This window comes from Chryseobacterium sp. LAM-KRS1 (genome assembly GCF_013184525.1).
GTDB lineage: Bacteria > Bacteroidota > Bacteroidia > Flavobacteriales > Weeksellaceae > Chryseobacterium > Chryseobacterium proteolyticum.
Genome location: NZ_JAAOIZ010000004.1, coordinates 57,672 through 288,357, shown reverse-complemented (window position 1 = coordinate 288,357; position 230,686 = coordinate 57,672). Strand labels below are relative to the sequence as shown.

The window sequence follows — 230,686 nt, the reverse complement described above, 5'->3', positions numbered from 1 at the left end:
AGCTTTATAAAGTTTTAAAGGCGCGTATTGATGTTTTTGTGATCGAACAAAACTGCCCTTATCCTGATCTGGATAATTATGACCAGAAGGGTATTCATATCTGGGCGGAGGAAGACGGTGAGATCCTTGCCTACTGCAGGGTTTTTGATAAAGGCATTAAATATGATGAAACTTCATTCGGAAGGGTACTGACTACTGAGAAAGCAAGAGGAAAAAGCTTAGGAAAACAATTGATAAGATATGCGGTTGAAACCATTGAAAACAGGTTTCATACATCGGAGATCAAAATCTCTGCACAGGATTACCTGTTGCGTTTCTATTCTGAGTTTGGTTTTATTGATACCGGGAAAAAATACCTGGAGGACGATATTCCGCATACGGAAATGATCAGAAAATAAAAAAGCGAAGATAAGTCTTCGCTTTTTTTGTGGTTATATGTTGAGTGTTTTTTAGTTTTTATCCTTTAATAGCTTTTAAAATAATCGGTTCCAGATTAGAAGGAAGGTCTGCTGATTTAATCTGGTAATTTTTGACTTTCATTTCTTTGAACCAGTTTTCCCAGTATTCTTTGATGACTGCTTCTTCGAATGGATTGCCTTTTTCAGGGTTAATTCCCAAAACAATTACTTCCAGATTATTCAGATTATCATTGGCCTTTACAAAGCCCAAATGATTTTTCTCAATTTCTGCTTTATAATCTGTTGTGGTAAGATGAAATGATTTTATTAATTTTGATGTCAGATAAGAGGTCTTCTTTTCTTGTGAAAACTTGGAATCTTCATGATACATGTAGCCGTCAGTCAGAATAAAAAGAATATTTCTTCGATCATCTTTGATACAATAATCCTTTACTTTATTTCTAAAGAACTCCCAAATGTCAGAACCAACGTATTTATCATCTTTAATGGCTGATTGATAAATATTAGAAGGCAATTCAGAATATTTTTTTTCGACAGAACTAAAATAATCTTTGCTTGTATTTTTATCAAAAGATACCTTTAGTTCTTTGGTCAGTTCGTTCATTTTTGGATCGGAAGGTTCAGGATTAAAGAAGATCTGCATCTGATCATCATAAGTGATTATTCTTTTGGATTTAATATGGTTGAGAAATCCTTTTTCAATGGTTTTGATATATTCCACATCTCTCTGAGCATATTCCATTGATGGGTTTGGGTTGGTTTTGGGATCGATTCGGTCCGATAAATCAATTAAAATGCTAACATTTAAGTTATTCAGATCAGTTTGAATACTATTTTTTCTTTCATCGGAAGAACCACTTTCAGTTTTGCAACAAGAAACAAAAGAGATGATTATTAATAAGTATATTATTTTTTTCATGGCTTTCGATTTATAAAGAAGACAGGTATACTAAATTTTGATTATCAGAATTAGCTCCTACGGTTTCCAGATTGATATTATAGGTCTCAATACAGCTTTCGATCATCGTTTGTTTCTCTGTTTTGGAAACAGCTATCTTTTCTCCAATAAAAGTAATCCAACCCTGGACATACTCTGAGGCGTATAACTTGTAATCTTTGGTTGGAATGATGACTCCATCAATAATATTCTGAAGTTCTTCAATTCTCCCACGGGTTTTAATGATTAATTCTTTTGTGGTACCTATATTTCCCAGAATTTCTTCAATTTCTTTTTTCAGGACATTGATTTTTTCTAAAAGGAAAAGCACGTTTTTTTGTCTGATTTCTTGTTCATTTTTGATTTTATCTTTTTCTTTATGCTCCTTCATAACAAAATCAAATACCAACCCCCAGATAATGTAGACAATGAATCCTGCGAAAATAATTCCCCAAAACTGTATTTTAGTAAAAGCGATTTTAATCTTAAAATCAGGGGAATTAAATGTTTTATTTAATTCATACAGTTTTGATTCGATCTCATATGCTAAAATGGAGTCGAAAACAAATGTAACTACGAATAATAGTCCAAGTTTAATATAATTCGCTGTTGTTTTATTCTCGCTGAACATGTGAATGAGAAAGCCTAGTCCAAGAAATACAAATGGAATTAAAGTGACAAAAGCTCCTTCAATAGCTCCTGCGTTCCATGCTTTACTGAATGCTTGTGCGTCCAAAACACTTTGTATCACCGTACTTTTAGCATCAAAACTTTTAAAGAAAGCGGAGTAAGAAGTTGAAATATAGAATGTGATCAAGTAAAGGCTTATAGGAATGAGAAGGAATGCGCCAATCCAGAATTTAGTGGAAGCTCCTTTTGTTGCTTTTACATTGTGTTTTTCGGGGTTTCTAGGTAAATCCAGTATTTCAGCTTTTAGGGCCTCAATTGTGTTTTGATGATTTTCGACCTCCTTGTTTTTATTTTTTAGCTGTTCTTCTTTAGTTTCCTGGGAAACAGTCAGAGCTTTGATCTCAGTTTCTCTGTTTTTTTGCTCATTGATATAAGACTCCTTAAGCTTTTGCTGTTTTTCAACCATCTCTTTTTCCTCATTTTGAAACTTTGAGTATACGGCATCAAGGCAGATTGATAGTGTGGAATGATTTCCATTTGTTCTGGAGCTGTCCCTGTAACCGGCTTCGTGATAAGTTCTTTTTCTGCTTTCTTCAGGAGATTCTGTTTCTACTTTAGAGTCGGTGTCTTTGGGAGCTTCCTGTTTGGGTGTTTCAATTGGAACTGATTTCAGTTTGAATAAATTTTTTATGCTGATGGTGTCCATAGTGTTTTAGTTTTTTAATTCGTATAAAATGTCACTTTTATTCTTTCCGATTTTTACTGCTTCGATAAGGTAATCAACAATATCTGTTACATTCTCTTCCAGAAAACCGAACATAAGTACATACTTTTCCATAGCGGAATACTCGTTTGGAGAGACGACGCCGTCTGCCCATATCATCACAGTGAGATCATATAGGTAATCAACTTTCTCCTCAATGGTTTGTGGGACCAGAGATTTAAAATTGATAGGATTCAGCAGAATATCATCCAGATTTTTTGAAGATATTCCTCTTTCTTCAGCACATTTGTAAAGCATTTTCAGCTCAAGAGCACTGAAATCATCATCACAAATAGCCATTTGATAAAGCCTTAAGAAGTGAGCTTTGAGATTTTCAGTTATTTGATTGTTTTCCATTGGTTGGTTCTTCTTTGGTCTTTTTAGGATTAATAATGATATCTCGTGAAGGAGATCTTACTTGTCTATTATGTTCTGGAATTTCTTCGGTAGTTTCTTCTTCCTTTTTAAAATCCAGTTTTTCAGCAAACGTTATAAGGAGAAAAAGGATTCCTGTAATGGTATCAATAGGGATCCATATACTTTTTCTATATAAATAAATGGGAAAAACCGGATTAAAAATGATCAGTATTACTATGAATATTGCTCCCCAGTTGTATTGCTTATTGTTCAAAAAACTATAGATGATAATCAGTGCTCCAACAGAGACTAAAACCCGGAGAAAGGTGTAATATTCAATAGGGAGTCTAAAAACACCTACAAAACAACATATTGCACAGAAGGTGAGAAATGGTTTCATTTTTTTAGTTTTTAGAATCCTGTAGTAAGGTTGTACTTGTAATTGAAACTATTTTCAGACATGAAAATGAAAACGATGAAGTCAATAAAGGCAATGAGTGCCGGGATAAAAGTCCAGCAGAATAAAAGATAGAATATTCCTAATGTATTTTGACCTAAGTAAAATCTGTGAATGCCCAATCCCCCTAAAAAGAGAGCGAGCATGGCTGTGGTAAATTTTGATTTCATAATTTCTAAACTCTTGATAAGATTTCATTCTTTTTTTCTTCAAACTCTTCCTGGGAAATAATTCCGGTTTCTACTAAGCCTTTTAATTTTTGTAAAATGGCAAAGGGATCTTCATCTTCTATCAACAAAGGTTGATGTTGTTGTTGGAATTGATGTGGTTGGGCAATAATAGGTGTCGTGTTATTTACAGTTACTCCTCCTCCAGCAGAAGCTCTTCTTGTTTCTAAATCTTTTTCTCTTCTCACACTTCTCATTTGTTCTTCAATTTCCTGAGCGTATTGATAGAGTTTTCTTGCTTGTGCTTTTGGTAAATAGTCCATCATATTGATTAGGTTTCCTACAGTTTTCATAATGAAAGTAGCCCCAAGAATACCTTCTTTAATATGACAGTCTGCAACATCTACCCAACTGTAATCCTGAAAATCCATTGATAAACCGAAATTTTTGGGTCTACAAAAAATAACTCTCCTGTTGGTAAGAGCAATACAGTCAGGAGATAAATTAAAAGCCGGCTTTTTTTGAACGGCAATATATTCAACAAACTCTTGTGAAGTAAGAAGGCTATTAATTTTTTCAAGGAGCTTTTCAACAGCTTTAGGATCCTGTTCTTCGTTTAAAAATTGTTTTAAATTCATAGATATTTGGTTTTAGTTATTTCACATTTCTATAATATACATATCCTATTTTTCCTGATTTCTGTACTTTCACTTTATACCAAGAATCCTGTTTTGAAAGCTGAATCAGCTTTTCATTTTTAGGAACAGTTTCTATTATTTTGGATTGAATAGAAGGTTTTTCATATAGGTAGGTAATTGCAGTTCCTGCTATGTATCTGCCAGAATTGATATTGATTTCATTCACAAAAACTGAAGGAGCTTTGGTAGATTTACCTCTTTTTGAAGAATAAGAATCATTATTTCCTAGTCTTTTATGTTTATCTTTCTTTGAAGAAGATTTTTTTCCGGAGGATTCTCCTTTACAAACACCACAGCTTCCACCACCTCCTGCACAATGTCCGCAACCGGAACAATTTGAACAAGCTGTACAATAGGTAGACCCCGTACATCTTCCATCGTGCCCAATATTATCGTTTGCCTTAAAACAAGAATGTAAAAGAAAAATGATGATTGGGATTATAATAAGTAAAAACAGCTTTTTCATCAGTTATAATTTTCAAGTGTTTTGTGAAGTTCATTTCTGAAATTGTAGATTTCATCGAGAGTACCTAATAAAATCTTTTCTCCGGAATCTTTCCCGTTATGAAATAGCTCCAGGTATTTATTTGAGGTATTAAAATGTAGTCTGCAAAGAGGTTTCCTATTGTTGTCATCGAATAAAATTCCAAAATAGGATAGAGTATCCCGATAAGCAATTCTTGATGATTCGACTTTTTCTCGCAGGATAGCCTTTACAATTTGAAACCCTTCCAGTTCTTCTTCGGTTGTTACAATTTTAGAATCATTGTTTTCATCAATAGATTGTGGTGTTCTTACAACCTCATCCCTTTTTTCAATCTGTTCGTTAATACTCAATGCAGATTTGAGCCTGAAACTTATGGATTCATTGATTGATGTTGTCAAAGCTTTCTTTGTGTACTCTTTGAAGGAGATCATTCTGTTCGCGGTTAAAGGTTTTTCGAAAAAACGATTGACTAGCAGCCTAACCAACTCATCAGAGGGATTTTCGATTTCTTTCTCAAATTCTCTCCGGATTGCTTTGATATACTTTAATGCTTCAGCAGAATCTAAAATGCTTTCCAGATTGTAGTCTTTTTTGGTAAAGCTTTCGAGAATTTTAATCGAACTGTCTTTGAGATCTTCAATGTTGATGGTAAAAAAAGGCTTTTCATCCATAATATTAGGCTTCTCCAGATCGGTATAAAAATTATATACAATCCCATTGGTAAGCACTCCAAACCGGGTTTTTGAAACATGATAGTATCTGTGGAGCTGCGAATTGTGCGCATCTGCACTTTCTTTCCAATGCTTACATTCAATGATAAAAATAGGATTGTCGTTGTGTCTTATTACATAGTCTACTTTTTCTCCTTTTTTGGTTCCGATGTCACAAATATGCTCAGGAACCACTTCGGTAGGATTAAATATATCATAACCTAAAATCTGGATAAACGGCATAACAAAAGCATTTTTGGTAGCTTCTTCCGTATTGATCTGGTCTTTCAATCCTACTACTTTCTGATGCAGCTGCTCTAGTTTTATTTTAAGATCCATTGCTTTTAGTTTTTAAGGGTTTCATCAATAATTTCTGCGGTTGGAGCGTTGGATTTTACAGAGTGAATTCCATTTTCCATTGCTGTCTTTGAGCTGTAGAGCTGGCTTTTTCCAATGATCTCCCCATTTCTGGCTTTTAGCACGAAATAATCTTTACCATTTACAGCCTCTCTTCTGTCATATCTGGAATCCTCCTTTGAATTGATTCTTACAGACTCTATTCCTTTATGACAGGAGGCTTTCTGAACATAGCCTTCGCTGGTCAGGATAATTTCTCCGTTTCCAGCCTTAAGATTGAATTGATACTCATTGTTTATTCTCTGAGTAATTACAAATTTTCCCATGATTGTTTTTTATTTAACATTCCAAAAGTATAACCCTTTCAAAACCAATCCTTACGGGAATCCGTAAAACGGGCAAAAAACAAAAAAACCTTTCAAAAAAATGAAAGGCTATATTAAATCGGGATGGAAAATTTGTTTTTTAAATAATTCCGATGTCTTTGCAAAATGCAACCAGTTGTTCGTTGCTGGTTACCTCAAGATCTTCTTTTAAGCTGTTCAATTTTTTTTCAACACTGCTTAAACTGTTAGGCTTTATGTTTTTTTCCTGTAGGAGATCAGGAATGTTTTTTTGCAGAACCCCTTTTGAAAGAAGGGAAACGAGTGTAATTTCATACGCAGAAAACTCATAACTATTTAGTTTTTTTATTTCCTGCTTTAAATCAAGAGACAGATAATTTTCATTAATGTAAACAGATGCAATTGATTTTTTCAGCTCTTTGGAATCGTTTCTTGCTTTACGAACATATCCATTGATATGATAGTCTTTGAAAAGAGAATCGATGATTCCGGATTTGTGTTCGGCGGAAAAGACAATGACTTTAAGGGAAGGCTGAAGTGCCTTTATTTGTTGGATAAGATCTCTTCCGTCTTTAATGTTTTGCTGCCGGTGATCTTCTTCATAATACAAATCAGTGATCAACAGGTCGTAAGGTTCATTTTCCCGAATGGATTTATGAACCTTTGCCAATGCATCATCACAGTAATATACATAATCAACATTCGGAATGTTGAGGTCTTCCAGTGTTTTTTGTACCGAAAGATTAATACTTTCATGGTCTTCAGCGATTAAAATTTTTTTGAACATTCTTTTTAGTTTTTAGGAAACAGGAAATGAAATGTTGATCTTCAATCCTTTTTCGGTTTTGGTGTCAAAAATAATTTCTCCTTCGATTGTTTCTATACGGGAAACCGTAGACGACAGCCCATTTTTATATATAATATTTCCGGGAATGCCAATTCCATTATCGGTATAGTAAATTTTGATCAGTTCATTTTCCCTTTCAAATCTGAAAACCACCCGGTCTGCCCGGCTATGTTTTTTCATATTTACGAGTAATTCACGTACAATCTGGTATACTTCTGTCAGGGTTGATTCTTGTAATCCCTTCCATATGCTTGCATCGTTTCCGGCAAGATAGGTTTTTACAGTATCATTATTAAAGGAGCCTATAAGTTCCGATATTTTTTCATTAAAATTCTTCTCATTATTAGTAAGATCGGTCTTTTCATAGGAGATATCCCTTGATTTTTCATAAACAAATTCCAATTCATCAAGTGCCTCGTCTTTGCTAAAGCTTTCCTGGTTTTCAATCTTGGTCATCACCTGATAGATACCGTTTGCTACTACATCGTGTACTTTTTTGGAGAGTTTAAGTTGAGTGTTTTTTACTTCTAGCTCTTTTTCTTGTTCAAGTTGTTTTTGTCTCTTCTTATATAACAAGACAACTACAATAAATACCGCAACAAATGTTGCTAAAACTAGAGAAAGTGTTAATAGTTGATTTTCTTTTTCAGCTTTTTCGGCCTTTACTTTTGTGTTTTCATATTTTATAAAAGCAAATTTATTTGTGTAATCATTACGACTTGTTTGTATACTATCAGATAGTTTCTTATATATTTGAAAATGTCGGATTGTATTTACCGGCCTATCAACATAAATTATCTTTTCCATAGCTTCTAATCTATCTTCTGGGCTTTTATTTTTTTTAGCTATTTCTAGCATTTTATTTGCATAATAAAGGGATTTTTCTGGGTTGTTTTTTTTATTAATTTCAGCTAAATGTGAGTAGCTTGAATTAGCACCCCAAAAGTCATTATTTTCTAATTTAAGCTTAAGTATTTTCTCTATACTATTTTGAGCCTCTGCATTATTACTATTATTATCAAGCCATTTTATATATTCAATATTATCTTTGATTCTATTTTTTAAGTTTAAATTTGAAAGGCTTGATAAATCTATTTTTTGTAAAATATCTAATGCTTGTTTATATTTTCCTAATTTGTACTCCGCCACAGATTTATTATTCAATATACTTAATCTTTTTTCTTCTGATTCAATCATGACTGAAAGAGCTTTTTCATACCATTGAATTGCTTGAAAATACTGGTTTTGATTTAACTTTAAATTACCCATCGTATCATATAGTGCATAAAGGCTCTCATCGTCGTCCTTCATCATTTTTAGAGCTTCTACTAATGTAGATTCAGCACCTAAAAAATCACCTCTATTTTTTTGAGCGTTTGCTTGAACAATCAAACTTTTAGAAATATTAGAAAAATCATTTTCCTTGCTATAATAGCCTATTGCTTCCTGGAGTTTTAAATAAGATTTAACGTCATTTTTTTCAAGAAGGTTAACACCCTCTTCGTATAACTTATCAGCTTTTGCTGTGTTACTATTTGTTTCAAGTGTATCCCTGCATGAAGCAATGAGACATAAAGAAAAAAGGGAAAATAATAAATTTCGTATCATTTTACTAAAATAGAAAAAACCACTCTATAAAAGAGTGGTTATAATCTTATTTTTTGGGAGGAAGAGTTGTACCTGTTTCTCCTCCTGTATCACCTTCTGATCCTCCTGGATCTGTTCCTCCAATAGGATCCGTAGCTCCTCCTAGTGTTATAATTTGGTTTCCGTTATTGTTTGGACATGTTGTCGTGTTTGCATTATTATTTGAAAATGCTAATCCCAGTAGCATCAATATTAGTTGTAACATTGTTGTAAAAATTTTGAAGTTGAAATTGTTTTTCTTCCTCTCGCAGATGTATATATCACGAGCTGTACACAGTTAAAATTTCGAAGCGCTTCTTATTTTTTAAGGGAAGTAGAACCTTCAAAAACGGAAGAGAAACATCCGCTTCCCAACCCGGAGTTTTCTTCCGTTTTATCTGGTGATTTAGAAATCAGTTTTGTATTTTTGTTATTGTAATGTTTTGTTTGTCACTGATTTCTGGAGCAAATATCCAACAATGAAGAAAGTGAGTGTTAGAAAGTTTTTGGAAAGTTTCTGGAAAGTTTTAGTACGGAAAACCGTAAGGTTTTTAGTTGTAAACTGTTTAATTTTTCAAAAAATTGTTATATGGCAAAATTTTTATCGGAGAGAAAAAAACTGTTGGAAGATGTCTTCGAAAAAGCGTCAAAAGAAGCAGTAGAAACATCATTTAATGGAATCTTGCTACATCTTGAGCAAATTTTAAAGGATGAATTTGAGCCGCTGAGCTATAAGTCTTTTGAAAATTATTATAAAGCAATAGTTGAAAAAGAAGAAGAGTATAATATAAAAAGACCGGTTTTGGATAACCTAAGTAAATATCTTGGGTATGATACATTTAAAGATTATTGTTCCGAATGGAAAACAATTGAGTATTCTATTCAACATGCAATTTCAAAAATTGTAATTACAATTATTAATAAGCCAATTTTTACAATGCCAGATTTTATTAAGAAAAATGGACCTGGAATTGTAGAAATGGCATTCGTTATTTTTCTGGTTACAGGAGGGGTTATTTTTTCAAATAATAAGAAATATGATGATGAGCTGACAGGTTCTTTAGGGATTATATCTGAAGGAAAACTAGATATAGAAAAAAAATATATGTATTGGGACGGAGATAGATATATTGCCACAGATAGCAGTGATCTTGGTCCTCAAGTGAAAGTGGTTGCAATGAATCCACATGATTTTAGATATTTTAAGCGGATCAATAGACCTGATACACTTAATGTTGATAATAGCTTAGGTAAAGTATGGTATGATAAAAGTAAAAATCATGTAGAATTTTTTACAAGTTATGGGAAACATCCTAAAAATGAAAAAGCTTTAAAAGATGTTTCTGAAGGAATATTAGAGAATTATGCAGGTCAAAATGCTAAATTGGAAGAATGAATTTTTTTCACAATTATTTAAAATTCCCTTAAATCAATTCCAAAAATAATCTTCTAATTTTCGGGTTATTTTTACCATGTTAAAAAAAGGAATTTTCTCCATTTTACTTATTGCTTTTACTTGCTTATCTGCCCAACAAAATCCGGTGCAGATTGCTTTTCTTTCGGATGTGCATTTTCAGGATGTATATGGAAGTTTTTCGGATCATGATTTTAAAGGAATTGTTAATCCTAAAACGGGAAAAGCTACCATTTTGAGGACAATGGATGCTCAATTGCATTCCACACGAGTTTTTAATGAAAATTATTTTGCCTTCCTGAAAGCGGTGGATGATATTGCTGTGAAAGGAATTAAGATTGTTGCTATGCCCGGCGATTTTTCGGATGACGGGCAAGCGTACAATATACGTGGGTTGCAACGGATTCTGAGGACGTATCATGAAAAGTATGGGATTAATTTTTACATAACAACGGGAAATCATGATCCTGTCGGACCATTTTATCAGGATGGAGGGAAAGATGATTTTTTAGGAAGCGATGGAAATGCATTGGGGATTTACAGTAATAAAACCCTGTCAAAAAATAAAAGGAATATTATTACGAAGGACATTGCAGAATCGGGGTATCTCGAGATTTTGAATGAACTTAAAGATTTCGGTTTTTACCCGCAAAAAGGGAATCTGTATTGGAGTACTCCTTTTGCCAGCTATTCTTATTCCGGCTACTCCTATGATCATGCAATGAAATGTGCCAATTACCCTAACAGGATGTATGAAGTCTCCAAAGGATTTTCAGTCCCTGACTTAAGCTATGTGGTAGAACCGGTAAATGGTGTTTGGATGATGGCTATTGATGGCAACACTTATATTCCCAAGAATCTCAATAAAGGCTCGGATGATCCCGGAAATTATAACGGAGCAAGTATAGGATATAATAATGTTCTGACGCATAAAAAGCATTTGATCCAATGGGTAAAGAAAATTGCAGAAGAAGCTGAAAGAAATGGTAAAACTCTGATTGCCTTTACCCATTACCCGATGATCGATTTTAATGACGGGGCAACAGATGAGATCAAAAATCTTTTAGGAGAGAAAAAATGGCAGCTGGAAAGGGTTCCGGAAGAAGAAGTAGCCAAAGACTTTGCAGATGCCGGGTTGCAGATTCATTTTGCAGGACACATGCATATCAATGATACGGGGATACGGAAAATAGGGGATAAGATGCTGGTGAATATACAGGTTCCTTCTCTTGCAGCCTATTTACCAGGTTATAAAGTGCTTACCATTCATTCACAGGATGTAATGGAAGTAAGGACAGAAGTTTTACATGAAGTTCCTCGTTTTGATGAGTTGTTTCCTTTATACGAAAAGGAATACAAAGCATTGCAAAAAATTCCGGGGAAGCTCCTGTGGAATAAAGAAATCCTGAAAACAAAATCCTACCATGATTTCATGTTATTTCATCTTAAGGAATTGGTTCGCCTTCGGATGATCCCGGATGACTGGCCAAAGGATTTTATTGAAAAAGGGAAATCCTTATCAGGGAAAGAGTTGCTTTTGCTTTCTGAGGGTTCAAAATATACATTGCCTAAAAATATCAATATACATTCGTTCAAAAAATGGAATCTTGAGGATCTGTTGTTCGACCTGTATAAATTCCAGTCTGCTGATGAACTTGCACGAAAGGATATTTCGAAGGAAAGATGGATGCAATATCAGGTTCTGGTAAAATCTTTTGAGCAAAATCAGTCGAAGGATCCTTTTATATTAAAGCTAAAGTCTGTCTTCAGAATCTTATCCCTGCTTTCAAACGGAGATCCGGCTGATCATTTTGAAATTGATTTGAAAAAGCAATCAGTAAAAAAACTGTAGAGGAATCTTACGTTGAATGACTAAATCGTGCTTCTCAAACCTTCGTTATTAAAAGATCTTTTAAAATAAAAAGAAAGCAACCTTATGCTAAGACTGCTTTTCTTTGATATGAATGTGAACGTGTGTAATTATTGTCCGTTTACCGGATTTTTTCTTTCATAAGTATTGTTTTCAAAACTTACCTTATAATCTGATTTAAAAAGACTGCTGGGTAAGTAATAATCTGTTGAAATTATTTGTGCCCCGCTTGCTTTGGCTTTTTCAAACCTTGAATAATCCCCGGCTCTCGCTTCCATAGTATCTGCATCTGCCCTGGTGCGGATAATGTATCCTTTTAGTACGAGTTCCCGGATTTCAGGACCGGGATCATTCCTGAACAATACTGCAGCTTCCGGGGTTCCGGGTACTGAATTAGTGAATATCATTCTTCCCGATAAAGAAGCGTGTCCCTTGATATAGAGATCCCTGTTTTCTCCGTCGTTATCCAGCACAAAAAGAAACTTTCCTTTGGCATTTTTTACGGTCGGCCAGTTCTTGTGAAGGACTGCTTCGTTCAATGTGGTATAGGATCCGCGAATATCATCCGGGGTGATGATCTTGTTTTTACCGAGGTACTTTTTAAGCTCGTTATCAAGGTCATCGAATAATTGGCTTGTATAGTGCTCCGGTTCGGTTCCGAATGTGTTGGCTCTGCCATCTTTAGGTTCCAGGGTAATGAATATAGGGTCGTGATCAGGGTGTGCATCGGACCATTTTTTAAGATCCTTTAAACACTCTTCAAGTGTGTAATACCAGGTCTGATAATCAATATCCGTAATATGGATCATTTTGTATCCCGGCTTTTTCATTTTCCCTTCCGGATCAAAAGGTTGTTTTGTTTTGACAAGATCTAAAATTTTCGGGTGGGCATATTTTCCGCCTTTGCTGTCTGCATACACATCAAGTTCGAGGTTCCGTAATCCTAAATCCAGCTGTTCCGGGATCGCGATATGCTCGTATTGAATTTTAGGCAGGGAATGTAATGAATCTTTTTTTGCCAGAAAATCATAAACCTCAGGAAGGATTGCTTTCTTATAGCTGTTATGGGAGCCGATCACCTGGATTTCATTCATCTTTACATTATCCAGATTCTGTCTCTGTGCCCATAGCAAAAAATAGGGCGATAAGGATAACAGAAAAACGGCAGCCTTTTTCATAATAACTCAAATTTTGTCATGGCGAAATTAGCGACTCTTGTCCTTAGATAATTTATATATTATGTTAATAAATTTTTAAGATTATGTAAATACGGTAAAAGATACTGTTTGTAAGACTCTGAAAGTTAAAACGATATTATTTTCTCATTTTGGGATATTTATATTTTGTTGATCTTAAGATAATATTATGTTAAAATAGTTTTTGGGGAAATGAATTTACTTTGTATGCCGAAAATAAGCTGTGAAAAGAGTTAAAAAAAAACCACTGTTGCGGGAACAACAGCGGCTTTTTACTAAGCAAATGTTTATTACAATTTACTTAATGATATGTACCACAAAATTAATTTTTTTAAATTTAAAAAGCTAATTCCAATAGCGTTAATCTTTCTGGTGGCCAATCAGGCCAATGCAGAGGGGTTTACGACCATTAGCCCTGTTTACTCGCAGGTAAATGAGACGATTTCCGGAGTTGTTCTGGATCAGGAGGGATCACCGGTTGAGGGGGCAAAAATTATGGTTGTAGAAACGGGAGCCACAGCCATCTCAGATGCTTCAGGAAATTTTAGCATTTCTGCTTCTATCGGACAAACATTATCAGTCTCTTATGATGGTTATGAAGTTCAGAAGATAAAGATCGACGGAACTTCTGTTTCTGTACGGTTAAAATCCAAAAAAGCAGCAACTTCTATCGAAGAGGTAACTTTAGTAGGTTATGGATCCCAGAAAAAATCTGATTTAACAGGAGCTGTCAGCCAGTTGAAGGCTGAAAACTTCAAAGAAGGAATGAACATTTCTGTGGATAACCTGATGCAGGGAAAGATTGCCGGTGTTCGTATAGTTCAGTCAAGCGGTGAACCGGGGGCCGTAGTGAACGTGTCTATTCGTGGGATTGGTTCAATAAGGAGTGGTAGTACTCCTTTATTTGTTGTAGATGGTGTTCCTTTAAGTAATGATGCGGTGAGTGCAACAAGCCCGAATGTAGGTTTAGGAAATGCACAGGCAAAAAATCCGTTAAACTTTCTGAATACCAGTGATATCGAATCAATCACCGTCTTAAAAGATGCTTCGGCTGCTGCCATTTATGGAGCCCGGGGATCGAACGGAGTTGTTTTGGTCACCACGAAAAGAGGAAAGAGAGGAGAACCTATGTTTACCTATGATACCTATCTTGGTTTTTCTTCTGTTATTAAGAAGCTGGATCTGCTAACGGCAGATCAGTACAGAGCTGCCGGAGTTGATAAGCTTTATGATCACGGAGGAAATACGGATTGGCAGGATGAGATCTATAGAAACGCGGTGTCTCAGAATCACTCGGTATCATTTTCAAAAGCTACGGAAACAGGAAATTATTTTGCTTCCATTTCTCACATGGATCAGGACGGTATTGTTCTCAACAGTGGTTTTAAAAGAACAACTGCCCGTCTGAATGCAGAAGAGTCTTTTTTTGACAATAAAAGGCTAAAGGTTAAAGTAAACCTTACGGCAAGTGACATCAGGGAAACAGGAATCCCGAACGGAGGTAATGCAGGATCGGATGGTCAAGTCATTATTCATGCCCTGATGGCGAACCCAACCCGTTCTGTTTATGATCAAAACGGGAACTTCACTAATTTTAATATGAACGCTCATTATAATCCATTATATCTGTTAAGTGTTTATAATGACAAGACCAATACCTTCAGGGTTTTAGGAAATACAGAGGCAACTTTAAGGATCTTGCCGGGATTGAATTATAAATTCAATTTAGGGATCGATAAAACAATGTCGGAGAGAAACACCACTATGTATCCGAATATTACCGACAGAACTCCCAAAGGAATGTATGTTCAGGCCAATCTTGATTCTTATAATATTCTGTTGGAACATTACTTAACCTATGATCTTAGTTTAAATAAGCATAATTTCAGTTTGCTGGGAGGTTTTTCATATCAGAAATTCAAATCTACAGGAACTTATTTCGGAGTAAAGGATATTGCTGCTCAGGGAGCGGGAATTGCACCGGAAATTAATCCGGGATATTCAGGAACGGCATTTATTCCCGGAGCGGGATATGCGCAGGAAAATGAATTGCAGTCCTATTTCGGAAGGGTAAATTATAATTTTGATAAAAAGTATTTACTAACAGCTTCATTACGAGCAGACGGTTCCACTCGTTTTGGTAAAAATAATAAATACGGATATTTCCCTTCATTTGCGGTGGGGTGGACGGTTTCCAATGAAAATTTCTTAAAGGACTCTCAGATCATCAATGAATTAAAATTAAGAGGTAGCTGGGGACAAACCGGTAACCAGGAAGTTCCGAACAAAATTACACAAGCGAGTTCTTCATTAACACAAGCTGCGGGATATTATCTGTATGATAACTTAAATCTGATCAACGGAGTGGCCATCAACAGAACGGTAAATCCTGACCTGAAATGGGAAGTTGTGGAGCAGACCAATATTGGGACAGATTTCAGTTTATGGAAAAATAAATTGTACGGATCATTGGAATATTATCATAAGACGACGAAAGATCCTATTTTAAATATTCCTTCAAGACCTTTGAGCCCAACAAGCACTGTTTGGAAGAATGTTGATGCGCAGATTGTCAATAAAGGTTTTGAATTCAGCTTAGGTTCAGAGATCATCAAAAATGAAAATTTTACATGGAACCTTGATGTGAACGGGGCGACAGTGAACAATGTTGTAAAAAATCTTCCGGTATCAGCGATTTACTCCGGTGAAGTTTCGGGACCGGGGCTTTCCGGGGTAACGGCGAATATTTACAAAAACGGGTATGAGGCGGGTTCTTTCTATATGTTGAATTATCTCGGTGTTGATGCCAACGGAAAATATATCTATGAAGATATTAACGGGGACGGAAGAATCGATCAGAATGACAGAAAAATTTTCGAAGGAGCTATACCCAATTTTACCTTCGGGATCAATTCTTATATGAAATACAAGCGATTTGATTTTGCATTCTCTTTCATCGGACAAACCGGAGGCTATCTCGTTAATAATACGGCGCTTGACCTGAATATCAATAACCTAGCCTCAGACAGGAACGTTTTGAAAAATTTCTACGATTCGGGAGTAAGTTTCACCAATCAGCCCCAATTGTCCTCTTTGTATCTTGAAAAATCCGATTTCCTTCGTTTGAACAACGTAAGGCTAGGATATACTTTCGACATGGGACAACTGAAATTTTTAAAGAGCATTAATCTCTACGTAAGCGCACAAAATTTATTTACCATCACCAGTTATTCGGGATATGATCCTCTTGTTGATACGAACAAACAAGTAGGAGGGAACCAGTCTCTGGGAATCGACTATACAACATATCCGTCTGCCAAAACATTCATTTTGGGGGCAACTGTTAAATTTTAATTTGAGTTAAAGAAATCATGAGATCTAATTTTTTAAATATTAATAAAATAATTTTATCCATTGCTGCAATGGCCTTAATGGGATGTACAAATCTGGATGAAAAAGTAATCGATGAGGTCCTGGGTTCTGAAGTTGCAGATCCAGAGGCTGCTTTGGCTGCTGCTTACAGCCAGCTTGGTGAAGGAACTTTTGTAGACCATGGAAGTGTTTTTGCATTGCAGGAATATTCTACAGATGAGGCCATTCTTCCTACGAGAGGAAGTGACTGGGGAGACGGAGGAAAGTGGAGAGCTATGCACGAATTTACTTGGGATGCCAACAGTGACGTGGTTAAAACGACATGGAACCAGCTGAACTTCGGGATTACCAAATCTTTAACGGCAATATCGAGCGCTAACAAAAGTACAGGAGCCAATAAAGCATTATTTTTAGCAGAAGCAAAAGGATTATTGGCATATTATACTTATACAACCATCGATTTATTTGGACAAGCTCCTTATAGGGATCCGGATAATATCAATGCCCCGATTGTGATCAGAAAGGCAGATACTACAATTGATGCTTTAATCACTGAAGTAACAGGGCTTATTCCCAATTTAGCAGATATTAAAACTCAGAATACCCATGCAGGAAGGTTTACAAAGCAAGCAGCCTATGCACTTTTAGCAGATATGTACCTGAACAGGGCGGTTTTAAAAAACAAAACGGCAGGTACTTTCAATTTTACAGAGCAGGCTGTAAATGGGGGAGGAAATGATATGGATAAAGTGATTGAATATTGTAACTTGTTGATTAATAATCCCAACTTTAGCTTAGAGTCTAATTATTTTCACAATTTTGATATCAATAATGATACGAGCAAGGAGATGATCTTTACTATTGTTCAGAAAAAAATAGCCAGTTCAGACAAGGGTTCGGATAACGATTTAGCGTATATGTCAATGGAAAGGAGCCAGAAGCCTTCACCGGATAACAGAGGAACAAATGCATCATGTGTCACTCCTGAATTCTATTACTCATGGAACGGGAATCATGATGACCCCCGTTTTCAAAGAACCTATCAGTATGAAGACGGAACATGGTTCAGAAATGACGGAACTGATGTGAGCGTGCCTTCAACAAGTAAAGTGGAAGGAACAGGAAAACCATGGTTTCATTTTAACAGAGGACTGCAGGTGGGTCAGCAATATGGGCCTAAAATTCTTCAAAATGGAAATTTCGATATGACCGCAGATGGAAGAATTAAAGTATTTAAGTTGTTTACAGAAAAAAACACAACGCTTGCTGCAGATTTCACTCCTGAACTGAATTTTGATAACCCTTCTGAGGCTGTATTTACGCAGGCGCAGATCAACAGAGGAGTAAGAAATTTCAAATTTGAATTTGATCCGGGCTATGGAAACAACGGAACAAGCGGAATGGACGTCCCATTATACAGATTGGGAACAATCTATATGATGCGTGCAGAAGCCTATTTCAGAAATGGAAATATAGCAGCAGCGTTAGCCGATGTTAATAAATTAAGAACCAGCAGGACCCGCGAATCTTTATACAATAATGCTCCGGGTGTTGCGATTGCTTCTCTTGATGCAAATACTTTATTTAAAGAGTCCGGCTATGAACTGTATTGGGAGATGTACAGAAGGAAAGCGATGATAAGATTTGGGAAATTCGATCTTCCGGGAACGGCTAAGTCAGCGTCCCAACCTTACAGAAGAATTTTCCCGATTCCTCAGGCAACACTTGATGCATCAAATGATTTTACACAGAATCCGGGCTACTAGTTTTTCTCATATAAATGATTATTTTCTGCAAAGAAAAGCGAAGAGATTATTCTCTTCGCTTTATTTTTTTATTCAGCATTCAACATGTTCAGTTCTCCGAAATGTTTTTTGAATTTTTGAATTTTAGGGCCTACCACAGCACTGCAATAAGGTTGTGTAGGATTTTCATTGTAATACCCCTGGTGGTATTGCTCAGCAGGCCAGAACTTATCGAATTTCGTTAATTCGGTAACATATTCTCCGGACCATCTCCCTGATGCTTCAGATACCCTGATGGCTTCTTCTGCTTTTTGCTTTTCCGCATCATCTTTATAGTAAATAACAGAACGGTATTGTGTTCCGATGTCATTTCCCTGTCTGTTAAGCTGTGTAGGATCATGAAGGAAAAAGAATACATCCATCAATTGTTCGTATGAAATGATCTTAGGATCATAAGTGATCTGTACTACTTCTGCATGACCTGTATTTCCTGTACATACTTCTTCGTAGGTCGGATTCTCTTTATGTCCTCCTGAATAGCCTGAAATTGCAGATTTTACACCCTTTAGCATGTTGAAACAGCTTTCTACACACCAGAAGCATCCACCGCCGAAAGTAATCTGTTCTAAATTATTGTTATCCATTGTAGGTTGATTGTTTGAATTACCTGTTTCTTTATCTATCCTATACTATAAAGGATATCAAAAAGCTAATCAAAAATATGAAAAACTTTTTCATTTTTTACGGGAACTGTCATGAGAATTTGTACATATTGCTCGTGATTTGCAGCGAGCCGAAAATCAAATATTCCGGATAATATAAGACAAAATAAAAAGCACCCTTAAAGGATGCTTGATTATATCTTTAAATAGCGTCAGGTTATTTTTCCCAAACCAAGGCACTTGCCCCCAAAATAGCAGCATCCGCTTCATCAAGTTCGCTGAAAACCAATTTAACTTTATTTCTGAAAATCGAAAGAAGGTTTCTTTCCATATGAAGTTTTGCAGGTTTCAGGATAAAATCTCCGGCTTTAATAACTCCACCAAATAAAAGAATCGCCTCAGGAGATGAGAACATAACAAAATTAGCCAATGCCTCCCCTAATTTCTGTCCCGTGTATCTGAATACTTCGATAGCAATAGGATCTCCTTTTAGTGCACATTCATGAACCGTTTTAGAATTGATCGCCTCTTCAGGATACTGGTTCAACAGGGATTCAGGAAATTCAGCCCTCATTTTTTTAGCAGTGATTGCAATTCCTGTGGCGGAGGCATACGCCTCAAGACTTCCTTCAGAACCGGTACTCCAATGCTTTCTTCCTCCCGGTTTCACAATAGTATGTCCGAGTTCACCGGCAAAACCATCATGTCCGTAGATCAGCTTTCCACTGGCTACGATACCGCTTCCTACGCCTGTCCCTAAAGTGATCATGATAAAATCTTTCATTCCTCTTGCTGCTCCGAAAAGCATTTCACCATAAGCTGCAGCATTAGCATCATTGGTAATGGTACAAGGCAGATTGAATTTGGCTGTCATTAATTCAGCAAAAGGAACAACTCCCTTCCAGGGAAGATTGGGAGCCTGCTCTATGGTTCCGGTGTAATAGTTCCCGTTAGGAGCACCTACACCAATGCCATCGAAATTTTTTTCATTGCCGTACTTTTCAATCAGAGGGTGAACCTTTTCATGCAGGGCTTCGATAAAATCTTCAACCTTTTCATATTCATCCGTTCTCAGATGCCCTTTTTCAAGAACCTCTCCTCTGTGGTTTACCACTCCAAACTTTGTATTGGTACCACCAATATCAATTCCTATGGCAACATGTTTTGATAAATCTATTAATGACATTTTCTATTCTAATAATTCTAAAGGGTTAAAATTATAAAAAAGATTGTATTAATGGATTATTAACGAAGAATTTATTAAAAAAAGTTTTCAGGCCGTTTTGGGTGTTTTCTTTTTTCTTCTTCCCCACCATACGAGGAAGCCAGTCACTGGTAATGAGGCACATATGAGACTTACAACAAAGGCAATAATTTTTGTAGGAAACCCCAATATGGATCCGACGTGGATATCATAATTTGCTCCCACTACTTTTTCTCCGAAATTTTTGTCTTTAGGATCGTGAGTGTGAAGAAGTTCACCTGAGTTTTCATCAAAAATTAAGCTGCTGCTTTTATGATAAGAATAGGATAGGTGCTTTACGTATACTTCAAAATTAGGATGCTCGTGATCATCCATATGTTCGTGACCGAGATCTATAGAAAAACCAAAGGAATCCGGATATTTCTCTTTAACAGTATTGCTTATTTTATCGAGTGTGGTTTCTGTTCTCTGCTCTATCGGGGCCTTTGTCTTGATATGGGAAAAATCAGGATAAACAGTACTTCCTCCTGAAAAGATCACATAGATTGCTGCCTGAACAAAAAAGAAGGCATAAAATAAACCGGTAATAGAGAATATTAAAGCGAAAACGGAGGCGTAAAAACCTAATACATTGTGAAGATCATAGTTCTTTCTCTTCCAGCTTTTGATATTTTTCCATTTGAAAGAAAAACGTTGTTTCCTCGCCGCTTTATTTTTAGGCCACCACAGTACGATCCCCGTAATCAGCATGATGACGAATATAATAACGGGAATCCCAACAAGGTATTTTCCCCAGTCCTGTTTCAGTAAAAAGCTCCAGTGGATCATTTTTACGATCTGGAAGAATCCGTTTTTTTCGTCATACGTTCTTAAAACTTTTCCGGTGTAAGGATTTACGTAGGCCGCTTTATAGACAGGATATTCGTCAAAGTAATTCCAGGCATCGGTGTTGTGTTCGTACCAATAGAAAATGTATGACATCTTCTTATCAACAGGAATGTTAACCCAGTGAACCGGATATTTCTCTTTTACCTGTTCAGTAACTGATTTTTCCAGCACCCTGATCGGCAGGATCTGTTTTTGATCTATATTTTGCTCGTTATGATAGATAACATCTTTTCGGGTAACGTTTTCAATCTCATCCTTAAAAACATATAATGCTCCGGTGATGGAAATAATGAAAATTAAAAAACCGATTCCCAGCCCAAACCACAAATGCAGTTTAGCAGACCACTTTTTAAAAAATCCCGGCTTTTTTTTATGGTGATGTTTCTTCTTCATATCGTAACAGAAAGTCGTGCAAAGATAACACTTAACTTTTATTTAGATTAATTAAAATTTATATTCGATCATGAAAGTTCCTCTCATTCCTAAAGAATTGATGAAGTCACTATCTCTTGCAGACCACCATGCGATAGAAGGTTGGTAGAGTTTATTGAAAAGGTTTTCTATTCCTAAAGAAACTTTCCAGTTATTATTGACTTCATAGCTGGACTTAAAATTGAAAACAGTGTAATCCGGAACCCGACCTTCACCGTAAGCATATAATCCTGTTTTTGTATTAGGCTCGAACCTGTCCTGTTTAAAGGCGTGAAGCATATCAAGTCCTAAAGATAATGCCTTCACAGGCCTTACCTGAACATAAGCCAGGACCTTCGGAGCAGAAATTCTGCTGTTGTTGATTTTTGCAGAATAATCCCCGTCATTTTTTATAGAAGTAATGCCTTCCATCCAGCTGTAGCTTCCACCGAAATTAATCCATCGGGTAGGCGTGAAATGTAAAAATCCTTCTACTCCATATACCACTTCGGGAGACCTTTGAATGGTTAAAGCACGGTCCGGGCTCTGAACAAATGAAGCTCCTAATTTTGAGGTACTTACATAAGATGTAATTTCGTAATTGATCCATTTGGAAATCTGACCTGTGGCACCCAATTCATAATTGTTAACAATAATAGGTTTGGTTTCAAGGTTTTGTATAGTTCCTTCCGTAGATGTCCTGAGGATCCGGCCCAGTTCATTAATGGAATAGGCTTGTGAAAAGCTTCCGAATAAATTGATATAATCTTCAATATTATAACGCACCCCAATGTTCCCTACAAAGGCGTTGTACTTTAAGTCTCCCCCGGTAACAAAAATACTTTTTGTGAATGTGCCGTCATTTTTAATGGATGAGAGAGTATTGAAATCTCCTACCTTAACTTTTATATTCTCATAACGGACACCACCTTTAATGGTAAGCTTTTTTAAGAGATCTATTTTGATAAGCGCAAAAGGAGCAATATTGGTCATGTCCATGTCCGGAGTCCAGTAACGGCCATCTTCAAGCTTCTGTACGGTTTGATCATTAAGTATATCAACTCCGTAAATAACTTCTGCCTGGGAGTTTTTCGTATTCCACAATTGAGTATCAAGATTAATACGGGCACCTTTTTTCTTGGAAATAACGTTGGACTGCCCTCCGTTCAGGAATGTATCACTGTATCCGTACACTGTTCTGAAGTCCTGATAATAAAGGTTTACATTTAATGATGTCCCATCAAACAGGTTTTTATTATCGTAGCTTAATTTATAGTTATGGTTTCTTGGTGTCCCCTGTGGAGTAGTTTCAAGATTTTTCCCCCTTCCTTCACCGATTGTTGGAGTAACTCCGTATTTTCCGGTTTTTAATCCTAAATCCAGATCTGATTTCGAAGCATATCCTAAATATGAAGCCTCAATTCTTTGATTAGGGGTCAAGTTATATCCCAGTTTCAGCATTCCGTTGTAATTGTCCATTTTTGCCGTACTGTAGGTAGGGCTGAGGTTTACACCGTCAGCATCCTTCAGGTATCCCGTTCTTTCGTAAGCCAATGAGGCCACATAATCAAATTTGTCTGTGATCTTTCCGGATAAAAGCTGGCTTGCCCTGAATCCTAATGTCCCGCCATAAGGCTGACCTGTAATTCCGATCTGTGAAAGACCTGAAATCTTTTGATCCGCTCTGCTTCTTTTGGTAATATAATTAATGATACCTCCGTCCGCTCCGTTTCCATATATGGACGAAGCACCTTTAATAACCTCGATCCTTTCAATAACCGACGGATCAATAGATCTTATATCCCTTGCTCCGTTTCTAAGTGGAGTAGACTGAGGAACCCCGTCAATAAGTACCAATACCTGGCGGCCTCGGAGGGTTTGTCCTGAATTGGAAGTTTGTCCCGAACTTGGTCCCAAACTCGGAACAGTATATTGAAGGATACTGGTAATATCCGAATTAACCGTCAATTGAGATTGTACCTGCTTTTCCCCGACAATGGTAATAGAGCTAGGAACTTCCTTGATATTTTCTTTTTTTCTTGAAGCTGTAAGTACAACTTCTTCAACATTCCTGGTTTGTAGTGTATCTTTAACTTGTGCAAAAGCAGTCACTGTTCCCAGACATGCTACTGATAAAAAAGCTTTTTTCATTATATTTTTTTCCCTTGTTTCTTTCTTTTTCCCCACCATACCAGAAATCCGGTGACAGGTAATGATGTGCAGATAAGCCCTGCAATAAACCAAATGATCTTTCCCGCCAGGCCGAAATAAGAACCTGTATGGATGTCATAGTTGGCATTGGAATATTTCTCTGCAGCAGATAAATTCTGATGAGGTCGGTTTGCCAATAGTTTTCCGGAGTACTTATCGAATATCAGAACATTTCTTTCGCTGTACCTTCCGTCCTGCTGATAAATGGTTACCGGAATGTTCTTCAGTTCTTTTCCTTTTTTATTCTTTCCGTTCAGAGGAATTCTGAAACTTGAAGAAGACGCATATATTTTTCTCGTTTCATTGGCTGCCAGATCAAAAACTCTATTGTTTTTTGCCAGTAGCGAATCCGGAGACTTGGGTTGCTTTTCTTTTGGAAGTTCAAATGATCCGGATAAAGTGAAATTGAAGGCATTTTTAACGTAAGGGTAGGTAAAGTAAATACCGGTAATCGCCATAAGTAAAGCAATAAACGAGGAATAAAACCCCAGAACATTGTGGAGGTCATAGTTTTTCCGTTTCCAGGTTTTTACATTTTTCCAGTTAAACCAGAAGCGCCCTTTTCTTGCTTTTTTATTTTGAGGCCACCATAATACAATTCCTGTGATCAGCATTACAATAAAAAGAACCACCGGAATTCCCACCACATATTTTCCCCAATCCGATTTCAGAAGAAGACTCCAGTGAATATATTTTAAAATGGTAAAGACATCATATTTTTCATCATAAACAGCCAGGATTTCACCGGTATACTGGTTAACAAAAACCTGCTTATTGATCAATACTTCCTGAAAATAATTCCATCCCTTTTTCCCTTTTTTATAGTATAAAAATCCATAAGATTTTCCTTTATCCATTGGGATCTCAACAGAACTCAAAGGATATTTTTCATTAAGTTCCAATGTTACTTTTTCACGGAGAAGACCAATTGGTAAAGGTTGTTCCCGGATGGTTTCTCTTTTGAGTTCTATAGCATCTTTTCGGATTATATTCTGGATTTCATCCTTAAAAACATATAAAGTTCCGGAAAGGGAAACAATGAATACGATCAAACCCACAGATAAGCCGAACCACAAATGCAGCTGGGCAGACCACTTTTTTGTAGCGGATGGTTTCTTCTTATGATGATGTTTTTTACGCATAGAAAAAAGTTAACCGGAAAAAAACCGATTAACCTTTATTTATTTAAAATTTATACCCTATTGAAAGTCTGAAATTTCTCGGAGCTTCAGCTTGATAATAATAACCTCCTCGTTGAGTATTATCTACCATCGTAAAGTTAATGCTGCTTCCGCTATACAGATATCTGTTGAAAACATTAAATACATTCAAACCAACTCTGAATTTTGTATTTTCCCAAGACAATCCTGCATCAAATTTAAGATAGTCATTCATTTGTAATGGAGCGTTAGTACTTCCCCAATTCCATGTACTTCTTCCTCCCAGAAATGTTCCTCCGAAGCTTAGCCCAAAACCTTCTAAATCACCTTGTGTGAAAGTATAATTTAGCCAGCCATTTACAGTATGTTTTGCAAACCCAGGAACTTTATCACCCTTATTACTTAATGGTGTTGTTTCTGTAAATTTATTTTCTGTGAATGCATAATTAAATATTGCATTGAATCCTCTTACAATTTCCCCTTTAAGATCAAACTCTACTCCTTGTACTCTCGTTTTACCAAGAAAGATTGAGAAAATTCCTGTTGGATCAGTAGGATCACCTCCTATTGCATTATTTTTATTAATATTATATAAAGATAGAGTTGTATTCCATTTTCCGGCAAACCAGTCCCGTTTGAATCCAATCTCTGTACTGTTTCCAGTGATTGGTTTTGCTGTAGTTCCGTCTCTGAATAATCCTGACTGAGGTGAAAAAGCTTGGTCATATAGAGCATATGCTGAAGTATTTGCATCTATGGAATAACTCAAACCAATGCGAGGAGTAATCCTATTTGCTTCAGTTTTTGTTCCATAACTATTTTCTTTAACATTAGTATAGCGTGCTGCTAAAGTTAATCTCAAAGCATCATCTAAGAACCCCAATTCATCTTGTAAATAAACACCTGTATACTCCTGTTCAATTGTTCCATATGGTGTGGCTCTTTCTAATAGAGATTTTCCTTGGTTATCGAAATGAGGATACGAGGTAGGTGGTGTGTATGTAGAAGAATTAAGATCAAATGGTTTTTGTTCTGTATCTAATGCTCCACTTCTTGACCAATCAGCAAGATATTTTTTAGATCCCAAATCTAGTCCTGCTAAAATTTTATGAGATACAGGACCGGTTTTTACATAACCATTTAGAAACGCCTGTCCAAATTTCATTACATTACTTGCCTCCCAAAAATTGAGTGTTCTGATAAATTGAGTGTCAGATATAAATTTACCTGGCCAGATATCACTACCCATAGTATACTCATTTACATAAGTTAACTGTGTAGTTAATTTCCAGTTTTCGTTAAATTTATGTTGTAAATTTAAGTTTACAGTATTGTTAGTAATTTTAGTAGGATCTATTCCAGGGTCGGTTACTGTAAATTCCACTGGTTTTGTACCATATCCTTCAAAACTATATACATAAGCAGAACCAACTTCAGACATTTTAGCTCGTTGATAAATGTATTCTGCCGTTAAAGTTGTTTTATCAGTGAGGTTTACTTTTAATGAGGGATTGATAATGTACCTGTCATTAAATTCATAGTCTCTGAAGCTCTTTTTATTCTGAGCCATTAAATTCAATCGGAATGCTACTTTATCCGTAATTTTTGTATCAATATCAGTCTCTCCTCTGTACATATTAAAGCTTCCAAGCGTTACTCTGGCACTTCCGTTCAATGATTGCCCGGTAGGCTTTTTGGTAACGATATTATAAATACCGCTTGGTTCACCATTTGACATCAGGAAACCAGAAGGGCCTTTGATGAACTCAATATGATCTACAAAGCTCATGTCCTCACTCAGAGGTCCCCAGTTTGAAGTGACATTTACCCCATTCATAAAGGCAGCTGCTCTTGAACCTCTCATGTTAACTCTGGTATACATATCTCCCCAGTGTTCTAACCTTTGTGCTCCGGCAACATTTCGTAATACACCATCGCTTAATGTGGTTACTTGCTGATCTTCTAAAGCCCTGTTCGTAATAATAGAAATGTTTTGAGGAATTTTGATCAGTGCTTCATCTAAACGCATTGAAGAAGAACCTTCCTTTTCTACATATTTTTTATAGTACTTACCGCTTACTACAACCTCTTCAATATCGTTTGATTTAATCGTATCTTTTTTTTCCTGAGCAAATACCATCACAGTTGACAATAAAGCAGCTCCTATTATTACTCTTTTCATTGTTTATAAGATCCTTATGTGTGTTGAATTATTTTGTTAAAATTTATAAGTCAGACGATTGATGGTAACACCGTTGTTCTTTTTGAACATACCGGCTTGATATTTCAGCGCCTCGATTGATTATGATCTAACTGTAGATTATAATTTGTTAACTAAAAATTTTTGCAAATATATTGTTTTTAATTATTCTAAATAAATTAGAGTATTGATATTTATCATAAAAATGTTATTTAAAGAATAGTAAAAGCCATTTCATTTAGTATGAAATGGCTTTTATTGTAATGCTAATTATAATTTAAATAGAAGAATTTGCTTCTTTTGAGGTAAAAGTGATATTAAAATTTATAAGTAATACTTCCCAGGATATTTGCTAAAGGCTGGGCGTTTGCAGTCGTATATCCATTCCAGTAATGCTCATTTGTAAAATTGTCTACCTTAACTCCTATTCTGAATTTCTTGGTATCGTAAAATGCATTGGCATTTAATACCAGATATTTCGGAAGTATAAATGTTCCCATAGTAGTAGAGTTTACGATTTTATTATCACTCGCGTAATTACCTCCTACACCAAAGCCAAGTCCTTTTAAACCTCCATCTAAGAACTGATAGCTTGCATTAAAATTAACCAACCATGGAGATGATGCCGTTGACGGCCTTCTTCCTATAACCGTATTGTCTGCTTCAGTGTATTTCATATCATTGTAGCTTACTCCGGCGATTACAGAGAAACCTTTGATCAGGTAAGCATTGGCTTCTAATTCGACACCCTGACTTGTTAATGATCCGGCCTGGTTTTGTACAGCCTGCCCGGTTCCCGTCATTTCACCTGTATTAAGAAGGGTGTTCTTTACTTTGATATTATAATAACTTAAAGTAGTAGTAACTCTTCCTTTTATAAGATTCGTTTTGATTCCTCCTTCAAATTGATTGGCTCTTTCAGGAGTAGCTAGATTGATGTTTCCTGCTTTATCTGAGGTATAATAACCATTACTTGAAAAACTATTTTGATAGTTTCCAAAAACGGAGAACTTGTCCGGAAGTATCTGATAGACAACTCCGAATTTTGGAGACCATGCTCCCTGATTGTAGGAAGAAGCAATATTTGGTCCTATAATACCACCTTTATAAGCAACACTTTCATATCTTAATGAAGTTAAGATGTTTAACCCGGGCAATGGAGTAATTACATTAGAAATATAGCCGCTATAGATATCTTTTTTACCGGCACTTTTATAGGTATTGTTTTTTTCAAAATCTTGCGTACTTTGAAGGTTTGAATATATTTCGCTCAGTGTTTGACCATTCATGTTGGAATAATTTCCTCCAAATGGGACCCAATCAAAATTTGTGAACATAAAGAATTGGTTATCATTTATCCTCATATAATCAAAACCGGCTACGGTTCTGTTTCTTACGCTTCCGATTTTAAAATCAGCATTGAAATTCTGCTGAAGTTGGAAATATGTTCTTTTACTGTCTTTGGTAGACTGATCGGCTCTAGTAATTCCTATTTCTGAACCATTATTGGGGTTGGGAGCAAAGTAGAAATAAGGATTGAACCCGTCAGAATAAGAATAGGAAGTACTTACATTGGTAGAGGATTTGATAAAATCATTGATCTTATAATTTACCTGCCCGAAAAAATTTCTGGCTTTTGCTGTTGTTTTAAGATCATTCCCTGTGTATGTTTGCTTGTAATCATATCCTAGCTTTTCCATTTTATCCATGCTGTCAGCTCCCAGTTGTGAACTTGGAAAATAAAAAAAGAAAGCGGTTTCAGGATACGCATTAGTCTCAAACATTTCCAATTCTGCGTTGATCTCTAGTTTGTCTGTCGGGCGATAGGTAAGGGAAGGAGTAAATGCATAAAAGGAGTTTTTTGCATTTGGTCTTTGAAAAGTTCCCTGATTGGTATAAGCTGTATTTAATCTGAATAGCAGTTTTTTATCGTTGGTAAGTGGTGTATTTACATCGGCTTGTACCCGGTAGTAGTTATAACTTCCGCCAGCCAGAGAAACTGCTCCTGCAAATTCTTCAAAAGGCTTTTTTGTAATTCTGTTTACTACTCCCCCATATGAAGTTACATTACTCCCGAAGAGGGTAGCAGAAGGTCCTTTTAATACCTCTATTCTTTCTACATTAATAGCATCCATAGATGTGGTGATCGGAGCGACCATTCCATTTCTGATAGAGTTTCCGGCTACAAAACCCCTTAAGTTAAGATAGATTCCGCCATCACCGGCTCTGTTGGTAGCACTCCACATTTTTTGGGCACCTGCGACATTTCTGAATGCGTCATCCACGGTAAATAATAATTGATTTTCCAGAACACCTTTATCAATTGAAGAATATACCTGTGGATCTTCTATAGCTTTTAACGGCATTTTATTAGAATAGTCACTGTCTTTTTTGATATAAGTACTAATGATGACTTCATCAATACTTTTGGTTTTGGTATCTGCCGTGTCTTTTTTTTGTGCAAAAGTTAACATTGAGCCCAGCATTGAAACACCAATCAGTACATTTTTCATGAAAGCAATTTTTTTGCAAATATATTGTTTTTAATTATTCTAAATAAATCATAATATTGATATTTATCACGTAAATCTTATTGAGAGGATAATAAAAAAGCCTTTTTATAACTTTTTAGTTCGGATGGGACGATGTTTTTCTCAGATAAAAGCTTTTAATTGTATGGATTATTTATTTTGAGCAAAAAAAACCGCAACAAGTAAATTTGTTGCGGTTTCGTATGTATTAATTATTTCTTATGCTGGGATTTCTCCTTTGTACAAGAAAGAAATAATTTCTTTATTCATTTTGTCTACCATTTCACTGAACAGGTGGAAAGATTCTTGTTTATAAATTACAAGCGGATCTTTTTGTTCATAAACAGCTCCTTGTGAAGATCTTCTTAAGTCATCCATTTCACGTAAGTGAAGTTTCCAGTTTTCATCGATGATTGATAACGTAATATTTTTCTCGAAATCGTTGATCAGCGTATCGCACTGGCTTTCAAAGGCATCTTTAAGATCCGTAACAATTGTAAGCGTCTTATGTCCATCCGAGAAAGGAACCTGAATCATTTTGAACATTGAACCCTGATTTTGGTATACATTTTCAATGATAGGGAATGATTTCTCCTTCAACAGATTCAACTTCATCTGATAATCTTCCTGTGCTGCTTTGAAAAGGATATTCGTAAGATCCTGAACAGATTTGTTACCGAAATCACTTTCAGAAACAGGAGAACCCATTGTGAAATGTTTGATGACTTCAAATTCAAAATCTTTGAAACTGCCATTAGCTTTACCTTTGGCTGCAATAGAATTGGCAACGTCAAAGATCATATTGGTAATGTCATACTTCAGGTGATCTCCGAATAATGCGTTCTTTCTTCTTTTATAGATTACGTCACGCTGCTTATTCATTACATCATCATACTCAAGAAGTCTCTTTCTGATTCCGAAGTTATTTTCCTCTACTTTTTTCTGAGCTCTTTCAATAGACTTGCTGATCATAGAATGCTGAATCACTTCTCCTTCCTTATGACCCATTCTGTCCATCATCTTGGCAATTCTTTCAGATCCGAACAAACGCATCAGATTATCTTCAAGAGATACATAGAACTGGGAGCTACCAGGGTCACCCTGACGTCCTGCTCTACCTCTTAGCTGTCTGTCAACACGTCTTGAATCGTGTCTTTCGGTACCGATAATTGCTAAACCTCCTGCTTCTTTTACTTCTTTGGAAAGTTTAATATCCGTACCACGACCTGCCATGTTGGTTGCAATGGTTACCACTCCCGGCTGTCCTGCTCCAGCTACAATTTCCGCTTCCTTCTTGTGAAGTTTTGCGTTCAATACCTGGTGTGGGATTTTTCTTAGCTGAAGTGCCTTGGATAGTAATTGAGATATTTCAACAGAAGTTGTACCAACCAGAACAGGTCTTCCTGCTGCTGTTAGGCTTTCAACTTCTTCAATAACTGCGTTGTATTTTTCTCTGTTGGTTTTATATACCAGATCCTGTCTGTCATGTCTTAAGATAGGACGGTTGGTAGGGATAACCACAACATCTAATTTGTAGATTTCCCAAAGCTCACCCGCTTCCGTTTCTGCTGTACCGGTCATCCCCGCAAGCTTATTGTACATACGGAAATAGTTCTGTAGAGTTATCGTCGCAAAAGTTTGGGTTGCAGCCTCAATTTTTACATTTTCTTTCGCTTCGATTGCCTGGTGAAGACCATCTGAATAACGACGTCCTTCCATGATACGTCCTGTTTGCTCATCAACGATTTTAACTTCACCATCAATTACTACATATTCATCATCTTTTTCGAACAATGTATATGCTTTTAATAATTGGCTCATCGTGTGAACACGCTCGGATTTTTCAGCGAAATCAGAGAATAATTTTTCTTTAGCCTCAAATTCTTCTTCTTTAGATAAATTTTTAGCCTCCAGTTCTGCAATTTCAGTTCCGATATCAGGAAGAACAAAGAAGTTAGGATCTGAGTTTCCTTGTGACATATACTCTACCCCTTTATCTGTAAGATCTACCTGATTGTTTTTTTCTTCAATTACAAAATACAGATCTTTATCTACGATCGGCATATCACGGTTGTTATCCTGCATGTATTGCCCCTCAACTTTTTGAAGCAACGCCCGGTTACCGCTTTCCGATAAAAATTTAATCAATTGTCTGTTTTTCGGAAGACCTCTGTAGGCCTGAAGCAATTTGAAACCTCCTTCTTTCGTATTTCCTGCAGCAATTAATTTTTTTGCTTCATTGAAAATTGTTGAAACAGTTTTTTTCTGTACCTCTACAATTCTGTCGATAGAAGGTTTTAATACATCAAATTCCTGTCTGTCTCCCTGAGGTACGGGACCTGAAATAATCAAAGGTGTTCTTGCATCATCTACCAGTACAGAATCTACCTCATCCACGATGGCAAAGTTCAATTCTCTTTGTACCAGTTCTGAAGGTGAAGTCACCATGTTATCTCTCAGGTAATCAAAACCGAATTCGTTATTGGTTCCGTAAGTGATATCCGAGTTATAGGCTTTTCTTCTTCCGTCTGAATTCGGCTGGTGGTTATCGATACAGTCGATGGACATTCCATGGAACTGATAAAGAGGTCCCATCCATGCGGAGTCCCTTTTAGCAAGGTAGTCGTTTACGGTAACTACGTGAACTCCTCTTTCCGGAAGAGCATTTAAATAAATAGGTAATGTTCCTACCAGGGTTTTACCTTCACCGGTTGCCATCTCGGCAATTTTACCGCTGTGAAGAATAACCCCTCCGATAAACTGAACATCATAATGGACCATATCCCAAACTACAGGAGTTCCGGCTGCATCCCAAGAGTTTTTCCAAACGGCTGTATCTCCCTGAATTTCTACGAAATCTTTAGTTGCTGCAAGTTCTCTGTCTGTCGCAGTTGCTGTTACGCGGATCTCTCCGTTCTCTGCCCATCTTCTTGCTGTCTCTTTTATCAATGCAAAAGCTTCAGGAAGAATCTGGCTAAGAACTTTTTCTTCAATTTCGTATGATTCTTTTTTAAGAGATTCAATTTTTGAGAAAAGAGCTTCTTTTTCATCAACGTTCGTTGAGTTTTTTATCTGCTCTTTTATTTGTTCTATTTGCGCTGTAATGGTACTTGTTGCTGATTTGATCTTATCTTTAAACTCAGCAGTTTTTTCTCTTAAACCATCATCACTCAATTGCTGAATGGTAGGTTCAACAGCTTTGATTTTTGTTACAACTTTTTTTACTTCTTTTAGGTCCTGCGCTTTCTTGTCTCCCAAAAACCCCTTAAGAACTTTATTTAAAAAACTCATAAAATTTTGATTTAGGCTCAAAACTTAAGCCTTGAGCATTTTAATTATTACACCTTAGCGGGTGCTTATGATATATCTAAAAAAGCTTTAAACACAGAGCTTAAAGCCTTTTACAGTTTAATATTCGTCTTCATTCCAAAGGTAATCCTCATCAGTAGGATAATCACTCCAGATCTCATCAATGGCGTCATAAATTTCTCCTTCATCTTCAATAGCCTGAAGGTTTTCCACTACTTCCATTGGGGCACCAGTTCTGATTGCATAATCAATAAGCTCTGCTTTTGTCATTGGCCAAGGTGCGTCACTTAAATACGAAGCTAATTCTAATGTCCAGTACATAATTTTTCTATTTTTTTTGCAAAAGTATAAAAATAGGTTATATAATAAACTTTTTTATACCTGATTTTCAATTCTTTTTATTAACTTTTGTTCACTACAGGCGTTATTCCCTTAATATAAGGATGCCTGCAACTTACTTGTTGTCATTTTCTCAAAAACCATTCCATAAATTTTTTTATGCCATTTTGGAAGTCTGTGGCTGGTTTGTAGCCAATTAATGTCCGGGCTTTTGTGATATCTGCATTGGTTTTTATGACATCTCCGGGTTGCATCGGCAGCATTTTCTTTGACGCCGTTTTACCAAGTGCTTTTTCTATGGCGGAAAGCATATCCGATAAACAGATGACTTCACTTTCTCCCAGGTTGATGATCTCGTATACTTTGGTGTTTTTTTCCAGATAATCGATCGATTTAATAATGCCATCGATAATATCATCGATATAGGTATAGTCTCTCGCTGTATTTCCATCTCCATAATAGGGAATTTCCTGGTTTTCAGAAATTAATCGGGTAAACTTATGTATCGCCAAATCGGGTCTTTGTCTGGGACCATATACCGTAAAAAACCGAAGTTGTATCATATCGATATCATAAAGATGATGGTAAACATGTCCGAGGATCTCACAGCACTTTTTGGTAGCAGCATAAGGGGAAATAGGATTGTCTACGTTATCTGTTTCGGAAAAAGGAATCTTGGTGTTGTTTCCGTAAACGCTTGAAGAAGAGGCGCAAATGAACTTTTTAATGTTGAACTCATTACACAGCTCCCAAAGATTCATTGTTCCTTTTACATTCACTTCTTCATATTCAAGAGGTTTTTCGATAGAAGGACGCACGCCGGCAAGTGCAGCCAGGTGAATAACCATGTCAATCTCATGATTGCGGAATATTTCTTCAAGTTTATTTTTATGCCTGATATCCTGGAAATATAACGTGTAATTATCTGACTGAGTGGTGATAATTAAATTTTTAATATCATTTTCCTTATCTGAAAAATCAAAATCCAAAGTTTTACCTACAGATTCTAATGTATTTTTAATTTTTATCTGATAATTATAAAAATTATCAAAGTTGTCTACGTTTATGACAGAATGTCCATTTTTCAATAGGGATTCTATCAAATGAGAACCGATAAATCCACTTCCTCCAGTTATAAGATACCTCATTCGTGTTTTTTTATTAGCACAAAAATATAAAATTTACTACTTGAAAATATAATCATTAAATTTACTTAAAAAAGTAATATAAAGTTAATATGCAGTTTCAAGGGCAAATTTTAAAAATGACGAGCTATGATGATCAGCCGATTCAGTACTATCTTAATCTTTCCGGTGACCTCATTCACATGAATGAATTGTTCGGAAAAGAGCTGACCATAAGACATACAGGGTTTCAGTGTGTAAACTGTGGAGAAAATAAACCCATATACAGAATGGGTTTCTGCAAAAGCTGCTTTTTTGAAAGCCCATATGCAAGTGACACTATTATCCGTCCCGAACTTTCAACCGCTCATTTGGGAGTAGCAGAGCGTGACCTGGAAATAGAAAAAGAAATCCAGCTGCAACCGCATACCGTATATTTAGCCTATACAGGAGATGTGAAAGTAGGAGTGACACGAAATACCCAGATCCCAACAAGATGGATCGATCAGGGCGCAACTTTTGCTTTACCTATTGCCAGGACGGAAAACCGCTATGAAGCGGGAATGATAGAAGTTGCATTAAAAGATCATTTACCGGATAAAACCAACTGGAAGAAAATGCTTCAGGATGATTTTGAAGGAGAGCTGGATCTGGCGGATTTTCAGCAGAAAATAAAACAGTATTTTCCTGATGACTTTCAGAAATTTTACAGTGAAGGAGAAGAACTTTGGAAATTTGATTACCCTTTTGATAAGCCGGAAAAAGTCAGCTCATTTACGCTGGATAAAAAACCTGAATTTACGGGAAAGTTAACCGGGATAAAAGGACAGTACTTAGGATTCCAGGGAGGAGATTTTATAAATGTAAGAGGACATGAAGGGTATGTAATAGAGTTGAGTGTAAAAAATTAATGTTATATTTAGATATAATTACCTGAAATCGCTAATATGAAAAAATGGGTTAAAAAGCTATTGATTAGCCTGGGAGTATTAGCTGTCATTTTTTTGCTGGCTAACCTCGGATTAAATATCTGGCTTAAAACCCAGCTTCCTAAATATATCAAGAACAATACAGATTATAAGGTTTCCTACAAGAAGCTCGATGTGGATTTGGGAAGTGGAAATATCCTGGCCCAAGGAATAACAGTTAATAGTAAAAACCCACAAAATACGGATGTGATAGGTCTGCAAGGGACAATAGATACCTTGAAGATCAGTAGATTCGGGATTTATGATGCCTTATTTAATAAGAAGATCAGTTCAAAGGATCTTTCGTTGGTGAAACCCAATCTGAATATTACGCTTGCTAAGCCCATAGATAAAAAGACAGGAAAGAAGCGTAACCCGGTGTTGTTTGAGAATATACGGATCAACAACGGGAACATTAACGTATTCAGACACACAAAACAAAAGTTTGTAGGAGTTAAGGAGTTTAATTTATTTGTCGAAAACCTTCAGATGACTGAGGAGTCTGTAGAAGACAAATTACCCGTGGTGTTTGATCGGTATGATATCAAAGGAAAAGATTTTTTCTTTCGTCCTGATAATATTTATGCCATAAAAATCAATAAAATAACAACCACAAACGGGCAAATGCGGGTAGAAGATTTTAAGCTGTTGCCGTTATTGACCATCAATCAGTTCAAAAGATTTTATCCCCAGAAAAATAAATTATTCCAGTTCAACATTCAGAGAATGGAATTTAAGGATGTTGTTTTAAAGAAAAATAATATTTCTCTTGCTAATGCAAGCCTTCTTGATCCGATATTGCTAGTATATGATACCGGAGCTCCGGCCCAAAAAAAAGGTCAACCTTTGAATTTTGAAGTGAACCTCGAAGACGTTTTATTGAGAAACGGTGAAGTACGAATTATTAAACCCGATGGTAATAAGCTTTTGTCTGCTCAAAGTTTGAACCTTAATATCAATAAGTTTGTATTTAATAAAGAGTCTGCTGAGAATATTATTCCTGTAGGGTATAAAAATTTTAACTTTTCCGGCAGAAATATTTATTATGCGGGCAAGCAGAATATTAAGGTTAGCAGCATTGCACTAAACCCAAAGAGTGGAGAGATAAGAGATATTACTGCATTACCAACAGATTCAAAAACATCAATGGATCTTAAAGCGAACCATATTGCTTTTAATATCAACAAATGGGAATTTATCGATAAAAAACTAAATCTCGATGTTAAAGATGTCCTGGTGAATGGGGTGCACGGTACAATAAAAACCCGTGAAGTCGCTCAAAAGCAGAAATCTGAAATAAAGGGAATTCAGTTTCCTGTCATCATAAGAAAGGTAATTGTAAAAAACTCAAATATCATTTATGAGAAAGGAAATCAGCCGTTAAGTTTTAATGATCTGAATGCTACAATAAATGGAATAGAACTTAAGCCTAAGGCAAATAATGACGGTATTGGATTAACGGTAAAAGATTATGGGCTTACGACAAAAAACTTTGCGTACAGGACGAAGTTTTATAACATGAGTGTTGCTTCTTTGAATGTCAGTAAAAACAAAGTTCAGATCAGTAATTTTGTCATGAAGCCTCTTGTATCAAGAGCGCAATTTATTAAAATGATTCCTGTTGAAAGAGATTTGTATGATCTGAAGGCGGGTCAGATTACTGCGGAAGGGAATTGGGATTTATTTTCCGGCAATAAATTTATTAATGCTTCCCATGTTGTCATTCAATCTGCTGATGCCAATATTTTCAGGAGCAAGATTCCGGCAGACGATCCAAAAGAAAAACCTTTGTATTCAAGGATGCTTCGGTCTATAAAAATACCGATGTATATTAATAATCTGGACTTAAAAAATTCTGTTTTGGTGTATGAAGAAGATACGCCTGAAAGTTCAGGACCGGGGAAACTGACATTCAGTAACTTTAATATGAATGTCAAAAACCTTAATTCAGCAAAGTTGAAAGGAAAACCTACCCAGGTACATATTAAAATAGACTGCTCATTCATGAACCTGGCTCCTTTGGGAGTCAACTGGAATTTTGATGTCGCCAATCAGCATGACGATTTTACAATTTCAGGAAAGGCTGTTAATCTTCCTGCGCAGGGAATCAATCCTTTTATCCGGCCATATCTTCATATAACAGCTACAGGAACTATACAGGAGATGCTTTTCAATTTTAAAGGAAATCCTGCGGGACTTGGCGGAACTTTTAACCTGAAGCATAAAGATCTGAAAATTGCCATCTTAAATAAAGAGAATAAGGAAAAGAAAGGGTTTTTAACTGCGGTAGCGAATTTGTTTATCAAATCAAACTCTGGGCAGTTTCCGGAATCCGTAACAGTGGAAAAAGTAGAAAGGGATCCTACCAAATCCTTTTTTAATTTATTCTGGAAAGGGATTCAGGAAGGGCTGAAGAAAACGCTGATAGGGGTTAATACGGATAAAGCTAAAAAAGCAGTTAAAAAGACAGTTGCGGCAGTGAATGATGTTAAAACAAGTATTAAGGACATTAAACAAACCGTATCAAGTGATCATAAGGAAGAACTAAAAAAAGAAGATCCTCCTCAGGCTGAAGAAGAAAAGAAAAAAGGATTTCTGAAAAATGTTTTTAAGAAAAAGGAAAAGCCCGAAAAAGAATAATTTCGGGCTTGATCAATTTATTTTAGAAGTTGAATTCGTCACTTTCCTGAACCGGAATGTCTCTTAAGAATTCATCAAATTTTTCTCCGGGATAATTGCTGTCGGCACCATAAGAATCTATAATCATTCCGATATTTCCTGCTGTATCCTTAACTACATATAAAACTGCATTGTCATCAGGATCACTATCTCCTTCAAAACGGTAGGTTTTTAAGATGGTGAGATCAGACGGCTGGTATTTTTTTTCTGAATTTTCAAACTTCATCTCGCTCGATTCGTTCATTCTGAATTCCCTTTGTATACCTCTTTCTGACAAGGTCTTCATTACCTGGCTTAATGTGGTCATTCTGTCGATGTTTTCTGAATTATCCATAATTATACTTTTAAACATTAGTACAATAATTAAACCATTAATTCAATCATTTTGTAGCCTGGATAAAATATTCTTCGTCTGAAATGATTTTTTAATGTTAACAAAATTTATAATTGAATAAAATGGAAAAGGTACATTTTTTGTTGTAGTGAAAGTATTAAATCGAACAGAATATGAAAAAGGAAATTGGAGTTTTATTGGCAGGAGGTGTAGGACTTTTGGCAGTATTAAGTTTCTTAGGAATAAAAAAGATTTTAAATAAAAAAGATAAAAAATACAGTGATTATTATTCAGATTATCACAGACACTTTGATGGAAAGGATCATGAAGATGAATATCATGGTGTCGAATTTTATGCAATGAAGTAGTAAAACAATATATCTAATTATGTTAAAACCGGCGCCTGTAAAGGGGTCGGTTTTTTTGTGGAAAACTTTAGTGTTAAAACTCATTACTTTTTGATCAAAGCCATCTAATTTTACATCAGGATGCAGAACGAAAATATCATAAAAGGTCAGGGAGCTCAGCGAAATGTAATCAATCGTTTCGACAGGTATACCTTTGAGCCTGAGGATGAAGATTTCGAAACAATAAAAACATCTTTCACTGAAGTTTTTCCCAAAACAATTGTTAATCAGGTGAAAAGTGAAGATCTTCCAATGGAGTATTCAATGAATCCTTATCAGGGATGTGAGCATGGATGTGCGTATTGCTTTGCGCGGCCCACTCATGAATATTGGGGATATAGCGCAGGAATTGATTTTGAACGGAAGATCATGGTAAAGAAAAATGCTCCACAATTGCTGGAAAAATTTTTCCAAAAAAGAGGATATCAGGCAGCTCCGATTTTACTTTCGGGCAATACTGACTGTTATCAACCTGCTGAAAAACAATTTGAGATTACAAGACAACTTCTGAAAGTTTGTCTCGATTACAGACATCCTGTCAATGTTTTAACAAAAAATGCATTGGTGTTACGTGATCTCGATCTCTTGCAACCTATGGCAGATCAAAACCTGGTTTCTGTCTCTCTGAGTATTCCAACCATTAATGAAGAATTGCGGCGAAAGATGGAACCGAGGACCAGTTCCGCGAATAATAAATTAAAGGCAATAGAAGTTCTGTCGCAGCATAAGATCCCTGTCAATGTGATGGTGGCCCCAATTATTCCGGGACTCAATAGTGACGAACCATTACATATTTTAAAAACAATTTCTGAAGCAGGGGCGCAAAGCTTTGGTTATACCCTGGTAAGGCTGAATGATACGGTAGAGCCTGTTTTTGTAAGATGGATAGAAGCCAGTTTTCCTGACAGGGCACAAAAGGTCCTTAATCTTATACGTTCCATGAGGGGCGGAAAATTAGGAGATAAAAGGTATTTTGAAAGGCAAAAAGGAGAGGGAAATATCGCTGAGATGATCCATAATACTTTTAAAATTGGCAGGAAAAAGTATTTTGATGGAAAAGAATTTCCTAAACTATCTACAAAAAACTTCACCGGAACAAAAGAGCAGCAACTGAGGCTATTTGAATAGAAAAACAAAACCGCTCCGTAAATGGAGCGGTTTTTTATGACTTTTAATTTCAATTACATTGAATCAACAGGACACTTGAAATCATCACTGCAAGTTGCACAGATAACAACTCCGTTACAGTAATACATACAGAATTCTTCTACAGGTTTGATCCCGGCTCCTGAAATTGCTTTTAATTGGCTGTTGTTTAGTTTTTTTAAGTTTTTCATATTGTTTTAATTAAAAATTTGACACTAAAGTAAATATATAATTAAAATTTGAAATGAAAAAATTAAAAATATAGATTATTTTTTTATTAATCCGAGCTCAATCAGTCTTTCATGTAAGAATTCTCCGGCAGTCGTATCTTCGTACAATTTCGGATTGTTTTCATCTATACAATTTTCAAGACAATTCAGAGACATCCCACTTACCGGATGCATAAAGAAAGGAATCGAGTATCTTGAAGTCCCCCACAATTCCCTTGGTGGATTTACCACTCTGTGAATAGTAGATTTTAATTTGTTGTTTGTATGCCTTGAAAGCATATCTCCTACATTGATCATCAATTCATCCGGTTCCGCAATAGCGTCAATCCATTCGCCGTCGTGGTTTTGGACCTGAAGTCCCTTCCCCTGAGAACCCATCAGAAGGGTGATCAGGTTGATGTCACCATGAGCCGCAGCTCTTACAGCATCATCCGGTTCCTGGGTGATTGGTGGATAATGGATAGGTCGTAAAATAGAGTTTCCTTCTGCTATTTTATCATCAAAATAAAATTCATCCAGACCAAGATATAATGCCAGAGCTCTCAGAACATATTTTCCTGTTTTTTCAAGCATCTGGTATGTTTCTTTACCTACTTTGTTGAATTCCGGAAGTTCTTCAACGATAACATTGTCCGGATACTCCGTTTTGTATTTGGAATCATCAGACACATATTGCCCGAAATGCCAAAATTCTTTTAAGTCTCCTTTTTTGAAACCTTTCGCGGTTTCTTTACCAAATCCTACATAACCTCTTTGTCCTCCGATACCAGGAATTTCATACTTCTGTTTTGTTTCCGTAGGAAGATCAAAAAAGTTTTTTACCTCTCCATAAAGATTGCCTACCAACTGGTCATCAAGGAAGTGCCCTTTTAGAGCAACAAAACCAATTTCTTCGTAAGCTTTTCCGATTTCATTTACAAATTTCTGTTTGCGTTCCGGGTTGTCCGAAAGGAAATCACGCAGGTCTACACTAGGTATTTTATCCATTTTTAGAAATTTAACGTGGCGCTAAATTACGTCTTTTTTAAATTAAATGATTTTACAATTAAGTATTTATGAACTACATTTGTGATATGAAAAAATATTCTTCTAAGAGAAGCATTCAGATATTGGCAAATCTTCTCCAGCAGTACGGGATTTCAGATGTTGTTATTTCTCCCGGATCGAGAAATGCACCCCTTGCAATTCATTTTTCAGAGATTGATCATTTTAACTGTTTTAGCATTGTAGATGAAAGAAGTGCTGCCTTTGTTGCACTTGGGATGGCTAAAAGCGAAAAAAAGCCGGTGGCCATTACCTGTACCAGTGGTTCTGCAACAGTTAATTATTATCCTGCTGTAACGGAAGCGTTTTATCAGAATGTCCCCCTGTTGGTGTTAACTGCTGACAGACCAGTGGATTTTGTAGATATTTTTGATGGACAGACGATCCGTCAGAATAATATTTTTCATCAGCATTCCTATGGAGACTTCCAGCTTTTAGAGGATAAAGAAGAAAATGCAGAGGATATCAATTTTGAAATGATTAAAAAGGCGATTGAGCTTTGTTTTGAAAAACAAGGTCCTGTGCACATCAATATTCCTCTTGAAGAACCTTTATATGAATTGGTTTCTGAACTTCCTACTTTTCCAACCGTGGAAAAAACGATTAAAAAGAAAGAATATGAAATTCCTTCTAACCTTGTAGCAGATTGGAATACTTCACAACGTATCATGATCCTGGTAGGGACAAAGGATTATATTCCTGAGCTTGAAAATCAGCTGTCACAATTGGTTAAAAACCACACAGCGGTTGTTTTGAGTGAGGCGAATTCAAATGTATACCATGAAAAATTCTTTAGATTTATAGACCGATATATCTTTAATTTTACTGAAGAAGATTATAAAAAATATGCACCGGATTTATTGATCACGGTAGGGCAGAACGTAGTTTCCAAAAAAGTGAAACAATTTTTAAGAAAAGCCCGCCCAAAGCAGCATTGGCATCTTGATGAAGTCTGGCAGCCGGATACTTATTTTTCTTTAACAGAGAAAATAGAGGTAAAACCGGAAGTATTCTTTTCTAAGTTATTGAAGTTTATTAATCTTGAGCCAAGGCCATATTATAACCTTTGGGATGTTCTTAGAGATAAAAAAGATGCTAAACACGAGAAGTTCTTAAACCTTGTTGAGTTTTCGGATTTTTATTTCTTTAACAAGGCTTCACAAACCGTACCGGAGAACTATAATATCCACTTCAGCAACAGCTCGGGTATCAGATATGCTCAATTATTTGATTTTGGCAGAAGAAAGATGTATTGTAACAGAGGAACAAGCGGAATTGACGGTTCTACTTCGACTGCAATGGGGTTTGCCATTAAAAACTCCAATCCTACTTTATTAATTACAGGAGATTTGAGTTTCTTCTACGATATCAATGGTCTGTGGAATCAGTACATCCCGCCTTTTGTAAGGATTATCATCTTTAATAACGGAGAAGGAAATATTTTTAAAATTATTCCGGGACCTGGTAATGCCAATCCTAATACGCTCGATGAGTTTATAGCAACAAAACACCATAAAAATGCTGAACATCTTGCGAAGCATTTTGGGTTTTCTTACACCAAAGTGGAAGATGACAGAACGTTAGACCGGGTTTTAGACAATTTTTTCAAACCCGATACTTTGCCTAAGATTCTGGAAATCAATACCCATGGAGCCAACAGTGCAGATGTTCTTAAGGGGTATTTTGAATTTATGAAAGAAAGCTAAAGATCCAGATACTCTTCGTTGCCGGGTAAATTGTTAATCCTGGCAATGGGATAGATAAACATATCATCGAAGTCATTCAAAGCATTGATCAATTGGAAATGGGAAAACTCTTTAATGTTTTGTAAGGTGATTTCCGTTTCCTTTATTTTCTTTTTCTTTAACAGATGCTGTCTTTGAACACCGTTCAAAAGGTAAGTGGAAGGAGTAAACCACTCTTTACCCTTCATAAATAAAATATTGGAGAAAGAAGTATCGGTAATATGGTTGTTTTTGACGATGATAATTTCCTCGGCTTTAGATTTCATCTTCATTTTTTCAAGTTCCTTGCGGTCTTCAAATTTAAATGAATAGTCAAAAGTATTATTTTCTACCAATTGAAAGTCTAATATTTCCGGAATGGCATAAGGAATCATTTGTGTTCTGACTTTCTTGTCCAGATCATAAGCAATTCTTAATTTGAAAAGGCCGTCTTCATCATGGTTGAGGCTTTTGAACAATTTGGAAAGATCTATCGACCCTTCTTTCCCAAAGTGTGCAAAGGTTTCATTCACCCTTTTTTGGTGAAGATCTAACAAAAAAACTTCCTGATCTTCAACTTTAATACTTTCAATAAATTGGAACATAAATTTTGTTTTTCATTTCCTGATATTCATCTTCTAATTTGCTCATATGCGTTATTCCGCCACCACTTTTAAAATATAAAGTGTCGTTTTCCTTTTCAATAAAACGGATCATTACACAACTGTCTACATTTTTACCATCAAACCAGCCGCATACGCCTGTATAATATCCTCTTCCATAGCCTTCGGCATCTAGAATGATTTCCAGTGTCTTTGGTTTTGGAGCACCTAAGATAGAACCTGCAGGAAGCAGAGTTTTCATGATGCTTCCTATTTTGCCATCAAATTCAGGTTTTATATTTCCTACAATTTCAGAACTCATGGCATATAGGTTCTTTTGTTGCGTTTTAATCAGGTCAATATTCTGAAAATGAGTTACCTCTACTTCGTCTGATACCATGCTTAGATCATTTCTTAGCAAATCCACTACCGTATAATGTTCGGCTTTTTCTTTTTTATCATTCTTAAGGATTTCTTTTGCATTTTCAAGAGAGGCATCGATGGTTCCTTTCATTGGATATGTAAAAATTTTACCGTCAATGATCTTTACAAAAGTTTCCGGAGAAAAAAATACGAAAAAATCTTTATAAAAAACTTTATATTTCGCATCGGAGTGAAGAAATATCTCTTCTAAGGATAAATTTGTTTCAATTTGAGTTTTTCTTGTATAATTAACTAGATATGAATTTCCTAGACGAATATTTTTCTGGACTTTATCAAATCCTGCTTTAAAGCTCTCTAATGTTTCCGGATAGGACTTCCATTCAATTTTTTTGTTAAGGGTATTGCTCTTTTTTAGCGTTGAAAATGATTGAAAATCAATCTGTAAACCCGATTTATCAAGTTCGTTTTCTAAGTAGATTTCCACATTTTCACACAAGAAGTCGATGATGAAGAAATAAGGAGTCTTCCGGATAGAAAGCTCATCCATTTCCATAAATTTTTGATGATTCATTGAAAACATTCGACAAAAGTACTTATTGATGTTTACTTTTGCACAAAATATTTTTACATGCAGAACAAATATCCGCAGAAACCGGGAATTGATTTTATACTGAAGCAGGCATTTTTCTATTGGAATAAAACTCTGATTTTTCAACTGATGTTTTCCATTATTTACTTTGCTATATTTTTTACGGGAATGTTTTTCTTCGGTTCCCGGTTTGGAATATGGGAGCAGAGCCAGGAGTTGTCTGAAGCACTTCGTTTGGGTACCAAAGTCTATATGGAAAAAGCGGCCGCAATGAGTGCAACCGAGAACTATCAGAAATTCAGCTATGGAATACTGGGGATCATTGTTTTTCTTTATCCTCTGAACCTTGGATTTTTCCAGATTTTCAGAAAAATGGATCTTAATGAAAAAATAGTTTTGGGGGATCTGTTTGCGGGATATAACGGACTAAATTTCTTTAAATATATCAGTTACTTTTTATTCTGGTTTTTCATTTATCTTTTAACTGCACAAACTATTATCCTGGGTGTTGCGTGGGTATTTGTAACCATTTTTGTTGCTCCGCTTATGTTTTTTGCTGATAAAAGAATTTTTGAAGCAATTACATTGAACTTTAAAGCTTTGAAAATGTACTTTGTAGAAATTGCAGTATGTATTATCGTAGCATTTATTTTTAAATATGCCGGATTTGCTCTGTTTCTGGTGGGAGGACTTTTTACATTTCCTTTTTGGAATGCAATTATATATTCACTATACAAGACTGTTTTTTCAGAAAAAAATTAAATTTTAGCATTGCTTAATGCTTTTTTTATCAAAAAAAATTAAATTTGGTAAAACATTAAAAAAATTAAGCCATGTCTGGATTCGACGAATTTGATCAGCAAGGTTCTGTTCCCAACAGGGATACCGGATCAATTATTTCTCATGCCTTTGAAATGTATAAAGGGGTATTTCTTTATGCTATAGTTGCTATGATAGTATATCTTATCGGGGGATTTATTATTCAGTCTGTAACAGGCTTCAATTCTGCTTCCATGGTGGAAGAGATGAAAAATGCAGGGGATGATATTTCCGCTTTTAGTTATTGGAATGCACCCGGATTTCCTTTATATCTTACTTTATCAGGATTGCTGGGAATTCTTCTGGCTCCGTTATATGTGGGATTGATCTATATTGTAAATAAATACAACACAAAAAATGCAATAGAATTCTCGGATCTATTTATCGGATATCGCCAGAATTTCGTGAATATATTAATATACAGTCTTATATCAGGCGTTATATCCAGTATAGCGATTTCTATATGCTTTTTCCCGTTCTTCTTTGTTTATCCTTTACTGTTGCTAGGGTATCCTATTTTATTATTTGAAAATGCTTCAGCTACCGAGGCTCTGGGGAAATCATTCAATATCGCAAAAGAAAACTACGGAACTTTCCTTGGCACTACTATTGTAGGGTTTTTAATATCATTTGCAGGTATTGTACTTTGCTTTATAGGAGTTATTATTACCGCTCCGTTCATCATGGTGGTAATGTACTCGGCCTATTGTGCTTTCCTGGGGAAACCAAGGCAAATAATGTTCAAATAATATATGAATAAAGAAAAACAAATAAGCGGGGTTGCAATAAAACAGGTTTTCCTGTTGGCTATAATTTTGGTATTGACAGGGCTGATTTGTTTTAATCTTGCGCTATTTATTCCATCCGTGTTAGGAGCCATTACAATTTATGTCGTTTGCAGAAAATATAATTTTTACCTCCAGGAAGTAAAAAAGTGGAAGCCCTGGCTGGCTTCATTTGTACTGATGCTGGCAAGCCTCATTATTCTGATTTTACCCATTTATTTTATTGCAGATCTTTTAATAGATAAGCTTGGGAACGCACAGGCTTATATGGCGAAATTTAATGTGTTTCTTGAGAAAATACATACTTATATTGATAAGAAATTTGGATTTGATATCCTGAGCAAGGAGAATATGGATAAAGTAAAAGGCTCTGTTGGAAAGGTTTCTACCATTGCCTTAAGCGGAACATTTAATACGCTTACGGTAATTATGTCCATGTATTTTATTCTTTATTTCCTTCTGGAAAAGCCCAGATTATTTGAAAAGATACTTACTTCATCGGCTCCTTTAAAAAGAGCTAATGTCTCTTTAATAGGAGAGAAAATGAGAAAACTCATCATAGCTAATGCAATAGGAATTCCTGTTGTGGCTATAGGCCAGGGGGTGGTTGCATTGATTGGTTATTTCGTATTCGGAGCACCAAGCCCTGTTCTTCTTTTTGCATTAACTGCTGCGGGATCTATGATTCCTGTTGTAGGGGCTGCAATTGTGTATATTCCTGTTTGTATTTATATGATAGCCGTGGGGGATACAGGACCGGGCCTTGGATTGGCAGCGTACTGTCTTGTTGTGGTAGGCCTAACAGATAATTTACTTCGTTTTACTTTATTGAAAAAACTGGAAGATATCCATCCGCTGAACACCGTATTCGGAATTATTATGGGGATGAATCTTTTTGGCTTTATGGGTCTTATTTTTGGGCCTATCCTGATTTCTCTTACCCTTCTACTTATTCAGGTGTACAGGAATGAATTTTCAGATAACGAAACACATCCCGACCTGCAATTACCGGATAAAGATGATGATGTGGACAATGTGGACTTAATACTTTAATATTATAATTGTGGAAGGAATAAATTCGGAAATACTAAAGGAAATTTGTATTGTAAAAATGCCTTTTGGAAAATATGAAGGGACAATACTTGCAGATTTACCGGTAAGTTACCTGGAGTGGTTTAACAGGCAGGGGATGCCCAAAGGAAAATTAGGAATGCAGCTCTCAACCATTTATGAAATAAAACTGAATGGGCTGATGGATTTGCTCACTCCGATCAGGCAATTATACGGATCGCCTAAAAATAAGACCTATAAATTTTAAACTATACGTATGGATTCTAAAAAACTGGTGGAAACATTAAAGTTGGAGCCACATCCGGAAGGAGGATATTATAAAGAAACATATAGGAGTGAACAAACATTAGCCTTAAAAGAGGGGAGTGTAAGAAACGTAAGTACAGCTATTTATTACATGTTGGAAAATGAAAATAAGTCTTCATTTCACCGGATCAAGTCTGATGAGTTGTGGTTTTTCCACCAGGGTGAACCTTTGGAAATTGTTTTTATTAAAGATGGGAAATTGCATACCATACTATTGGGGAATTCTTTAGAAAATGGGGAAGTCCCACAAGTAAGAATAGAAGCAGGTTTGTGGTTTGCAGCAAAAATATCAAATGGTATAGGCTATTCATTAGTAAGCTGTACAGTTGCTCCGGGATTTGATTTTTTAGATTTTGAACTAGCAGAAAGAAGTGTGTTACTTCAACAATATCCTGATTTAAAAGAAGTCATTGAAGAGTTTACACATTAATGATCGTGTAGGCGAATTCTCATTAACTATTTAGTTGGTTTGATAAATTACAGGGATTAGAAAGAGAACACAACCAATAAAAAAAGCAAAAGTTAATAAATGAACCCTGTAATCATTTATTCTTAAGAAAAGAAACTGATTGACTATTCTTAGAGCCCAAAATCCTGAATTCACGAATAGAAAATATTTACCAAAGTTTGTTTCTAAGATATCTTTATTAAAATAAAGACATATTAACCCTGTGGTAAAGAAAACAAAAATCATCTGGATATTTAAGATTTGCATTATTCCTTTGTTAATCTGAGAAAGTTTTGACAAATCCTTTTTCCAATTAAAAAACGTCCAGAAAAATAAATGAAACCCACCAAGTAATAAAGAATAAATTCCACAAATAATGATGATTGTTTCCATTGTTGTTCTCGATTAGTTTTTCAAACCTGCAATCTCATCTCTTAGTTTAGCCGCTTTTATGAAATCAAGATTTTTTGCTGCAGCTTCCATTTCCTTCTGCTTTTGCTCAATTATTTTCTCAATATCTCCGCTTGCATAATTTGCTTTGGTTTCAGCAACTTTCTGTAAAATTTCCTTGTGGGTATATTTTTCATCCGGGAAGTCCTTGCTTCGTCCTACTAGATTTTCAGAGATTTTTTTATTTAAAGCAGTCGGAACCAGGCCATTTTCTTCGTTGTGCTTCATCTGCTTTGATCGGCGATATTCCGTTTCATCTAAAGTAGCCTGCATAGATTTCGTGATTTTATCGGCATACATAATTGCTTTACCATTGACATTCCTTGCAGCTCTTCCGACTGTCTGGATCATTGATCTTCTGCTTCTTAGCATTCCTTCTTTATCTGCATCCAATATGGCTACGAGTGAAACTTCAGGTAAATCCAGTCCTTCCCTTAAAAGGTTAACACCAATTAAAACATCGAAAACTCCCAATCGAAGGTCCTGCATAATCTGGATACGCTCCAATGTTTCAACGTCTGAGTGGATATATCGTGTTCTGATTCCAAATTTTGTAAAATACTTGGTCAGCTCTTCAGCCATTTTTTTGGTTAATGTAGTCACCAGTACTCTTTCGTCTGCTGCAGCGCGCTTATGAATTTCTTCCATCAGGTCATCGATCTGGTTAAGCGAAGGTCTCACTTCTATAACAGGATCTAAAAGCCCGGTAGGACGGATAATTTGTTCAATATAAGCTCCTCCCGTTTTTTCAAGTTCGTAATCTGCAGGCGTAGCAGACACATAGATCACCTGATTCTGCATGCTTTCAAATTCTTCGAATTTCAAGGGCCTGTTATCCATTGCTGCCGGCAGTCTGAAGCCATATTCTACCAGGGCTTCTTTTCTGCTTCTGTCTCCGCCATACATCGCGTGAACCTGAGGAACAGTAACGTGACTTTCATCAATGACCATCAGAAAATCCTTTGGAAAATAATCAATCAGGCAGAAAGGCCGGGAGCCGGGTAATCTACCATCCAGGTATCTTGAATAGTTTTCTATTCCTGAGCAGTAGCCAAGTTCCTTAATCATTTCAAGATCAAGTTCTGTTCTTTCCTGTAGCCTTTTTGCCTCCAGAGGTTTTTCAATTGAGTTGAAGAAGTCTACCTGTTTGACCATATCATCCTGAATGTTTCTTATCGCTCCGTTTAAGGTCTCTTTTGAAGTTACAAATAGGTTGGCCGGATAAATCTGAATTTGCTCGAAATTGGAAGTAACATTTCCGGTAACAGGATCAAAACTTTGGATTTTTTCAATCTCGTCTCCAAAAAACTGGATTCTTATCGCATCATCGGCATAAGCAGGAAAAACATCTATTACATCTCCTTTTACCCTAAAGGTCCCTCTTTGGAATTCGTTCAGGGTTCTTGCGTAAAGAGCACTTACCAAAGAATGAAGAAGAGCTGTTCGGGTCACTTTCTCACCGATTCCGATAGAGATCAGTGATTTATGAAATTCAGTTGGATTCCCGATACCGTAAATGCACGAAACTGAAGCTACAATGAGAACGTCTCTTCTTCCGGATAATAAGCTTGCCGTTGCGGAAAGACGTAGTTTTTCTACTTCCTCATTAATGCTGAGGTCCTTTTCTATATAAGTTCCGGTAGTGGCAATATAAGCTTCGGGCTGATAATAGTCGTAATAACTCACAAAATATTCTACCGCATTTTCAGGAAAAAACTCTTTAAATTCCATGAATAGCTGAGCTGCTAAAGTTTTATTATGAGCTAAAACTAAAGTTGGCCGCTGAACATTATTCACGACATTAGCAATGGTAAATGTTTTTCCGGATCCTGTAACCCCTAATAAGGTTTGATATTTCTCGCCGATTTCAATGCCTTCGGTAAGCTTTTCAATGGCCTGAGGCTGATCGCCGGTAGGTTTATATTCTGAATGAAGATTAAAATTCATACATCAAATTTATAAAAAAAAAGAGTCCTTTTCAGGACTCTCATAATTATTATCATTTTTTCTTATTTTCAAATATCATAGCTAATGGCAGCTTAAAAACCGTTGGTGCGGGTTTGCCATCTGCCAGTGCGGGTTTCCAGTTGATATTTTCTGTAGAGGCTTTAATGGCTCTTACGCTCTCGTCATTAAAAAGTTTGTTTTTTCCATCTGCCACTACTTTTTCTACTGTCCCTTCGGCATTTATTGAAATAAATACATTAGATTGGAGCCGGCCTTCATCTCCTTTAAATACACTACCGTTAAAATTTTTTGCCACCTTGTTTCGGAATTCATTAATTCCCTGAGGGAATTCTGCCTGGATAAAAGAAGTGCTCGCCGGAGGCGGAGGTGGTGGGATGTTCTGATCTCCACTCATGTTTGCTTTCTTAGATCCATTTTTTTCTACACGAGGAGGAGATGGAGGAGGAGGTGCGCTATTTTTATTGATTTTTGCCTTTTTTACATTCGCCTTTTTTGTGGGGCGAATGGTGTCCGTAATACTTTGGTGATCTTTCCTACTCTGCTTAGAAGATATTTCTTGTAAAGTACTGAAGGATTCTAATGCATATTCTTCCATGGGTGTACCGTTACCTGAAACGTAATTGCTGGCATAGGTCTTTTGGACAAATAAGGCAAAGGCTGTTATGAGTATAGGGATGGTAATGGCTTTTTTTAAGCCTGCGAATTTGGTTTTTTTAGTGTTCATCATAATAAATCGTTTTTTGGTGTTGTTGAAATTAAATGAGTGTGTGAAATCAAATTTTTGAGAATCAATTATTTCATCGAGTATCAGATTTTGATAATCTTTGATATTGAAATTGTTTTTCAATACGCGGTCATCAGCTAAGAATTCATGATTGGTGATCATTGCTCTTCTGTAGAAAAAGATGGCAGGATTAAACCATGTTATTACCTTTAAAAACTCGATCAGGAATAGATCCCAGCTATGCTTTTGATCCAGATGGCTTTTTTCATGTAAGAATATCCTTGGATCAATTTGGTCTTTAATAAGATAATTTTTCCCCAGATAAATAGTTTTTCCAAAGGTGAATGGGGAGAGGTTATTCTCAGAGATGATTATTTTATACCCTTCCTGATATCTTACTTTTCCTTTTATATTCCGGATTTTTAAAATTGAGAGCAATGCCTTTACTAAAAGCATTAAAGTAATAGCTCCATATATAATCCAAAGAATATTGGTCCATTCAAAAGCTTCTTCCTTAGCCGGAAGGCTTAATATCTGTTGAGTGGTTTCTTCAAAAATTAGTTGTGGACTTTCTGTTGTAACGGGACCTTTTGCTGTGATTGAGATAAAAGGAACCGTATAAGCAAACGCGAGGGAAAAAAGAAGAAAGAACCTGTTAAAATGGTGCATTTTTTCTTTTTCCAATAACAAATGGTACACTCCCATAAAAAGTGAAGAACACAAAACAATTTTAAAAAAAATGTAAAGCATCTTTATTCTTTTATTTTCTGATCAATTATTTCGCGCAGTTCAATCAATTGCTTCTGGGTTAGTTTTGTGTTGGATGTAAAAAATGAAGCAAACTGGGTCACGGAGCTGTTGAAAAAGCGGTCAATCATGGAAGTCATTTCTTCCCTGAAATATTCTCCTTTAGCTACTTTTGGGTAGTATTCACGGGAATTTCCATATAATGTGTATCCTATCAGATCTTTATTCTGCATTCTTTTAAGCAATGTAGCTACTGTAGTGGATGCAGGTTTGGGTTCCGGGTAAAGATCCAGAATATCTTTCATGAATACTTTCTGTTTATCCCAGATGATCTCCATGAGAACTTTTTCCGAATCTGTTAATTTTATTTCTTTCATATTCTACAATTTGAAATGTTGTTCTACAAATGTAGAATAAAATTTTAAATCAACAAATTTTATGGCACTATTTTTCCATTGTTTTTTTTAACCAATAATCACAATGCTATGAAATTCAATAAGTTTTATGTACCAATCATTAGTCTTTTTTTAGTTTTATCTTCATGTAAGAAAAATAACGTCAATGCTCAAAAGGTCAGCAGTGATGGAAGTGTGGAAACAGAAAAGCCTAATTCAGACTATAAACCTGCCTTTGCAGGACAAACCAGAATTAAGGCTGTAAAGACATCTACACCCTACAATGTTGAGGTTTTAAATAAAGATCTGGGCAGACCTTGGGGAATTATTAATTTACCAGACGGGAGATTTTTGATCACTGAAAAATCCGGGTTTATGAATGTTGTTTCTAAAGATGGGAAGCAGATTTCTAAGATATCAGGATTTCCTAAAGTCGATGCAAAAGGACAGGGAGGAATGCTGGATGTTGCACTGGATCCAGATTTTAAAAATAACAGTATTATTTACTTTAGTTTTTCTGAACCCTTTGGGAAGGGTAATCTGACCTCTGTAGCAAAAGTTAAACTTTCGGGAGATTTAAAAATGATATCAGATGTAAAAGTCATTTTCCGTGCTGAACCATCATATGACGGAGATAAACATTACGGAAGCCGATTGGCCTTTGATAAAGATGGGAATTTGTTTGTAAGTACTGGAGAAAGATCAGATAAAGAAACCAGGGTATATGCCCAGAAAACGGATAATTATTTAGGTAAAATCCTTAAAATAACAAAAGAAGGAAAACCAGCTCCGGGAAATCCATTCATCGGAAAGGCCGGATTTAAACCTGAGATTTATGCCTATGGTATAAGAAATCCGCAAGGCTTGGCAATAGATCCCAACGGGTCCTTATGGGATGTGGAAATGGGGCCAAGGGGAGGTGATGAAATCAACTTAATTCAAGCGGGTAAAAATTATGGATGGGGTGACGTAACCTATGGTATTGAATACTCCGGAGCGAAAGTGGGAGAGGGAATTACTCAGAGAGAGGGTACGGAGCAACCTGTTTATTACTGGGATCCGGTAATCTCTCCAAGTGGTGTTACTTTTTATACAGGAAATATAGATGAGTGGAAAGGTAATTTGTTTATTGGCTGCTTAAGTGGTGAACACATCAACCGGATTGTGATGAAAGATAATAAAGTGGTTGGAGAAGAACGTTTGCTTGCTGATCAGAAAGAAAGATTCAGGGATGTGTTGGATGGAATAGACGGAAACATCTATGCTGTTACCGACAGTGGGAAATTGTATAAAATTTCTAAGAAATAAAAAAAAGGCTCCGGATTTATCGGAGCCTTTTTTATTTAAAATCTGAAATTAAATCTTGCAAAAGCCTGTCTTCCGGAAAAGCCCATCTGAACAGGATCGAAAATACCACCGGATTCTGTATTTCCTGCAGAAACAGCCTCTCTTTGTAAAGTTGGATATCTGTTGAATAAATTCTTACTTCCAATAGTTAAACTAATATTTTTTGAAAAATCATACCCGAAAGATAGATCAGTGGTTACTTTAGCGTTGTAGGTCTGATAATCATCAGGGCCATTGTAGCCAATTAACGTGAGTTTATCAAATCTAACCAACTGTATATTAGCATTGAACTTGTTAATTTTATAGTTAACATTTAAATTAATTTTAGTCTTCGGAGCTGAGGCGAGGATAAAAGCACGTTCACGCGCACTTAAATATATATCTTCTTTTCCTTTTAATTTTTCTGAAACGTTTACAGATGTGATCTCCATTTCGTTGTAGTTTCCTGCTAAAGTTGTGGTTAATCTTCCGTTTCCAAGTGTTTCATTGTAGCTTAATATAACATCTACACCCTTTGTTCTTGTGTCTATGGCATTGGAAAAAAATTGTGCCTGATCAATATAAGGATAATCTGCCTGAACATCAGGTGGAAGGTCTGTTCTGGCAAAGTTACCTGTCAATACAATTCGGTTTTTTACATTAATGTAGTACCCATCAACAGTTGCAGTAAACTTTCCCGTGTTGAATGTAAACCCTACACTCCCGTTAAGAGATGTTTCTTGTTTTAATTGAGATATCCCGGATTTTACAGCTAAATCACTGTCATTTGATGCTAATTGGATCGTTACAAGATTACCTCCCTGAAAATTCGTAAATTGAAGCGCATAATATTTTTGAGCTAACGAAGGAGCTCTGAACCCTGTTGAAACTGAACCTCGAAGTGCAAATTGAGGAGTTATCGCATATCTTGTTGCAAATTTCCCATTAATGGTACTTCCAAAATCACTGTAGTTTTCAAATCTACCTGCTGCACTAACCATCCATTTTTTGGTAATGTCAAGCTCGGTATCGATATAGGCTGCAAAATTATTTCTACTTTTATTAACTTCCTGAGAATATCCGGGAAAGCCCTGGGAGCCTCCAGGTCTGATGTTGCCTGTTAAAGGATTTATTACTAAAAGACTAGGATCTGTATTTGAAGTTACAATGTTCCCGTTGACATCATACATTGCATAAGATGCTTCTTGCCCCCTTATAACATTAAATTTTTCGTACCTAAACTCAGATCCGAAAGCGATATTTAGTCCTTCTAACACTCCAAATTGTTTCGTTGCATTAAATCCTGTTGTATTTTGAAGTAACGAGTGCCCTCCTGCGTTAAAACTTGTAGGAGATTTTATACCTAATGTAGCATTAATTGTATTGTCTATCTGGTACGTAAATCTGTTATTGCCAAAGGCATTATAAACATCGGCATCCCAACCTGCAACTTTAAACTTTAAACCATTATCAAATGTAAAATCTGTGATGCTTGTATCCTGAATAGGGTTAAATCCATTTGGATAGACCTGCGGAATGTTTCCATCTGCATCTGCTTTTCTGGTCCATGCATTAGCATCTGTATTTCTATGGGAAAACCCAGGATGAGAATAAAATTTTATATTATCTGATAATGGAACTTCAATATTTCCAAAGAAATATACATTTTGTGATTTTGCATCTCCAAAACGTTGTCTTGGGGCATCATAAACCGTAGGATTAGCATTTCTGATCGCATATTCTTTATTGATGAATTCTGCGGTAAAATTTGCAAATCCTCCTTGTGATCCTATTTTTGTTCCATAATTTCCGTTAAAATCAAAAGTAAGCCCGTCAATTTTATGATCTGATACAACATCTTTATCTCCGGGACTTTTAAAAAGGTTCATCCCGTAAAATGCATTTCCTTCAAAGCCTTTATCTCGGTCATTTAAGATGACGTTGATAACGCCTGCAATAGCATCGGAACCGTATTGAGCGGAAGCTCCATCGCGAAGGACTTCAATCCTTTTAATAGCTCCGATCGGAATGGTGTTCATGTCATATCCGGTGTTTCCTCTTCCCTTAGTTCCGAAAAGGTTGATCAGTGAAGACTGATGGTATCTTTTGCCGTTTAATAAAAGTAAAGTCTGGTCTGGTCCCAATCCTCTGAGAGTGGCTGGATCTACAGCATCTGCACCATCTGACCCCGATTGTTTATTGGAATTAAATGAAGGTGCCGAAAACTGCAGGAGCTGGTTCACTTCAACTTGTCCTGTAGATTGACTTACCTGTTTGATGTCAATAACATCGATGGGAACAGGAGTGTCAATTACTGTTCTTTTTTTGTTTCGGCTCCCCGTAATGGCTACTTCTTCAATTTTTGCTTCTTTAGAAATGGTGTCATTGATTTGCTGCGAATATAAAGCCGCAGTGCTGCCCAGAAATAAAGCGCTTAGATATTTAATTTTCATATATATTGAGTTTCTGAGATTGGTAATTCAATCAAAAGTATTGATTTTTGTTTTTAAATCATCAGAAAAAATCACTATTATTTGAAAAGTGTTATGAAAAATGGATGCGATGCATAATTATATGAAAATTTTCAATCAAATAGTATAAATTAGTTAAAATCGTAAAATACATAAATGATATGTTGTGTATTTTTCCTTATTACGATTTTTTTTAACAATTTATTCTTGTATGTGGATATAAAATGAAAAAACCGGAATTACTCCGGTTTTAATTTTTATGCTTTTTCTAATTGAACAGTAAAATGTCTTAAAAGATCTGACTCCCATGTTATCTTATATCCTTTTGCGATTTCATCACGGCGTTCATAAACGTTTTTGATCGCTGCAGCAATATAATCCATATGATTATTCGTATAGGTTCTCCTAGGAATTGCTAATCGAACCAGCTCCAATTTCGGATAACGGTTTTGTCTTGTCTCCGGATCTCTGTCTGCTAGCAAGGTGCCGATTTCAACCGTTCTGATGCCAGCTTCTTTGTAGATTTCAAGACCTAAAGTCTGTGCCGGATATTCTTCCCTTGATACTTTTGGAAGGAAATTTAAAGAATCAATAAAAACGGCATGTCCTCCGATAGGCTTTTGCACAGGAATTCCGTATTCAATCAGCTTATTTCCAAGATATTCAACCTGGGAGATCCTGCTTTCCAGATAAGCAAATTCCGTGGCTTCATCCAGTCCAACGGCTAATGCTGCCATATCTCTTCCGGCCATACCTCCGTAGGTTATGAAGCCTTCATAGATAATTGTAAAATTGGAAGCCTTTCTGAAAACCTCCTCGTTATTCAATGCGATGAAACCACCGATGTTTACCAATCCATCTTTTTTGGAGCTCATGGTCATTCCATCACCATATGAGAAGATCTCTTTGCAGATTTCTTTAATGCTTCTGTTTTCCTGGCTTTTTTCTCTTTTTTTAATGAAATAAGCGTTTTCAGCAAATCTTGCAGAGTCGAAAAAAACAGGAATTCCGTATTGATTGGAAAGTTCTCTTACTGCTTTCATATTTTCCAGAGAAACCGGCTGACCTCCTGAAGAATTACAGGTGATGGTAATTAAACAAAAAGGGATTTTTTCTTTTGGATAGCTTTTGTAAATCTCTTCCAGCTTTTCAAGATTAATATTTCCCTTAAACGGATGTAGATCATTAATATCAAATGCTTCATCAATTGTGCAGTCTACTGCATGTGCTTTGCGAAACTCAATATGTCCTTTTGTAGTATCGAAATGGGAATTTCCGGGAACTACATCTCCTTCTTTTACCAGAACAGAAAACAGCACGTTTTCAGCTGCTCTTCCCTGGTGAGTGGGCAAAAGATATTGGAATCCGGTTATATTTTTTACAGTATTGTGAAGTTGGTCGAAAGAACGGGAACCGGCATAGCTTTCGTCACCGGTCATTAATGCTCCCCACTGTCTGTCCGACATGGCTCCGGTTCCGGAATCGGTTAGTAAATCGATAAAAACCTGTGATGATTTTAAGTTGAATAAGTTGTAATTGGCTTCTTTAAGCCACTGCTCTCTTTCTTCTCTTGTTGATTGACGGATTTCTTCAATCATTTTAATGCGGAAAGGTTCCGCGTACGGTAAATTCATGAGTTAAGTATTTTATTGTTTTGTAAAGAAAATTTGTTTGAAAATAATTTCAATTCATCAGTATATATTTAAAGGAGCAGGAGAATACTACTCAGGCGCTTTAAATATATTTTCATCGGAGTGGAAACCGGCTACACCACCACTCACTGCAAATTTCATTGCAGAAGCAGCAGACATTCCCACTACAGGTTTGATGTTTTTTTCTTCCGTAACAATTACCCATCCGGAAATAGCATAGGAGTGAGGAAGATAAACAGCAACATAATTATGTTTATCCACATCTGCCATTTCTTTCTGGGTTAAAAAACCAATTCTCCAGATCTCAGGATGCTCATTGGTTTTTACCCATACAGGATCATTAAATTTTTTCTTGTCACCAACAAATGATGACATTACATCTTTAGTTGGCGTATAAATATGTTTTACCCCGGGTGTTCTTTCCAACAGGCTGTCCATTGTGTCGAAAAAAAATCTTCCCACAACGAATTTATTACCCAGGTAGCCCAAAAGTGCGGTGATTAAAATAGTTGATACAAAAACCAAACCCGGTATTTCTTTTGCCACAGATGGAATTATGTTATCAATAGACGTGACAACATACCATATGACAAATATCGTTAGCCCGATAGGTCCGATAATAACAAGTCCCTGAAAGAAATTTTTCAGGAAAAAATTGGCGATATTTTCGAAAGTCAGTTTTTTCAACGTATTCAGTTACTCATTTTGTTTAGCCGTGTATGCTTTCCTTATTGCCATATGACTTAATAATTTTAGCTTCATATTCCAGCCACTCCTCCCATCGTTTGTTTACTTTTTCGGGATCTCCAAGCTGTCTTGCAAAACTAATGAAAGTTGTATAATGGTTAGCCTCCGAAATCATTAATTCCCGGTAAAAATTTTTAAGCTCTTCATCTTTGATATTTTCTGTAAGGACTTTAAATCTCTCGCAGCTTCTTGCTTCTATCATGGCGGCAAATAACATTTTATCAACGATAAGGTCTTCTCTGCTGCCCTGGATAATGAACTTCATCAATTCATTTACATAATCATCTTTCCTTGCTCTTCCGAACTTATATCCTCTGCTCTTGATGATTTCATGAACCTGATTGAAATGATCCAATTCTTCCTGTGCAATAGCAAGAAGTTCGGTTACAATTTCAGGGTGTTCCGGAAGCATCGTAATCAATCCGATAGCGTTTGTAGCGGCTTTTTGTTCGCACCAGGCATGATCGGTTAAAATTTCTTCAATGTTTCCTTCCGCAATATTTGCCCACCTTGGATCCGTGGGAAGTTTCAACTTAAACATGTTTTAAAATTTCTGTAAATTTAAAGTAAATTACAATAACAAATCTTGTTTTATTCCAGTTATTTAAGAAGCGGTCTTTCGTCGTAAAAACTCTAAAATATTCCACCCTAAACGATCTACTTTCATTAAAAATCCTGCAATCGTTGTTGCGAGGATAATATTCGTTATATAGATTAAAATCATTAATATCCACCACGGTACATCTTGCTTGAAATGAACGACTAAAAAATAAACAAGGGAAGAACTTATTCCCTGTGCAAAATAAAAGAATATTGCATTCTTTCCGATATAAGTAATAAAATTTTCTTTTGTGATCTTTAATCTGTTATAAAAAACAAATAACGTAACCAGTGAAAACAGGGTCCATATGATATAGGGAGTTTTAGGAGGGAACTTATTTTTATTGATCTTGTAAAATATTTCGCTTCCATAATACCAGAACATCCAGATTAGCAGAATTCCAACCGCTGCATAAAGTGCGGGGATGATACGGGAAGGGATTTTCTTTCCCCTCATTCTATTGGCAATTAAGAAAACCGCAAGATAAAAAGCAACATATCCCACCTGGCCTGTTGGATAAAACCACGGAAATAAATTAAATATTAGTGTCAAAGCAATACACAGTCCTATAAACCAATTAATATGTTTAGGGAAGAATCTTAAAATCAATACACCGAAAACAGCTAATATAAAGTATACTTTTAAATACCAGAAGCTTCCCATTACTACGGGAAATGTATCGGCATTGGTGTATTGATGGAGGTACCAGTTCCCTAAATTTTGCCATTGAGGTTCCGTAGATATATTTGTTGTCGCGTATTTTGAGCCGAATGTAGAGTAAAAGTTTTGCAACCATTCTACAGAAAAAAAACTTAACCCGAAAACTTTAAAAAAGTAATCCAGGAAAAACAGGAATGTTACAAAAATCATATAGGTGATTTGTAGTTTGAGCAGGCGGTAGAACGTTTTCTCAATATTGGCTCCGGATGTAATTCCACTTAATGCATAAAATAAAGCTACATCAAATACTAAAGAAAAGACCCTGACTTCCGCCGGGATATAAAACTGTCCCGACCAGAATGCTGTGTGGATGAATATAATGGAAAGCGTTGCTAATCCTTTTGCAAAATCAATGTAGAGATCCCTGTTCATTATGGTAATTGATAAAGTTCAAAAATAGATAAAGTTTGGAAATAATTTTAAAAATAAAAAAGAGGTAAAGCGAACTTTACCTCCTTTCCTAAATATGTTAATAATGAATGTTTAAAGTTTTCTAAACTCTTCAGCAGAAATTTCTCCGGTTTGGATTTTTCTTAACTCGTCCATATATTGGCTCATATAAGCGTCAATTTCAGGATTTCTTGAATTTTTCCCCATTTTATAGGTTCCGTTAAGGACTCCTTGATAGTAATAAAAGAAGTTATAGTCGAAATCAGCCGCAGATAAACTGTACTGTCCAAGCAGGAAGCCTAAACGAACAGCAGATCTTCTTTGAGGAGGAGTTCCGTGATGGTTATAACTTGAGGTCTGATAATCTCCGATGCTTTGTGCAAATTCATAGGCTGCTGCAATTTCAGAGAATTGAGTTTTGTTATACCCGTTCGGTCTTCTTAAATAATACCCTGCAAAACCATCGGCTTCAAGCTCATTAGGTCTTGCTGTAGATTCATTTACAGAAGGCAGGTTAAACGCATATTGTAGTTGGTGGCCATATTCATGTGCCAGGATCATAGCATTCACGATATCTCCGCCTTTATTTTTTGCATCAGCGTAGATCGCATAACCATAATAGATTTTTCCTGTAGAGTAGGAAATAGCATTATAGGTGGAGTTGAAATTGGAAGGATCGTTTACAAATCGCAATGTTGGGTTACTTCTTCCCCACATACTGGCAATTTTTGTCATTTGCCCGTTCATGAAGTTGGTGTCGGCGCTCGTTTGTAAGCCGGTTAAAAGGACTGCTGTAGAACTCCAGTTTTGATCAACATAAGAGCAGCTTCTCTGAAGGTCTCCGGGTTGTTCAATTTTAGCATTTTCGGTGGATGAATTTGGTAAGACGTTGTCTTCCATTTTGTCGTCGTTACATGCTGATAAAGATAATACAGCAATAGCTCCTGCTAAAAAGCAGAATTTAAAGTTTCTTTTCATAAAATATTTTTTTGGTGAAAACGAAGGTATAAATTATTTTTTAGATAATTAATATATAAATAGTTAAAATTATTCCTTCGTTGGTGAAAAAGCATTTGTGTTGAAAAATATTGTTTTGATTGTAAGCTGTTTATAAAATAATTTGTATATTTGCACCTCGAAATAACTAAAAATTTATAAACAATGTTTGCAATTGTAGAAATAGCAGGGCTTCAATACAAAGTTGAGCAAGACCAGAAGTTGTTTGTACACCGTTTAAAAGGAGATAAAGGAGGAAAAGTTTCTTTCGATAAAGTTCTTCTTACTGTAAACGGTACAATCACTGTAGGCGCCCCAGCTGTAAGCGGGATCACTGTAGAAGCAGAGATCTTAGACCATGTTAAAGCTGATAAAGTAATCGTTTTCAAAAAGAAAAGAAGAAAAGGTTATGAAGTGAAAAACGGTCACAGACAATCTTTAACTCAAATTCAAATTACAGGAATCACTGGATTTGAAGGTGGTTCAAAGAAAGCAGCTAAAAAAGAAACAGTAAAGGCTGAAGTTCTTTCAGACAACGCAACTGTTAACTTTGGTGAAGATCATGAGTTGAACTATCACTTAAAGAAACACAACTTGTCTCAGTCTAAAGAAAACAGAGAGACTTTAATTACTTTAGGAAAAGCTGTTAAAGTTGAATTAGAGAAAAAAGTTCTTACTCACGAAGAAGTAGATGCTGCTATCGTTAAGAACATTGATCAATTTAAAGCTCTTAATAAATAATAATAATCTACAAATAAAATGGCACACAAGAAAGGAGTCGGTAGTTCCAAAAACGGTAGAGAATCTCACTCTAAAAGATTAGGTGTAAAGATTTTCGGTGGACAAGAAGCTATTGCCGGTAATATTATTATCAGACAGAGAGGTACTCAACACCACCCAGGTGAAAACGTGGGAATGGGTAAAGACCATACTTTGTTTGCATTAGTAGACGGTAAAGTAGTTTTCAGAAAGAAAGCAAATAACAGATCTTTTGTATCTGTAGAACCAAACGCTTAATCTAAGCGTTCTATAAAATAAAAGCCTCAACATTGTTGAGGCTTTTTTATGTTTAAATGGTCTGGAATTTTTTCAAAATCCTAATTTTGTCTTGAAAATCCGGGAAAGCCTACATAAAAGGATCTGAAAAAAATGATGTTGCTGATCTTGAGCTGTAATGATCTCCTCTAGTGTTTCTGGCTGTTCTAAACCGGCTTAGCTGTAGTAGCCTATATTGCCTTTAATCTATTTTGATAACGGAATAATGCTCGATATTCTTGAATGTTTTTACTTGCTTATCAGATGGAAATTATTTGTCTTTCTAAAGTATTTTAAAAGCCTACCTGGAATCCTGCTTTTACGCCAAATGTAGAAATGTCAGGCCTGTTGAGGTAGTTGCCTCTCCAGTTGAAATCTACCCTGAAGATCCTCAGGTTTCCAAATCCAATATTTTCAATTCCGAAACCGTATTCATAATAAATATGATCACTAGGAGCAGAATACTTAAAACCTTCAACGTTAATCTTTTTAGATGCATCGCTCAGTGTTCCGTATGCACTTCTGATAAATGCTATTTCTCTTAATTTGAGTTTCTTGATTAGTGGAATATAGGAAAGGATTTTACCATTGAAATGATGTTCCAGATGCAGCGTCGTATATGTATCTGCAACGAACTCATAATAATTAAGTTGTGCAAATGTATTTCCTACCAAACTATAAGATTGGTTTCCGGGAATTATATTTTGTAAGGCTAGCGGAACTGTATTGAAGTTTTTTCCTGCTTCAAAATTGATTAGTGTTTTTCCCCAGCTTCCGATTAATACCGGTTTGTAAAATAAGAATTGTAGTTTATTATAATTGAAATCAGCATTAAACAGGCCTTCCAGTCCTCTTGTGTACTTTAAAACAATAGTAGGAGCCAAGGTTCCATGTTCGTGTCTGTCAACTCCGGTTTGTGAAAATTTAGCACCAGGTCTTGCTATTAAGCTAAGGGTTACATGGGAATCATTAACGGTTTTTCTTAATTCTCCGTTTCTGTAATACATAAGGTTGAAGCCATCCGGATTTGCTGATTTGATGCTTTGCATAGTTCCATCTACCCGTATTTGAAAGTTCTTCCACGGCTCAATAGAGGCAAATACATTAGTTTGATTCAGTGAGCTTAGAGAGGCATTGTCTCCCCTCGCGAAGACTGTGGACGAGGCAAATGTACGTGACATGATTCCGTCATCAGTTGTTAGCTGAACACCGAGCTGCATAACATCTCTTCTGGTGCCTGCTCCGATCATAAACCGGTTGACTTTATTAAACATGTATTTTGCTTCAACACCATATTTGAACTGCTGATCTTTAAATCCATATGCTGTATAAAACTGGATTCTCCAGGGATCATTCATGGAAAAATAACTTCTCGCTCCCAGTCTTATTCTGTCTCCCTCTACTTCGTTTACTCCATAAACTGAAAAAATAGGACCCAAATCTATTCCTTTTGTTATGTTATAGTAACCCGATCCAAGGGTTTCATATAACTTTACAATCCGGTTGAATTTCGGGACCTTCTGAAGCTTATCAAGCATATCATAGACTCCTTGTTCAGATTTGGATAGCGTATCAGGTCTCGCTTTAGCCCAGTAAGCATCATCCTTATCTACAAATTTATTGTCATACTCTTCCTCCTTTCGGGTGAAAACCGATGGAGCAAGTGGCTTGTTAAACTCATATTCCGAATAGTCTACAGTTCTTTTAGCGATGATACTTTTAGATGTTTTCTTTTTTGAGAAAGGGGTCAGCTCTACTACGGTTACAAATTTTCTAGGCAAGAAAGTATTTTCGTCGGGGTTGTCGTATTCCAGCTCTGTGGAAATCCCATTGACGAAATTTACATTCATTTTTTGTGTTGATTTTAACGTCGCTCCTAAAACTGCATAAGTGTCGGTATCAATATAAAGATAGCCCTGAAATGCTAAAATTTCTGTTCTTTTAGGCTGATACCTGATTTTATAAGCATTCTCACCATGTATAGCAATCGTATCAATCAGATTGTAGTCATAGGTGCTAAAACCATCAGTTCCTACAGGACTTGGAAAACCAATATCAAAATAATTCAGGGTATTGTCATAGATATTGATGTCCCTGTAGAGATTTTTCGCCGTTAAAGTTACAATTTGATTATCCTGAAAACCAGATGTTTTTTGAGCTATTAAAAGCTTTTTGGTTTTCTTGCCGGGCTTATTTTCTCCGTAATTTTCATAAATTGATTCATTCAGGAAGATGGGCAGAGCCATTTTTCCACTTGCCGTTGAGTCGGCATAATCAAAGATGAAATCCAGCTTGTTGAAGATCTTTCTCTTCATAAAGGCGCTGTCCAGATTATTAGCGTCAAACTGTATTTTTTCATATTCCTTATAAGTGTAGGTATCGAATTTACTTAAACCATTATTTCTTTTCCTTTTCCATACTTCCTGCATAATGGCATAAGCCGGATTTTCCTTCTTGTTTTTATATTTTGTTTTCTCGTTATGGATCACAACTTCTTCAATGTTTTCCACCTTTTCTTTGGAAAGCTTTACGAAGATATTATTGGCATTATCTGGAGTAACGTCTATACTTTGCAAGGCATAGCTTTTTCTTAAGAATTTTAATTTGTAAATAATACTGTCTGATTGAACGCTGAAGGCTCCCGTAGTTGTTGTTAAAAAAGGTTGATTACTATCATTGATAAATACATCCACCCCGGTAACTTCTTTATTGGTTTTGGCATCAACAATTTTGCCACTTGCAGCATTTTGTGCGCACACAATACCGGAAAATAAAAGAAAAAGGTAGAGATAGTGGTATTTAGAGTTATTAATTAACATTAGGTATTTCTTCAAGCATTTAGCATAAACAAAAAGTATGCTGTTTATTTAAAACGGATAAGATTTAAAAAAATTTCGTGTGTATATACAAAAATGCAAATGTAACAAAAATAACATGACCAATTTGATTAATTATGACCTATGATTTTAAAAGACAATAGGATAGAACAGAATTTATTCCGAATGAAAAATAAAAAAGACCTACATTTCTGTAAGTCTTTTTTGCTCCTCCTGCTGGGCTCGAACCAGCGACCCTCTGATTAACAGTCAGATGCTCTAACCAACTGAGCTAAGGAGGAATTTTCCTTTGTTTTAAGTGGTGCAAATATAATATGAATATTTATATCAAGCAAGTTTTACGTTCAATTATCAATGATTTTAAAGTAAATAGGTTGAATTTCAATAAGAAATATTTTGCTTGTCATCTTATTAAATGGAGTAATCCTCAAATAAATAACGGAAATACAATTCCGGGGATTCTAAAAAACTTTTTGTTAACTGATAATGCTCCGTTTCTTTATAATCAATCTGTTTAATTTTATCATCCAGTAAATAGACTTCAGCTTCCGGATAGCTCATCAAAATAGGTGAATGGCTGGAAATAATGAATTGGGCTTTTCCAGCTTTTTCCAGCTTGTGAATAATTGACAATAGGGAAAGTTGTCTTTGCGGAGAAAGAGCGGCTTCCGGCTCATCAAGGATATAAATGCCTTTCTGAAAATGGTTATGAAATAATGATAAAAAAGCTTCGCCATGGGATTGCTGATGAAGAGATTTTCCCCCGTAAGCATCTAAAACACTTCTGTCTTCTTCGGCTACTTCATCAATATATGTTGCGAAATTAAAAAAGCTTTCTGCCCTCATAAAAAAGCCTTGTGCTGTTTTGGTTTCCCATGAAAGTTTAAGGTGTTCTGCTAGTTCGGATTCCGTTTTATGAAAACTATAATTATGATTTCTATTTCCTCCGGAAACATTGAAATCGCATTTTTCGGCAATAGCTTCTAGTAAAGTTGATTTTCCAATCCCATTTTCACCTACAAAGAAAGTGACATTGCTTCGAAGTCTGAGATTTAATCCACTACTCAAAAAAGGAAGGTTGAAGGGGAAATCCTTCGAATGGTCTTCGTTCAAATAAATCCTGGATAAATAAGGTATTTGTTTGTTTAGTTGATATCAAGCAAAATACATGCAAAAAAAAGACCTACATTTCTGTAAGCCTTGTTTTTTATTTCCTTAAATCTTTAAGGATTTCCTGGACCGCTCTTTCCAGTTGCGGGTCATGATCTTGCTGTCGGTCTATGAAGGTGTTTTTAATATAAATGTCTGGTTTTACACCTGTTTTCTCCAGGTTCTGACCGTCCAGAGTGTAGGTTCCCCATGCAGGAAGTCTATAATAAGAACCATCTACAAGACTTTTTCCGGAAGTGAAGATAATCCATCGATAGGTATCCTGCCCAATGATTTTTCCTAATTTCAGAGCCTTGAAACCGGCAGCGGTCATTTCGGCGTCACTCAGCGAAGCTTCGTTGATCAAAAGAACAATAGGCTTTCCGGAAGGTGCGAAATTGGGCTGTGTGGTCATTTTTCCTTCCCGGTATTTCCATTGTAAATAAGGTTTTTGAGAAAGGAAATTTAATACTTTATCATGAACGTTTCCGCCTGTATTATAGCGTAAATCGAGAATAACAGCTTCTTTTTGAATTTCCTGTTCCACCATATCCAGAAGGAAGCGGTCCAGTTCATCAGTAGTCATATTTTTCATATATGAATAGGCAATGCGGCTGTTGCTCATCTGATTTACGCGTTGCCGATTATTGAATATCCATTCGTCATACAAAAGTCCTTTTAATTCTGTATTTGAAATCGGATGTACCTTGGTGGTGATGTCCTTGCCATTGCGTGTGAAAGTAAGAATAACTTCTTCCTGCTTTTTAGGACTTGTAAAATAAGATTCACGATTTTCGTGTACGTCAATATTTTTTCCATTTACAGCAATCAATTGATCTCCTGGTTTAATGTCAACCCCGGAACGGAAAGCGGGTGATTTTCTTACAATACCTTCTACACTATAAGGCTGGTCCTTTTTAAAGATAATCCCTGTTTCATTGGTAAAATAATTCAGATATCTGGTTTCTTCCTTTCCTGTTGAGGAAAATCCCGTATGTGAAGAATTGAGTTCTCCCAACAGATCGTTTAATAAAATCCGCAAATCATTTCTGTTATTGATATACGGAAGATATTTAGCATACTGCTCCTTTTTTGCTTTCCAGTTGATACCATGGAATTTTTCATCATAGAAATTTTCTTCAACTCCAGTCCATGTTTCATCATACATCTGGGTAAATTCAGAAGCGAGATTTTTGTTAAAAGTATACTGGATATTTATTTTTTCTGGCTTTAATGTTGCTATGGCCATTTTATAAATGTTACCCTCTATTAATGTAAAAAAAGACTTGTCATTTTTGATGATATAGCTGGCTTCTTTATCGAAAACCTTTTCTGATTTAGCGGTTTCAAAATCTGTGAAAACCTTTTTGAAAAGTTGTTTCTTTCCATTATCCTGATTGGAATTAAAGAATAAAATTTCCTTTTTGTCATCCATGAAAACGGTAGGATCTTCCTGGTATCCATACCTGTCTGTAACCAGCTCAATCCTTTCCAAAGTGTTTTCAGGATTAATTTTCAATTCTTTTACAACAATTTCTTTTTCTTCCTTTTTTTCTTTGTCTTCTTCTTTTTTATCCTTGTTTTCCTTTGTCGTTTCAGGTTTCTTTACCTCCTCAGTAAATAGCTTATCGAATCTTTCAGATTTGTAAGGCTCATCAAACCAATCCAGCGCCATTCTGTAAATATTAGATTTCTGCATACCTAGCGGATAAGAAGGGTTCGTCCGGTCACTTGTAAAATAAATATACTTACCATTGGGTGACCAAAAAGGATCTTCCTCTGAAACGCCGGTGTTGGTAAGATTTATGATTTTGCTTTTTCCGATATGATAAACAAAGATATCCAGTTCAAAATTTCTTTTTGCAGAGAAAAGTACGTATTCGTTATTGGGAGAAAAAGAAGGTTTCGAATTTTGAAAAGCCCAGATTTCATCTTTTACGATAGTTGTAGAGTGTAAACTCTTTAAGTCCATTAATCTTACTTCATCACGACCACTTAAATACACTGCTTTTGAAAGGTCATTATTCAGGGTTATATTGCGGTTGTTACGCAAATCAGTAGTTAATTGCTTTACCTGGCCTTTTCCGTCTGCAGCAATACTAAACCAGTTTTGATATCCCTGGTAAGTCTGGTTAAAAAGTAATGTGCGATTGTCCTTCAGCCATTTTACTTCCATTACACGTTCCTTTCCGTCAGATATCTGTTGTGTAAACTTTCCTTCAATATCAGAAACAAAAAGAACACCACGGCTCACAAAAGCTATTTTCTTACCATCTGATGAAATATCATAATAAGAAATATTATTTTCTATATTAAAATTTTGTTCTTTCTCCAGTGTTTTATTTGTGTTAAGGCTTATATTAAGAGCTTTTATATCTTTTGTAGCTACGTCATAGGTGTAAAGCTGATAATCTTTTTCAAATATTACTTTGGATCCGTTAGCTGAAACAAATGGCTTTTTAATAGAGGTTTCAAATTGTGTTAAAGGTACCTTTTTGCCATTTTTAAGTTCATAAAGATTATATTCATTGTTATTTTCATCAGAAATAAAATAAATAGTCCCATTTTTATCTACGCTCGGATTAAAATCTTTTCCTGCATAGTTCGTATATTGTTTAAAGGAATTGTTTTTTGGATTATAACCTAAAATATCAGGGTTGTTTTCTCCTTTATAGTGTTTGCGATGTACCTGATTGGCGCTTTCTGATGAACTTGTGAAAAGATATTCACCGCCAGGAGTTTCTGCCAGGCCGTTTGTATTATTAAAGTAATTGTTGAAAAGCTTTTGTGGTGTTTCGCCTTCAATAGTAGTTTTAAAACTGCCAAAGTTATTATTCCTGTTTGAGGTAAAATAAATAGTTTTACTGTCCCATCCCCAGTTTTCTATTTCATCTTTTCCTGTGTGAAATGTTAACTGTTTAATGCTTCCTCCTTCAGCAGGCATCACATACACGTCATAATTTCCGTATTGATTGGAACTGAATGCAAGCCATTTTCCGTCTGGAGAAATGCGTGGATTAATTTCCTCTCCCTCCAGGGCTGTGATTCTGGAAGCGTTTCCGCCATTGGAATCCACTTTCCAGATGTCTCCATCATAAGCAAAATAAGCGGTTTTCCCATCCGGGCTTAACGAAGGACTTGATAAAAAATAAGATTTTTCCTGTGCTGAAACTTGAATGCTAGCAAAGGCTGCTAATAACGAAATAAAGATTCTTTTCATGAGATAATTAGATATTCCTGGGGATATGTTGTCATACTTTGCGCTGCAAAATATTTCCTCTTATAATTATTTAATAAGTTGCAAATATCTAATTTTTTAAGAATATCAGGATCTTTTGCATTATTAAATTGTGATATGCAAAAAAAAAGACTTACAGAAATGTAAGTCTTTTTGCTCCTCCTGCTGGGCTCGAACCAGCGACCCTCTGATTAACAGTCAGATGCTCTAACCAACTGAGCTAAGGAGGAATGTCCTTTGTTTTTAAGTGGTGCAAATATAGGACGAATATTTATACCAGGCAAATTTTTCTTTTGAAAATTTAAAAAATATTATAATTTTCCTGTGAATATTTTAAAGATATCGCTTCCGAAAATCAGTAACATTAAGCCTAATAGAAAGATAACACCAACCATTTGTGCATTTTCCAATACTTTTTGAGGAACTGGTTTTCCGAAAATAATCTCATACAATGTAAATAAAACGTGTCCCCCATCTAATCCTGGAATAGGAATAAGATTCAGGAAAGCCAGCCATATCGAAAACATTGCTGTAAAGCTCCAGAATGCAGGCCAGTTAATCGCAAAGCTACCATCTGCTGCCTTATTTACGGGCATAGATTTTACAATTGCAATAGGTCCACCTACATTTTTGTATCCTTGAATTTTAGAGTTGAACATAATTTTGAACTGCTTTACCTGCATGGTTAAAGCTTCAATGGTTCTTTCAAAACCTCTTGGAATAGATTCTCCGAAAGAGTATTTTTTGTCAGTAACTACACTTGCAAGACTTTTTTGGTCAACAGCAATTCCTAATTTACCATTTTTATCTACTGGTGCGGAGATAGTTTGCTTTTCAGTACCACGATTAACCTCAATGCTTACTGTTTTCCCTTTATTTTCAGCTAATGTCGAACTTACCTCGTCGAAGAAAGGAGTTGGCTTCCCATTGATGGCTACAATTCTATCGCCTTTCGCCAACCCTGATGCTTTTGAAGAAGGAGTCGCTAAAGAATCAATGATCATCGGAATTCTGGGAGTGATATAAAGCTTTGCTTCTCTTTGTCTGATAACATCAGCTACACCATCTTCATTCACTTTGAATGTAATTTCCTTACCCCCTCTAAGAACAGTAACATGATCACTAAAAAGTATATTAATAGCTGAATTTTCCAATCTTTCTGCTGGTTTTCCATCGATAGAGACAATTTTATCACCATTTTGGAATCCCATTTTTTTACCGGCATCTGTTACGCCGATACCATTGTCAAATTTTGTAAGATCTGTGTACATTTCTCCATTAAAAAGAGAAAGACAGCTATAAATTAACCACGCAAGGAAAAAGTTTACCGTAACTCCTCCCAACATAATGATAAGTCTCTGCCAAGCCGGTTTTGCACGGAATTCCCATGGTTGTGCCGGTTGTTTTAATTGTTCGGTATCCATGCTTTCATCCACCATTCCGGCAATTTTCACGTAGCCTCCAAAAGGAAGCCATCCGATACCGTATTCCGTTTCACCGATTTTTTTCTTTGCGATAGAAAACCAAGGATCGAAAAATAAATAAAACTTTTCTACTTTGGTTTTGAACCATTTGGCGGGCAAAAAATGCCCCAGTTCATGAAGAACGACTAAGATAGAAATGCTTAATATGAATTGAAAAATTTTAATTGCTAATTCCATTAATAAATTTTAGATTTTAATTTGCAAAGGTAACAATTATCAAAACTATGCCAAATAAAAAAGCTCCTCATATAGAGAAGCTTTGTCATATATTAAGACTGTTTTTACAAATTAAGGGAAACCCCCAGGCTGCCATTGTTTCCAACTTCTGCAAATACCCCGATTCTCTCAGTGAAAAAGTAACGGGCACCAATATGGGCGCCGATTCCAAAATCTTTTCCGAGAACCCCAAGATCAACTCCGGGATAAATGTCCAGCTTTTCAGGGAGCTGTAATGCTTCTTTTAAATGAAAATTAAGCCTTCCAAAGATGAAGACCTTGTTGTCGTTGTCATTATTTTTATATCCGCTAAAGTAGCCGTTCAGCCCGGCACCAACTGATATAAGTTTATTGAGCCCGTAATCATAAGTCCCTGTAATTCCTGTTCCATATCCCCATGCACTGAATCCCAATTGCACTTTCTGATCACCCTTTCCTGTCCATGCCTGGGCATTTACGGCAGTTCCAAAGAAGAAGACCGCTAAAATAAAAACCAATTTCTTCATAAATATTACACTTTAGTTCTATTAATTAAGAATAATCAGCTACAAAAATAGAACCGAAACCGATTAAAAATCCTATTTTTATACAAGATTTTGAACGACTTTTATGAAAATTAAAGGATTAAATTTAGATATTATCTGGAAAGATAAGGAAAGTAACTTTCGTTTAATAGAAGAGGAATTAAATAATCAGGATGCTGATATTTTTCTTTTACCCGAAATGTTCTCAACAGGTTTTTGTATGGATGCTTCTGAGGTTTCAGACCGTAATGAGGAAGCTTTAAGTTTCTTACACAAGATGTCAAAAGAGAAAGGATCCGCTTTTTGTGGAAGTGCTCCTGTAGAACAAGATGGGAAATTTTACAACAGGATGTATTTCGTAAAGCCTGATTCGTCAGTTGTTTTTTATGATAAAAGACATTTGTTCTCTTTCTCTGGAGAGGATAAGGTGTATACCCCAGGAAAAGAAAGAGTTATTGTTGAATATAAAGGATTCCGCATTTTGCTTCAGGTTTGCTACGATCTTCGTTTTCCTGTTTTTGCAAGAAATAATGATGATTATGATGCAATCTTCTATGTAGCCAATTGGCCGGAGAAGCGAGTGGGAGCCTGGGAGCATTTGCTGAAAGCCAGGGCTATTGAAAATTTATCATACGTTTTTGGATTGAACAGGATAGGAACCGATGGAAATAATTTATTCTATCAGGAAAGCTCACATTGTTTTTTTGCTGATGGAAGAGACATTGCCCAAAAAGAAAAGAATATTGTGTCTGCAGAATTGAATATGAATGAGCTTTTGGATTTCAGAAAGCATTTCCAGTTTTTGAATGACCGGGATCAATTTTCAATTCAGATGTAATTATCGAAATAAAAAAGCTGTGAAATTTCACAGCTTTATTCATATTGTTTCAGCAATTGGGTTAAAGTATTGACGTCATGTACGCCACTTTCTTTCCACAAAAGTTCTCCGTGTTTAAATATAGCCAAAGTAGGGACACCACGAACTCCATATTGTGAAGCAATAGCCGGATACTGGTCTACGTCTACTTTAATAATTCTTGCTCCTTCACCTACATTTTCTTTAACTGTTGTGAGTACTGACGACTGAACCTTACACGGTTGGCACCAGGTCGCAAAAAAGTCAATTAAAACAGGTCTTTCGGAATTAATTAATTCTTTAAATTTTTCTGACATGATTTTTGGTGTTTTTATTATTTGGGGCTATCAGCCTCTTTCTGGATTGCCTTTACATTTTTCCAGCTTGTCCCGTCATAGGCCTCCACTCCGTTTTTCTTTAAAATCTCTACTGCCTGGTCCGCCTGGATTCCTTTGTTGCAAAAAACCACTACTTTTTTGCCTTTTAAGGACTCAATATTATTTTGAATCTCAGCAAGCGGGATGTTGATTGCATCTTTTGCTGTTCCTTCCTTATATTGCTCAGGGATTCTAACGTCTATCAAAGTAACATCACTACTGTTTACTATTTGTTTAATATCAGCTGGGGCATTATTCTTCGATATGCTTGAAGTTTTACATGCACTTAACGTTACAGATACAGCAAAAATAAATCCACAAATCTTATTTCTCATTCGTTAATTTACAATGTTTTCGACTGGCAGACAAAATCCGAAGTGGGTAGTTTTTCCGTTTTTTTAATTCCGTTAAAACCGCCTTCGATTTCAGTAAAGTTTCTGATTCCGTGTGAGTTAAGAATGCTTGCGGCAATCATGCTTCTATATCCTCCTGCGCAATGAAGGAAGAAATGTTCCGAGTCATCAATTGAACTGATCCAGTCGCTGATGGAGTCTAACGGCTTATTAAATGCGTTATCAATATGTTCAGCTGCATACTCAGTCAGTTTTCTGACATCAATAACCGTAGACTGATCATTGAATTCTTCTACAAATTCTGAAGGAGAAATCCTTTTAATCTCATCAGTTTCTTTATTGGCATTCTGCCATGATTGAAAACCTCCATTCAAATACCCTAAAACGTTATCAAATCCAACTCTGCTTAACCGGGTAATCACTTCTTCTTCGGTTCCTTCATCTGAAACCAATAACAGTGGATGTTTTACGTCTACGATCAATGTTCCTACCCAAGGAGCAAAATCTCCTTTCAGTCCGATATTAATAGAATTAGGAATAAAGCCTTTATGGAAATCGGCAGCGCTTCTGGTATCTAAAATAAGTGCTCCGGAATCTTCAGCGATGATCTCAAAATCTTCTACAGAAATTGGATTAAGACCTTTATCCATTACGGTATCTATGCTTTCATAGCCTCCTTTATTTAAAGCTACATTCATTCCAAAATATTTCGGTGGGGCAGTAAGGCCGTCCAAAACTTCTTTTATAAAAGATTCTTTATCGGGTTGGTTTAAAGCGTAGTTGGTTCGTTTTTGGTTCCCAAGGGTGTCAACTGTTTCTTTCTGCATGTTTTTTCCACAGGCAGAACCTGCTCCATGTGCAGGATAAACAGTGATGGTATCTGCTAAAGGTATAATCTTGCTATGAAGACTCTCATATAATATTCCCGCAAGGTCCTCCTGCGTGAGATTAGTTGCTTTCTGAGCGAGATCCGGACGGCCAACATCTCCTAAAAATAAAGTATCACCCGTGAAAATTGCTGTTTCAACACCATTTTCATCTATTAAAAGATAGGTGGTACTTTCCATGGTATGGCCCGGAGTATGCAAAACCTTTATTTTTACTTTTCCAATTTCAAAGATTTGATAATCTTCAGCAATTGTTGCTTCAAATTCCGGCTTAGCAGTAGGTCCGTAAATAATAGGAGCACCAGTCTTTTTACTTAAATCCAGGTGTCCGGAAACAAAATCGGCATGGAAATGTGTTTCAAAAATATATTTTAAAGTTACATGGTCTTTCTCAAGACGGTCCAGATATGGTTTTACCTCTCTTAGAGGATCTATAATTGCAGCTTCGTTTTCTGAGACAATATAATAGGCTCCCTGAGCTAGACAGCCCGTATATATTTGTTCAACTTTCATTTGCTTAGTTTTAAATTAAATTTCAGTTAAAGATACAAAGTATTAGATGAATTGTAAACGAAATGTTAAATCTGAATGATAGTTTCTTTCAATTTAAATGGTTTTACCGGGTTTTAGGAATCGAAAGTTATTTATTTTCAACAAGAAAGGGCAGATTATTAAAATACTAAATTGGTAGACTGTTTTTTGTCATGCTTAAAAAACAAAAATAATTGCGTACAGGAAATGGGTCTGTTTAAAAGAAATACGAAATAATTAATCAGAGAACTTCGCAAGAATACAAGTTTGTTGACTTAATATTTTGTAAAAAATTTTATATTTATAAGTTAAAAAAAATCAAATGGCAGATAAAAAACAATTTATTGATGAATTAAGTGCTAGATATACTCCGAAAGGAGATCATATTATATTAGGAAAAGGTATGCTTGATGGGGAGGTAGTTACCGAAGTGAATGTAACCATTCCTTTAAAAACAATCAACAGGCATGGTCTTATTGCGGGAGCCACCGGAACAGGAAAGACAAAAACTCTTCAGGTATTTGCGGAACAGTTATCACATGCTGGGATTCCGTCTTTAGTTTTAGATATTAAAGGAGATTTCTCAGGAATTGCAGAAGCAGGTGAAATGAATCCCATTATAGAAGAAAGATACGCAAAAACCCAGCTTCCATACAATCCACAAGCCTTTCCGGTTGAATTAATGAGTATTTCCGGTGGTAAGGGTGTGAAATTGAGAGCTACCGTCACAGAATTCGGTCCGGTTTTATTGAGCAAGATTTTACAGTTGAATGATACCCAGCAGAGTATTATGTCAATTGTTTTTAAATATTGTGATGATAAAGGACTTCCTTTAATCGACCTAAATGACCTGAAAAAAGTCCTGCAATATGTGACGGATAATGCAGAAGGTAAAGCAGAATTATCTTCCAATTACGGATCAATAGCATCTGCTTCTTTGGGAACTATTCTAAGATCAATCGTAGCTTTAGAACAACAGGGAGCAGCTGATTTCTTCGGTGAGCTGAGCTTTGATGTTCAGGATTTACTTGAGACAAGGGATGGAAAAGGAGTTGTAAATATCTTAAGGGTCGCCGATATACAAAATAAACCACAGCTGTTTTCAACATTTATGCTTTCTCTCTTTGCGGAAATTTATATGACATTTCCTGAAGAAGGAGATAGCGGAAAGCCTAAATTAGTTTTATTTATTGATGAAGCGCATTTGATTTTTAATGAGGCCTCTAAGGCATTGCTTTCACAAATTGAAACAATGGTTAAATTAATCCGTTCAAAAGGGGTGGGTATTTATTTTATTACACAGATTCCCGGAGATGTTCCTGAAAATGTTCTTTCTCAGTTAGGATTAAAAATTCAACATGCTTTGAGAGGATTTACTGCAAAAGATAAAAAAGAGATTTCAAAAGCAGTGGAAAACTATCCTACAACAGAATTTTATAATGCTTCTAATCTGATTCAGAATCTTGGAATTGGAGAAGCTTTTGTAACGGCGTTGGATGAAAAAGGAATTCCTACTCCTTTGGTTCAGACTTACCTGATTTCTCCGGAATCGAGAATGGATGTTTTGAATGATGCTGAGGTTTCGGAATTAACAGGAAATTCTGCTTTGGTTGCTAAATATGAAGAAGCGATAGATAAAGAATCGGCTTATGAGATATTAACGGCAAGAATGGAGCAGGCGGCACAGAATCCGGCTCCAACACAAAGAGCAAAGCCGGTAAAGGAAGAGCCAGGGATGTTTGAGCAGGTATTACAGAGCAAAGCAGGAAGAACTTTTACCAGCACATTGATGCGTGAAGGAGCAAAAGCAGTTTTGGGAATGTTTGGTCTGGGAGGAAGAAGGAGATAATAAAAACATTAGTGCAATTCTTATCTAATAACCATGAAAAATGTATCATCTTTTTATTGTATCGGATTAGCTTCGGTTAATCTCATAATGGATACCATTCATAACCACTTTGGAATATTTGATATAATTTTTGTTATTTTAGCGGGATTGCCTTTACTGCTCAATAAAAAATGGATGTATGAATTGTTTGGAGGCACTATGGACCTTATCAGTTTATATATTATTTTTGCCATTTTTGTGTCCATAGTTAAAGACGGTCAAAATGCGATGATGCAACCTCTTTGGACGTATGGCATGGGTTATGTACTTAGTTTTTTAACGCTAATTTTCGGACTTTTAATGACAAAAATTATTAAAATCCGCAACAGAAGAAATATTATAACATCAGGTTAAATGTATTCAATTATAGATATAGAAAGTAATGGTGCAGGTTATAGACATGAATGCATTATAGATATTGCCATTTATCGGTATGACGGGCAGAAAATTGTTGACCAGTTCATTTCTTTGGTGAATCCGGAAAGTGATATTACTCCATTTGTACAAAAGCTGACAGGGATTACTCCTAAAATGGTTAAAACGGCTCCAAAATTTCATGAAATTGCAAAAAGGGTCATTGAAATTACCCAAAATACTACTTTAGTTGGGCATAATATTGATTTTGATTACAGGATGCTACGGCAATCTTTTAAAAGTCTTGGTTACGATTTTAAAATCAATACTTTAGATACTATTCCGTTAGCTAAAAAGCTCATTCCTGATGAAGTAAGCTATTCGCTGGGTAAGCTCGTAAAATCTCTTGGAATTCCTTTAACCAATCATCACAGGGCAGACGGAGACGCAAGGGCTACTTTGGAGTTGTTCAGGCTGCTGGTTTCAAAGGATACTGAGAATGAGATTATACAAAAACATCACGATGAATCCAATGCCAAGACTTATATCAACAAAATCAAGCTGTTAACGCAGGATTTACCTAATGAAAGAGGGTTTGTGTATTTTCAGAATGCAGCTGGAAAAATCATTCTTTCAGAGTATGTTCAGGATATCAATAAGTTTTCAAAAAAAGTATTTAATTCGAAATCCAAAAAATGGGAAACGATACAGAATGAGGTAGAACAGATTAGTTTCGAACTTACTGGAAATGATATTATTGCCAGATTGATACTCAATTCAAAAAATATCAAGAGGAGAGAAATTTTACCTTTTGGCCTTTATCACAGAAACGATAAATATATTGTTGAGAAAAATAAACTGAACAAAGAAGATAAACCTATTCTGAAGTTCAGGTCTTTTACACAAGGATCAAAAGCAATCCAGTTTATTGGAAGCCAGAGAGAATATGATGATATCAGTATTTTTAAAAGAAAGATTGATTTTAAAAACCGTAATGAGCTATGGCTTGGCTCGGGAAGGAAATTGGGTGAGAAATTATTTTTAATTATTGAAAATGGTAAAGTTGTTTCATACGGTTTTTATGAACTTTTTACACAGATTCAGACTCTGAGCAGGCTCTCCAAGCTGAAAATCGACCTGCCTTTACCTGCTTCTGACCTGATTAATGATTTACAGTTAGCACTGCTTCGCGGTGATTTTGAGACACTCCCGTTGCCTAAATGATAAAAAGGAAGGTGGAGGCTTTTCAAATCAATTTGAATAGAATAAAAAAATAAATAGTATTTTTGCAAAAATAAAAATAAGCAATGCAATATTTTAAGCAAATTAAAACTGGAAAAAAGGGAGCTATAAAGTTCTCTAAGGTTTGGAATATTTAAAAGAGTTGTCTTGCATAAAAAATAGTTAATGTGGCGGACTCTTGAGGAAAGAATCTGCTTTTTTTTATGTTAAAATGAAATTATGAATTCAAAAGAATTATTAAAGATTGCCAATGAGTTTGGCACCCCGGTGTATGTTTATGATGCTGAATCTATCAAAACTCAATATGAAAAACTTACATCTTCTTTTTTAAAACACACAAAGTTCTTTTATGCCGCAAAGGCATTGACTAACATCAACATTCTAAAGTATGTCAAGAACCTGGGTGCTTCTTTGGATTGTGTTTCTATTAACGAAGTAAAGCTTGGTTTAAAGGCAGGATTTACTAAAGAAAAAATATTGTTTACCCCAAATTGTGTGGATCTTGCTGAAATTGAAGAAGCGATGCAATATGGAGTGCACATTAATATTGATAATATCTCTATTCTTGAGCAATTTGGAAATAAATACGGAGATACTTATCCGATTCTCGTAAGAATCAATCCTCATATTTTTGCCGGAGGAAATTATAAAATATCCACAGGTCATATCGATAGCAAGTTCGGTATTTCTATTCACCAGGTTCGTCATATCGAAAGGGTAATGAAGAGTACCAACCTTAATGTTGAAGGTCTTCACATGCATACAGGAAGTGAGATCAAAGATCCCGATGTTTTTTTACAGGCATTGGATATTATGTTAGAGCTTTCTGAGCATTTTCCTAATCTGAAATACCTTGATATGGGAAGCGGTTTCAAAATTCCTTATCAGGAAAGTGAGATGGAGACAGACGTGAAAACACTGGGTAAAAAAGTTGAGAAAGTAATTGCCGATTTTTCTAAAAATACAGGTAAAAAATTTGAATTATGGTTTGAGCCCGGAAAATTCCTTGTTGGGAAAAGTGGATATCTTTTGGTAAAAGCTAATGTTATCAAGCAAACTACAGCAACGGTTTTTGTAGGGGTTAATTCAGGATTCAATCACCTGATCCGTCCTATGTTTTATGATTCTTACCATACTATTGAGAATTTATCGAACCAAAAAGGTCCTGAAAGGATTTATACTGTGGTCGGAAATATCTGTGAAACGGACACATTTGCCTGGGATAGAAAATTAAATGAAGTGAAAGAAGGAGATATTCTGGCCTTCCATACTGCAGGAGCCTATGGTTTTGAAATGAGTTCGAACTTCAACTCCAGACTGAAGCCAGCAGAAGTACTTTTCTTAGATGGAAAGGCTCACCTTATTCGTAAGAGAGACGAGTTTGAAGATCTTTTGAGAAATCAGATTGAAGTAATTTAAATTAAAATATGATGAGCTCCGCAAGAAATTGCGGAGCTTTTTTTTAGATGTTAATTAAGGTAAATTAACAGACTATACCGATGGGGTTCCTAAAATAAATCATTAAATTTGATAGGGATATAGATTTTCAAACCCGAAAAATCTCAATCATCTATTTCCCTTTTTCTTTATTTCCAAAAATAATAAGTACCAAAAAATATTAATTATGGCAAAAAATATAGCAGAACAAATTGTTGAAATGCTTGAGAACGCAAATGTGAAAAGAATTTATGCAGTAACAGGTGATAGTCTTAATCACTTAAATATAGCGGTTAAAAAGAGCAGCATTGAATGGATTCATGTGAGACATGAAGAAGTTGGAGCATATGCCGCCGCCGCAGAAGCGGAACTTGATGGTTTTGCCGTTTGTGCCGGAAGCTGTGGCCCCGGACATGTACATCTTATTAATGGCGTTTACGAGGCGCACCGGTCCCATGTACCTATGTTGGTAATTGCATCTACGATTCCGAGTGAGGAAATGGGGATGGATTATTTTCAGGAAACGAATACGATAAAGTTATTTGACGATTGCAGCCATTACAATCAGATGATTACCAGACCTGAGCAGGTTCAAAGAACAGTGCAGACCGCGATCCAGCATGCTATTTCCAAAAAAGGAGTTGCCGTAATTGGCCTTCCGGGAGATGTTTCTGAACTGGATGCAGAAGAGGCGACAACTTCCGCTCAGATATTTAGAACGAATCCGGTTATTCGTCCATCGGACGAGGAATTGAATAACCTGGCAAAACTTATTAACGAAAGCGAAAAGGTGACCATCTATTGTGGGATTGGAGCTGAAAAGGCGAATGCTGAAGTTATAGGATTATCACAATATTTAAAAGCTCCTGTAGGATATTCTTTCAGAGGAAAAATGGCGATTCAGCCTAATAATCCCAATGAAGTAGGACTCACGGGTCTGCTTGGTTTTCCTTCTGCTTATCATGCCATGCATGATGCGGACCTGGTTCTTCTTTTGGGAACAGATTTCCCTTATGAGAAGTTTATGCCTGTAAAAAATAAGATTGTCCAAGTCGATGAAAGCCCTGAAAGATTAGGGCGAAGAGCTAAACTGGAATTGGGTCTTGCAGGAGATGTAAAAGAGACTATTAAAGCATTAATGCCCCTTTTAAAAGAAAAAACAGATGTTCATTTCCTGAATCAGCAACTTGAGTTTTATGAAAAAGTAAAAGAAAATCAACTTACTTATGTAAAAGATTCAGGAAAAGAAGATGCCATACAACCGGAATACGTTGCCCATACTTTAGACAGGATTGCAAAAAATGATGCAATTTTCACCGTGGATACCGGAATGTGCTGTGTTTGGGGAGCAAGATTTATAACGGGTACAGGAGAGCGTAAAATGCTGGGCTCTTTTAACCATGGATCCATGGCAAATGCGATGCCGATGGCTATCGGAGCATCATTGGCATACCCGGGCAGACAGGTGATTGCCATGTGTGGAGATGGCGGACTGTCGATGTTACTGGGAGATATGGCTACAATTTTCCAATATAAGCTTCCGGTTAAGCTGATCGTTTTTAACAACAGGGCTTTGGGCATGGTAAAGCTGGAAATGGAAGTAGGAGGAATGCCGGATAACGAAACGGATATGATCAATCCTGATTTTGCAATGGTTGCGCAGGCAATGGGCTATCCTGGAAAAAATGTTCATAAACCGGAAGAGGTTGAGAGTGCTATTGAAGAATGTCTGAACTATAACGGACCTTATCTTTTAAATATCTTTACGAATCCTAATGCCCTGGCATTGCCGCCAAAAATAGATTTTGATCAGGTGGTAGGGATGACCAAGTCTATGGCTCAGCTGATGTTGGGTGGTAAAATGGAAGAAGTTCTTGAAACCGTAAAGAGTAATTATAAGCACATTAAAGGATTATTGTAATGGATAATTCTTTAAAGAAACTGTATGTTGTTGCTTGGATATTTGGACTTGTATTTTATTTTTTAGACTATGTGATCAGATCTGCTCCGGCAGTAATGATTCCACAGCTGATCAATAATTTCAATACAACGGAATTGAAGCTGATCAGCATGGTAGGCACCTATTACTATACTTATTCCACCTGTAGTCTGATTGCCGGAATCGCTCTAGATAAATTCGGAGGAAAAAAATCCCTTTTTACCGGAGCGTTGATATTAGGGATAGGATGTTTATTGTTCCTGTTGTCTTCTCAAATTGCCGGAATTTCAGGAAGATTACTGCAGGGAGCAGGTTGTGCTTTTGCCTTTCCTGGATGTGTTTATCTTGCAAGTAAGGGGTTTTCGTCAAAATCCTTGGCAACGGCAATCGGAGTTACCCAATGCGTAGGAATGTTGGGCGGAACTGCCGGACAGTTTGTGGTAGGGCCCTGGGTGGAAGAAGGAGTGAATATTGATAGCTTTTGGTTATGGTCGGGAATTATAACAGTGATTACAGCATTAGGATTATTCTTTGTTATTCCTAAAGAAAAAAGATCTGAACAATCATCGGGAGTGTCAAAACCGGTAGGTTATTTAGAACCGTATAAAATCGTGTTTACAAATCCCCAATCCTGGTTATGTGGAGTGATTTCAGGATTGCTATTTGCACCGACAACCATATTTGCCATGACCTGGGCAGTAGCATTTTTCCAAAAAGATAAAGGGTTTATTTTTCATGAAGCCGCTATCACAAGTGCTATGGTTGCCTTTGGATGGGTTTTTGGATGTCCTCTTTTGGGATTTATAACCGATAGGCTAGGAAAAAGAAAGCCTGTACTTGTTGGCGGAGCCGCTTTGATGATCTTAAGTTTGCTTCAATTAATTTACTTACCGGACCTGTACTCGGCAAAAGTGAGTATGTTTATTTTTGGATTAGGTTCAGGAGCGGCAATGATTCCTTATTCTGTCATTAAAGAGGCTAATCCTGATTATGTTAAAGGAAGTGCTACGGGAGCTATTAATTTTATTACGTTTGGAGTAACTACCTTATTAAGTCCCCTATTTAGCCGATGGTTTGGGAAGAATTTAGGTATAGCACCGGGAGAAGAGCATTTCCATAATTCTGTGTTGTTTTGGATAGGTGGAATTGTTCTGGCAATTTTTATTTCAGTATTGCTTAAAGAAACCGGAAGTAAGGCTAAAGAAGATCTTGTGATGCAATAATAAAACGTTTGTGTTAATTTTATTTAGAATTATAAATCTGGTCATATGAAGGTTTTGATTTTATTTTTATCGCTTTTAATATCTGTTTTTTTATTTGGGCAACAGGATGTTGAAGATCGGGATGATTCTTTTATTACGGAAACCAATAAGAATATTTTAAAAATTGATATCAAGGAACCCTTATTACAGATTGCAATTAAAAACTGTACAGACTTTAAACCGGCTGCCTATGAAGGAGGGGCATCAGTTTACAAAGAAACGCTGCGAAAGTATATGTACAATTATCTTAATTCTGACTTTTATGTACTGAACGGGGATTTCAATTTTATCATAACCATCAATGAAACTGGCAAGGTTGTAGGGATAGATGGTTCTCCAAAGGTTGCGAACAGCAAAATATTTTTTGATGATATGAAATATATTGTAAGGAGAATCAAAAAGAACTGGATACCTGCTACCTGTAATAATAGACCAGTAACTTCTCAGATAAAGATAAAAATGAATTTATCATCTATGGCTACAGATTTATAGTCCCTTTTTATTAAGGTTATTTTTATGGAGAATCATTGTGTATCTATTGTTTAAAGACAATTAAAATATTTATATAATCCAATTAATTGGCTGTATCTTGAAGCCCTTCTTTTTAGAAAAGATAATCCTGCCATTCTGTCACAATATTTTGTATCTTTGCAAATTGATTATAAAAGTTTAGCATTCTAAAGTTGAAGGGAGTGCTTTAACTTTGTGATTTAAAACTTAAATTGATTATTGTGCAGGAAAAATATATAGACGAAACGAAACAGGGAGAAGCTTTTGCTATTGCTGAAAAAGTTGGGAATTCTAAGAAATTATTTTTAGAAAGCTACGGCTGTCAGATGAATTTCTCTGACTCTGAGATTGTTGCTTCTATCCTTAATGAACAGGGATATAATACCACCCTTAAAGTAGAAGAAGCAGACCTCATTCTTTTAAATACTTGTTCTATACGTGAGAAGGCTGAACAGACCGTAAGGATGCGTCTTTCTCAGTTTAAAAACCTCAAGAAAGAACGACCAAATATTACGGTGGGTGTTCTTGGATGCATGGCGGAGAGATTAAAAACTAAGTTTCTCGAAGAAGAACAGCTTGTTGATCTTGTTGTGGGTCCTGATGCCTACAGGGATCTGCCTAATTTATTAAAGGAAACAGAAGATGGCAGGGACGCGATCAATGTTATTTTGTCCAAAGAAGAAACCTATGCAGATATAAATCCTGTCCGTCTGGGTGGAAATGGAGTAACCGCGTTTGTAACTATTACAAGGGGGTGTGATAACATGTGTACCTTCTGTGTTGTTCCTTTTACAAGAGGAAGAGAAAGAAGCCGTGATCCACATTCAATTCTTGAAGAATGTAAAGATCTTTGGAATAGCGGATATAAAGAAATTACCCTTTTGGGGCAGAACGTAGATTCTTACCTTTGGTATGGAGGTGGACCGAAAAAAGATTTTGCAAAAGCTTCTGAAATGCAGAAAGCTACGGCCGTTGATTTTGCTCAGCTGCTTGGTTTAGTCGCTCAAGCGGTTCCGGAAATGAGAATAAGATTCTCTACTTCCAACCCTCAGGATATGAGTCTTGATGTATTCAGGGTCATGGCTAAGCATGAGAACATTTGTAAATATGTGCATCTTCCGGTACAAAGTGGAAGTAATAATATGCTGGCTGCAATGAACAGACAGCACACCAGAGAAGAATACTTGGAACTTATCAGAAAAGCTAAGGAAATTGTTCCTGATATCTCTTTTTCCCAGGATATGATCATCGGTTTTTGTAATGAAACTGAAGAGGATCACCAGGATACCCTAAGCTTAATGAGGGAGGTAGAGTATGATTATGGATATATGTTTGCTTACTCTGAAAGACCTGGTACTCCGGCCCATAAAAAGATGGAAGATAATATTCCTGCAGATGTTAAACAGAGACGTTTGGCGGAGGTTATCGCTTTACAGGGAGAGCTTTCTAAAAAACGGATGAAATCCTATGTAGGAAGAGTGCATCAGATTCTTATTGAAGGAGTTTCCAAAAAGAATAAAAATCAATGGAAGGGAAGAAATTCCCAGAATGCTGTTTGTGTATTCGATATGCTGGAAGGTCAAAAGATAGGTGACATTGTGGATGTTTTTGTATTTGACAATACACAAGGCACGCTTTTAGGGGAAACAGTTAAAAACTAATCTACTTTTTACAGGAGTAAATTATAAACTATAAATTATTATCAATAACCATAAAATAGACAATGGAAAAGCTTCATAAATATTGCCTGAGTGTTTTATTGGTAATAATCTGCAGTAATATTTCAGCACAAAACACAACCTGTTCTGCTGAAAATACCACCATTCATAGGCTTTATGATGTCTATCATCAGTTTTTAAATTCTAAGGATTGTGAAGGATCTCATCTTTCAGAGAGAAAGCATAAAATTCACTACACCGCAATCAGCCAAAAGCAAAACGCCGGAGATCTTAGTTCAAATAGAGATCATAATCCGGGTTTTAATGAGCATGGAGGTAGAGGTGAAGCTGGAAAATATGATGAGATTCTAAGGAATTTTGAGAAAAAAGCGGCTGGATATGCATCTGCTAAAGCTTTCAACTTTAAAAGTAAAGTTTCCAAAATCAGAAACAAAGATTATTTGGATATAATAAGTTAAAATTAAAATTTAAACTTTTTTATTTAAACAAATTAATGATGCTTACTAAAACAAAATTGAAGGTAGGCGAAATTTAAGATCAATAATCTAATTTACTTATGAGTAACGACTTACAAAATATAAAAAACCGTTTTGGAATAATTGGTAATTTTCCTGCATTAAACCGTGCCTTGGAAAAATCTATTCAGGTAGCACCAACAGACATTTCCGTTCTGGTCATTGGGGAAAGTGGTGTAGGAAAAGAATTTATCCCTAAGATTATTCATTCAGAATCCAGAAGAAAACATCAGCCTTACATCGTTGTCAATTGCGGTGCTATTCCGGAAGGAACAATTGATTCCGAATTATTTGGACATGAAAAAGGAGCATTTACCGGAGCTACAGCAACTAGAAAAGGTTATTTTGAAGTGGCAGATGGCGGGACAATATTCCTGGATGAGGTGGGTGAACTTCCTTTGCAAACACAAGTCCGCCTTTTAAGGGTTTTAGAAAGTGGAGAATTTATGAAGGTTGGATCTTCTCAGGTACAAAAGACCAATGTGAGAATTGTTGCTGCAACCAATGTAAATATGATGAAGGCGATCCAGGACGGACGGTTCCGCGAAGATTTATTTTATCGTTTGAATACCGTGCAGATCGATATGCCGCCTTTGAGGGATAGAAAAGGAGATATTCATCTGCTTTTCAGAAAGTTTGCAATCGATTTTGCTGAAAAATACAGAATGCCTGAGTTGGTTTTAGAGCCAAGTGCAGTTCATTATATAGAAAATTATAGCTTTCCCGGGAATGTACGTCAGTTAAGAAACTTAGTTGAGCAGATGACCGTGGTGGAAAGAGAAAGAAATATAAGCGTTGAAAAACTGGCGGAGTACATACCGACCGAAAGCCATTTGCCAATGGTTGTTAATACGCCTAACGCTCAGAAGCAGAGTGACTTCGGAAACGAAAGAGAGATTATGTATAAAATCCTGTTTGATATGAGGAATGATATCAATGATCTGAGATCTCTGACTTCTGAATTAATAAAAAACAGAGGAGCAGGCGATCTAAGTTCCCAGGAAAAAACTTTGATCAACAGACTTTACACTTCGGATTCACAGCAAAATACTAATGCTAATTCTCTACTCTATTTTGAAGATAATCATCCTGTAGTCCAGACTCCAACTATTATTTCGACTCCCGATGATAGTTATGAAGACATTCAGGATATAGAGATTGAAGAAAATAAGCCGGAATCGCTTTCGCTTCAAAATAATGAAAAAGATTTGATTATTAAAGCATTAGAGAAGCATAAGGGACGTAGGAATAAAGCAGCTGATGAGTTGGGCATTTCACAAAGAACACTATACAGAAAGATAAAACAATATAATCTAGAAGACTAAGTATGATGAATAATAAGGCAAAGCCTGTCGAATTTAAACTAAACGAATACCTGAGCAAAGGCCTGGAACTTTTAAAGAAAGATTTTGGGAATTTTATAGTAGCTTACATTTTGTGTATGATAATGTCAATTATACCTTTTTGTGGACTACTGGCAATGGGTAATTTTTACAAATATTGCCGGAAAATCAATAAAGGAGAACAAGCAAGTGTAGGTGAAATTTTTAATTTCGATGATTTTTTACCTTATTTTATCGTACAGCTGATCATTATAGGTGGAGTTTTCGCTCTTTATATTCCTATGTTTATTTTTATTCCTTTTACTTCTGTAGTGGATGGAGATGCTGTTCCGCCCGCATTCGGATTATTTATGGTCCTTTATATATTCCTCATTGTAATTGCTGTTTTTATTGTAGCTTTACTTGGGTTTTATATTCCGGGGCTCATATCTCTTAAAAAGGTTAATGATATAAAAACAGCATGGATCATGTCGAGGATTATGACTAAGAATAATCTCTTGACTATCTTTTTATTTGCGATTATTGTTGGGTTTCTTTCCCAGATAGGAATACTTCTTTGTGGTATTGGTATTCTTATCACAATGCCTTATTTTTATACAACCCATTACTTTGCGTTTGAGGATGCAATCCAGCAGATAGAATATGATGAAATAAAAGAAATCGGAACGAAAAATGAATTTTAACATTAAGAATATCAGTATAATGCGCCTGAAAATTGTTGGGTTTTTGTTACTTTGCTTAAGTACCCTAAACTCGTGTTATAGTTTTACCGGATCGTCTTTAAAAGACGAGAAAACGATTCAGATTAATGAATTTCCCAATAATGCGGCTTTAGTAAATCCTACTTTATCTCAGCAGTTTTCTACCGATATTCAAAATCGTTTTCTACAAAGAACGACGCTAAAAGGAACAAAAGAGAATGCGGACATCTTAGTGGAAGGAGAAATTACGGACTATTCTATTACTCCTACTACTATTAGCTCCAATACTCAGACAACAGCTACGGGAGGAGTTATACAAGAATCTCAAAATAAGCTAACGATCACTGTAAAAGTGCATTATGAGAATAAACTTCATCCTGACCTGAGTTTTGACCGTACATATTCAGATGAAGCAGTATTCAACAGCAGCTTATCTCAAAGTGCGATAGAAACCTCGCAGGTTAAAATTGTAAACGAAAGAATCATTAATAAGATATTTAACGATATTGTAGCGAACTGGTAAGATGAATAGCAGAGTTTTAGAATTATTAAAGAACCCCAAAAACATTCAATCGGAAGATCTTCATCTTTTGAAAGAAGAAATTAATTCTTTTCCCTACATTCAGAATATAAGAGCTTTACATTTATATGGTATCCATCTTTATGATCAGGAAAGCTATCAGAAGGAATTGTCTACAACTGCAGCTTATACCACTGATAAGAAGATCCTTTATCAGCTTATAAATGGTAAAATTCAGGAAAAAACGAAACCTGCAGCTCCTGAAAATAAAGTGGTAACGGATAAAGAGAATGCTTCAAGGTATTTTCCTAAAAGTAAAAGCTTCCCGATCAAAAGGGAAGAGCTACCTGAGAAGGTACAGACTAAAGAAGATGCAACTAACAAGCTGCCAGCACCACTTCCGGAAATTAAACATATTTATGTAAACGGTGAACGAAACAGAATTTTGTTTGAAGGAGAGGAAAACTTCCTTGATGATAACAATATCGAAACAATTGACTTAGAATCTACGCTGGAATCAGGAACGATAGTTACACAAAAGCAAATACTCCCTGAAAATTTACCTTTAGAAAAAGAAATTACTGAGCAATTACCGGCTAAAGAAGATAAAGTAGAAGAGTCCTCAGAAATAAATGCAGAGGAAATAGAAACGGCGACTTCTTCTGAAGCTGAAATTATTGAAGTTCGGGATACAGAAGAAACAGAGCTTACTTCGGATGAAAATCAGGATTTTACTGAACCTGAGTCACAAACTTACACCCCGGAAGAAATAATCAATGAGGATCAGATTACATCCCCTGTTGAAAAAGAAGAAATAACCGATGATTCGGAACTGAGTTTCCATGGTACTGATTCCTTTATGCCGGAAGTGAAGATTGAATCTGGCAGCAACGATGAGGTTGCTGTAGCTGAAGTTGCACAACCGGGACTCAATAAGCACGAAGAAGAAATGAGAAGGCTTATTGAAGAGGTAGAAAAGAAAATGAAGGCAACTAAGGCTGTCACTGAGGAAAAACGAGATCCGGAACCAGAAATTCTGAGCCGTGATATTAATTTTTCAGAAACGCAGAGTTTTCATCCTGAAGTTGAAAAAGGAATTGAAGCGGAAGAGATACAAAAAGCTGAACCGGTGCACGAAGTGACTAATCTTGCAGAAGAGATCAAAGCTGAAGCTCACCAGGAAGAATCAGAACCTCGAATTGCCACAGAAGTGAAATCAGAATGGAAGCCTATGAGTTTCGAATCCCATACTCCCGATTCACTTATCAATAAACCGGCACCTGTTTCTCAACCAAAAGAAGAAGTTGTACCGGCAGAACTTCCTGAAGAAGAACAAGCACCAAAAGAAGAGACAACGCACCAGATTGTTAAAGAGGATATAGAAGAGCAGGAACCCGTTCAGGAAGAATCAGAAATATCTCAGGCAGCTTCTGTAGAAGAAAATAAAGAAGAAGCCCCTGTGATGAATGTTTCTTTCTTCAGCTCAGATATTTCAAGTTGGACGATGGCTACTAAGAATGATGAAGAAAATGATAACAATACGGAAGATGTTGCATCTGAGAAACCTCATGTGGAAGAGGCCACTGCGGATCCTGCTGACAGCAATGTTCCGGGATTTATCAATACATGGCAGAGTTGGTTAAAGATAGATCGTACTGAGAAAGATCCTGAAAAGGATAAAGCTGAGCTTAAAAATAAAGTGATTGAATCATTCATTGAGAATAATCCTAAAATAAGCCAGTTAAAAGATGAGAGCAACTTCGTTGTAAAAGAAAAAAACGATGATATCTCACATTTAATGACGGAAACACTTGCACGATTATATATTGAACAAAAACTATATACAAAGGCGATAAAAGCTTTTGAAATATTAGCAGGTAAACATCCTGAAAAGAAATCGTATTTTGAAGATAAAATACAGGAAGTAAAAGATATAAGAGGGAAAAATTAAAATTTAAAAATGAATAAGAGAGTAATAATACTGATTGTTGGATTTCTTGTTTTAGGATTCTTGCTTTCATTTTTATTTTATCCTCCAAAAGAGTTTTATAAAGGGCTGAAAATGTCTTATGCATCGGTTTTTTTCCCTTTTGCTTACGCCATTTATAAAACAGTTCGTTCGAATAAAAATACAGAAGGCTGAATTCATATTCAGCCTTCTGTATTTTTATACTTTATCAATAGTCTGTTTACTGCGTTTTAATTTTCGCCAGGCCTTACGTCCCATAACAATTACCATAATTACTAAAATAACAGCCAGTATAGCCGCAATAACAGGAACGGCCATAGCCAGAACGGACATAATTCCTGCACCTGCTGTTTCACTGGTCCCTACAATAGAATTGCCTAAGCCTCCTGTGGTGGCTGTGGAGGCAGCCCTGATTCCTGCAAATCCGGAACTGATTGTTGCGGCAGTTCCGCCTCCGGCAATAATAGCCAATGCCCATTGCGGAAATGTTCCAAAATCGGCAAATTGGCTTGCGAAAAGGATAGATCCTGCAATAGTTGCCAATGGAACAGACAGTGTATCCAGCAGATGATCAATAAATGGAATATAATAGGCTAAAATTTCCGCGATCGTAGCAATGCCTGTTGTAATAAGTGTTGGGAGCCCGGCAAGCCATTCAAATTGATCATTCATAGGGATCCAGTGTAAGTAGGATGCCAGGCTTACGGCAAACAGAGGAAGGAATACCCTGAAGCCTGTTGCTGCGGACAGGCCAATGCCAATGAATGCACTCAATACATAAGGGAGATAGGGAATATTGTCTAACATGTTAATTTTCAAATTGGTTGTGTTCCCTAAAGTTACAAAAACTATTGTAAGCTTATCTGAAAATTACAAACAATATGAGGGGGTTACTGTTTTTTCTGAGCCTGGCACAGTTTGATGAACTGGGCTTCTACATCCTGGAACTTTTGCGGAAGTTCAGGGGAGATCCAAAAAAGCATTGCCATCGTCCTTTCTCCAAAAGATTCTTTAAAAAGATCTTTATGTAAGCGATAGCATTCTCTCAATAATCTTTTGATACGGTTTCTGTGAACTGCTTTTTTAAAATACCTTTTCGATACGGAAACCCCGAATTTAGAAGCTTCAACAGGTAAATTAGGTTTGTCCTTAAGTAAAATAATTCTCAGATTCCCATTGGTTCTCCATTTACCTTTTTCGAAAAGCAAGGTGATGTCATTGGTCTTTTTGAGTTTTTCCTCCTTTGGGTATCTGAAATTCTGCATTAGCTTTTTTTTACTAAATGATTAATAACTTCTGCCGCTGCATACAATCCAAAAATGGCAGGGATATAACTGATAGTCCCATAAAAAGATCTTTTGTAATTTGTTCCATCTGTCATTTTCAAACTTTCTTCATTTTGAAGTTCATTAGAGAAAACACAACGGATGCCTTTATTTATTTTTTCCTTTTTAAGCCTTTTTCTAACCTGCTTGGCCAGATAACAGTTATGGGTTTTACTGATGTCTCTCACCATTACTTTGCTTGGATCTGTTTTTCCTCCTGCTCCCATAGAGCTTACGATCTTAATTTTTCTTCTTCTTGCAGCAATTAACAATGTAAGCTTTGGAGTTACGCTATCAATACAATCAAGAATATAGTCAAATTTGTTTTCATCAAGGATCTGATCCATTCTTTCAGGATTTAAAAACTCATTGATAGTTATTAAATTAAGTTTTGGATTAATATCTAAGAGTCTTTCGGCAACGATTTCAACCTTGTGCTTTCCAATAGTAGAATGTAATGCCGGTAATTGTCTGTTAATGTTTGTGATATCTACCGTATCGCCATCTACAATCGTCATATTTCCGACCCCTGATCTTGCTAAAAATTCAGCGGCAAACGAGCCTACTCCACCTAATCCTACTACAAGAACAGTCGCTTTATTCAACTTTTCGAGTCCTTCTTCCTTAATAAGAAGCTCTGTTCTTTCCAACCAATACTTATCCATTTTTTATCGTCTCTAAATTTTCTAAAATTTGTTTGTTTAAGTTTTCCCGAGAAATACCTTTTATTTCCGAAACTTTGCTGTACAATAATTCAATATTAAAATCATCGTTATCGGTTTCTAAAAAGATTTTATCTAAAGCAGTAATTTTCAAAATATTTTGCAAAGATAAATTATACAAAACAGCTTTTCCAAAACTCAAATAGAAATTATTCTTTAGCAGATCTTCAGCGATGCTTTGTTTTTTATTAAAACCATGAATAATCATAGGCTGTTCTGCCTTTTTTTTTAATGAAATGACTTCGTAGAATTTTCGGACACAATGAATAACCATCGGCTTTTTTAATTCATTCGCCAATTTGATCTGTCTTAAAAATACACTTTCCTGGATTTTCATATCAACCGGAACAAAGCTGTCAAGGCCACATTCTCCTATAGTAAGGCAATTGTCATGAATTACGGAATCCAGCCAGTTGAACTGCTCTTCAATCTTGTCCGGATCAATATCTTTTGGATGAATACCCGCAGAATAAAATGTACTGGGTATAGTATCTCCGATATCCAGATTATAGATACCGTCGCAGACATTTTTTTTATGATGGTGAAAATCAAAAAATTCCATTATCAAAAATACTATAATTTGGAATTAATTTAAAATTCTTAAACAAACGTTTATAAATATGTTAAAAATTTCTTAACTTTACTCAAAAGCGACACTTTATGAAAAAAAAATTTACCGAAAAACAGATCCATATTTTGGATATTGCGGAGGAGCTTATTGCGAAAAAAGGGTATGAAGGAACATCGGTAAGAGACATTTGCTCTAAAGCAAACATTAATGTAGCCATGATCTCTTATTATTTTGGGTCCAAGGAAAAAATGATGTCTTACCTCTATCAGTACAGAGTGCTAAAGACCAGAGAAAATTTTTCGGAATTTGCTGATACCATTAAAGACGGTAAACCAGAGATGCAGATGAAAGAAATTATAAAATATATTGTATCACAATTATTTAAATATAATTATTTTCATGGCTTTGTTACTCAGGAGCTTCGACATACGGATAACCTGAAAGTTGAATTGCTGGATTTTTATCAGCTTTTTGTAAAAAAACTGGATGAGGTGATCAAAAAAGGAGTTGCGTCCGGAGTTTTTACATTTACTCCGAAGCCAGAAGATATCCTTACAACGATTCTGGGATCTACATTATTTGTCATTAGAAATAAGAATTTCTATGAACTATATGTACCGAGTAAAAATGAGGAAGCTTATGCTAAAGAAGCGGAGAAAAAAATCAGAATGAACCTTTTATTGAGTGTTTTTGCAATATTAGGATACGCTGCAGACTAAAATTACGTTAAATAATCATAAAAAAAAATCTATTGATAAAAAAGTTATATTTTTGCAAATTAATAGATTGGAATAATCCAATAACGGTTGAATTTTTTATGAAAAAATATATTTTAGGTCTTTTTGCCATAGCTGTAATTTCATCATGCGCAAGTCAGCAGGAAAAAGCATTGAAAAGTGCTGATAAAGCCTTCATCTTAAAAGCAGCTAATGAAAATTTTGCTAAAAAGAAATGGAAAAATGCTTTGGCTCTTTATGACAGGCTTGCTAACCTAGTTGCAGGGACTGATGACTTTCCGAATGTTGGATTTAATACGGCTTATGCAAACTACTATGATAAGAACTATAAGTTGGCAGGACACCAGTTTAAAAACTTTGCAGTAAGTTTTCCAAAAGACCCGAGAGCTGAGGAAGCAGCGTATATGTCTGCACTATGTTACTATGAAGGATCTATGGATTACAACCTGGATCAGTCAAGTACTGAGTTGGCAGTCAATGAATTACAAGACTTCCTTAACAACTATCCAAATTCTGAAAGATCTAAAAATATCAACCAGCTTATTGATGAGCTGACTTATAAACTGGAATTTAAATCCTACGAAAACGCAAGACAATACTATAAAATGGGTGATTATAAATCAGCCACTGTTGCCTTGGAAAACGTATTGGAAGATTTTCCAAGTACAAAGCTTCGTCCGAAAATCTATGATTATATGATGAAGTCCCGTTATTTACTTGCACAAAATTCAGTATACGGACTTAAAGAAGAACGTATTGAAAGTGCAATAGCATTTACAAGGCAGGTAGAAAAAGAGCTTCCGAACACAGAATATTCTAAAACAGCAGTAGATCTTAGAGAGAAGCTGGATAAAGAAAAGCAAAACTTTGCAGTTGTTAAGAAGCAGACAGAAGCCAGATTGGCGACATTAACAGCAAGGCAAAAGAAAGAAGCTGAGAAGCTGGAAGCACGAACAAAGACCGATCAGCAGATCAAAGATCAGGTCGCTACAGAAAAGAAAGCATTGCAGATTCAGAGGGATAGTGCTGCGTTACAAACACCTCCTCCGGCTGCCACTTTCAAAATCAAAAGATAATTCGTAAATTTGCCACCTTATAAATAAATAATTTTCTCAAAATGAGTGTAAAAGATACAAAAGCAGAAGTAAATACAATTACTTACGATAAAGACAAGATTGAAGATAAAGTAGGTTCAATCTATGAAGCTATTGTTATCATGGGAAAGAGAGCAGAGCAGATTAATGCAGAAATTCGTACTGAATTGCATAATAAATTAGATGAATTTGCTGTTCACAATTCTACATTGGAAGAGGTTTTCGAAAACAGAGAGCAGATTGAGATCTCTAAGCATTACGAAAAACTTCCAAAACCAACTTCTATTGCAATTGAAGAATGGTTGAACGAAGACGTGTACTTCAGAAAAACTGAAGAAAGAAAATAAAAATCATTTGTATTTTTATAAATGAAGGTCATAAGGGAATAATTTCTTTATGACCTTTGTCGTTTGTAAACCTGTTGTGGGAAAAAATAAGTAATTTAGTGTTTTAAAAAATTAAAACTAAATGAGTGTTTCCGGAAAAAAGATTCTTATTGCCGTTTCTGGAGGAATTGCTGCTTACAAAATTCACTTTTTGATAAGAGACTTTATAAAAAATGGTGCGGAAGTGCAGGTTATTATGACTCCTGATGCCGAACATTTTGTTACCAAACTAAGCCTTTCTACATTATCCAGGAAGCCTGTATTTACTGATTTTTATAATGAAAATGGGAGCTGGAACAGCCATGTTGAATTGGGATTGTGGGCGGATGTAATGATCGTTGCTCCCTGCACTGCAAATACGTTGGCCAAAATGACCCATGGAATGTGTGATAATCTGGTGCTGGCTACGTATATGTCTGCGAAATGCCCAGTTTTTATTGCCCCTGCAATGGATCTTGATATGTACGACCACCCAACTACAAAACAAAACTTGGAACTGGCTGAGGATTTCGGGCACTTTGTTATTCCTGCAGAAAGCGGAGAACTTGCAAGTGGTCTAGTGGGTCAGGGAAGAATGGCGGAACCTGACACTATTTTCAAAACCGTTGATAACTTTTTTGCTACGGCCGGTGAAGCCACAATTTTCAAAGGAAAAACAGTTTTGATCACGGCAGGTCCTACCTATGAAGCTATTGATCCTGTCCGGTTTATAGGAAATCATTCTTCCGGTAAAATGGGGTTTTCATTGGCTGAAGAAGCTGCGAAGAGAGGTGCTAAAGTGATTCTTGTATCCGGTCCAAGTTCTCAGGTTATCCACTCCCCTAATATAGAGCTGCATAAAGTGGTTTCCGCGAAAGAAATGCTTGATAAAGTATTTGAATTTTATGAAAATGCAGACATTGCGATAGCAAGTGCTGCTGTAGCGGATTATGCCCCGAAAGAGGTCGCCAGCGAGAAAATCAAAAAGAACGATGAAAATCTTACAATAGAATTGGTGAAAAATCCGGATATCCTTAAAACGATGGGAGAGAAGAAAACTCGTCAGTTTTTGGTTGGGTTTGCTCTGGAAACTCAGAATGAAGAGGAAAATGCTAAAGGAAAACTGGAGAAGAAGAATCTTGACATGATTGTTCTCAATTCACTTCGTGATCCGGGAGCAGGATTTAAAAATGACACCAATAAAATAAGGATATTCACCAAAACAGAGAGGAAAGAATTTGATTTGAAATCAAAAGAGGATGTAGCCACAGATATTCTGAATTTCGTTGAGGATCAACTTTTAAAATAATTTGCTCAGATTTAATTGAGTTGTAGTGCTTTCTATCATTATTAATCTTGGATAGTCTATTACATTAAGAAATAATAAGCCCGGATTAATAAATATTCCGGGCTTTTTTATAAAATATCAATTTTAAAGTTATTTTTTTATCAACTTACCATTATATTTTTTCAAATCAGTAATGATATTAAGGAAATAAATACCCGTCGGAATATGCTGAACATTTATAAATGGGCTATTATACTCGGAAATAAATCTACCATTGACATCATATATCATAATTTTTATAATTTTTTCCGAATTATTTAATAATTTAATGTTAGCATAATCTGTTGCCGGATTAGGATATATAATAACTTTATCGTTATTACTTATATTTTCTTCACGGGTTGCTAAAGTATTTATCTGTTCAGTAACAAAAAGTTCTTCACCATGATTGTAATCATCTATACTGAAATATATTTTAGAATTACGAGTGTATAAACTTTTCATCCAAAGGTAATCTGATGGCTGTAAAATCTGATTATTTATGACAAAGCTGAGTTCCTGATAGTTTCCGGAATTTCCGTTAGTTTTAAAAATCTTTTGCTTAGAATTTAATCCATATATTTCATTGTTCATACAATTAAGCTCTGTATAATTCTGAGCTCCTGTAGTGATCAAAATTGAACCGGATGCTGTTCCATCTGTTCTGAATAATTTCTGCTGATTAGAATCGAGGAAGTAATTAAAATCTCCACATTTTTTGACTACATAAGCTCCATCAACATTGATTTGTGTAATAACCTGAGTATTTTGTAGTGTCCCATCTGTAACATTCAATGCCGTGATAAACCCATTATTTGTTCCTGAAAAGAAAAATAATTTATTGTTTTTGACAAAAGATTTTCCATTTATATTATAATATGAATCTTTTACAAGATGTACTTGATTAGTAGTTTCATCAATATAATACAGTTTTGTATTGTTATAGCTGAAATTTGGATTATCAGAAAAGAATATTTTGTTATTTAGCTTGTTTAAAAAGATACTAAAAGGATATATATTATATAAGTCTGCAACTTTAACTGTAGTAGCAATAGTACCATTAGATTTCCAAATTTCTGTTGCTGAATTATTGATCATTTTAAAGTAAATGCCTGAATCAGTTTTCACAAAATCATCATCAACATTGAGTATATTCGGAAAATTGTTGACGGGTTTTTCTAATAACAAGGAGAAATTTGAAGTATTATTGTCTAAGCTCCACATTCTCATATAATTGTCGGTACTATTAAACGTTTTGATAAGAATTTTATCGTTGTTTAATGAATAAGTACCATATATTTTTTCATTAACTGGTGGAGAAATTTGTTGGGTAGAATTTGCTATAACATCTGTTTTTATTAATTTATTGCTATGAAAGTAAATGTAATTTCCAGACACGGCAACAGGATAATACTCTTCGAAATTATCTGGAAATGATTCTTGCAAATCGTTGCTTAATTTTATCATATTGTTATTAGAATCTATCTTGTAAACCTGAAAATAGTAACCATCACGCGCAACGAAAAAGATCTCTCCATTTAACTCAGTATAATAACGAGGTGTTCCGTGTCTGCCATAACTTATATCCTTTTCAACTTTTGAGATATTGGTGGACGGATTATAGGAAAACAATTCAGTATTCTTATATGTAGTATAGTAATCTACATAGGAGTCAATATATCCGGAAAATAACAATTTATCCTGATACTCAATAAATTTATTGTCAGGGGTAAATTTAATATTCGACTGCATGATATTGGCGTCATCAAAAAAATATATTTTTGATATATCATTGTTACGTTCTCTTAACGCTAAATAATTTCCATTGCTACTAGGTGCAATTGTCTGAAGAATGGTTCCGGAAGGATTATTTAATGTATTCACTTGATCGGCTTGGTCAACATAGTATATATTGGTATTTGTATCAATATAAATTTTGTTTTTAAAATAGGTGAGTTTATTGATGTTAGGTATATTGTTATATATCAGGCTTGTCCCGTTTAATGTCCCATCTGTTTTCCATAAATCTCCGTTTATCGTGAAAAGCATACCATTATAGCTTTCAACATCGTAATCATAAAAAACTGAATAGCCACTTAAAGGATAGAAATTTATTGTATTGGTAGTAGTTCCATCTGTACTCCATAATCCAAAACTATTATTATTCAAGGCGATAAATACAATTTTATTATTGAATTTATACATTTTATCATTTCCAATGGAAGAACTAGAACCGGGACTAATATCTTTAACAATTGTTGTTCCGGCTAAAGTACCATCGGTTTTCCATAGTTCTCTTCCATATGTGCTATTACTTCCGAAAAAGAATACATTTCCGTTATTTTCCTGTAGAGAATTTCCAACATTGTTAATGTCACTGATCTGGAAGGTTCCTGCCGTTGTCCCATCACTGATATAAAGCTTTTGTTGAAAAACTATATATAGCTTATTATTCAGAACTTTAGCAATTATATTATTGTTGCTAGAAGGATAGTAATAAATATTAAAATCTTTAACTTTTGAAGTCAAATTTGATGACAAATCAGTAGACCATAGTTGTAAATTAGAATTATCAGAGGCAAAATAATATGCTTTATTATTAAGTTTATAGAATTCATTCGTGAGCATACTACTTGTAAAATTTCCATTGATATCCTGTATCATTCCAGCTGTTCCTGTCTGTAAATTAAATTTGTGCGGTTCATTTCCGCCACCGGTATCCGCAGCAAATACCAAATTGTTTCCCATTTGTAATAATCCGTAAGGTTCGGATCCGGGGAAAAAATTCGTTTCTTTGATAGTAGCATTAATAGGTGCTTGGGACTTAATTGACAATAAGGCAATCAAGAAAAAAGATAGTGATAGAATTTTTTTCATGTAGTGAAATTGAGAAAAAAATATGGAATTGAAAAATTAATTTTATAAAATATAATGAAGATGAAAAGCTTACAAGTTAGTCCCATATTTTACAGGAATAAAGACACTTACGAATCATTATTTATACTTCTTTTTTTTAATAGAGATTTGTTACAGTTTTATCTATAGGGGCAGCTTTAAATTATTTTTTTCTGTAGCTATCTTTAATTAATTTGAATTTAACTAATTCGTCGTATCTTTAGTACATACTAAGAATAATTTTAATAAATTTCCGTTCTCAATTTTTAATAGATAATGAAAAAACTAATAGGTTTATTTTTACTGCTCTTCATATATAACGTCAGCTTTTCTCAGGAATTACTGTCTACTGTGCAGGTAAATTCTCAACAGTTGGGAGGAAGTAATCAGCAGGCGTTTAAAACGCTGGAAAAAAGTCTTAAAGATTTTATTAATAATACCAGCTGGACGGGAAAAAAGCTTCAGAATTTTGAAAAAATAAAATCCAATTTTGCGATTGTATTAACTTCCAAAGATGGAAACAAATATGGGGGAAATATTGTTGTTCAGGCAGTTCGTCCCGTTTATAATTCGAATTATGAATCTCCGCTCATCAACTTGCAGGATACCAATTTCGAATTTGAATATGTTGAAAATGAAAACCTGATATTCAACGAAAGGCAATTCTCGGGTAAAAATCTTATTGACGTCATCAGTTTCTATGTATATCTTGTTTTAGGTTATGATGCCGATAGCTTTCAATCAATGGGAGGGACACAGTGGTTTGCAAAAGCACAACAAATCGCGCAGAATGCACAAAACAGAGGATACAAAGGCTGGGCACAGATCGGAAGTGAGGGGCCAAGAACCAGAGGTGTTCTGATCAGTCAGCTAACAGGTCCTAACTTAAGTCAGTTGCGCTCCATATACTATACTTATCACAGAGCCGGATTAGATAACTTATACAACCAGGATCAGACACAGCCTAAGAAAATTATATACGATGCACTGATGCAATTGAAAACGTATGAAAATAGTTTCCAGCAGAATTATGCATTGAATCTTTTCCTTGAAGTAAAGAATGATGAAATTTTTAATATTTTCAACTCTAACAACAACGGAGGAATAGTTTTAAATGATCTTAAGCAGATGATGATGGTTTTTGCACCTAAGTTTAATGATAAATGGAATAAGTGGAAATAAATTTTAAGAACATAAATATCTTGAATTCTTAATTCTAAAATTTATATTTGCAGTACTAATCTGCTGGAAATTTATGCTTTCGAAAATCTTTATTAAAAACTTTGCTTTAATCGATACTCTTGAAGTTTCTTTGCACAACGGATTGCAGGTGATTACCGGTGAAACGGGTGCTGGGAAATCGATCATACTGGGTGCTTTGAGGCTTATTTTAGGAGAAAGAGCAGATCTGAAATCTATTTCTAAAACAGAAGAAAAAAGTATTGTAGAAACCGAATTTTCTCTGGATAACCAGTTTAAAAAATTCTTTATAGAGAACGATCTGGATTATGAGCATCAGACCATTATCAGAAGAGAAATCCTGCCATCCGGAAAGTCGAGGGCTTTCATTAATGATGTTCCTGTGACTTTGGATGTTTTAAAAGAACTTTCTTCCCAGCTGATTGATATTCATTCCCAATTTGAAACTTCCAATCTATTTACCTCGGAATATCAGTTTAAAATCATAGACGGACTTTCTGAAAACAAACAGCTGATTTCAGATTATCAATACGAGTTTTTAGAATTTCAAAGCTTAAAAGCACAACTTAAAAAACTGCAAATTCAGCTTTCTGAAAACAACAAAGAAAGTGATTACAAATTATTTTTACTGAATGAGCTGGAAGATCTGAAACTGGATGATATTGATTATGAAGAATTACAAAGCCAGCTTTCGATTCAAGAAAATGCGGAAATGATTTCTGATAATCTTGTTCAGATTTTATTAAGATTTCATCAGGAAGAAATAGGGATTTTATCCTTTTTTAATGAAGCTAAAAATAAGCTTTCAAAAATTGCAGATATTTCGCATAGCTTTTCTGAACTCGATAGAAGGCTTGATGAATCATTCGTGGAAATAAAAGATATCATCTCGGAGCTTGAAAATGAATCTGAAAAAATTGAAATCAATCCTGAAAATCTGGCATTGCTTTCTGAACTTAATAACAAGCTGAATGCATTGCTTTTAAAGCACAATGTTGCAGATGTCAGCGAATTGAAAGAAATCAGGGATCAGCTTGCAGGTGAACAAAAAGGAGCGTCCGAACTGGAAGGTCTGATCAGTGAAATTAAGGAAGATATATTAAAGAAAGAAAAATCGCTTCTATCCCTTTCTGAAAAACTTTCCAAGAACAGGAAAAAAAGTATTCCTGTATTTATCAAAAAAGCAGAAGAGCTTTTAAAGAAATTAGGACTTGAAAAAGCAAAAGTAGATATAGAGCTAGAGACAGTACCGGATTTTAATGCTTTTGGTAAAGAAAATATCCAGCTTTTATTTCAGGCTAATTCAGGATTTCCTTTACGTCCTATTCAGACGGCTATTTCCGGAGGAGAAAGATCAAGAGTAATGCTTGCTGTAAAAAAGATTATTGCCGAAAGTGATGATCTTCCTACGCTTATCCTAGATGAGATCGATACCGGAGTTTCTGGAAAAGTTGCTGAAGAGATAGGAAATCTGATGCGGGAAATGTCAAAAGACATGCAGCTCATTGTGATTTCTCATTTGGCACAAGTAGCGGCCAAAGGAAATAATAATTACAAAGTGGTAAAGCAGGATGTTGCAGGAAGGACACAATCTACAATTATCCCGTTAAATGAAGATGAAAAGCTAAATGAAATTGCCCAATTGCTTTCTGGAAGTAAGATTACCGAAGCGGCTTTAGCACAGGCCAAAGAGCTTATAGGCTGAGTTTTGTAACATTTTTTACATTATATTTACTAATGTAAAAAAAAGGTTATGTTTTTAAAATTCCTCAGGTTAGAAATCAAGAGTTTTTTTCGTGGTACTTCCGTTGGGATTAACATGGCAATGAAGATCCTTCGTTTTATGGGGATTCTTTATTTTATGGCATGTTTAGCAGGTGGAGCATTCGCAGCTTTCTTTTATGTACAGGAAGAGCTTCATCAGGATCCCTTAAAAATAGTTTCAAGATTTTTAATTATAGGATGGATTATCGACCTTGCTGCCAAATACATCTGGCAGGAAATGCCTACTCAGAACATCAAGCCCTTTCTTACCCTGAATATTTCAAAGAAAACATTGGTTAATTATATGCTGGTTAAGACATTTCTGTCTGCATTCAGCTGGTTTAATTCTCTTTTCCTGATTACCTTTTCTTTGATCGCCTTATTCAATGGATACGGGTTTTTAGAAATTTTTGGGTGGTTCATAGGGGTCTCTTCTCTTTTTTACCTAAATAATTTTATTAATATATTTTTCAATGATAAAGAAAAGATTGCCATTGCAGTAGCGATTGTTTTTGGAGCTTTTGCTTTGTTGAACTATTACCAGATTATTCCTGTTTTATCTTATTCAGAAACGGTGTTTTATAGCTTTTATGAAAAACCGTATTATGCAGTAATCGCCTTTGTTTTGTTTCTAGTATTGTGGTGGTTATGCTTTAATCATATCCGTAGGGAATTTTATCTTGATCAGGGACTTGAAGCTAAAAAAACGATTGGTAAAACAGAAAATATCGCCTTTTTGAATAAGTATGGCGCATTAGGAACTTTTATCAATAATGACGTAAAAATGCTCAGACGAAATAAGGTAACAAAAGGTATTTTATTGGGAAGTTTCTTTTTTGTTTTTTATGGTCTTCTGATGCTGGTCTCTCCGGTATATAAGACTCCGGCTATGATGATGTTCATGGGATTGTTTGTAACAGGCGGCTTTCAGTTTTTATTTGGACAGAGAGTTCCTGCATTCGACAGTTCTTATTATCCGTTGATGATGACCTTAAATGTGCCCTATAAAGAATATCTTAAAGCCAAATGGTGGCTCATGAATATTATAACCTCTCTGTCAATGGTGCTTGCAGCATTTTATGTGTATTTCGGATGGGAAATATATATCACCTTTTTAGCGGCAGGCCTATATAATATGGGAGTTAACTCACAATTTACATTATGGTCAGGAGCGTTTAATAAAACGCAGATCGATCTTAATTCAAAGGAAAAAAGAATCGGCCAAAAAAATAGTTTTAATTTAAAAGCAATGTTATTGCTGATACCTAAAATGTTGTTGCCCATGGCTGTTTTTGCTATCTCTAAATATTCTTTCGGGATCACAGGAGGCGTAATCAGCATTGCAGTTTTAGGGGTGATTGGCTTCTTGTTCAGAGAAAAGATCTTTGATATCATTGTGAGGCACTATAAAAGAGAAAAATACAGTACACTAGAGGCATTTAAAAATAAAGATTAACAGAATGATCACAATACATAATTTATCCAAAATATACGGTACAGCTACTGTTCTAAACATTGAAAACCTTGAAATCCCTCAGGGAGAAACTTTTGGGCTGGTTGGAAATAATGGTGCAGGGAAAACGACACTCTTCAGTCTGATGCTGGATCTTATTCAGCCGACAACAGGCTTTGTGGGCATTGATGGTATCAAAGTAAACGAATCTGAAGCATGGAAAAGTAAAGTTTCTGCGTTTGTAGATGATACGTTTTTAATAGGCTATCTAACACCCGAAGAGTACTTCTATTTTATCGGTGAACTGCGCGGGCAAAACAAAGCCTCTGTAGATGAGTTTTTAAAACCGTTTTATGATTTGTTTAATGGAGAAATCCTTAACTCCGGTAAATATGTCCGGGATCTGTCAAAGGGTAATCAGAAAAAAGTGGGAATCGTGGGAGCGATTATCGGAAGTCCGGAGATCATTATTTTGGATGAACCATTTGCCAACCTGGATCCTTCAACCCAAATAAAGCTTAAAAACCTGATCAAAGAACTCTCCAAGCAAGAAGGAGTTACTTTTTTGATATCCAGTCACGATTTATCGCATACAACCGAAGTGTGCAACAGGATTGTGGTGGTTAATAAAGGAAAGATGGTTAAAGACATTCAGACTAATCCGGAGACGTTGCGTGATCTTGAGCAGTACTTTGCGGATCAGGTTTCCCTATAATTTTAATTTAAAAACAAAATACAAATGAATCAAGAGTCACAGAACGTTACTGATTATCCTAACAGTAACACTATTTTTATGGTGTGGAAGCTACAAGAGGGCCCTCAATTGGAAAAAATATTTCAGCAACTATGCGCTTTGGTTTTAAATCTTAACAATTCTGTTTTCAACAGATTTCCGGATAGCAGAGCAAGCTGTATTATGGCGATTGGATATGAAGCATGGAAAAAACTGGATCTCCCAACACCACTTCCTAAAGAATTAGCCAATTTCGAAGAAATAAAAGGGGTAAAACATACTGCTGTTGCTACTCCCGGCGACCTGCATTTTCACTTAAGGGCAGACAATAAAAGTATTTGCTTTGATATGGCCATTGAGATATCAAAATTATTAAGCTCCGTTGCTGAAAGTATATTGGAAATTCATGGATTTAAATATTGGGATGCCAGGTCAATTTTAGGGTTTGTAGATGGAACCGAAAATCCGCACGGAGAAGACCGTGATTATTTTGCAAAAGTAGGAGACGAAGATTTAGCCTACAAAGGGGGAAGCTATCTTTTTGTTCAGAAGTACCTTCACAATATGGATGCGTGGAAAGGACTTTCGACTGACGAACAGGAAAAAGTGATCGGAAGGTCAAAGGAAAATGACATTGAGATGTCTGATTCCGTAAAACCATCTAATTCCCACATTGCTTTAGCCAATATTGAAGGTGAAAATGGTGAAGAATTAAAAATCGTTAGAGATAACATGCCATTTGGGAATCCATCAACCAATGAATTCGGAACTTATTTTATCGCATATGCAAGCACCTTTACAACAGTGAAAAAAATGCTTACCAACATGTTTATTGGCGATCCGGCAGGGAATTATGACAGGATTTTAGATTTTAGCACCGCTAAAACAGGGACATTATTCTTTGCTCCGACCCGAGATATGCTGGACGACTTTTCGGGATAAAATACGGATCAACTGTTATAATATTTATCGATTAAAATAAAAAAAATTTTTTTTGTGTAACCTTTTTGAAATCCTGTTGTCTTTAAAGTAGAAACTAATCTTAAATGAAACTTTTGTTTGGAAATAAAAAAGAGGATTTGCTTAGCCGCCTGAAAAAACAGGATGCGGCTGCCCAGAAATTCTTTTATGATCAAAATGTAAAAAAATTTCTGAGTGTAAGTAAAAGCTACGTCAGTGATCTGTATCAGGCAGAAGATTGCCTTATCAGAGCATTTTGTAAGATTTTTCAACATATTGAAAGTTTCAGAGGAGATGGCAACCTTGAGGGATGGGCAAGAAGAATTGTTGTTAATGAATGTTTAAACTTTATCAAAAGCCGTAAAACCGTTTTTTACCTCGATGAAATCAACCAATCTTTCATGGATGAAAGCAATGAAGAGGAGCTAGTATTTGATTTTAATGCCCAGGAGCTCTTGGATCAGTTGCCGGATGCATATAAAATGGTTTTTAACCTGTATGTTTTGGAAGGATACTCTCATCAGGAGATTGCCGATACACTACAGATCTCCATAGCCATGAGCAAGACGCAATTATTCAGAGCAAAAGAGAGATTAAGAAAGATTTACTTTCAACAACAAAAAACACTAAAAAATGAACACTATTAAAAATAATTTTGAAAATCAGATCAGAAAACAAATTGAAGAAAGAGAAATAAATCCTTCCAGAGATTTGTGGTCTGAAATTCAGAATCACACACAGAACGATCGTCCAAAATCAAAACTTAACTGGTTATTGGTTGCAGCGTGTCTTATTCTGCTTTTCAGTTTAGGCTCAGTTCTGGTATTTTACAATAAACAAAAGCCTTCAGAAGTTCAGATTACGGAAAGAAAAACCTCTTCCGGTGCAAAGAAAGTGATAAGAGAAGTGGTAAAAGAATCTCCGGCAATGGTGCTACAGGATGTAAAAAAGAAGGATGAGACAAAGAATATTGAACCATCTGAGAATTTAGAGGCCTCTGAGGCAGTTGTGTACAGAGATAGCAAAAAATTACCAGTCATTAAAGAAAACGCTTCTGAGTTAGTACCTGTTATTATAGAAACACCTCCTGCCAAAATTATAGCACAGACGGATTCTGCAAAGGTACCGGCTGGCAGGAAAAGATATGTTGACCCCTCAACATTGCTTTTTTCGGTTGAACATAAAGATGCTATTGAAAAGACCAAAGGCAAAAGTAATGTTGCGACTATCGATCTGAACGGCAAATAATAATTTTAACGATAAAAAAATAATACTATGATCAAGAAATTTATCCTGATAGGATTCGTGTGCCTTTTTTCTGCCACAGCATATGCACAGAAAAAACCTACGTTTAATCTTCCTTCAAAAGAAGAATCCGATGTGAGTCCTATGGTCAAGGAAAAAGTAGAAGAATATGCAACAGAGATTAATACAATTATTCAGGAGGAGAAAAAACTTATGGAAGCTGAGCTTTTAGATCTTCAGAGCAAAGGACTCGAAAAGAATGAGTTTAATAAGCAGAAAGCAGACATTGCAGATCGCTTTTCAGAAAAAATTGACCAAAGGATACGGGATTTGGGTTTTGACCTCGATATGGTGATTCAGAAACAGGTGAGGTATTCACTTCTCAATACTGATGTTACTTCCAAGGAAGAACTAAGGGCGAAGCTTTTGAAGAAGTTCAGGCCGACAAGAAGTTTGGATGGTTATTTCTCTTATGGAGTAATGACGCTTACAAATAATTTGTCCGATAATGACCTCGATAAGCATATGGGATATTCCAATAATCTGGAATTCGGCTTTAAATTTAACTATCAATTTAGCAGAACCAGTCCATGGGGTCTTATTTCCGGTGTTGGATTTTCCTGGAGAACACTGCGTTTGGATGATAATATGATTTTTGCAAAGGATGCCAATTCGAATGTCCATTTGCAGAAATATCAGGGAAGTATAGATAAAAGTAAGTTGAGAACGGGCTATATCATGATTCCTTTGGGTTTGCAGTATAATTTTTCAAAACTTAAAAGTGCAGGAATGGATATTCAGTACAGAGACTATAATAAGGGATTCAAGGTTGGAGCTAATGTGTATGGAGGGATAAAAATGTCGAGTAATAATATCTTCAAAGGAGACGGATTCGACTCGAGAGACCGTGCGAATTACCAGGTCAATCCTTTCGTATATGGTGGTCAGGTTACACTTTCCTATAACGATTTCAGTATTTTTGTAAAGAAGGATTTCAGCAATTTCTTTAAAGATGATACTTTTAAAAATGATAAAGCACTGATTTTTGGAGTAGCCCTTTGGTGGTAAGAAAACACATATATTTATATAAATCTATTGAACAAAGGCCGGAAAATGATTTTCCGGCCTTGTTTATGAAATTACATTGGCGGTTCTTCCGAACACATGTCTGCTTCTACAAAGCACATTCCAGAAGTACATGGATTTCCTGAAGGGGCGGATAAGCAGCAGCCATGATATCCGTTGTAAATGATGTGACGGGTTCCACTCGGACAAGTATGTCCACCCACTATTTTCTTTAAATTTTCTCTGTTAAGCTTTGCAAGATTTTTCATAGTTATTAGTTTAAATATTTATGTATCACTAATTTATGAAAAAAATAATCAGAAGATCAGTGCTTAAATGCTTAAAACAAAAGCCTTAGATTTCTCCAAGGCCTTTCTGTTTGTTACTTTAAGCTTCCGACCATGTCTTCCGGTTTTACCCACTCATCAAATTGTTCAGCGGTTAAAAGTCCCAGATTAACGGCTTCTTCTTTTAATGTTGTTCCGTTTTTATGGGCTGTTTTTGCAATTTTAGCTGCATTTTCATAACCAATATGGGTATTTAAAGCAGTTACCAACATTAAAGATTTATCAACAAGCTCTTTAATTCTCTCATAATTAGGTTCAATTCCAACAGCGCAGTGGTCGTTAAATGAAATGCATGCATCAGCAATTAACTGAGCTGACTGAAGAAAATTATACGCCATAACAGGCTTGAAAACGTTTAGTTCGTAATTTCCCTGGGTCCCGGCGAAGGAGATGGTAGTGTCATTTCCTAAAACCTGCGCACAAACCATAGTTAAAGCTTCATTTTGGGTAGGATTTACCTTTCCGGGCATGATAGATGATCCCGGTTCGTTTTCAGGAATATGAATTTCCCCAATCCCGGAACGGGGTCCCGAAGCTAATAATCTTACATCCTGGGCGATCTTAAATAGTGATACGGCCAATTGTTTTAAGGCTCCATGGGATTCCACTATGGCATCATGGGCAGCAAGTGCCTCGAATTTGTTTTCCGCAGTTATAAAAGGATGATTGGTAAACTTTGCAATATATCCCGCTACAGCTACATCATAACCTTTTGGAGTGTTAAGGCCTGTTCCTACTGCAGTTCCTCCTAAAGCTAATTCAGAAAGATGCGGAAGAGTATTTCGTAATGCTCTGAGACCGAATTCCAGTTGAGCGACATAGCCTGAGAATTCCTGTCCAAGAGTAAGAGGAGTAGCGTCCATTAAATGGGTCCTTCCGATTTTTACGACATTTTTAAAAGCATTAGCTTTTTCGGCTAACGTATTTTTTAGTTTTTCAACCGCAGGAATGGTTACTTCAACTACTTTTTTATAGGCAGCAATATGCATTGCGGTAGGATAGGTATCATTGGAAGATTGAGACTTGTTCACATCATCATTCGGGTGAATTTCAGATTTATCACCAAGTGTTCCGCCATTATTAACATGAGCCCTATTTGATACTACTTCATTGATATTCATATTCGATTGTGTTCCGGAGCCTGTTTGCCAGATAACCAATGGAAACTGATCATTGAGCTTTCCTTCCAGAATCTCATCACAAACCTTCGCGATCATATCTCTCTTTTCAGCAGGAAGAACTCCCAGATCGGTGTTGGCATAAGCGGCTGCCTTTTTCAGATAAGCAAAAGCTTCAATAATTTCATGAGGCATTGAACCTTCCGGTCCGATCTTGAAATTGTTTCTGGATCGTTCGGTCTGCGCTCCCCAGAATTTATCAGCAGGTACCTGCACTTCACCCATGGTGTCTTTTTCTATTCTGTAATTCATTGTGGTTGAAATTTTTATAAAGTTAAAGATAAACTATAAAATTCACAATTTATAATGGTTATAAATATGAAAGGTTATTGGTGATTTTACTCATGTTTTTTTAAGTATGTTTTATTTTTGCATAAAGAAAAAATTGAATGGAATTTAGATATCAGGATCCGTATCCAATTCAGAAAGATGATACGGTTTACAAGAAGCTTACATCAGACTATGTGAAAGTAGAACAACTTGGGGAAAGAGAGATTTTAACAGTGGATCCTAAAGGATTGGAGTTATTGGCTGAAGAGGCAATGGCTGATGTTTCTTTTATGCTTCGTTCTTCTCATCTTGAAAGCCTTAGAAGAATTATTGATGATCCTGAAGCTACTGATAACGATCGTTTTGTGGCCTACAACTTATTACAGAATGCTGCCGTTGCCGTAGAAGGAGCCCTTCCTTCCTGCCAGGATACCGGAACTGCTATTGTAATGGGGAAAAAAGGAGAAAATGTGTATACAGGAGTAGATGACGGGGAGTATTTAAGTAAAGGAATATATAATACATATCAGAAGAGAAATCTGAGATATTCACAAATCATTCCTTTGAATATGTTTGACGAGAAGAATTCGGGGTCAAATTTACCTGCTCAAATCGATTTATATACCAAAAAGGGAAACTCTTATGAGTTTTTATTTTTAACAAAAGGGGGTGGTTCAGCAAATAAGACCTTCTTATATCAAAAGACCAAATCCTTACTTAATGAAAAATCTCTTGAAGAGTTTATTAAGGAGAGAATTTCAGATCTTGGAACCGCTGCATGTCCACCTTACCACCTTGCTTTGGTCATTGGAGGAACATCTGCGGAAGCTAACCTGGCAGCAGTGAAAAAAGCTTCAGCTAAATATTACGATAATCTTCCTACTTCCGGAAATGAAGGCGGACAGGCATTCAGAGATCTTGAATGGGAAGCTAAAGTTCAGAAGATTTGTCAGGAAAGTGCAATTGGGGCTCAGTTTGGAGGAAAATACCTAACACATGATGTAAGGGTGATCAGACTTCCTCGTCACGCAGCTTCTTGTCCTGTAGGAATGGGAGTTTCATGTTCAGCAGACAGAAACATTAAAGGTAAAATTACCAAAGAGGGTATCTTCCTTGAACAACTGGAAGAAAATCCTAAAAGATTTTTGCCTGAAACAGCGCCCCACCTGGAAGAGGCCGTTGAGATCGATCTGAATAAGCCAATGCCGGAAATTCTGGCTGAGCTTTCAAAGTATCCGATCAAAACCCGATTAAAGCTAAACGGAACTTTAATTGTGGCAAGAGATATTGCCCATGCGAAAATTAAAGAATTGATCGACAGTGGAAAACCGATGCCTGAATATTTTAAAAATCACCCTATATATTATGCAGGACCAGCAAAGACCCCAGAAGGGATGCCTTCCGGAAGTTTTGGCCCAACAACAGCCGGAAGAATGGATGTATATGTAGATGAATTCCAAAAAAACGGAGGAAGCATGATTATGCTGGCCAAAGGAAACCGCAGCAAGGATGTAACAGATGCTTGTAAAAAGTACGGAGGTTTCTATCTCGGTTCTATCGGAGGTCCTGCGGCTATCCTTGCCAAAGACAATATTCTTTCGGTAGATGTAGTTGATTTCCCGGAATTAGGAATGGAAGCGGTAAGAAAAATAGAGATCAAAGACTTCCCGGCGTTTATCATTACAGATGATAAAGGGAATGATTTCTTTGCAGATCTTGCGCATTAATTAGTTTAAAATCAAAATAAATAATAAAAATAGAGCCTGTATCTTTTGTGTAAAAAGGAAAAAAGTTCTATTTTTGCCTAAAATCTATAAGAAAAATGATGTTATCAGCATTTTGGCCGTTTTATCAGTTCCTTTGGACCATCTATTTTGTAACAATGTTCCTGGTAGGATTCTGGTGTATCTTTATGTTTTTTGGATTAGTAATCCCAATGTGGTTAAGCGAAGGTTTGATGGAATACTTCGGTAAAGTAAAGCCTTTCGATCCGGAAGATATCAGAAGAAAAAAAGTATATGAGCAGGAAGGAGTAGAGGTAATCTTCAGCGAGCCTAAAGGTAACGGTCCTTTCTTACACGATAGTCACGGACATCATTAATTGATTGTCATTGCTTTTCCGCCTTAATTCCGGGAAAGTGATATCAAAGCAAAACAACATATACAAAACCACTTAATCTGATTAGGTGGTTTTTTTTATTTACTGGTTTCTCAGTTTCTCCGGAGAAAGTCCGAATTTCTTTTTGAAGGCCCTTGTAAAGTTTTGTACATATTCATATCCACATTCTATAGATATTTCCTTGATCATGATCTCCTTGTTGATGATCATTTTTTTTGCCTTAAGCATTCTGAGGTCTGAGATATAATCTGTTATGGTCATATTATACTGGGACTTGAAGGCTTTTCGAATGCTATTCTGATTAATTCCTATAATCTTGCCGATTTCTTCTACCCTGATATTTTTATGGAAGTTTTCATCCACAAATCTTTTAATGGCTGATGCGGTTTTAGGAGAGATTTCATTTGTTTTTTTTTCAACAAACTGTTCAATCATTAAAATCAGGAGTTTGATTATTTTAGCTTCGATCAGTAATTTTTGCGTAATTCCTTTTTTGGGATTGCTTAATATTTCCTTGACGATCATATGCATTTCCACTGTCATAAGTGGTGGAGTTTCCTTATGGAGAAATATATAATTATTATTCAGCATTTTTTTTAAGATATCTGCGCTTTCGTGGTTAGATTCAGGTTGAATCAGTTTTTCCATATACTGATAAGTAACCTGAATTTGGAGATATTTTAGTTTTTCGGGATTTTCTGTCCAGAGTAATGAGGTATTTTCCTGGGAGGAATAATGTAATATATATTGATTTTTTTTGAATAAAAACCTTGTTCTACAATCCTGGGCCTCCAGATAGATGCCTTGACTAAGTAAAAAGAGAAGATTGAAGGTATTTTGACCCTCAGTCATAATTGATTTCGAGAATTGTTCGGGGCAAACTTCTTCCTGTATTATTTTAAAGTCTGCGGATCTGAATAATAATCCTTTTTTAGATTGTTCCTTCATGTGGCAATCTCCTTACGATATGGTACGATTGATATTTAGTTAAACACCCGATAACAAAAAGTTTGAAAATGATAACTTCAGATTACCTGAGTAGAGTACTTTTGCGCAAAGTTAAATTTAAATTTAGAATAATTAAAAATAATATTCATTATGTTGAAAATTTTATATTTTACAATGCGAAAATTGGTGCTGGGACTAGGGTTGTTCATTGGTGGAAGTATCCTATATGCTCAGCAGTGGGAAAATGTAGGTTTGAGCACAATTGTTTCTGCGGGAGGGAGTAGTAATAATAATCTGGCTATAGATCATTCAGGGAACTATTATTTATCATATTATGATGTGTCTGTTGGGAAAGGCTCGGTTCAGAAATTTGACGGAACCGGTTGGTCTTACGTAGGCGGAAGTGCAGGGATAACAAACGGATCAGCCCTTTACAATTCACTGACACTTGACAGTTCAGGAAATCCCTATTATACCAATCAGATCGGTTACCCGGGTTCCGGTCTGGAAGTACGTCAGTATACTGGTCTTGCATGGGCACAATTACCCAATGTTACATCGAATTCAGTAAATTATCATGCTTCGGCAGTATCATCCTCCAATGTTTTATTTACATATAGTAACGATGAATCCGGAACTGTTAAACGTTATGTAAACGGATCCTGGGAACAGGTTGGAAATAGTGGTTTTTCTAATGGAGCAGCATTTGCTGAAATGGTAATAGGATCAGATAATAAGGTATATACTTGTAGTGTAGCGAACGGAGTTAATGTATATCAAAATTCAACGGGGGCAACAGCTTCCGATAATTGGACATTGGTTGGTGGAAGTGTTGTTGATGCTTCTTCATCAGGAGAACAGTATTATTCAGATATTGCAATTGATAGCAATAATAATTTGTATGTTGCTTATGTTTCCAATGCTGCGAATGGAAGGAAAGTAAATGTTAAGAAGTTTAACGGAACTTCCTGGGTTCAGGTTGGAAATGCTTATTTTTCATCAGGAGCTGTTCAGTATACCGCAATTGCAGTAACACCTTCAGGTGAACCTTATGTAGCGGTTAGTCGATGGGAAAATGATAATCATTTAAGAAATACGGTTTACAAATTGGACAATGTAACTCAGTTATGGGGTGCTTTTGGAGGGGATTTTATTTCCGATGGAGGAGCTACATTTAATGATCTCGCGATCGATACATTGAACAAATATCTGGTTTTGGCTTATTCTCAGGATGGAACACGCGTAAAAAGAATTTCAATTGCCGGTTCATCTCAAACCTGTACCAATGCAGATCCGGGAAATAATCCCGGAGATACAGGATGTGTTTCTTTTACCTATAACGGAAGTCAGGTTTCTTATTCTACTGTTAGAGGTAAGGATGGGAAAATATGGCTTCAGCAGAATCTGGGAAGCATTCAGGTAGCTACCTCAATGACAGATGAAGATTCTTACGGAGACTTATTTCAGTGGGGGAGATGGGATGATGGACATCAGAAAAGAAATTCTCAAACAGTAGGCATTCCTACGCCGAATTCTCCAGATGGGTTAACCGGAATTACTTCTTTTGTAACCGGATCCTGGTGGAATGCCAATTCATTAACAGATCACTGGTCAGCAAACAATATGAATGCGGTAAACTCAGGAAACGGATATGATCCTTGTAAAGCAATAAGCCTGGATTGGAAAATGCCGAGCCAGGCAGATTGGGCTGCATTGCAAAGTGCTGAAGTAATCAATAATCCTGCAACCGCATACAGCAGTACTTTAAAATTGTCTGCGGGAGGATACAGAGGAGCTTCAACAGCTGACTTTACTTTTGTTGGGCAAAGAGGCTATTACTGGAGTTCCACCCCGTCAGCCTTCGGAGCCAAATACTTTTATATCGGGAATACTATTGGAAATCCAAATGCAGGCGGACCAAGAGGCCAAGGACAATCGGTAAGATGTGTCAAGGATGTATCTGCGCTAAGTACTTCCGAAATCAGACTTAATACAATAAGTGTATATCCAAATCCAACGAATGGAATTGTTAACATTGATGTGGATTCAGCAATAGAAAATGTGCAGGTAATGAATGCAGTAGGGCAAATTGTCAAAATTCCGTTTTTCAATAACAAGATTAATATGCAAGGAATTGCTAAAGGAGTTTATATGGTTCAGGTAAAGTTAAAGAGCGGGCAAACTTTTTCAAAAAAAATCATTAAAAACTAATACTTTACTATTGATTATTTAGAAGGTAATCGGTAAAGACCTTTGTTTTCAAAACTTATTCATATTCAATATATGACATTTTAAAAGATAGTTCATTTTTTAGTTAAATAAACCCGCAGTGTATACTATATTGTACATTGCGGGTTTTGTTTTAGGTTAAATTTTTGATTGATTTAATTTGCCATAGAATCTGCTTCAATAATAGCTTCAGCAAAAGCTTTCGGAGCTTCCTGCGGAACATTATGGCCTATTCCATTGAGGATTTTATGTACATATTTACCGGTAAATTGTTTGGCATAAGCTTTTCCATCTGCAGCGGGACCATCAAAATCACTTGCTATAGTAATGGTGGGTACATTAATAACGGGGCGTTTGTCCAAACGTTTTTCCAGATTGTCATATTTGGGCTCTCCTTTGGCCAGGGATAACCTCCAACGATAGTTATGAATAACAATTGCCGTATGATCGGGATTTTTAAAGGATTCGGCTGTCTGATCAAAGGTTGCCGTGTCAAAATTCCATTTTGGTGAAGCAGATTTCCAGATCAGTTTATTAAATTCATATGCATTTTTAGCATATCCTTTTTCACCTCTGTCGGTAGAAAAATAATATTGGTACCACCAGCCATATTCAGCTTCCGGAGTTAATGGATTTTTATTAGCTTCTAAATTTGTGACTAAATATCCGCTTACAGAAACAAGAGCTTTTACTCGTTCCGGCCATAACGCAGCCATAATGTCTGCTGTCCGGGCTCCCCAGTCGAACCCTCCAACTACTGCTTTGTTTATCTTAAGGGCATCCATCAAGGCAATGATATCCAGGGCAACTGCAGATTGCTGGGCATTTCTCATTGTATTTGGAGAGATAAAACGGGTCGTTCCAAATCCTCTCAGATAAGGAGTAATTACTCTGTATCCTTTTTGTGACAAAATCGGAACTACTTCATTGTAACTGTGGATATCATAAGGCCATCCGTGAAGAAGAATAACAGGAGTTCCATTGGCTGGTCCGGCTTCAGTATACCCTATATTGAGTACACCTGCATCAATCTGCTTTAAAACTCCGAGCGAACTTTCCTGATCCTGAGGATGAGCGGATGTTTGCTGTGCGTGGAGCGAGCCCGTTGTAATAAGAATGAGAAAAACGGCATTTAGAATCAGCTTTTCCATTACATTTTGAATCTTAAATCTTTGTAACATAGCTTTAGGTTTTTGATTTTTTGGAGTGATTTTTATTTCTGATTCAAAAGTAGAACGATTCGTAAAGGCTTACCATTGTTACTCATTTCAACCGGGCATTATTAATCGTGAAGCGGTCATTTTAAATTGTGAATGATTAATTAGTAATTTTTGTGTATTATTTTGTTTAAAATAAATTGCTTTTAAGAAATTAAACTATTTTAGTATATAAATAGAAAAAAGGCCCTTATGAAGAAATTTTACTTTTTTATATTGCTGTTGATCAATTTTTTTGTGTTCGGACAAATCAACTATACCATTACTCCCGGACAGTTTAACGAAACAGATCAGATCACACTGACAGTTCCTGGTGATCAGATTGATGAATCGGCCTGGAACGTTAGTAACCACGCGATTTATATTTGGTCATGGTCACTGGATACCAACTATATGAATAGTCAGAATTGTCCTACAAATGGGAGCTGGGACAATTCTGATGATCAGAATAAACTGAATTATAATGCAACAACAGATACGTATTCACTGACTTTTACACCAACAACTTTTTTTGGAAGAACAGGAATCGGAAGATTTGGTTTTCTATTAAAAGACAAGGCGGGAACCCATCAAACTTCTCCGGATATTTTTGTAAATGTAGGTGTATTAAATCTCACCCTGACAAATCCGCTGCCAAATAGCTTGACACCTGTACCTTCAGGAGGTTCTGTTTCTATATCAGCAACAACAAACGTCGCCGCTAATTTTCAATTAAAAGCTAATGGAGTTGTTGTAAATTCAACATCTACTCCTTCTGTTTCGTACTCTTTCACCTATATGGTATATGCAGATGCTGATATGGAACTCATTGCTACAGATAATTCCGGGACTAAAAATGCGAAATTCATAATACAGATTCCAAGAAATGTAATATCTCAGGCTATTCCTTCATGGATACGTCAAGGCATTAATTATCATCCTACCGACAATACAAAGGTTGGTTTAGCATTGTATGCTCCCCATAAAAACTTTGTGCATGTCATCGGAAGTTTTAATAGTTGGACAGTAAATGATAATTACCTGATGAAAAGGGATACTACAAACCCTGATTTATATTGGATTGAGTTAGATGGGATTACTCCGCAGCAGCTTTATACTTTTCAATACAGAACGAATGACCTGAAAAAAGTAGCGGATCCTTTTTCTCCGCAGATTTTGTCTTCTTACGACGACCAATGGATTCCGTCATCCACATATCCCAATTTGCCACCCTTTCCTGCGGGACAGAATTTTGAAGTTTCTATGTTTAAAACAGGGCAGCCAAATTATAATTGGCAGGTTACCAATTTCCAGAGACCAGATAAAGAAGATCTGATTGTATACGAGTTGCTATTAAGAGATTTTACACAGGAAAAGAACTGGCAATCTCTTATCAATAAGATTACCTATTTAAAGAATTTAAAAATTAATGCAATTGAGCTTCTTCCTATTATGGAATTTGAAGGAAATCTTTCATGGGGATATAATACCTCTTTTCATTATGCATTAGATAAAGCCTATGGGACACCGGAGAAATTTAAAGAATTTGTAGATCTGTGCCATCAAAACGGGATTGCTGTGATTTTAGATGTGGCATTTAACCATGCTACGGGAAGGTCTCCACTCGTAAGATTATGGAATATTGACCCTGACGGGGATGGATATGGGGATGTAGCAGCTAATAATCCCTATTTTAATCAGGTTCCCAAACATTCTTACAATGTTTTCAATGACTTCAATCACACAAGTTCAGCCACGAGATATTATGTTGAACGGACCTTGCAGCAATGGCTGACGAAATATAAAATTGATGGTTTCCGTTGGGATCTCACCAAAGGATTTACCCAAAATTGTTCCGAAAATGATGAGAACTGCACGAATGCTTATCAACAGGACAGGGTAGATATTTTAAAGTACTATGCGGATAAACAGTGGGCAATTGACCCTAGTTCATATATGATTTTTGAACATTTAGGAACAGATGCAGAAGAACAGCAATGGGCCAACTACAGAGTTGCTGAAGGAAAAGGAGTGCTGCTTTGGAATAAGCAAACAGAGCCTTATAACCAGAATACAATGGGATATAAGGAAAACAGCAATTTTGACCGGATGAATCATCAACTTCACGGATTCACCAAAATGAATGCTGTAGGATATGGAGAAAGCCATGATGAGGAAAGACTTATGTTTAAAAATTTAGAATATGGCGCGATAAACGGGGCTTATAGTGTAAAAAATCTTGATACGGCTCTTGAAAGGATGAAAGCTTTTGGAGCGACCTTCTTTACCATACCGGGACCGAAAATGATCTGGCAATTTGGAGAACTTGGTTATGAATTCAGTATTAACCGATGTGCCGACGGAACCATTAATAATGGTTGCAGAACCGACGAAAAGCCAATTGCCTTTACATTAGGTTACGAAAACAACGCAAATAGAAAAGCTGTTTATGATACATGGGCACAAATTATTACAATCCGAAATACATATCCTGTGTTTAAATCAAAAACCTATACTGTAGAATCCAATAACCTTTCTAATGATCCGGACGGATTGATAACCAGGATATTTGTTTATGACAATCTTCTTAATAACGGGATGAAAAATGTAGTAGTTCTGGCGAATTACAATACAACAACGAAGAATGTTGTTCCTTATTTTCCATATACAGGTCAATGGCAGAACTTGATGGACCAAACTATTTCAAATATTACCTCGACTACAGCTCCTATTGTATTACAACCCGGAGAATTCAGGATTTTTGGGAATTATACAGGCAATTTATCTACTGTGGATGAAAATGCACCTCATAGACTATCTCTTCAGGTAATGGAGAATCCGGTGCATAATAAAGTAGTAAAACTAAAATATTATAAGGCTAAGAATGCAGTAATTGCCTTGTATGATATGACAGGTAAAAAGTTGGAATCATTCGGGCTCAAAAATGAGAGTGGAACTTATGAGTTTAAAATGGATTATCCTGCAGGAACTTATCTTGTTCATCTGAATTCTGAGTCGGGAATTGCGATACAAAAGATCATCATTAAATAGTTTGAATGTTAAATGATTCTTTTGTACAATTGTATGCTATTTAGTTTTTTGACTTTGTTGATCGTGCAAATTAGTACTTTAAAGAAGTTAATATGTATAAGGGGGCCAAAGACTGTATAAATCAGAAACTAAAGGAGTTTCAAATTGAATTAATAATTCATATCTTTGCAGCCACAAAATTTCTATAATGTCCAAGTCATTAATTCCAAAACTGGAAGCTATAAAACAACGATATAATGAGGTTGCCGACCTTATTATCCAGCCTGATGTTATTTCTGATCAGAAAAGATATTCTTCTCTGAACAAAGAATATAGCGATCTGGGAAAAATCGTTAAAGTGTACGACCAATATAAAGCGGCATTAGATACAATTGAAGAATCTGATGAAATTATTGCTGATGGTTCAGACAGAGACCTGGTAGATCTTGCTAAAGAAGAAAAATTAGAAGCTCAGGCAAAACTTCCTGCTTTTGAAGAGGAATTGAAAGTATTGCTGATTCCTAAGGATCCAGCAGATGATAAAAATATCATTGTGGAATTGCGTGCAGGAACAGGGGGTGATGAAGCAGCTATTTTTGTGGAAGATATTTACAGAATGTATACCATGTATTTCAAAACTAAAGGTTGGAGACATGAAGTAACAGACTCTAATGAAGCTGCAAAAGGCTATAAGGAATTGATCATGAAAGTGGAAGGTGAAGGAGTGTACGGAATCATGAAGTTTGAATCCGGAGTTCACCGTGTACAACGTGTACCTGAAACTGAATCCCAGGGAAGAGTACATACTTCGGCCATTACTATTGCCGTATTACCTGAAGCTGAAGAAGTAGATGTGGAGATCAATCCCGCAGATATTGAAATGCAGACTTCGCGTTCCGGAGGAGCTGGGGGACAGAACGTAAACAAGGTTGAAACAAAAGTTCAGTTGACTCACAAACCTTCAGGTCTTGTGGTGGTATGTCAACAGGCACGTTCTCAGCTGGCTAACCGTGAATTAGCAATGGAAATGCTTCGTGCAAAATTATACGACATCAAACTGCAGGAAGTTCAGGGAGATATCGCTGCACAAAGAAAAACGATGGTATCTACGGGAGACCGTTCAGCAAAAATTAAAACCTATAATTATCCTCAGGGTAGGGTAACAGATCATAGAATCAATAAATCGATGTATAATCTGGATGCCTACATGAATGGGGATATCTCTGAAATGATTGATGCTGTAATCATGGCTGAGAATGCAGAAAAAATGAAGGGAGAAGAAGATAATTATTAAATTTTTTAAATTAAATAAATAAAATAGCCTCTGAAAACAGAGGCTATTTTATTTTAAATGTCTCATTCGTAATACGAATCTATATTATGAAAGCTTACAGAGCTATTATTTTTATAAAACGGTATTTTCCAAATGATTAGATTATATGGTTTGAAACAAATGGGAGATGTCTTAATTGACAAACAGCCGGATCGGATTGTCCCTAACCTTACCGATTTTATTTTGAAAGTTTTAATGTAAAATATTAATCATATTGAGCCTGTATAGCAGGTTTTTTTTATTTGATGATATTATGTATTTTTGATAAAATCCTTTGAAATGAATTTTAAACCGATCTTATTAACAGCTGGAGTTTTATTTTCAGCATCTTTTTATTCACAAAAAATGACTTATCCTAAGGCCCTAAAAGGTAATCAGACTGATACCTATTTCGGAACTGCTGTGGCGGATCCTTTCAGAGATTTGGAAAATGACTCCCAGCCCACTAAAAAATGGGTGGATGAGGAAGTTGCTTTCAGCCAGAATTACCTTTCAAAAATACCCTTTAGAGAAAAAATAAAAAATCAATTGAGGGATATCTGGAATTATGAAAAGATTTCTGCACCTTCAAATGAAGGAGATTTTACTTATTATAATAAAAATGACGGGCTGCAGGCACAATCTGTCATATACAGAACAAATAATAAAACGAAGGCTACAGAAGTATTCCTTGATCCCAATAAGTTTTCTGAAAAAGGAACCACTTCTCTTTCTCAGCTTTCATTTAATAAAAAAGGGAATTTAGCGGCTTATTCTATTTCTGAAGGTGGAAGTGACTGGAATAAAATTATCATTATTGATGCTATCACAAAGAAGCAAATCGATGATACATTGACGGATGTTAAATTCAGTGGTATTTCCTGGCAAGGAGATGAAGGATTTTATTATTCCAGCTACGATAAACCGAAAGAGGGAACTGTGCTTTCAGGGATGACCGATAAGCATAAAGTATACTTTCACAAATTAGGAACAAAACAATCTTCTGATCAACTGATTTTCGGAGGGGATAAAACACCAAGGAGATATATCGGAGCAAATGTTTCTGAAGATCAGAGATATCTTATCATATCAGCTGCTAATACTACAAGCGGGAACGAATTATATATCAAGGATCTTAAAAATGGAGGTGATTTCATACAAATTAATAAAGGATTTGACATTAGTGCGGGTATTGTAGATACGGAGGGAGATAACCTGTTTATTTTCACGGATAAAGACGCTCCAAATATGCGTCTTGTAAAAACCAGCATTAAAAACCCTTCTCCTGAAAACTGGATCGATGTCATTCCTCAGACAGAAAATGTATTGGGAATTTCTACCGGTGGAGGATATTTCTTTGCAACATATATGGTAGATGCCATTGATCAGGTAAGGCAATATGATAAAACGGGTAAACTTGTAAGAGATATAGTTCTTCCGGGAAAAGGAAATATTTCAGGTTTCGGAGGAAAGGAAGATGAAAAAGAACTTTACTTTTCTTTTACCAACTATATTACACCGGGAACAACTTATAAGTTTAACGCTGATACTGGTAAATCAGAGGTTTACCAGAAACCAAAGGTAAAATTCAATCCTGAGGATTACATATCTGAGCAGGTATTTTATACATCAAAAGATGGAACGAAAATTCCTATGATGATCAACTACAAGAAAGGGGTAAAGCTGGACGGTAAAAATCCTACTATTCTTTATTCTTACGGAGGTTTTAATATCAGCTTACAGCCATCATTCTCTGTTGTCAATGCGATCTGGATGGAGAATGGAGGAATTTATGCAGTTCCGAATATCCGTGGAGGTGGGGAGTATGGTAAGAAATGGCATGATGCGGGAACAAAAATGCAAAAGAAAAATGTATTTGAGGATTTCATTGCTGCCGGAGAATACCTGCAAAATAAAAAATATACTTCGAAAGAGTATATGGCGCTTTCTGGAAGGTCAAACGGAGGATTGCTGGTTGGAGCTACGATGACCATGCGACCTGATCTCGCTAGAGTAGCATTTCCAGGAGTAGGTGTTCTGGACATGTTGAGGTATAATAAGTTTACGGCAGGTGCCGGATGGTCTTATGACTATGGAACAGCAGAAGATAACAAAGAGATGTTTGATTATCTAAAATCTTATTCACCGGTACATAATGTAAAGGCCGGAACTTGTTATCCGTCAACTATGATTATTACAAGTGATCATGATGACAGGGTTGTTCCAGCGCATTCATTCAAATTCGGTGCTGAACTTCAGGAGAAACAAGCCTGTAAAAATCCAATCCTGTTAAGAATTGAAAAAAATGCAGGACATGGAGCCGGAAGATCGACCGAACAGGTTATTGGTGAAAATGCGGATTTAATTTCTTTTGCTTTGTTTGAAATGGGAATTAAATTGTAATTGATTAATTTTTTTAATAAAATATACAAATTGTTAAACCGAAAGATCAATCTTTCGGTTTTTTTGCGCGAAAAAATGTGTAATTATTTAATTTTTTTTGCATTTATGGTTTATTTTTTTAATATCAAATGTATAAGGAGGGGTTAAATTGATGCTTTAGTTGATTATTAACTTTTTTGATGTGTTATTAGTATTTTTTGTTTTTATTTTTGTTGAAATGCTTAACGTTTTTATTAAAATAAATGTAATTTATGAAAAAGAAAGTTCTACTTATTTGTGCACTAGCTGCTGGACTTACCAGTAGTTATGCTCAAAGATGGGAATCCGTATCTCAAAAGACTTCCCAGTTACGAAAAGAAGTAGAGGTTAAATATGCTTATAAAGTAGATTTAACTTCGCTTAGAAATTTATTAAAAGATGCTGTTGAAACAGGAAACAATGCCAAACCTGTTGTTATTAATTTGCCTACCGTAGAGGGAAAAATTGAAAAGTTTGCTGTGTACAGTAATCCTGTTATGGAGAAATCTCTGGCAGATAGATATCAGTTAGGTTCATATGTTGGGGTAGGTATTGATGATCCTTCCAAATATGTAAGATTCAGTACCTCCCCAACTGAAATGCAATCTATGATTATTAAGGATGGCGTATTTCAATTTATAGAACCTATTTCTACAGATAAGCAGACATATGGAGTCTTTTACAAAACCAAGAGGACTGAAGGAGATCATGGGTTTGAATGTACAAGTGAGGAAAAGAGCTTTAAAGATATAAAGACGCTGGAGGGTAACGGAAAAAAAAAGCTTTCTAGTGTAGGAATTACAAGTAGACCTTCCAGTACAAAGTATAGAACATATAAGCTTGCACTGTCTGTTACAGGTGAATATACCCAGCATTTTGGCGGAGTACCTGGTGCTGTTGCACAGATGAATACGACGATGACTCGTGTAAACGGAGTATTTGAAAAAGATTTTGGAGTTAAATTAATTGTTCAGGATTTGCCAACAATTGTTTATAGTAACCCTGCTACAGATCCATATTCTGATGCTGCTGCTGGATCGGCAGGAGCTTGGAACTTAGAATTACAAAATACTTTAACAGCCAATGTAGGAAATGCTAATTATGATATTGGACACTTATTCGGAGCTGATGGAGGAGGGGGAAATGCAGGATGTGTTGGATGTATTTGTGTAGATCCGTCGACTGCAGAGCCAGAAGGTAAAGGTTCCGGATTTACTTCTCCTTCAAATGGAAATCCAAGTGGTGATACTTTTGATATCGACTATGTTGCCCATGAAATGGGGCATCAGTTAGGGGGAAACCATACTTTCTCAAAAAGCACTGAAGGTTCAGGAGTGAATGTAGAACCTGGGGGTGGAACAACGATTATGAGTTATGCAGGAATTACACAGGACAATGTACAAATGAATTCCGATGCTTATTTCCACTATGCTTCAATCAATCAAATACTAACAAATCTTGAAGGTAAGCCGGCTGCTTGTGGTATATCTCAAGATATTACAACGAATACTCCACCTGTAATTTCTCCTCTTACATCTTATAGCATTCCAAAAGGAACAGCATATTATTTAGATGCAGTAGCAACAGATGCTCAAAATGACCCATTGAAATATACATGGGAACAATATGACAGTGTTGATGACTTCGCTTCAATTTCAGGAGATAGTGGATGGGGATACAATACTCAGGGATCCTTAGCAAGATCTTTCTTTGGAACAGCAAGTGGAAGAAGATATTTTCCAAGTCTGCCTTTAGTAATGAATGGTACTCTTACCAATAAAGCGACATGGGAAACAGTTCCTTATGTGCCTAGAACTTTACACTATGCAGTGACAGTAAGAGATGAGAATACTGTAAGACCAATGTTATCTTCTTCTGAGACTACTGTAACAGTTGGTAATGATGGACCATTTAAATTTAACGGATTAACTGCTTCCTCGGTATTATATAATAATGCTTCAAACACGATCCAATGGGAGGTGGCTAATACCAATGCAGCTCCTTATAATGTTACCAATGTGAAAATAGATTATACAACCGATAACGGAAATACATGGACTGATCTGGTAGCTACTACTCCCAATACAGGCAATTATTCCGCACAAATGCCAAGTAATTTAACAGGTGCTGTTAAGTTTAGAATATCAGCAATTGGAAATATATTTTATGCGGTGTCTCCTCAGGTTACTATTGGAACAGCCCCTACATCAACGACTAATGCTCCTACAGGAATTTTCGTACTGCCTTCTGAAATTTTAAAGACCACGGCAAGAGTTTCTTGGAACAGTGTTCCCGGAGCTAATACTTATTCTATTAACTATAGAAAAGTTGGTGAAGTAAATTGGGCTAATGCGGTAAGTAATACTAATTCTGTTTCTTTAACAGGTCTTGAAGACGAAACCAGTTATGAAACCCAAGTTGCAGCTGTAGTAAACAATGTACCTGGAGCATTCTCTACGAATTATACTTTCAAAACGAAAGGTTTAAGAACAGGAGTTGACTACTGTTTGATGACTACAGGGGGGAATAATCTTCTTGCACCCTACTACAGCGGGCTTATTCAATTAAATCTGGCTAATGTTAATTATTTCTCAGGTAACTTGAATACTGCAGCTAGAACGTATTTGGATTTTAGTGAAGATGCCAGTAAATTAATCAACTTAACAAAAGGTACTCAATATACTATTTCATTTAGAAATTTAGGTCATGGTCTTGGAACTTATAATGACTGGTTAGAAATATGGATTGATTATAATAGAAATGGTACTTTTGAAGCCTCAGAAAAGATAGGATCTAGTGGTGCCGTTCCGGTTTATAATGCTGCAAATGATCTTAATTTCCATGATGGGACGATTGTATTTACGGTACCTGCAACTGCCTACTCAGGTGACAAAACATTAAGAATGAGAGTGGCAAGTACTTTCTTTAATCCTGCCACTGGACCATGTGGTACTTCATCTATTCCGGTAGGTGGCGGTGGAGTAATTTCAACGGGTTCTTTTAGGGACTTTTCTGTGAAAATTACAGGAGCACTTGCTGTGGATGAAGTAAGAGGAACAAAATCTGAAATTGAGATTTATCCCAATCCTGCCGATACCTTTGTTGAAGTTAAAAATCTTAAAGGAAAAGCAGATTATAAGATCTACAGCGCTGAAGGAAGACTAGTACAAAGCGGTAAACTTGAAGGTCAAAGAATTAATGTAGCTTCACTTATTAAAGGAATGTATGTTATTACCATTACCGGTGAAACTAAAACATACAGTACAAAGCTGATTAAGAAATAATAAAGTTAAAAATTAGATCGGAGCCGGACAATTGTCCGGCTTTTTATTTAGCTATTGGTTTTAATAACAGGTGTTTAACTGTAGTTTCATGTTTCATTCAAAAAAATTAACTTTACGGGGATAAAATTATTGAAATGCGAAAGACAATTTCTGTAAGAAAACTGGATCTGGATATTTTGCCTAAAGAAGGTGAGATTTATAATTTCGAAAAGGATGGGTTAGAATTAAAATCATCCTACACCCATGAAGATGTTAAAGATAAAGCTCTTACAGAGACATCTCCCGGAATTTCACCTTATTTAAGAGGGCCGTATTCAACGATGTATGTTCAAAAACCTTGGACAATACGTCAGTATGCCGGATTTTCTACCGCTGAAGAGTCTAACGCATTCTATAGAAGAAATCTGGCAGCAGGGCAAAAAGGATTGTCTGTAGCATTTGATCTTGCCACCCACAGAGGATATGATTCCAATCATGCAAGAGTTGTGGGAGATGTTGGGAAAGCCGGGGTTGCCATTGATTCCGTTGAGGATATGAAGATTTTATTCAATGAAATCCCTCTGGATCAGATTTCGGTTTCCATGACGATGAACGGTGCGGTCTTACCAATCTTATCTTTCTATATTGTTGCCGCAGAAGAACAAGGTGTTCAACAGGATCAGCTCTCAGGAACCATTCAGAATGATATTCTGAAAGAGTTCATGGTAAGAAATACCTATATTTATCCGCCTACCCCTTCCATGAAGATCATTGCGGATATCTTTGAATATACATCTAAATACATTCCCAAATTCAATTCTATTTCGATTTCTGGTTATCATATGCAGGAAGCGGGAGCAACCCCTGTTCTTGAAATGGCATATACATTGGCAGATGGTTTGGAATATGTAAGGACCGGAATTAAAGCCGGAATGAATGTGGATGATTTTGCCCCAAGACTTTCTTTTTTCTGGGCAATAGGCATGAACCATTTTATGGAAATAGCTAAAATGCGTGCTGCAAGATACATCTGGGCTAATCTTTTGAAACAGTTCAACCCTCAGAATCCAAAATCTTTAGCGCTGAGAACCCATTCTCAAACATCAGGATGGTCACTTACAGAGCAGGAACCTTTTAATAATATTACCCGGACTGCTATTGAAGCATTATCTTCAGCATTGGGAGGAACACAATCCTTACATACGAACGCATTGGATGAAGCGATTGCTTTACCTACAGATTATTCAGCAAAAATTGCCAGAAATACCCAGATTATTTTACAGCAGGAAAGTGGAATTTGTGATGTGGTGGATCCGATGGGAGGAAGCAATCTGGTGGAAAGTCTTACCCAGCAGATGATTGAGGAGGCAATGAGGTATATCGATGAGGTGGAACAGGAAGGAGGAATGACGAAAGCAATTGAGGCAGGAATTCCTAAAATGAGAATTGAGGAAGCGGCAGCCAGAAAGCAGGCAAAAATAGATAGCGGTGAGGAATTTATCATAGGTGTCAATTCATTTAAATCAGCTCTAAAACAAGAGCCTATCGAGATCCTCGATATTGATAATACAGAAGTTAGAAGAAAACAAATTGAGAGACTGGACTCCATCAAGCAAACAAGAAATGGAGAAGCTGTTGAAGAGATCTTAAATGAGATCAGAGAGAGTGCAAAAACAGGTAAAGGAAACCTTTTAGCTTTATGTATTGAAGCGGCAAGAAGAAGAGTGACACTTGGTGAAATGAGTGATGCGATGGAAGAGAGCTTTGGAAGATACAAAGCCAATATCAGAACAATTTCAGGAGTATATGCAATGAATGCGAGTAAAAATGAATATTTCGAAAAAGCCCTTCATCTCACTCAAAAATTTGAGGAAGAAGAAGGACGTCGCCCAAGATTAATGGTTGCCAAAATGGGGCAGGACGGACACGATCGTGGTGCTAAGGTAGTGGCAACAGCATTTGCCGATATGGGATTTGATGTGGATGTAGCTCCTTTATTTCAGACTCCGGAAGAAGTAGCGAAACAAGCTGTAGAGAATGATATTCATATTTTAGGAGTGTCTTCTCTCGCAGCAGGCCATAAAACCCTCGTTCCACAGGTCGTGGAAGAATTAAAAAAATTAGGGGCAGATGATGTAACGATTGTAGTAGGTGGGGTTATTCCTCAGCAGGATTATGAATTTCTTTACGCAAACGGTGCAGACTTTATTTTCGGCCCCGGAACCAATCTTCCTAAATGCGCTGTAGAGATCCTGGATAAGTTTCTAAACAAAAGTTAAATATTTTAATATTGGCCATTGTTGTATGGTTTTTGCACTTTTAAGTGAAAAATTTAGATATGGCTTATACAGTAATTTCAATATTCCCTGCTAATGCAGATGTAGAAGGAATAAAAAAAGAACTACAGAATCAAGGATTTAAAGAAGCGGATATCATTGTTTCAAAATCAAAATTAGAAAACGGAACATCGGCAGATGATTACGAAGAAGATGAGAAGACAAAAAGTTTTTGGGACCATATTTTTGTAAATGAAATAGAGCTGCTTACAGCTTATAGAGAAGGAAGTATAGGTAAAATTAATATAATCGTCTATACGGAAAATATAGAGGATGCCAGAAAAGCAAAGGTCATTTTAAATGAAAGTGGTGCTATAGAAGTTAAAAAAGAAGCACAGAATACGGTTCAATCAACAGATAAAGATACTGCAGGTTTACCGGAAGACGTTTATAAAGGGATCATTGCTAAGGCAAAACACAATGTTTATTTTCTGGACCCGGAAAGAGTATACCGTCCTAACAGTAGAGGCATGGATGCAAGAATGGATACTTTCGGCTCTAAAGATTAAAGTAATACATGCAGATAAAAAGCTTCAACAGGTTTCCTGTTGAAGCTTTTTATTTTTCAAAAATTTATAATTAAATGATTACTTTTCTGAAAATTGTATATATTTGCACCTGAAAATAAAGTTTAACCAATTTAAAACAACGAAGCAAATGTTCAAATTTCAAAAGAATTCTACAGTTGGATTGCCCCTTATGGTGGTAAGGCTTCGTGGTTTGGTACATTCATAGAACAATAGTATATTGAAATATCAGAACCCGGAGTCGTATAGATTTCGGGTTTTTTATTGCGCAATATTTCAAACCTAAGTTTCCCCGAAATCTTTTAATTTTTTTTTGTCTTCCAAATAATTCAGGAGAAATGAAATTTCATTAATACATAGAAATTTTTATTCAATCCGTTTTACCGGAAAGGCTACAATAGGATCATTCAGACGGAAGAAAAGTCTCTGCCTGGTTATGATGTTATTACAAATCAACTAAAATAATAGTTGAATGGTGTCTGTATGCTTAGAAGTCTATGACTCAGTATCTGGCATCTCATACCTAAATTTAAAACAATGGGAAATTTAAAACTTAAAGGAAAAGATATATTAAAATTAGGCTATCCAAATAATCAAAGTGTCAATATAGCTTTGGAAGTCATGAAAAGAAATTTTGCAACAAAGAATATCCATTACGTTAAAGCACTTCTAAAAGAAATTATGCTTCATCCGGAGAACTTTGAGAAAGATTTGACATTCGGACAAATTGCAGAGGCCTTACTTTCTTCAAAAAAGACAGAAAAGAGAATGCTGAATACACAAAGAGCATCATTTCAGATATTTGGTAACCATATTTCTGAAGAAGCAAAGAATCAGTTATATACTGCTTTAAAATTACCAATAGCAACTCAGGGAGCCCTGATGCCTGATGCACATAGTGGTTACGGACTTCCCATAGGAGGAGTGCTTGCCGTTGAAAACGCAGTGATTCCTTATGGAGTGGGAATGGATATTGGCTGTAGAATGAGCCTTAGTATTTTGGATACACCTATTTCATATCTGGACGGCGCTAAAGATAAATATGAAAAAGCGTTGGCTGATCATACCAAATTCGGGATGTATGAAACCCATAAATCTCATATTGAACATGAAATCTTTGATCGTGATACATTTGATCTGATTCCTATTTTAAGGAGATTAAAAGGAAAAGCAATCAAGCAAATGGGATCTTCGGGCGGGGGAAATCATTTTGTAGAATTTGGGGAGGTTGAAATTACAGAGGAAGAAGCACAGATAGGTCTGCCGAAAGGAAGATATCTGGGTATTCTTTCACACAGCGGTTCGCGTGGATTGGGAGCGGAGATAGCACAGTATTATTCAAGGGTTGCGATAGAGCAATGTCCTTTGCCTAAAGAAGCTCAAAATTTTGCATGGCTGGATCTGAATACCCATATGGGACTTGAATACTGGACAGCAATGAACCTTGCAGGAGATTATGCTTCAGCATGCCATGATGATATTCATAGAAGGCTTGTAAAAGCCGTAGGAGGAAGAGTGAAAGCAAGAATTGAGAACCACCACAATTTTGCGTGGAAGGAAATTCATAATGGAAAAGAAGTAATTGTCCACAGAAAAGGGGCTACTCCTGCCAATGAAAATGAACTGGGAATGATTCCCGGATCTATGACAGCAAAGGGATTTATTGTTCGTGGAAAAGGAAACCCTGATGCGCTCAATTCTGCTTCTCATGGTGCAGGAAGAGCGTATTCCAGAGGAGAGTGCAGGAATATGTTCACCCAGAATGATATTAAAAAAGAGCTCAAGCTAAAGAATGTTGTGCTTATGGGTGGAAATGCAGAAGAAGCTCCTATGGCATATAAAGACATCAATGAGGTCATGAACGCACAAAGCGAATTGGTGGATATTCTGGGAACATTTCAACCACGGATCGTGAGAATGGATAAATAATCAAATGATAGTTTTTAGTTGTCAGTTAAGAAATTTAGCTGGCAACTATTAACCCTCAATTTTATAAAAAAAAGAGAAATGGGAGCACCACATAATATAAAAAGATACGGCGAAGTCTGGCCGGAATTTAGAATTCAATACGGACTTGAAATTTTAGAAAAATTAAAAAATAAAATCATTTTATCGGGAGGCTGGGCCTGGCACTTTATGTCTGAAAAAGGACATACAGAGTATAAACACGCCCATGATCATAAGGATATTGATGTTTTTGTAAAGAAAGAAGATGTTGCGGATGTGGTAATGCTGCTTGTGAAAGAAGGCTTTCAGAAGGTATGGACGCGATATGACCATCTGCCAAGTGAGGAAAATTTTAGGAGATACGAAAAAACAATAGAATTGGAAAGCGGGAAGTTCCATAGAATTACCATCGATTTTTTTGAAAGGGATGACCTGGAAACCATATTAGCCAATGGATTTACGGTAGTAAAGCCTGAAGTGTTGCTTACTTTTTACAGAAATATTCATTCCAGTGACAAATGCTGGGCAGTGATAACCGTCAGGGATTTGTTGGAAAAAGGAATTGATCCAGTGGGGCACCCCAGATTAAGTGAAATACCAAAATAAAATGGACAAACTTATACAAATCACTTCGGGAAGAGGACCTTTAGAATGCCAATGGGTCGTTGCTAAAGTTTTGAAAGTATTCCTTGAAGAAATAAAACAGGAAAAAATACAATACGAAATCATCCACAGAGAAAACGGGGATGAAAATCTGACCCTAAAATCGGTTACCCTTCTTTTAAAAGGAAAGGATACATCCGGATTTTTAAAAAACTGGTTGGGAAGTATCTGTTGGAGCGGAAGAAGTACCTTTAGAAAACTGCATAAACGGAGCAACTGGTTTATTGGAATCTTTGAAATTGAAAACACTCACGAGGTGGGTTTTAGCGAAAAGGATATTCAGTTCCAAACGACAAGAAGCCAGGGAAGCGGAGGGCAAAATGTCAATAAGGTAAATACTGCGGTAAGGGCTACCCATATTCCGACAGGAATAAGTGTTTTTGCACAGGATTCAAGGTCGCAGTTGGAGAATAAAAAACTTTCTGTTATGAGATTAAAGGAAAAAGTAATGGAATTAAATATTCAACAAATGGCCAATAGAATGCAGGAAACCTGGACCCATCATCTGCAGGTAAAAAGGGGAAATCCTGTCCGTACTTTTTCAGGGACGGATTTTAAACATAATTACAAAGATAAATCCTTTAAAAAAACAAGGAGCAGTCTTAAGAATGAACTTAAAAATTTAAAAAATGACCTTAACTAAAAATAAATATTATTTTGAAGCATTGGATAACTATCCATACAGTCTTCCTTCTTGTCTGGAAGCTCTGAACTATGCTTTATCCTACGATCCGGAAGACGCAGACAGCCTTTGCCTGATGGGGAGAATATACAGTGAAATGTTAACAGATTATGAAAAAGCAAAATTATATTTTGCAGAGGCAATGTTTCAAATCTTAATACTCCCCAATATTATATTAAATGTCTTTTAGATAATGAAGATCTTGATGAGGCAGAAAAATTGATTGAATACGCTTTAAAGATCAAAGGGATTGATAAGTCCAGAATATTAATTCATAAATCTTTATTGTTTGAGATCAGATTGGAATACAGGAAAGCTTTGAAACCATTAAAAGAAGCCAGAAAATACAGCTATAATAAGGAAATGATTGATATTCTTGAAGAACGGGTTAAATTTATTAAATCAAAAATGCCGAAAAAATAAAGAATTTGAACATAAGAGTATTTTTTTGATTAAAAGCAGTAGTTTGCATTAAGGATATTCTGTAAAAATTGTATATTTATTGCTTAAAAATTATATTTATGAGTAAAAAATTATTTTTATTGCCTGTGTCTGTGGTGATGCTTTTTTGTTTTGATAAAATGAACGCTCAGAATTCTGAAAATATCATTCATGATTTTTACAAAAGAAATGGACAGCTAAATTTAAAGAGCGGTAATAATAGACAGGTTGGGATTGAGATTTTAAATAATGATTCTTCCAAAAGTTTGAACGCTAATATTTTGGATGTTCAACAAACTTACAATGGACTTAGGGTTTATAATGCTTTAGGCAAAGTCATTATAAAAAATGATAAGATCATTTCCGAAAAAAATACCTTTAGTAGAAATATTGTTATTGCTAATCAGCCAAAAGTTTTGAAAAGCCTTTCAAAGGAGTTTCTCAAGCAGCAATTGGGATTACGCGAAATCGCAAACATAGATTATTTGACAGATGTATATTTTGAGAAAAATGGATTATATATTTTATCTAAAGAGTTATTTGTTTCAGATAAAAATACGTCAGATGTTTGGCATGTAATTGCCAATGCGAGTAGTGGAGAAATACTTAGTAAGGATAACCTGACACTTGATTGTAGTTTTGAACGGAATATCCATCCGCACGAAGCCTCTAACGGATTGGAGGCAACTGAAAAGATGAATAATGTACAAATGCTTCAAGGAGTGGCTAATAAAATCCCAAATACAAAGTTGGTTAATAGCTTGTTTCCTCCTTCCAATGCTTCCTATAATATTTTTCCTTTACCTCTGGAAGCTCCCACATTTGGTTCTCGTTCAACTATTAATAATCCATGGGATGTACAAGCCTCTCCCGAGGGATGGCATTCGGATGGGACAAATAATTACACAAACACGAGAGGAAACAATGTTTATGCCTATTCAGATCAAAATAATGCCAATGTTCCAGGATATTCACCAGATGGAGGAAGCACGCTTAATTTCGATTTTCCTTTTGCAGATGGAAGGTATGATGATCCTTTTGCCTACAAAGACGCTGCTATCACCAATTTGTTTTATATGAACAATAAAATGCATGATATATTTTATAAATTCGGATTCACAGAAACGGCGAGAAACTTTCAGACGAATAACTTTAATAATGGTGGAATAGGGAATGATGCCGTGAGAGCAGAGGCTTTTGATGGAAGTGGACTTAACAATGCTAATTTTAGTTCAGGTTATGAAAGGGTTGTTGGAGGGCAGCCCCAGGTTTTAGCGCCAAGAATGCAGATGTATCTTTATGATAGAACACAGACTCCTGATGATCCTATCATAAGGTATCAATACAACACTCCTGCATCAATTACTAGCAGACCAAAAGTATTAACAGGTGGAGCAGGATTTGGACCGGTTTTTGGCCCGCCAGTGACAGGAGACCTCATTGTTTCATCACCTACAGATGCATGTACAGCGCCAGCGCCGGGTAGTCTTACAAACAAAATTGCAATTGTAACAAGTACAAGTTGTGAGTATGGTCTCAAAGTATTGAATGCTCAGAATGCAGGTGCTGTTGGTGTAATAGTCTATAGACCTTCTAATGATACTCCCACAAGCATGGGTGCTGGATCCTATGGATCTCAAGTCAATATTCCTTCTATAAACATTGGGAAAACAGAGGGGCTTTTTCTGGTTGGAGAGCTTAACAATGGCAATGCTATTAATGCCACATTGGACTTTGATTATGATGGATTTAAACATTCGAGTTTTGATAACGGAATTATTGCTCATGAATACGGTCATGGTATTTCAAATAGATTAACCGGTCAGGGATACAGTTGTCTATCGACAACTAATACCATTGAACAAATGGGGGAAGGATGGTCAGACTACTTTGCCTTGATGCTGACTACAAGACCAGGTGACACATCATCCTTAGCAAGAGGTGTAGGAACTTATCCGAAAGGGCAGCCAGTTACAGGAGTTGGGATCAGACCGGCTAAGTATTCTCCGGATTTTTCTGTAAACGGGTATACATATAATAGTACCAATACTGCTGTAGTTCCTCATGGTGTAGGATTTATTTGGGCTACCATGCTCTGGGATCTTACCTGGAAGTATGTTGAAAAGTATGGATATAATAGTGATGTATTGGCAAACCCAACATCCGGTAATGCAAAAGCATTACAGATTGTGGTTGATGGGCTTAAGCTGCAACCATGTAGTCCAACCTTTATTGATGGTAGAGATGCTATTCTTCAAGCTGATGCTATAGGAAATGGAGGAGAAGATAAATGTATGATTTGGAAAGCATTTGCCAAAAGAGGATTAGGAGTAAATGCTTCTGCGGGAAGTAAAACGGTGGGAACTGATCAAGTAGAAGATTTTACTATTCCATCGGACTGTGATAGTGTGCTTGCAACTAAGGAAAGTAACCTTGCCAATAATCAATTTATTATATTCCCTAATCCTACTTATGATGAGTTCTTTGTTGGAAATATAAGTAAATCAAAAGATGAAGTAGAAATAAGAGTATTTGATATGTCGGGAAAAGTGGTGATTACTGATTCAAGAATGCCAGAATCTAAAAAAGCCATTTCTACAAAAAGTTTTCCTAAAGGAGTATATATGGTTCATATTAAGCAAGGACTTAAAAGTCAAATTGAAAAGTTAATTGTAAAGTAAAAAACAATTGTTAAGATTAAAATAAGGTTGTTTCAAGAACACTTTTACTTTCGAAATTCTGTCTGATGGCTTTGTCATTCTGGAGATTGGAGAGTATTGTTGATCTTTTGAGACAGCTTTTTTTGTAGCTTTAATGTATGGAACTGCGTTTTGAAATCAAATCCCTTCGATTAAAAGAAACTTTCTCAATAGCTTATGGTAATTATAACACCAGAGAAAGTTTGCTTATCGAATTATCTCACCATAATTGTAAAGGATATGGAGAGTGTGTTGCCATTGATTATTATAAGATTAATCTGACCATGTTGGTTTCAAAATTAAATGAAATCCGTTCCGGAATTGAAGCACGAAAAATTGAACACCCAAAAGAATTTTATCAATTTCTTTCTTTTTCAGATTTACACCCCTTTTTAAAATCTGCCTTAGATTGCGCCTATTGGGACCTTTTCGGAAAACTTGAAAATAAGAGTTTTATGGAGCTCAATGATCTTTCTTCAAAAAAATTAGTGGATAGTTCCATTACTATATCTGTAGGAACTATAGGTGAGCAAATCGAAAAAATCGAAAAAAGCATCTGGAATAAGTTTAAGGTGAAATGCAGTGGTTTACAAAAGGATGGTGTAACCAGACTTTTACAATTGGACAGGAATATCGCTCTGGATTCGAATGCCAGCTTTACGGATGATGATTGTTTATGGCTTCAGGGAAATTCCGATGTGCAAAAATTCACATACCTTGAGCAGCCGAGACCAGTCGGCCATTATCAGGTTTTAGAAAAAAATGCTTATGCTAACTGGATGGCAGACGAGGACTGTCAGGAGATGGATTCTTTAGAAGCTTTAATACCTTATTATAGAAGTGTCAATATCAAATTAATGAAATGCGGAGGTTTGACCCCTGCTTTAGAAATGATAAGAAAAGCCAGAAGTTCATGTTACAAAGTAATGATAGGATGCATGACAGAATCTACAGTTGGGATTTCTGCAGGGTGTGTTTTAACCGGACTTGTCGATTACGTTGATCTCGACGGGGCAAATCTGATCTCCAATGATTATGCTACTGGGAACTTTGTAGAAAAGGGTATCATAATTTTATCGGAGAAACCTGGATTGGGAATAGAGTTAAAAAAATAAGCTTTCATTTGAAAGCTTATTTTTTATTTACAGAAATCAGATAATCATACACCATTTGATGCTGATCATCAGTCAGTTTAGCTTTTGGAGCCATTCTGCTTAACGTTTTGATCCATCCCTGGTCGTCGTGTTTTGCAGGATCCGGTAATTGATGGCATTTGTTGCAGGAATTTTCAAAAATGGTTTTTCCCTGAGTCAGTTGTTCAGAAGCTGTATACTTCGGTCCTGTTACCGCTACACTTTTCGGTCCGCACGAAACCATAAATGCAGATCCTAAAACAATACTTAAAACTAACTTTTTCATTGTAATATTTTTAGATGTGATTATTTTTTTACAGAAACAATATAATCATATACCCATTGATGCTGCTCGTCAGTGAGTTTCGCTTTTGGAGCCATAGAGTTCATAATTCCTACCCATTGAACCGGATTATGTGATGTGGGATCCGGTAGTTTATGACATCTGGTACAAGAGCTTTCAAAAATGGTCTTTCCCTGAGCGATTTGTTCAGCAGTAGATACTGCAGGGCCTATAGCTGAAGTTGCTGTTGATGATTTTGAGGTGCATGATGATATCAGAACAGCAGTAAAAAATGCTATAGCGATTATTTTTTTCATTGTTTCTTATATTTGATTGATAACAAATGTAGCAAATTCCTTATGCTATTGATAAAATCAGGTGTAGTTTTAATTTAGAAGAAATAAAATTAAAAGAGCTTTATGAGGTAGTTTGATGCTTATTTTTATATTTTTGACCTAATGAAATTTTCAACAGAAGACTTGGTAGAAGGAATACGATCAGGAAATAAACGTCTGATCGCAAAAGCTATTACTTTAGTTGAAAGCAAAAAAGCCGAACATCGCCTCCAGGCAGACGAATTACTGAAGGCAATTATGCCATTTACGGGAAATTCCATACGGATCGGAATTACTGGAGTTCCGGGGGCAGGAAAATCTACTTTCATTGAAAATTTTGGACGACTGGCTATTGCTCATGATAAAAAAGTGGCAGTTCTTGCTATTGATCCGAGCTCGGCAATTAACAAAGGAAGCATTCTTGGAGATAAAACAAGGATGGAAGAGCTGGCAAAAGAAGAAAACGCTTTTATCAGGCCTTCCCCGAGTTCCGGATTTTTAGGAGGTGTTGCCAATACAACCTTTGAAACCATGATGATCTGTGAAGCTGCAGGATATGATTATATCCTTATTGAAACTGTAGGGGTAGGACAATCTGAAGTTCTGGTTGCCGATATTACAGACGTATTCCTGTTTCTTAAGATTATTGGAGGAGGAGATGAGCTTCAGGGGATCAAAAGAGGGATCATGGAGATGGTAGATATTATTTTTATTAACAAAGTTGACGAAAGTAATTTACAAAAAGCAAAAACCACCAAACTTGAATTAAAAAGGGCGCTTGATTTTATTCCCCCAAAAGAAAAAGGCTGGAAAGTTCCTATTTTATTGGGTTCTGCACTTCATAATGCAGGCCTGGATGAAATCTACGGTACAATAGCTGAATTTATTGATCTTAAAAAGAAGGCCGGAACATTTGATGAAATCAGAATTCAACAGGCAGAAAAGCGGTTTGAATATTGGGTTCAGGAATATATTTTATCCATGATGAAGAAGAGTGATTCCGTAGAAGAAGCTTATTTGTATCATAAAAAAAATGCTTCAGCAATGGTTTCCAACCCAAGTACTGAAGCTAAATTGTTTGTAGAAAGATTTTTATCTAACGGGACTCGTGAAAATTAAGGAGCAGATTCAGGCTCGTTCTTAGAAACAAATCCATCATATGATATAGGCTGCCTGTCATTACTTCGTACAGAAGTAAATGCTTTTCCGTTTTTATAAACCTCAATAATGATCTCGTCTACATTGTTTACATCATTAGGCTTAACTCTTACAATCCAGTTTCCTTTTTTATTCTGTGATTTATTGACCGTATAATCTTTCGAAGTGAACCTGTAGCTGTTGCCGCTGGTATTACCATAAGTAGGATTAAATAGTCTTCCGAAATAAGGAAGGGTAACTTCTAACTTGTTTTTTCTCAGTTCTACCGTGTAGTTGCCGTTAAGCTGAAGAATTCTTGTCGATGTTGAGTTGGGCATAGAATTCATAATGTTGATGACATCATAGTTGGTAGGGTTTGCGCGTTCTGCGTGGAACGTAAATTCCTGCGAATTAATCAGCAAATCCGTAGTTTTAGAATCGCCGGTATTTTGTGAAGAACAACTTTGAAAAAAGAAGATAAATCCCAAAATATATATAAGTGAAATATATTTTTTCATGACCTTAATAATTATTAAATTTAAATAGCAAAATGTATGCAAATATATAGGTTGTAAAACTTTTTGGAATAATAATTGTTAAAGTTGAATTATTAACACTTAAACTATGAAATTAACTTATCTATTAGGAATAGGAGCAATTGCTTTATCAGTTGTAGCTTGTACCACGAACCCTATTACGGGTAGATCTTCGTTGCAGTTGGCAAATAATTCTGAAATATTAACGATGTCATCTCAGGAGTATAGAACAACATTGTCCAAATCAAAGATTATATCAGGGACGGCAGATGCTAAAAGAGTGGTAAATGTAGGAACAAGAATAAAAGGAGCTGCTGAAAGATACTATCAAAGTATTGGAAGATCTGCAGATCTGGCAAATTATAGCTGGGAGTTTAACCTTCTTCAGAGTAATGAATTAAACGCCTGGTGTATGCCTGGTGGAAAGGTAGCTGTATATACAGGAATATTACCGGTAACTAAAAATGATAACGGACTGGCAGTAGTTTTAGGCCATGAGGTTTCTCATGCTTTGGCAGGACATGGAAATGAAAGAATTTCCCAGGCAATGGTAGCGCAATACGGCGGGACTATATTAGGCGGAACTATTTCTAATTCCCAATGGGCTAATATTTTTCAGAAAGTATATCCGATTGGTTCGCAGGTAGCTTTGTTAAAATATGGAAGAAATCAGGAGTCGGAAGCTGATCAGATGGGATTGTATCTGATGTCTATGGCCGGATATGATCCAAGGGAGGCAATTCCTTTCTGGAACAGAATGGAAGCTGCATCTTCTGGAAGCAGACAGCCTGAGTTTCTTTCTACTCACCCAAGTCCGGGAACGAGAATATCAGATATTCAAAAAGATTTACCAAAAGCATTGGAATATTATAAAAATGCAGGTGGGAAAATTTAATCAAATTCAGCTTTGCTAAAATTTCACTACATTAGTAAAGACTAAATCACCAAAAACACAACATTATGAAAAGTATATCAATTACAGGCCTTATACTTTTAGCAGTATCAGCTTTACTTTTTTATTTAACAACAGACTTTGCTGTTGAACAGATCAAGCTTTCTCATATTATGGGAATTATGGGGGGAATCGGGATCGGGCTTATCATAGGTGGAATGGTAGGCTATCTGAGTAAAGGATCTGCTATTAAAGAAGAGCAAAGAAGAAGGGAATTTAAGCAGCTGCAGAAAGAGAAAGAAGAGTTGGAAAAACACGCTGTGGAAATTGCAAAACGACAAACAGAATTAGAGAACCAAAATAAAAATCCTCAGGTATAATACCTGAGGATTTTTTAATAGTTGTTATTTTCTTTCGGTTAAAATTTATAACCCAAACCTACCATAAAGAGATTAGGGCGATTATCATATCTGATTTCTTCACCAGATACTCTGTTTACAAAATTTCTTTGATCTTTACTAAATGCACCTTCATATCTTGCGTTGATAAGAAGTTTTTTAATTTCAAGCTGAGCTCCGAACTGGTATCCTACAGTAAAATTATCTCTTGCATTTTCTTTAAAATCATTAAATGTATCCTCCTTAGCCAGGTTATAGCTGGCAACAGGTCCAATGAATACACCCAGCATATCCCCTAATACTTTATGACCTACAAGTACCGGTAAATCGATACGGTTGTTTTTAACATCGAATGTAGTATTGGAAACAGGATCCGTGAATTCATTTTTAAAGGTGGTGTAATACAATTCCGGCATCAGGAAAAATGCCATCGGAAGGTTAGCTTTTAATGAAAGTCCAATATTAAATCCTACATTATTCTTTCCCTTATTGTCTATTGCCGCACTTGCCGTATTGGAGATATTTTTCCACGATGGAGATCCTGTTGGAAAAATTAAGTTTGCCTTACCTGCAAGAGAAATCTGTGCAGAAGCAAACATCGAAAGGCTTAATAGCGCTATACTAAATATTTGTTTCATTTTCGTCTAGTTTTGTGATCGTATTATCAATAGTTTTATTATTTTCAAGTAAATACACTCTCAATTCTTTAAATAGCTCTGAAGAATAAACGAAGTCAATAAGATTTTTATTGCCTGCTGTAATCAGAATGTCTTTATTTCCTTCCCACTCTTTGATTCCTAATCTCAGATAGACAATCTTTTCACCTATCGTCATTACGGAGTTCATATCGTGTGTATTAATGATCGTTGTTGTGTTATATTCTTTTGTTATTTCGAGAAGTAGATCATCTATTACATTGGATGTATAGGGATCCAGTCCTGAATTTGGCTCATCACAAAACAAGTATTTAGGATTGTTCACAATGGCTCTTGCAATGGCCACCCGTTTTTGCATTCCTCCGGAAATTTCGGATGGAAATTTTTTGTTGGCTTTATCGAGATGTACTCTTCCAATAACTTCAAAAACTCTTTTTTTCTTTTCCCTGAAACTTAAATTGGTAAACATATCAAGAGGAAACATAATGTTTTCCTCCACTGTAAGAGAGTCAAACAAAGCGCTTCCCTGGAATACCGTTCCGATTTCCGATCGCAGGTGCTGCTTTTCTTCACGGGTCATTGTATTGATGTCTTTACCATCAAAAAGAATTTCACCTGAGGAAGGCTGATATACATTTAATAAACTCTTAAGAAATACTGTTTTTCCCGATCCACTTTGCCCGATAATCAGATTTACCTTCCCTTTATCAAAAGAAGTTGAAATTCCTTTAAGTACTTCAACATCATCAAAACTTTTTTTAAGATTTTTTACCTCAATCATTAGCTTAATATTAATTGGGTTAATATTAATTCGGAAATGATAATAAATACCATTGTCCAAACCACGGCTTGTGTACTCGCTCTACCTACTTCCAGTGAACCACCTTTTACGAAGTAACCGAAGTACGAAGGAACTGTTGCAATAACAAAAGCGAAAACGATCGTTTTTATAAATGCATAGTAAACGAATAAATTAGGCATATACATCTGTATCCCCGTAATATAATCGGATTCCGTCCAGTTTCCTGTTAAAATTCCGGCAATATATCCACCGCCTATACCAAACACAATACTGATTGCAATAAGAAGCGGGTTAAAAATGATACACGCAATTATTTTAGGGAGTATCAGAAAATTGGGTGAGTTAACTCCCATGATATCCAATGCATCGATTTGTTCTGAAACCCTCATTGTACCTATACTGGATGCAATATATGAGCCTACTTTTCCCGCCAGAATCAAACTGATAATGGTGGGTGAAAATTCCAGTACAAGTACTGCTTTTGTAGCGTATCCCACGAACGAAGTAGGAATGGGAAATGAAGAAGCATCAAAGTTGTTGAACATTTGGATGGCAACTACCGCTCCCACGAATATAGATGTAAAGATAACCAACCCGAATGAGTTGACTCCTAAATCATTGATTTCTCTCATGAACAGCTTCCAGAAAACCCTCATTTTCTGAGGTTTTTGCATAGATTTACCAAGAAGAATAATGTATTCCCCTACGGCTGTGAAAAACTTTTTTAACATTCTGCTAAATTAGACTTTTTTTATTAAGCATTCTTTATTTTGCGTTTTTATCTCCACCTAAAACCAGTAAAATAGTTTTCAAAATGATGATAAGATCCAGGATGAAGCTCCAGTTTCTTACATAGAAGGCATCAGCCAGTATCCGCTTTTTCATTTCAACCTCCACATCCCCGGAATCACCCCTGAGCCCGTTTACCTGTGCAAGACCTGTAATCCCTGGATTTACAGTACTTCTAAGACTATATCTTCCTATTTTGGGTTTATAATAATTATCTACTGCCAGCATATGAGGACGAGGTCCTACAATTGACATCTCTCCCCTTAATACATTAATAAACTGTGGCATCTCATCCAAGCTTGTTTTTCTGAGAAACTTACCAATCCCTGTGATCCTTGCGTCATTTTCCGATGTTGTTCTCGTTGTTGACTCATCATTCACCACCATTGTTCTGAATTTTATACAGCTAAATACTTCTTCATGAAAACCATATCTTTTCTGTATGAAAAAAACAGGCCCTTTTGACGTCAGCTTGATAAAAATTGCAATTATCGGAAATAGCCACAAGCAGATAACTATCATAACCACAAGTGAAAAAACGATATCAAACAATCTTTTTAAAAGGTAATTGGAATAATAATCCAAAGGATACTTTGCCTGATTGAGAACCGGCTGAGTCTCTACATATCCCAGGTCGTAAGCAAAAAGATCAGTCTGAGATATATTAGGGATCAGCGAAATATGCACCTTGCTTGCTTCAGCTAATCTGAAAATTTCATCCTCCATCTGAGAGGTAAATGTATTTTCCAGTGGCAGAAATAATGTATGTATTCCATTGCTCTTCCAGAAGGACTGAAGCTCTTGGGTCTGAATTATTTCAGTAGGGTATTCAAAAATTCTGTATCCGAAATCTTTCCTTTCATTCAATATGTTTTTCAAAACATTCGTAGAGCTGTTCTCACTTAGAAACATCACATTCCTGTTGTTAATTCCTATAGATCTCAGATATTTTATTCCAAAATAAATAATGGATTTTGTAATCAATATAAAAGAAAACAGGTACAGCGACAACCAAGAAAGCTCTGAGCTGAAAAATTTATTATTACTTACCTTTCTTATTAATACAAGACCAATTACAAACAATATAAAATGAGTAACGATACGTTCTATAAAAGTTGTGTAGGTAAGGTTTCTTCTTATATTGTAAATTTTGGTTCTTCCACTCAGCAGAATCCAAAAAGAGATCAACAAAAGCAAGGGGAACGAATTTTCGTACCAAATATCCTTGTCGTGTATAAGATCCCGGTTTCTGCTTAAAAAAAAGAAAATAAAAACAGATGCAATAACCAAAAGGTCAAGCAAAAGGATAATCGATTTTAAATATCTAGAGTATCGAATTCTCTGCATCTATCGCTATATAAGGGATGTCAGGAGCTAAGATATGTAATTTTTACGGGATATTAAGATATTTATGCGTCTGAACTGAGGCCTGCCATTCCGGATTTGCTAAAATAAAATCAGTAATTTTCGGGTACATTTCATCACGTTTACTCCATTCACTTTGAAGATACAGCTTACAATCTTTTGAAACCTTAGCAGCTTGCTCCTGTGCAAATGCAAAATCGTGATTATTGAAAATAATTACCTTCAGTTCACTGGCTTTCTCATATACATCTTCTTTTGGAAGACCTGTTTTCTTTGGAGAAAGGGTGATCCAGTCCAGTTGTCCGCTTACAGGATAAGCCCCCGAAGTTTCAATGTGTATGGTACATCCCAAGCCCTTTAGCTTGGAGGTTAAAATATCCAGATTCCACATCAAAGGTTCACCACCGGTTAAAACTATGGTTTTACAATGTTTTGCTGCTGTTTCTGCAATTTCTTCCGCATTCATCAATGGGTGAAGATCAGGATTCCAGCTTTCCTTTACATCACACCAATGGCAACCTACATCGCAGCCACCCAATCGTATAAAATAAGCGGCTTTTCCTGTGTGTGCTCCTTCACCTTGTAAAGTGTAAAAATGCTCCATCACAGGGAGCATTTTACCTTCATTTAATAAAATATCTTCTTCTTTATTCATTTTTAAATTAGTCGTTATAGACTGAAGTTTTATAAGCAATGATGGTGTTTTTCATCAACATAGCTCTTGTCATGGGACCAACTCCTCCGGGAACAGGTGTAATCCAGCTCGCTTTTGCAGCACAGCTATCAAAATCTACATCACCTGCCAGATAATATCCTTTTGGAGAGTCATCATCCACTCTGGTAATTCCTACATCTACAATTACAGCACCGTCTTTAATCATTTCTCCCTTTAAGAAATGAGGATCTCCCAAAGCCGTAATGACAATGTCCGCTTTTTTAGTATATTCTTCAATGTCCTTAGTATAAGAGTGTGTAAGGGTAACAGTAGAATTTCCAGGGAAGTCTTTTCTTCCCATCAAAATACTCATGGGTCTCCCTACGATTTTACTTCTTCCGATAATTACACAGTCTTTACCTTTAGTTTCAATATTATATCTTTCTAATAATGTTAAAATTCCAAAAGGGGTAGCAGGTAAGAAGGTATCCATTTCCAATGCCATTTTCCCGAAATTTTCAGGATGGAATCCATCAACATCTTTTCTTGGATCAATAGCATTAATGATTTTCTCCTGATCAATCTGATCCGGTAAAGGTAACTGAACGATGAATCCATCCACAGCTTTAGATTTATTCAGCTCATCGATTTTTTCCAGTAATTCAGATTCGGAAACCGTACTCGGGAATTTAATAAGGCTGGATTGAAAACCTACTTCCTCGCAATCCTTTACTTTAGCATTTACATAAGCCTTGCTTGCTCCGTTGTTTCCAACAAGGATGGCCACCAAATGAGGTGCTCTTCTTTTGCTTTCAAGAATCTTTTCAACTTCTGTCTTGATTTCTGCTTTTATTTCTTTGGATACTTTTAGTCCGTCAAGAATTTCTGCCATTTTACTTTTTTATTAGATATTACTTTCTTTATTTATTGTCCTTATAATAATTGATCAGCCCGTTAGTCGAACTATCGTGTGACCCAATAGTTGCATCATTCTCCAGTTCAGGTAGAATTTTGTTGGCTAATACCTTTCCAAGCTCTACTCCGAATTGATCAAAACTGAAGATATTCCAGATCACTCCCTGAACAAAGATTTTATGCTCATACATTGCTATTAACTGGCCTAATGAAAAAGGAGTTAATTCTTTGAATAATATGGAGTTAGTTGGTGTGTTTCCGTGGAAGACCTTGAAGTTTAACAGCCTTTCTATTTCCTCATCCGATTTTCCTGAATTTCTTAATTCTTCCTCTACTTCTTCTTCATTTTTTCCAAAAGCAAGCGCTTCCGTCTGAGCGAAAAAGTTAGCCAGTAGTTTGTCCTGGTGATCAGAAACCTTATTACTACTTTTTGCATAGGCTATAAAATCAGCAGGAATTAATTCCGTACCCTGGTGGATCAGCTGATAGAATGCATGCTGTCCATTTGTTCCTGGCTCTCCCCAGATAATAGGACCTGTTTCATATTCCACAAATTCACCATTTCTGTCTACGCATTTTCCGTTGCTTTCCATATCTCCCTGTTGTAAGTACGCAGCAAATCTGTCAAGATACTGGGAATAAGGCAAAATAGCATAAGTAGTTGCAGCATAAAAATTACGGTACCAGATGCCAATGAGACCCATTAAAACCGGAATGTTTTCTGAAAAGTCTGTGTTCTGGAAATGTTGATCAGTATCAAAAGCTCCTTTTAACAATTCTTCGAAGTTTTCATAACCTACTGCCAGAACAATACTTAGTCCGATAGCACTCCAAAGAGAATATCTTCCGCCAACCCAGTCCCAGAATTCAAAGATATTATCTTCTGCGATTCCGAAGCTTTTAACTGCTTCAATATTAGTGGATAAAGCTACGAAATGTTTGGCAACGTCATCCTGCTTTCCAGCTTGTAAAAACCAATCTTTTGCAGAGTTGGCATTAGTCATTGTTTCCTGGGTTGTAAAAGTTTTGGAAGCAACGATAAACAGAGTTGTTTCAGGATTTAAATTTTTAACGACTTCTGCAATATGGTTTCCGTCCACATTAGATACGAAATGAACGTCCAGCCTTGTTTTGAAGTGTTTTAGCGCAGAGCATACCATCACAGGACCAAGGTCAGAGCCTCCGATTCCGATATTAACTACATCCGTGATTTCTTTTCCGCTGAATCCTTTATGCTCTCCGGAAATTATTTTCTCGGAAAAAGATTTCATATGGTCAAGGACTCTTCTGATGTGAGGCTTTACATTTTCTCCATCTACCAAAATTTCCTTATCCGAAAAATCCCTTAAAGCTGTATGAAGAACTGCTCTCCCTTCTGTTTCATTGATTTTGTCACCACTAAACATTTTAGAAATGGCGTCTTTTAGCTGGCATTCTTCAGCTAAATTCAACAACAATTCTTTAGTCCTTGAATCCATAAGGTTTTTAGAGTAATCAAAAAGAAAATTTTCTTTTTTTATTGAGAACTCTTCAAAACGATTTTCATTGTATGCGAAAAGGGTTCTTAAGTCGAAATCATTTCCTGCAAAGTGTTCATCAAGGGCTTTCCAGCTGTTGGTGTGTATGGGATTTATTTTTGATAGCATATGTTCAAAGTTAAAATTCTAGGTTGAGAATCAATAATTTTAATGGAATCTTGAGATTAAAATGCAAATTTAAGGAAAAATAAAACCTCCGGGAAAAATTGGCCATGGTAAAATGTAAAATTATGGTGATCATCCTGATGTTGTATCCTTTTCATGATTGTTGTGCCAGGAAGTGAGATTAATATTTGTTAATTTTCAATATATTATAAATTGATAATTAGTTTTTTACGGGAACCTTTGTATATTTATACGCCGTTACGTAATTCTGAATAATGCATCTCTCGCATTAACCACAAAGCCTTTTAAAAGAGGTGAAACCGTGAATACATATCACTTAAATATATCGTTAAATGAAAAAAATTATTAAAATCACAGTATTATTACTGGTGTATAACCTGGGATTCGGCCAGACCAATTATTATGTAGATAAAACAAACGGAAGCGATAACAATAACGGAAGCAGCACCGCTCCATGGAAAACAATACAAAAAGCAGCCACTAAGGCTACCCCAAACAGTATTGTGAATATTAAGGCAGGTACTTATTACGAAAATGTTGTTATCAACGTAAGTGGAACTAGTGGAAACTATATTACTTTTAAAAATTATGCCAATGATAATGTAATCATTGACGGAACAAATACCCCGGGAAGTACTCTGTTGACGGTGACGAATAAAAGTTTTTTGAAATTTGAAAACCTGACCATCCAAAACAAAACAGTAAATGATGCGCAGGGAGTGCTTGTTCAAACAACGGGAATCGGTTCATCTACAGATCTCACGTTCAAAAACATAACGGTTACAAAAATTAATTGGAATGCAAATAAAGATATACCGGTTAATCCTAATAATAATGCGCAGGGCTTTATTGTGTATGGTCGTAATGGCGGAATTACCAATCTTACGATAGACGAATGCAAGGTGTTTAATAATATTTTGGGTTATAGTGAAGCATTGGCTGTAAATGGAAATATAGATGGATTTATAGTCAAAAATTGCAAGGTATATGATAATACAAATATAGGAATTGATATCCTAGGACATGAGGGTACAGCATCAAATACATCATTAGATGAAGCCAGAAATGGAGTAGTGATTAATAATGAGTGTTATAATAATGTTGCAAAGTATGCAACTTCCGCTGGGATTTATGTTGATGGCGCGAGGAATATTACTATAGAAAGAAATAAAAGTTATCAGAATGGATATGGAATTGAGGTCGGAGCTGAAAGAGATGGGATTGTTCAGCAAATTACTGTAAAAAACAATTTAATATATAAAAATAAAGAAGCAGGGCTTTCTATAGGAGGGTTTGATGATAATACCACAGGTCAGGTTATTAATAGTGTTATCCGAAACAATACATTTTTACAAAACGATACTGCGAATAAAGGATCTGGAGAAATTTCGATGAGCAAAGCTTCTAATTGTACTTTTGAGAACAATATTTTTTACACTGGCCCGGAAAATTTATTGATGTTTATAGATAACAAGAGTCCACAATCGAACAATACTTTTAATTATAATTGTTGGTATACTCCAAATAATGATCAAAATGATATCGCAGTAGATTGGAGAGGAACAACCTATGATACATTTGCAGCGTATAGATCTGCAACTGGCCAGGACGCCAATTCTCTTTATGCTAATCCAAGTTTGGTATCCATTTCAAGTACAACACCTATTGTAAAATTAAATGCAGCAAGTGTTTGTATAAATAAGGGAAAACCAACTACTGCTATTACTTCAGGCGAATTGGATTTTTATGGAGCTGGGAGAATTTCAAATACAATTATCGATATAGGGGCAAGTGAGTACAGTGCTACATTAGGTACTACAACCAATGAAATTTTAAATTTTGGAACGATTTCCCCTAACCCATCAAGTGGTATTTTTAATTTTGAATTAGATGCAGATAAAAAGCCGTATTTTATAGCTGTATATAATATGGGTGGACAAGAATTAAAAAAATATAACTTTTTAACGAACCGGTTTTCCATAGACTTATCGGGACTTACGGAGGGGACTTACTTTGTTAAAATGCAAAATAAGAATGGAGTCTCTTCTAAAAAAATTATAATAAAAAAATAGCGAGATCATATAAATAGAAAAAACCTCCGAATAAAATCGGAGGTTTTTAAAATCTAAAATTATAGTGATAACCCAAAGGTTAGGATAGCATTGTGTTATTATGAAATGGGTGGGTTCGTCTTTTGAATAGGTTTTCGTCTTCTGATACAATAGATGATCACTGCTGCGATTAATAAAACCGGCCAAATGGTGATCAGTCCTACTGCAATTTTTTGAATAAGATAAAACCCTTCTACAAAGGCATTCTTAGCATCATAGATAAAATTGAATTTGTATTTATTATCAATATTTTTAGTATTCGTTATGGCAATTTCCGCAATCCGGTACTTAGGTTCTTTAATGTAAATGTCAATTGTACTATATTTTAGATTGTCAGTAATGTCAAGATTAGCGAGTTGCTGAAGATTGCCTTCCGACATATTGTCGTCGTCCAGTTTTACCTTATCCTTGTTGTTCTTCAGCTGAGTGATATTTTCACCTGTTTTTTTGATCCTTCTTCCTTCTAGTTCTGCGTATTTTATGCTCGATGTTACATCTTCTGCATTGATTGATCGAAAGTTTAGGAATAGCTTTTTGTTGTTAATCAAGGTTAAGAATTCTCCTAATTTTGGCGTAGGAACACGTACCTGCATAGCATTTTCAGTCTGGTATTTTTTTACAAGTATGGCGTCTTCATTGGAAGTATTATAAGTGTCCTCTGAAATTATATTGCTTCGTAAGTTACTATGTGTAACAAATCCTCCCAGATCCTGCACTGATTTTTCAATTGAAACGGTTGCATCATAAACGTCTTTTACCTCCATATTGACATCTGCAGTTTTAATGAACTGTTTGTCTTTTATCTTCATTGTTGCAGCAGAAGATACACTATCGGATACCATGAACGAAGCAGAGTCTGTAGCATTTGCCGTTTCGTAATCTGCTGCTACCGCTTCTCCTTTTTTACACGAGTAAATACCTAATAAAAGAACAGCAGCCATAGATAATTTAATGTAAGTAGTTTTCATAATATTTATTTTTGTTGATACCAAAGTTCAGATGGAATGGTTTGTAAAGTTTGAAAATCACAAGTAAAAACTTTGTAAATAGAAAATGACATTTAATTCATTGTAAGTCATGTATTTGTAAAATGAAGATGGTTGTAAGAATTAAATTTCGGAGTGATTTTTGTATATCTTTTACAAATTAAATCACAACTGTAAATATGTCGAATACTTTTTCCAAAATCAGAAATGCTATAGAATTATTCAGATCAATAGATTTTGATCAGTTAAGCGCAATATCCAGAAAAGTAGATCTTCCGAAGCTGATGCATAATTTCTCAAAATTAGATGACAAACAATTAGGAGGTTTAATGAAAATGCTGGATTCCGATAAAAAGAAGAAAGAGCTACCTCCCATTGACGGTGACTTTTACGATATTTATCATACGCTTACGGCTGAACAAAGAGAAATACAGCTAAAGGTCAGGGCATTTATGGAAAAGGAAGTTAAGCCTTTGGTTAATCATTATTGGTTAAGAGATGAATTTCCTTTTGAACTGATACCTAAATTCCAGAAACTGAATATTTGTGGGGTCACCTATGAAGGATATGGTTGCCCCGGAATGCCTTTCCTAATGGAGGGAGTTATTGCAATGGAGATGGCGAGAATTGATGCTTCAATAGCTACTTTTTTTGGGGTGCAGTCAGGATTGGCAATGGGATCCATTTATATATGTGGTTCTGAAGAGCAAAAGCAAAAATGGCTTCCTCAGATGCAAAAGTTTGAAAAAATAGGAGCTTTCGGATTAACGGAACCTGAAGTAGGATCCGGCGCAGCAGGAGGATTAACTGCTACATGCAAGAAAACGTCTGAAGGATGGATTCTTAACGGAGAGAAAAAATGGATTGGAAATGCTACGTTCGCTGACTTGGTTATTATCTGGGCAAGAGATGTCGATAGCGGAGAAGTGAAAGGATTTATTGTAGAAAAAGATAATCCGGGGTTCTCAGTTGAAAAAATTAAGGGGAAAATGGCTCTTCGTATCGTACAAAACGGATTAATCACTTTAAAAGATTGTCTTGTAACTGAAGAAAACAGACTTCAAAATGCTAATTCTTTTAAAGATACAGGAAAAGTATTGAGAATGACAAGGGCCGGAGTGGCCTGGATGGCGACAGGTTGCGCAAGAGGTGCTTATGAAAGTGCATTAGACTATACCAGGAAAAGAGAACAGTTTGGAAGACCCATTGCTTCTTTTCAGATGATTCAGGGGCATTTGGTAGAGATGTTGTCTAACCTTACTGCGATGCAGACGTTGGTTTTCAGGCTTTCTGAAATGCAGGACGAAGGGATTTTAAAGGATGAACATGCTTCACTGGCAAAGGTTTTTTGTACTCTACGTACAAGGGATATTGTATCCAGAGCCCGTGAGGTAATGGGTGGAAATGGAATCCTGTTAGAATATGATGTTGCAAGATTTGTGGCAGATGCCGAGGCGATATATTCTTATGAAGGCACTAAAGAAATCAATTCACTAATTGTCGGTAGGTCTATAACAGGTTTTAGTGCATTTGTATAAAAAAAGACTGCAATTGCAGTCTTTTTTAGCTTACTAAAGCTTTGTATTTTTTGCTGTTATCTGCGATTATCCAGATGTTAATTAGGAAAAGCACCAGGGAAATCGCAATCCCTGTTGAAGATGGGTCTCTGTATGTATTATGCAATACAATACCCACCATGACGGGTAAAATTACAATTGCTCCTAAAGCTCTTGTTTTTGGAAAGATAAAAAGTAATCCCCCAATAATTTCTACTACCCCCACTAAAGGCAGCAGCCAGCCGATTTCACCAAATGCAGTATATAACTTTATTTGTGCTTCGGTAAGTTTGGGGGCAGGATTGTAGTGCAGAAATTTGTCGAGCCCTGCATTCAGAAACATAAGTCCGAATAGTAGGCAAAGAATGAATTTTATGACTTTCATGATTGATGGATTTTCATCAAATTTACATAAAAATCTAAGAAATTGATTAAAAATATCTTTAAATCTAATGAAAGTAATTTGATTGTAGATTAAATATTGATTATTCTTTAATGGTGAATTGGTATTCAGTCCATTTCTTTTAAAGTAATATTCTTCGAAATTTTATAACTCTTTTTCTTTTTATTAGGCTTTTCATCTTCACCCAGTAATTTTCCCCATGGCTGTAATCCATCCACTCTCTCAAAGATGATTTTAATGATAGCAATTGCAGGAATACAAAGGAACATTCCTGATATTCCCCACAGATGCTCCCCAACAATAATGCCTATAAAAGAAAATAATGCGTTGATCTTTACTTTCGAACCTACCACAAAAGGAAGTACAATATTCCCATCCACCACATGTACTCCTATGTAACCGATAATCACATATATACAGGTAGAAGGAGTAGTCGTTGCAAAAGCTATAAAACAAGAAATGACTAAGGAAATACAAATTCCCAGATAAGGAATAACGTTGAGCAATCCTGTTAACACACCTAATAAAATAGCATATTTAACTCCTAAAATTGCTAGGATAATTGACGTAAGGCTGGATACAATAATAATCTGTATGCAAAGGCCAATAATGTACTTTTTTGTCATGACGCGAACTTCAGATACTACTTCCTGGACACTTGCTTTATGTTTTTCACTAAAGACATTAACAATAAAGTTGTTAAGGATTCTTCTGTAATTTAAAATAAAGATGAAAAACAATATAAAAAAAACAAGGAAGCCTAGGCCTGTAGAAAAGATTCCAAAAGTAAATCCCAGAATAACTCCTGAGGATGATAACAGTTTATTTAAAGCCTGATCAATGTAGTCAAGTTGCTCATGAATCTTAACATTGAATGTATGATATACCCATTTTTGAAGACCGTTGAAAACGGTGTCGAATTGCATTCTTAGGTGTGGGAGGTCCTTGGTAAAACTTGAAAGTTGAGATCCAAAGAAAAATATTAATCCTGCTAAGATCACCAACATACAAAGAACAGATATCATTGTGGAAACAGAGCGTGGAAATCTTAATTTTCTTTCTAAGAATGTAGAAAAAGGCAAAAATAACATTGCCATTAAAAAAGCAAGAAAGAAAGGGGCCAGGATGCTTTGTCCTAACTCTATAAGGTATCCGATACCTATAATTGAAATAATAACAAGGGTTAGTTTTAAAAGGAAGGGAAGCTTAAAAAAATTCATAACTCATAATCTGTTTTATAAAATTAGTAAAACCCATTGAATTGAAAGGCTTTTTATTCAATTAACTTGAATTCTTTTCAGAATATAAATTAATTTGATTAAAGATGTGGTATCTAACTTCTGAATCCTGAGTAATTCTTTTAGGAAGACTTATAACTGTATGCCCGGACTACTGTATACTTTTAAACAAAAAACACATCTCAAAACTGAGACGTGTTTTTTTTGTTTATGATTATATGATAATATTACTTTTCTATGGCAATATCAATAACATCTTCCATTTTGTTAACGTAATGAACGTTAAGGTCTTTCAGATAATCTTTTTTGATTTCTTCCACATCTTTTCTGTTAGCTTCGCAAAGAATAACATCTTTAATACCTGCCCTTGTAGCTGCGAGAAGTTTTTCTTTGATACCTCCTACAGGAAGCACTTTTCCTCTGAGGGTAATTTCTCCCGTCATGGCCAGGTGAGGTTTAACTTTCTTGTTTTTAAAAGAAGAAACCATTGAGGTTAGCATGGCAATTCCCGCGGAAGGCCCGTCTTTTGGAGTGGCGCCTTCAGGAACGTGAACGTGAATGTTTTTCTTTTCGATATCTTCCTGATCAATTCCTAATTCTTTATGTTTTGCTTTGATGTACTCCAATGCTATTGTCGCAGACTCTTTCATTACCGTTCCCAGGTTCCCTGTCATTGTCAGTGTGCCCTTTCCATTGCTGAGAATACTTTCGATAAATAAAATATCTCCTCCCACACTTGTCCAGGCTAATCCTGTAACTACTCCTGGAACTCCTGTGATCTCTGATAAGCTTTTAGGTCTTGGAACACCAAGGATCTCATCTATTTTTTCAACAGTTATTTTAGGATCATAATCTTTAAGCAATGCGGTTTGTAATGCCACCCACCTTGCAATAGAAGCTATCCTTTTTTCTAATGTCCTTACTCCACTTTCTGAAGTGTGAGCCTCTATAATATGTTTAAGTTCAGGATTTCCAAGCTTAAAAGATTTTGAGGTCAAGCCGTTTTCTTCCTGTTGTTTTTTGATAAGATGCCTTTTTGCAATTTCTGTTTTTTCCTCCATGGTATACCCTGCAATCTGGATGATCTCCATTCTGTCAAGAAGCGGGGTTTGTATGGTAGAGAGAGAATTTGCAGTAGCAATGAACATTACTTTAGACAAATCATAACCCATTTCCAGGAAATTATCATAGAATGCATTGTTTTGTTCAGGATCCAGAACCTCTAAAAGTGCAGAACTTGGGTCTCCATGGATTCCCTGTCCTACTTTATCAATTTCATCCAATACAATAACCGGATTAGACGTTCCTGATTTTTTTATGGACTGAAGAATTCTTCCTGCCATTGCTCCTATGTAGGTTTTTCTGTGTCCGCGAATCTCACTTTCATCATGAAGACCACCTAAAGATAACCGTACATATTTTCTTCCCAGGGCATCTGCAACAGATTTTCCTAAAGAAGTTTTACCTACTCCGGGAGGACCTACAAGAAGTAAAATCGGAGATTTCATGTTGTTTTTTAATTTTAAAACAGCCATGTGTTCAAGGATTCTTTTCTTTATGTCTTCCAGCCCGAAATGTGCTTTTTCAAGAACTTTTTCAGCTTTTACAATGTCGAAAACATCTTTTGTATAAGTTTCCCATGGAAGATCCGTGAAGAAATCTAGATAATTTCTCTGAACATTATAGTCCGGAGAATTAGGGTTTTGTCTTTGTAGTCTGTTGATTTCTTTTTGAAAATGTTCTTCAACCTCCTTGCTCCATTTTTTAGTCTTTGCCTTGTTGATAAGATCTTCTACATCTCCTTCTGCTCCACCTCCAAGTTCTTCCTGGATAGTTCTGATCTGTTGGTTAAGGAAGTATTCTCTCTGCTGCTTGTCAAGATCTTTTGATGTTTTCTGATGGATCTGGTTTCTTAATTCCAGTTTTCGGTAGTCCTCGTGCATCTTTTCATAACAGCTGTTGGCTCTTGCCATCAGGCTTTTTTCTTCAAGAAGCTTTTGCTTTTCTACAGAAGGGAAACTGGCATTGGTGCAAATAAAATTCAATAAATCATCGTTATTGTTGATGTTTTTTATTGCAAAATTAGCTGCGTTTGGAATATTTGGATCAAGCTCAATTATTTTTAAAGCTAAATCCTTAATATTTTCCAGTAAAGCATCATATTCATCCTGGTTTTTGGCTTTGGTGTCTTTTAATTTAGAAATTTCAGCCTTAAAATAAGGTTGGGTTTCAATAAATTTTTTGACCTTAAAGCGGTGAAAACCTTTAGTAATAGCAGTAATATTTCCTTCAGGAAGTTTGATGATCTTTATGATCTTCGCCAGAGTTCCTGTTTGATATAAGTCTTTTTCAGTAGGCTGTTCTAGTTCTGAGTTTTTCTGACTTACAATCCCAATGAAATCTCCATTTTTCTGAGCCTCTTCAAGAAGCTGTATAGATGCCTTTCTTCCCGCGGTAATAGGTATTACTACATTTGGAAACATAACCATGTTCCTCACAGGAAGAATAGGAAATATTTTTTGTTCGGAATTTTTATCAGTTTCCGAAAAGTCGGAAAGATTTATCTCTTCCGCCACAATATCAAATCCATCGCTAATCATTTCCTCCAAACTAATATCTTCAAATTCTGTCATAGTAAATCAAATGACAAATTGTCATTCTCGTTTTAAATCGTTAAAGTGATTAAGCATAATATGCTAAGAAAATACCTAGTATATTATGTTAATGTAAGATGCACAATACCTATGCCATTTGTTTTTCATTAAAAAATATGGTCAAAATTTCCTTTTTTATGAAATTTGAATTTTAAAAATTAAAAAAAGCACTTGGATTTCTGTAATTTCTTAAAAATGTGTATTTTCGCAACCTGATAAAAAACTATAATTTATAAAATGGCAATTTTAGGACAGATTAGGAATAGACCTTGGCTTTTGATGGGAGTAATTGCACTGGCGCTTTTAGCGTTTTTAGTTAATCCTGATAGCATTGATAAGGTTTTTGGAAAAAATCCTGATGTTTTAGGAAAAGTAAATGGTGAAAAGATTACCCGTGAAGAGTTTAACGATCAACTTTTCGTATTGCAACAGCAGGCAGAGCAACAAGGTCAGCCCAAAAATGGTCTTGAAGAACAAGCTTGGCAGTTGTTGGTTCAATCAAAGCTTATCAAGCAGCAGTTTGATAAGATGGGGTTTGAAATGACAGATGATTACTTCTGGAGTCAGATTCAGTATGATCAGATGTTTGCTCAAAACAAACAATTCTTTGATGAGAAAGGTAATTTTAAGACTCAAGAGCTTAAGAAACAAGTTGAGGAATTAAAAACAACAAGTGCTGAAGGATACAATCAGTGGTTGAAAACCAGAAAATCTGTTGAATACAGAATTATGGCAAGACAGGTTTTTGCTAATATTTCTACAGGGATCACTACAGGTAAGAAAGAAGCTGAAGAGTTGATGAGACAAAGAGATCAGATGGCTGATATCGACTTTGTGAAAGTGGATTACACATCTTACCTTCAGAAAAATAATATTAAGGTTAAGACAGAGGATCTTGCTGATTATATTAAGCAACATCCGGTGATGTTTAAGACTGAAGCAAGCAGAAATATTGGTATTGCTTTCTTTCCTTCTCAACCGAGTGCAGCTGATGATGCCGCAGCTTTAAAAGAAATCAATAAAATATTCTCAGGAGGAACTGATGCAAGCGGTGGGAAAGAAAATTTCCAAAATACAACCAATGACTCTATGTTTGTAATGGCCAACTCTGATATGCCTTTCAATAGCCAATATTTGAAGCCTAATCAATTGCCACAGACAATACAGTCACAGATTACAACTGCAGCTGTCGGACAGACTTTTGGTCCTTATAAAGAGCAAAATTTCTATGTGGTTTCTAAGCTTTTAGGTAAAAAGACTTCAGATTCTACACTATCAAGACATATCCTTATAGCATTCAAAGGAAGTCCTGCAGGAGAAGGTATTACAAGATCCAAAGAAGAAGCTAAAAAATTAGCGGACTCTATCGGAGCTATCGTAAAAGCAAATCCTGCTAAATTTACAGAATTCTTAAAGCTTTCCAGCGATCCTAATTCTGCCGCTCAAGGAGGAAGTTTAGGATGGACTACTCCGGAAACTCCTTTCGTTCCTGAATTCCTTACTTATTTGGCTAATAATCCAAAAGGAGCAACAGGTGTTGTAGAAACGCAGTTTGGATATCATATCATCAACATTGAAGATAAAAAGCCTGGTGCATTAGGATATAAAGTAGCGAATGTTGTAAAAGCAATCAAAGCTTCTGATGCTACGGAAGCAGATGTTGATAAAAAAGCAAGAAGATTCATTCAGCAGGTTCAGGGTAAATCTTTCAACGATTTCGTGAATATTGCCAAGAAAGGAAATTATCAATTCTCAAATCCTAAGGCTGCCAAAAGATTCGATGGTCAGTTACAAGGCTTAGGAACTGAAAAAGACGGTGATATTCTTGCGTGGGCTTTTGATAAGAAGAGATCTAAAGGAGATACAGAATTCTTTACAGTAGACGGAACGGGTGATAAAATTGTAGTATACCTTAACGGGAAACAGGAGAAAGGATTGGCAGATCCTGAGTCTGTAAGAGATCAGATCGAGGTGGTTGTGAAAAATAAGCTGGCTGCAAAACAGATAGCTGATAAGATTACGGCAGCTAAAGCTTCAAATCTTGATCAGATTGCAAAAATGTTTGCCACTACAAAACAAAGTGCTCAGGTGAATCTATTAAATCCTTCAGTAGCCGGATCTATGGAGCCTAAAGTTGCCGGTGCTGCTTTTGGAGTTAAGAAATCTCAACTTTCTAAACCTGTAGAAGGAGGAACGGGAGTTTATGTTCTGATCAAAAAGAATGAAACTGTAAATAAACAACCTGGAGATCTGAAGCAATTTACAGAGTCTGTTACTCAAAGAAGTGCAGGAATGTTCGGACAGGCTTGGTTAAAAAGCTTGCAGGACAATGCTGATATCGATGATTACAGAATTGAAATCTGGAATAAGCTGGGAAATCAGCATTAATAAAAAAGTAATTTTATAGATACAAAAAGCGGCATAAAAAATGCCGCTTTTTTTGTATTTAACGCAGAGGAATAAACAGAAAGATTAATTTAAAATGTGCTATATTTGCTCATTAGAAAAAAATTAGCAAGTGAAGTTCAGTAAAGAATTAAAAGCTGGTGTAATTGCACTTTTAGCTATCGTAGGCTTTGTGTTATTATTTCAATTTATGAAAGGCCGTAGCCTTTTTACTACCGATAATATATTTTACGCGAAATATGATAATGTTGAAGGGTTGGCACAATCCTCAGCAGTATCCATCAATGGCTTGAAAGTAGGGCAGGTTGATAAGATCATTCCTCAGACAAGCAAAGATGGGAAAATCAATTTTGTTGTTAAAATTACGGTAGATAATAAATTTGAGTTTTCAAAGAACTCTACTCTTGAAATTTTTGAGCCGGGATTAATGTCTGGTAAAGAAATGCGTGTTAACCTTGTATATGGAGGGGCAACGGCAAAAGATGGGGACACTTTAAAAGGAGCTTTCAAATTGGGGACATTGGGAAGCCTTTCTTCACAGGTAGGACCGGTTAAGGATCAATTGCAATCTGTTTTACATCGTGTTGATTCTTTGATGGCCAATGCCAATATGATTGTCGATGGGCAAAACAGGGCAGAGATCAAAGCTTTGCTATCCAATCTTAATAAAACTGTAGGCGCATTACAAACAACAGCAGGAAGCGTTAACAATTTAGTTGGACACAATGATCCTAAACTTCAGAAAGTTTTAGATGATGCGAGCTTAACCATGCAAAGTGGGAAAGTGACTTTAGATAAATATGGCAACCTAGCAGAGAGCATTGATACTAAAAGGTTGAATGCTACCATTGCTAATCTGGATGCTACCGTTGGTAAACTTAACCAGGTAATCGGAGGAATAGACAACGGACAAGGGAGTTTAGGGAAGTTGATGAAAGATGAACAGCTGTATAATAATTTGAACTCTGCATCTACGAATCTTAATTCGTTAATTGAAGATATGAAAGCCAATCCTAAGAGATATATCAATTTCTCCGTTTTTGGTAAGAATAATAAAGACTAATATTTACACCTTATGCAGTACATCGATAACGTTATTTTTCTGATTTTATTAATTGCTGGGTTTGGGTTGTTTGCTAAAAGCCTGATGAAAATTTACAGAAATATTCAGTTAGGCAAAGAAATCAACCGAAGTGATAAAAAGTCCGAGCGCTGGGAAACCATGGCACGTGTTGCAATGGGGCAGAGTAAAATGGTAAAGAGACCTGTAGCGGGTATTTTACACCTTTTTGTTTATGTTGGTTTTATTATTATCAACATAGAACTTATCGAGATTATTGTCGATGGGATATTCGGTACTCACAGGTTCCTTGCTTCGGTTTTTGGCCATAGCTTCTATAGCTTCTTTACAGCAACCCTGGAAGTATTGGCATTATTGGTCATCATTGGAGTTGTTGTCTTTTTTATCCGTAGAAATTTTTATGGAGTAAAGAGATTAACAATGAAAGAATTGTTTGGATGGCCAAAACACGATGCCAACTGGATTCTTATTATTGAGTTTGCACTTATGATTGCTTTCCTTAAAATGAATACAGCAGATTGGGTACTTCAGCAAAGAGGGCTTCTTCCCGAGCATGGAAGTTTTCCAGTTAGTTCAACATTATTGGGACCTATCTTCAGCAATTTTAGTGATGGCTTTTTGTTTTTCACAGAAAAAGCAGCCTGGTGGTTTCATTTTGTGGGAATTTTGTTCTTCATGAATTACCTTTATTATTCTAAGCACCTTCATATTATCCTGGCATTCCCAAGTACATGGTATGCTAATTTGGAGAAAAAGGGGAAATTCAACAATTTGGAATCTGTAACGAAGGAGATTAAACTGATGATGGATCCTAATGCTGATCCATACGCTGCGCCGGCAGAAGGCGCTGAAGCAGATGTTCCTTCCAAATTCGGTGCTGAAGATATATTTGATCTGAATCAGGTTCAATTACTGAATGCCTATTCATGTACGGAATGCGGACGATGTACTTCTGTATGTCCTGCAAATATTACCGGTAAAAAGCTTTCTCCAAGGTTAATTCTAATGAAGACCAGAGACCGTATGGAAGAGGTTGGAAGAAATATTGACAAGAATGGAAAGTTTGTAGATGATGGCAAAAAGTTACTGAATGATTATATAACGAAAGAAGAGCTTTGGGCATGTACTACTTGTAATGCTTGTACAGAAGCTTGTCCTATATTACTGGATCCGCTTTCCATTATTTTTGAAATGAGAAGATTTCTGGTAATGGAGCAATCGGCAGCACCACAGGAACTGAATTTGATGATGACTAATGTGGAAAATAATGCTGCTCCTTGGCAGTATAATCAGGCAGACCGTTTAAACTGGGCAAACGAGAACTAGATAATTAATCAATTTGAAAATTTGAAAAATTGATTTTACTCAACCTATTTTCAAATTTCCAAATCCTCATATTTTTCAAATCGTAAGAAAAGATGGATTTCAATATAAAAACAATGGCAGAATATGCTGCCGAAGGAAAAGCACCGGAAGTTTTATTCTGGGTGGGTTGCGCTGGTAGCTTTGACGACCGTGCAAAGAAAATTACGAAAGCTTTTTGTAAAATATTAAATAAAATAGGTGTTGAATTTGGGGTTTTAGGCCAGGAAGAAAGCTGTACAGGAGATCCTGCAAAACGTGCAGGAAACGAGTTTGTTTTCCAAATGATGGCATTAACGAATATTGAAGTCCTCAATGCCTATGAAGTGAAGAAAATTGTAACGGCATGTCCTCATTGCTTCAATACGCTTAAAAATGAATATCCAAGCTTAGGTGGACATTTTGAGGTAGTACATCATACTCAATTTCTTAAAAGTTTAATGGAGGAAGGCAGATTGAAAATTGAAGGTGGTGCCTTCAAAGGAAAGAAGATTACCTTCCATGATCCATGTTATTTAGGAAGAGCGAATAACGAATACGAAGCGCCAAGAATACTTTTGGAAAAACTTGATGCTGAGTTGGTAGAAATGAAACGTTGCAAAACCAACGGACTATGTTGTGGTGCAGGAGGAGCACAAATGTTTAAAGAACCTGAAAAAGGAAATAAGGATATTAATATAGAAAGAACTGAAGAGGCATTGTCTTTTGAGCCTAAAGTAATTGCTACTGGTTGTCCTTTCTGTAATACGATGATGACGGATGGGGTGAAACATTTCAATAAAAATGATGAAGTGGCCGTAAAAGATATTGTAGAGCTTCTTGCCGAGGCAGAAGATTTATAATATTGATCTATTGCTGATGTATTGATTCTTAATGAAGACAAAATGGAAAGTTTCCTTCCTTTTAGTAATTCTCATTTTATCTTACCTTACGTTTTGGAATTATAAAAACAGAATATACGATTGGGATATGCCAGGATATCTGGGGTGTTTATATACCTCCCGGTTTCCGGATTCTCCTGAAAAAGTAAGGAATCTTACTTTCGGTTTTATTGAAAAAGAAGCACCCGCAGATCAGTATAACGACATCATCGGATTGAAACCTGTAGACAGGGCAAGACAGGTTTTTAAAAACGATACACAATCTTTTACCGAACAAATTCCGTACTTCCAGATAAAGGCCGGATATAACCTGGCGATTTCCTTTTTTTACGAAATAGGATTTTCTCCTCCTATGGCAGTTTTAGTAGCGAGCCTTATTTCTTATTTTATATCCGGACTACTGTTATTTTATATCTTTACAATTATATTTCCTCAGAAGTATCTCATTGCAGCCGGGCTTACTATTGTAATAGCTCTATTACCTCCGATGACTTATATGTCCAGGGTTTCCACACCGGATATGTTTATATTTCAATTTTTACTTGTTTTTGCAATAGGTTGGATAAAACGCTGGAATAAATGGATCATGTTTTTGATTCTTTTAGGCATTACATTTACACGACCTGATTATATTCCTTTTACTTTGAGCTATCTGATGAGTGTTATTGTATTTGAATATTATAAGGATAAAAAGACTGATTTCTATATCCTGATCCAGGGAGTGGCACTTTTGTGTCTGTATATGTTTATTATCAAGTTTTATAATTATCCCGGATGGAAAAATCTTTTTTATGACTCTTTTATCTACAGAAGACCAACAATATCAGCTCAACCTGCGGTGTTTACTATTGAGGAATATCTTCATATCCTTTTAAATAAGATTATCTATTTTAAGAAAGTAAGTCTGATCTCTTTAAGTATGCTTGGTGCTATTTTTTATCTTTCTAAGGATCAGTGGGTAAGATTGTCTGCATGTCTTATTTTCGCCAATATTTATATTAAATTTATTTTTTTTCCGCATTCTTCGGGCCTTAGGTTCTTTTTTGGCTTCATTATACTCCTTTTTATAATATTGTTGTATGCCTTAAGTAAAAAATACAATGGTTTTAAACTGAATAAAATTGTGTAATTTTATACTTTAAATTTACAGCAATGAAGATTGAAGAATCCAATATAGTAGAAACAAGCGATTACAGAGTTATCATATATCCGGCGACAAGGCCTTTCACCACAAAAGAAGCTAAAGTTATTACAGAGAAACTGTACGACTTTCTGGCAGGATGGGCAGCCCACGGGAAACCTCTTTCATCATCTTTTAAAATTGAAAAGAATCAGTTTATCGTGATCTGTGTAGATGAAGAAAAAGAAATGGCTTCAGGATGCAGCATCGATGCTTTGGGAAAGGTAATGAGAGAAATCGATGCGGAGTATGAATTGGGGTTATTTGACAGAATGAAGGCGAGTTACGTTGAAGAAGGAGAAATCAAAACATTAAAATTGATCGATTTTAAGACAAAGCTTAGAAACGGAGAATTATCAAGGGATATTCAGGTATTTGATTTTTCTAAAAACACATACCTTGATTTTTTGAGTCATTTCCTGTTACCTCTTGATAAGAGCTGGGCTGCTGATATTAAATAAATTTATCGAAAGTCAAAAGAAAAGAAAAGCGGATTGTTCCGCTTTTTTTCTTTTTAAAGTATATTTGTATCCAACCGGATTTTTAACTCATTTTATTTATCCGGCTATCATTTTCCAGAACCATGCCTAAAATACTTTTTCTAACCACCGCACATAGATATGATGATGACAGGATCTTCTATCATCAGGCTAAAGAGCTTAAAGGGAAGGGGTTTGACGTGAAAATCTGTAGTTTGAGCTCCGGATACAAGGGAATTATTGACGGGATAGAAATTGAATCTTATCCGGTTTTAGACCAAAGCACGAGCAGTAAGATTAAGATTTTTAAAAGGGTTTGTGATAGTTTCCAGCCGGACAGTATCATAAGTTCAGAACCACTGGCGGTTATAGCTTCAAAAAAGATAAAGAAGGAACGGGGAATAAGTGTTATCTATGATATTACGGAATGGTATCCATCCAATAGAATGGTTGAAAACTTCTCATTTTTTCTAAAAGGGATTCATGCTTTTAAATTTTTGATGATTCAATTGTATGCAGGATGGATAAGTACTCATTTTATTTTTGGGGAAAACACCAAAAAATTTCCTCTGGCATACGTCTTTCCGTTTAAAAGGAATATTACTTTGCCTTATTTTCCCAATGATGTTTATATCCATCCGAATATTAAGAAATTAGATCCGAATAAAATAACATTGTGTTATACGGGACAGATTTCCAAAGAGAAAGGGATTGAAAATTTTTTTAAAGCTATTGATACATTAAGAAAAAAAAGACCGGAACTGGAGATTGCAATTCTGATTATAGGGTCATCAAGAAAGGAAAAGGATGAAAAATATTTTTCTTACTTACTTTCAAAGTACAATTGGGAAAATGTAACCATTAAAAAGCCTGCTTCTTTTGAGACTTTTACAGAAGCATATGCTGAAGCTGATTTATGTTTTGATCTTAGGGAAATGAGCTATGAAAACCATCATTGTTTACCAATTAAAATATTCTATTACGCTGCATCTGGAAAACCTGTTATTTATACCGATTTAAAGGCTACCCGGCAGCACGTAGATGTTTCTGAGTTTGGGGTTTTGGTTGATCCTGAAGATGATAATGCTATTTCAGATGCCATTATCAATTACATAGATCATCCTGAGATATATAACAGACATGCACTGAATGCCAGAAAAGAGTATGAGAAGAAATACAACTGGAATCTCATAAAAAAGCGTTTTACAGACTTCGTCAAACAATCACTTCCTAATTGATATGATGAAGCAAAATACAATTGTGAAAACGTTTATTTCCCGCTTTTTAATATTGATATTAAATTTCGGGCTGGTCATTTATACAACCAATATGTGGGGCAGTGAAGGGAAAGGGACAATTTCCATTGTGATTGCCGACCTTACCATCGTAGGCTTTTTCTGTAACATTTTTGTGGGAAGCAGCGTCATATATTTTGCCTCAAAATATAAAACGGAACAAATTCTTTTGTATGCTTATCTATGGTCTGTTTTAATAGGGATAGCTGTTCCGCTTATTTTTAGTATTATTCGTCCGGTAGAATATTTATACTATCTCATTGGACTGTCTGTTTTGTCTTCACTTCTTGCCGCTAATATTAACTTGTTTGTCGGGCAGCAGAATATCAGAATGTTCAATCTATATACTATTTTGCAGCAGGTGGTTCATATTGTTTTTATTATAATTATTGTATACCTTATTAACATTACATCAGTTGTTTCTTACTTTATAGCCCAGCTAAGTTGCTTTGCCGTTTTATTCGTAACCAGTAGTTTTCAAATCTTACGTTATTGTGAAATTGGCCGTATTTCATTTTCTAAAAAAATTCGTAATAAGCTGTTTGATTATGGTTGGAAGACACAATTAAGTGCTTTTCTCCAGTTTTTAAATAACAGGTTATCATTTTACTTTTTAGAATTTTTTAAGGGGATTACGAGTGTTGGTGTTTTTTCTATCGGAATTGCTTTTTCTGAGGCGATCTGGACTGTAAGTAAAAGTCTTTCTGTAGTTTTATATTCAGATGTGGTTAATACCAGCAATCATAACATCGCTATTGAAAAAACAAAGATATCTTTGAAGATTAGTTTTCTGGTTACCTTACTTTTTATTATAATCATTTTGCTTTTACCAGCCCAGTTCTATGTGATGATTTTTGGTAAAGATTTTAGCGAAACCAAACGGATTACCCTGTTTTTATCTCCCGGCATTCTGGCTATAGCCGTAAGTAATATAATAGGATATTATTTTGCCGGGGTGAATAAGCTGAGAATATTAAATATTAAATCTGTAATAGGGCTTATTTTTACGATCGTTTCATCCTTTTTTATCATTCCAAGGTGGGGAATTACAGGAGCCTGTATCATAACCTCTGTTTCCTATTGTATTTCATCCGGATTATTGTTCTGGAAATTTTATGAACTGACAGAGTTCCATATCCGTGATTTTATGATTTCAAAATCTGAAATTAATTTGTTGCTGAATAAAGTATTAAGAAAAAATAATTAAAATATGTTTTATCTTTGTTCGAAATGAGAAATGTTATATTCGGAATTCTGGTAGTTTTTTTTGCGCTTCTGAGCTGTAGAAGCGACGAGGATAGTATACAAAGGATAGATCAGATTGTTAATCTGTATATGAAGAACAGTGCCGGACAGGATTTATTGAATGCCAAAAAGAGCGGCTCATTTACCGCAATTTCAATGAATGATATCAATGGGATCAGCGATAATGCTCCGGTAAGTTTTGCATTAAAGGCTACGGCAGATTCTACACTTTATATTGAGTATATTGCGGGAGCCAGAAGAGTAACTGTAGATTCAATAAGCCCTGCAGATCGAACTTACGAATCCCGCATTACATTAGCACTTACAAAAAAGCTTACAGAAACTACCAATGATGTGACAAATGATGTTCTCAGAATCCAATATCATTGGACACCTTCCGTATTCGAAGTCTCCAAAGTATTTTATAATGATGAGCTGAAGTTTACAAAACAACCAGGTGCTCCAAATGTTGTTACCATTATAAAATAATTTTAAATTTGCAAAACTGTTAGCCTGGATGATCTATGGTTTAACATTCTAATCAACTAACATCCAAATAAAATGTTACAAGTTAATTTTTTACGCGATAACAAAGAGCGCGTTTTAGAAGGTCTGAAAAAAAGACAATTCAAAAATCTTGAGTTGGTAGACGAAGCTATTGCTACCGATGACGAAAGAAAAAAAATCCAGTTTGAATTAGATTCTCAACTTTCCGAAATCAATAAAATCTCCAAAGAAATTGGGCTTTTAATGAAAGAGGGTAAAAAAGATGAAGCAGAATCAGCAAAATCTAAAACAGCACAATTTAAAGAGTCGAGTAAAGAATTACAATCACAACTGGATGTAAAAGAAAAAGACTTATTAAATATCCTGTATCAGCTTCCGAATATTCCAAATGAGCTTGTAAAGAACGGAGCATCAGCAGATGATAATGAAATCATTTATCAGTCTCATGAAGTTGAAGGTCTTGGAGAAGGAGCAATTCCACACTGGGAGCTGGCAAAAAAATATAACCTTATTGATTTCGAATTAGGGGTGAAGATTGCAGGAGCAGGTTTTCCTGTTTATTTAGGAAAAGGGGCAAGAATGCAAAGAGCATTGGTGCAGTATTTTCTTGATAAAAATGTAGATGCCGGATATATGGAGGTAAATCCTCCTCACGTAGTTAATGAGGCATCTGGATATGGTACCGGACAATTACCGGACAAAGAGGGGCAAATGTATCATATCGGTGCGGATGATCTCTATTTGATTCCTACAGCTGAAGTTCCGGTAACAAATTTATATCGTGATGTTTTACTGGAAGAAAAAGATCTTCCTATTAAGAATACGGCATTTTCACAATGTTACAGAAGGGAGGCCGGTAGTTATGGAGCTCATGTAAGAGGATTGAACCGTCTTCATCAATTTGAAAAAGTAGAAATTGTAAGAATTGAAAAGCCTGAAAATTCTTATGCCGTTTTGGAAGAAATGGTTGAACATATCAAAGAGATTCTTACGGATCTTGAACTTCCTTACAGGGTATTAAGACTGTGTGGCGGGGATACAGGTTTTGCGTCTGCAATGACATATGATTTCGAAGTATGGAGTGCTGCTCAGGAAAAATGGTTGGAAGTAAGTTCTGTTTCTAATTTTGAAACATTCCAGGCGAATCGTTTAAAATGTCGTTATAAAACAGATGGCAAGTCTCAGCTGGTTCATACCCTAAATGGTTCTGCTATGGCCTTACCACGAATTATGGCTGCATTGCTTGAAAATAATCAGACCGAAGAAGGAATAAGACTTCCGAAAAAAGTGGCTGAATATGCAAAATTTGAATTGATTAATTAATACAGAAATATATAATATGAAAACCACCGGCATGCCGGTGGTTTTTTGTTTTTATTCTGTTGTAATAATGATCATTTTATCATCATGTTTGAACTTAAATTCTTTATCATAAAGTGCTTTAATATCGTATTCTATCCTAATCGAATGATCATCAACCTGCTGTACCCAGTCATGCTTTCCGGTAATGGATTTTATTTTGTTTTCAAATTTCAGAGTAGTTCCGATCTTCTTAAAAAGCATAGGTAACAAACCTTCAGCACTCTCGATTTCTTCTTGTGGTGTTTTTGATTTGAGCGCTTCCTCAATATTTTTAAGATTAAGATTTTCTGTATTGATCGTTAAGGTTTTACCATTCCAGTCATTATATACATTTTGATCAACAGGGAGCTGATAGCCTACGGAAAGACGATGGAGTGCATCATAATCAGGTTTTGAAAAATGGTCTAGTTTTAAAGAAAATCCTGCATATTCATTATTTTCTTTATTTGATTTCATAAAAACCTTCTTTAATATTTTTATGGAATCCTGATCCTTGATTTTACCTTTGTTTTTTTCTTTATCCAACTCATACATACTTGTCCAGGTTGTGGGAAGTTTATCCATTTCGCCAAGCTCCTTTTTCTGTAAAGAATCCGGTGTCATGGCTTTCATTTCGGCCATAAACTCACGCACATCGATATCCATAATCGTAGAGGACGCAGCATCTTTATAATAAACTATTTCAGAATTGATGGTACAGGATTGCAATGCCAAAAGGCACATCGTGAATAACAGGAATGTTTTTTTCATGGGTATAGTAAGATATTTTAATGACAGTTTACATCATGATTATGGCCTTTCTGGATTGTCATGGCTTCAGCTTTGGGAGAAATGTAAGGAATTCCCAATTCAAGTCCTCTAACGATAAAGAGCCCGCCTAAAATAATCATGATAATAGGGATGGCTTTTAAAACCTTCATCCTGAAAGCCTGATTCATGAGATTTCCGACAAGAACTATCGCAAACATGAACGGAAGTGTTCCTAATCCAAATAAAGCCATATATAAAGCTCCCTGCCATATTCCTCCGCTTGCTAGACTTGCCGTAAGAGCCATATAAACCATTCCACAAGGTAAAAATCCATTTAAAATACCCGTTGTAAATCTTGAACGATAGTCTGCTTTTTGAAGGAGCCTTCCTAAATTTGATTTTACTGAAAAAAGGAATTTGGAGAAAAAAGGAATTTTGGACGCAAAATCTTTTCCTCCAAAAGAAAAAATGGCCATAATAATCAACAGGATTCCAACACCGATTGTTAAGTACCGCTGAAATCCTGCCATTTCAAATCCTTGCCCAATGATACCAAGAATACCACCCAAAAGAGAATACGTAAATATTCTTCCAAACTGATAGGTGAGATTCTGAAGATAAAAATTAGTAGCCTGTTTCTTTGTTAATCCCATCGATAATGCAATAGGGCCACACATTCCGATACAGTGAAAGCCGGAAGCAAAGCCTAATCCAATTGCCGATAAAATAAGTGCTATTTCCATATCACATCATAATCCATTCTGTAGTTGACCTTGTCTCTTGTCCACATTAATCGTAGGGTATAACCTCCGGTTTTTAATACCTTTGAAGGAATAACAAACGATTGATTTGCATCCAATTGTTCAGATCTTTTGATATCTAAATTCTGGTCATCTGTTCTGTTTAAAACAAACTTTACAGTAGTATTGGAATTGTTATAATCTTTTGGGAATACTATTTTAATTCCATTTGTATCTTGAGTGTAAGCAGGTTTTTCCTTAAGTTCATCTGCTCTCCTTTTAGCATCTATCACATCCTGGTATTGTAATTCTTCTTCATAATAATTATCAGTTACCATTTCTGAATTTTTCTGCCCGTTCGGGAAAAGAAATAACATAGATAAAATAAAGATAATAAATGCAGCTAATGCCAATACAACACCGTGTCCCCAACTAAAGTTTTTCATTGCTTCCGGATTTTTTTATTTGTCTTGTAGTATATCATTAAAAAACCTCTGTCATTTTCATTTGACTACATGAATGCGAAAATATGGAGGTTTCTGAGAATTAAAAATCTAATTTAAATGGTCCTTCGAAATAAGTTTTATAAGAATCAACCAGTTTTCCTTTCATATCGTAAACACCAATTGTAATGTTTTGCTTAGATAACTTCATGGCATCTTCAGGAAAGCTTATGTTAATTGTCCCTTTCGATATCTTATCTCTTTCTACAGTAATTTTACTCGATGCACTGTAGATAATTTCACCTTTAGCAGGTTCTATTACTTTGATGGTTACAATTTTCTTGTCGTTTGTCTTATTTAAAAAAGTGTAATTATATGTATTGGTAATCTTACCATCCCTTACAAAGAATGTACTTCCTGCAGGTTTAATGAATTTAGCCTCCATTTCTCCGCGGTTGTACAGAAGGTAGCCGAGGAATCCAACAAGCAGTACGAGAACAACGGCAAATCCTTTCATCCTTCCCGTAAATTTGAATGGTGTTTGATTTTCAATCTCATTTTCAGATGCGTAGCGGATCAATCCTTTCGGAAGACCTACTTTCTCCATCACTTCATCACAGGCATCAATACAAGCGGTACAGTTCACACATTCCAACTGTTGCCCATCTCTGATATCAATTCCTGTAGGACAAACTACGACACATTGATGGCAATCTATACAATCTCCTTTTCCCGCAGCTTTTCTATCCTCGCCCTTTCTCCATTTTGACCTGTTTTCTCCTCGTTTGAAATCGTAGAATACATTGATGGTATCTTTATCAATTAATACACCTTGTAGTCTTCCATATGGGCAAACTAGTGTACATACCTGCTCCCTGAACCAAGCAAACACAAAGTAAAATGCTGCCGTTAGAAGAATCATTACGATGAAATTGGTTGGATTGGCAAAAGGACCTTCAGAAACAATTCTGAAGACTTCTTTATATCCCACGATATACATAAACATAAAGTGGGTAATGATCAATGATATTACAATGTATACAAACCACTTTAAACTTCTTTTCCAGATCTTTTCGCTATCCCATGGCTGTCTGTCCAGCTTCATCTGTTTGTTTCTGTCACCTTCGATAAGGAATTCTATTTTACGAAATATCGATTCCATAAAAATTGTCTGAGGGCATATCCACCCGCAGAAAATTCTTCCGAATGCAATCGTAAAAATAATAATGAATATCAAAGATGCTATAGCACCCAAAGTAAGGATAAAAAAGTCCTGAGGATAGAAAGGCTGTCCGAAAATAAAGAACTCCCTATCGATAACATTGAATAAAAGGAAAGGGTTACCATTAATTTTTAAGAATGGAACAGCAAAGTATATAACCAATAAAGTATAACTTACAATGTTCCTATAGTTGGTGTATTTGCCTTTAGGTTTTCTTGGGAACACCCATTTTCTTTTTCCGGATTGCTCCATAGTCCCTATAGAATCCCTGTAAGTCTCAGGGTCCAGAACCTGTCCCTGTCCGCCGCGTACTTCTATTTCTTCTATGTCTGACATTTTGTAGTGTATTTAAAAAAAGAAAAGCATAATTGGTTACTATTTTTTTTTCTAATAACAAATTATGCTTTTCATATGTTTTAATTTTCTTTAAATTATTCTTTTTCCCAATGAGCTTCTGTTCCCTGAGGAGCTGCTCCACCTTGAGCCGGTGTAATTGGTGGTTGTTCCTGATTGATGTGATATACAAAAGCTGCAATTTTCTCAATTTCGGCACCTGAAACCTCACCATTTTTACCAAACGGTCTCATGGCAGGGTTCGTAGGAGAACCATTCCAGTCCATATGGAAAACATTTTTAAATAAAGTCTTCTCTGGTTGGTTGATCCAGTAATTATCCGTTAAGTTCGGACCAATACCTCCTCTTCCGTCTTCTCCGTGGCAAGATGCACAGTTTGTTTTGAAAAGCTCTTTACCATCTGCAATATTATCAGCCGAATATTTCGCTGTTTCAATGGTTACAGGAGGCTGAGATTTTTCGTACTCTGCAATACTTGCGATTTGCTCTTTATATTCTTTTTCATATTCGCTTAATGGATGAGCGAAGTCTGTAAAAGAGTATGCACATATATATACAATACAAAAAGCAGTCCCAAAATAAAATAAACCTACCCACCATTTTGGTAATTGATTATCGAGCTCCATAATTCCATCGAAGCCATGGTCGATAAGGATGTCTTTTTCCTCTGTAACAGATTGCTTTTTGAATGCACTGTCATACATTCTTCTTAAGAAAGGAATCTTTTTCTCAGCAAGGTAAGCTGCTTTTTCTTCAGGAGACAATTTTTTGAATCTATTATTTTCAATCAGGTCTCCAATGGCGCTATGAATATAAGCTAAGATAGCACTTATCACAACAGTTCCCCAGAAGTATGGTGAAGCTAGAAACGAGTAGCTTTGTACAAATAAATAATAAAAAACTATTAAAAGTCCAATTATTATTAAAATGTTTACAACAACCGGTGTTCTTTGTTTCATAATAAATTTTTAATTTTTTAAATTAAAGTCGTCTTCGTCATCCTGCAGAGGAGCCTCTTCTTCTTCCTTGTAATATTTTTTAGGTCTGCTAAAAACATATATTACCAAAGCTACGAAGAACAGCATAAAGAAAATCAGAGCCAGCGTCTGGTAAAAACCAGCGTTTTCTGTATTGGATAATATATCTTTAAAGTTCTGAGGAATCATTGAGCTTTAATATTTTTTAGTTATTACTTGCTGTTTTTATTTCTGTTGTTTTGATATCAGTACCTAATCTTTGAAGATAAGAGATAAGGGCTACAACCTCTTTTTTCTCTAGCTCACCTTTAGGTCTCTTCGCATAAGCCTCTTTCAGGTCATTTGCTTCAGAGAAAATATCTTTTACAATCTTCGCTGCCTGGTTATCTGCCCACTTGTTTGCAGAATCTATCTGAGGCTTTGTATATGGTACGTCAAAAGTATTTTTCATCAGTAACATTTTATCAACCATTTTAGATCTGTCTAAGTTCGTAGCGATTAACCAAGGGTAACGAGGCATGATAGAACCCGCTGATGTCGATCTTGGGTTATACATGTGCTTATAGTGCCAAGAACTAGGGTTTTTCCCTCCTTCTCTATGTAAATCCGGTCCCGTTCTTTTTGAACCCCACAAGAATGGTCTGTCATAAACAAACTCACCCGCTTTTGAATATTGTCCGTTTTTACCGTTAAATCTTACGATCTCATCTCGGAATGGTCTTACCATCTGAGAGTGACAAGCGTTACAACCTTCACGGATATAAATATCTCTACCTTCAAGTTCCAACGGAGAATAAGGCTTCACTGCTGAAATGGTAGGTACACTTTTCTTAAGTGATAGAGTAGGTATAATTTCAACTGAACTACCGATAGAAATAGTGATGAAAGATAAAATACCTAATAATACAGGAGTTCTTTCTAACCATAGGTGAGTTCCTTCTCCTTCTTTTCTGTTTTTGCTGATGTTTGCTAAAGCAGGAGCTTCTGCAGGAACTTCTTTCTGGAATGATCCTTTTCTTACCGTTGCAACAACGTTTACGATCATTAAAATAGCTCCTGAAATGTAGAAGAATCCTCCTAAGAATCTCATTTTAAAATAAGGGATAATAGCTGTTACAGTATCCAACCAGTTTTTCCACAATAGTGTTCCGTCCGGATTGAACTGTTTCCACATCAAACCTTGAGTAAATCCTGAAATATACATTGGTACTGCATAGAAAATAATTCCTAAAGTCCCTAACCAGAAATGCCAGTTAGCTAGTTTTACAGACCATAATTTTGTTCTCCACAAGATAGGTACAAGATAATAGATTACACCGAATGCCATGAAACCATTCCATCCCAGTGCACCTAAATGTACGTGTCCGATTACCCAGTCTGTAAAGTGACCGATCTTGTTGATATTTTTAGTTGCTAAAAGCGGTCCTTCAAAAGTTGCCATACCATAACATGTAACAGCCACCACGAAGAATTTAAGGATAGGATTTTCTCTTACTTTATCCCATGCTCCTCTTAAGGTAAGAAGACCATTAAGCATTCCTCCCCATGATGGAGCGATAAGCATAATAGAGAACCCTGTTCCTACTGCCTGTGCCCATGCAGGAAGTGCAGTATACTGAAGGTGGTGAGGACCAGCCCAGATATATACGAAAATTAATGACCAGAAGTGGATAATAGACAGTTTATATGAGAAAACCGGTCTGTCTGCCGCTTTTGGCAAGAAGTAATACATCAAACCTAAAACCGGAGTTGTTAATACGAATGCTACTGCATTGTGACCATACCACCATTGTACGATAGCATCTTTTACCCCTGCATATGCTGAATATGATTTCCATCCTGTGAAAGATAACGGAACTTCTAAGTTATTAAAGATGTGAAGCATTGCTACTGCGATCCAGGTACCAATGTAGAACCAGATAGCTACATAAAGGTGTCTTACCCTTCTCTTAGCAATAGTTAAGAACATGTTGATACCGAAAATGATCCATGAGAAAGCAATTAATATATCGATTGGCCATTCGTGCTCAGCATATTCTTTAGAGGTGTTGATCCCCATAAAGAATGTAATGAACGTAGCAACAATCATAAACTGCCAAGTCCAGAAATGTAACCAAGATAATGTATCGCTATACATTCTTGTTTTTAATAATCTCTGTAATGAGTAATAAATACCGGTATAAACGATATTACAAACGAATGCAAAGATTACCGTGTTGGTGTGCAACATTCTGATTCTACCAAAACCAAATGCACCATGAGTATTAATTAGCCCTTGGATATTACCACTCTTCAAACTCTGAATGGTAGTATCATCTGTACCAAATAAAAATTCAGGAAGTTCAGGGTAGAAAAGCATTAAGGCTGCTGTAAGCCCGAACAAAAACCCTATAAGCCCAAAAACTATGGTCGCATAAAGAAATGCCCGAACAATACTGTTGTCATAACTAAACTTTTGTGTCTCCATATCAACTATTCACTTTTTTCTTCAATTTTATTATTTTCTCCTTTTTCTTTCTCGTCTGTTTTGTTGCCATCTTTCTCTTTCTCCTTTATTTCACCGGAGTCAAAAAGAATTCGTACAGCAGGAGATTCATCATCCTCAAACTGTCCTTTTCGGGCGTTAACTATAAAAACGACCAAGAAAATTGCAGCTAAAGAAACACTGCATAGGATCATTAAATATAGAATATCCATCAGACAACAAAATTAACCTATTTTCGGGGTTCAAATTTAGTGAAAAATAATGACATTCATCACGAAATACCGATTCTTGCTAATTTAAAATCAGTCTAAATAAGGGCTTCTACGCCTCTTTGGTAAAGTATTTCCGTCCTAAGATCCAGGTTGAAATTGTAGTGAATGCAACTACAGTGATTGAGCTTATTGGCATGATTATCGCTGCGAATAGCGGATGCATATGGCCTGTGACAGCGTAACTTAAGCCTACTATATTGTATAAAAAGCTTATTATGAATGTCATTTTAACAATAGTAATTGAGCCTTTGCAAACGTTCAGGTACCTGTCAAGGGTAACCACTTTGTCACCATTCATGATGACATCAGATGAAGGAGTAAAGGTATTGGTGTCATCTGCAATGGCTATTCCTACATTGCTTTGTTTCAATGCTCCTGCATCATTTAATCCATCTCCCAACATGGCAACTTTGTAATTTTTATCCTGGAGTTGCTTGATGTAATTTAATTTATCCTCCGGGCTTTGATTAAATGCCATCGCCTGATAGTTGGGGATAATTTCCTTTAACTGATTTTCTTCAGAAGAATTATCTCCGCTTAAAATGAAGATTTTATAATGGTTGAGCGTTTTGAATAAGTTTTTAAGGCGACTTCTATATTCATTTTTGAATATGAATTTACCTAGAAATTCATTGTTTTTACTGATGTAGACTGCCGTTTCAAGATTTTTAGATTCCTGATTATTATATTTTGCAGATCCTATCTTATAATGAGCTCCTCTTACAGTAGCCCCATATCCTTTCCCGGAGGTCTCAACGAAATTATCAACAGGGAAGTAGTCATCATTAATATCAATAAATTCGTATAAAGATTTTGAAAGCGGGTGATTTGAATTTTTTAATAAGGTTTTGATATTCAGTGAGTCGAATTCTGAAATGGTTGAACCTTCATACTTGATATTTGTTTTTTTGCGGTGGGTAATGGTTCCGGTTTTATCAAATACAAGTGTGTCGATTTTTGCAATTTTCTCAATGGTCAGGGTATCCTTCACATAGAATTTATTCCGCCCTAAAATCCTCATAATATGCCCGAAAGTAAAAGGAGCGGAAAGCGCCAGCGCGCAAGGACAGGCAATGATCAATATGGCAGATACCACCTGGAACATTTTTTCCAGATCAATGAATGACCAGTAAATTCCTGAAATTAAAGCTATGCCTAAGATGATAAATGTGAAATACTTGCTGATGTTATTGGTGAGAGTGTCAAGTCCTGTTTCGTATTTCTTAAATGCTTCCTTATTCCAAAGTTGAGTAAGATAACTTTGGTCCACATTTTTAATCACTTCAAGTTCAAGAGAAGATCCTATCTGTTTTCCACCGGCAAAAATTTTATCTCCCGGTTGTTTACTTATGCTTTCACTTTCACCAGTGATGAAACTGTTATCGATATTTCCTTCCCCGTTAATAAGAATAGCATCTACGGGGATGATTTCCTGGTTTCTAACCAGAATCCGGTCTCCTACTTTAACTTCTGAAAGTAAGATATTGTCCTGCTTTCCATCAAAATCGACTTTGGTAACTGCAATCGGATAAAAAGATTTGTAATCACGGTCGTATGAAAGAGCGCTATAAGTTCTTTTCTGAAAGGTTTTTCCTAGCAGCATGAAGAATAATAGCCCACAAAGTGTATCGAAATAGCCTGGTCCGTAGTCTGTTGCTACCTCATAAATACTTCTTCCGAAAAGAACGAAAATACCCAAAACAATAGGAACGTCAATATTAACGATCTTGTTCTTTAAACCATACCAGGCCGATTTGTAATAATCTGAAGCTGAATAGAAAACTACAGGAATGGCAAGCAGAAACATTAATGTTCTAAAAAGTCCTTTGTAGTGCTGCATCCAATAATCTTCACCTCCAATATATTCAGGAAAAGCAAGGAACATTCCATTCCCAAACGCAAAACCGGCAATGGCAAGTTTAACAAGAAGGGACTTATCAAGATGATCCACGTTTTTCTCTGCCGTTTCCAGGCTAATGACCGGTTTGTATCCGAGGTTGGTTAAAAATTTAGCGAGTTCGCTTAGTTTTAGATCGTTATGGTTGAAAGAAACCTGTAAGGTCTTTCTGGTAAAATTGACCTGTGAATATTTAATGCCGTCGTTCAGGGTATGAAGGCTTTCCAAAAGCCAGATGCAAGATGAGCAGTGGATTACAGGTATTTTAAAAGTCACAAGACTTGTATTGCCTTCTGAAAAATCGGTGACTTTTTCAAAAATTTCCGGGGTATCCAAATAATCGAACTGAGAGGAATTTTCGTCCGGACGAATTCCTGCTCTTTTATTCAGTTCATAAAAATTACTTAGATTGTTGGTATTCAGAATTTCGTAAACTGACTTGCAACCGTTGCAACAAAAAATTTTTTCATCAAAAAGAATTCGTTCTTTTTCTATGCCTTGACCACAATGAAAACAGTTCTCGCTCACCTCCATAAATTATTGAGGTACAAAATTATAACAAATTTTTTTGTTTATCGAGTTAAAATGTTCTATTTTTGTGATAAATGTCATATTAAAATGTCGCAGGAACAACAGATTGCAATTGAAGAGAGGTTCGCCAGAGTTTTTAATGATAAATCTTTTAAGGAAAGACTTTCAAGCGCAGATTTTGAAAAATACATTAGCACAAAAAAGAAATTAAAATTTCAGAAACACGATACTATTTTCGAAGATGGAGAAACTCCAAAGGGAGTATATTTTTTAGAAAATGGTGCTGCTAAACTTTCTAAATCCGGAGCCTTTGGAAAAGATCAGATCTTAAGGTTTATCAAAGAAGGTGATATTATTGGCTACCGTTCTTTGCTTTGCGGAGAAAATTTTCAGGCTAAAGCTGAAGCAATGACTGATATTGAGTGTACTTTTCTACCTGCAGATGTATTTATGTATCTTTTAGAGGTGGATTCTCAATTGTCTTTCGTAATGCTTCAGAAAATAGCTTATGAATTAGGAGAATCTTCAAACACGATTACTTTCCTTGCTCAAAAAACCGTAAGAGAGCGATTGGCTGAAATTTTATTGCTTCTGGAACAGAAATTAGGAGTAGATCCGGAAGGGTTTATCAAAATTTCTTTAACAAGAGAAGAAATTGCCAATATCATCGGGACAGCTACCGAGAGTGCTATCCGTCTGATCTCCGAATTCAAACAGGATGATCTGATAGAAGTGGACGGAAGAAACATCAAGATCCTCAACCACGACAAACTAATGAAACTAGGTCACGTAGTTTTATAAATCATAAAAAAAATTTAAGTCGGCGGAAGCCGACTTTTTAACTTTTAAAATATAGATACATTATGTCTGTTCATTCTGAAATAAAAAAAGTTACGACTGAAACCTTGCGTAAAATGAAGTTCGACAAGGAAAAAATAACAATGCTTACAGCCTATGATTTCACTACAGCAAAGATGGTAGATGCAGGAGGAGTAGATGCTGTTTTGATAGGAGATTCTGCAGCCAATGTAATGGCAGGTTTTGAAACTACGCTGCCTATTACTCTTGATCAGATGATCTATCATGCTCAAAGCGTTGTACGTGGAGTAGACAGAGCTCTCGTTATTGCTGACCTTCCTTTTGGAACTTATCAGAGTAATCCTGAAAAAGCGTTAGAGTCTGCCGTAAGAATGATGAAAGAGGGCGGTGCCCATGCTGTGAAAATTGAAGGCGGTAAAGAGATTTCAAAATCAATCAAGAAAATTGTTAATGCAGGAATTCCTGTGATGGGGCATTTAGGATTAACCCCTCAGTCTATTTATAAATTCGGAACTTACAAAGTAAGAGCGAAGGACGAAGCAGAAGCTGAGAAACTGATCAGTGATGCGCAGCTTTTAGAAGAATTAGGGTGCTTTTCTGTTGTTTTAGAAAAAATTCCGGCAGATTTGGCTAAAAAAGTATCAGAAAGTATCTCGATTCCGACAATCGGAATCGGAGCAGGCCCTGACTGTGACGGACAGGTTTTGGTTTATCATGATATGGTAGGAATGAACCAGGGATTCAGTCCAAAATTTTTGAGAAGATATCTTGATCTTTACAGTGAAATCACAGGGGCGGTTGCACAATATGTAAAAGATGTAAAAGAGGTTACCTTTCCTAATGAAAAAGAAAGCTATTAATGAGGGATAATCAACAGACTATACAAGGAGTTATTTCCGTTATCGCATTGATCTGCCTTGCCGTAGGATGGTTCAATTTCTTTTCACCGGAAACTAATGATATCCTCTCGAAAAGGGTATTTTACATCGTCATAGGAATAAGTTTTGCCATTCAGGCTCCTTTTCTGTCTAACAGAAATTTTGTATATCCAATGTATGCTGCCGCAGGTCTTTGTATTGTTGGCGCTTTTCTTCCATTGGAATCAAGGCTGGCTGCAATGAAAACGCTTGGGCTTCTTGCAGGGATTATTCTTTCTTTGTCGAACAGACGACAGACTAATTAAATGTAAAATGGAGGAGCAGATTGTTTATGAAGACAACCATCTCCTGGTTGTAAATAAAAAAGTCGGTCAGCTTGTACAGGGTGACAAGACCGGTGATGAATCGTTATTAGAATCAATAAAGAACTTTATAAAGGAAAGAGATGCTAAACCGGGAAATGTTTTTCTCGGTTTGGTTCATCGCATAGACCGTCCGACATCAGGTTTGGTTATTTATGCCAAAACCTCAAAAGCCCTTTCCCGTCTTACTCAGATGGTTAAAAACAGGGAAATTAAAAAAACATACTGGGCTGTTGTTGCTAAAGAAATGATTCCGCATCACCAGAGGCTGGTTCATTATTTAAAGAAAAACGAGAAAAATAATAAAGCCATTGTTTTTCCAAAGGCAACAGATGGAGCGAAAGAGGCAATTTTAACTTATAATGTTATTAAAACCCTGGACAATTATATGCTTCTTGAAATTGATCTGGAAACAGGAAGACATCATCAGATCCGGGCTCAACTTTCCAAGATTGGAGTTCCGATAAAAGGGGATTTGAAATATGGAGCACCTCGGTCAAATTCGGATGGAGGGATCAATCTTCATGCACGAATGCTTACATTCATCCATCCTGTGACCAAAGAAGAGATCAGAATTGTAGCTCCTGTTCCGCAAAATGATGCCATATGGAGAGCATGCGAAGAATAAGTCTGAATATAAAAGTTAATCTTAACATTATACTATTAAACATACAAAAGACCATCTAAAAACAGATGGTCTTTTTGTTTTTAATGAAATCATTTTGCCTGTTTTGAAAAAATAACTAACTTCGTCCCATACTTTAGGGGTGTCTGTTCACAAGCAGACTGAGACTTTACCCTTTGAACCTGATCTGGATCATACCAGCGTAGGGAAAAGTGAGATGACTTTTTGCTGTACATTTCTATTGTACTATTATAGCCATTCCTAAAGTGATTTATAACAAAAATCTTGGAATGGAACTTATAATCAATCACACACGGAAAACTTTCGATATTCCACCGGAAAACCTGGAGGCTTTGATGGCTCTGGAGGCACCCGGCCGCAAAAAAGGAATCGCTGTTGCCTTAAACAATCGTATTATTCCCATTTCCTCCTGGCAGAATACTGTACTTCAGGACCAGGATTCAATTTTAATTATTACCGCAACACAGGGCGGCTAATCTTCGTAAAACCCCAATAATTTTATGGCACATTCAATTACGCGTTCGCCATTTCCGAACTCAAAGAAAATTTATGTTGAAGGAAGCATTCATCCTATTAAGGTTGCTATGCGCGAAATCCTATTGAGCCCTACAAAGCTCAGCAATGGAACATTGGAGAATAATCCTCCTGTCACGGTTTATGATACGTCAGGACCTTATACGGATGAAAATTCGCAGATCGATATCCAGAAAGGACTTCCAAGAATAAGAGAGCAATGGATCCTGGAAAGGGGAGATGTAAAAATTCTAGACGGAATATCGTCCGAATATGGGAAAGCCCGTTTGGCAGATCCGAAACTGGATGAATTACGTTTTTCTTATAATCATAAGCCAAAAGTCGCTCTGGAAGGAAAAGAAGTAACCCAGTTATACTATGCAAAACAGGGGATCATTACCCCTGAAATGGAGTACATTGCCATCCGTGAAAACCAAAGAATAGAACAGCTTGATTTTATTTCCAAAGAAATGTCTTCCCAGCATGTCGGGAACAATTTCGGGGCAAGAACTCCTAAAAATAAAATTACTCCTGAATTTGTAAGAGAAGAGATTGCTGCCGGAAGAGCAATCATTCCTAATAACATCAACCACCCAGAAAGTGAACCGATGATTATCGGGCGGAATTTTTTAGTAAAGATAAATGCCAATATTGGTAACAGTGCTGTTTCTTCCAGTATCGATGAAGAGGTCGAAAAAGCAGTGTGGGCATGCAGATGGGGTGCGGATACTATTATGGATCTTTCCACAGGAAAAAATATTCACGAAACAAGGGAATGGATCATTAGAAATAGTCCTGTACCTATCGGAACTGTTCCTATTTATCAGGCACTTGAAAAAGTGAAAGGAGTTCCTGAAGATCTTACCTGGGAAGTATTTAAAGATACCCTGATCGAGCAGGCGGAGCAAGGCGTTTCGTATTTTACCATTCATGCAGGAGTGCTGCTCAGATATATTCACCTTACCGTTAATAGAGTAACGGGAATTGTTTCCCGTGGAGGCTCTATTATGGCTAAATGGTGTCTTTATCATCACAAAGAAAACTTCTTGTACACGCATTTTGAAGAAATTTGTGAAATCATGAAAAAATATGATGTAGCTTTTTCTTTAGGTGACGGACTTCGTCCGGGATCTATTGCAGATGCTAATGACGCTGCACAATTTGCAGAGCTGGAGACTTTAGGAGAGCTTACGAAGATTGCTTGGAAACACAATGTACAGGTAATGATTGAAGGTCCCGGTCACGTTCCGATGCATATGATCAAAGAAAATATGGATAAGCAGCTGGAAGAGTGCCACGAAGCACCTTTCTATACGTTAGGGCCGTTAACAACAGATATTGCGCCGGGCTATGATCATATAACTTCAGGAATCGGAGCTGCCATGATCGGATGGTTTGGATGTGCAATGCTTTGTTACGTTACCCCTAAAGAACATCTAGGACTGCCCAATAAAAAAGATGTGAAAGACGGGGTTATTACCTACAAGCTGGCAGCACATGCTGCGGATTTGGCAAAAGGACATCCAGGTGCTCAGTACAGAGATAATGCTCTGAGTAAGGCAAGGTTTGAATTCAGATGGGAAGATCAGTTTAATCTTTCCCTGGACCCTGAAACGGCAAAAGCATATCATGATGAAACATTACCGGCAGAGGGAGCAAAGATTGCGCATTTTTGTTCCATGTGTGGTCCTAAATTCTGTTCCATGAAAATTACTCAGGAAATACGGGAATCCGCTGAAATGGGTATGATGATAAAATCACAGGAGTTTATCGAGAACGGAAAGGAAATTTATTTATGATCATTGTCATAAGTCCTGAAAACATTTTAATCAATGAGGCAGAATGTGTCAATAAGATGTTTCAGGATGGGCTGGAATTATTTCATATCAGGAAACCTTTTATCACTGAGGAAGAAATGATCGTTTTTTTGGATCAGATCGATGCATCATTCCGTCATCGATTGGTAATGCACGGTTATTTTGACCTGGCAGCAGAATATGGAATTTCAAGAATACACTTCAGGGAACAGGACCGTATTAATGGATTGCATTCATGGCGTGCAAAAGGTTCGGTAATCTCTACATCGGTACATGATGTCATTTCTTTTAATGCTCTTGAACCCAATTGGGAATATGCTTTTTTCAGTCCATTTTTCTCAAGCATTTCAAAACCAGGATATGGAGAACATTCCACGGTTTTAGAGAAGATAGGACTTCGGAATAATCATGATGTAAAACTTATTGCTTTAGGAGGAATCTATGAGGAAAACATTGAGATAGCGCTGAAATTGGGAGCAGAAGGTCTTGCCTTGCTGGGAGGGATCTGGATGAATGAGCAACCTGTAAGGGCATTTAATCAGTGCAGGAATAGAATGTTGGAATATAATTATCAAAACAGGTAGAAATTGATCAAAGAAAAATTACAATATATTTCCCAGGGAAATACAAAAGAAGAACAGGAATTGAATATTCACAGGGCTCTGGACGCCGGTGTAAAGTGGGTGCAGGTTCGTTGGAAAAACGCGCCTGGGAAAGAGCTTTTTGAATTGTGTGAAAAATCAAAATTACAATGTACTGAATACGGAGCAATATGTATTATTAATGATCACATACATTTGGCAGAACTCGTAGATGCTGATGGTGTACATTTAGGATTAGATGATGATACAATCACTCAGGCAAGACAGATTCTGGGTCCTGAAAAAATAATCGGGGGAACAGCCAATACATTAGAGGATGTTCTGCAAAGAATTGATGAATCTTGTGATTATATCGGTTTGGGGCCATTGCGGTATACACCGACAAAGGAGAAATTAAGTCCGGTACTGGGCTTTGAAGGGTATCAGCAACTGATCCGGGATTTAGAAAAAAGATCGGTTAAAATTCCTGCAATCTATGCAATTGGAGGTGTACGTCTTGAAGATGTAGAATTATTACAGAAAATTGGAATCCATGGAGTTGCTGTCTCCGGACAAATTACAGGCAGGCCGTCTGTCGTTAATGAATTTATAAAATCTTTCAAATGAATCAAATACTAACAATAGCAGGAAGAAATTTCGAATCAAGGCTATTTCTGGGAACGGGTAAATTCGGAAATCTGGCAGAAATGACACAATCTATTATTGCATCAGAAAGCAATATGGTGACAATGGCACTGAAAAGAATTGATGCTCAATCTAAGGATGACGGTATTCTCACGGCACTGCAGCCCACCAATACCCATCTTCTGCCTAACACCTCCGGAGCCCGTACTGCCAAAGAAGCAGTACTGGCTGCGCAATTGGCCAGAGAAGCGTTAGAAACAAACTGGGTGAAACTGGAAATACATCCGGACCCTAAATATTTACTGCCGGATCCTATAGAAACATTATATGCAACGGAAGAACTTGCGAAGCTTGGGTTTATTGTAATGCCTTACATTCATGCTGATCCCGTTTTATGCAAACGGTTAGAAGACGCAGGGACAGCAGTGGTTATGCCATTGGGAGCCCCTATCGGAACGAACAAAGGTCTTCGGACGTTGGATTTCCTGGAAATTATCATTAGCCAGAGCAACGTTCCTGTGGTAGTTGATGCAGGAATAGGAGCCCCATCTGATGCGGCAAAGGCCATGGAAATTGGTGCTGATGCCGTGTTGGTGAATACTGCTATAGCCGTGGCAAAGGATCCGATCAGTATGGCAATTGCATTTAAGGAAGGGGTTATTGCAGGAAGAAGAGCTTACGAAGCCGGACTGGGCTCGATCAGTTCCCATGCTGAGGCATCAAGCCCCTTGACTTCATTTTTATTTGAATAAATCGTATTAGAATGAAAAATTTTGAGGAGGTTTTCACATCCTATGAGTGGAATGATATTAAACAAAAACTGGAAAATGTCACTTTATCCGATGTAGAATACAGCCTTCAGAAGAAGCAGAAAACATTGGATGATTTCCTTAATCTTATTTCAATGGCTGCGGCACCGAAATTAGAAGTGATGGCTGGCATGGCGAGAGCGATTACCCAAAAACGTTTTGGCAAAGTAATCCAGCTGTATGCACCTTTATATCTTAGTAACGAATGTCAGAATATTTGTACCTATTGTGGTTTTAGCTTAGACAATAAACTAAAAAGAAAAACACTTTCCGATACTGAGATTATGATAGAAGCAACGGTTCTGAAGGCCATGGGAGTAAATCATATATTGCTGGTAAGCGGTGAAGCGAATAAGACCGTAGGAATAGCCTACTTTCTGAATGCTGTTCGGTTATTAAAATCCCATTTTGCCAACATTTCTATCGAAGTACAGCCATTGTCAGAAGATGAATACCGATTACTCCATCAGGAAGGAGTTCATTCAATCCTTGTGTATCAGGAGACTTATCATCAGGAAGTGTATAAGCAGTATCATCCGAAAGGTAAAAAATCAAATTTTAATTTTCGGCTGGAAACACCTGACCGAATAGGAAGAGCAGGGATTCATAAAATGGGGTTAGGTGTTTTATTAGGATTGGAAGATTGGAGAGTCGATAGCTTCTTCAATGCAGCCCACATTGATTACCTGCAAAAGCAATACTGGAAAAGTAAATTTTCCGTATCATTTCCGAGATTACGGCCCGCTGAGGGAATCATAGAACCCAACTTCATTATGGAGGATAAAGAGCTTTTGCAACTTATTTGCGCTTATCGGATATGGAATGAAGATCTTGAAATTTCCATTTCTACCAGGGAGAATGAAAATTTCAGAAATCATATTGTATCTCTTGGAGCCACTTCCATGAGTGCCGGATCTAAGACTAATCCGGGAGGCTATGCTGTAGATCCTCAATCGTTGGAACAATTTGAAACCAGTGATGAAAGAAGCATGCAGGATATAAAAAATGTGATCAGGAATGCGGGATATGATCCTGTTATGAAAGATTGGGATTCTGTGTACAGTGGTTTTTAATAGAATGATCATGAATAGCGAAGAAATGTTTTCCAGATACAGCCGTCAAATTTTTATTGATGAGATTGGTACTTCAGGGCAACGAAAAATACTTAATGCAAAAGTGCTTGTTGTGGGGGCTGGTGGATTGGGGAGTCCTGTTATTCAATATTTGGCAGCGGCAGGAGTTGGCATTTTAGGGATCGCAGACTTTGATAAAGTAGAGCTTCATAATCTGAACAGGCAGATTATTCATAATGAAAAAAGTGTCGGGATATCCAAAGTGTCCAGCGCAGTACAATTTGTTGAAGCACTTAACCGGCATATTACTATTATTCCCATTGATGAAAAGATAGATCTTTCAAATATTGAAAGGATAATTTCTAGATATGACCTGATTGTAGACGGATCAGATAACTTTTCTACAAGGTATTTAATTAATGATGCTTGTGTGAGACTAAAAAAACCGGTGGTTTATGGAAGTATTCTGGGCTTTTCCGGTCAGGTGGCAGTATTTAATTACAGAGAGAGTAAAAACCTGAGGGATCTTTTTCCTGAACCACCGGTGGATGAAGATACCCCGGATTGTGATAGTTTAGGTGTTCTGGGATCATTACCCGGAATAATAGGAAGTATGATGGCACATCTGAGCCTGAAAATAATTACAGATCTTCCTGTGAATACCAATCAGCTGACTTTGGTCGATACTCTGGACTGGAGATTTCACACCATCGATTTTTAATTATATTGTTTTTAAATAAATCGGGCAATAAGAATATTCTTACTGCCCGATTTTATGATAATTGATATGTTGATGTAGTATTAAAAGACTATAACCTGATTATTTACTATCCTGCTGCATTACCCCTCCGTTATCCTCTTTCTTGCTGCTGTTTAAGATATTCGGATCCTCTTTAGCCAGTTTGTTTTTGGTTGGGATCTTATAATTAATGGAAAGTCCGAAATTTCTTGTGTCATATTTTGTTCTCAAAGTAACCGCTTCTCCGGATGGCGGATTAGAACGAACTTGCATTACCTGTCCGTTAAAAATATCATTAGCAAATACAGAAACAGTAAGACGATTATCCAAAAACTTTTTAGTCAGTGTAATATCCAGTGAATTGCTGAATGGTTTTTCTGCTGTGAAGTAGAAATAACCTGCTTTTGGCGTCAGGTAGCTGTAGTTTGCTGTTAGCTTAATCTGTTTAGGCAGAATAAGTTGGGTCATCACATTGAAAATCCAGAATCCTTTGTTGTTTAGATTATCAATATCATGTTTCTGATATCCTGCATACAGATACATAAAATTGATTTTGTCTGGATTAAAATCAAACTTCATGATTTCGCTCATAGGCTTACTAAAAATCATGAAAGGGACAGGAAGCCCTACATTGAAATTGTGGATCCTCATGCTGGAAATGTTTATCTGCTCATTAAACAGGTTTTTTCCATTTTTTCTGATGATCTGTGCAACCTGATTTTTAGCTGAACTTACACTATATCCGATGAATGCATAATCAAAGGCAGAAAGTTTTACTTCATAATTGTCAAAGATCGTAGGCTGCAGATTCGGATTTCCGGTAACCTGGGTATTCGGTCCCTGGAATGTAGTGTTATTGGGATTAAGTGCAGAAATACTTGGCAGACTGATTTTCTTGTTATAGTTTGCTGAAACAGAAACCTGATTCATAAAGCTGTACTGAACACTTGCATTTGGAAATAATTTAAACTTATTAAAAGGGATCAGATTTTTCTGAAGTATTGCACCGGTACTGTCAATCACCCTTGTAATTCCAGAGATGTCATAATTTTCAGCCCTTGATCCTAATGTGAAATCGAATTTTTTAAATTTAGCCTGGAACTCAAGATAGGTGGAAGCGGTCTGTCGTTGATAGTCCAGATTGGTCAGACCTCTGCTTTGAGTATCGAAGTTTTGTTTTTCATATAATCCACCGAAACTTACCTTTCCTCCATCAAGGATCTTGATTGGCTGCGAATAATCCACTTTAAAATTAGCAATTCTCATGTCAGATTCATTGTTCAGTAAAAGACCATCCGAAAATCTTGGAAGATTTTCGTTAGGATTGATGTAACTGATATCTCTGAAAATATTATTCTGATCAAATTTACTCGTTGATTTGGTATATCCGAACTGGAAATCTAGTTTTTGAGATTTATCACTAAAGCGTTTCTGATAGGTTATTACCGCTTCCTGTCTCAAATTATTCGTGTAGGCAGCATCAAATGCATGAAAATATCCTTCCCTGATACTGTCTTTAACAGGAATGTACGGTAGGTCAGCAAAACCGTTACTATCTGTGTAATTGCTGTTTTTATTATGATAGATATCGTAATTTAATAATAATCTGTCCTGTCCCAGATCAAATGTTAAGCCTGATTTCGCGAAATAACCACGGCCGATTCTATCCGTATTGCTTAATAATAAATCATTTTGATTCGAATTCAGCATACTTTCCCGATAGTTCTGTCCGATGTTCAGCTGCCATCCGAAATATTTATTACGGGCGTTTAAATTTAAAGAGTTGCTGGTTCTGCTTCTCAACTTACCGTAGTTGGTAAATGAATAATTTCCTGAATAAGTTGCCGTAAGATATTTATTGGCATTTTTGTTCGTAATGATATTCATAATTGCACCCCCGGAAGTTGCCGGGAATTCAGCGCCAGGTTGAGTGATCACTTCAATTCGGTCTACAGAATTGGCAGGCATCCCTTCCAAAAATGAATTAAGTTCATTGGAAGTAATGTTTAAAGGGCGTCCGTTAAGATAAACATCAAGGATCTTTCCCTGATACATCATACCCGCAATATCAGTAGACACCAGACCCGGAAGTTTTTTGATACCCTCTAAAACATTTCCGTTGTTCAGTTGGGGCTGTTCTGAAAAATCAAAAATAGTACGGTCTGCCTTTTGTTCAACGGCTTTTTTAGTTTTGGTAATTACAACGCCTTCGATCTGCTTTTCCTTGACCTGGATGTTGGTTTTTTCCTGAGCCTTTGTGACAATAATGCTTAAGGAAAATAAAACGAGTACAATTTTTTTCATAATGGTTTTTACTACTACTCAGTTAGACGTTTAAAATAAAAAAATGTTACAAAGAAAGTTTTTAGAGGGTTGTTTTATTCCATGAAATACCTCACAATAGAATATAATCATATTGCATCATCATACGGCTTGGTTTTGCGATTAATTTAAAAATTTTACAAATTATTTTTTTATTTATAAAATAGTTATATCTTTGCCTCACAATTATCAAGAATCTCATAGATGGGATAGCAACCTGCAAAACAAGCAAGGTGCTGAAATAGATAAGCCGGCAAGCTCCGGAAAAAATGTTTTTCTATTCATTCCCATCTTACAATTTTTGTTTAAAATTTAAAATCAATGTTTAAGAACAGGGAAAATTATAGCACAATGAATTTGACTTTTTGTCCGGCAGATATCGAAGCAAAGCTTCTGTATGCTGGTGATCACTCATGGCATTTCGTGATGTGTATGTGTTGTTGTTCTTAGCCTCTGGTTTCTATTAACTAATAAAACCGTTTATCATTTTTCTTTTAGCCTTGTGTTTTCAAGGTTACAGGATACTTTTTGCTTAAAATTTTAAGCAAACAAAAAAATTATAACAAAAATTTAAAAATAAAACACATGCGCCATTTTAAAAATAGAAGTATCATTGCTTCGGCCACTTTAATTTCGACGTTTTACTTCGCCCAGTCTGATACTCTAAAATCAAAAAAAATCGATGAGGTTGTTCTTCTCGGTTCAAGAGGATCAGGTAGATCATTAACAGATACTCCGGTTCCGGTAGACGTTATTAACATTTCAAAAATATTGAAACAAAGCCCGGTTAATAATATAAGCCAGGCTCTAAACTATATTGTCCCTTCTTTTTCCTCCACATCGCATACTGTAAATGACGGGACGGATTTTGTGGATCCTGCACAGTTGAGGGGTTTAGGTCCCGATCAGGTTTTAGTTTTACTTAATGGGAAAAGAAGGCATCAGTCTTCACTCATCAATGTAACCCTTACACCAGGTAGGGGTTCGGTGGGAACAGATCTTAATGCGATTCCTACTTTTGCTTTAGATAAAATTGAAGTGCTTCGGGATGGTGCTTCTGCTCAATACGGATCTGATGCTATTGCAGGAGTTGTCAATTTAGGTCTTAAAAAAAGATTGGGGCTATCCGGTCAGTTATTTTTGGGAGGATATGCTTCACCGGTTACCAACAATTTTTCCGGTGGACTGGATGGAGAAACCATTTCTTTAGACCTGAATTATGGATTCAAACTTGGAAAACAGGGGTTCTTCAATATTACTACATCAACCCAATACCGGGATCCTTATTCCCGAGCTGGTGTGAGGAATGGCGATATATACAATGCCTATAATGCTATTAACTACAGGGCTGCTCAAGATGGGATAGATATAGACGGGCTTTATAAGAATATAAATAATACTTCCAATAGCCAGCAAATTATCAATACGATTAAGCAGTATGCAACAAAAGTAAATTATTTTTCATCTGATTTACAGAATAAAATCGCAAACGCCAATAACATTTCAACTTTACAGGGTTTATTAGGAGGGGATGTTACCAATGATGAACTTGCATATAGAGGACTTCAACGGAAAGACTTCAGTATCAGAGCTGGACAATCGAAACTGCAGTCAGCACAGGTCTATTATAATTCGGAAATTCCGATTAATGATGACTGGAAGGTGTATTCTTTTGGAGGATATAGCTACAGGCTGGGGAATGCCGGAGGTTTTTTCCGTTTGCCTAATACCGAGAGAAATATCAATTTTATAACACCCAACGGATATCTGCCACAGATTGAGTCTACCATTAATGATTATTCATATGCAGCTGGGATCAAAGGAAAATGGAATGACTGGAATATAGATCTCAGTAACACTTTTGGAAAGAATACTTTCAATTTTGGAGTTGTTAATACTTTTAATTCTTCATTGGTCAACAACTCTCCAAGAAGATTTGATGCAGGTGGACTTGAGTTTTTGCAAAACACCCTAAACCTTGACTTTTCCAAAAAGTATGATGTATTGCATGGGCTGAACATTGCATTTGGAGGGGAATACCGTTATGAAAATTATAAGGTGAATGCCGGTAACGAGAATTCTTATGCCTCTTATGATATTTATGGAAATGTAGTGACCGTAAATACTCCAAAAAATGAGCTTGTGACTGATTTTTTTGGCGTAACAAGACCTGCCGGTTCCCAGGTATTTCCGGGATTTAGTCCGGATAATGCTGTTTCCGGAAATAGAAATAGTGTGGCCGGATATGTAGATGTGGAGCTGGAACCAACGGATTGGTGGCTGGTAGAAGGTGCTTTGCGCTATGAAAACTATTCAGACTTTGGATCTACCTTTAATTATAAACTAGCGACTAATGTGAAGTTGGCTGATAATTTTAATTGGAGAGGTGCTGTTTCTACAGGTTTTAGAGCCCCTTCATTAGCCCAGATCTATTATAGCTCAACATCAACCTTAATTCAACAGGGTAATACTACCCAGGTAGGAACTTTTAGGAATAATTCCGAGGCTGCACAGGCGCTTGGGATTCCAAAACTGAAACAGGAAACCTCCCAGTCGTACAGTACAGGACTTACTTGGAAAGCTCCAAATTTGAATCTTGTGGTTACAGCAGATGTTTATTATATTAAAATTAAAGATAGAGTAGTGCTCACTGATTTGTTTTTCAGGCCTAAAGGTACTAGAGGTGTAGATTTTCCTGAAGGATCGGATCAGGCAATTCTGCAGGATGCTTTTGACCTTGCAAGAGCTAGTGCCGCCAATTTTTTTGCGAATGCTGTGGATTCCCAAACCAAAGGGCTTGATCTTACCATTTCCCAGACATCCAATTTAGGTTCAGGAATTAACCTGGAAAATAACTTTGGGCTCAATCTGAATCAGACCAGAAGAATAGGAAATATTCATGCCTCCCCAAAATTAGTTAGCCAGATAGACAGTTACTTTTCTGAGCCTAACAGGATTTACTTTGAAGAAGCTGTACCCCGTGTAAAAGCAACTCTATCCAATAATCTTAGAGTTTTAGGATTTAATATTTTATTGAGGAATTCTTTCTTTGGAAAAGTAACCGACGCTGATGTATTGGATGCTAATTTTGATGGTGTAGTAGGAAAACAGGAACACTTTGTATTGAATAATCGTTTTGTAACAGATCTTTCAGTAGGCTATGACTTCAGTAAAAATATATCTGCAACCATTGGAAGTAATAATATATTCAATGTGATGCCTTCCAAAAATCCACTAATCAATTCCCTGACAGCAGATAATCAGTTTGTATACTCCAGACAGGTTTCCCAATATGGTATTGGAGGACGATTTCTGTTTACAAGGGTAGAATTTAAGTTTTAAATGCTCTGGAAGCTTTGAAGCATAAAGCCATATAAACAAAGGCAGAGATTTCAACTTAAATCTCCGCCTTTATATTTATAAAGAAGAAAATTCTGTGAACTCATATTCTGCAGAGCAGGTTAGAAGTTGTCTGAGGACTGCTGCATGTCCGTTTCCTACGATTACAAGAATCCTGTCGTCACTCTGATGCGGAATATTCTGTATATTACGGAATATTCTCAGATTCCTGCTATACCAGTTCATGGCAAGTATATCAGCTCCGTCATAATCCCTTAATTTAAAATCTCCACTCAGATAAGCGCCATATCCATATTCGTGATATTCTTTGCTGTTAAGATATTGGAAGGTGTTCATAAGTGAGCTAAAGTTTTTGGCTTCTGAATGATTATAGAAATCAGTAAAGTTTTGAGAAATAGGGTCGTCACTTTTATAATCATATCCCTCTGTAAGTTTCTTAAAATACAGTGAGTCAGTCTTTCCAAACTTTTCCATAAGGTCTTCTAATACGGAAGAGGCGTCTACACTGAATAGTTCATTGATCTTCAGTTCACTGGCAATTCTCATGGCAAGCTGATACCGTTCGTCTCTTTTATCATGGTGTTTTCCTTCATTATACTCTTTGAGTTTTTGATTGGCGTTCCATTCGGGTGAAGCTTCAATAGCAATCTTTGTTGGCCTGAACTTCTTAATATAATTTACCAGATCGGTAACCTCTTTGGATGTTTTAGGAGATAGTACATCGATCTGGTCCTGTTTTTTGATTTTATGGGCATCCAGATTAGGATAATCAAAATGGAATGAGCCTACCACTAAAACTTTTGTTTTTGGAGTAGGGAAGAAATCAGATGGTTTTTTTTGAGCCTGAATACTAAAGCAGGAAAATAATAGGAGTGTGTAAAGGAGTGTTTTCATGATGTTTTATTACTATTATTGAAACAACTTATTATATAGATTTATTACATATTCCTATAAAAATTGAAGGTTATCATATAAAGTATACATATAGATAATTAGATAATAAAAAAACATCCCGACCGGGATGTTTTTTTTATTATCGGGGCATAAATAGATTTATGCCTCTTGCTGTTTAATAAGATTCAATGCTGAACCAGCTTTGAACCAGTCGATTTGTTGGTCATTATAGGTGTGGTTAGCCATAATAATATCCTTGGTTCCGTCAGCATGTACAAATTCCAGTGTTAATTGTTTTCCGGGAGCAAACTGATCTAAATCTAAGAAGTTAACAGTGTCGTCTTCCTGGATTTTATCATAATCTGCCTCATTAGCGAAAGTTAATCCCAGCATCCCTTGTTTTTTAAGGTTGGTTTCGTGGATTCTTGCAAATGATTTTACCAATACTGCTTTCACACCAAGATGTCTCGGCTCCATTGCTGCGTGTTCTCTTGATGATCCTTCACCATAGTTCTGGTCTCCCACAACAATGGTAGGAATACCCGCCGCTTTATAAGCTCTTTGAACAGCCGGAACTTCACCGTATTCACCCGTTAATTCGTTTTTAACATGGTTTGTTTCCATATTATAAGCATTTACTGCTCCGATTAACATGTTATTGGAAATATTATCAAGGTGTCCTCTATATTTTAACCATGGTCCAGCCATAGAAATGTGGTCGGTTGTACATTTTCCAAAAGCCTTGATTAAAACTTTAGCTCCTGTAATATTTTTACCATCCCATGCAGGGAATTCTTCTAATAACTGAAGTCTGTCTGATGTAGGGCTTACTTTTACTACCACTGAAGAACCATCTTCAGATGGAGCCTGATACCCATTGTCATCTACAGCAAACCCTTTTGCCGGTAGCTCAGATCCTTTCGGTTCGTCTAGTTTAACCTGATCTCCATTCTCTGCAGTAAGCGTATCGGTAATAGGATTAAAGTCCAGTCTTCCTGAAATTGCTACAGCAGCTACCATTTCCGGTGAAGCTACGAAAGCATGCGTATTCGGGTTACCGTCCGCTCTTTTTGCAAAGTTCCTGTTGAAAGAGTGAATAATAGAGTTTTTCTCTCCTTTATCAGCTCCCTCTCTGTCCCATTGCCCTATACAAGGTCCACAGGCATTTGTAAAGATTCTTGCGTTTTCAAATTTTCTGAATGAATTTAAGAAACCGTCTCTTTCTGCAGTGAATTTCACCTGCTCGGATCCCGGATTGATACCCAAAATAGCTTTAGGTTTTACTCCTTTTGCTACAGCATCTTCAACAATAGAAGCAGCTCTTGATAAATCCTCATAAGACGAATTGGTACAAGAACCGATCAGTGCCCATTCAACCTCTAAAGGCCATCCGTTAGCTTCTGCCTTTGCTCTGAACTCAGAAACAGGAGTTGCTAAATCTGGAGTAAATGGTCCGTTTAAGTGCGGAGCCAGCTCAGAAAGATTGATTTCAATTACCTGATCAAAATATTGTTCAGGATTTGCATATACTTCGGCGTCACCCGTAAGGTGTTCAGCAATTTTATCAGCAGCATCCACAACATCCTGTCTTCCTGTAGCAGTCAGATATCTTCTCATGGAGTCATCATACCCGAAAGTAGAAGTGGTAGCTCCAATTTCAGCTCCCATATTACAGATGGTTCCTTTACCTGTTGCAGAAAGAGATTCTGCTCCTTCTCCGAAATATTCCACGATGCATCCGGTTCCTCCTTTTACAGTAAGAATTCCTGCTACTTTTAAGATCACATCTTTTGCAGAAGTCCAGCCACTCATTTTACCGGTTAATTTTACACCGATTAACTTAGGCATTTTAAGCTCCCATGCCATTCCTGCCATTACATCTACAGCATCAGCACCACCTACTCCGATGGCTACCATCCCAAGACCTCCTGCATTTACCGTATGCGAATCAGTACCGATCATCATACCGCCGGGAAAGGCGTAATTTTCCAGTACTACCTGGTGGATAATACCGGCTCCAGGTTTCCAGAAACCGATTCCATATTTATCACAAACAGAACTCAAAAAGTTGAAAACTTCAGAGTTTTTATTAATACCTTCCTGTAAATCTGCTTCTGCACCTACTCTGGCCTGGATCAGGTGATCCGCATGGGCAGTAGAGGGAACGGCAACTTTGGCTTTGCCGGCTTGCATGAACTGCAAAAGTGCCATTTGTGCTGTTGCATCCTGCATAGCTACTCTATCCGGAGCAAAATCTACGTAAGAGCTTCCTCTTTCATGTGCTGTAGTTGCATTTCCTTCCCAAAGGTGGGTGTATAAGATTTTTTCTGAAAGTGTAAGAGGTTTTCCAACGATTTGTCTTGCCGCAGCAATTCTTTCAGGGTAACGCTCGTACACCTTTTTGATCATATCAATGTCGAAAGTCATATCTATTTTAATTTTTCTTTTTCAATTTTTTTCCGGATTAATTTAAAAATAAGAAGCGGAAATTCTTCGAGTGCAAATCATCAAATACTATTCCTACCTTCCAAAAATGGCATAAATAAGATGAATCATTACTATTTTTAATACCTATCAAGTTAAGGAAAAAATAAATTTTGAGCTGTTGACCTAGGTTAAAATAATTCTATTCACTCTTAAATGGAAAGATTCTAAATAAAAAAGAAAGGTTTCAATCCAATAGATTGAAACCTTTCTTAAATTATTATATAAAAGAGTCTTTCGACTTATTATTTCAAGCTCTTAATGACCAACCTGAACAAGTTCTTTAATAGGTGGAGCAAATTTAGTAAGGTCAATACCTTCGACTGCAGCTTTATATTCATCTATATTAGGAATTCTTCCAATGATAGAAGATAGAACGACAACAGGTGTTGATGCAAGCAGGGATTCTCCTTTTTTACGTTCTGAATCTTCAACTACTCTTCCCTGGAAAAGACGGGTAGAAGTTGCCAGTACAGTATCTCCTTTAGCTGCTTTTTCCTGATTACCCATGCAAAGGTTACATCCCGGGCGTTCAAGGTACATTACGTTTTTATATTCTACACGGGCTTCTCCCTTAGGAGCATTATCATCAAATTCGAAGGCAGAATATTTTTCCAGTAGTTCCCAATCCCCTTCAGCTTTAAGTTCATCAATGATGTTATAAGTGGGAGCAGCTACTACAAGAGGAGCATTAAATTCTACTTTACCTTGCTGTTTTTCAAGGTTTCTTAGCATTTGGGAAACAATTTTTAAATCTCCTTTATGAACCATACATGATCCTACAAATCCAAGATCTACCTTTTTCTCTCCTCCGTAATAAGAAAGAGCTCTGATGGTATCATGTGTATATCTTTTGGAAACGTCTTCATTGTTTACGTCAGGGTCAGCGATCATCGGCTCTACAATAACATCAAGATCTACAACAACTTCAGCGTAATATTTAGCATTCGCATCAGGAGTTAAAGCCGGTTTTTCCCCGGATCTGATCTCTGCAATTCTTTTGTTTGCTTTATTGATCAATCCCTGAAGAACCTGATTTTTATTATCCATTCCTTTATCGATCATAATCTGGATTCTGCTTTTTGCGATTTCCAATGATTCGATCAGAGTATTGTCTTCAGAAATGTTGATGGATGCTTTTGCTTTCATTTCAGCAGTCCAGTCTGTAAAGGTAAATGCTTGATCAGCAGGAAGAGTTCCGATGTGGACTTCAATAATTCTACCCTGGAACACATTTTCTCCACCGAATTGTTTCAGCATCTGAGCTTGTGTTGCATGAACCACATCACGGAAATCCATGTGTTCTTTCATGTTTCCTTTAAAGGTAACTTTTACAGATTCAGGAATCGGCATAGATGCTTCACCTGTGGCTAAGGCAAGGGCTACTGTTCCAGAGTCAGCCCCGAAAGCAACACCTTTAGACATTCTCGTGTGAGAATCACCACCGATGATAATTGCCCATTCGTCTACCGTGATATCATTAAGAACTTTATGAATTACATCGGTCATTGCATGATATTCACCTTTAGGGTCACGGGCTGTAATCAATCCGAACTCGTTCATGAACTTCATAAGTTTAGGAATGTTTGCCTGAGCTTTTTTATCCCATACTGAAGCGGTATGACATCCTGATTGGTATGCACCATCTACTACCGGAGAGATCACTGTAGCCGCCATCGACTCAAGTTCCTGAGAAGTCATAAGACCTGTTGTATCTTGTGATCCAACGATATTTACCTGTACACGAACATCAGAACCTGCGTGTAATACTTTACCTGGTGTTGTTCCAACAGCATTTCTGTTGAATATTTTTTCTACTGCCGTAAGGCCTTGCCCTTCATGGGAAATTTCTTTTGAAGGAGCAAAAACAAGAGGAGTTTCTATTCCTAAAAGTTGTGCAGCGAATGTTTGAAGTTTTTTACCAAAAACAATGGCATATGAGCCTCCGGCTTTAATAAACTCCATTTTCTGAGGTGTGAGAGCCTTCGAAATATCAATAAGCTCCTGATCACCTTTATATAATTTTTTCTCTTTAATGTTGATTGTAAGTACAGTTCCTGTAGCTACAGAATAGGCTTCCTCAAGGATCGGCTCACCATTTTCATTACGAAGAGGATTGCCATTTTCATCCAGTTTTTTCACCCAGTTTTTAAGGTCAATACCTATACCTCCTGTAACATCTACGGTTGTAAGGAATATGGGAGAAATACCATTTGTACCTCCAACAATCGGGGCAATATTTACAAACGGTACATATGGACTTGCCTGCTTACCTGTCCATAAAGCCACATTATTTACTCCGGACATTCTTGAAGAACCTACACCCATAGTACCTTTTTCTGCAATAAGCATTACGCTTTTGTCAGGATGCTGTGCCTGCAGAGCTTTGATTTCTTCTTGTGCCTGAGGAGTGATCATACACTTACCATGAAGCTCACGGTCAGATCTGGAGTGAGCCTGGTTACCCGGAGAAAGTAAGTCTGTTGAGATGTCACCTTCACCGGCAATATAAGTAACAATCTTGATTTCGTCAGCAATCTCTGGTAATTTTGTGAAAAACTCAGCTTTTGCATAGCTTTCAACAATTTCCTGTGCAATTTCATTACCATTATTGAATGCTTCTTTCAGACGGTTGGTATCTGCGTCATAAAGGAAAACCTGTGTTTTAAGAACGTTTGCTGCTTCTTTTGCGATAGAAATATCATTTCCTAAAGCAAGATCAAGGAGTACTTCAATCGAAGGACCACCTTTCATGTGAGATAGAAGCTCAAAAGCAAATGCAGGTGATATCTCCTCTACCACAGATTCGCCCAGAATGATTTCTTTTAAAAATTTTGCTTTAACACCTGCTGCACTGGTCGTTCCCGGAAGGGTATTGTAGATGAAAAACTTAAGAGAATCTGCTCGGTCTGCATTAGCCGGGTCTTTAATTTGTGCGATGATTTCGCTTAGCAATTCTGCACCATCAATCGGCTTTGGATGAAGCCCCTGGTTTTTTCTTTCCTCAATCTCTTTGATGTAATCCTTATAATTATTCATATAGAAGTCTTTTCAATATTAATTAAAGGTAGATTGATAACGCCACTTTTCCTTACCAGTCAGAATTAAACCATATGCCGTTTTTGAGCTTTGCATTTTGATATGTAACACGGACCGGTTAAAATAAGTACAATCTACATTGCTTTTATAAAATGAAAGATAATGTTTCATGCCAAAGCTAAGTATAAAGGACCTTATCGAAAAGTGTAAATGGCTTACCTGTAGTCTGTCTTGCCGCAAAAACTCTCTTTGTAACGTTGGAAAACTTTCTGATCATATCAATATCAAATCTTGTATTCCAAAGACGTTTTAAAATTATCAAACATTTAAAAATGCTCCCAAAAGTACGAATTTTTAATATTTTATAAGGATGAAATTATTTAGATTCTTTATAAATATGATTTTTATATTTTCTATTTTGGCTGTACTTTTGCAAAAAATAAATGATGAAAGTGAAAAATGTAATGGGTCTGCTATCCCTTTTTATTTCGATTTTTGTTTTTTCACAGGCTAAATCTGTGAAGAAATATCCGGTTAAAAAAGTTTCCAAAGCGGTTGTTAAAAAAGCATCCGAACCAAAAATCAATCCCGATCTGGTTGTTATTAATGACGAGATTCCTGTTCTGATTCCACAAAAGAAGGATGGCAAATTCGGTTATGTGAACCAAAAAGGAAAATTCATTATTCAGCCTGAATACCATATTGCTGTTTTTTTTGCTGAAGACTGTAATTTACTGTACTCCCCTAATGAAAAGGTCAGAAAATTCGGAACAAAAGAATATGCTACAGTTGAAAAAGATCTGATTTCTTATAGAATAGATCAAACCGGAAAAAGAGTATATCAGTATAAAAATTCCGATCTGGGACAATGTAAGATGGAATTTAAACAGCAACAATATCAAGCCTATATTTTAAATGGCTTTTACGGAATTATTGAACCTTCAAAATTTATGAATGCTGCTGATTACAGAGAATATCAGATCTATCCTCAATATGAATATCTGCATATCATGGAAGGAGATGATGTTTCTGATCCTATGATCGTCGCTTCTCATAATGACCGCTTTGGAGTAATTGATGTTCATAATAAAATTGTGATCCCTTTCGAGTATTCCAATATTAAAAGAAATTTCAGTTGGAAATTGGGAAAGATGTTTGAAGTAACAAAAGACGGAACAAACTATTATTATATAGATTCGAAGAATAAAGCGTACTAAGAAATGTGAGCCCCAGGTATCCACATGCCTCCCAATCTCATATATTTTTTGTAATTTCGCGGCTGAAATAAAGGGGTGCTTTTACAGGCTGAGATTATACCCACTGAACCTGGAACAGGTAATGCTGTTTAGGGACGCTCTGGCTTTTGCCGGAATTGTATAATATCTTATTGATCCCCTTTTATTCATTAAATTTTAAAATTTATAGAATGAAAGGATTATTTTTTTTAGGGCTTACTGCCAGTTCAATGGCTTTTTCCCAAACCCAAAATACAGATTCCTTAAAAATCAAGGAAATTGAAGCGGTTAATTTTACCAGGAGACTTCCCGTTGCAAAGGAGATCATTAATGTACAAAGAGACCTGGACAGCAGGAACCTCGGACAGGATCTTCCCATACTTTTAAAAAATCAGACTTCTGTAATTTCCACTTCAGATGCCGGAAACGGGGTGGGATATACTGGTTTTAGAATTCGTGGAGTTGCAGGAAGGGGAATAAATGTTATGATGAATGGAGTTCCGTTTAACGATTCGGAGAGCCAGGGTACTTTTTTTGTGAATGTTCCGGATTTGACAAGCTCGGCATCACAGATTGTGATTCAGAGAGGAGTAGGAACTTCCAATAATGGGGTTTCGGCTTTCGGTGCGAGTATCAATGTTATATCCAAAGATCCAGAAGATAAGTTTTATGTAAAAACAGATGACAGTTACGGGTCTTTTAATACCTATAAATATTCTGCTGAGGTAGGTTCCGGAAAGTTTTGGAATAATCGTCTGTCATTAATGGGTAGGTATACCCACATCAGTTCTGACGGATATATTGACAGGGCTTCATCAAGATTAGATTCTTATAATTTCACTGCCTTATTTGAAGAAGGAAAAACAAGGGTTCGTCTGATGGCTTTTGGAGGGAAGGAGAAAACATATCAGGCCTGGAACGGGATAGACAGGAAAACATGGGAGACAGATCCGAAGTTTAATTATTCAGGTGCAATTTATGGCGCTGATGGGAATATCACAGGTTTTTACAATAATGAAACTGATAACTACAGGCAAAATCATTATCAGTTATTATGGGAACAGGGGTTTAATGATCATTGGAATTTAGAGACAACTTTGCATTATACCAAAGGAAAAGGGTATTATGAAAATTATAAGCAGGGAGATCCGTTTTCAAGGTATAATTTACCCAATATCATAGAAGGAGGGCAGACCATAGAAACATCAGATTTTATCAGAAAGAAATGGCTGAACAATGATTTTTACGGAATTGTTTCAACCCTTTACGGAAAATACGAAAACCTGGATCTTAATTTCGGTGCCGTGGCAAATCAGTACTATGGAAGACATTATGGGAATGTGACGGGTGTGTTCTTTCCTATTGATGAGCATGAGTATTACAGAGGGCGTTCGGTAAAAAATGAGGTGGCAGGATTTGCAAAAGCTTTGTTTAGGGTCAATGATTTTGAGTTCTTTGGAGATTTGCAGCTTAGAAATATTGACTACGATACAAAGATTTTATTGGAAGGTGATGATGAAGGCGCTAATATCAAGAAAAACTGGTTGTTCTTCAATCCGAAAGCAGGGATAAACTACAGAATAGGCAATGGTAAAATATTTTTATCCTATGCACATGCTCAACGGGAACCGAACCGGGACGATCTTATTGCCAATAATGAAGTAAAAGCTGAAAAGCTTCATGATTTCGAAGCAGGGTTTGAAAAACAGCTTGGTATTATTTCATTGACGGCTAATTTGTATTATATGTATTATGTAAATCAGCTGGTGCTTAACGGAGAACTGAATAATGTTGGAGCTTTTATCCGTACAAATTCGGGTGAAAGCTATAGGAGAGGTATCGAGATAGGAGCAGTCGCAAAAGTTTCAAAGCAATGGGAGATTTCAGGGAATGTTAGTTTAAGTCAAAATAGGAACCAGGACTTTAAAATAGAAAATAAAACGGTTGTTAAAGAATTGGGAAATACACAGATTTCGTTCTCTCCTGATGTTGTTGCTAATCTGGGATTAAAATTTAATCCTGATAAAAATTTCCAGTTTTCATTGATGAATCAATATGTCGGAAAACAATATCTTGATAACACTGAAGATCCGAATTTACAGCTTAAAGATTACTTTCTTACCGATTTTAATGCACAATATCAGCTCAGGATTGCCAACAATGATATTGCTTTAAAGCTTTTGGTTAATAATATTTTCAATAAAAAATATGTCAATAACGGTGCTGTGTATGGCGGTGAGCCGTATTATTTTTCACAAGCGGGAATTAATTTTATGTTTGGAATAAGTTGGAAAATACAATAAGAATAATGTAAAAATAGTTGCTGTTTTTTTTGAAATATGCAAAAAAGACATCTAAACTCGGAAATTATACATGATAAGACTGCTCAGGCAGTCTTTTTTTATCCAAATAAATGTCATAAAAAGTCCTGAAAAAGTTATAAATTTGCTGCCAGATGAATATTTCAGCTTACATTCTAGAATATCTGAAACAATTTGGTTCTGTTACAGTTCCAGCGTTTGGCGTGTTTTCCCTGGAGAACTCGAAAGCGATTATTAATTCTGAAAACGGAAGTATACTTCCTCCCTCCAGTCAGATAGCCTTTGCATCAGATTATGAGGTGGAATCAGAAGAACTGGTATCCTTTATAAGTAGTCAAAAACAAATTTCAATTGAGTCTGCACAGAATGAATTGCAAATTCAGACTGATTTCTGGAAGAAAAAACTCCAGGCGGATCAGATTTTGGAAATTCAGAATCTGGGAACAATTTTTATTGAAGATGGAGAAACCCACTTCAAAGGAAAAAGATTGGAATCCAACCATCCTGAATATTATGGCCTGGAAGAGATCAGGCTTTCGGATATTAATAGTGCACAGAAGCCTTTGGTTTCAGAAAATAAAGAGAGCGATTATAAATTTAATAAATCCATTCTTTGGATCTTTCTGTTCATTATTCCTGTTTTAGGAATTTTGTATGTAGCATTCTCACAGCAGGAACTATTGTTTGGGAAAAAATCATTCGATAGTGTTTCTGTACAGACAAAAACAAGAAGAATAGTAAAAGATACGGTAAAGATTAAAAAAGATTCTGTTCAGATGAAAACTTTAGATTCCCTGAAAAAAGATTCTTTACCAAAGCAGATTGAAAAAGGAGCAAACCTTAAAAACACTCAAAACAACACTAAGGCAACATGGCAAAAAAAATAAAAAAAGCGTCGGAATCCCTGACGATTATGACTAATATTGTTCTTCCCAATGAAACAAATTCTTTAAGAAACCTTTTTGGTGGAGAGCTTTTGGCAAAAATGGATCGTTGTGCCTCAATTTCGGCTGCAAGACATTGTGAAAGAAGAGTAGTGACAGCATCCGTAAACCATGTTTCTTTCAATCATCCTATTCCTGAAGGTGGAGTCGTTGTTCTGGAATCAAAAGTTTCAAGGGCATTTTCTACTTCCATGGAGGTGTATGTTGATGTTTGGTTGGATGATCCCATCAATCAAAAGAAAATGCATACCAATGCAGGTATTTATACGTTTGTTGCAGTGGATGAATTTAATCGTCCGATTCCTATTCCTGAAATGGTTCCTGAAACAGAAGAAGAAAAAGAAAGGTTTGCTGCTGCTTTTCGTAGAAAAGAACTTTCATTGATTCTTTCCGGTAGAATGAAACCTCTGGAATCAGTGGAGCTTAAAAAGCTTTTCCAGGAACCGAAATAAATACGAGTAAACAAGTGGTTGGTACAAACTTCACCAATGATTTTTGCCAACATATGATCAAAAATTATGAAAGCAGGTATTTCTGAGAATGAAATATCCGGAATTGCATACACAGTGATTCTAATTGGTGTTATTGGTTAATAAAATTTGTGTCATCAGTGTTTAAATATTATGAAAATCCTTCTTTTAGATAAAAATCATCCCCTTATCACGGAGCAGCTTCTCGCAAAAAATTTTATCCTGGAAGAAGACTTTACGTCTTCTTATGATGAGGTTTGTAAAAAAATTCATCATTATGACGGTGTGATTATAAGAAGCAGGATTCCTTTGGATAAGCACTTCCTTGAAAAAGGGAAAAAGCTGAAGTTCATTGCAAGAGTAGGAGCAGGAATGGAGAATATTGATATTCCCGCCGCTGAAAAGTTGGGAATTCAGCTGATTAACTCTCCGGAAGGAAACAGGGATTCCGTGGCAGAGCATGTTGTAGGAATGTTACTGATTCTTATGAATCGCCTGTTTATAGCTTCCCAGGAAGTGAAAAACGGAATTTGGCTGCGCGAAGAAAACAGAGGTGATGAATTGCTAGGGAAAACTGTTGGGCTGATTGGTTATGGAAATATGGGGAAGGCGACTGCTAAAAGACTTTCCGGTTTTGGCTGTACTGTGATTTTCCATGATATTTTACCCGGCCTTTCTGATGAATACGCTACACAGGTTTCTTTAAAAGACCTGAAGGAAAGGGCTGAAGTTTTAAGCTTACATATTCCCTTGACCGACGAATCTTATTATCTGATCGATGGACCGTTCATTTCCGATATGAAAAATGATTTCTATTTTATAAATACGGCAAGAGGGAAAAATATAGAAACGAAAAGTTTAGTTGAGGCTTTAAAAGCTGGGAAAGTAAAAGGGGCATGCCTTGACGTATTAGAGTATGAGAAATCTTCTTTTGAAAACTTAGAGGCAGGGGAAAATGAAGACCTGCAATATCTGCTGGAATCAGAAAAAGTAATTGTAACACCGCATATAGCGGGATGGACTCATCAAAGCAAAGAAAAATTGGCCCAGGTTATTGTGGATAAGATTGTAGGGTCGTTTGCGGGTTAATGTAGAAATAGCTGAATAGCTAAATCACTTCTGAGATTGGTTATTTGCTGTAGGATGCAATTTCCAAAGGTATGCTGTAATGCAAACATTTCTACAAATTAGCAAACTGGCGATTTTACATTTTAGCCTTTCCGCCATTCTTCCTCTTTTGTGTTAAATAATTCATAATTTGTGCACTCTTTTCAATATTTATTTTGAGTTTTATTAAATTGCCGCTCATTTTTGATACTCATGAAGAAGCATAATTTTGTCCTTTTTTTAGCTGTTTTTGCATTTTTGTTTTCCTGTAAGAATAAATCCGAAACTAAAGAAGCTGTAGCAGAAAATACTACTAACCTACCCAACTACGGAAATGTGGACCTGAGCAAGGTTTTTACAAAAGCAGATGATCAACTGCCGGATAAAGCTTCTCTGGTACAATATATTGATCAGTATTACAAAAAAGTATGGGATGCCGGTGACTTAAGTGGTGGAATACTTGTGGCTAAAGGAGATGACATTCTGTACGAAAACTACAGAGGTTTTGGAAGAGAAGGAGATCAAATGCCTATTGATAAAAATACCCCTCTCCATGTTGCTTCCGTTTCAAAGACGATGACGGCGATGGCGATGATGAAGTTAATTGAGGCAGGAAAAATAAAATTGTCTGATCATTTAACACAATATTTTCCGGGGTTTCCTTATCCCAATGTAACCGTTCAGAACTTGTTATCGCAGAGAAGCGGCCTGCCTAAATACGAATATTTTATTACTAAAATTCAACCGGCTCCCGTTGAGCTTTCCAAAACATTCATGACCAATCAGGATGTATTGAATATGATCATCAAATATAAACCTGAACTGGCAAGAGACACAGATACTGGTTTTATGTATTGCAATACAAATTTTGCTTTATTGGCATTGCTGATTGAGAAGATTACAAAAACCCCGTTTCCTCAGGCAATGAAGGAAATGGTATTTGATCCTCTTAAAATGAAAAATACCTATATCTTCCAGGAAAAAGATATACCTACCGCTGCACAGTCCTTTTATTACGGACGCGGTAAGTTATATCCTTTGGACAGACTTGACCTTATTTACGGAGACAAGAATGTATATACTACTCCAAGGGATCTTTTTAATTTTTCAAAAGCAATGTTTTCCAAGGATTTCTTAAAGCCGGAACTTATGCAGATGGTTTTTACACCTTACAGTAATGAAAAAGCCGGAATGAATAATTACGGATTAGGTTTCCGGATGAAGATTTTTGATAACGGAGAGAAGCTTACCTATCACAACGGATGGTGGCATGGAACAAATTCTGTTTTTGCTCATTTGTTAAATTCAAAGGTGACCATTGTTGCCATTGGAAACAAATATTCCAACAGGGTGTATACAGCATTGGCATTATCCGGATTATTTGAAGATTTTCCTGTGCAAAAAGATAAACTGCATAGTGTCATGAACGATAATCAGGATTCTTTAAAAAATGGACATGAAGTTTTTGGAGAATAATGTTTACTTTTGCTTAAACATATTCATGAAAAGACTTTTTTTACTATTCATTATTGGTTTTCTTGTACAGTCCTGTGCAAGAGTAGGTTCTCCGGTAGGAGGTCCTAAAGATACGCTGGCTCCAAAGTTTTTAAGCTCAAATATAGATACAACCAGAGTAAATGTTCGAAGAGATATTAAAGAACTTCGTATCGATTTTGATGAATATGTAACGCTGAAAGATATCAACAAAAATTTAATCATCTCTCCGCCTATTAAAAAAATCAAGCGGATCTTACCTTCGAATATTGCCAATAAATATCTTTTGATCCAGTGGGAAGATACCTTACAGGCCAATACCACTTATAATTTTAATTTTGGAAATTCTATAGTAGATAATAATGAGTCTAACACACTTCGTTATTTCAACTTTGCTTTTTCTACGGGTGAGAAACTGGATGATCTTTATATCAGCGGTGATGTAAGAGATGCAGTATCTTTTAAAAAGGAAACAAGTACAGAAAATAAGATGGTTGTAGGTTTATACAAGGTTCAGGATACCATGAATTATAAACAAAAACCTTACTATATCACAAAGGTAGATGACGATGGCTATTATGAGCTTAATTATTTGTCTCCTGGGAAATACAAGATCATTGCCTTTGAAGATGAAAATGGTAATTCCATGTATGATCCCGGAAAAGAAAAAGTAGGATTCCAGAAAGAGCCTATCGACTTTGAAAAATCCATTTCGGGATTGAACTTAAAAGTATATCCATCGAGAAAACCATTGAAGTATGTAGAGATGAAGGAAACACCGGGAGGTATCACAATGACGTTTGAAGGAAAGCCGGATAATGTAAAGGTTCTTTCTATTAACGATAAGCTTCAGGATATAAAAGTAACCCACAGACCTAAATCGGATTCTGTAAAGATATGGTTTGACGCGGTGAAAAGCAATGTAGGACAGACGACTACTGAAAATTTGAAGTTTAGTTATGATGCTGATAATAAAAAGGATACGGTTTCTGTCTTTTATAAATACAATGCGAAAAACGGAATGACCCTTGACAACAATGACGGATCTCTTTTACCTCCTAAAACAGATTTCAGGATTACTTCCAATTACATCATTGATAAAATAAATACGGATAAATGGGTATTGAAAAGTGATAGTTTAACTACTCAGAACTTCACGGCAAAAATTTCCGAAACCAATCCGTATCAGATCCTGATTCAATCCGATTTTGTTCCGGGAAAAAAATATCAGCTGGTTGTTCCTAAAACAACTGTTCTGTCATTCTATGATAAAAACCCAACATCAAAGCGGTTTGACTTTGAAGCAGACAAGGTAGAAAACTACGGTAGTCTTGCATTCAAGCTCCAAAATGCCCCCGCTTCGAATTATTGGCTTCAGCTATTGGATACATCTGAAAAAGTGGTTTACCAGAAATATACAAAGGGGGACGCTGTTAAATTTGATATTCTGAAACCCGGAGATTATGTTGTGAGGATTCTGGTTGACAACAATGATAATAAATATTGGGATGAAGCAGACTTTCAGAACGACGTGTTTGCAGAAGACTCTTATATTTTCTATAAAGCTGTTGTTGTAAGACCTTTATGGGACAGCAATGAAGATTGGGATTTAAAGGATACAAGAGTGCTGGATACAAAAGGATTAAATATTCCTAAACCAGTTGTTGAAAAGCCTGTTGAAAAGGATAATCCTGCACTTAAGTCCGGTAATTCCGTATTGCAACCTGTGAGATAGAGAACGTATGAAAACGATAAAGAAGATTGTATTCTGGAGCCTGGTTGTTTTTGCACTCATTCAGTTTATCCCTATAGACAGGACCAATATGCCCGTTGATCATAAGGTAAATTTTGTAGATGCAAAACAAACACCCGAAAAGATCACTAAACTTATAAAAGGGGCTTGCTATGACTGTCATTCCAACGAAACGGTATATCCTAAATATTCTTATATAGCGCCTATATCGTGGTCTATAAAAAGCCATGTTAATGATGGAAGAGAGCATCTGAACTTTTCGATCTGGCAAACTTACAATTCAGATTTGAAGATAAGTATGCTTAACAGTATTATTCCAACACTTCAAAGCAGGACAATGCCGATGCCCGGATATATTGTGTATCATAAGGAGGCTAATTTATCCGAAGCAGAGCGAAAACTGCTGATCAATTATTTCGAGGAAATGCTGAAATCCAAAACTTACTGATACGCTGGTTTGTAGCGTCGTAAAATAATAATAGCAGAGCTTAGGCCCTGCTATCAATATTTTAAATTGTGTAATTATAGATTGTTTAAATATTGCTCAAAAAATATTTTCTGAGAATCAAAAGCAATATCCTCCAGTTTAATATCTTTTAGTGGAATCCACTGTGCTTCCGATATTTCGGATAATTCAATGTTAACTTCGAATTTTTTATCCACGCGGTATTCATAAAACAAATCGATCGTATTGTAGTCGATCTCTTTATATTGATAGATATTAGGTAGGCTGGTAAGGTATTTTAAATTTGAAATATCGATATTCAGCTGTAGCTCTTCAAAAAGTTCTCTTTTACAGGTTTCTTCTGCACTTTCTTTCGGGTCAACAAAACCACCTGCTAGGTCCAGCTTTCCTTTCTTAGGATCCCGGTTTCTTCTTGTCAGGTAAATTTCATCACCATATCTTATAACAACAGCCACAGCTCCTGCTACATTGTTATATAAAGTGAAATTGCATAGAGGGCAGCTCCATTTTTTTTCGCCATCCCAGTGTAGAGATTCTTTGCCACAGTTTGGACAATATTTCAATAATTTCATTAAGCAATATTAATATTTCGGGGATGGTAATTTAAAATGACATCCCGTAGTTCTTCGGTTTTTAAATGAGTATAAATTTCAGTTGTCGTAATGCTTGAATGACCAAGCATTTCCTGAATATATCTTAAGTCAGCTCCGTTTTGTAGTAAATGTGTAGCAAATGAATGTCTGAAGGTATGTGGGGATATTTTTTTACTTACACCGGCTTTATCCGTGAGTTCTTTAATAATAAGAAATACAATCACTCTGGACATAGAAGTTCCTCTGCTGTTCAGGAATAATGAATCTTCATATTTCTTGTTGATCTTGTTTTTAGAACGCACCTCTTTGATGTAACTGTTCAATAATTCAGCAGTGTAATCAGCCAAAGGAACGAAACGGGTTTTATTTCCCTTCCCGTTCACCTTAATGTAATTTTCTTTAAAATTAATGTTTGAAATTTTCAGATCAATAAGTTCTGATACCCGAAGTCCACAACCATAAAGTACTTCTACAATACACTGATTTCTTCTTCCCAGATCCGAGTTCACTTCAATGGCTCCGATAATCTTGTTGATATCCATAAGGCTTAGTGTATCGGGAAGGTATAATCCCAATTTAGGGCCTTCAAGCAATGCTGCCGGATTATCCTCACGGGCTTCATCCTCCAGAAGGAACTTGAAAAAAGCCTTGATAGAAGATATCCATCTGGCCTGCGACCGCTCACTGAATTTTTGTTTGGAAAGATTGAAGATATACTCCTGTAAATTATCGTATCCGATCACATCCGGTCCGATGTTGTCGAGGTCTTCCTCAGCGTACTCCTTTAATTTTTTAATGTCTCTAACATAAGCGTCTAGAGTGTTTTCTGAAAAATTTCTTTCGAAACGAAGAAAGATTTCAAAATCTTTAATTTTTTCATCCCAAGTCATTTGTGTTATTTTTTTAGTTCACAATCAGAAATTTGTTCTATTTCAATATTATGGTTTTTAAGGAATGATATCCCATCGTCATCCGAATACTCATTGATATATACCAGTCTTGTAATCCCAGCCTGTAAAATTAGCTTGCTGCACTCTTTACATGGAGAAAGCGTTAAATACAGCGTTGCTCCTTTTGCAGATTGGGTAGAAGCAGCTAATTTTAATATAGCATTTGCTTCTGCATGTAATACGTACCAATGTGTTTTTCCCTCTGCATCTTCACAACAATTCTCGAATCCCGAAGGAGTTCCGTTATAACCATCTGAAATAATCATCCTATCTTTTACGATAAGAGCCCCTACTTGTTTTCTTTTACAGTAGGAAAGTTTTGCCCATTCCTGAGCCATTTTTAGATAAGCTTTATCAAACTTATTCATACCGCAGCATTGTTTTTTTCGAAATAATTTGTAAAAATAATCTTAGAAGTTAGGCTTTCTTTTTTCCAGAAAAGCACTTACTCCCTCTTGTTTATCAGCTAGTTCAAAAAGCTCGCCAAAATACTTAATCTCAGTATCAAAGCCTTTATCCGTATCCGATAAATTCACTGCATGAATAGCCTTGGAAATTGCCATGGGTGAATTGAAGGCAATAACGTTTGCTAGTTCCTTTGTTTTGGTTAATAAGTCTTCAATAGGATATACTTCGTTCACCAATCCGATTTCTTTGGCTCTTTGAGCGGGAATCATTTTAGCTGAGAAGATCATTTCGTTGGCAATACCTTTTCCGACAAGCTTTGGAAGTCTTTGCGTTCCTCCATAACCAGGAATCAGTCCTAAGGTTACTTCCGGAAGTCCTAATTTAGCATTTTCCGAAGCATATCTGATATGGCATGCCATAGCAAGCTCTAAACCTCCACCTAAAGCAAAGCCATTGACTGCTGCAATGACTGGTTTAGAGAGATTTTCTATTTTATTAAAAAGAGAATTTTGACCGTTTTTTGCCAATTCTTCAGCCTTTTCCTGTCCGAAATCACTGAATTCTTTGATGTCTGCTCCTGCAACGAAAGATTTCTCACCACTTCCTGTAAGAATAATCACCCTGCAAGACTTGTCCAAATACAGGTCGTCTAAAGCTGAACTTATTTCCTGGATGGTTTTAGCGTTTAGTGCATTGAGACTTTCAGGTCTGTTTATTGTAATAATAGCTAATTTATCTTCTTTTTTTAATAATATATTTTCGTAACTCATTTTTCCACTTTAAATACTAACCCTTGCAAATTATCATTTTTTTACAAAAAAAAGGAAAAAAAGTTGATATTTTTTCCTTTTTTGTTGAAATATTATTTTGTTTGCTTATTTGATGTGATTCATCATATTGCTATCGATATTGATATTTAGCTGTGATGCTACTTTCATGCCAAGTTCAATATTCGCTCTGAAAAAATGACACAGCTGACGATTTATGATTTCATCTCTCTTTGGTCCGTCAATCCCCTTCATGCTTCCTACAATATTATGGACAAGGCGTTCCCGGTCTTCAGTATTCATTGCTTTTGTATAAAGCAGCCCGGGTTGTGTATAATGATCATCATCATTTTCATTTCTGTTGTAGAAAGCTACATGAGCGCTATCAAGTTCATAATCATAACCTTTATAAGAAGGATCCGGCTTGATGTCATCAAAGCTGTTAGGATGGTAGTTAGGCTTATCAGCATATTCACTAGAGTCAGCCATAAAACCGTCTCTCTGGTAATTGTTGGTAGCAAAAGGGCAACGGTTCACTTCCAGCTGATGAGCATTTACTCCTACTCTGTATCTGTGAGCATCGGGATATGAGAATAATCTTCCCTGAAGCATTTTATCCGGAGAAAAACTAATTCCATTGATCAGATTGCTAGGGGAAAATGTGGATTGTTCTACATGTGCAAAATAATTAACAGGTACTTCATTCAGTTCCATTTCTCCAACCTCAATTAGAGGGAAGTCATTCTGGAACCAAACCTTGGTTACATCAAAAGGATTCCATCTGAAATCTTTTGCCTGCTCTTCAGTCATTACCTGGATGTATAAGGTCCATTTCGGGAAATCACCATTTTCTATAGCATTGCAAAGATCTTCCTGCGCAAAGTCTGGATTTTCACCGGCCATCTTTACGGCTTCCTCATTGTTGAAGTTTTTAATTCCCTGTTTTGTTTTGAAATGGAATTTTACCCAAACTCTTTCATTGTTTGCATTGATCATAGAGAATGTATGGGATCCGAATCCGTGCATATGCCTGTAACCATGAGGTGTACCCCTGTCGGACATTAAGATCAGAACCTGGTGAAGGGATTCAGGATTCAGGCTCCAGAAATCCCACATCATTGTGGCACTCTTTAAATTTGTTTTCGGCACTCTTTTTTGAGTATGAATAAAATCAGGGAATTTTTTGGCATCTTTAATAAAAAACACAGGAGTATTATTACCTACAAGATCCCAGTTTCCGTCTTCAGTGTAAAATTTTAATGCAAAACCTCTCGGGTCTCTTGCGGTATCCGCGCTTCCTTTCTCACCACCTACGGTAGAAAACCTTGCAAACATTCTGCAGGAGTTTCCCACCTTCGAAAATAATTTTGCTTTGGTATATTTACTAATATCGTGTGTTACGGTGAATGTTCCATAAGCGCCGCTTCCTTTTGCATGAACAATTCTTTCGGGAATTCTTTCTCTTACGAAATGGGCAAGGTTTTCCTGAAGAATAAAGTCCTGCAATAGGACAGGACCTCTGGGACCTACCGTCTGAGAATCCTGATGCTCAAAGTACGGAGCACCGCTGCTTAATGTTAATTTTTTAGAATCCATATAGTTAAGATTTGATTTATTTGTTGTGTTTTTGGATGTAAGAATTATCAAATTTACTTGAATTTTTAATTGCTTATAGCAAAAACATCATATCTTTGTAATAGATAATATTAATCAGATGAACATTCAGCAATTGGAGTATCTTATCGCTGTAGATAAGTACAAACATTTTGGGAAAGCAGCTCAAGCATGCTTCATTACGCAGCCTACACTAAGTGCGATGATACAGAAATTTGAGGATGAACTGGATGTAAAGGTGTTCGACAGGACTACGCACCCGATCCGTACCACAGATGTAGGGCTTCAGATCATTGATCAGGCGAAGGTGATTATAGAATCTGTCAATGAGCTGAGAAATAAAGCAAACCTGCTTAATAACATTTTAGGAGGAACAATTAACCTGGGAATTATTCCTACAGTATCTTCCTTCATTTTACCTACAGAAATTTTCAAATTCCTTGATGAGAATCCGAAAATTCAGATGAACGTGAAGGAAATGACAACAGACAGTATTATCAAAGCTTTAAAGGCTGGGGAACTGGATGCTGGAATTATTTCGACTCCGTATGATACGGCGGATGAATTCTATCAGGATTTTCTGTTCAATGAAGAGCTGATGATCTACAGCTCCGATACACAAGCTAATAAAAAGAATTCCTATATTATTCCTGAGGAGCTTAATGTTGAAAAAGTATGGCTTCTGGAAGAAGGGAACTGTTTGAGAAATCAGTTTGAAAACATTTGTCATCTGAAAGAAAATACACTCAAGCCAAAAAATCTTGACTTCCTTGCTTCCAACATCCAGACGCTGGTTCATATGGTTGATAAGGTAGGAGGAATAAGTATTCTGCCGGAATTGGCTTTAAGTCAGCTTTCTGAAGAGCAGAAAGGTAAAGTTTTCAGATTTAAGAAGCCTTTCCCTTACAGGGAAATAAGCATCATTTATTACAAACCGACTTTCAAACAAAAGATTATTGACGAATTGTCTTCTTCAATCCAGTCTTCTTTAAAAGAAAGACTTAATTATAATGAAAGTCCAAAAGATTTCGTAAGCATAAAACCACAATAGTTTTTATACTCAATCGGGATAAATCGCTTGTTTCAAGAAATTTATAATTATTTCTTAAAAGTTTTGGCTATTGAAAAATAGTCCTTAACTTTGCCCCTGTTTACAAACGAGGAAAAATTTGACCTGATTGCAACCTCTATAAAAAAAAGCTAAAACAGTATTCTTTTTGAGCTTTCCATGCAATTATTCACGTTATTCCTCATATTTTTAATTTAATAAAACAAAGAATAATATGTCTTATTTATTTACATCTGAATCCGTTTCAGAAGGGCATCCTGATAAAATTGCGGATCAGATTTCTGACGCTTTGATTGATCATTTTCTAGCATACGATAAATCCTCAAAAGTAGCGTGTGAAACACTTGTTACTACCGGACAGGTAGTATTGGCAGGAGAGGTTAAGTCGGATGCTTATCTTGATGTTCAGACCATTGCCAGAGAAGTAATCAATGGAATAGGTTATACAAAAGGAGAGTATATGTTCAATGGAGACTCTTGCGGGGTAATCTCTGCGATCCATGAGCAATCACCGGATATCAATCAGGGGGTTGATAGAAAAGTAGCAGATGAGACTTTTGAAAGCAAGGCTAATGCACAAGGTGCAGGAGACCAGGGAATGATGTTTGGCTATGCTACTAATGAGACCGCTAATTATATGCCTTTGGCACTTGACCTTGCACATACTATTCTAAAAGAGCTTTCTGCAGTAAGAAGAGAAAATAAAGAAATTACTTATTTACGTCCTGATGCTAAAAGCCAGGTTACTATTGAATATTCTGACGATCATAAACCGGTAAGAATTGATTCTATCGTAGTATCTACTCAACATGATGACTTCGGATCCGAAGAAGAAATGTTGAACAAGATCCGTGAGGATATCAAAAATATCCTGATCCCAAGAGTAGTGGCTCAACAGCCGGAGGAAATCAAAGCTTTATTCAACGATCAGATCAAATATCACATCAATCCTACCGGGAAATTTGTAATCGGTGGTCCTCATGGTGATACCGGTCTTACAGGTAGAAAGATCATTGTGGATACATACGGTGGAAAAGGAGCTCACGGAGGTGGGGCATTTTCCGGAAAAGACCCTTCAAAAGTAGACAGAAGTGCTGCTTACGCAACAAGGCATATTGCTAAAAACCTTGTAGCTGCAGGTGTTGCAGATGAAGTATTGGTGCAGGTTTCTTATGCAATTGGTGTTGCTGAGCCTTGTGGTCTGTATATCAATACATATGGGACTTCAAAAGTAGATCTTCATGATGGGGAAATTGCGAAGAAAGTTTCTGCAATTTTCGATCTGAGACCTTACGCAATTGAAGAAAATCTGAAATTAAGAAACCCTATTTATCAGGAAACAGCTTCTTACGGACATATGGGTAAAGAACACTACATTGCTGATAAAACGTTTAATAAAGGTCATAAAAATGAGCTTACGCTTAAAGACCTGGAATTCTTCACCTGGGAGAAATTAGACAAAGTAGAAGAGATTAAAACAGCATTTGGTATTTAATTTTTTCTTTAAGATATTTATACTGCTTTATCTTTAACAAGATAAGGCAGTTTTTTTTAATTTTACACCTTAAATAAATAAAAAGATGATGAATTTCCGATGGGTAATAACGGTTGTATCCGTATTTTTTTTATCCACCTACGCAAGTGCACAATATACCATGCACAAAATGATTAGTGTTGGATATACATATCAAAACCAAAGCTTCGGAGAATTGGGTGGAAAATTACTTTTCCTTAAGAATGACGATGTTATTTACAGATTAGGAGCTTCCGCATTAATGGGTTCCACTAATTCTAAATTTGCCATCATGCCCAAAATTCAGGCAGATGTCTTGCTTAATTTTGAAAAAAATGTAGATTTTTATCACTCTTATTATTTTTTAGCAGGAGTTGAAGGGACCAATAAATATATTGCACCCAAAGTAGGGGTTACTTTATTCGGGCTGCTGGATTTGACTGCAGGGTATTCTTTTCCCTTTGGAGACGCTGAATTGAACGGAAAACAGCTAAAAGGAGTGAATGTAAATTTTACATTAAATATCCCAACTGTCTTCATTCATGATATGTTTAAGTGATTTTTTTTAAAAATTTTTTCTAAATATTAATAATAGGTTAACAGTTATTAAAATTTTATTATATTTACATCCATAAATAAACGAACTGCTTATTGATTGGACTTTACTCTGAAAAACTGTTTTGTATTTACAGCTAAAACCAGATAAAATATCTGGAAGAAAAACTGTCGGCAAATATATATTATATTGAGAAGAAAGTCATGAAATCAAAATCGGATTGCGTATTAATTTCCCTTTACCAAAAAGGAGACGAAGGAGCTTTATCAACTCTTATTCATCGTCATCAGAGAGAATTGTTTACATTCATTTTTTACAAAATTAATGATGAAGACCTAGCTAATGATGTTTTCCAGGATACATTCATGAAAATCATCGTGATGTTGAAAGAAGGACGTTATAACGAAGAAGGAAAATTTATTCTTTGGGCTAAAAGAATTGCCTATAATCTTATTATTGACCATTTCAGATTGAAATCGAAAAATATCAAGGTTTCGGAAACGACTTTTGAAACTGACGAATATTCTATTTTCGATTTAATCAGAGAGCCTTCAGAAAATATTGAAGATCAATTAGTGACTAATCAGATTCAGGAAGATTTATTGCGAATGCTGCAATACCTGCCTCAGAATCAGCAAGAGGTTATTAAGTTAAGATTTTTTGATGGGTTGAGCTTTAAGGAGATTGCAGATCACACGGATATGAGCATTAACACTACATTGGGACGTGTAAGATATGCGCTGATTAACCTGAGAAAAATCATGGAAGAGAATAATATTATCCTTACCAGATAATAATTATAAAAAATTCCCGTTTTAAGGATAAACATGTTTCGCCTATGAAAAAAAATGATTCCTTAAAAGTGAAAACTTTGAAACCAAAAAAACAAACTGTTGATTTTCTACTCAACTTTTCAAAAAATCTTGGAATAGTAAAAATCAAAGATAAAAATTATTCGATCTCTAAAAATTAAAGTATTAATTTTGTGCTGTATGAAAATTCAGCACATTTTTTTTGACCTGGACAATACGCTTTGGGATCATCGCAAGAACGCTTACCTTACCATCAGGGATCTTTTCGAAAAGCAGGAAATAACACTCAAATACAATATAGATTTCGAGGAATTTCATGAAGTGTATCATGAAATCAATGAGAGCTTATGGGAAAAAATCAGAGACGGCATAATCGGTAAAGAATATTTAAGAAAACACCGTTTTCTTAATACTTTTAAACATTTTGGTGTTGAAGATGAGCAGTTGTCAGATTATTTTGAAGAACACTTTCTCGATAAAATTCTTAATCACAATGAACTGGTAGAGGGAGCTTTGTATGTTCTTGATTATCTAAAATCAAAAGAATATACAATGCACATTATTTCCAATGGCTTTAAGGAAGTCACGGAAAGAAAATGTATACTTTCCGGGATTGATCATTATTTTAATACGATCACCAGTGCTGATGCCGTAGGAGTGAGGAAACCTAATCCTGAAATTTTTGAGTATTCTTTAGGTCGTGCACAGGCGAATAAGGAAGAAAGTATCTTGATAGGGGATGATTGGATTGCAGATGCTGTAGGAGCCATGAATTTTGGAATGGATATTATTTTCTTTGATGTCCTGAACGAAAACCGGACAGAAGAAAATGTAAAAACCATTAAGCATCTTCTTCAAATCAAAGAATATCTTTAAAATTTGCCGCTTACATTTTTTTCCTAATTCTTTCCTAAATTAATATAGAATTTTGCTTCATAATAAATGAATAAAATTTTATATTATGAAAAGTTTAAAGAAGATCACCAGCTTACTATCCTTTATCTTAGTTTTATCAGCAGGTTTCATATTTGCACAGGATAGAGCAATCAGCCCCAATCAATTACCTGCTGCTGCAAAGAAGTTTCTGGCAGGAAATTTTAAAGGTATTGCAGTAGGTTCCGTTATAGAGGACCGTGAAATATATGGGGTAGACGAATACAAAGTATACCTTTCCAATGGTGTGAAAATAGAGTTTGACAGCCAGGGAAACTGGAAGGAAGTGGATGGTAAGCATCAGAAGCTCCCGTATGGCTTTATCCCTGCTGGTATAAGAAATTATGTGGTTAAAAGCTTTCCAAACACTTCGATTATAAAAATTGAAAAAGAAAGATGGTCTTATAAAGCTGAACTATCCAATGGCGTTGACCTGAAATTCGACAAAAATGGGAATTTTAGTAAGATTGATGACTAATACTATTTTAAATTTTTATGTTATGGTAAATTGGAATATAATCAACAAAGAAAGCCGAAGAAATATACTTACTTTTCTTACTATATACCATCCATGTATGATCATTGAATCGGTAAAAGATATAAAGAATAAATACAAAATCCATCTGCGGAATGGGCAAACGCTTAGTTTTCATGTGGATGGTAGTTCTATCACAAATAATTTTTAATCTTGATAAATTATGGCCTCCCGGGAACAGGAGGTTATAATTTTATATATTTGATCAGAAAGTCAGAATAATACTTACTATGAAAATTTTACTTGTTGAAGATGAGGCGGAATTAAGAAATACTGTGCAAAGCTTTCTTGAAGCACAGCACTTTATAGTAGAGTCCGCTTCTGACTACAGTTCAGGTTTGGATAAAATCATTTCATATGAATATGACTGTATTCTCCTGGATATTATGCTGCCAGACGGAAGTGGGATGGATCTTCTTAAAGAAATTAAAAGTATGCACAAAAAAGATCCTGTAATCATCCTTTCTGCAAAAGATTCTGTCGACGATAAAGTAAGCGGATTGGAAATAGGGGCAGATGATTACCTTGCCAAGCCTTTTCACCTGGCAGAATTGATGGCCCGGATTAAATCGGTCATCAGAAGGAAAAATCAGGATGGAGAGAATATAATCACTTATAAAAACATCTTTGTGGATCCTGACAACAGAAAAGTAAAGATAGGTAATGAAGAATTGATCCTTAACCGTAAGGAGTATGATCTTTTGTATTATTTCGTGATACATCCTGAAAAAACATTACAAAAAACCATGCTTGCAGAAGCAATTTGGGGCGATTATATTGATCAGGTGGATAGCCTGGATTTTATTTATTCACAGATAAAAAACCTTCGTAAAAAGCTCAAAGCGTTAGGCGCTGAAGCTGATTTTCAGGCGGTTTACGGAATAGGATATAAATTTGTATGATGAAAGTTTCTCTGAAATATTATACCATAAAATACCTGATAACCATTCTGCTATTGATCATTGCAGTGTGGGCGGCATTATTTTACGCCTATATTCTGGACGAAGTGTATGATAATGTGGATGATGGATTGAAAAACAGAAAAATACAGATTATTAAGGCAGTATATCTGGATGAGCACTTGTTAAAGAATAATGAGTTTGGTTTTAATGAATTTAAGATCAATCCTATTTCTGCAGCAGAGCATCAGGAAAAGAACAGGCTTTTTAATAAGATGTATTACATGGAATACGATGATGAAGAGCAGCCTTATAGAGTTCTTGAGACAGATTTTATAGACCAGTTTGGAAAGTATCAGAAATTGACTATCCGAACGTCCACGGTAGAAGAAGATGAGCTGGTATATGACCTTACAACAGCTCTGATTGTTTTGTATCTGTTATTGGTAGTAAGCATTATCGGGATCAACGGATTTTTGCTTCACAAAGCGATGAAGCCTTTTTACCGTATTCTGGATAAGCTAAAAAAATATCAGTTTGGGATTTCTTCTGATAAAGAGTCTCCAAACTATTCCATCAAAGAGTTTGAAGAGCTGGATAGAGAGATCAACGAAATGATTGATCGTAACGAGCTCGCCTTTAATCAACAAAAACAGTTTATTGAAAATGCATCTCACGAATTGCAGACACCTTTGGCAATTGCAATCAATAAAATAGATCTGGCAATACAGAATGATCAGTTTGATGAAAAGGATATGAATTTCTTTACTGACATCAAGAATGATCTGGGAAGGATGGCAAGCCTGAATAAATCACTGCTTATGCTGTCTAAAATTGAGAACAATCAGTTCAGTACTTTGTCCCATGTAAATTTTACTGCGATGATCAAAGAGCTGGTCAATAGCTATGAAGATTTTATAGAATACAAAGAGATTAAAGTAAACCTGTTGGACAAAGAAATATTTGAAACTATCTTCAGCCCTGACTTAGCCAATATTTTACTTTCTAATTTACTTAAAAATGCAGTCAGGTATAACCATCAAAATGGAATTTTAAATATTATTACCGAAAAGGACAGGATGATTTTTCAGAATACCGGATCAATGAACCCTCTGGATGGAAAAAAAATCTTCAACAGGTTTTTTAAGCAAAGCACGGACAGCAGTTCTACCGGATTGGGACTTTCTATCATTAAAACCATAATAAAACAATATCCCGGATGGGATATTGTTTATGATTTTGAAGACGGAATGCATAGCTTTATTCTGTCAAAGAATAAAAGTTAGCTATTTATATATTAAAGTCCTAGACTTTCCCTTACACGTTTAATGGTTTCTACTGCAATGACTCTTGTTTTTGCAGCACCTTCCTGAAGTTTTGCTTCCAATTCATCCAGGTGGGTCATATAGTAGGTAAATGTTTCTCTTTCCTTCTGGAAACGAGTGGTAATCAGGTTTAAAAGTTCTGTTTTTGCATGTCCGTATCCGAAGTTTCCTGCAAGATATTTTGCTCTTAGCTCCTCTGTCTGTTCAGGAGTTGCAATCAATTGATAAATTGCAAATACTTTGTCGGTTTCAGGATCTTTCGGCTCCTCCAATGATTTGGAATCTGTTTCAATGCTCATCACCTGTTTTTTCAGTTCTTTATCCGATAAGAAAATATTAATAATATTTCCCATGGATTTAGACATTTTACGACCATCTGTTCCAGGGACATATTTTGTATTTTCCTGAAGTTCGGCCTGAGGAAGTACCAGTACCTCTCCCATCTGATTATTAAACCTTGAGGCTACATCCCGGGCAATTTCCAAATGCTGAAGCTGATCCTTTCCTACTGGAACTATTTCTGCATCGTACAATAAAATATCTGCAGCCATTAAAATAGGATAAGTAAAAAGACCGGCATTCACATCCTGAAGCCTGTCTGCTTTATCCTTAAATGAATGCGCCAGGGTTAATCTCTGATAAGGAAAAAAACATGATAAATGCCAAGATAGTTCACAGGTTTCAGGGATATCACTCTGTCTGTAAAAAAATGTTTTTTCAGTATCCAGCCCACAAGCAAGCCAAGCCGCAGCAATCTCGTAGGTATTTTGTTTCAGCTCTTTTGCATCCTTTATCTGAGTTAATGAATGCAGATTAGCGATGAATAAAAATGATTCATTTCCTTCCTGTTTCGATAGTTCAACAGCAGGAATAATAGCACCCAATAAGTTTCCAAGGTGCGGTGTTCCGGTGGCTTGAATGCCGGTAAGAATTCTTGACATTTTGTTTTATTATTTATAAAAATTAACGAACCACAAATTTACGAGGTTTGGCGGGAATAATAATTAAAAGATTAAAAGATTAAAAGATTAAAAGATTAAAAGATTAAAAGATTAAAAGATTAAAAGATTTTTGGATAAATCTCGGGAAATTTTTACAAAAAAGAAGGATCTATAGGAGCGGACTTTAGCCCAAAGTTAAAATTAGTTTAAAATAAAAATATGCTCAGTCCTCAAAATCTGGGGGACACAAAAACTATGGAATCACAATCTTTTCCCCACCGAATTTCGGTTGTACCCCAAATAAAAGATCCCAGTATACTTTGGTTTTAGCAAGATACTCCCTTAGATTGGTCTTTAAACCCGCATATTTATTCACATCATTTGCATTATAACCATAGGCTTCGATTCCGTTTTTACGGGCTAAAAATACGGCTCTTTCATTGTGGAACTTTTGGGAAATGATGATGAATCTGGTTTGTCCAAAAATCTCTTTAGCTCTGATTACAGAATCTAGTGTTCTAAAACCTGCGTGATCCAGAATTATTTTATCCTTTGGAATTCCGTATTTCATTAAAGCAAGCTGCATATCCTCAGGCTCATTATAGTCCGCAGTACTGTTATCTCCACTTACAATAATGTATTGTATCTTACCACTTTTATAGAGATCTATAGCGGATTGTATTCTGTTGTAGAAGTATGCATTGGGCATACCGCTGTTTAGTGTTTTACTTGTTCCAAGGAGGATTGCTGTTTTGGTCGAAGGTAATACTGATAAGTTATCTGAAATGTATGGGGCACTTTGTTTTTTGATATTATAGTTGGCAAAGGCAATAAAAATAATTCCTGCTACGAGAAGAAGCAGGAAAATTTTAAGAGTATTTTTAATCAGTTTTTTCATCTGTATTATTTTCTAAAATTCCAGTCCGTTTGGAAAGGCCTTTTTTCTGAAAATCAATAATAATATGGCTCCTACAGTAATGGCAGAATCCGCGACATTAAAGATATATTTGAAAAATTCAATGTGCTTTCCACCAATAAGAGGGAAGCTTTCCGGTACATTCCAGTCTACCAGTGGGAAGTGAAGCATATCCACTACACAGCCTCTCATGAAAGACGAATATCCTTGTCCTGCAGAAGCTATTTTCGAAATACCTCCGTATCCGATCCAGCGGTCGATGCTAGGATCATAAACGGTGCCGCTATCGAAAATTAACCCGTAAAACATTCCGTCGATAAGATTACCGATGGCTCCTGCAAAAATTACAGCCATTGGAATGATAAGATAATTGGAGGCTCCCTGCTGAAGCCATTTTTTGAACATATAAATCATTCCCCCGATCAGGAATATTCTTAGAATAACTAAAAAATATTTACCTATAACACCGCCAAAGTGAAGCCCATAAGCCATTCCTGGATTCTCTACGAAAGTAAGTTTGAAACCCGGAAGAACGGAGACGCTATCATCAAGGTTGAAATGAGTTTTTATATATATTTTTGAAGCCTGGTCGATTAACAATACCAAAAATGTAATAGCTAATATCTTTTTCATTACTGTCCTTTAGGTTTTGAGGATTTTGCAGCTGGTTTTACATTTTTATTATCGCTTGCTTTCTTGATCACTTTTTGTCCGTTAAATGAACTTTTAACATGAGCCTTTTCAAATTTAATGTTCATTTCCTTCAGAACACTTTTCAGTGCACTCAGCTCCATAGGATTTTTGGGATGTACTATTATAGATTCCATTGTTCTGGATTTAGATTTTTACTTCTTAGATAATTCGTCAAGTCTTTTTCTGTCTTTTGGAGAAAGATCATTGATGCCGTTTTTGCCCATCTTACCTAAAAGTTTGTCAATTTCTTTTTCCCTTTCGCGTTTATCGGAATTAAACTGATCATCGATTGTATAGTTTTTGTGCTGATCAGGAAAGAATTTGTTTTTAATCCTCTCCCTGTTGAAAAACCATAAAACCACAATAAGGATCAACCCTAAAATTAAATATTCGCTCATGGATATAAATTAAAAATTAGGTTTATAAAGTATTACTGCTAATACAATATAAACCCAAATTTATTTTACAAACCTTACGGTTATTTCTGCATATTTTTCGCTTCGATGCTTAAGGTAGCATGAGGAACTGCCAATAATCTTTCTTTTGGAATCAGTTTCCCTGTTACTCTGCAAACACCATACGTTTTATTTTCTATTCTGATTAAAGCGTTCTTAAGATCACGAACAAATTTTTCCTGTCTTCCTGCTAAGATCGAGTTTTGTTCCTTACTAAGAGTTTCAGCTCCTTCTTCAAACGCTTTGAATGTAGGCGATGTGTCATCAGTCCCATTATTCTGGTCATTGATAAAGCTTTCTCTTATCAGTTGTAAATCTTTTTCTGCTTTTTCTATTTTTTCTTTAATGATCGCTTTAAACTCTTGTAAATCAGAATCATTATATCTTACTCTTTCGTCTGACATGTTCTTTTCTCTTTTTTAATAAAATTATGAAATGGAATTTGAAATGCAATAACTATATGTTAATTTTTTTCAACATTTACCTTAAAATTAACCTCATCTATCTCAATTTCGTTAAAATTTGAAAGTGAAGATACAATTTCTATTTTATTTGACAAGACCTCTGCAGAAATATATTCTTCATTTTTCTTGATATTATCAAGGAATGGTGAATTTTCTTCTATGAAGATATTTATTCTGTCTGTCAACTCGAAGTCTTTGTCTTTTCTCAGGTTTTGAATTCTATTGATGAACTCTCTTGCCACACCTTCAGATTTCAACTCGTCTGTCAACGTCAAATCTAATGCCACAGTTGTTTTTCCATCAGAAGTTACTGTCCATCCCGGAATGTCTTTTGTTGAAATTTCAACATCATTCATTGTTATTTCGTAACCTTGGATAGCTATTTTGCCTTCTTTTTCTAAATCAGCAATTTGCTCTGATGAGAAATTAGCAATTTCATTTCCAACTACTTTCATATCCTTCCCTAATTTAGGGCCTAATGCCTTAAAGTTCGGTTTAATTTGCTTTACAATTAAATGAGAAGCTTCTTCTGCATTGATTAATTGTAATTCTTTTACATTCACTTCCTGTTTGATCAGTTCCGCAACTGCAAGAATCTGTTCTTCAGCTTTGGAATCTAATACAGGAACCAATACCTTTTGTAAAGGCTGGCGTACTTTTACATTCTCTTTTTTTCTAAGAGAGAATACCATGCTTGTGATTTGCTGTGCTAAATGGGTTTTTTCAACCAGATCCTGATCGATTAAACTTTCATCAGCAACCGGAAAATCTGTAAGGTGTATTGAATCACAGTTTTCTTTTCCTGTTACCTTATTCAGATCCTGATACAACTGATCCATAAAGAACGGAGCAATTGGTGCGGATAATTTAGCAACTACCTCAAGACATGTATATAAAGTCTGGTAAGCGGAGATCTTGTCATCGGAGTAGTCTCCTTTCCAGAAACGTCTTCTGCATAATCTTACATACCAGTTACTTAAGTTGTCATTTACAAAATTACTTATCGCTCTTGCTACTCTTGTAGGTTCATAATCCTCGTAGAATGCTTTAACCTCTTTAATTAAAAGGTTCAGTTCGGAAAGGATCCATCTGTCTATTTCCGGACGGTTTTCCACATCCTTTTCTGAGTAATTGAATCCATCCACATTCGCATATAATGCAAAGAAGGAATAAGTATTATAAAGGGTTCCGAAGAATTTTCTTCTTACCTCATCGATGCCCTCAATATCAAATTTCAAATTCTCCCAAGGATTAGCGTTGGAGATCATGTACCAACGTGTAGCATCCGGGCCATAAACGGAAAGAGTTTCAAACGGATCTACCGCATTACCTAAACGCTTAGACATTTTCTGACCGTTTTTATCCAGAACAAGTCCGTTACTCATAACATTTTTATAAGCAACTGAATCAAAAACGGCTGTTCCGATTGCGTGAAGGGTATAGAACCAACCACGGGTCTGATCCACACCTTCGGCAATGAAGTCCGCCGGAAAGGCCTTTTTATTATCTATTAATTCTTTATTTTCAAAAGGGTAATGCAATTGGGCATAAGGCATAGAGCCTGAGTCAAACCATACATCGATCAGGTCGCTTTCACGATTCATAGGTTTTCCTGATGCAGATACCAAAACAACTTTGTCCACCACATTTTTATGCAGATCTACCAAAGAGTAGTTTTCTTCCGTCATGTTTCCTATTTCAAACCCTTTGAAAGGATTTTCTTTCATGAATCCTTTTTCAACGGATTTTTCGATCTCGTTGTATAGTTCTTCTACAGAACCGATTACTATCTCTTCTTTCAGGTCATCCGTTCTCCAGATAGGTAATGGAATACCCCAGTAACGGGAACGTGAAAGGTTCCAGTCATTAACATTTTCTAACCAGTTGGCAAAACGTCCTTCTCCGGTAGCTTTTGGCTTCCAGTTGATCTCCTTGTTCAGATTCACCAGGCGGTCTTTTACGGCTGTCATTTTTACAAACCACGAATCCAATGGGTAATATAATACAGGTTTGTCAGTTCTCCAGCAATGAGGATAACTGTGGACATATTTCTCTACTTTGAAAGCTTTATTCTCTTCTTTTAATACAATTGCCAAATGAACATCCCAAGATTTTTCAGGAGCGGTCCCGTCATCATAATATTCATTTTTGATATACTTTCCTGAGAATACTTCCGGAACATTTTCTCCTCTTATAAATCTACCCTGCAGATCTACTAACGGAACAAGATTGTCGTTTTCATCTTTTACCAACATTGGAGGAATACCGGCCTCTTTAGCAACTCTGGCGTCATCCGCACCAAAAGTAGGAGCGATATGAACGATACCGGTACCGTCTTCAGTTGTCACAAAATCACCGATGATCACTCTGAATGCCTTTTCAGGGGTTTCAGACGGCGTAAACCATGGGATGAGCTGCTCATACTGAGTTCCTGCTAACTTTTCTCCGTTAAACTCTTTCAGAATCTGGTAAGGGATTGTTTTGCTCTCCGATGTATAGTTGACAAAATCTTCCGCTGTTCCTGCTACATATTTTTTACCAAAGTTCTTTTCTAAAAGAACTCTTGCCAACACAACCGTTACAGGCTCAAAAGTATATTGGTTGAAAGTTTTAACAACAACGTATTCAATGTCTCTTCCTACAGCAAGAGCTGTATTTGACGGCAGCGTCCATGGAGTAGTGGTCCAGGCCAGGATGTCTACATTACCTTCTACATCGTTGAACAAATCACTGGTTTCTTTTTTTACTCTGAATTGAGCTACTATGGTGGTATCCGAAACATCACGGTATGTTCCGGGCTGGTTCAACTCATGTGAAGAAAGTCCTGTACCTGCTTTTGGAGAATAAGGCTGGATCGTATAACCTTTATACAACAACTCTTTGTTGTATAATTGTTTTAGTAACCACCAAACAGTCTCCATATATTTTGATTTATAGGTAATATATGGATCATCAAGATCCACCCAATATCCTATTTTTTCTGTAAGGTTATTCCACACGTCTGTATAACGCATTACCGCTTCACGACATGCTTTATTATAATCTTCAATAGAAATCTTTTTGCCAATATCCTCTTTCGTAATTCCTAATTCCTTTTCAACACCAAGCTCCACAGGAAGCCCGTGTGTATCCCAACCCGCTTTACGGAAAACCTGTTTACCGTTCTGAGTCTGGTAACGGCAGAAAATATCTTTCAACGCTCTTGCCATTACATGGTGAATCCCGGGCATACCGTTTGCTGAAGGCGGACCTTCATAAAATACAAACTCAGGGCTACCTTCGCGAATTTCAACACTTTTATTGAAGGTTTTATTTTGTTTCCAAAATTCCGAAACATTGTCGGCTATATCAATAAGGTTGAGGTTTTTGTATTCTTTAAATTGACTCATTGTATTATCTCAATATCGTTGATTAATTAAGTTGGCAAATTTAGTGATTTTTTGTCGGTTTATAATATATGTTTTATTTTGATATCATCTATTAAAAACTTCAATTTCAGAAATATATATCAGCGGTTAATAAAAAGAAGGCAAAATACTGAGTTTTACTATATAAAAACCATATATGAAGTTATAAAAAAGCCCCATAGACTTTTGGATATCTATGAGGCTTGTTAAAATGAAATACAGTCTAAATTATTCAAGTAAAATAATTTTATTGAGATCTTTCGTTTCTGTTTTTTCGATACATCTTTAAAATAAAAAAAGATAATGTAGAGGACCATATTATATTACCTATTGCAATTATCCAATCTATATTCCTTTCAGGTTTGCTAATAAGGAAAACAATATTTGCCGCTACGAAAGTAAGCAGCACAAGATAATAGATGAAATATAATCTTTCTTTTTTCATATTGTGTACATTTAGTTTTCCTTGAAAATAAGAAATAAAATTAAAACTATAGAACAAGTCTCTGTGTAAGTAATATTAAAAATTAATCTGTTTAGTAATAGTATAATCGTTTATTTTTCTAGTATATGATTTAGAAAGAGTTTTATTTATTTGTTGTTTTTATCAATAGAAGTGGGCTTTAGCCCACTTTCAAATTATATATTTTATCATTTGGTTTTAACCAAAACATAATAATACTCCTCGCAGGTTTTGAAACATTATGAAGATTTTAATACGATGTTTTAATTTATAAAGCATCATTTTAATTGAAGCAAAAAAAGGCAATAAGATTAAGTGTCTTCCTATTAAATAAATATAGAAAATAGAATCTATGCGTTAAAATTTAAAATCCGTGAAATCCATTTGAAAAAGAGACTTTTCTGATAATTAACCAAAATTTCGTAATTTTAAGATAACACATAAAAACCATTTGAATGAAAACCATTTCCAGATTATTGCTTATTATTTATTTTGTGAGCGGGAACCTGATGCTGGCTCAAAATAGCTATCCTCAAAACTACTTTAGAAATCCTTTAAATATCCCGATACAGCTGGCGGCTAATTTCGGTGCTGTACGGTCAAATCATTTTCACATGGGGCTGGATATACGGACGAACAGTCAGGAAAACCTGCCCGTAGTAGCTGCAGCGGAAGGTTATGTAAGCAGAATAAAGGTTGAACGCTATGGTTTTGGCAATGCTGTTTACGTTACACATCCTAATGGTTATACTACTGTTTATGCCCATTTAAACAAATATTTTGATCAGCTTGACGCATTCGTAAAAGAAAAGCAGTATAAAGATGAAAAGTGGGAGCAGGATATTACTTTTTCTCCACGCCAGTTTCCTGTAGCGAAAGGGCAGATGATCGCTTTAAGTGGAAATACCGGCGGATCCGCCGGACCCCATCTGCATTTTGAAATCAGAGATACAAAAACGGAAGAGTGCCTGAATCCGTTGTTGTTTGGTTTTAACATTCCGGACAATGTTGCCCCCATAGTGAGTGGTTTGTATTGGTATGACAGACGGTTCAGTAGCTATGAGCCCGGGGCGAATGATGTCTCTGTTAAAAAATCAGGAAATACTTATACGGCCAATATTATATACGTCAATTCTCCGGTTGTGAGCTTAGCCATTAAAGCTGTGGATAAAGCTAATAAGGGCTTTAATCTCGGGATCTATAAAGCACAGCTTTTGATGGATAATAAATTGATATACAGCTTTATAATAGATAAAGTGAGTTATGATGATACCCGGTATATCAATGGTTGTATCGATTACGCAAAGTTCATTCGTGATAAAATGAGTATTCAGCATTTGTCTGTATTACCGGGAATGAAACTTTCTGATTACAGTTCCGGATCAAATGGGATTATAAACCTTCCTGATGATACGATTCATAATATTGAAATTGTATTAAAAGATATTAATGGAAATACCAGTCGGCTAACAACCCAAATCCAATGGATTAAAACTTCAGAAGGAATAGTTGAGAGTGCCCAGACAATACATCCTAATGAAGCAAGGACAATAAAAACAGAGAATGCGGAAATCAATTTGAGCAAAAATGCTCTTTATGACGCAATTAATTTTAAAATGTCTGAAAGATCTGATGCGGATGCAGTTTCAAATGCTGTCATATTACACAATCTCTATGTTCCCATTCATGATCATTATGCTCTGAAAATAAAACCCAACCGGAAATTAAATGATGAAGAAAAGAACCACTTGGTAATTGAGCTTAACTATGGAAGTGATAAAGAGTTCATTAAAGGAAAGTGGAATGGTAGCTATGTCGAAGGACAGTTTAAGAGATTGGGGGTAGCAAGAATTCTTTTGGATAGTAGTGTGCCATCGGTTTCTCCAAACTGGAAAGAAGGTGCGCTTATAGCAGGCAGTTCTTTGATCCTCAGAGGGAAAACGGATATTGGAGATATAGAATCATTTCGTGCGGAACTGGATGGGAAATGGCTTCGTTTTGCAAGAATAAAAGATAATTTCGTTTATCTTTTTGATGAAAAATGTCCTAAAGGTTCGGGTGTACATACACTAAAAGTGACAACAACCAATACTGCAGGAAACATGAATACACAAACTTTTACATTTCACAGATAACAATCGGGGATACACGACAATTAAAAATCATGAATACATTGTACCCGAATGCATTCTACAATATTTTATTTAATAAATTTGTTACATAAAAATAAAATCATTGGAATTCTATCCATCAATCGAAAAATCAAACCTTCCCGAAATTAAACAGTTTCAGGATAAAAAACTTCAGGAACTTCTAATTTATCTTGAAAAGAACTCGCCGTTTTACCAGAGATTATTTAAAGAAAATAATATCAGCAGTGGTGATATTCAATCTTTGGAAGATTTACGGAAGATTCCTACCACCTCCAAAAATGATCTGCAGCAGCATAACCATGATTTCTTCTGTATTCCTCCAGGGGAGATTGTAGATTACAGTACGACTTCAGGAACATTAGGAGATCCGGTAACCTTTGGGCTATCTGATAAAGATCTCGAAAGGTTGGCTTATAATGAAGCTATTTCTTTTGCTTGTGCGGGAGTACAGAAAGGAGATGTAGTGCAGATGATTACTACGATCGATAAAAGATTTATGGCGGGTTTAGCTTATTTTCTGGGACTGCGGAAAATGGGTGCCAGTGTTGTAAGGATGGGACCTGGAATTCCGGAATTACAATGGGATTCTATTTTCAGGTATAAGCCTAAATACCTGATCACAGTTCCTTCTTTTCTCCTAAAAATGATCGATTATGCAGAAAAGAATGGGATTGATTATAAAAATTCCAGCGTTTATGGAGCTGTTTGTATTGGGGAAAGTATCAAAAACCAGGATTTTACAGATAATATTCTTTCGCAGAAAATCAAGGAGAAATGGAGTATTAAACTTTTTTCTACATATGCCTCCACAGAAATGAGTACGGCATTTACCGAATGTGAGTTTCAGGTGGGTGGACATCAGCATCCGGAGCTGATCATTACAGAAATACTTGATGATAATGAAAATCCTGTACAGGAAGGTGAAAGTGGTGAATTGACTATTACTACTCTGGATGTGGAAGCTATACCATTGCTTCGATTTAAAACAGGAGATATTGTAAAAGCACATTATGAGCCTTGTCAATGCGGGCGTAACACCATGCGTCTTGGACCTGTGATCGGAAGGAAGCAGCAGATGATTAAATATAAAGGGACAACACTCTATCCACCTGCAATGAATGATATTTTGAATGATTTTAATAATTTACAATGTTATCAGATTGTTATTCAATCTAATGAAATCGGGCTGGATGAGATCATCATTAAAATCAGTACGGATAGTGAGTCTGAAGATTTCGTAAGCGAAGTACGGGATCACTTCCGGGCTAAGTTAAGGGTAAGTCCTAAGATTGAAATCGTGGAATTTGAGACTTTATCTAAAGTTGTACATAATCCCAATAGCAGGAAACCGATTACTTTTATTGATATGAGATAGATAAAAGAAATAAAGTACTTTAAACTAAT

The 230,686-nt window shown here is 36.1% G+C and carries 200 protein-coding genes, 2 tRNA genes and 2 riboswitches (1 of these 204 running past the window's edge); of the genes, 105 read left to right on the top strand and 97 right to left on the bottom strand.

Annotated elements, in window-relative coordinates; all coding sequences use genetic code 11:
- Positions 1-398: the 3' portion of a GNAT family N-acetyltransferase gene (locus G9C87_RS12310; RefSeq protein ID WP_172281525.1), read on the top strand. It extends 52 nt beyond the left edge of the window; the window shows 398 of its 450 coding nt (coding positions 53-450); the start codon falls outside the window, past its left edge; the stop codon is at positions 396-398.
- A gap of 58 nt (positions 399-456) precedes the next feature.
- On the opposite strand, the gene G9C87_RS12305 is transcribed toward G9C87_RS12310, so the two are convergent.
- The 12 genes from G9C87_RS12305 to G9C87_RS12250 all read right to left on the bottom strand — a co-directional run bounded on the left by G9C87_RS12305 (position 457) and on the right by G9C87_RS12250 (position 9,025).
- On the bottom strand, positions 457-1,338 hold the full coding sequence (locus G9C87_RS12305; protein ID WP_172281523.1) for a hypothetical protein: 882 nt from the start codon (positions 1,336-1,338) through the stop codon (positions 457-459).
- 10 nt (positions 1,339-1,348) lie between these two features.
- Positions 1,349-2,692, bottom strand: coding sequence for a beta-carotene 15,15'-monooxygenase (locus tag G9C87_RS12300; RefSeq protein WP_172281521.1), 1,344 nt, complete (start codon positions 2,690-2,692; stop codon positions 1,349-1,351).
- A 6-nt stretch (positions 2,693-2,698) separates the two neighbouring features.
- The gene (locus G9C87_RS12295) at positions 2,699-3,106 is read right to left on the bottom strand and encodes a hypothetical protein (RefSeq protein ID WP_172281519.1); all 408 of its coding nucleotides are present in this window, start codon (positions 3,104-3,106) and stop codon (positions 2,699-2,701) included.
- The gene (locus tag G9C87_RS12290; RefSeq protein WP_172281517.1) at positions 3,084-3,506 is read right to left on the bottom strand and encodes a DUF6804 family protein; all 423 of its coding nucleotides are present in this window, start codon (positions 3,504-3,506) and stop codon (positions 3,084-3,086) included. The genes G9C87_RS12295 and G9C87_RS12290 overlap by 23 nt, the downstream gene beginning before the upstream one ends.
- A gap of 11 nt (positions 3,507-3,517) precedes the next feature.
- On the bottom strand, positions 3,518-3,733 hold the full coding sequence (locus G9C87_RS12285; protein WP_172281515.1) for a TM2 domain-containing protein: 216 nt from the start codon (positions 3,731-3,733) through the stop codon (positions 3,518-3,520).
- A 5-nt stretch (positions 3,734-3,738) separates the two neighbouring features.
- Positions 3,739-4,368, bottom strand: coding sequence for a PH domain-containing protein (locus tag G9C87_RS12280; protein ID WP_172281513.1), 630 nt, complete (start codon positions 4,366-4,368; stop codon positions 3,739-3,741).
- A 16-nt stretch (positions 4,369-4,384) separates the two neighbouring features.
- Positions 4,385-4,894 (bottom strand): SH3 domain-containing protein, encoded by a 510-nt coding sequence (locus G9C87_RS12275; protein WP_172281511.1) that lies wholly within the window; start codon positions 4,892-4,894, stop codon positions 4,385-4,387.
- Entirely contained in the window at positions 4,894-5,964 is a 1,071-nt protein-coding gene (locus G9C87_RS12270; RefSeq protein ID WP_172281509.1) for a type I restriction endonuclease, read from the bottom strand. The genes G9C87_RS12275 and G9C87_RS12270 overlap by 1 nt, the downstream gene beginning before the upstream one ends.
- Before the next feature lie 5 nt (positions 5,965-5,969).
- Positions 5,970-6,308: a YegP family protein gene (locus G9C87_RS12265; RefSeq protein ID WP_172281507.1), complete on the bottom strand. Its 339-nt coding sequence runs from the start codon at positions 6,306-6,308 to the stop codon at positions 5,970-5,972.
- Between the two features lie 139 nt (positions 6,309-6,447).
- Entirely contained in the window at positions 6,448-7,113 is a 666-nt protein-coding gene (locus G9C87_RS12260) for a response regulator (protein WP_172281505.1), read from the bottom strand.
- A gap of 12 nt (positions 7,114-7,125) precedes the next feature.
- Positions 7,126-8,781 carry a tetratricopeptide repeat-containing sensor histidine kinase gene (locus tag G9C87_RS12255; protein WP_172281503.1) on the bottom strand — a complete coding sequence of 552 codons (1,656 nt, stop codon included), beginning with the start codon at positions 8,779-8,781 and terminating at the stop codon, positions 7,126-7,128.
- Between the two features lie 46 nt (positions 8,782-8,827).
- Positions 8,828-9,025 (bottom strand): hypothetical protein, encoded by a 198-nt coding sequence (locus G9C87_RS12250; RefSeq protein WP_172281501.1) that lies wholly within the window; start codon positions 9,023-9,025, stop codon positions 8,828-8,830.
- A 363-nt stretch (positions 9,026-9,388) separates the two neighbouring features.
- Here G9C87_RS12250 and G9C87_RS12245 point away from each other — a divergent pair, with 363 nt between their 5' ends.
- Complete coding sequence (locus G9C87_RS12245) at positions 9,389-10,195, top strand: hypothetical protein (RefSeq protein ID WP_172281499.1); 807 nt, start codon at positions 9,389-9,391, stop codon at positions 10,193-10,195.
- Between the two features lie 76 nt (positions 10,196-10,271).
- A complete protein-coding gene (locus G9C87_RS12240; RefSeq protein WP_172281497.1) occupies positions 10,272-12,065 on the top strand; it encodes a metallophosphoesterase family protein in 1,794 nt (597 codons plus the stop codon).
- Positions 12,066-12,193: 128 nt separating this feature from the next.
- Here the strand turns inward: G9C87_RS12240 and G9C87_RS12235 are convergent, their stop codons facing one another.
- Positions 12,194-13,261 carry a phosphatidylinositol-specific phospholipase C1-like protein gene (locus tag G9C87_RS12235; protein ID WP_172281495.1) on the bottom strand — a complete coding sequence of 356 codons (1,068 nt, stop codon included), beginning with the start codon at positions 13,259-13,261 and terminating at the stop codon, positions 12,194-12,196.
- Positions 13,262-13,588: 327 nt separating this feature from the next.
- Here G9C87_RS12235 and G9C87_RS12230 point away from each other — a divergent pair, with 327 nt between their 5' ends.
- Positions 13,589-16,633: a SusC/RagA family TonB-linked outer membrane protein gene (locus G9C87_RS12230; RefSeq protein ID WP_172281493.1), complete on the top strand. Its 3,045-nt coding sequence runs from the start codon at positions 13,589-13,591 to the stop codon at positions 16,631-16,633.
- Between the two features lie 17 nt (positions 16,634-16,650).
- Positions 16,651-18,417: a RagB/SusD family nutrient uptake outer membrane protein gene (locus G9C87_RS12225; RefSeq protein WP_172281491.1), complete on the top strand. Its 1,767-nt coding sequence runs from the start codon at positions 16,651-16,653 to the stop codon at positions 18,415-18,417.
- A 68-nt stretch (positions 18,418-18,485) separates the two neighbouring features.
- On the opposite strand, the gene msrA is transcribed toward G9C87_RS12225, so the two are convergent.
- From msrA to G9C87_RS12175, 10 genes are all read right to left on the bottom strand, one after another.
- Positions 18,486-19,040, bottom strand: coding sequence for a peptide-methionine (S)-S-oxide reductase MsrA (gene msrA, locus G9C87_RS12220; protein WP_172281489.1), 555 nt, complete (start codon positions 19,038-19,040; stop codon positions 18,486-18,488).
- A 235-nt stretch (positions 19,041-19,275) separates the two neighbouring features.
- The gene (locus tag G9C87_RS12215; protein WP_172281487.1) at positions 19,276-20,244 is read right to left on the bottom strand and encodes an ROK family protein; all 969 of its coding nucleotides are present in this window, start codon (positions 20,242-20,244) and stop codon (positions 19,276-19,278) included.
- 87 nt (positions 20,245-20,331) lie between these two features.
- Positions 20,332-21,543, bottom strand: a complete 1,212-nt coding sequence (locus tag G9C87_RS12210) for a PepSY-associated TM helix domain-containing protein (RefSeq protein WP_172281485.1) — start codon at positions 21,541-21,543, stop codon at positions 20,332-20,334.
- 51 nt (positions 21,544-21,594) lie between these two features.
- On the bottom strand, positions 21,595-23,712 hold the full coding sequence (locus G9C87_RS12205) for a TonB-dependent receptor (RefSeq protein ID WP_172281483.1): 2,118 nt from the start codon (positions 23,710-23,712) through the stop codon (positions 21,595-21,597).
- On the bottom strand, positions 23,712-24,914 hold the full coding sequence (locus tag G9C87_RS12200; protein ID WP_172281481.1) for a PepSY-associated TM helix domain-containing protein: 1,203 nt from the start codon (positions 24,912-24,914) through the stop codon (positions 23,712-23,714). The genes G9C87_RS12205 and G9C87_RS12200 overlap by 1 nt, the downstream gene beginning before the upstream one ends.
- 43 nt (positions 24,915-24,957) lie before the next feature.
- A complete protein-coding gene (locus tag G9C87_RS12195) occupies positions 24,958-27,114 on the bottom strand; it encodes a TonB-dependent siderophore receptor (RefSeq protein WP_172281479.1) in 2,157 nt (718 codons plus the stop codon).
- 335 nt (positions 27,115-27,449) lie between these two features.
- Positions 27,450-29,645: a TonB-dependent siderophore receptor gene (locus G9C87_RS12190; RefSeq protein ID WP_172281477.1), complete on the bottom strand. Its 2,196-nt coding sequence runs from the start codon at positions 29,643-29,645 to the stop codon at positions 27,450-27,452.
- Positions 29,646-29,882: 237 nt separating this feature from the next.
- Complete coding sequence (gene secA / locus G9C87_RS12185; RefSeq protein ID WP_172281475.1) at positions 29,883-32,954, bottom strand: preprotein translocase subunit SecA; 3,072 nt, start codon at positions 32,952-32,954, stop codon at positions 29,883-29,885.
- Positions 32,955-33,071: 117 nt separating this feature from the next.
- Complete coding sequence (locus G9C87_RS12180) at positions 33,072-33,293, bottom strand: DUF2795 domain-containing protein (RefSeq protein ID WP_027382805.1); 222 nt, start codon at positions 33,291-33,293, stop codon at positions 33,072-33,074.
- Between the two features lie 143 nt (positions 33,294-33,436).
- Positions 33,437-34,459, bottom strand: a complete 1,023-nt coding sequence (locus G9C87_RS12175; protein ID WP_172281473.1) for a GDP-mannose 4,6-dehydratase — start codon at positions 34,457-34,459, stop codon at positions 33,437-33,439.
- 89 nt (positions 34,460-34,548) lie between these two features.
- Here G9C87_RS12175 and G9C87_RS12170 point away from each other — a divergent pair, with 89 nt between their 5' ends.
- Both G9C87_RS12170 and G9C87_RS12165 read left to right on the top strand, forming a co-directional pair.
- On the top strand, positions 34,549-35,346 hold the full coding sequence (locus tag G9C87_RS12170) for a DUF2797 domain-containing protein (protein WP_172281471.1): 798 nt from the start codon (positions 34,549-34,551) through the stop codon (positions 35,344-35,346).
- Between the two features lie 36 nt (positions 35,347-35,382).
- Positions 35,383-38,043 (top strand): hypothetical protein, encoded by a 2,661-nt coding sequence (locus G9C87_RS12165; RefSeq protein ID WP_172281469.1) that lies wholly within the window; start codon positions 35,383-35,385, stop codon positions 38,041-38,043.
- 22 nt (positions 38,044-38,065) lie between these two features.
- Here G9C87_RS12165 and G9C87_RS12160 read toward each other — a convergent pair whose 3' ends face one another.
- On the bottom strand, positions 38,066-38,416 hold the full coding sequence (locus tag G9C87_RS12160; protein ID WP_172281467.1) for a hypothetical protein: 351 nt from the start codon (positions 38,414-38,416) through the stop codon (positions 38,066-38,068).
- A 173-nt stretch (positions 38,417-38,589) separates the two neighbouring features.
- Here G9C87_RS12160 and G9C87_RS12155 point away from each other — a divergent pair, with 173 nt between their 5' ends.
- Entirely contained in the window at positions 38,590-38,784 is a 195-nt protein-coding gene (locus G9C87_RS12155; RefSeq protein WP_172281465.1) for a hypothetical protein, read from the top strand.
- A gap of 120 nt (positions 38,785-38,904) precedes the next feature.
- Positions 38,905-39,951: a PA0069 family radical SAM protein gene (locus G9C87_RS12150; RefSeq protein ID WP_172281463.1), complete on the top strand. Its 1,047-nt coding sequence runs from the start codon at positions 38,905-38,907 to the stop codon at positions 39,949-39,951.
- A gap of 53 nt (positions 39,952-40,004) precedes the next feature.
- On the opposite strand, the gene G9C87_RS12145 is transcribed toward G9C87_RS12150, so the two are convergent.
- A complete protein-coding gene (locus tag G9C87_RS12145) occupies positions 40,005-40,160 on the bottom strand; it encodes a hypothetical protein (RefSeq protein WP_172281461.1) in 156 nt (51 codons plus the stop codon).
- Positions 40,161-40,235: 75 nt separating this feature from the next.
- A complete protein-coding gene (locus tag G9C87_RS12140) occupies positions 40,236-41,186 on the bottom strand; it encodes an isopenicillin N synthase family dioxygenase (protein ID WP_172281459.1) in 951 nt (316 codons plus the stop codon).
- 86 nt (positions 41,187-41,272) lie between these two features.
- Here G9C87_RS12140 and menD point away from each other — a divergent pair, with 86 nt between their 5' ends.
- The gene (gene menD, locus G9C87_RS12135) at positions 41,273-42,949 is read left to right on the top strand and encodes a 2-succinyl-5-enolpyruvyl-6-hydroxy-3-cyclohexene-1-carboxylic-acid synthase (protein ID WP_172282416.1); all 1,677 of its coding nucleotides are present in this window, start codon (positions 41,273-41,275) and stop codon (positions 42,947-42,949) included.
- On the opposite strand, the gene G9C87_RS12130 is transcribed toward menD, so the two are convergent.
- Both G9C87_RS12130 and G9C87_RS12125 read right to left on the bottom strand, forming a co-directional pair.
- Positions 42,946-43,572 (bottom strand): aminotransferase class IV, encoded by a 627-nt coding sequence (locus G9C87_RS12130; protein WP_172281457.1) that lies wholly within the window; start codon positions 43,570-43,572, stop codon positions 42,946-42,948. The two genes, menD and G9C87_RS12130, sit on opposite strands and share 4 nt — an antisense overlap.
- Positions 43,556-44,533 (bottom strand): aminodeoxychorismate synthase component I, encoded by a 978-nt coding sequence (locus G9C87_RS12125; RefSeq protein WP_172281455.1) that lies wholly within the window; start codon positions 44,531-44,533, stop codon positions 43,556-43,558. The genes G9C87_RS12130 and G9C87_RS12125 overlap by 17 nt, the downstream gene beginning before the upstream one ends.
- Positions 44,534-44,581: 48 nt before the next feature.
- Here G9C87_RS12125 and G9C87_RS12120 point away from each other — a divergent pair, with 48 nt between their 5' ends.
- The 5 genes from G9C87_RS12120 to G9C87_RS12100 all read left to right on the top strand — a co-directional run bounded on the left by G9C87_RS12120 (position 44,582) and on the right by G9C87_RS12100 (position 47,953).
- Positions 44,582-45,304, top strand: a complete 723-nt coding sequence (locus G9C87_RS12120; RefSeq protein ID WP_172281454.1) for a hypothetical protein — start codon at positions 44,582-44,584, stop codon at positions 45,302-45,304.
- Positions 45,305-45,375: 71 nt separating this feature from the next.
- Entirely contained in the window at positions 45,376-46,110 is a 735-nt protein-coding gene (locus G9C87_RS12115) for a beta-carotene 15,15'-monooxygenase (protein WP_172281452.1), read from the top strand.
- 3 nt (positions 46,111-46,113) lie between these two features.
- Positions 46,114-47,199 (top strand): AI-2E family transporter, encoded by a 1,086-nt coding sequence (locus G9C87_RS12110; protein ID WP_172281451.1) that lies wholly within the window; start codon positions 46,114-46,116, stop codon positions 47,197-47,199.
- Positions 47,200-47,218: 19 nt separating this feature from the next.
- Positions 47,219-47,464 carry a DUF3820 family protein gene (locus tag G9C87_RS12105; protein ID WP_172282414.1) on the top strand — a complete coding sequence of 82 codons (246 nt, stop codon included), beginning with the start codon at positions 47,219-47,221 and terminating at the stop codon, positions 47,462-47,464.
- Between the two features lie 9 nt (positions 47,465-47,473).
- Entirely contained in the window at positions 47,474-47,953 is a 480-nt protein-coding gene (locus G9C87_RS12100; RefSeq protein WP_172281449.1) for a cupin domain-containing protein, read from the top strand.
- Between the two features lie 30 nt (positions 47,954-47,983).
- Here G9C87_RS12100 and G9C87_RS12095 read toward each other — a convergent pair whose 3' ends face one another.
- The 4 genes from G9C87_RS12095 to G9C87_RS12080 are packed head-to-tail and all read right to left on the bottom strand — an operon-like array spanning position 47,984 to position 52,237.
- A complete protein-coding gene (locus tag G9C87_RS12095) occupies positions 47,984-48,364 on the bottom strand; it encodes a hypothetical protein (protein ID WP_172281447.1) in 381 nt (126 codons plus the stop codon).
- 12 nt (positions 48,365-48,376) lie between these two features.
- Positions 48,377-50,368, bottom strand: coding sequence for an excinuclease ABC subunit UvrB (gene uvrB / locus G9C87_RS12090; RefSeq protein WP_172281446.1), 1,992 nt, complete (start codon positions 50,366-50,368; stop codon positions 48,377-48,379).
- A 52-nt stretch (positions 50,369-50,420) separates the two neighbouring features.
- On the bottom strand, positions 50,421-51,863 hold the full coding sequence (locus G9C87_RS12085; protein WP_172281444.1) for a M56 family metallopeptidase: 1,443 nt from the start codon (positions 51,861-51,863) through the stop codon (positions 50,421-50,423).
- Positions 51,864-51,865: 2 nt separating this feature from the next.
- Entirely contained in the window at positions 51,866-52,237 is a 372-nt protein-coding gene (locus G9C87_RS12080) for a BlaI/MecI/CopY family transcriptional regulator (RefSeq protein ID WP_172281443.1), read from the bottom strand.
- 108 nt (positions 52,238-52,345) lie between these two features.
- Here G9C87_RS12080 and G9C87_RS12075 point away from each other — a divergent pair, with 108 nt between their 5' ends.
- Positions 52,346-53,563, top strand: coding sequence for a PQQ-dependent sugar dehydrogenase (locus tag G9C87_RS12075; RefSeq protein WP_172281441.1), 1,218 nt, complete (start codon positions 52,346-52,348; stop codon positions 53,561-53,563).
- Between the two features lie 35 nt (positions 53,564-53,598).
- On the opposite strand, the gene G9C87_RS12070 is transcribed toward G9C87_RS12075, so the two are convergent.
- The 6 genes from G9C87_RS12070 to G9C87_RS12045 all read right to left on the bottom strand — a co-directional run bounded on the left by G9C87_RS12070 (position 53,599) and on the right by G9C87_RS12045 (position 61,140).
- Positions 53,599-56,034 (bottom strand): TonB-dependent receptor plug domain-containing protein, encoded by a 2,436-nt coding sequence (locus G9C87_RS12070; protein WP_172281439.1) that lies wholly within the window; start codon positions 56,032-56,034, stop codon positions 53,599-53,601.
- A 275-nt stretch (positions 56,035-56,309) separates the two neighbouring features.
- Positions 56,310-57,686, bottom strand: coding sequence for a tryptophanase (locus G9C87_RS12065; protein WP_172281437.1), 1,377 nt, complete (start codon positions 57,684-57,686; stop codon positions 56,310-56,312).
- 87 nt (positions 57,687-57,773) lie between these two features.
- Positions 57,774-58,391, bottom strand: coding sequence for a DUF502 domain-containing protein (locus tag G9C87_RS12060; RefSeq protein ID WP_172281435.1), 618 nt, complete (start codon positions 58,389-58,391; stop codon positions 57,774-57,776).
- Positions 58,392-58,413: 22 nt separating this feature from the next.
- The gene (locus G9C87_RS12055) at positions 58,414-58,992 is read right to left on the bottom strand and encodes a tRNA-(ms[2]io[6]A)-hydroxylase (RefSeq protein WP_172281434.1); all 579 of its coding nucleotides are present in this window, start codon (positions 58,990-58,992) and stop codon (positions 58,414-58,416) included.
- Between the two features lie 63 nt (positions 58,993-59,055).
- Positions 59,056-60,144, bottom strand: a complete 1,089-nt coding sequence (locus G9C87_RS12050) for an acyltransferase family protein (protein WP_172281432.1) — start codon at positions 60,142-60,144, stop codon at positions 59,056-59,058.
- 111 nt (positions 60,145-60,255) lie between these two features.
- Complete coding sequence (locus G9C87_RS12045; protein ID WP_172281430.1) at positions 60,256-61,140, bottom strand: metalloprotease; 885 nt, start codon at positions 61,138-61,140, stop codon at positions 60,256-60,258.
- 183 nt (positions 61,141-61,323) lie between these two features.
- Here G9C87_RS12045 and rplU point away from each other — a divergent pair, with 183 nt between their 5' ends.
- Entirely contained in the window at positions 61,324-61,899 is a 576-nt protein-coding gene (gene rplU, locus G9C87_RS12040) for a 50S ribosomal protein L21 (RefSeq protein ID WP_172281428.1), read from the top strand.
- Between the two features lie 18 nt (positions 61,900-61,917).
- Entirely contained in the window at positions 61,918-62,175 is a 258-nt protein-coding gene (gene rpmA, locus G9C87_RS12035) for a 50S ribosomal protein L27 (RefSeq protein WP_007842221.1), read from the top strand.
- Positions 62,176-62,486: 311 nt separating this feature from the next.
- On the opposite strand, the gene G9C87_RS12030 is transcribed toward rpmA, so the two are convergent.
- The 7 genes from G9C87_RS12030 to G9C87_RS12000 all read right to left on the bottom strand — a co-directional run bounded on the left by G9C87_RS12030 (position 62,487) and on the right by G9C87_RS12000 (position 71,623).
- Positions 62,487-65,012: a DUF5686 family protein gene (locus G9C87_RS12030; protein WP_172281426.1), complete on the bottom strand. Its 2,526-nt coding sequence runs from the start codon at positions 65,010-65,012 to the stop codon at positions 62,487-62,489.
- 225 nt (positions 65,013-65,237) lie between these two features.
- A tRNA-Asn gene (locus G9C87_RS12025) sits at positions 65,238-65,311 on the bottom strand.
- A gap of 130 nt (positions 65,312-65,441) precedes the next feature.
- Complete coding sequence (locus G9C87_RS12020; RefSeq protein ID WP_194304256.1) at positions 65,442-66,143, bottom strand: AAA family ATPase; 702 nt, start codon at positions 66,141-66,143, stop codon at positions 65,442-65,444.
- Between the two features lie 94 nt (positions 66,144-66,237).
- Positions 66,238-69,399 carry a S41 family peptidase gene (locus G9C87_RS12015; RefSeq protein WP_172281424.1) on the bottom strand — a complete coding sequence of 1,054 codons (3,162 nt, stop codon included), beginning with the start codon at positions 69,397-69,399 and terminating at the stop codon, positions 66,238-66,240.
- A 174-nt stretch (positions 69,400-69,573) separates the two neighbouring features.
- A tRNA-Asn gene (locus tag G9C87_RS12010) sits at positions 69,574-69,647 on the bottom strand.
- Between the two features lie 81 nt (positions 69,648-69,728).
- Entirely contained in the window at positions 69,729-71,078 is a 1,350-nt protein-coding gene (rseP, locus tag G9C87_RS12005) for an RIP metalloprotease RseP (protein WP_172281422.1), read from the bottom strand.
- Positions 71,079-71,182: 104 nt separating this feature from the next.
- A complete protein-coding gene (locus G9C87_RS12000) occupies positions 71,183-71,623 on the bottom strand; it encodes a DUF6646 family protein (protein WP_172281420.1) in 441 nt (146 codons plus the stop codon).
- A 103-nt stretch (positions 71,624-71,726) separates the two neighbouring features.
- On the opposite strand from G9C87_RS12000, the gene G9C87_RS11995 reads away from it, so the two are divergent.
- Positions 71,727-72,479: a nitrilase-related carbon-nitrogen hydrolase gene (locus tag G9C87_RS11995; RefSeq protein ID WP_172281418.1), complete on the top strand. Its 753-nt coding sequence runs from the start codon at positions 71,727-71,729 to the stop codon at positions 72,477-72,479.
- Between the two features lie 35 nt (positions 72,480-72,514).
- Here G9C87_RS11995 and G9C87_RS11990 read toward each other — a convergent pair whose 3' ends face one another.
- Genes G9C87_RS11990 through G9C87_RS11980 form a run of 3 tightly spaced genes read right to left on the bottom strand, consistent with a single transcriptional unit; the run spans position 72,515 to position 74,627 of the window.
- Positions 72,515-72,814: a thioredoxin family protein gene (locus tag G9C87_RS11990; protein ID WP_172281416.1), complete on the bottom strand. Its 300-nt coding sequence runs from the start codon at positions 72,812-72,814 to the stop codon at positions 72,515-72,517.
- A 17-nt stretch (positions 72,815-72,831) separates the two neighbouring features.
- A complete protein-coding gene (locus G9C87_RS11985) occupies positions 72,832-73,209 on the bottom strand; it encodes a rhodanese-like domain-containing protein (RefSeq protein WP_172281414.1) in 378 nt (125 codons plus the stop codon).
- An 8-nt stretch (positions 73,210-73,217) separates the two neighbouring features.
- On the bottom strand, positions 73,218-74,627 hold the full coding sequence (locus G9C87_RS11980; protein ID WP_172281412.1) for an MBL fold metallo-hydrolase: 1,410 nt from the start codon (positions 74,625-74,627) through the stop codon (positions 73,218-73,220).
- 340 nt (positions 74,628-74,967) lie between these two features.
- Between G9C87_RS11980 and G9C87_RS11975 the strand changes: the two genes are divergently transcribed.
- The 14 genes from G9C87_RS11975 to G9C87_RS11910 all read left to right on the top strand — a co-directional run bounded on the left by G9C87_RS11975 (position 74,968) and on the right by G9C87_RS11910 (position 90,178).
- A complete protein-coding gene (locus G9C87_RS11975) occupies positions 74,968-76,494 on the top strand; it encodes a helicase HerA-like domain-containing protein (RefSeq protein ID WP_172281410.1) in 1,527 nt (508 codons plus the stop codon).
- A gap of 33 nt (positions 76,495-76,527) precedes the next feature.
- Positions 76,528-76,887 carry a hypothetical protein gene (locus G9C87_RS11970; RefSeq protein WP_172281408.1) on the top strand — a complete coding sequence of 120 codons (360 nt, stop codon included), beginning with the start codon at positions 76,528-76,530 and terminating at the stop codon, positions 76,885-76,887.
- The gene (locus G9C87_RS11965; RefSeq protein ID WP_172281406.1) at positions 76,888-78,111 is read left to right on the top strand and encodes a PolC-type DNA polymerase III; all 1,224 of its coding nucleotides are present in this window, start codon (positions 76,888-76,890) and stop codon (positions 78,109-78,111) included.
- A 237-nt stretch (positions 78,112-78,348) separates the two neighbouring features.
- On the top strand, positions 78,349-79,548 hold the full coding sequence (lysA, locus tag G9C87_RS11960; RefSeq protein ID WP_172281404.1) for a diaminopimelate decarboxylase: 1,200 nt from the start codon (positions 78,349-78,351) through the stop codon (positions 79,546-79,548).
- Positions 79,549-79,753: 205 nt separating this feature from the next.
- Positions 79,754-81,487, top strand: coding sequence for a thiamine pyrophosphate-dependent enzyme (locus G9C87_RS11955; RefSeq protein ID WP_172281402.1), 1,734 nt, complete (start codon positions 79,754-79,756; stop codon positions 81,485-81,487).
- Positions 81,487-82,728, top strand: a complete 1,242-nt coding sequence (locus tag G9C87_RS11950) for an MFS transporter (RefSeq protein ID WP_172281400.1) — start codon at positions 81,487-81,489, stop codon at positions 82,726-82,728. The genes G9C87_RS11955 and G9C87_RS11950 overlap by 1 nt, the downstream gene beginning before the upstream one ends.
- 45 nt (positions 82,729-82,773) lie before the next feature.
- Positions 82,774-83,259, top strand: a complete 486-nt coding sequence (locus G9C87_RS11945; RefSeq protein ID WP_172281398.1) for a hypothetical protein — start codon at positions 82,774-82,776, stop codon at positions 83,257-83,259.
- A 239-nt stretch (positions 83,260-83,498) separates the two neighbouring features.
- Complete coding sequence (gene miaB, locus G9C87_RS11940; RefSeq protein ID WP_172281396.1) at positions 83,499-84,938, top strand: tRNA (N6-isopentenyl adenosine(37)-C2)-methylthiotransferase MiaB; 1,440 nt, start codon at positions 83,499-83,501, stop codon at positions 84,936-84,938.
- A 62-nt stretch (positions 84,939-85,000) separates the two neighbouring features.
- Positions 85,001-85,414, top strand: a complete 414-nt coding sequence (locus G9C87_RS11935) for a hypothetical protein (RefSeq protein ID WP_172281394.1) — start codon at positions 85,001-85,003, stop codon at positions 85,412-85,414.
- Positions 85,415-85,512: 98 nt separating this feature from the next.
- Positions 85,513-86,796, top strand: a complete 1,284-nt coding sequence (locus tag G9C87_RS11930) for a sigma-54 interaction domain-containing protein (RefSeq protein ID WP_172281392.1) — start codon at positions 85,513-85,515, stop codon at positions 86,794-86,796.
- A 2-nt stretch (positions 86,797-86,798) separates the two neighbouring features.
- The gene (locus tag G9C87_RS11925; protein ID WP_172281390.1) at positions 86,799-87,497 is read left to right on the top strand and encodes a hypothetical protein; all 699 of its coding nucleotides are present in this window, start codon (positions 86,799-86,801) and stop codon (positions 87,495-87,497) included.
- A complete protein-coding gene (locus G9C87_RS11920; protein ID WP_172281388.1) occupies positions 87,487-88,038 on the top strand; it encodes an LptE family protein in 552 nt (183 codons plus the stop codon). Before G9C87_RS11925 ends, G9C87_RS11920 begins: the two co-directional genes overlap by 11 nt.
- Position 88,039: 1 nt before the next feature.
- Positions 88,040-89,986 carry a hypothetical protein gene (locus tag G9C87_RS11915; protein WP_172281386.1) on the top strand — a complete coding sequence of 649 codons (1,947 nt, stop codon included), beginning with the start codon at positions 88,040-88,042 and terminating at the stop codon, positions 89,984-89,986.
- 9 nt (positions 89,987-89,995) lie between these two features.
- Entirely contained in the window at positions 89,996-90,178 is a 183-nt protein-coding gene (locus G9C87_RS11910) for a hypothetical protein (protein WP_172281384.1), read from the top strand.
- 24 nt (positions 90,179-90,202) lie between these two features.
- On the opposite strand, the gene G9C87_RS11905 is transcribed toward G9C87_RS11910, so the two are convergent.
- The 4 genes from G9C87_RS11905 to G9C87_RS11890 all read right to left on the bottom strand — a co-directional run bounded on the left by G9C87_RS11905 (position 90,203) and on the right by G9C87_RS11890 (position 92,613).
- A complete protein-coding gene (locus tag G9C87_RS11905; protein WP_172281382.1) occupies positions 90,203-90,811 on the bottom strand; it encodes a DUF4126 domain-containing protein in 609 nt (202 codons plus the stop codon).
- Positions 90,812-90,894: 83 nt separating this feature from the next.
- Positions 90,895-91,269, bottom strand: a complete 375-nt coding sequence (gene rnpA / locus G9C87_RS11900; protein WP_172281380.1) for a ribonuclease P protein component — start codon at positions 91,267-91,269, stop codon at positions 90,895-90,897.
- On the bottom strand, positions 91,269-91,994 hold the full coding sequence (locus G9C87_RS11895; RefSeq protein ID WP_172281378.1) for a ThiF family adenylyltransferase: 726 nt from the start codon (positions 91,992-91,994) through the stop codon (positions 91,269-91,271). Before G9C87_RS11895 ends, rnpA begins: the two co-directional genes overlap by 1 nt.
- Positions 91,987-92,613, bottom strand: coding sequence for a TatD family hydrolase (locus G9C87_RS11890; RefSeq protein ID WP_172281376.1), 627 nt, complete (start codon positions 92,611-92,613; stop codon positions 91,987-91,989). The genes G9C87_RS11895 and G9C87_RS11890 overlap by 8 nt, the downstream gene beginning before the upstream one ends.
- 98 nt (positions 92,614-92,711) lie before the next feature.
- On the opposite strand from G9C87_RS11890, the gene G9C87_RS11885 reads away from it, so the two are divergent.
- The 4 genes from G9C87_RS11885 (at position 92,712) to coaBC (ending at position 96,127) form a co-directional block, all read left to right on the top strand.
- Complete coding sequence (locus tag G9C87_RS11885) at positions 92,712-93,341, top strand: TetR/AcrR family transcriptional regulator (protein WP_172281374.1); 630 nt, start codon at positions 92,712-92,714, stop codon at positions 93,339-93,341.
- 98 nt (positions 93,342-93,439) lie between these two features.
- Entirely contained in the window at positions 93,440-94,435 is a 996-nt protein-coding gene (locus tag G9C87_RS11880) for an outer membrane protein assembly factor BamD (RefSeq protein ID WP_172281372.1), read from the top strand.
- A gap of 41 nt (positions 94,436-94,476) precedes the next feature.
- Positions 94,477-94,800: a DNA-directed RNA polymerase subunit omega gene (locus tag G9C87_RS11875; RefSeq protein WP_034681463.1), complete on the top strand. Its 324-nt coding sequence runs from the start codon at positions 94,477-94,479 to the stop codon at positions 94,798-94,800.
- Positions 94,801-94,921: 121 nt separating this feature from the next.
- A complete protein-coding gene (gene coaBC / locus G9C87_RS11870) occupies positions 94,922-96,127 on the top strand; it encodes a bifunctional phosphopantothenoylcysteine decarboxylase/phosphopantothenate--cysteine ligase CoaBC (protein ID WP_172281370.1) in 1,206 nt (401 codons plus the stop codon).
- Between the two features lie 129 nt (positions 96,128-96,256).
- Here the strand turns inward: coaBC and G9C87_RS11865 are convergent, their stop codons facing one another.
- Positions 96,257-99,022: a T9SS type A sorting domain-containing protein gene (locus tag G9C87_RS11865; protein ID WP_172281368.1), complete on the bottom strand. Its 2,766-nt coding sequence runs from the start codon at positions 99,020-99,022 to the stop codon at positions 96,257-96,259.
- A gap of 294 nt (positions 99,023-99,316) precedes the next feature.
- On the opposite strand from G9C87_RS11865, the gene G9C87_RS11860 reads away from it, so the two are divergent.
- The 8 genes from G9C87_RS11860 (at position 99,317) to G9C87_RS11825 (ending at position 107,463) form a co-directional block, all read left to right on the top strand.
- Positions 99,317-100,222, top strand: coding sequence for a DUF4835 family protein (locus G9C87_RS11860; RefSeq protein ID WP_172281366.1), 906 nt, complete (start codon positions 99,317-99,319; stop codon positions 100,220-100,222).
- 73 nt (positions 100,223-100,295) lie between these two features.
- Positions 100,296-101,945, top strand: coding sequence for a DNA repair protein RecN (locus G9C87_RS11855; protein ID WP_172281364.1), 1,650 nt, complete (start codon positions 100,296-100,298; stop codon positions 101,943-101,945).
- 48 nt (positions 101,946-101,993) lie between these two features.
- Positions 101,994-103,460 (top strand): DUF5687 family protein, encoded by a 1,467-nt coding sequence (locus G9C87_RS11850; RefSeq protein WP_172281362.1) that lies wholly within the window; start codon positions 101,994-101,996, stop codon positions 103,458-103,460.
- 4 nt (positions 103,461-103,464) lie between these two features.
- Positions 103,465-104,172, top strand: a complete 708-nt coding sequence (locus G9C87_RS11845) for an ABC transporter ATP-binding protein (protein WP_172281360.1) — start codon at positions 103,465-103,467, stop codon at positions 104,170-104,172.
- Positions 104,173-104,196: 24 nt separating this feature from the next.
- Positions 104,197-105,132 carry a Dyp-type peroxidase gene (locus tag G9C87_RS11840; protein ID WP_172281358.1) on the top strand — a complete coding sequence of 312 codons (936 nt, stop codon included), beginning with the start codon at positions 104,197-104,199 and terminating at the stop codon, positions 105,130-105,132.
- A gap of 104 nt (positions 105,133-105,236) precedes the next feature.
- A complete protein-coding gene (locus G9C87_RS11835) occupies positions 105,237-105,797 on the top strand; it encodes an RNA polymerase sigma factor (protein ID WP_172281356.1) in 561 nt (186 codons plus the stop codon).
- Positions 105,784-106,398 carry a hypothetical protein gene (locus tag G9C87_RS11830; RefSeq protein ID WP_172281354.1) on the top strand — a complete coding sequence of 205 codons (615 nt, stop codon included), beginning with the start codon at positions 105,784-105,786 and terminating at the stop codon, positions 106,396-106,398. Before G9C87_RS11835 ends, G9C87_RS11830 begins: the two co-directional genes overlap by 14 nt.
- A gap of 27 nt (positions 106,399-106,425) precedes the next feature.
- Complete coding sequence (locus G9C87_RS11825) at positions 106,426-107,463, top strand: outer membrane beta-barrel protein (RefSeq protein ID WP_172281352.1); 1,038 nt, start codon at positions 106,426-106,428, stop codon at positions 107,461-107,463.
- Between the two features lie 71 nt (positions 107,464-107,534).
- Here G9C87_RS11825 and G9C87_RS11820 read toward each other — a convergent pair whose 3' ends face one another.
- Positions 107,535-107,729 carry a hypothetical protein gene (locus G9C87_RS11820; RefSeq protein ID WP_172281350.1) on the bottom strand — a complete coding sequence of 65 codons (195 nt, stop codon included), beginning with the start codon at positions 107,727-107,729 and terminating at the stop codon, positions 107,535-107,537.
- A gap of 113 nt (positions 107,730-107,842) precedes the next feature.
- Entirely contained in the window at positions 107,843-109,237 is a 1,395-nt protein-coding gene (gene fumC / locus G9C87_RS11815; RefSeq protein WP_172281348.1) for a class II fumarate hydratase, read from the bottom strand.
- Between the two features lie 137 nt (positions 109,238-109,374).
- Between fumC and G9C87_RS11810 the strand changes: the two genes are divergently transcribed.
- Positions 109,375-110,982 carry a fumarate hydratase gene (locus tag G9C87_RS11810; protein WP_172281346.1) on the top strand — a complete coding sequence of 536 codons (1,608 nt, stop codon included), beginning with the start codon at positions 109,375-109,377 and terminating at the stop codon, positions 110,980-110,982.
- A 95-nt stretch (positions 110,983-111,077) separates the two neighbouring features.
- Positions 111,078-111,356: a hypothetical protein gene (locus tag G9C87_RS11805; RefSeq protein WP_172281344.1), complete on the top strand. Its 279-nt coding sequence runs from the start codon at positions 111,078-111,080 to the stop codon at positions 111,354-111,356.
- Between the two features lie 99 nt (positions 111,357-111,455).
- Here the strand turns inward: G9C87_RS11805 and G9C87_RS11800 are convergent, their stop codons facing one another.
- The gene (locus G9C87_RS11800) at positions 111,456-112,322 is read right to left on the bottom strand and encodes a helix-turn-helix domain-containing protein (RefSeq protein WP_172281342.1); all 867 of its coding nucleotides are present in this window, start codon (positions 112,320-112,322) and stop codon (positions 111,456-111,458) included.
- A gap of 150 nt (positions 112,323-112,472) precedes the next feature.
- Between G9C87_RS11800 and G9C87_RS11795 the strand changes: the two genes are divergently transcribed.
- Complete coding sequence (locus G9C87_RS11795; RefSeq protein WP_172281340.1) at positions 112,473-114,533, top strand: T9SS type A sorting domain-containing protein; 2,061 nt, start codon at positions 112,473-112,475, stop codon at positions 114,531-114,533.
- Between the two features lie 173 nt (positions 114,534-114,706).
- On the opposite strand, the gene G9C87_RS11790 is transcribed toward G9C87_RS11795, so the two are convergent.
- On the bottom strand, positions 114,707-115,732 hold the full coding sequence (locus G9C87_RS11790) for an alpha/beta fold hydrolase (RefSeq protein WP_228457007.1): 1,026 nt from the start codon (positions 115,730-115,732) through the stop codon (positions 114,707-114,709).
- Between the two features lie 228 nt (positions 115,733-115,960).
- On the opposite strand from G9C87_RS11790, the gene G9C87_RS11785 reads away from it, so the two are divergent.
- From G9C87_RS11785 to G9C87_RS11730, 12 genes are all read left to right on the top strand, one after another.
- Complete coding sequence (locus G9C87_RS11785) at positions 115,961-118,798, top strand: alpha-amylase family glycosyl hydrolase (RefSeq protein ID WP_172281338.1); 2,838 nt, start codon at positions 115,961-115,963, stop codon at positions 118,796-118,798.
- Between the two features lie 187 nt (positions 118,799-118,985).
- Positions 118,986-120,071, top strand: a complete 1,086-nt coding sequence (gene prfA / locus G9C87_RS11780) for a peptide chain release factor 1 (protein WP_172281336.1) — start codon at positions 118,986-118,988, stop codon at positions 120,069-120,071.
- Between the two features lie 318 nt (positions 120,072-120,389).
- Positions 120,390-122,492 (top strand): prolyl oligopeptidase family serine peptidase, encoded by a 2,103-nt coding sequence (locus G9C87_RS11775; protein ID WP_172281335.1) that lies wholly within the window; start codon positions 120,390-120,392, stop codon positions 122,490-122,492.
- Between the two features lie 251 nt (positions 122,493-122,743).
- The gene (locus G9C87_RS11770) at positions 122,744-125,794 is read left to right on the top strand and encodes a reprolysin-like metallopeptidase (RefSeq protein WP_172281333.1); all 3,051 of its coding nucleotides are present in this window, start codon (positions 122,744-122,746) and stop codon (positions 125,792-125,794) included.
- 134 nt (positions 125,795-125,928) lie between these two features.
- On the top strand, positions 125,929-128,052 hold the full coding sequence (gene scpA, locus G9C87_RS11765) for a methylmalonyl-CoA mutase (protein WP_172281331.1): 2,124 nt from the start codon (positions 125,929-125,931) through the stop codon (positions 128,050-128,052).
- A gap of 59 nt (positions 128,053-128,111) precedes the next feature.
- On the top strand, positions 128,112-128,618 hold the full coding sequence (locus G9C87_RS11760; protein WP_172281329.1) for a hypothetical protein: 507 nt from the start codon (positions 128,112-128,114) through the stop codon (positions 128,616-128,618).
- A 555-nt stretch (positions 128,619-129,173) separates the two neighbouring features.
- Positions 129,174-130,565, top strand: coding sequence for an RtcB family protein (locus tag G9C87_RS11755; protein ID WP_172281327.1), 1,392 nt, complete (start codon positions 129,174-129,176; stop codon positions 130,563-130,565).
- Positions 130,566-130,643: 78 nt separating this feature from the next.
- Positions 130,644-131,189: a hypothetical protein gene (locus tag G9C87_RS11750; RefSeq protein WP_172281325.1), complete on the top strand. Its 546-nt coding sequence runs from the start codon at positions 130,644-130,646 to the stop codon at positions 131,187-131,189.
- 1 nt (position 131,190) lies between these two features.
- Positions 131,191-131,889: a peptide chain release factor H gene (prfH, locus tag G9C87_RS11745; RefSeq protein WP_172281324.1), complete on the top strand. Its 699-nt coding sequence runs from the start codon at positions 131,191-131,193 to the stop codon at positions 131,887-131,889.
- Complete coding sequence (locus G9C87_RS20805) at positions 131,876-132,118, top strand: hypothetical protein (RefSeq protein ID WP_228457006.1); 243 nt, start codon at positions 131,876-131,878, stop codon at positions 132,116-132,118. Before prfH ends, G9C87_RS20805 begins: the two co-directional genes overlap by 14 nt.
- Before the next feature lie 331 nt (positions 132,119-132,449).
- Positions 132,450-135,050 carry a T9SS-dependent M36 family metallopeptidase gene (locus G9C87_RS11735; protein WP_172281322.1) on the top strand — a complete coding sequence of 867 codons (2,601 nt, stop codon included), beginning with the start codon at positions 132,450-132,452 and terminating at the stop codon, positions 135,048-135,050.
- Between the two features lie 137 nt (positions 135,051-135,187).
- A complete protein-coding gene (locus G9C87_RS11730) occupies positions 135,188-136,183 on the top strand; it encodes an enolase C-terminal domain-like protein (RefSeq protein ID WP_172281320.1) in 996 nt (331 codons plus the stop codon).
- A 16-nt stretch (positions 136,184-136,199) separates the two neighbouring features.
- Here the strand turns inward: G9C87_RS11730 and G9C87_RS11725 are convergent, their stop codons facing one another.
- Together G9C87_RS11725 and G9C87_RS11720 are read right to left on the bottom strand one after the other, a co-directional pair.
- Positions 136,200-136,487, bottom strand: coding sequence for a cytochrome C (locus tag G9C87_RS11725; protein WP_172281318.1), 288 nt, complete (start codon positions 136,485-136,487; stop codon positions 136,200-136,202).
- Positions 136,488-136,507: 20 nt separating this feature from the next.
- A complete protein-coding gene (locus G9C87_RS11720) occupies positions 136,508-136,801 on the bottom strand; it encodes a c-type cytochrome (RefSeq protein ID WP_172281316.1) in 294 nt (97 codons plus the stop codon).
- A gap of 141 nt (positions 136,802-136,942) precedes the next feature.
- Between G9C87_RS11720 and meaB the strand changes: the two genes are divergently transcribed.
- Entirely contained in the window at positions 136,943-137,938 is a 996-nt protein-coding gene (meaB, locus tag G9C87_RS11715; protein ID WP_172281315.1) for a methylmalonyl Co-A mutase-associated GTPase MeaB, read from the top strand.
- Here the strand turns inward: meaB and G9C87_RS11710 are convergent.
- Positions 137,935-138,474 carry a DUF4251 domain-containing protein gene (locus tag G9C87_RS11710; RefSeq protein WP_172281313.1) on the bottom strand — a complete coding sequence of 180 codons (540 nt, stop codon included), beginning with the start codon at positions 138,472-138,474 and terminating at the stop codon, positions 137,935-137,937. The genes meaB and G9C87_RS11710 overlap by 4 nt on opposite strands.
- 106 nt (positions 138,475-138,580) lie before the next feature.
- Between G9C87_RS11710 and G9C87_RS11705 the strand changes: the two genes are divergently transcribed.
- Both G9C87_RS11705 and G9C87_RS11700 read left to right on the top strand, forming a co-directional pair.
- The gene (locus tag G9C87_RS11705) at positions 138,581-139,387 is read left to right on the top strand and encodes a M48 family metallopeptidase (protein ID WP_172281311.1); all 807 of its coding nucleotides are present in this window, start codon (positions 138,581-138,583) and stop codon (positions 139,385-139,387) included.
- Positions 139,388-139,452: 65 nt separating this feature from the next.
- Positions 139,453-139,764, top strand: a complete 312-nt coding sequence (locus G9C87_RS11700) for a hypothetical protein (RefSeq protein ID WP_172281309.1) — start codon at positions 139,453-139,455, stop codon at positions 139,762-139,764.
- A 38-nt stretch (positions 139,765-139,802) separates the two neighbouring features.
- Here the strand turns inward: G9C87_RS11700 and G9C87_RS11695 are convergent, their stop codons facing one another.
- Genes G9C87_RS11695 through pgi form a run of 7 tightly spaced genes read right to left on the bottom strand, consistent with a single transcriptional unit; the run spans position 139,803 to position 146,610 of the window.
- Positions 139,803-140,420 (bottom strand): outer membrane beta-barrel protein, encoded by a 618-nt coding sequence (locus tag G9C87_RS11695; RefSeq protein WP_172281307.1) that lies wholly within the window; start codon positions 140,418-140,420, stop codon positions 139,803-139,805.
- Positions 140,404-141,219 carry an ABC transporter ATP-binding protein gene (locus G9C87_RS11690; protein WP_172281305.1) on the bottom strand — a complete coding sequence of 272 codons (816 nt, stop codon included), beginning with the start codon at positions 141,217-141,219 and terminating at the stop codon, positions 140,404-140,406. The genes G9C87_RS11695 and G9C87_RS11690 overlap by 17 nt, the downstream gene beginning before the upstream one ends.
- A complete protein-coding gene (locus G9C87_RS11685; RefSeq protein WP_172281304.1) occupies positions 141,219-141,971 on the bottom strand; it encodes an MlaE family ABC transporter permease in 753 nt (250 codons plus the stop codon). The genes G9C87_RS11690 and G9C87_RS11685 overlap by 1 nt, the downstream gene beginning before the upstream one ends.
- A 34-nt stretch (positions 141,972-142,005) precedes the next feature.
- Positions 142,006-143,376, bottom strand: coding sequence for an exopolysaccharide biosynthesis polyprenyl glycosylphosphotransferase (locus G9C87_RS11680; protein WP_172281302.1), 1,371 nt, complete (start codon positions 143,374-143,376; stop codon positions 142,006-142,008).
- Positions 143,377-143,419: 43 nt separating this feature from the next.
- Entirely contained in the window at positions 143,420-144,049 is a 630-nt protein-coding gene (locus G9C87_RS11675) for a 7-carboxy-7-deazaguanine synthase QueE (RefSeq protein ID WP_172281292.1), read from the bottom strand.
- A gap of 7 nt (positions 144,050-144,056) precedes the next feature.
- Positions 144,057-144,941 carry a bifunctional 5,10-methylenetetrahydrofolate dehydrogenase/5,10-methenyltetrahydrofolate cyclohydrolase gene (locus tag G9C87_RS11670; RefSeq protein WP_172281290.1) on the bottom strand — a complete coding sequence of 295 codons (885 nt, stop codon included), beginning with the start codon at positions 144,939-144,941 and terminating at the stop codon, positions 144,057-144,059.
- A gap of 28 nt (positions 144,942-144,969) precedes the next feature.
- Complete coding sequence (gene pgi / locus G9C87_RS11665; RefSeq protein WP_172281288.1) at positions 144,970-146,610, bottom strand: glucose-6-phosphate isomerase; 1,641 nt, start codon at positions 146,608-146,610, stop codon at positions 144,970-144,972.
- Positions 146,611-146,960: 350 nt separating this feature from the next.
- Here pgi and G9C87_RS11660 point away from each other — a divergent pair, with 350 nt between their 5' ends.
- Complete coding sequence (locus tag G9C87_RS11660; protein ID WP_172281286.1) at positions 146,961-148,700, top strand: T9SS type A sorting domain-containing protein; 1,740 nt, start codon at positions 146,961-146,963, stop codon at positions 148,698-148,700.
- A gap of 98 nt (positions 148,701-148,798) precedes the next feature.
- Here the strand turns inward: G9C87_RS11660 and G9C87_RS11655 are convergent, their stop codons facing one another.
- On the bottom strand, positions 148,799-149,707 hold the full coding sequence (locus G9C87_RS11655) for a DUF4349 domain-containing protein (RefSeq protein WP_172281284.1): 909 nt from the start codon (positions 149,705-149,707) through the stop codon (positions 148,799-148,801).
- Positions 149,708-149,904: 197 nt separating this feature from the next.
- On the opposite strand from G9C87_RS11655, the gene G9C87_RS11650 reads away from it, so the two are divergent.
- On the top strand, positions 149,905-151,263 hold the full coding sequence (locus G9C87_RS11650) for an acyl-CoA dehydrogenase family protein (RefSeq protein ID WP_172281282.1): 1,359 nt from the start codon (positions 149,905-149,907) through the stop codon (positions 151,261-151,263).
- A gap of 25 nt (positions 151,264-151,288) precedes the next feature.
- Here G9C87_RS11650 and G9C87_RS11645 read toward each other — a convergent pair whose 3' ends face one another.
- The 3 genes from G9C87_RS11645 to lon all read right to left on the bottom strand — a co-directional run bounded on the left by G9C87_RS11645 (position 151,289) and on the right by lon (position 155,555).
- On the bottom strand, positions 151,289-151,666 hold the full coding sequence (locus tag G9C87_RS11645) for a DoxX family protein (protein ID WP_172281280.1): 378 nt from the start codon (positions 151,664-151,666) through the stop codon (positions 151,289-151,291).
- Between the two features lie 125 nt (positions 151,667-151,791).
- Positions 151,792-152,904, bottom strand: coding sequence for an AI-2E family transporter (locus G9C87_RS11640; protein ID WP_172281278.1), 1,113 nt, complete (start codon positions 152,902-152,904; stop codon positions 151,792-151,794).
- Positions 152,905-153,149: 245 nt separating this feature from the next.
- Positions 153,150-155,555 carry an endopeptidase La gene (lon, locus tag G9C87_RS11635; protein WP_172281276.1) on the bottom strand — a complete coding sequence of 802 codons (2,406 nt, stop codon included), beginning with the start codon at positions 155,553-155,555 and terminating at the stop codon, positions 153,150-153,152.
- Between the two features lie 258 nt (positions 155,556-155,813).
- Between lon and G9C87_RS11630 the strand changes: the two genes are divergently transcribed.
- The 10 genes from G9C87_RS11630 to serS all read left to right on the top strand — a co-directional run bounded on the left by G9C87_RS11630 (position 155,814) and on the right by serS (position 167,335).
- Complete coding sequence (locus G9C87_RS11630; RefSeq protein WP_172281274.1) at positions 155,814-157,964, top strand: SurA N-terminal domain-containing protein; 2,151 nt, start codon at positions 155,814-155,816, stop codon at positions 157,962-157,964.
- Positions 157,965-158,094: 130 nt separating this feature from the next.
- Entirely contained in the window at positions 158,095-159,045 is a 951-nt protein-coding gene (locus G9C87_RS11625; RefSeq protein ID WP_172281272.1) for an MlaD family protein, read from the top strand.
- 12 nt (positions 159,046-159,057) lie between these two features.
- Positions 159,058-160,389 carry a (Fe-S)-binding protein gene (locus tag G9C87_RS11620; RefSeq protein WP_172281270.1) on the top strand — a complete coding sequence of 444 codons (1,332 nt, stop codon included), beginning with the start codon at positions 159,058-159,060 and terminating at the stop codon, positions 160,387-160,389.
- Positions 160,390-160,481: 92 nt separating this feature from the next.
- Positions 160,482-161,267, top strand: coding sequence for a (Fe-S)-binding protein (locus G9C87_RS11615; RefSeq protein ID WP_172281268.1), 786 nt, complete (start codon positions 160,482-160,484; stop codon positions 161,265-161,267).
- A gap of 31 nt (positions 161,268-161,298) precedes the next feature.
- Complete coding sequence (locus tag G9C87_RS11610) at positions 161,299-162,435, top strand: hypothetical protein (protein WP_172281266.1); 1,137 nt, start codon at positions 161,299-161,301, stop codon at positions 162,433-162,435.
- Between the two features lie 23 nt (positions 162,436-162,458).
- On the top strand, positions 162,459-162,947 hold the full coding sequence (locus tag G9C87_RS11605; protein ID WP_172281264.1) for a hypothetical protein: 489 nt from the start codon (positions 162,459-162,461) through the stop codon (positions 162,945-162,947).
- 122 nt (positions 162,948-163,069) lie between these two features.
- Positions 163,070-164,203, top strand: a complete 1,134-nt coding sequence (locus G9C87_RS11600) for a glycosyltransferase (protein WP_172281262.1) — start codon at positions 163,070-163,072, stop codon at positions 164,201-164,203.
- Position 164,204: 1 nt separating this feature from the next.
- Positions 164,205-165,467 carry a polysaccharide biosynthesis C-terminal domain-containing protein gene (locus G9C87_RS11595; protein ID WP_172281260.1) on the top strand — a complete coding sequence of 421 codons (1,263 nt, stop codon included), beginning with the start codon at positions 164,205-164,207 and terminating at the stop codon, positions 165,465-165,467.
- 23 nt (positions 165,468-165,490) lie between these two features.
- Positions 165,491-165,994: a hypothetical protein gene (locus G9C87_RS11590; protein ID WP_172281258.1), complete on the top strand. Its 504-nt coding sequence runs from the start codon at positions 165,491-165,493 to the stop codon at positions 165,992-165,994.
- A 72-nt stretch (positions 165,995-166,066) separates the two neighbouring features.
- Positions 166,067-167,335: a serine--tRNA ligase gene (gene serS, locus G9C87_RS11585; protein ID WP_172281256.1), complete on the top strand. Its 1,269-nt coding sequence runs from the start codon at positions 166,067-166,069 to the stop codon at positions 167,333-167,335.
- A gap of 51 nt (positions 167,336-167,386) precedes the next feature.
- Here serS and G9C87_RS11580 read toward each other — a convergent pair whose 3' ends face one another.
- From G9C87_RS11580 to G9C87_RS11540, 9 genes are all read right to left on the bottom strand, one after another.
- The gene (locus tag G9C87_RS11580; protein ID WP_172281254.1) at positions 167,387-168,124 is read right to left on the bottom strand and encodes a hypothetical protein; all 738 of its coding nucleotides are present in this window, start codon (positions 168,122-168,124) and stop codon (positions 167,387-167,389) included.
- A 17-nt stretch (positions 168,125-168,141) separates the two neighbouring features.
- Positions 168,142-168,867 carry a sulfite exporter TauE/SafE family protein gene (locus G9C87_RS11575; RefSeq protein WP_172281252.1) on the bottom strand — a complete coding sequence of 242 codons (726 nt, stop codon included), beginning with the start codon at positions 168,865-168,867 and terminating at the stop codon, positions 168,142-168,144.
- The gene (locus G9C87_RS11570; protein WP_172281250.1) at positions 168,858-169,310 is read right to left on the bottom strand and encodes a FixH family protein; all 453 of its coding nucleotides are present in this window, start codon (positions 169,308-169,310) and stop codon (positions 168,858-168,860) included. Before G9C87_RS11570 ends, G9C87_RS11575 begins: the two co-directional genes overlap by 10 nt.
- Positions 169,311-169,410: 100 nt before the next feature.
- Positions 169,411-170,865, bottom strand: a complete 1,455-nt coding sequence (gene ccoG / locus G9C87_RS11565) for a cytochrome c oxidase accessory protein CcoG (protein ID WP_172281248.1) — start codon at positions 170,863-170,865, stop codon at positions 169,411-169,413.
- Positions 170,866-170,960: 95 nt separating this feature from the next.
- Positions 170,961-171,842 (bottom strand): cbb3-type cytochrome c oxidase N-terminal domain-containing protein, encoded by an 882-nt coding sequence (locus tag G9C87_RS11560; RefSeq protein ID WP_172281246.1) that lies wholly within the window; start codon positions 171,840-171,842, stop codon positions 170,961-170,963.
- Between the two features lie 9 nt (positions 171,843-171,851).
- Entirely contained in the window at positions 171,852-172,049 is a 198-nt protein-coding gene (locus tag G9C87_RS11555) for a cbb3-type cytochrome oxidase subunit 3 (protein ID WP_089028120.1), read from the bottom strand.
- Between the two features lie 16 nt (positions 172,050-172,065).
- Positions 172,066-174,327 carry a cytochrome-c oxidase, cbb3-type subunit I gene (gene ccoN / locus G9C87_RS11550; protein WP_172281244.1) on the bottom strand — a complete coding sequence of 754 codons (2,262 nt, stop codon included), beginning with the start codon at positions 174,325-174,327 and terminating at the stop codon, positions 172,066-172,068.
- 5 nt (positions 174,328-174,332) lie between these two features.
- Positions 174,333-174,557 (bottom strand): cbb3-type cytochrome oxidase assembly protein CcoS, encoded by a 225-nt coding sequence (gene ccoS / locus G9C87_RS11545; RefSeq protein WP_172281242.1) that lies wholly within the window; start codon positions 174,555-174,557, stop codon positions 174,333-174,335.
- A 109-nt stretch (positions 174,558-174,666) separates the two neighbouring features.
- Positions 174,667-177,042 (bottom strand): heavy metal translocating P-type ATPase, encoded by a 2,376-nt coding sequence (locus G9C87_RS11540; RefSeq protein ID WP_172281240.1) that lies wholly within the window; start codon positions 177,040-177,042, stop codon positions 174,667-174,669.
- 90 nt (positions 177,043-177,132) lie between these two features.
- Between G9C87_RS11540 and G9C87_RS11535 the strand changes: the two genes are divergently transcribed.
- The 11 genes from G9C87_RS11535 to G9C87_RS11485 all read left to right on the top strand — a co-directional run bounded on the left by G9C87_RS11535 (position 177,133) and on the right by G9C87_RS11485 (position 185,909).
- A complete protein-coding gene (locus tag G9C87_RS11535) occupies positions 177,133-177,846 on the top strand; it encodes a Crp/Fnr family transcriptional regulator (protein ID WP_172281238.1) in 714 nt (237 codons plus the stop codon).
- 62 nt (positions 177,847-177,908) lie between these two features.
- The gene (gene panB, locus G9C87_RS11530; RefSeq protein WP_172281236.1) at positions 177,909-178,724 is read left to right on the top strand and encodes a 3-methyl-2-oxobutanoate hydroxymethyltransferase; all 816 of its coding nucleotides are present in this window, start codon (positions 177,909-177,911) and stop codon (positions 178,722-178,724) included.
- Positions 178,724-179,047: a hypothetical protein gene (locus tag G9C87_RS11525; RefSeq protein ID WP_172281234.1), complete on the top strand. Its 324-nt coding sequence runs from the start codon at positions 178,724-178,726 to the stop codon at positions 179,045-179,047. Before panB ends, G9C87_RS11525 begins: the two co-directional genes overlap by 1 nt.
- A gap of 7 nt (positions 179,048-179,054) precedes the next feature.
- Complete coding sequence (locus G9C87_RS11520) at positions 179,055-179,732, top strand: RluA family pseudouridine synthase (protein ID WP_172281232.1); 678 nt, start codon at positions 179,055-179,057, stop codon at positions 179,730-179,732.
- Between the two features lie 125 nt (positions 179,733-179,857).
- Positions 179,858-179,955: riboswitch (TPP riboswitch) on the top strand.
- A gap of 64 nt (positions 179,956-180,019) precedes the next feature.
- On the top strand, positions 180,020-180,226 hold the full coding sequence (gene thiS / locus G9C87_RS11515) for a sulfur carrier protein ThiS (protein ID WP_172281231.1): 207 nt from the start codon (positions 180,020-180,022) through the stop codon (positions 180,224-180,226).
- A gap of 24 nt (positions 180,227-180,250) precedes the next feature.
- Positions 180,251-182,062 carry a phosphomethylpyrimidine synthase ThiC gene (gene thiC, locus G9C87_RS11510; RefSeq protein WP_172281229.1) on the top strand — a complete coding sequence of 604 codons (1,812 nt, stop codon included), beginning with the start codon at positions 180,251-180,253 and terminating at the stop codon, positions 182,060-182,062.
- On the top strand, positions 182,059-182,664 hold the full coding sequence (locus G9C87_RS11505) for a thiamine phosphate synthase (RefSeq protein WP_172281227.1): 606 nt from the start codon (positions 182,059-182,061) through the stop codon (positions 182,662-182,664). Before thiC ends, G9C87_RS11505 begins: the two co-directional genes overlap by 4 nt.
- A 3-nt stretch (positions 182,665-182,667) precedes the next feature.
- Positions 182,668-183,288, top strand: coding sequence for a thiamine phosphate synthase (locus G9C87_RS11500; RefSeq protein WP_194304253.1), 621 nt, complete (start codon positions 182,668-182,670; stop codon positions 183,286-183,288).
- Positions 183,285-184,058, top strand: coding sequence for a thiazole synthase (locus G9C87_RS11495; protein WP_194304252.1), 774 nt, complete (start codon positions 183,285-183,287; stop codon positions 184,056-184,058). The genes G9C87_RS11500 and G9C87_RS11495 overlap by 4 nt, the downstream gene beginning before the upstream one ends.
- Before the next feature lie 11 nt (positions 184,059-184,069).
- Positions 184,070-185,188, top strand: coding sequence for a 2-iminoacetate synthase ThiH (gene thiH, locus G9C87_RS11490; RefSeq protein WP_172281225.1), 1,119 nt, complete (start codon positions 184,070-184,072; stop codon positions 185,186-185,188).
- Positions 185,189-185,198: 10 nt separating this feature from the next.
- Positions 185,199-185,909: a HesA/MoeB/ThiF family protein gene (locus G9C87_RS11485; protein ID WP_172281223.1), complete on the top strand. Its 711-nt coding sequence runs from the start codon at positions 185,199-185,201 to the stop codon at positions 185,907-185,909.
- 99 nt (positions 185,910-186,008) lie between these two features.
- Here G9C87_RS11485 and G9C87_RS11480 read toward each other — a convergent pair whose 3' ends face one another.
- Positions 186,009-188,231: an outer membrane beta-barrel family protein gene (locus G9C87_RS11480; protein ID WP_172281221.1), complete on the bottom strand. Its 2,223-nt coding sequence runs from the start codon at positions 188,229-188,231 to the stop codon at positions 186,009-186,011.
- A 199-nt stretch (positions 188,232-188,430) separates the two neighbouring features.
- A riboswitch (SAM-I-IV-variant riboswitch) is annotated at positions 188,431-188,529 on the top strand.
- Between the two features lie 305 nt (positions 188,530-188,834).
- Here G9C87_RS11480 and G9C87_RS11475 point away from each other — a divergent pair.
- A complete protein-coding gene (locus tag G9C87_RS11475) occupies positions 188,835-191,591 on the top strand; it encodes a TonB-dependent receptor plug domain-containing protein (protein ID WP_228457005.1) in 2,757 nt (918 codons plus the stop codon).
- Positions 191,592-191,666: 75 nt separating this feature from the next.
- Here the strand turns inward: G9C87_RS11475 and G9C87_RS11470 are convergent, their stop codons facing one another.
- The 4 genes from G9C87_RS11470 to G9C87_RS11455 all read right to left on the bottom strand — a co-directional run bounded on the left by G9C87_RS11470 (position 191,667) and on the right by G9C87_RS11455 (position 198,348).
- Positions 191,667-192,503: a DUF5694 domain-containing protein gene (locus G9C87_RS11470; RefSeq protein WP_172281217.1), complete on the bottom strand. Its 837-nt coding sequence runs from the start codon at positions 192,501-192,503 to the stop codon at positions 191,667-191,669.
- Between the two features lie 159 nt (positions 192,504-192,662).
- On the bottom strand, positions 192,663-194,930 hold the full coding sequence (locus G9C87_RS11465; protein ID WP_172281215.1) for an aconitate hydratase: 2,268 nt from the start codon (positions 194,928-194,930) through the stop codon (positions 192,663-192,665).
- Positions 194,931-195,245: 315 nt separating this feature from the next.
- A complete protein-coding gene (locus G9C87_RS11460) occupies positions 195,246-198,026 on the bottom strand; it encodes a bifunctional aconitate hydratase 2/2-methylisocitrate dehydratase (RefSeq protein ID WP_172281214.1) in 2,781 nt (926 codons plus the stop codon).
- 178 nt (positions 198,027-198,204) lie between these two features.
- Positions 198,205-198,348, bottom strand: coding sequence for a hypothetical protein (locus tag G9C87_RS11455; RefSeq protein ID WP_172281212.1), 144 nt, complete (start codon positions 198,346-198,348; stop codon positions 198,205-198,207).
- A gap of 121 nt (positions 198,349-198,469) precedes the next feature.
- On the opposite strand from G9C87_RS11455, the gene G9C87_RS11450 reads away from it, so the two are divergent.
- The 8 genes from G9C87_RS11450 to G9C87_RS11415 all read left to right on the top strand — a co-directional run bounded on the left by G9C87_RS11450 (position 198,470) and on the right by G9C87_RS11415 (position 207,798).
- Positions 198,470-199,243 (top strand): WG repeat-containing protein, encoded by a 774-nt coding sequence (locus G9C87_RS11450; RefSeq protein WP_172281210.1) that lies wholly within the window; start codon positions 198,470-198,472, stop codon positions 199,241-199,243.
- Between the two features lie 209 nt (positions 199,244-199,452).
- Complete coding sequence (locus G9C87_RS11445; RefSeq protein ID WP_172281208.1) at positions 199,453-201,564, top strand: TonB-dependent receptor; 2,112 nt, start codon at positions 199,453-199,455, stop codon at positions 201,562-201,564.
- A 152-nt stretch (positions 201,565-201,716) separates the two neighbouring features.
- Positions 201,717-202,469, top strand: a complete 753-nt coding sequence (locus G9C87_RS11440) for a hypothetical protein (RefSeq protein WP_172281207.1) — start codon at positions 201,717-201,719, stop codon at positions 202,467-202,469.
- Complete coding sequence (locus G9C87_RS11435; RefSeq protein ID WP_172281205.1) at positions 202,454-202,978, top strand: acyl-CoA thioesterase; 525 nt, start codon at positions 202,454-202,456, stop codon at positions 202,976-202,978. Before G9C87_RS11440 ends, G9C87_RS11435 begins: the two co-directional genes overlap by 16 nt.
- Positions 202,979-203,149: 171 nt before the next feature.
- Positions 203,150-204,085 (top strand): 2-hydroxyacid dehydrogenase, encoded by a 936-nt coding sequence (locus G9C87_RS11430; protein WP_172281203.1) that lies wholly within the window; start codon positions 203,150-203,152, stop codon positions 204,083-204,085.
- A 231-nt stretch (positions 204,086-204,316) separates the two neighbouring features.
- Positions 204,317-205,579: a serine hydrolase domain-containing protein gene (locus G9C87_RS11425; RefSeq protein ID WP_172281201.1), complete on the top strand. Its 1,263-nt coding sequence runs from the start codon at positions 204,317-204,319 to the stop codon at positions 205,577-205,579.
- Positions 205,580-205,604: 25 nt separating this feature from the next.
- Complete coding sequence (locus G9C87_RS11420) at positions 205,605-207,332, top strand: Ig-like domain-containing protein (RefSeq protein WP_172281199.1); 1,728 nt, start codon at positions 205,605-205,607, stop codon at positions 207,330-207,332.
- A 7-nt stretch (positions 207,333-207,339) separates the two neighbouring features.
- Complete coding sequence (locus G9C87_RS11415; protein WP_172281198.1) at positions 207,340-207,798, top strand: heme-binding domain-containing protein; 459 nt, start codon at positions 207,340-207,342, stop codon at positions 207,796-207,798.
- Between the two features lie 74 nt (positions 207,799-207,872).
- On the opposite strand, the gene G9C87_RS11410 is transcribed toward G9C87_RS11415, so the two are convergent.
- The 5 genes from G9C87_RS11410 to G9C87_RS11390 all read right to left on the bottom strand — a co-directional run bounded on the left by G9C87_RS11410 (position 207,873) and on the right by G9C87_RS11390 (position 212,130).
- Positions 207,873-208,388, bottom strand: coding sequence for an NUDIX hydrolase (locus tag G9C87_RS11410; RefSeq protein ID WP_172281196.1), 516 nt, complete (start codon positions 208,386-208,388; stop codon positions 207,873-207,875).
- Positions 208,388-209,299, bottom strand: coding sequence for a site-specific tyrosine recombinase XerD (gene xerD, locus G9C87_RS11405; RefSeq protein ID WP_172281194.1), 912 nt, complete (start codon positions 209,297-209,299; stop codon positions 208,388-208,390). The genes G9C87_RS11410 and xerD overlap by 1 nt, the downstream gene beginning before the upstream one ends.
- Before the next feature lie 5 nt (positions 209,300-209,304).
- Positions 209,305-209,727: a deoxycytidylate deaminase gene (locus G9C87_RS11400; RefSeq protein ID WP_172281192.1), complete on the bottom strand. Its 423-nt coding sequence runs from the start codon at positions 209,725-209,727 to the stop codon at positions 209,305-209,307.
- Between the two features lie 42 nt (positions 209,728-209,769).
- Positions 209,770-210,537, bottom strand: a complete 768-nt coding sequence (locus G9C87_RS11395) for an enoyl-CoA hydratase-related protein (protein WP_172281190.1) — start codon at positions 210,535-210,537, stop codon at positions 209,770-209,772.
- Positions 210,538-210,642: 105 nt separating this feature from the next.
- Positions 210,643-212,130, bottom strand: a complete 1,488-nt coding sequence (locus G9C87_RS11390) for a catalase (RefSeq protein WP_172281188.1) — start codon at positions 212,128-212,130, stop codon at positions 210,643-210,645.
- 118 nt (positions 212,131-212,248) lie between these two features.
- Here G9C87_RS11390 and G9C87_RS11385 point away from each other — a divergent pair, with 118 nt between their 5' ends.
- The 8 genes from G9C87_RS11385 (at position 212,249) to G9C87_RS11350 (ending at position 219,751) form a co-directional block, all read left to right on the top strand.
- Positions 212,249-213,199 carry a LysR substrate-binding domain-containing protein gene (locus tag G9C87_RS11385; protein ID WP_172281186.1) on the top strand — a complete coding sequence of 317 codons (951 nt, stop codon included), beginning with the start codon at positions 212,249-212,251 and terminating at the stop codon, positions 213,197-213,199.
- A 232-nt stretch (positions 213,200-213,431) separates the two neighbouring features.
- Positions 213,432-214,712, top strand: a complete 1,281-nt coding sequence (gene metK / locus G9C87_RS11380) for a methionine adenosyltransferase (RefSeq protein ID WP_172281184.1) — start codon at positions 213,432-213,434, stop codon at positions 214,710-214,712.
- A gap of 85 nt (positions 214,713-214,797) precedes the next feature.
- Complete coding sequence (locus G9C87_RS11375; protein WP_410499206.1) at positions 214,798-215,289, top strand: hypothetical protein; 492 nt, start codon at positions 214,798-214,800, stop codon at positions 215,287-215,289.
- Positions 215,290-215,489: 200 nt separating this feature from the next.
- The gene (locus G9C87_RS11370; protein WP_089028087.1) at positions 215,490-216,080 is read left to right on the top strand and encodes an RNA polymerase sigma factor; all 591 of its coding nucleotides are present in this window, start codon (positions 215,490-215,492) and stop codon (positions 216,078-216,080) included.
- 198 nt (positions 216,081-216,278) lie between these two features.
- Complete coding sequence (locus G9C87_RS11365) at positions 216,279-216,974, top strand: YjjG family noncanonical pyrimidine nucleotidase (protein WP_172281182.1); 696 nt, start codon at positions 216,279-216,281, stop codon at positions 216,972-216,974.
- An 85-nt stretch (positions 216,975-217,059) separates the two neighbouring features.
- On the top strand, positions 217,060-217,509 hold the full coding sequence (locus tag G9C87_RS11360; RefSeq protein ID WP_172281180.1) for a PepSY-like domain-containing protein: 450 nt from the start codon (positions 217,060-217,062) through the stop codon (positions 217,507-217,509).
- Between the two features lie 287 nt (positions 217,510-217,796).
- Positions 217,797-218,468, top strand: a complete 672-nt coding sequence (locus G9C87_RS11355) for a response regulator transcription factor (protein WP_172281178.1) — start codon at positions 217,797-217,799, stop codon at positions 218,466-218,468.
- Positions 218,465-219,751 (top strand): sensor histidine kinase, encoded by a 1,287-nt coding sequence (locus tag G9C87_RS11350; protein WP_228457004.1) that lies wholly within the window; start codon positions 218,465-218,467, stop codon positions 219,749-219,751. The genes G9C87_RS11355 and G9C87_RS11350 overlap by 4 nt, the downstream gene beginning before the upstream one ends.
- A gap of 11 nt (positions 219,752-219,762) precedes the next feature.
- On the opposite strand, the gene trpS is transcribed toward G9C87_RS11350, so the two are convergent.
- From trpS to ileS, 7 genes are all read right to left on the bottom strand, one after another.
- Positions 219,763-220,731 (bottom strand): tryptophan--tRNA ligase, encoded by a 969-nt coding sequence (trpS, locus tag G9C87_RS11345; protein WP_172281176.1) that lies wholly within the window; start codon positions 220,729-220,731, stop codon positions 219,763-219,765.
- A gap of 253 nt (positions 220,732-220,984) precedes the next feature.
- Positions 220,985-221,629 (bottom strand): vancomycin high temperature exclusion protein, encoded by a 645-nt coding sequence (locus G9C87_RS11340; RefSeq protein ID WP_172281174.1) that lies wholly within the window; start codon positions 221,627-221,629, stop codon positions 220,985-220,987.
- Positions 221,630-221,641: 12 nt separating this feature from the next.
- Positions 221,642-222,280, bottom strand: a complete 639-nt coding sequence (locus tag G9C87_RS11335; protein WP_172281172.1) for a lipoprotein signal peptidase — start codon at positions 222,278-222,280, stop codon at positions 221,642-221,644.
- Entirely contained in the window at positions 222,280-222,474 is a 195-nt protein-coding gene (locus tag G9C87_RS11330) for a DUF2683 family protein (protein ID WP_172281170.1), read from the bottom strand. The genes G9C87_RS11335 and G9C87_RS11330 overlap by 1 nt, the downstream gene beginning before the upstream one ends.
- An 18-nt stretch (positions 222,475-222,492) precedes the next feature.
- The gene (locus G9C87_RS11325; RefSeq protein WP_172281168.1) at positions 222,493-222,738 is read right to left on the bottom strand and encodes a DUF6576 domain-containing protein; all 246 of its coding nucleotides are present in this window, start codon (positions 222,736-222,738) and stop codon (positions 222,493-222,495) included.
- Between the two features lie 80 nt (positions 222,739-222,818).
- Positions 222,819-223,199 carry a TraR/DksA family transcriptional regulator gene (locus tag G9C87_RS11320; protein WP_034740299.1) on the bottom strand — a complete coding sequence of 127 codons (381 nt, stop codon included), beginning with the start codon at positions 223,197-223,199 and terminating at the stop codon, positions 222,819-222,821.
- Between the two features lie 59 nt (positions 223,200-223,258).
- Positions 223,259-226,648, bottom strand: a complete 3,390-nt coding sequence (gene ileS, locus G9C87_RS11315; RefSeq protein WP_172281166.1) for an isoleucine--tRNA ligase — start codon at positions 226,646-226,648, stop codon at positions 223,259-223,261.
- Between the two features lie 936 nt (positions 226,649-227,584).
- On the opposite strand from ileS, the gene G9C87_RS11310 reads away from it, so the two are divergent.
- Together G9C87_RS11310 and G9C87_RS11305 are read left to right on the top strand one after the other, a co-directional pair.
- Complete coding sequence (locus tag G9C87_RS11310) at positions 227,585-229,264, top strand: M23 family metallopeptidase (protein ID WP_172281164.1); 1,680 nt, start codon at positions 227,585-227,587, stop codon at positions 229,262-229,264.
- A gap of 100 nt (positions 229,265-229,364) precedes the next feature.
- A complete protein-coding gene (locus G9C87_RS11305) occupies positions 229,365-230,657 on the top strand; it encodes a phenylacetate--CoA ligase family protein (protein ID WP_172281162.1) in 1,293 nt (430 codons plus the stop codon).
- Positions 230,658-230,686: the final 29 nt, after the last annotated feature.

Bases quoted from the DNA above. Each gene is read 5' to 3' on its own strand.
- G9C87_RS11840 (WP_172281358.1), top strand. From the start codon at position 104,197: ATGAATCAAGAGTCACAGAACGTTACTGATTATCCTAACAGTAACACT.
- G9C87_RS12200 (WP_172281481.1), bottom strand. From the start codon at position 24,914: ATGCGTAAAAAACATCATCATAAGAAGAAACCATCCGCTACAAAAAAG.
- G9C87_RS11400 (WP_172281192.1), bottom strand. From the start codon at position 209,727: ATGAATAAGTTTGATAAAGCTTATCTAAAAATGGCTCAGGAATGGGCA.
- G9C87_RS12215 (WP_172281487.1), bottom strand. From the start codon at position 20,244: ATGTCATTAATAGATTTATCAAAACATGTTGCCATAGGAATTGATATT.
- G9C87_RS11920 (WP_172281388.1), top strand. From the start codon at position 87,487: ATGAATTTTAACATTAAGAATATCAGTATAATGCGCCTGAAAATTGTT.
- G9C87_RS11995 (WP_172281418.1), top strand. From the start codon at position 71,727: ATGAAAATTAAAGGATTAAATTTAGATATTATCTGGAAAGATAAGGAA.
- G9C87_RS11830 (WP_172281354.1), top strand. From the start codon at position 105,784: ATGAACACTATTAAAAATAATTTTGAAAATCAGATCAGAAAACAAATT.
- rnpA (WP_172281380.1), bottom strand. From the start codon at position 91,269: ATGCAGAATTTCAGATACCCAAAGGAGGAAAAACTCAAAAAGACCAAT.
- G9C87_RS12015 (WP_172281424.1), bottom strand. From the start codon at position 69,399: ATGAAAAGAATCTTTATTTCGTTATTAGCAGCCTTTGCTAGCATTCAA.
- G9C87_RS12170 (WP_172281471.1), top strand. From the start codon at position 34,549: ATGCAGTTTCAAGGGCAAATTTTAAAAATGACGAGCTATGATGATCAG.
- G9C87_RS11990 (WP_172281416.1), bottom strand. From the start codon at position 72,814: ATGTCAGAAAAATTTAAAGAATTAATTAATTCCGAAAGACCTGTTTTA.
- G9C87_RS12245 (WP_172281499.1), top strand. From the start codon at position 9,389: ATGGCAAAATTTTTATCGGAGAGAAAAAAACTGTTGGAAGATGTCTTC.
- G9C87_RS12030 (WP_172281426.1), bottom strand. From the start codon at position 65,012: ATGTTAATTAATAACTCTAAATACCACTATCTCTACCTTTTTCTTTTA.
- G9C87_RS12230 (WP_172281493.1), top strand. From the start codon at position 13,589: ATGTACCACAAAATTAATTTTTTTAAATTTAAAAAGCTAATTCCAATA.
- G9C87_RS12305 (WP_172281523.1), bottom strand. From the start codon at position 1,338: ATGAAAAAAATAATATACTTATTAATAATCATCTCTTTTGTTTCTTGT.
- G9C87_RS12055 (WP_172281434.1), bottom strand. From the start codon at position 58,992: ATGTTTAAGTTGAAACTTCCCACGGATCCAAGGTGGGCAAATATTGCG.
- G9C87_RS11785 (WP_172281338.1), top strand. From the start codon at position 115,961: ATGAAGAAATTTTACTTTTTTATATTGCTGTTGATCAATTTTTTTGTG.
- pgi (WP_172281288.1), bottom strand. From the start codon at position 146,610: ATGCTATCAAAAATAAATCCCATACACACCAACAGCTGGAAAGCCCTT.
- G9C87_RS12140 (WP_172281459.1), bottom strand. From the start codon at position 41,186: ATGGATAAAATACCTAGTGTAGACCTGCGTGATTTCCTTTCGGACAAC.
- G9C87_RS11730 (WP_172281320.1), top strand. From the start codon at position 135,188: ATGGAACTGCGTTTTGAAATCAAATCCCTTCGATTAAAAGAAACTTTC.
- G9C87_RS11430 (WP_172281203.1), top strand. From the start codon at position 203,150: ATGAAAATCCTTCTTTTAGATAAAAATCATCCCCTTATCACGGAGCAG.
- xerD (WP_172281194.1), bottom strand. From the start codon at position 209,299: ATGACTTGGGATGAAAAAATTAAAGATTTTGAAATCTTTCTTCGTTTC.
- G9C87_RS11930 (WP_172281392.1), top strand. From the start codon at position 85,513: ATGAGTAACGACTTACAAAATATAAAAAACCGTTTTGGAATAATTGGT.
- G9C87_RS11875 (WP_034681463.1), top strand. From the start codon at position 94,477: ATGAGTGTAAAAGATACAAAAGCAGAAGTAAATACAATTACTTACGAT.
- G9C87_RS11910 (WP_172281384.1), top strand. From the start codon at position 89,996: ATGAATAAGAGAGTAATAATACTGATTGTTGGATTTCTTGTTTTAGGA.
- G9C87_RS11985 (WP_172281414.1), bottom strand. From the start codon at position 73,209: ATGAGAAATAAGATTTGTGGATTTATTTTTGCTGTATCTGTAACGTTA.
- panB (WP_172281236.1), top strand. From the start codon at position 177,909: ATGTCTGTTCATTCTGAAATAAAAAAAGTTACGACTGAAACCTTGCGT.
- G9C87_RS11835 (WP_172281356.1), top strand. From the start codon at position 105,237: ATGAAACTTTTGTTTGGAAATAAAAAAGAGGATTTGCTTAGCCGCCTG.
- G9C87_RS11670 (WP_172281290.1), bottom strand. From the start codon at position 144,941: ATGGCAGAAATTCTTGACGGACTAAAAGTATCCAAAGAAATAAAAGCA.
- G9C87_RS11970 (WP_172281408.1), top strand. From the start codon at position 76,528: ATGAAAAATGTATCATCTTTTTATTGTATCGGATTAGCTTCGGTTAAT.
- G9C87_RS11805 (WP_172281344.1), top strand. From the start codon at position 111,078: ATGATGTTATCAGCATTTTGGCCGTTTTATCAGTTCCTTTGGACCATC.
- G9C87_RS11925 (WP_172281390.1), top strand. From the start codon at position 86,799: ATGATGAATAATAAGGCAAAGCCTGTCGAATTTAAACTAAACGAATAC.
- G9C87_RS11460 (WP_172281214.1), bottom strand. From the start codon at position 198,026: ATGAATAATTATAAGGATTACATCAAAGAGATTGAGGAAAGAAAAAAC.
- ccoN (WP_172281244.1), bottom strand. From the start codon at position 174,327: ATGGAGACACAAAAGTTTAGTTATGACAACAGTATTGTTCGGGCATTT.
- G9C87_RS11640 (WP_172281278.1), bottom strand. From the start codon at position 152,904: ATGAATTTTTTTAAGCTTCCCTTCCTTTTAAAACTAACCCTTGTTATT.
- prfA (WP_172281336.1), top strand. From the start codon at position 118,986: ATGTCCAAGTCATTAATTCCAAAACTGGAAGCTATAAAACAACGATAT.
- G9C87_RS12125 (WP_172281455.1), bottom strand. From the start codon at position 44,533: ATGTTTTCAATGAATCATCAAAAATTTATGGAAATGGATGAGCTTTCT.
- G9C87_RS11865 (WP_172281368.1), bottom strand. From the start codon at position 99,022: ATGAAAAAAATTCTATCACTATCTTTTTTCTTGATTGCCTTATTGTCA.
- G9C87_RS12070 (WP_172281439.1), bottom strand. From the start codon at position 56,034: ATGAAAATTAAATATCTAAGCGCTTTATTTCTGGGCAGCACTGCGGCT.
- G9C87_RS12275 (WP_172281511.1), bottom strand. From the start codon at position 4,894: ATGAAAAAGCTGTTTTTACTTATTATAATCCCAATCATCATTTTTCTT.
- G9C87_RS12205 (WP_172281483.1), bottom strand. From the start codon at position 23,712: ATGAAAAAAGCTTTTTTATCAGTAGCATGTCTGGGAACAGTGACTGCT.
- menD (WP_172282416.1), top strand. From the start codon at position 41,273: ATGAAAAAATATTCTTCTAAGAGAAGCATTCAGATATTGGCAAATCTT.
- G9C87_RS11480 (WP_172281221.1), bottom strand. From the start codon at position 188,231: ATGAAAAAAATTGTACTCGTTTTATTTTCCTTAAGCATTATTGTCACA.
- G9C87_RS11440 (WP_172281207.1), top strand. From the start codon at position 201,717: ATGAATATTTCAGCTTACATTCTAGAATATCTGAAACAATTTGGTTCT.
- G9C87_RS11450 (WP_172281210.1), top strand. From the start codon at position 198,470: ATGATGAAAGTGAAAAATGTAATGGGTCTGCTATCCCTTTTTATTTCG.
- prfH (WP_172281324.1), top strand. From the start codon at position 131,191: ATGGACAAACTTATACAAATCACTTCGGGAAGAGGACCTTTAGAATGC.
- G9C87_RS12225 (WP_172281491.1), top strand. From the start codon at position 16,651: ATGAGATCTAATTTTTTAAATATTAATAAAATAATTTTATCCATTGCT.
- G9C87_RS11605 (WP_172281264.1), top strand. From the start codon at position 162,459: ATGAAGATTGAAGAATCCAATATAGTAGAAACAAGCGATTACAGAGTT.
- rpmA (WP_007842221.1), top strand. From the start codon at position 61,918: ATGGCACACAAGAAAGGAGTCGGTAGTTCCAAAAACGGTAGAGAATCT.
- G9C87_RS11355 (WP_172281178.1), top strand. From the start codon at position 217,797: ATGAAAATTTTACTTGTTGAAGATGAGGCGGAATTAAGAAATACTGTG.
- G9C87_RS11885 (WP_172281374.1), top strand. From the start codon at position 92,712: ATGAAAAAAAAATTTACCGAAAAACAGATCCATATTTTGGATATTGCG.
- G9C87_RS12050 (WP_172281432.1), bottom strand. From the start codon at position 60,144: ATGAACAGGGATCTCTACATTGATTTTGCAAAAGGATTAGCAACGCTT.
- G9C87_RS11410 (WP_172281196.1), bottom strand. From the start codon at position 208,388: ATGAAATTATTGAAATATTGTCCAAACTGTGGCAAAGAATCTCTACAC.
- G9C87_RS12260 (WP_172281505.1), bottom strand. From the start codon at position 7,113: ATGTTCAAAAAAATTTTAATCGCTGAAGACCATGAAAGTATTAATCTT.
- G9C87_RS12175 (WP_172281473.1), bottom strand. From the start codon at position 34,459: ATGAGGTATCTTATAACTGGAGGAAGTGGATTTATCGGTTCTCATTTG.
- G9C87_RS11630 (WP_172281274.1), top strand. From the start codon at position 155,814: ATGGCAATTTTAGGACAGATTAGGAATAGACCTTGGCTTTTGATGGGA.
- rseP (WP_172281422.1), bottom strand. From the start codon at position 71,078: ATGGAATTAGCAATTAAAATTTTTCAATTCATATTAAGCATTTCTATC.
- G9C87_RS11575 (WP_172281252.1), bottom strand. From the start codon at position 168,867: ATGGAAATAGCACTTATTTTATCGGCAATTGGATTAGGCTTTGCTTCC.
- G9C87_RS12000 (WP_172281420.1), bottom strand. From the start codon at position 71,623: ATGAAGAAATTGGTTTTTATTTTAGCGGTCTTCTTCTTTGGAACTGCC.
- G9C87_RS11825 (WP_172281352.1), top strand. From the start codon at position 106,426: ATGATCAAGAAATTTATCCTGATAGGATTCGTGTGCCTTTTTTCTGCC.
- G9C87_RS12280 (WP_172281513.1), bottom strand. From the start codon at position 4,368: ATGAATTTAAAACAATTTTTAAACGAAGAACAGGATCCTAAAGCTGTT.
- coaBC (WP_172281370.1), top strand. From the start codon at position 94,922: ATGAGTGTTTCCGGAAAAAAGATTCTTATTGCCGTTTCTGGAGGAATT.
- G9C87_RS12295 (WP_172281519.1), bottom strand. From the start codon at position 3,106: ATGGAAAACAATCAAATAACTGAAAATCTCAAAGCTCACTTCTTAAGG.
- thiC (WP_172281229.1), top strand. From the start codon at position 180,251: ATGGCACATTCAATTACGCGTTCGCCATTTCCGAACTCAAAGAAAATT.
- G9C87_RS11385 (WP_172281186.1), top strand. From the start codon at position 212,249: ATGAACATTCAGCAATTGGAGTATCTTATCGCTGTAGATAAGTACAAA.
- G9C87_RS11470 (WP_172281217.1), bottom strand. From the start codon at position 192,503: ATGAAAACACTCCTTTACACACTCCTATTATTTTCCTGCTTTAGTATT.
- G9C87_RS11675 (WP_172281292.1), bottom strand. From the start codon at position 144,049: ATGAATAAAGAAGAAGATATTTTATTAAATGAAGGTAAAATGCTCCCT.
- G9C87_RS11390 (WP_172281188.1), bottom strand. From the start codon at position 212,130: ATGGATTCTAAAAAATTAACATTAAGCAGCGGTGCTCCGTACTTTGAG.
- G9C87_RS11485 (WP_172281223.1), top strand. From the start codon at position 185,199: ATGAATAGCGAAGAAATGTTTTCCAGATACAGCCGTCAAATTTTTATT.
- G9C87_RS11580 (WP_172281254.1), bottom strand. From the start codon at position 168,124: ATGAAAAAAACATTCCTGTTATTCACGATGTGCCTTTTGGCATTGCAA.
- G9C87_RS12045 (WP_172281430.1), bottom strand. From the start codon at position 61,140: ATGAAAAGAAACTTTAAATTCTGCTTTTTAGCAGGAGCTATTGCTGTA.
- G9C87_RS12190 (WP_172281477.1), bottom strand. From the start codon at position 29,645: ATGAAAAATGTACTGATTGGTGTTTCAATGCTGGGCTCAATGTTAACT.
- G9C87_RS11655 (WP_172281284.1), bottom strand. From the start codon at position 149,707: ATGAAAACTACTTACATTAAATTATCTATGGCTGCTGTTCTTTTATTA.
- G9C87_RS11700 (WP_172281309.1), top strand. From the start codon at position 139,453: ATGAAAAGTATATCAATTACAGGCCTTATACTTTTAGCAGTATCAGCT.
- rplU (WP_172281428.1), top strand. From the start codon at position 61,324: ATGTTTGCAATTGTAGAAATAGCAGGGCTTCAATACAAAGTTGAGCAA.
- G9C87_RS11320 (WP_034740299.1), bottom strand. From the start codon at position 223,199: ATGTCAGACGAAAGAGTAAGATATAATGATTCTGATTTACAAGAGTTT.
- thiS (WP_172281231.1), top strand. From the start codon at position 180,020: ATGGAACTTATAATCAATCACACACGGAAAACTTTCGATATTCCACCG.
- G9C87_RS11535 (WP_172281238.1), top strand. From the start codon at position 177,133: ATGTCGCAGGAACAACAGATTGCAATTGAAGAGAGGTTCGCCAGAGTT.
- G9C87_RS11465 (WP_172281215.1), bottom strand. From the start codon at position 194,930: ATGACTTTCGACATTGATATGATCAAAAAGGTGTACGAGCGTTACCCT.
- G9C87_RS11775 (WP_172281335.1), top strand. From the start codon at position 120,390: ATGAATTTTAAACCGATCTTATTAACAGCTGGAGTTTTATTTTCAGCA.
- G9C87_RS12110 (WP_172281451.1), top strand. From the start codon at position 46,114: ATGAATAAAGAAAAACAAATAAGCGGGGTTGCAATAAAACAGGTTTTC.
- G9C87_RS11895 (WP_172281378.1), bottom strand. From the start codon at position 91,994: ATGGATAAGTATTGGTTGGAAAGAACAGAGCTTCTTATTAAGGAAGAA.
- G9C87_RS11760 (WP_172281329.1), top strand. From the start codon at position 128,112: ATGGCTTATACAGTAATTTCAATATTCCCTGCTAATGCAGATGTAGAA.
- G9C87_RS11445 (WP_172281208.1), top strand. From the start codon at position 199,453: ATGAAAGGATTATTTTTTTTAGGGCTTACTGCCAGTTCAATGGCTTTT.
- G9C87_RS12130 (WP_172281457.1), bottom strand. From the start codon at position 43,572: ATGTTCCAATTTATTGAAAGTATTAAAGTTGAAGATCAGGAAGTTTTT.
- ileS (WP_172281166.1), bottom strand. From the start codon at position 226,648: ATGAGTCAATTTAAAGAATACAAAAACCTCAACCTTATTGATATAGCC.
- G9C87_RS12080 (WP_172281443.1), bottom strand. From the start codon at position 52,237: ATGAAAGAAATAAAATTAACAGATTCGGAAAAAGTTCTCATGGAGATC.
- G9C87_RS20805 (WP_228457006.1), top strand. From the start codon at position 131,876: ATGACCTTAACTAAAAATAAATATTATTTTGAAGCATTGGATAACTAT.
- G9C87_RS11905 (WP_172281382.1), bottom strand. From the start codon at position 90,811: ATGTTAGACAATATTCCCTATCTCCCTTATGTATTGAGTGCATTCATT.
- G9C87_RS11975 (WP_172281410.1), top strand. From the start codon at position 74,968: ATGGCAGATAAAAAACAATTTATTGATGAATTAAGTGCTAGATATACT.
- G9C87_RS11595 (WP_172281260.1), top strand. From the start codon at position 164,205: ATGATGAAGCAAAATACAATTGTGAAAACGTTTATTTCCCGCTTTTTA.
- G9C87_RS11360 (WP_172281180.1), top strand. From the start codon at position 217,060: ATGAAAAGTTTAAAGAAGATCACCAGCTTACTATCCTTTATCTTAGTT.
- G9C87_RS12255 (WP_172281503.1), bottom strand. From the start codon at position 8,781: ATGATACGAAATTTATTATTTTCCCTTTTTTCTTTATGTCTCATTGCT.
- G9C87_RS11950 (WP_172281400.1), top strand. From the start codon at position 81,487: ATGGATAATTCTTTAAAGAAACTGTATGTTGTTGCTTGGATATTTGGA.
- G9C87_RS11720 (WP_172281316.1), bottom strand. From the start codon at position 136,801: ATGAAAAAAATAATCGCTATAGCATTTTTTACTGCTGTTCTGATATCA.
- G9C87_RS12210 (WP_172281485.1), bottom strand. From the start codon at position 21,543: ATGAAGAAGAAACATCACCATAAAAAAAAGCCGGGATTTTTTAAAAAG.
- G9C87_RS12195 (WP_172281479.1), bottom strand. From the start codon at position 27,114: ATGAAAAGAGTAATAATAGGAGCTGCTTTATTGTCAACTGTGATGGTA.
- ccoG (WP_172281248.1), bottom strand. From the start codon at position 170,865: ATGTCAGACATAGAAGAAATAGAAGTACGCGGCGGACAGGGACAGGTT.
- G9C87_RS11820 (WP_172281350.1), bottom strand. From the start codon at position 107,729: ATGAAAAATCTTGCAAAGCTTAACAGAGAAAATTTAAAGAAAATAGTG.
- G9C87_RS11310 (WP_172281164.1), top strand. From the start codon at position 227,585: ATGAAAACCATTTCCAGATTATTGCTTATTATTTATTTTGTGAGCGGG.
- G9C87_RS11680 (WP_172281302.1), bottom strand. From the start codon at position 143,376: ATGCAGAGAATTCGATACTCTAGATATTTAAAATCGATTATCCTTTTG.
- G9C87_RS12250 (WP_172281501.1), bottom strand. From the start codon at position 9,025: ATGTTACAACTAATATTGATGCTACTGGGATTAGCATTTTCAAATAAT.
- G9C87_RS11505 (WP_172281227.1), top strand. From the start codon at position 182,059: ATGATCATTGTCATAAGTCCTGAAAACATTTTAATCAATGAGGCAGAA.
- G9C87_RS11710 (WP_172281313.1), bottom strand. From the start codon at position 138,474: ATGAAAAAATATATTTCACTTATATATATTTTGGGATTTATCTTCTTT.
- G9C87_RS11845 (WP_172281360.1), top strand. From the start codon at position 103,465: ATGATCACAATACATAATTTATCCAAAATATACGGTACAGCTACTGTT.
- G9C87_RS11365 (WP_172281182.1), top strand. From the start codon at position 216,279: ATGAAAATTCAGCACATTTTTTTTGACCTGGACAATACGCTTTGGGAT.
- G9C87_RS11725 (WP_172281318.1), bottom strand. From the start codon at position 136,487: ATGAAAAAGTTAGTTTTAAGTATTGTTTTAGGATCTGCATTTATGGTT.
- G9C87_RS11650 (WP_172281282.1), top strand. From the start codon at position 149,905: ATGTCGAATACTTTTTCCAAAATCAGAAATGCTATAGAATTATTCAGA.
- G9C87_RS11435 (WP_172281205.1), top strand. From the start codon at position 202,454: ATGGCAAAAAAAATAAAAAAAGCGTCGGAATCCCTGACGATTATGACT.
- ccoS (WP_172281242.1), bottom strand. From the start codon at position 174,557: ATGGATATTCTATATTTAATGATCCTATGCAGTGTTTCTTTAGCTGCA.
- G9C87_RS11525 (WP_172281234.1), top strand. From the start codon at position 178,724: ATGAGGGATAATCAACAGACTATACAAGGAGTTATTTCCGTTATCGCA.
- lon (WP_172281276.1), bottom strand. From the start codon at position 155,555: ATGACAGAATTTGAAGATATTAGTTTGGAGGAAATGATTAGCGATGGA.
- G9C87_RS11755 (WP_172281327.1), top strand. From the start codon at position 129,174: ATGGGAAATTTAAAACTTAAAGGAAAAGATATATTAAAATTAGGCTAT.
- G9C87_RS11590 (WP_172281258.1), top strand. From the start codon at position 165,491: ATGAGAAATGTTATATTCGGAATTCTGGTAGTTTTTTTTGCGCTTCTG.
- G9C87_RS11980 (WP_172281412.1), bottom strand. From the start codon at position 74,627: ATGAAAGTTGAACAAATATATACGGGCTGTCTAGCTCAGGGAGCCTAT.
- G9C87_RS11570 (WP_172281250.1), bottom strand. From the start codon at position 169,310: ATGAAAAACTTTAGTTGGGGACACGGTGTTGTATTGGCATTAGCTGCA.
- G9C87_RS11335 (WP_172281172.1), bottom strand. From the start codon at position 222,280: ATGAAAAAGATATTAGCTATTACATTTTTGGTATTGTTAATCGACCAG.
- G9C87_RS11600 (WP_172281262.1), top strand. From the start codon at position 163,070: ATGCCTAAAATACTTTTTCTAACCACCGCACATAGATATGATGATGAC.
- G9C87_RS11695 (WP_172281307.1), bottom strand. From the start codon at position 140,420: ATGAAACAAATATTTAGTATAGCGCTATTAAGCCTTTCGATGTTTGCT.
- G9C87_RS11560 (WP_172281246.1), bottom strand. From the start codon at position 171,842: ATGAAACAAAGAACACCGGTTGTTGTAAACATTTTAATAATAATTGGA.
- G9C87_RS12160 (WP_172281467.1), bottom strand. From the start codon at position 38,416: ATGGATAATTCAGAAAACATCGACAGAATGACCACATTAAGCCAGGTA.
- fumC (WP_172281348.1), bottom strand. From the start codon at position 109,237: ATGAATTACAGAATAGAAAAAGACACCATGGGTGAAGTGCAGGTACCT.
- G9C87_RS11660 (WP_172281286.1), top strand. From the start codon at position 146,961: ATGAAAAAAATTATTAAAATCACAGTATTATTACTGGTGTATAACCTG.
- G9C87_RS11325 (WP_172281168.1), bottom strand. From the start codon at position 222,738: ATGAGCGAATATTTAATTTTAGGGTTGATCCTTATTGTGGTTTTATGG.
- G9C87_RS12115 (WP_172281452.1), top strand. From the start codon at position 45,376: ATGTCTGGATTCGACGAATTTGATCAGCAAGGTTCTGTTCCCAACAGG.
- G9C87_RS11855 (WP_172281364.1), top strand. From the start codon at position 100,296: ATGCTTTCGAAAATCTTTATTAAAAACTTTGCTTTAATCGATACTCTT.
- G9C87_RS12270 (WP_172281509.1), bottom strand. From the start codon at position 5,964: ATGGATCTTAAAATAAAACTAGAGCAGCTGCATCAGAAAGTAGTAGGA.
- G9C87_RS11880 (WP_172281372.1), top strand. From the start codon at position 93,440: ATGAAAAAATATATTTTAGGTCTTTTTGCCATAGCTGTAATTTCATCA.
- scpA (WP_172281331.1), top strand. From the start codon at position 125,929: ATGCGAAAGACAATTTCTGTAAGAAAACTGGATCTGGATATTTTGCCT.
- G9C87_RS12180 (WP_027382805.1), bottom strand. From the start codon at position 33,293: ATGTACTGGACATTAGAATTAGCTTCGTATTTAAGTGACGCACCTTGG.
- G9C87_RS11425 (WP_172281201.1), top strand. From the start codon at position 204,317: ATGAAGAAGCATAATTTTGTCCTTTTTTTAGCTGTTTTTGCATTTTTG.
- G9C87_RS11615 (WP_172281268.1), top strand. From the start codon at position 160,482: ATGGATTTCAATATAAAAACAATGGCAGAATATGCTGCCGAAGGAAAA.
- G9C87_RS11395 (WP_172281190.1), bottom strand. From the start codon at position 210,537: ATGAGTTACGAAAATATATTATTAAAAAAAGAAGATAAATTAGCTATT.
- G9C87_RS11965 (WP_172281406.1), top strand. From the start codon at position 76,888: ATGTATTCAATTATAGATATAGAAAGTAATGGTGCAGGTTATAGACAT.
- meaB (WP_172281315.1), top strand. From the start codon at position 136,943: ATGAAATTTTCAACAGAAGACTTGGTAGAAGGAATACGATCAGGAAAT.
- G9C87_RS11750 (WP_172281325.1), top strand. From the start codon at position 130,644: ATGGGAGCACCACATAATATAAAAAGATACGGCGAAGTCTGGCCGGAA.
- G9C87_RS11555 (WP_089028120.1), bottom strand. From the start codon at position 172,049: ATGATTCCTCAGAACTTTAAAGATATATTATCCAATACAGAAAACGCT.
- G9C87_RS12095 (WP_172281447.1), bottom strand. From the start codon at position 48,364: ATGGAAACAATCATCATTATTTGTGGAATTTATTCTTTATTACTTGGT.
- G9C87_RS11645 (WP_172281280.1), bottom strand. From the start codon at position 151,666: ATGAAAGTCATAAAATTCATTCTTTGCCTACTATTCGGACTTATGTTT.
- G9C87_RS12240 (WP_172281497.1), top strand. From the start codon at position 10,272: ATGTTAAAAAAAGGAATTTTCTCCATTTTACTTATTGCTTTTACTTGC.
- G9C87_RS11690 (WP_172281305.1), bottom strand. From the start codon at position 141,219: ATGATTGAGGTAAAAAATCTTAAAAAAAGTTTTGATGATGTTGAAGTA.
- G9C87_RS11810 (WP_172281346.1), top strand. From the start codon at position 109,375: ATGGAATTTAGATATCAGGATCCGTATCCAATTCAGAAAGATGATACG.
- lysA (WP_172281404.1), top strand. From the start codon at position 78,349: ATGAATTCAAAAGAATTATTAAAGATTGCCAATGAGTTTGGCACCCCG.
- G9C87_RS11610 (WP_172281266.1), top strand. From the start codon at position 161,299: ATGAAGACAAAATGGAAAGTTTCCTTCCTTTTAGTAATTCTCATTTTA.
- G9C87_RS11495 (WP_194304252.1), top strand. From the start codon at position 183,285: ATGAATCAAATACTAACAATAGCAGGAAGAAATTTCGAATCAAGGCTA.
- G9C87_RS12075 (WP_172281441.1), top strand. From the start codon at position 52,346: ATGAAATTCAATAAGTTTTATGTACCAATCATTAGTCTTTTTTTAGTT.
- G9C87_RS11800 (WP_172281342.1), bottom strand. From the start codon at position 112,322: ATGAAGGAACAATCTAAAAAAGGATTATTATTCAGATCCGCAGACTTT.
- G9C87_RS11415 (WP_172281198.1), top strand. From the start codon at position 207,340: ATGAAAACGATAAAGAAGATTGTATTCTGGAGCCTGGTTGTTTTTGCA.
- uvrB (WP_172281446.1), bottom strand. From the start codon at position 50,368: ATGAATTTTAATCTTCATTCAGAATATAAACCTACCGGCGATCAGCCT.
- G9C87_RS12285 (WP_172281515.1), bottom strand. From the start codon at position 3,733: ATGAAATCAAAATTTACCACAGCCATGCTCGCTCTCTTTTTAGGGGGA.
- G9C87_RS11735 (WP_172281322.1), top strand. From the start codon at position 132,450: ATGAGTAAAAAATTATTTTTATTGCCTGTGTCTGTGGTGATGCTTTTT.
- G9C87_RS11935 (WP_172281394.1), top strand. From the start codon at position 85,001: ATGGAAAAGCTTCATAAATATTGCCTGAGTGTTTTATTGGTAATAATC.
- G9C87_RS12290 (WP_172281517.1), bottom strand. From the start codon at position 3,506: ATGAAACCATTTCTCACCTTCTGTGCAATATGTTGTTTTGTAGGTGTT.
- G9C87_RS11475 (WP_228457005.1), top strand. From the start codon at position 188,835: ATGCGCCATTTTAAAAATAGAAGTATCATTGCTTCGGCCACTTTAATT.
- G9C87_RS12155 (WP_172281465.1), top strand. From the start codon at position 38,590: ATGAAAAAGGAAATTGGAGTTTTATTGGCAGGAGGTGTAGGACTTTTG.
- G9C87_RS11850 (WP_172281362.1), top strand. From the start codon at position 101,994: ATGTTTTTAAAATTCCTCAGGTTAGAAATCAAGAGTTTTTTTCGTGGT.
- G9C87_RS11420 (WP_172281199.1), top strand. From the start codon at position 205,605: ATGAAAAGACTTTTTTTACTATTCATTATTGGTTTTCTTGTACAGTCC.
- G9C87_RS12120 (WP_172281454.1), top strand. From the start codon at position 44,582: ATGCAGAACAAATATCCGCAGAAACCGGGAATTGATTTTATACTGAAG.
- G9C87_RS11705 (WP_172281311.1), top strand. From the start codon at position 138,581: ATGAAATTAACTTATCTATTAGGAATAGGAGCAATTGCTTTATCAGTT.
- G9C87_RS11790 (WP_228457007.1), bottom strand. From the start codon at position 115,732: ATGTTACAAAGATTTAAGATTCAAAATGTAATGGAAAAGCTGATTCTA.
- msrA (WP_172281489.1), bottom strand. From the start codon at position 19,040: ATGGATAACAATAATTTAGAACAGATTACTTTCGGCGGTGGATGCTTC.
- G9C87_RS11945 (WP_172281398.1), top strand. From the start codon at position 82,774: ATGAAGGTTTTGATTTTATTTTTATCGCTTTTAATATCTGTTTTTTTA.
- G9C87_RS11340 (WP_172281174.1), bottom strand. From the start codon at position 221,629: ATGAAAAAACTGATTAAAAATACTCTTAAAATTTTCCTGCTTCTTCTC.
- G9C87_RS11375 (WP_410499206.1), top strand. From the start codon at position 214,798: ATGATGAATTTCCGATGGGTAATAACGGTTGTATCCGTATTTTTTTTA.
- G9C87_RS12150 (WP_172281463.1), top strand. From the start codon at position 38,905: ATGCAGAACGAAAATATCATAAAAGGTCAGGGAGCTCAGCGAAATGTA.
- G9C87_RS11770 (WP_172281333.1), top strand. From the start codon at position 122,744: ATGAAAAAGAAAGTTCTACTTATTTGTGCACTAGCTGCTGGACTTACC.
- G9C87_RS12065 (WP_172281437.1), bottom strand. From the start codon at position 57,686: ATGAATTTACCGTACGCGGAACCTTTCCGCATTAAAATGATTGAAGAA.
- serS (WP_172281256.1), top strand. From the start codon at position 166,067: ATGTTACAAGTTAATTTTTTACGCGATAACAAAGAGCGCGTTTTAGAA.
- G9C87_RS11860 (WP_172281366.1), top strand. From the start codon at position 99,317: ATGAAAAAACTAATAGGTTTATTTTTACTGCTCTTCATATATAACGTC.
- G9C87_RS12100 (WP_172281449.1), top strand. From the start codon at position 47,474: ATGGATTCTAAAAAACTGGTGGAAACATTAAAGTTGGAGCCACATCCG.
- G9C87_RS12265 (WP_172281507.1), bottom strand. From the start codon at position 6,308: ATGGGAAAATTTGTAATTACTCAGAGAATAAACAATGAGTATCAATTC.
- trpS (WP_172281176.1), bottom strand. From the start codon at position 220,731: ATGTCAAGAATTCTTACCGGCATTCAAGCCACCGGAACACCGCACCTT.
- G9C87_RS11685 (WP_172281304.1), bottom strand. From the start codon at position 141,971: ATGTTAAAAAAGTTTTTCACAGCCGTAGGGGAATACATTATTCTTCTT.
- G9C87_RS12165 (WP_172281469.1), top strand. From the start codon at position 35,383: ATGAAAAAATGGGTTAAAAAGCTATTGATTAGCCTGGGAGTATTAGCT.
- G9C87_RS11795 (WP_172281340.1), top strand. From the start codon at position 112,473: ATGTTGAAAATTTTATATTTTACAATGCGAAAATTGGTGCTGGGACTA.
- G9C87_RS11915 (WP_172281386.1), top strand. From the start codon at position 88,040: ATGAATAGCAGAGTTTTAGAATTATTAAAGAACCCCAAAAACATTCAA.
- G9C87_RS11890 (WP_172281376.1), bottom strand. From the start codon at position 92,613: ATGGAATTTTTTGATTTTCACCATCATAAAAAAAATGTCTGCGACGGT.
- thiH (WP_172281225.1), top strand. From the start codon at position 184,070: ATGAAAAATTTTGAGGAGGTTTTCACATCCTATGAGTGGAATGATATT.
- G9C87_RS11620 (WP_172281270.1), top strand. From the start codon at position 159,058: ATGCAGTACATCGATAACGTTATTTTTCTGATTTTATTAATTGCTGGG.
- G9C87_RS11350 (WP_228457004.1), top strand. From the start codon at position 218,465: ATGATGAAAGTTTCTCTGAAATATTATACCATAAAATACCTGATAACC.
- G9C87_RS12085 (WP_172281444.1), bottom strand. From the start codon at position 51,863: ATGCTTTACATTTTTTTTAAAATTGTTTTGTGTTCTTCACTTTTTATG.
- G9C87_RS12145 (WP_172281461.1), bottom strand. From the start codon at position 40,160: ATGAAAAACTTAAAAAAACTAAACAACAGCCAATTAAAAGCAATTTCA.
- metK (WP_172281184.1), top strand. From the start codon at position 213,432: ATGTCTTATTTATTTACATCTGAATCCGTTTCAGAAGGGCATCCTGAT.
- G9C87_RS11520 (WP_172281232.1), top strand. From the start codon at position 179,055: ATGGAGGAGCAGATTGTTTATGAAGACAACCATCTCCTGGTTGTAAAT.
- G9C87_RS11330 (WP_172281170.1), bottom strand. From the start codon at position 222,474: ATGGAATCTATAATAGTACATCCCAAAAATCCTATGGAGCTGAGTGCA.
- G9C87_RS11955 (WP_172281402.1), top strand. From the start codon at position 79,754: ATGGCAAAAAATATAGCAGAACAAATTGTTGAAATGCTTGAGAACGCA.
- G9C87_RS12235 (WP_172281495.1), bottom strand. From the start codon at position 13,261: ATGAAAAAGGCTGCCGTTTTTCTGTTATCCTTATCGCCCTATTTTTTG.
- secA (WP_172281475.1), bottom strand. From the start codon at position 32,954: ATGAGTTTTTTAAATAAAGTTCTTAAGGGGTTTTTGGGAGACAAGAAA.
- G9C87_RS11370 (WP_089028087.1), top strand. From the start codon at position 215,490: ATGAAATCAAAATCGGATTGCGTATTAATTTCCCTTTACCAAAAAGGA.
- G9C87_RS12300 (WP_172281521.1), bottom strand. From the start codon at position 2,692: ATGGACACCATCAGCATAAAAAATTTATTCAAACTGAAATCAGTTCCA.